169 protein-coding genes and 15 pseudogenes (1 of these 184 cut by a window edge) are annotated in these 230,686 nt (G+C 69.7%); 67 read left to right on the forward strand and 117 right to left on the reverse strand.

All coding sequences use genetic code 11. The features are described from left to right. A protein-coding gene (locus ACIRP2_RS20555) for a hypothetical protein (protein ID WP_404252205.1) crosses the window boundary here: on the forward strand, positions 1 to 147 show its 3' end. Its footprint begins 1,014 nt before the window's first position; 147 of the gene's 1,161 nt are visible here — the last part of the coding sequence; the start codon falls outside the window, past its left edge; it ends in the stop codon at positions 145 to 147. A 149-nt stretch (positions 148 to 296) separates the two neighbouring features. Here the strand turns inward: ACIRP2_RS20555 and ACIRP2_RS20560 are convergent, their stop codons facing one another. The 3 genes from ACIRP2_RS20560 to ACIRP2_RS20570 all read right to left on the reverse strand — a co-directional run bounded on the left by ACIRP2_RS20560 (position 297) and on the right by ACIRP2_RS20570 (position 2,206). Continuing rightward, positions 297 to 839: an MOSC domain-containing protein gene (locus ACIRP2_RS20560; protein ID WP_404252207.1), complete on the reverse strand. Its 543-nt coding sequence runs from the start codon at positions 837 to 839 to the stop codon at positions 297 to 299. 19 nt (positions 840 to 858) lie between these two features. Further along, entirely contained in the window at positions 859 to 1,041 is a 183-nt protein-coding gene (locus ACIRP2_RS20565; protein ID WP_351082883.1) for a hypothetical protein, read from the reverse strand. A gap of 85 nt (positions 1,042 to 1,126) precedes the next feature. Next, entirely contained in the window at positions 1,127 to 2,206 is a 1,080-nt protein-coding gene (locus tag ACIRP2_RS20570; protein WP_404252209.1) for a fatty acid desaturase family protein, read from the reverse strand. 294 nt (positions 2,207 to 2,500) lie between these two features. Between ACIRP2_RS20570 and ACIRP2_RS20575 the strand changes: the two genes are divergently transcribed. The 8 genes from ACIRP2_RS20575 to ACIRP2_RS20610 all read left to right on the forward strand — a co-directional run bounded on the left by ACIRP2_RS20575 (position 2,501) and on the right by ACIRP2_RS20610 (position 14,665). Then, complete coding sequence (locus tag ACIRP2_RS20575; protein ID WP_404252211.1) at positions 2,501 to 5,383, forward strand: DEAD/DEAH box helicase; 2,883 nt, start codon at positions 2,501 to 2,503, stop codon at positions 5,381 to 5,383. Further along, positions 5,380 to 6,816: an SWF or SNF family helicase gene (locus tag ACIRP2_RS20580; RefSeq protein WP_404252213.1), complete on the forward strand. Its 1,437-nt coding sequence runs from the start codon at positions 5,380 to 5,382 to the stop codon at positions 6,814 to 6,816. Before ACIRP2_RS20575 ends, ACIRP2_RS20580 begins: the two co-directional genes overlap by 4 nt. Positions 6,817 to 6,996: 180 nt before the next feature. Next, positions 6,997 to 8,346 carry an esterase-like activity of phytase family protein gene (locus tag ACIRP2_RS20585; protein ID WP_404252215.1) on the forward strand — a complete coding sequence of 450 codons (1,350 nt, stop codon included), beginning with the start codon at positions 6,997 to 6,999 and terminating at the stop codon, positions 8,344 to 8,346. 204 nt (positions 8,347 to 8,550) lie between these two features. Then, positions 8,551 to 10,038: an APC family permease gene (locus ACIRP2_RS20590; RefSeq protein WP_404252217.1), complete on the forward strand. Its 1,488-nt coding sequence runs from the start codon at positions 8,551 to 8,553 to the stop codon at positions 10,036 to 10,038. Then, on the forward strand, positions 10,035 to 11,051 hold the full coding sequence (locus ACIRP2_RS20595; protein ID WP_404252219.1) for an acetamidase/formamidase family protein: 1,017 nt from the start codon (positions 10,035 to 10,037) through the stop codon (positions 11,049 to 11,051). Before ACIRP2_RS20590 ends, ACIRP2_RS20595 begins: the two co-directional genes overlap by 4 nt. A gap of 46 nt (positions 11,052 to 11,097) precedes the next feature. Further along, on the forward strand, positions 11,098 to 11,691 hold the full coding sequence (locus ACIRP2_RS20600) for an N-acetylmuramoyl-L-alanine amidase (RefSeq protein ID WP_404252221.1): 594 nt from the start codon (positions 11,098 to 11,100) through the stop codon (positions 11,689 to 11,691). A 102-nt stretch (positions 11,692 to 11,793) separates the two neighbouring features. Next, positions 11,794 to 13,044: a GAF domain-containing protein gene (locus tag ACIRP2_RS20605; RefSeq protein WP_404252223.1), complete on the forward strand. Its 1,251-nt coding sequence runs from the start codon at positions 11,794 to 11,796 to the stop codon at positions 13,042 to 13,044. A 97-nt stretch (positions 13,045 to 13,141) separates the two neighbouring features. Further along, positions 13,142 to 14,665: an aldehyde dehydrogenase family protein gene (locus ACIRP2_RS20610; RefSeq protein ID WP_404252225.1), complete on the forward strand. Its 1,524-nt coding sequence runs from the start codon at positions 13,142 to 13,144 to the stop codon at positions 14,663 to 14,665. A gap of 50 nt (positions 14,666 to 14,715) precedes the next feature. Here ACIRP2_RS20610 and ACIRP2_RS20615 read toward each other — a convergent pair. Both ACIRP2_RS20615 and ACIRP2_RS20620 read right to left on the reverse strand, forming a co-directional pair. Next, a pseudogene (locus ACIRP2_RS20615) lies at positions 14,716 to 14,916 on the reverse strand (transporter); the annotation flags it as partial. Positions 14,917 to 15,174: 258 nt separating this feature from the next. Further along, on the reverse strand, positions 15,175 to 16,215 hold the full coding sequence (locus ACIRP2_RS20620) for a LacI family DNA-binding transcriptional regulator (protein WP_404252227.1): 1,041 nt from the start codon (positions 16,213 to 16,215) through the stop codon (positions 15,175 to 15,177). Positions 16,216 to 16,508: 293 nt separating this feature from the next. On the opposite strand from ACIRP2_RS20620, the gene ACIRP2_RS20625 reads away from it, so the two are divergent. Continuing rightward, positions 16,509 to 17,075 (forward strand): hypothetical protein, encoded by a 567-nt coding sequence (locus ACIRP2_RS20625; protein ID WP_404252229.1) that lies wholly within the window; start codon positions 16,509 to 16,511, stop codon positions 17,073 to 17,075. Between the two features lie 166 nt (positions 17,076 to 17,241). Continuing rightward, positions 17,242 to 18,047: pseudogene (locus tag ACIRP2_RS20630) on the forward strand (IS5 family transposase). Between the two features lie 23 nt (positions 18,048 to 18,070). Here ACIRP2_RS20630 and ACIRP2_RS20635 read toward each other — a convergent pair. From ACIRP2_RS20635 to ACIRP2_RS20645, 3 genes and pseudogenes are all read right to left on the reverse strand, one after another. After that, positions 18,071 to 19,195, reverse strand: a complete 1,125-nt coding sequence (locus ACIRP2_RS20635; RefSeq protein ID WP_404252231.1) for an HBL/NHE enterotoxin family protein — start codon at positions 19,193 to 19,195, stop codon at positions 18,071 to 18,073. A gap of 30 nt (positions 19,196 to 19,225) precedes the next feature. Continuing rightward, positions 19,226 to 20,251: a hypothetical protein gene (locus tag ACIRP2_RS20640; RefSeq protein WP_404252233.1), complete on the reverse strand. Its 1,026-nt coding sequence runs from the start codon at positions 20,249 to 20,251 to the stop codon at positions 19,226 to 19,228. A gap of 346 nt (positions 20,252 to 20,597) precedes the next feature. Then, a pseudogene (locus tag ACIRP2_RS20645) lies at positions 20,598 to 20,873 on the reverse strand (IS5/IS1182 family transposase); the annotation flags it as partial. Positions 20,874 to 21,086: 213 nt separating this feature from the next. Between ACIRP2_RS20645 and ACIRP2_RS20650 the strand changes: the two are divergent. Genes ACIRP2_RS20650 through ACIRP2_RS20660 form a run of 3 tightly spaced genes read left to right on the forward strand, consistent with a single transcriptional unit; the run spans position 21,087 to position 24,092 of the window. Next, complete coding sequence (locus tag ACIRP2_RS20650) at positions 21,087 to 22,163, forward strand: tyrosine-type recombinase/integrase (protein WP_404252235.1); 1,077 nt, start codon at positions 21,087 to 21,089, stop codon at positions 22,161 to 22,163. Further along, the gene (locus ACIRP2_RS20655; protein ID WP_404252237.1) at positions 22,163 to 22,495 is read left to right on the forward strand and encodes a helix-turn-helix domain-containing protein; all 333 of its coding nucleotides are present in this window, start codon (positions 22,163 to 22,165) and stop codon (positions 22,493 to 22,495) included. Before ACIRP2_RS20650 ends, ACIRP2_RS20655 begins: the two co-directional genes overlap by 1 nt. A 4-nt stretch (positions 22,496 to 22,499) precedes the next feature. Further along, the gene (locus ACIRP2_RS20660) at positions 22,500 to 24,092 is read left to right on the forward strand and encodes a hypothetical protein (protein WP_404252239.1); all 1,593 of its coding nucleotides are present in this window, start codon (positions 22,500 to 22,502) and stop codon (positions 24,090 to 24,092) included. 52 nt (positions 24,093 to 24,144) lie between these two features. Here ACIRP2_RS20660 and ACIRP2_RS20665 read toward each other — a convergent pair whose 3' ends face one another. The 7 genes and pseudogenes from ACIRP2_RS20665 to ACIRP2_RS20695 all read right to left on the reverse strand — a co-directional run bounded on the left by ACIRP2_RS20665 (position 24,145) and on the right by ACIRP2_RS20695 (position 30,138). After that, complete coding sequence (locus ACIRP2_RS20665; RefSeq protein ID WP_404252241.1) at positions 24,145 to 24,669, reverse strand: hypothetical protein; 525 nt, start codon at positions 24,667 to 24,669, stop codon at positions 24,145 to 24,147. Between the two features lie 350 nt (positions 24,670 to 25,019). Next, positions 25,020 to 25,313, reverse strand: a complete 294-nt coding sequence (locus tag ACIRP2_RS20670) for a DUF1330 domain-containing protein (RefSeq protein WP_404252243.1) — start codon at positions 25,311 to 25,313, stop codon at positions 25,020 to 25,022. Positions 25,314 to 25,346: 33 nt separating this feature from the next. Beyond that, positions 25,347 to 26,780, reverse strand: coding sequence for an MFS transporter (locus tag ACIRP2_RS20675; protein WP_404252245.1), 1,434 nt, complete (start codon positions 26,778 to 26,780; stop codon positions 25,347 to 25,349). After that, the gene (locus ACIRP2_RS20680) at positions 26,777 to 27,139 is read right to left on the reverse strand and encodes a MarR family winged helix-turn-helix transcriptional regulator (RefSeq protein ID WP_404252879.1); all 363 of its coding nucleotides are present in this window, start codon (positions 27,137 to 27,139) and stop codon (positions 26,777 to 26,779) included. The genes ACIRP2_RS20675 and ACIRP2_RS20680 overlap by 4 nt, the downstream gene beginning before the upstream one ends. A gap of 214 nt (positions 27,140 to 27,353) precedes the next feature. After that, positions 27,354 to 27,716, reverse strand: a pseudogene (locus tag ACIRP2_RS20685) (diguanylate phosphodiesterase); the annotation flags it as partial. A gap of 174 nt (positions 27,717 to 27,890) precedes the next feature. Further along, on the reverse strand, positions 27,891 to 29,264 hold the full coding sequence (locus ACIRP2_RS20690; protein ID WP_404252247.1) for an MFS transporter: 1,374 nt from the start codon (positions 29,262 to 29,264) through the stop codon (positions 27,891 to 27,893). A gap of 79 nt (positions 29,265 to 29,343) precedes the next feature. Further along, a complete protein-coding gene (locus tag ACIRP2_RS20695) occupies positions 29,344 to 30,138 on the reverse strand; it encodes a 3-hydroxybutyrate dehydrogenase (RefSeq protein ID WP_404252249.1) in 795 nt (264 codons plus the stop codon). A 430-nt stretch (positions 30,139 to 30,568) separates the two neighbouring features. Here ACIRP2_RS20695 and ACIRP2_RS20700 point away from each other — a divergent pair, with 430 nt between their 5' ends. Further along, positions 30,569 to 31,345 carry a CoA transferase subunit A gene (locus ACIRP2_RS20700; RefSeq protein WP_404252251.1) on the forward strand — a complete coding sequence of 259 codons (777 nt, stop codon included), beginning with the start codon at positions 30,569 to 30,571 and terminating at the stop codon, positions 31,343 to 31,345. A gap of 1 nt (position 31,346) precedes the next feature. Continuing rightward, positions 31,347 to 32,003 (forward strand): CoA transferase subunit B, encoded by a 657-nt coding sequence (locus ACIRP2_RS20705; protein ID WP_404252253.1) that lies wholly within the window; start codon positions 31,347 to 31,349, stop codon positions 32,001 to 32,003. Between the two features lie 464 nt (positions 32,004 to 32,467). Here ACIRP2_RS20705 and ACIRP2_RS20710 read toward each other — a convergent pair whose 3' ends face one another. The 9 genes from ACIRP2_RS20710 to ACIRP2_RS20750 form a co-directional block, all read right to left on the reverse strand. Continuing rightward, entirely contained in the window at positions 32,468 to 33,394 is a 927-nt protein-coding gene (locus ACIRP2_RS20710; protein WP_404252255.1) for a terpene synthase family protein, read from the reverse strand. A gap of 35 nt (positions 33,395 to 33,429) precedes the next feature. Continuing rightward, a complete protein-coding gene (locus tag ACIRP2_RS20715; protein ID WP_404252257.1) occupies positions 33,430 to 34,809 on the reverse strand; it encodes a cytochrome P450 in 1,380 nt (459 codons plus the stop codon). Continuing rightward, on the reverse strand, positions 34,806 to 36,404 hold the full coding sequence (locus tag ACIRP2_RS20720; protein ID WP_404252259.1) for a prenyltransferase/squalene oxidase repeat-containing protein: 1,599 nt from the start codon (positions 36,402 to 36,404) through the stop codon (positions 34,806 to 34,808). The genes ACIRP2_RS20715 and ACIRP2_RS20720 overlap by 4 nt, the downstream gene beginning before the upstream one ends. A 48-nt stretch (positions 36,405 to 36,452) precedes the next feature. Beyond that, a complete protein-coding gene (locus tag ACIRP2_RS20725; RefSeq protein ID WP_404252261.1) occupies positions 36,453 to 37,532 on the reverse strand; it encodes a polyprenyl synthetase family protein in 1,080 nt (359 codons plus the stop codon). A 164-nt stretch (positions 37,533 to 37,696) separates the two neighbouring features. Further along, positions 37,697 to 38,989: a cytochrome P450 gene (locus ACIRP2_RS20730; RefSeq protein WP_404252263.1), complete on the reverse strand. Its 1,293-nt coding sequence runs from the start codon at positions 38,987 to 38,989 to the stop codon at positions 37,697 to 37,699. Next, positions 38,986 to 39,606: a GTP-binding protein gene (locus tag ACIRP2_RS20735; RefSeq protein ID WP_404252265.1), complete on the reverse strand. Its 621-nt coding sequence runs from the start codon at positions 39,604 to 39,606 to the stop codon at positions 38,986 to 38,988. Before ACIRP2_RS20735 ends, ACIRP2_RS20730 begins: the two co-directional genes overlap by 4 nt. Beyond that, entirely contained in the window at positions 39,578 to 39,961 is a 384-nt protein-coding gene (locus ACIRP2_RS20740; RefSeq protein ID WP_376216338.1) for a DUF742 domain-containing protein, read from the reverse strand. Before ACIRP2_RS20740 ends, ACIRP2_RS20735 begins: the two co-directional genes overlap by 29 nt. After that, positions 39,958 to 40,395 (reverse strand): roadblock/LC7 domain-containing protein, encoded by a 438-nt coding sequence (locus ACIRP2_RS20745; protein WP_404252267.1) that lies wholly within the window; start codon positions 40,393 to 40,395, stop codon positions 39,958 to 39,960. Before ACIRP2_RS20745 ends, ACIRP2_RS20740 begins: the two co-directional genes overlap by 4 nt. Before the next feature lie 5 nt (positions 40,396 to 40,400). Then, on the reverse strand, positions 40,401 to 41,792 hold the full coding sequence (locus ACIRP2_RS20750; RefSeq protein ID WP_404252269.1) for an ATP-binding protein: 1,392 nt from the start codon (positions 41,790 to 41,792) through the stop codon (positions 40,401 to 40,403). A gap of 957 nt (positions 41,793 to 42,749) precedes the next feature. On the opposite strand from ACIRP2_RS20750, the gene ACIRP2_RS20755 reads away from it, so the two are divergent. Together ACIRP2_RS20755 and ACIRP2_RS20760 are read left to right on the forward strand one after the other, a co-directional pair. Further along, positions 42,750 to 43,526: a hypothetical protein gene (locus tag ACIRP2_RS20755; protein ID WP_404252271.1), complete on the forward strand. Its 777-nt coding sequence runs from the start codon at positions 42,750 to 42,752 to the stop codon at positions 43,524 to 43,526. Positions 43,527 to 43,670: 144 nt separating this feature from the next. Next, positions 43,671 to 43,910 (forward strand): hypothetical protein, encoded by a 240-nt coding sequence (locus ACIRP2_RS20760; protein WP_404252273.1) that lies wholly within the window; start codon positions 43,671 to 43,673, stop codon positions 43,908 to 43,910. Positions 43,911 to 44,230: 320 nt separating this feature from the next. Here the strand turns inward: ACIRP2_RS20760 and ACIRP2_RS20765 are convergent, their stop codons facing one another. The 6 genes from ACIRP2_RS20765 to ACIRP2_RS20790 form a co-directional block, all read right to left on the reverse strand. Then, positions 44,231 to 46,102, reverse strand: coding sequence for a hypothetical protein (locus ACIRP2_RS20765; protein ID WP_404252275.1), 1,872 nt, complete (start codon positions 46,100 to 46,102; stop codon positions 44,231 to 44,233). Further along, positions 46,099 to 49,866: a DUF5682 family protein gene (locus ACIRP2_RS20770; RefSeq protein ID WP_404252277.1), complete on the reverse strand. Its 3,768-nt coding sequence runs from the start codon at positions 49,864 to 49,866 to the stop codon at positions 46,099 to 46,101. The genes ACIRP2_RS20765 and ACIRP2_RS20770 overlap by 4 nt, the downstream gene beginning before the upstream one ends. Continuing rightward, on the reverse strand, positions 49,863 to 51,017 hold the full coding sequence (locus ACIRP2_RS20775) for an AAA family ATPase (protein ID WP_404252279.1): 1,155 nt from the start codon (positions 51,015 to 51,017) through the stop codon (positions 49,863 to 49,865). Before ACIRP2_RS20775 ends, ACIRP2_RS20770 begins: the two co-directional genes overlap by 4 nt. A 153-nt stretch (positions 51,018 to 51,170) precedes the next feature. Next, a complete protein-coding gene (locus ACIRP2_RS20780) occupies positions 51,171 to 56,084 on the reverse strand; it encodes a DNA-binding protein (protein ID WP_404252281.1) in 4,914 nt (1,637 codons plus the stop codon). Beyond that, the gene (locus tag ACIRP2_RS20785) at positions 56,081 to 56,947 is read right to left on the reverse strand and encodes a DUF4132 domain-containing protein (protein ID WP_404252283.1); all 867 of its coding nucleotides are present in this window, start codon (positions 56,945 to 56,947) and stop codon (positions 56,081 to 56,083) included. Before ACIRP2_RS20785 ends, ACIRP2_RS20780 begins: the two co-directional genes overlap by 4 nt. A gap of 701 nt (positions 56,948 to 57,648) precedes the next feature. After that, entirely contained in the window at positions 57,649 to 58,563 is a 915-nt protein-coding gene (locus ACIRP2_RS20790) for a serine protease (RefSeq protein ID WP_404252881.1), read from the reverse strand. Between the two features lie 179 nt (positions 58,564 to 58,742). Here ACIRP2_RS20790 and ACIRP2_RS20795 point away from each other — a divergent pair. Both ACIRP2_RS20795 and ACIRP2_RS20800 read left to right on the forward strand, forming a co-directional pair. Continuing rightward, positions 58,743 to 58,868, forward strand: a pseudogene (locus tag ACIRP2_RS20795) (twin-arginine translocase TatA/TatE family subunit); the annotation flags it as partial. A 439-nt stretch (positions 58,869 to 59,307) separates the two neighbouring features. Beyond that, positions 59,308 to 61,215, forward strand: coding sequence for a potassium transporter TrkA (locus tag ACIRP2_RS20800; RefSeq protein WP_404252285.1), 1,908 nt, complete (start codon positions 59,308 to 59,310; stop codon positions 61,213 to 61,215). Between the two features lie 455 nt (positions 61,216 to 61,670). On the opposite strand, the gene ACIRP2_RS20805 is transcribed toward ACIRP2_RS20800, so the two are convergent. The 3 genes from ACIRP2_RS20805 to ACIRP2_RS20815 are packed head-to-tail and all read right to left on the reverse strand — an operon-like array spanning position 61,671 to position 63,434. Next, entirely contained in the window at positions 61,671 to 62,573 is a 903-nt protein-coding gene (locus ACIRP2_RS20805) for a MauE/DoxX family redox-associated membrane protein (protein ID WP_404252287.1), read from the reverse strand. A 31-nt stretch (positions 62,574 to 62,604) separates the two neighbouring features. After that, positions 62,605 to 63,219 carry a cell wall protein gene (locus tag ACIRP2_RS20810; RefSeq protein WP_404252289.1) on the reverse strand — a complete coding sequence of 205 codons (615 nt, stop codon included), beginning with the start codon at positions 63,217 to 63,219 and terminating at the stop codon, positions 62,605 to 62,607. Between the two features lie 11 nt (positions 63,220 to 63,230). Further along, a complete protein-coding gene (locus ACIRP2_RS20815; RefSeq protein WP_326603381.1) occupies positions 63,231 to 63,434 on the reverse strand; it encodes an RlpA-like double-psi beta-barrel domain-containing protein in 204 nt (67 codons plus the stop codon). On the opposite strand from ACIRP2_RS20815, the gene ACIRP2_RS20820 reads away from it, so the two are divergent. Beyond that, complete coding sequence (locus ACIRP2_RS20820; protein WP_404252291.1) at positions 63,424 to 63,672, forward strand: hypothetical protein; 249 nt, start codon at positions 63,424 to 63,426, stop codon at positions 63,670 to 63,672. The two genes, ACIRP2_RS20815 and ACIRP2_RS20820, sit on opposite strands and share 11 nt — an antisense overlap. 213 nt (positions 63,673 to 63,885) lie before the next feature. On the opposite strand, the pseudogene ACIRP2_RS20825 reads toward ACIRP2_RS20820, so the two are convergent. The 5 genes and pseudogenes from ACIRP2_RS20825 to ACIRP2_RS20845 all read right to left on the reverse strand — a co-directional run. Continuing rightward, positions 63,886 to 64,554 (reverse strand): annotated as a pseudogene (locus tag ACIRP2_RS20825) (dienelactone hydrolase family protein); the annotation flags it as partial. Between the two features lie 259 nt (positions 64,555 to 64,813). Then, positions 64,814 to 66,241 carry an RtcB family protein gene (locus ACIRP2_RS20830; protein ID WP_404252293.1) on the reverse strand — a complete coding sequence of 476 codons (1,428 nt, stop codon included), beginning with the start codon at positions 66,239 to 66,241 and terminating at the stop codon, positions 64,814 to 64,816. Positions 66,242 to 66,246: 5 nt separating this feature from the next. After that, positions 66,247 to 67,230: a CapA family protein gene (locus ACIRP2_RS20835; protein ID WP_404252295.1), complete on the reverse strand. Its 984-nt coding sequence runs from the start codon at positions 67,228 to 67,230 to the stop codon at positions 66,247 to 66,249. A 26-nt stretch (positions 67,231 to 67,256) separates the two neighbouring features. Then, positions 67,257 to 67,718, reverse strand: coding sequence for an archease (locus ACIRP2_RS20840; RefSeq protein ID WP_404252297.1), 462 nt, complete (start codon positions 67,716 to 67,718; stop codon positions 67,257 to 67,259). A gap of 368 nt (positions 67,719 to 68,086) precedes the next feature. Then, positions 68,087 to 71,788, reverse strand: coding sequence for a S8 family serine peptidase (locus ACIRP2_RS20845; RefSeq protein WP_404252299.1), 3,702 nt, complete (start codon positions 71,786 to 71,788; stop codon positions 68,087 to 68,089). Positions 71,789 to 72,047: 259 nt separating this feature from the next. Between ACIRP2_RS20845 and ACIRP2_RS20850 the strand changes: the two genes are divergently transcribed. Beyond that, a complete protein-coding gene (locus ACIRP2_RS20850; RefSeq protein WP_404252883.1) occupies positions 72,048 to 73,064 on the forward strand; it encodes a helix-turn-helix domain-containing protein in 1,017 nt (338 codons plus the stop codon). Between the two features lie 421 nt (positions 73,065 to 73,485). Here the strand turns inward: ACIRP2_RS20850 and ACIRP2_RS20855 are convergent, their stop codons facing one another. From ACIRP2_RS20855 to ACIRP2_RS20865, 3 genes are all read right to left on the reverse strand, one after another. Further along, complete coding sequence (locus ACIRP2_RS20855; RefSeq protein WP_404252301.1) at positions 73,486 to 73,815, reverse strand: antibiotic biosynthesis monooxygenase family protein; 330 nt, start codon at positions 73,813 to 73,815, stop codon at positions 73,486 to 73,488. A 184-nt stretch (positions 73,816 to 73,999) separates the two neighbouring features. Continuing rightward, positions 74,000 to 75,280 carry an ATP-binding protein gene (locus ACIRP2_RS20860; protein ID WP_404252885.1) on the reverse strand — a complete coding sequence of 427 codons (1,281 nt, stop codon included), beginning with the start codon at positions 75,278 to 75,280 and terminating at the stop codon, positions 74,000 to 74,002. Positions 75,281 to 75,770: 490 nt separating this feature from the next. Further along, a complete protein-coding gene (locus ACIRP2_RS20865) occupies positions 75,771 to 76,304 on the reverse strand; it encodes a GNAT family N-acetyltransferase (protein ID WP_404252303.1) in 534 nt (177 codons plus the stop codon). Between the two features lie 368 nt (positions 76,305 to 76,672). Between ACIRP2_RS20865 and ACIRP2_RS20870 the strand changes: the two genes are divergently transcribed. The 3 genes from ACIRP2_RS20870 to ACIRP2_RS20880 all read left to right on the forward strand — a co-directional run bounded on the left by ACIRP2_RS20870 (position 76,673) and on the right by ACIRP2_RS20880 (position 79,118). After that, positions 76,673 to 77,104, forward strand: a complete 432-nt coding sequence (locus ACIRP2_RS20870; protein ID WP_404252305.1) for an SH3 domain-containing protein — start codon at positions 76,673 to 76,675, stop codon at positions 77,102 to 77,104. Positions 77,105 to 77,347: 243 nt separating this feature from the next. Beyond that, positions 77,348 to 78,193 carry a teichoic acid biosynthesis protein C gene (locus ACIRP2_RS20875; protein ID WP_404252307.1) on the forward strand — a complete coding sequence of 282 codons (846 nt, stop codon included), beginning with the start codon at positions 77,348 to 77,350 and terminating at the stop codon, positions 78,191 to 78,193. Between the two features lie 91 nt (positions 78,194 to 78,284). After that, entirely contained in the window at positions 78,285 to 79,118 is an 834-nt protein-coding gene (locus ACIRP2_RS20880; protein ID WP_404252309.1) for a DUF2690 domain-containing protein, read from the forward strand. A 325-nt stretch (positions 79,119 to 79,443) separates the two neighbouring features. Here the strand turns inward: ACIRP2_RS20880 and ACIRP2_RS20885 are convergent, their stop codons facing one another. Then, positions 79,444 to 80,781: an RICIN domain-containing protein gene (locus ACIRP2_RS20885; RefSeq protein ID WP_404252311.1), complete on the reverse strand. Its 1,338-nt coding sequence runs from the start codon at positions 80,779 to 80,781 to the stop codon at positions 79,444 to 79,446. A gap of 183 nt (positions 80,782 to 80,964) precedes the next feature. Between ACIRP2_RS20885 and ACIRP2_RS20890 the strand changes: the two genes are divergently transcribed. After that, complete coding sequence (locus ACIRP2_RS20890; protein ID WP_404252313.1) at positions 80,965 to 83,748, forward strand: AfsR/SARP family transcriptional regulator; 2,784 nt, start codon at positions 80,965 to 80,967, stop codon at positions 83,746 to 83,748. A 149-nt stretch (positions 83,749 to 83,897) separates the two neighbouring features. Next, a pseudogene (locus ACIRP2_RS20895) lies at positions 83,898 to 84,203 on the forward strand (hypothetical protein); the annotation flags it as partial. 534 nt (positions 84,204 to 84,737) lie between these two features. On the opposite strand, the gene ACIRP2_RS20900 reads toward ACIRP2_RS20895, so the two are convergent. After that, entirely contained in the window at positions 84,738 to 85,646 is a 909-nt protein-coding gene (locus tag ACIRP2_RS20900) for an MBL fold metallo-hydrolase (protein ID WP_404252315.1), read from the reverse strand. Between the two features lie 664 nt (positions 85,647 to 86,310). Between ACIRP2_RS20900 and ACIRP2_RS20905 the strand changes: the two genes are divergently transcribed. Beyond that, positions 86,311 to 87,429 (forward strand): sulfite oxidase, encoded by a 1,119-nt coding sequence (locus ACIRP2_RS20905; RefSeq protein WP_404252317.1) that lies wholly within the window; start codon positions 86,311 to 86,313, stop codon positions 87,427 to 87,429. A 257-nt stretch (positions 87,430 to 87,686) separates the two neighbouring features. After that, on the forward strand, positions 87,687 to 87,905 hold the full coding sequence (locus tag ACIRP2_RS20910) for a 2-oxo acid dehydrogenase subunit E2 (protein WP_404252319.1): 219 nt from the start codon (positions 87,687 to 87,689) through the stop codon (positions 87,903 to 87,905). A gap of 409 nt (positions 87,906 to 88,314) precedes the next feature. On the opposite strand, the gene ACIRP2_RS20915 is transcribed toward ACIRP2_RS20910, so the two are convergent. From ACIRP2_RS20915 to ACIRP2_RS20930, 4 genes are all read right to left on the reverse strand, one after another. After that, entirely contained in the window at positions 88,315 to 89,163 is an 849-nt protein-coding gene (locus tag ACIRP2_RS20915; protein ID WP_404252321.1) for a cytochrome c oxidase assembly protein, read from the reverse strand. A gap of 11 nt (positions 89,164 to 89,174) precedes the next feature. Beyond that, positions 89,175 to 89,732 (reverse strand): DUF2243 domain-containing protein, encoded by a 558-nt coding sequence (locus ACIRP2_RS20920; protein ID WP_404252323.1) that lies wholly within the window; start codon positions 89,730 to 89,732, stop codon positions 89,175 to 89,177. A 967-nt stretch (positions 89,733 to 90,699) separates the two neighbouring features. Further along, positions 90,700 to 91,386 (reverse strand): SDR family oxidoreductase, encoded by a 687-nt coding sequence (locus tag ACIRP2_RS20925; protein ID WP_404252325.1) that lies wholly within the window; start codon positions 91,384 to 91,386, stop codon positions 90,700 to 90,702. A 336-nt stretch (positions 91,387 to 91,722) separates the two neighbouring features. Then, positions 91,723 to 91,917, reverse strand: coding sequence for a hypothetical protein (locus ACIRP2_RS20930; protein WP_404252327.1), 195 nt, complete (start codon positions 91,915 to 91,917; stop codon positions 91,723 to 91,725). A gap of 390 nt (positions 91,918 to 92,307) precedes the next feature. Here ACIRP2_RS20930 and ACIRP2_RS20935 point away from each other — a divergent pair, with 390 nt between their 5' ends. Beyond that, positions 92,308 to 93,255, forward strand: coding sequence for an NAD(P)-dependent oxidoreductase (locus ACIRP2_RS20935; RefSeq protein ID WP_404252329.1), 948 nt, complete (start codon positions 92,308 to 92,310; stop codon positions 93,253 to 93,255). A 766-nt stretch (positions 93,256 to 94,021) separates the two neighbouring features. Here ACIRP2_RS20935 and ACIRP2_RS20940 read toward each other — a convergent pair. Continuing rightward, on the reverse strand, positions 94,022 to 94,816 hold the full coding sequence (locus ACIRP2_RS20940) for a TMEM175 family protein (protein WP_404252331.1): 795 nt from the start codon (positions 94,814 to 94,816) through the stop codon (positions 94,022 to 94,024). A gap of 1,232 nt (positions 94,817 to 96,048) precedes the next feature. On the opposite strand from ACIRP2_RS20940, the gene ACIRP2_RS20945 reads away from it, so the two are divergent. Both ACIRP2_RS20945 and ACIRP2_RS20950 read left to right on the forward strand, forming a co-directional pair. Then, on the forward strand, positions 96,049 to 97,590 hold the full coding sequence (locus tag ACIRP2_RS20945) for a M28 family metallopeptidase (RefSeq protein ID WP_404252333.1): 1,542 nt from the start codon (positions 96,049 to 96,051) through the stop codon (positions 97,588 to 97,590). A gap of 129 nt (positions 97,591 to 97,719) precedes the next feature. Next, positions 97,720 to 98,199 (forward strand): aldehyde dehydrogenase family protein, encoded by a 480-nt coding sequence (locus ACIRP2_RS20950; protein WP_404252887.1) that lies wholly within the window; start codon positions 97,720 to 97,722, stop codon positions 98,197 to 98,199. A 51-nt stretch (positions 98,200 to 98,250) separates the two neighbouring features. On the opposite strand, the pseudogene ACIRP2_RS20955 reads toward ACIRP2_RS20950, so the two are convergent. Then, a pseudogene (locus tag ACIRP2_RS20955) lies at positions 98,251 to 98,589 on the reverse strand (hypothetical protein); the annotation flags it as partial. Positions 98,590 to 98,725: 136 nt separating this feature from the next. Here ACIRP2_RS20955 and ACIRP2_RS20960 point away from each other — a divergent pair. The 8 genes from ACIRP2_RS20960 to ACIRP2_RS20995 all read left to right on the forward strand — a co-directional run bounded on the left by ACIRP2_RS20960 (position 98,726) and on the right by ACIRP2_RS20995 (position 108,498). Then, entirely contained in the window at positions 98,726 to 99,262 is a 537-nt protein-coding gene (locus ACIRP2_RS20960) for a DUF3558 family protein (protein ID WP_404252335.1), read from the forward strand. A gap of 335 nt (positions 99,263 to 99,597) precedes the next feature. After that, positions 99,598 to 101,007, forward strand: coding sequence for a hypothetical protein (locus tag ACIRP2_RS20965; RefSeq protein WP_404252337.1), 1,410 nt, complete (start codon positions 99,598 to 99,600; stop codon positions 101,005 to 101,007). Positions 101,008 to 101,039: 32 nt separating this feature from the next. Further along, entirely contained in the window at positions 101,040 to 101,585 is a 546-nt protein-coding gene (locus ACIRP2_RS20970) for a DUF3558 family protein (RefSeq protein ID WP_404252339.1), read from the forward strand. Positions 101,586 to 102,233: 648 nt separating this feature from the next. Further along, positions 102,234 to 104,372, forward strand: coding sequence for a BTAD domain-containing putative transcriptional regulator (locus tag ACIRP2_RS20975; RefSeq protein ID WP_404252341.1), 2,139 nt, complete (start codon positions 102,234 to 102,236; stop codon positions 104,370 to 104,372). Between the two features lie 609 nt (positions 104,373 to 104,981). Next, on the forward strand, positions 104,982 to 105,308 hold the full coding sequence (locus ACIRP2_RS20980; protein WP_404252343.1) for a hypothetical protein: 327 nt from the start codon (positions 104,982 to 104,984) through the stop codon (positions 105,306 to 105,308). 240 nt (positions 105,309 to 105,548) lie between these two features. Further along, the gene (locus ACIRP2_RS20985) at positions 105,549 to 106,193 is read left to right on the forward strand and encodes an HPP family protein (protein WP_404252345.1); all 645 of its coding nucleotides are present in this window, start codon (positions 105,549 to 105,551) and stop codon (positions 106,191 to 106,193) included. Positions 106,194 to 106,311: 118 nt separating this feature from the next. Then, positions 106,312 to 107,022 (forward strand): response regulator, encoded by a 711-nt coding sequence (locus ACIRP2_RS20990; protein ID WP_404252347.1) that lies wholly within the window; start codon positions 106,312 to 106,314, stop codon positions 107,020 to 107,022. 558 nt (positions 107,023 to 107,580) lie between these two features. Beyond that, positions 107,581 to 108,498, forward strand: coding sequence for a DUF1918 domain-containing protein (locus tag ACIRP2_RS20995; RefSeq protein WP_404252889.1), 918 nt, complete (start codon positions 107,581 to 107,583; stop codon positions 108,496 to 108,498). 13 nt (positions 108,499 to 108,511) lie between these two features. On the opposite strand, the gene ACIRP2_RS21000 is transcribed toward ACIRP2_RS20995, so the two are convergent. Next, on the reverse strand, positions 108,512 to 108,757 hold the full coding sequence (locus ACIRP2_RS21000; protein ID WP_404252349.1) for a hypothetical protein: 246 nt from the start codon (positions 108,755 to 108,757) through the stop codon (positions 108,512 to 108,514). Between the two features lie 23 nt (positions 108,758 to 108,780). Between ACIRP2_RS21000 and ppk2 the strand changes: the two genes are divergently transcribed. Next, positions 108,781 to 109,602, forward strand: a complete 822-nt coding sequence (gene ppk2, locus ACIRP2_RS21005; RefSeq protein WP_404252351.1) for a polyphosphate kinase 2 — start codon at positions 108,781 to 108,783, stop codon at positions 109,600 to 109,602. Here the strand turns inward: ppk2 and ACIRP2_RS21010 are convergent. Further along, positions 109,585 to 110,496 (reverse strand): universal stress protein, encoded by a 912-nt coding sequence (locus ACIRP2_RS21010; RefSeq protein ID WP_404252891.1) that lies wholly within the window; start codon positions 110,494 to 110,496, stop codon positions 109,585 to 109,587. The two genes, ppk2 and ACIRP2_RS21010, sit on opposite strands and share 18 nt — an antisense overlap. A 324-nt stretch (positions 110,497 to 110,820) precedes the next feature. Between ACIRP2_RS21010 and ACIRP2_RS21015 the strand changes: the two genes are divergently transcribed. The 3 genes from ACIRP2_RS21015 to ACIRP2_RS21025 all read left to right on the forward strand — a co-directional run bounded on the left by ACIRP2_RS21015 (position 110,821) and on the right by ACIRP2_RS21025 (position 113,477). Continuing rightward, positions 110,821 to 112,167: a nicotinate phosphoribosyltransferase gene (locus tag ACIRP2_RS21015; protein ID WP_404252353.1), complete on the forward strand. Its 1,347-nt coding sequence runs from the start codon at positions 110,821 to 110,823 to the stop codon at positions 112,165 to 112,167. Positions 112,168 to 112,344: 177 nt separating this feature from the next. Beyond that, positions 112,345 to 112,806: a cyclic nucleotide-binding domain-containing protein gene (locus tag ACIRP2_RS21020; protein ID WP_404252893.1), complete on the forward strand. Its 462-nt coding sequence runs from the start codon at positions 112,345 to 112,347 to the stop codon at positions 112,804 to 112,806. A gap of 47 nt (positions 112,807 to 112,853) precedes the next feature. Next, a complete protein-coding gene (locus tag ACIRP2_RS21025; protein WP_404252355.1) occupies positions 112,854 to 113,477 on the forward strand; it encodes a CBS domain-containing protein in 624 nt (207 codons plus the stop codon). Positions 113,478 to 113,836: 359 nt separating this feature from the next. On the opposite strand, the gene ACIRP2_RS21030 is transcribed toward ACIRP2_RS21025, so the two are convergent. The 6 genes from ACIRP2_RS21030 to ftsH form a co-directional block, all read right to left on the reverse strand. Continuing rightward, entirely contained in the window at positions 113,837 to 115,348 is a 1,512-nt protein-coding gene (locus tag ACIRP2_RS21030) for an ATP-binding protein (protein WP_404252357.1), read from the reverse strand. A 224-nt stretch (positions 115,349 to 115,572) separates the two neighbouring features. Next, positions 115,573 to 117,333, reverse strand: a complete 1,761-nt coding sequence (locus ACIRP2_RS21035) for a GAF domain-containing protein (RefSeq protein WP_404252359.1) — start codon at positions 117,331 to 117,333, stop codon at positions 115,573 to 115,575. Positions 117,334 to 117,729: 396 nt separating this feature from the next. Further along, on the reverse strand, positions 117,730 to 118,194 hold the full coding sequence (locus tag ACIRP2_RS21040) for a universal stress protein (protein WP_404252361.1): 465 nt from the start codon (positions 118,192 to 118,194) through the stop codon (positions 117,730 to 117,732). 362 nt (positions 118,195 to 118,556) lie between these two features. Further along, positions 118,557 to 119,711: a site-2 protease family protein gene (locus tag ACIRP2_RS21045; protein WP_404252363.1), complete on the reverse strand. Its 1,155-nt coding sequence runs from the start codon at positions 119,709 to 119,711 to the stop codon at positions 118,557 to 118,559. A 608-nt stretch (positions 119,712 to 120,319) separates the two neighbouring features. Continuing rightward, a complete protein-coding gene (locus ACIRP2_RS21050) occupies positions 120,320 to 120,853 on the reverse strand; it encodes an HPP family protein (protein ID WP_404252365.1) in 534 nt (177 codons plus the stop codon). Then, entirely contained in the window at positions 120,819 to 122,858 is a 2,040-nt protein-coding gene (gene ftsH, locus ACIRP2_RS21055; protein ID WP_404252367.1) for an ATP-dependent zinc metalloprotease FtsH, read from the reverse strand. The genes ACIRP2_RS21050 and ftsH overlap by 35 nt, the downstream gene beginning before the upstream one ends. 474 nt (positions 122,859 to 123,332) lie before the next feature. Between ftsH and ACIRP2_RS21060 the strand changes: the two genes are divergently transcribed. Continuing rightward, the gene (locus ACIRP2_RS21060) at positions 123,333 to 124,409 is read left to right on the forward strand and encodes a YbhN family protein (RefSeq protein ID WP_404252369.1); all 1,077 of its coding nucleotides are present in this window, start codon (positions 123,333 to 123,335) and stop codon (positions 124,407 to 124,409) included. Between the two features lie 350 nt (positions 124,410 to 124,759). On the opposite strand, the gene ACIRP2_RS21065 is transcribed toward ACIRP2_RS21060, so the two are convergent. Together ACIRP2_RS21065 and ACIRP2_RS21070 are read right to left on the reverse strand one after the other, a co-directional pair. After that, the gene (locus ACIRP2_RS21065) at positions 124,760 to 125,323 is read right to left on the reverse strand and encodes a signal peptidase I (protein WP_404252371.1); all 564 of its coding nucleotides are present in this window, start codon (positions 125,321 to 125,323) and stop codon (positions 124,760 to 124,762) included. Beyond that, on the reverse strand, positions 125,320 to 125,907 hold the full coding sequence (locus ACIRP2_RS21070; protein ID WP_404252373.1) for a hypothetical protein: 588 nt from the start codon (positions 125,905 to 125,907) through the stop codon (positions 125,320 to 125,322). The genes ACIRP2_RS21065 and ACIRP2_RS21070 overlap by 4 nt, the downstream gene beginning before the upstream one ends. A gap of 636 nt (positions 125,908 to 126,543) precedes the next feature. On the opposite strand from ACIRP2_RS21070, the gene ACIRP2_RS21075 reads away from it, so the two are divergent. After that, positions 126,544 to 126,963: a hypothetical protein gene (locus ACIRP2_RS21075; protein WP_404252375.1), complete on the forward strand. Its 420-nt coding sequence runs from the start codon at positions 126,544 to 126,546 to the stop codon at positions 126,961 to 126,963. A gap of 130 nt (positions 126,964 to 127,093) precedes the next feature. On the opposite strand, the gene ACIRP2_RS21080 is transcribed toward ACIRP2_RS21075, so the two are convergent. From ACIRP2_RS21080 to ACIRP2_RS21105, 6 genes are all read right to left on the reverse strand, one after another. Then, the gene (locus ACIRP2_RS21080) at positions 127,094 to 127,321 is read right to left on the reverse strand and encodes a ferritin family protein (RefSeq protein WP_404252377.1); all 228 of its coding nucleotides are present in this window, start codon (positions 127,319 to 127,321) and stop codon (positions 127,094 to 127,096) included. A gap of 94 nt (positions 127,322 to 127,415) precedes the next feature. Continuing rightward, positions 127,416 to 128,414 carry a LacI family DNA-binding transcriptional regulator gene (locus ACIRP2_RS21085; protein WP_404252379.1) on the reverse strand — a complete coding sequence of 333 codons (999 nt, stop codon included), beginning with the start codon at positions 128,412 to 128,414 and terminating at the stop codon, positions 127,416 to 127,418. 22 nt (positions 128,415 to 128,436) lie between these two features. Beyond that, positions 128,437 to 130,191, reverse strand: a complete 1,755-nt coding sequence (locus ACIRP2_RS21090) for a glycoside hydrolase family 36 protein (RefSeq protein WP_404252381.1) — start codon at positions 130,189 to 130,191, stop codon at positions 128,437 to 128,439. 2 nt (positions 130,192 to 130,193) lie between these two features. Beyond that, on the reverse strand, positions 130,194 to 131,069 hold the full coding sequence (locus tag ACIRP2_RS21095) for a carbohydrate ABC transporter permease (protein WP_404252383.1): 876 nt from the start codon (positions 131,067 to 131,069) through the stop codon (positions 130,194 to 130,196). Next, positions 131,066 to 131,998, reverse strand: coding sequence for a carbohydrate ABC transporter permease (locus tag ACIRP2_RS21100; RefSeq protein ID WP_404252385.1), 933 nt, complete (start codon positions 131,996 to 131,998; stop codon positions 131,066 to 131,068). The genes ACIRP2_RS21095 and ACIRP2_RS21100 overlap by 4 nt, the downstream gene beginning before the upstream one ends. Further along, a complete protein-coding gene (locus tag ACIRP2_RS21105) occupies positions 131,995 to 133,344 on the reverse strand; it encodes an extracellular solute-binding protein (protein WP_404252387.1) in 1,350 nt (449 codons plus the stop codon). The genes ACIRP2_RS21100 and ACIRP2_RS21105 overlap by 4 nt, the downstream gene beginning before the upstream one ends. A 236-nt stretch (positions 133,345 to 133,580) precedes the next feature. Here ACIRP2_RS21105 and ACIRP2_RS21110 point away from each other — a divergent pair, with 236 nt between their 5' ends. Then, positions 133,581 to 135,518 (forward strand): hypothetical protein, encoded by a 1,938-nt coding sequence (locus ACIRP2_RS21110; RefSeq protein WP_404252389.1) that lies wholly within the window; start codon positions 133,581 to 133,583, stop codon positions 135,516 to 135,518. Between the two features lie 418 nt (positions 135,519 to 135,936). Here ACIRP2_RS21110 and ACIRP2_RS21115 read toward each other — a convergent pair whose 3' ends face one another. After that, positions 135,937 to 136,665 (reverse strand): TetR/AcrR family transcriptional regulator, encoded by a 729-nt coding sequence (locus tag ACIRP2_RS21115; protein ID WP_404252391.1) that lies wholly within the window; start codon positions 136,663 to 136,665, stop codon positions 135,937 to 135,939. Positions 136,666 to 136,781: 116 nt separating this feature from the next. On the opposite strand from ACIRP2_RS21115, the gene ACIRP2_RS21120 reads away from it, so the two are divergent. Then, positions 136,782 to 138,005: a saccharopine dehydrogenase family protein gene (locus ACIRP2_RS21120; RefSeq protein ID WP_404252393.1), complete on the forward strand. Its 1,224-nt coding sequence runs from the start codon at positions 136,782 to 136,784 to the stop codon at positions 138,003 to 138,005. Positions 138,006 to 138,030: 25 nt separating this feature from the next. Beyond that, positions 138,031 to 138,231 (forward strand): annotated as a pseudogene (locus ACIRP2_RS21125) (pyridoxamine 5'-phosphate oxidase family protein); the annotation flags it as partial. Between the two features lie 331 nt (positions 138,232 to 138,562). Here ACIRP2_RS21125 and ACIRP2_RS21130 read toward each other — a convergent pair. The 7 genes from ACIRP2_RS21130 to ACIRP2_RS21160 all read right to left on the reverse strand — a co-directional run bounded on the left by ACIRP2_RS21130 (position 138,563) and on the right by ACIRP2_RS21160 (position 146,334). Continuing rightward, positions 138,563 to 139,879 carry a cytochrome P450 gene (locus tag ACIRP2_RS21130; RefSeq protein ID WP_404252395.1) on the reverse strand — a complete coding sequence of 439 codons (1,317 nt, stop codon included), beginning with the start codon at positions 139,877 to 139,879 and terminating at the stop codon, positions 138,563 to 138,565. Between the two features lie 82 nt (positions 139,880 to 139,961). Beyond that, positions 139,962 to 140,219: a cittilin family RiPP precursor gene (locus ACIRP2_RS21135; protein ID WP_404252397.1), complete on the reverse strand. Its 258-nt coding sequence runs from the start codon at positions 140,217 to 140,219 to the stop codon at positions 139,962 to 139,964. Beyond that, the gene (locus ACIRP2_RS21140) at positions 140,176 to 140,319 is read right to left on the reverse strand and encodes a hypothetical protein (RefSeq protein WP_404252935.1); all 144 of its coding nucleotides are present in this window, start codon (positions 140,317 to 140,319) and stop codon (positions 140,176 to 140,178) included. Before ACIRP2_RS21140 ends, ACIRP2_RS21135 begins: the two co-directional genes overlap by 44 nt. 178 nt (positions 140,320 to 140,497) lie before the next feature. Beyond that, positions 140,498 to 141,802 (reverse strand): MFS transporter, encoded by a 1,305-nt coding sequence (locus tag ACIRP2_RS21145; RefSeq protein ID WP_404252399.1) that lies wholly within the window; start codon positions 141,800 to 141,802, stop codon positions 140,498 to 140,500. Continuing rightward, the gene (locus tag ACIRP2_RS21150) at positions 141,799 to 143,013 is read right to left on the reverse strand and encodes a type III PLP-dependent enzyme (protein ID WP_404252401.1); all 1,215 of its coding nucleotides are present in this window, start codon (positions 143,011 to 143,013) and stop codon (positions 141,799 to 141,801) included. Before ACIRP2_RS21150 ends, ACIRP2_RS21145 begins: the two co-directional genes overlap by 4 nt. Further along, positions 143,010 to 144,722, reverse strand: coding sequence for an IucA/IucC family protein (locus tag ACIRP2_RS21155; protein WP_404252403.1), 1,713 nt, complete (start codon positions 144,720 to 144,722; stop codon positions 143,010 to 143,012). Before ACIRP2_RS21155 ends, ACIRP2_RS21150 begins: the two co-directional genes overlap by 4 nt. Positions 144,723 to 144,759: 37 nt before the next feature. Further along, positions 144,760 to 146,334 (reverse strand): IucA/IucC family protein, encoded by a 1,575-nt coding sequence (locus ACIRP2_RS21160; protein WP_404252405.1) that lies wholly within the window; start codon positions 146,332 to 146,334, stop codon positions 144,760 to 144,762. A gap of 409 nt (positions 146,335 to 146,743) precedes the next feature. On the opposite strand from ACIRP2_RS21160, the gene ACIRP2_RS21165 reads away from it, so the two are divergent. Together ACIRP2_RS21165 and ACIRP2_RS21170 are read left to right on the forward strand one after the other, a co-directional pair. Beyond that, positions 146,744 to 147,508, forward strand: a complete 765-nt coding sequence (locus tag ACIRP2_RS21165) for a response regulator transcription factor (RefSeq protein ID WP_404252407.1) — start codon at positions 146,744 to 146,746, stop codon at positions 147,506 to 147,508. Further along, positions 147,505 to 148,941: a sensor histidine kinase gene (locus ACIRP2_RS21170; protein WP_404252409.1), complete on the forward strand. Its 1,437-nt coding sequence runs from the start codon at positions 147,505 to 147,507 to the stop codon at positions 148,939 to 148,941. The genes ACIRP2_RS21165 and ACIRP2_RS21170 overlap by 4 nt, the downstream gene beginning before the upstream one ends. Positions 148,942 to 149,152: 211 nt before the next feature. Here ACIRP2_RS21170 and ACIRP2_RS21175 read toward each other — a convergent pair whose 3' ends face one another. The 3 genes from ACIRP2_RS21175 to ACIRP2_RS21185 form a co-directional block, all read right to left on the reverse strand. Next, the gene (locus ACIRP2_RS21175; RefSeq protein ID WP_404252411.1) at positions 149,153 to 149,830 is read right to left on the reverse strand and encodes an HdeD family acid-resistance protein; all 678 of its coding nucleotides are present in this window, start codon (positions 149,828 to 149,830) and stop codon (positions 149,153 to 149,155) included. Between the two features lie 582 nt (positions 149,831 to 150,412). Continuing rightward, on the reverse strand, positions 150,413 to 151,579 hold the full coding sequence (locus tag ACIRP2_RS21180) for an FAD-dependent monooxygenase (protein ID WP_404252413.1): 1,167 nt from the start codon (positions 151,577 to 151,579) through the stop codon (positions 150,413 to 150,415). Between the two features lie 703 nt (positions 151,580 to 152,282). Further along, positions 152,283 to 152,894 carry a fascin domain-containing protein gene (locus ACIRP2_RS21185; RefSeq protein ID WP_404252415.1) on the reverse strand — a complete coding sequence of 204 codons (612 nt, stop codon included), beginning with the start codon at positions 152,892 to 152,894 and terminating at the stop codon, positions 152,283 to 152,285. Between the two features lie 797 nt (positions 152,895 to 153,691). On the opposite strand from ACIRP2_RS21185, the gene ACIRP2_RS21190 reads away from it, so the two are divergent. The 5 genes and pseudogenes from ACIRP2_RS21190 (at position 153,692) to ACIRP2_RS21210 (ending at position 158,904) form a co-directional block, all read left to right on the forward strand. Then, positions 153,692 to 154,918: an acyl-CoA dehydrogenase family protein gene (locus ACIRP2_RS21190; protein WP_404252417.1), complete on the forward strand. Its 1,227-nt coding sequence runs from the start codon at positions 153,692 to 153,694 to the stop codon at positions 154,916 to 154,918. Positions 154,919 to 154,923: 5 nt separating this feature from the next. Continuing rightward, positions 154,924 to 156,156, forward strand: coding sequence for a CaiB/BaiF CoA transferase family protein (locus ACIRP2_RS21195; RefSeq protein WP_404252419.1), 1,233 nt, complete (start codon positions 154,924 to 154,926; stop codon positions 156,154 to 156,156). Beyond that, positions 156,153 to 156,936, forward strand: a pseudogene (locus tag ACIRP2_RS21200) (crotonase/enoyl-CoA hydratase family protein). Before ACIRP2_RS21195 ends, ACIRP2_RS21200 begins: the two are co-directional and overlap by 4 nt. A 67-nt stretch (positions 156,937 to 157,003) precedes the next feature. Continuing rightward, positions 157,004 to 157,990, forward strand: coding sequence for a 3-hydroxyacyl-CoA dehydrogenase NAD-binding domain-containing protein (locus tag ACIRP2_RS21205; RefSeq protein ID WP_404252421.1), 987 nt, complete (start codon positions 157,004 to 157,006; stop codon positions 157,988 to 157,990). Positions 157,991 to 158,013: 23 nt separating this feature from the next. Further along, a complete protein-coding gene (locus ACIRP2_RS21210) occupies positions 158,014 to 158,904 on the forward strand; it encodes a 3-hydroxyacyl-CoA dehydrogenase (protein ID WP_404252423.1) in 891 nt (296 codons plus the stop codon). 101 nt (positions 158,905 to 159,005) lie between these two features. On the opposite strand, the gene ACIRP2_RS21215 is transcribed toward ACIRP2_RS21210, so the two are convergent. From ACIRP2_RS21215 to ACIRP2_RS21235, 5 genes are all read right to left on the reverse strand, one after another. Beyond that, a complete protein-coding gene (locus ACIRP2_RS21215) occupies positions 159,006 to 159,512 on the reverse strand; it encodes a DUF302 domain-containing protein (protein WP_404252425.1) in 507 nt (168 codons plus the stop codon). Continuing rightward, positions 159,509 to 160,267 carry a hypothetical protein gene (locus ACIRP2_RS21220; RefSeq protein ID WP_404252427.1) on the reverse strand — a complete coding sequence of 253 codons (759 nt, stop codon included), beginning with the start codon at positions 160,265 to 160,267 and terminating at the stop codon, positions 159,509 to 159,511. Before ACIRP2_RS21220 ends, ACIRP2_RS21215 begins: the two co-directional genes overlap by 4 nt. 69 nt (positions 160,268 to 160,336) lie before the next feature. Next, a complete protein-coding gene (locus ACIRP2_RS21225; protein WP_404252429.1) occupies positions 160,337 to 161,341 on the reverse strand; it encodes a zinc-binding dehydrogenase in 1,005 nt (334 codons plus the stop codon). Positions 161,342 to 161,662: 321 nt separating this feature from the next. Continuing rightward, a complete protein-coding gene (locus ACIRP2_RS21230) occupies positions 161,663 to 162,592 on the reverse strand; it encodes an NAD(P)H-binding protein (RefSeq protein ID WP_404252431.1) in 930 nt (309 codons plus the stop codon). Positions 162,593 to 162,786: 194 nt separating this feature from the next. Then, a complete protein-coding gene (locus tag ACIRP2_RS21235; RefSeq protein ID WP_404252433.1) occupies positions 162,787 to 163,686 on the reverse strand; it encodes an MBL fold metallo-hydrolase in 900 nt (299 codons plus the stop codon). Between the two features lie 469 nt (positions 163,687 to 164,155). Between ACIRP2_RS21235 and ACIRP2_RS21240 the strand changes: the two genes are divergently transcribed. Further along, positions 164,156 to 164,782 (forward strand): isochorismatase family protein, encoded by a 627-nt coding sequence (locus ACIRP2_RS21240; protein WP_404252435.1) that lies wholly within the window; start codon positions 164,156 to 164,158, stop codon positions 164,780 to 164,782. A 549-nt stretch (positions 164,783 to 165,331) separates the two neighbouring features. On the opposite strand, the gene ACIRP2_RS21245 is transcribed toward ACIRP2_RS21240, so the two are convergent. Further along, complete coding sequence (locus ACIRP2_RS21245; RefSeq protein ID WP_404252437.1) at positions 165,332 to 166,789, reverse strand: dihydrolipoyl dehydrogenase family protein; 1,458 nt, start codon at positions 166,787 to 166,789, stop codon at positions 165,332 to 165,334. Between the two features lie 386 nt (positions 166,790 to 167,175). On the opposite strand from ACIRP2_RS21245, the pseudogene ACIRP2_RS21250 reads away from it, so the two are divergent. From ACIRP2_RS21250 to ACIRP2_RS21260, 3 genes and pseudogenes are all read left to right on the forward strand, one after another. Next, positions 167,176 to 168,142 (forward strand): annotated as a pseudogene (locus ACIRP2_RS21250) (SDR family NAD(P)-dependent oxidoreductase). 224 nt (positions 168,143 to 168,366) lie between these two features. Continuing rightward, the gene (locus ACIRP2_RS21255; protein WP_404252439.1) at positions 168,367 to 168,867 is read left to right on the forward strand and encodes a Dps family protein; all 501 of its coding nucleotides are present in this window, start codon (positions 168,367 to 168,369) and stop codon (positions 168,865 to 168,867) included. 282 nt (positions 168,868 to 169,149) lie between these two features. After that, positions 169,150 to 169,920, forward strand: a complete 771-nt coding sequence (locus ACIRP2_RS21260) for an SDR family NAD(P)-dependent oxidoreductase (RefSeq protein WP_404252441.1) — start codon at positions 169,150 to 169,152, stop codon at positions 169,918 to 169,920. A gap of 266 nt (positions 169,921 to 170,186) precedes the next feature. Here ACIRP2_RS21260 and ACIRP2_RS21265 read toward each other — a convergent pair whose 3' ends face one another. From ACIRP2_RS21265 to ACIRP2_RS21305, 9 genes and pseudogenes are all read right to left on the reverse strand, one after another. Then, entirely contained in the window at positions 170,187 to 171,683 is a 1,497-nt protein-coding gene (locus ACIRP2_RS21265; RefSeq protein WP_404252443.1) for a multicopper oxidase family protein, read from the reverse strand. Between the two features lie 536 nt (positions 171,684 to 172,219). Continuing rightward, positions 172,220 to 172,336: pseudogene (locus tag ACIRP2_RS21270) on the reverse strand (short-chain dehydrogenase); the annotation flags it as partial. A 190-nt stretch (positions 172,337 to 172,526) separates the two neighbouring features. Beyond that, a complete protein-coding gene (locus ACIRP2_RS21275; protein WP_404252445.1) occupies positions 172,527 to 173,447 on the reverse strand; it encodes an NADP-dependent oxidoreductase in 921 nt (306 codons plus the stop codon). A 345-nt stretch (positions 173,448 to 173,792) separates the two neighbouring features. After that, positions 173,793 to 174,155 (reverse strand): nitrile hydratase accessory protein, encoded by a 363-nt coding sequence (locus ACIRP2_RS21280; RefSeq protein ID WP_404252447.1) that lies wholly within the window; start codon positions 174,153 to 174,155, stop codon positions 173,793 to 173,795. Then, positions 174,152 to 174,709, reverse strand: coding sequence for a nitrile hydratase subunit alpha (gene nthA, locus ACIRP2_RS21285; RefSeq protein ID WP_404252895.1), 558 nt, complete (start codon positions 174,707 to 174,709; stop codon positions 174,152 to 174,154). Before nthA ends, ACIRP2_RS21280 begins: the two co-directional genes overlap by 4 nt. Further along, complete coding sequence (gene nthB, locus ACIRP2_RS21290; protein ID WP_404252449.1) at positions 174,664 to 175,434, reverse strand: nitrile hydratase subunit beta; 771 nt, start codon at positions 175,432 to 175,434, stop codon at positions 174,664 to 174,666. Before nthB ends, nthA begins: the two co-directional genes overlap by 46 nt. 479 nt (positions 175,435 to 175,913) lie before the next feature. Continuing rightward, positions 175,914 to 177,398: a class II fumarate hydratase gene (gene fumC / locus ACIRP2_RS21295; RefSeq protein ID WP_404252451.1), complete on the reverse strand. Its 1,485-nt coding sequence runs from the start codon at positions 177,396 to 177,398 to the stop codon at positions 175,914 to 175,916. Beyond that, on the reverse strand, positions 177,395 to 179,071 hold the full coding sequence (locus tag ACIRP2_RS21300) for an NAD-dependent malic enzyme (RefSeq protein ID WP_404252453.1): 1,677 nt from the start codon (positions 179,069 to 179,071) through the stop codon (positions 177,395 to 177,397). The genes fumC and ACIRP2_RS21300 overlap by 4 nt, the downstream gene beginning before the upstream one ends. An 804-nt stretch (positions 179,072 to 179,875) precedes the next feature. After that, on the reverse strand, positions 179,876 to 180,928 hold the full coding sequence (locus tag ACIRP2_RS21305) for an alpha/beta fold hydrolase (RefSeq protein ID WP_404252455.1): 1,053 nt from the start codon (positions 180,926 to 180,928) through the stop codon (positions 179,876 to 179,878). A gap of 397 nt (positions 180,929 to 181,325) precedes the next feature. On the opposite strand from ACIRP2_RS21305, the pseudogene ACIRP2_RS21310 reads away from it, so the two are divergent. After that, a pseudogene (locus tag ACIRP2_RS21310) lies at positions 181,326 to 182,121 on the forward strand (transposase family protein); the annotation flags it as partial. Positions 182,122 to 182,346: 225 nt separating this feature from the next. Beyond that, on the forward strand, positions 182,347 to 182,712 hold the full coding sequence (locus tag ACIRP2_RS21315; protein WP_404252457.1) for a hypothetical protein: 366 nt from the start codon (positions 182,347 to 182,349) through the stop codon (positions 182,710 to 182,712). 73 nt (positions 182,713 to 182,785) lie between these two features. Here ACIRP2_RS21315 and ACIRP2_RS21320 read toward each other — a convergent pair whose 3' ends face one another. Further along, a complete protein-coding gene (locus ACIRP2_RS21320; protein WP_404252459.1) occupies positions 182,786 to 183,112 on the reverse strand; it encodes a hypothetical protein in 327 nt (108 codons plus the stop codon). A 238-nt stretch (positions 183,113 to 183,350) separates the two neighbouring features. Continuing rightward, a pseudogene (locus tag ACIRP2_RS21325) lies at positions 183,351 to 183,485 on the reverse strand (IS5/IS1182 family transposase); the annotation flags it as partial. On the opposite strand from ACIRP2_RS21325, the gene ACIRP2_RS21330 reads away from it, so the two are divergent. Next, positions 183,424 to 183,639, forward strand: coding sequence for a transposase (locus tag ACIRP2_RS21330; RefSeq protein WP_404252461.1), 216 nt, complete (start codon positions 183,424 to 183,426; stop codon positions 183,637 to 183,639). The pseudogene ACIRP2_RS21325 and the gene ACIRP2_RS21330 sit on opposite strands and share 62 nt — an antisense overlap. A gap of 70 nt (positions 183,640 to 183,709) precedes the next feature. On the opposite strand, the gene ACIRP2_RS21335 is transcribed toward ACIRP2_RS21330, so the two are convergent. Both ACIRP2_RS21335 and ACIRP2_RS21340 read right to left on the reverse strand, forming a co-directional pair. Then, positions 183,710 to 184,270: a hypothetical protein gene (locus tag ACIRP2_RS21335; protein ID WP_404252463.1), complete on the reverse strand. Its 561-nt coding sequence runs from the start codon at positions 184,268 to 184,270 to the stop codon at positions 183,710 to 183,712. Positions 184,271 to 184,853: 583 nt separating this feature from the next. Beyond that, entirely contained in the window at positions 184,854 to 186,059 is a 1,206-nt protein-coding gene (locus ACIRP2_RS21340) for a Dyp-type peroxidase (protein WP_404252465.1), read from the reverse strand. A gap of 30 nt (positions 186,060 to 186,089) precedes the next feature. Between ACIRP2_RS21340 and ACIRP2_RS21345 the strand changes: the two genes are divergently transcribed. Further along, the gene (locus tag ACIRP2_RS21345; protein WP_404252467.1) at positions 186,090 to 187,454 is read left to right on the forward strand and encodes a right-handed parallel beta-helix repeat-containing protein; all 1,365 of its coding nucleotides are present in this window, start codon (positions 186,090 to 186,092) and stop codon (positions 187,452 to 187,454) included. 107 nt (positions 187,455 to 187,561) lie between these two features. On the opposite strand, the gene ACIRP2_RS21350 is transcribed toward ACIRP2_RS21345, so the two are convergent. Both ACIRP2_RS21350 and ACIRP2_RS21355 read right to left on the reverse strand, forming a co-directional pair. Continuing rightward, positions 187,562 to 188,392 carry a hypothetical protein gene (locus tag ACIRP2_RS21350; RefSeq protein WP_404252469.1) on the reverse strand — a complete coding sequence of 277 codons (831 nt, stop codon included), beginning with the start codon at positions 188,390 to 188,392 and terminating at the stop codon, positions 187,562 to 187,564. A gap of 117 nt (positions 188,393 to 188,509) precedes the next feature. Next, entirely contained in the window at positions 188,510 to 191,224 is a 2,715-nt protein-coding gene (locus tag ACIRP2_RS21355) for an SdrD B-like domain-containing protein (protein ID WP_404252471.1), read from the reverse strand. Positions 191,225 to 192,034: 810 nt separating this feature from the next. On the opposite strand from ACIRP2_RS21355, the gene ACIRP2_RS21360 reads away from it, so the two are divergent. Next, positions 192,035 to 193,282, forward strand: a complete 1,248-nt coding sequence (locus ACIRP2_RS21360; protein WP_404252897.1) for a hypothetical protein — start codon at positions 192,035 to 192,037, stop codon at positions 193,280 to 193,282. 307 nt (positions 193,283 to 193,589) lie between these two features. Here ACIRP2_RS21360 and ACIRP2_RS21365 read toward each other — a convergent pair whose 3' ends face one another. The 8 genes and pseudogenes from ACIRP2_RS21365 to ACIRP2_RS21400 form a co-directional block, all read right to left on the reverse strand. Next, entirely contained in the window at positions 193,590 to 196,499 is a 2,910-nt protein-coding gene (locus ACIRP2_RS21365) for a hypothetical protein (RefSeq protein WP_404252473.1), read from the reverse strand. Next, on the reverse strand, positions 196,496 to 197,620 hold the full coding sequence (locus tag ACIRP2_RS21370; RefSeq protein ID WP_404252475.1) for an AAA family ATPase: 1,125 nt from the start codon (positions 197,618 to 197,620) through the stop codon (positions 196,496 to 196,498). Before ACIRP2_RS21370 ends, ACIRP2_RS21365 begins: the two co-directional genes overlap by 4 nt. Before the next feature lie 100 nt (positions 197,621 to 197,720). Further along, the gene (locus ACIRP2_RS21375; protein ID WP_404252477.1) at positions 197,721 to 199,094 is read right to left on the reverse strand and encodes a VWA domain-containing protein; all 1,374 of its coding nucleotides are present in this window, start codon (positions 199,092 to 199,094) and stop codon (positions 197,721 to 197,723) included. Then, positions 199,091 to 200,515, reverse strand: coding sequence for a hypothetical protein (locus ACIRP2_RS21380; RefSeq protein ID WP_404252899.1), 1,425 nt, complete (start codon positions 200,513 to 200,515; stop codon positions 199,091 to 199,093). Before ACIRP2_RS21380 ends, ACIRP2_RS21375 begins: the two co-directional genes overlap by 4 nt. Then, positions 200,485 to 201,006: a hypothetical protein gene (locus ACIRP2_RS21385; protein ID WP_404252479.1), complete on the reverse strand. Its 522-nt coding sequence runs from the start codon at positions 201,004 to 201,006 to the stop codon at positions 200,485 to 200,487. Before ACIRP2_RS21385 ends, ACIRP2_RS21380 begins: the two co-directional genes overlap by 31 nt. Positions 201,007 to 201,753: 747 nt before the next feature. Next, positions 201,754 to 202,278, reverse strand: a pseudogene (locus ACIRP2_RS21390) (carboxylesterase family protein); the annotation flags it as partial. Between the two features lie 133 nt (positions 202,279 to 202,411). Beyond that, positions 202,412 to 207,022 carry a cation-translocating P-type ATPase gene (locus ACIRP2_RS21395; protein WP_404252481.1) on the reverse strand — a complete coding sequence of 1,537 codons (4,611 nt, stop codon included), beginning with the start codon at positions 207,020 to 207,022 and terminating at the stop codon, positions 202,412 to 202,414. Between the two features lie 103 nt (positions 207,023 to 207,125). Then, complete coding sequence (locus ACIRP2_RS21400) at positions 207,126 to 207,728, reverse strand: hypothetical protein (protein ID WP_404252483.1); 603 nt, start codon at positions 207,726 to 207,728, stop codon at positions 207,126 to 207,128. 458 nt (positions 207,729 to 208,186) lie between these two features. On the opposite strand from ACIRP2_RS21400, the gene ACIRP2_RS21405 reads away from it, so the two are divergent. Next, on the forward strand, positions 208,187 to 208,453 hold the full coding sequence (locus ACIRP2_RS21405) for a hypothetical protein (protein ID WP_404252485.1): 267 nt from the start codon (positions 208,187 to 208,189) through the stop codon (positions 208,451 to 208,453). 380 nt (positions 208,454 to 208,833) lie between these two features. Here ACIRP2_RS21405 and ACIRP2_RS21410 read toward each other — a convergent pair whose 3' ends face one another. Further along, complete coding sequence (locus ACIRP2_RS21410) at positions 208,834 to 209,796, reverse strand: helix-turn-helix domain-containing protein (RefSeq protein WP_404252487.1); 963 nt, start codon at positions 209,794 to 209,796, stop codon at positions 208,834 to 208,836. Positions 209,797 to 209,887: 91 nt separating this feature from the next. Here ACIRP2_RS21410 and ACIRP2_RS21415 point away from each other — a divergent pair, with 91 nt between their 5' ends. Continuing rightward, positions 209,888 to 214,114: a S8 family serine peptidase gene (locus ACIRP2_RS21415; protein ID WP_404252489.1), complete on the forward strand. Its 4,227-nt coding sequence runs from the start codon at positions 209,888 to 209,890 to the stop codon at positions 214,112 to 214,114. Between the two features lie 401 nt (positions 214,115 to 214,515). Here ACIRP2_RS21415 and ACIRP2_RS21420 read toward each other — a convergent pair whose 3' ends face one another. The 11 genes from ACIRP2_RS21420 to ACIRP2_RS21470 all read right to left on the reverse strand — a co-directional run bounded on the left by ACIRP2_RS21420 (position 214,516) and on the right by ACIRP2_RS21470 (position 230,473). Then, on the reverse strand, positions 214,516 to 215,100 hold the full coding sequence (locus ACIRP2_RS21420) for an RBBP9/YdeN family alpha/beta hydrolase (protein WP_404252491.1): 585 nt from the start codon (positions 215,098 to 215,100) through the stop codon (positions 214,516 to 214,518). Next, complete coding sequence (locus ACIRP2_RS21425) at positions 215,097 to 216,428, reverse strand: MFS transporter (RefSeq protein WP_404252493.1); 1,332 nt, start codon at positions 216,426 to 216,428, stop codon at positions 215,097 to 215,099. The genes ACIRP2_RS21420 and ACIRP2_RS21425 overlap by 4 nt, the downstream gene beginning before the upstream one ends. A gap of 30 nt (positions 216,429 to 216,458) precedes the next feature. Further along, a complete protein-coding gene (locus tag ACIRP2_RS21430) occupies positions 216,459 to 217,376 on the reverse strand; it encodes a TauD/TfdA dioxygenase family protein (protein WP_404252495.1) in 918 nt (305 codons plus the stop codon). Positions 217,377 to 217,415: 39 nt separating this feature from the next. Further along, positions 217,416 to 218,387 (reverse strand): quinone oxidoreductase family protein, encoded by a 972-nt coding sequence (locus ACIRP2_RS21435; protein ID WP_404252497.1) that lies wholly within the window; start codon positions 218,385 to 218,387, stop codon positions 217,416 to 217,418. 70 nt (positions 218,388 to 218,457) lie between these two features. Continuing rightward, positions 218,458 to 219,516 carry a 3-keto-5-aminohexanoate cleavage protein gene (locus ACIRP2_RS21440; protein WP_404252499.1) on the reverse strand — a complete coding sequence of 353 codons (1,059 nt, stop codon included), beginning with the start codon at positions 219,514 to 219,516 and terminating at the stop codon, positions 218,458 to 218,460. A 386-nt stretch (positions 219,517 to 219,902) separates the two neighbouring features. Beyond that, positions 219,903 to 220,925 carry an AraC family transcriptional regulator gene (locus ACIRP2_RS21445; protein ID WP_404252501.1) on the reverse strand — a complete coding sequence of 341 codons (1,023 nt, stop codon included), beginning with the start codon at positions 220,923 to 220,925 and terminating at the stop codon, positions 219,903 to 219,905. A 700-nt stretch (positions 220,926 to 221,625) separates the two neighbouring features. Further along, positions 221,626 to 222,351: a dienelactone hydrolase family protein gene (locus ACIRP2_RS21450; RefSeq protein ID WP_404252502.1), complete on the reverse strand. Its 726-nt coding sequence runs from the start codon at positions 222,349 to 222,351 to the stop codon at positions 221,626 to 221,628. A 348-nt stretch (positions 222,352 to 222,699) separates the two neighbouring features. Further along, positions 222,700 to 226,089 (reverse strand): S8 family peptidase, encoded by a 3,390-nt coding sequence (locus tag ACIRP2_RS21455; protein ID WP_404252504.1) that lies wholly within the window; start codon positions 226,087 to 226,089, stop codon positions 222,700 to 222,702. A gap of 351 nt (positions 226,090 to 226,440) precedes the next feature. Next, complete coding sequence (locus tag ACIRP2_RS21460; RefSeq protein WP_404252901.1) at positions 226,441 to 227,274, reverse strand: SDR family oxidoreductase; 834 nt, start codon at positions 227,272 to 227,274, stop codon at positions 226,441 to 226,443. 531 nt (positions 227,275 to 227,805) lie between these two features. Continuing rightward, positions 227,806 to 228,834 carry a helix-turn-helix domain-containing protein gene (locus tag ACIRP2_RS21465; RefSeq protein ID WP_404252506.1) on the reverse strand — a complete coding sequence of 343 codons (1,029 nt, stop codon included), beginning with the start codon at positions 228,832 to 228,834 and terminating at the stop codon, positions 227,806 to 227,808. Between the two features lie 283 nt (positions 228,835 to 229,117). After that, positions 229,118 to 230,473: a carboxylesterase/lipase family protein gene (locus ACIRP2_RS21470; RefSeq protein ID WP_404252508.1), complete on the reverse strand. Its 1,356-nt coding sequence runs from the start codon at positions 230,471 to 230,473 to the stop codon at positions 229,118 to 229,120. Positions 230,474 to 230,686 lie beyond the last annotated feature (213 nt).

A 230,686-nucleotide genomic window follows, 5' to 3' on the forward strand; every position in this document is an offset into this window, starting at 1 on the left:
CCCGGCTGGTCGCTGGTCGCCAGAACCGATGACATCGCGTTCGTCCTGCTGGACGAGGAGCCTGGCGAGGTGCTGCCGGTCGGTCGAGGCACGCAACTGCCCGGCCTGTTGAAGGCCCTGGACGAGATCGCGGTACGACCGACCTGAGTGCGAGGCCACCCCGCTCTGCAGGAGGCGGACCGCTGTCGGCAGCCGGCCGAGCGGGGTGGCCTCGCCCCACCCACGCTCCGGCCGGGGTCTCACATTCGGATCATGCCGGGCCGGGGGCGAAGCCGACATGATCCGAAGGAAAGGCCCTAAACACGTTCGAGTGCCCGATGCGGGCCCTCGGGCAGTTCGACCTCGATCGGGTCTCCCGGACGGACCACCCCGCCGACCGTGACGATGCCCATGATCCCGGCCTTGCGCACGACCCGGCCCGATTCGTCACGGCCGACGACCTGCTTGAGGAGCCCCTCCTGGAAGTTGTCGATCTGCAGACAGGGGTTTCGCAGTCCGGTGACCTCGACGACCGCCTCGTCGCCGAGGTGCAGCAGGGTGCCGACGGGGAGCGTGAGCAGATCGACGCCGTTGGTGGTGATGTTCTCCCCGAGGTCGCCAGGAGCCACCTCGAAACCGGCTGCCCGCAATTCGACGAACAGCTCCTCGTGGATGAGATGGACCTGGCGCAGATTCGGCTGGGTGGGATCCTGTGCGACCCGGGACCGGTGCTTGACCGTGACCCCCGCGTGCACGTCTCCCTCCACGCCGAGCCCTGCCAGCAACGTGACACTCTGCCTGTTCGGCTTGGTGAACGAATACGCCTCGTTCCTGCTCACCACCGTCACTGTGCCACTCATCGCGGCGCCCCCATCGTCGTCAGCGGCCTATTTCCTTGCGGGTGATCCTGCGGAGCCTGCGGCGCTGACCGGGATCCAGCATCAGATAGGCGACCGCCGGAACTCCGACCAGGACCAGCAGCGACAGCCAGAATCCGATGAACGGGATCAGGATGACTGCCGCGACGACTCCCCCGATCGCGATCTTCGCGCTGTTCGACATCGTCCACGCCTCCTTCGCGGCCCGAGGCCGCTCCTGCTGTGAGAACGCCTGTACGCGCCCATCGGTTCCAGTCGGACGGAAGTCCTCACCTCAGAGGTTCGCCGACCTCGTGCATGTGCTGGAGTGCCTGCCGGTAGGACTCGATCAGTCCGGTCTCCGCGTACGGCATGCCGAGTGCCTCGCAGTGCGCGCGCACCATGGGCTGCGCCAGACGCAGATGCGGGCGGGGCATGCTCGGGAAGAGGTGGTGTTCGATCTGGTAGTTGAGCCCGCCGAGGAACCAGTCGGTGAGGACGCCGCCGCGTACGTTGCGCGAGGTGAGGACCTGGCGCTGGAGGTGGCCCCAACGATCCCCGTCGGGATCGGGCATCTCCATACCCTTGTGGTTCGGGGCGAACGCCATGCCCAGATGGAGCCCGAACAGCGCGTGGTGCACCAGCGCGAAGACGACGGCCTTGCCCGGGGACATGACGGTGAGCAGCAGGGCCGCGTAGAGACCGAGGTGGGCGATGAGGAGCAGCGCCGAGAGGGCGCGCTCCCCGGCAGGCTGCCGCCGCAGGTACTGGAAGCCGGAGATCTTGAGCGCGATGCCTTCGAGGAGCAGCATCGGGAAGAAGAGCCGGGCCTGGTTGCGGGTCAGCCAGCGGGCGAATCCTTCGCGCTGGGCCGCCTGCTTCTGGGTCCAGACGAGGGCGCCGACGCCGACGTCCGGGTCCTTGTCGATGTGGTTGGGATTGGCGTGGTGGCGTACGTGCTTGTCGTTCCACCAGGCTTCGTTCATGCCGAGCAGCAGATTCGCGTGGATCAGGCCGATGACCCGGCTCGCCCTGCGATCGCCGGATATCTGGGCGTGTCCGGCGTCGTGACCGACGAACGCGGTGCGGGACCAGAAGATCGCCAGTGGCAGCGCGAGCAGCAGGGTCCACCAGGTGTTGCCGAGGAGGAACATGCCGGCGAGTACGGCGCCCAGGGCGACCAGATTGGTGACGATGCCCGCCGTGTACCAGCCGGCACGCCGTTCCAGGAGTCCCTGCCCCTTGACCGCCCGCAGGAGCGGCGCGAAGTCGCTCCCCTGGCTCGCGGCGGCTCCTGCACCGCGGGAACCGACAACGGTTCCCGCGCCGTCACGGGTGCCTTCCACAACGGTGGCTATGGCCTGTGGCATGAGGTCTCCGGTCTCTGGAAAGCTGCGCTGACCTGTAGAAACGTAGGGCGACCAGGGGCACGGCGACCATGGCGCCACCACCCGGGACGTGCGGGGGCAAGCCCCCTCCCTCCAAGGGGGTGCTGGCTCCACCTCCGGGCGTGACACGCCGTCGTACCCGACAGCCTCGCGGGGCGGCCGAAGCACTCGAGAGTGAGCTGGATCACGCAGATTGCTCTCACGGTCGTACGCGGCGATGGAGTACCCTCGGCGACTCGACCCCGACTAGTCAAATTTGAGGAATTCGGCATCGCTGTGCACAGGCTCCCTGCGGCAACGCTCTCCGAGATCTCCGCACTCTCCGGCTGCTCCGTGGTCTTCCTGCCCGCGGACCCCTCCCGTACCGGCCGGATCGGCTTCTGGCATCCGGACGGCAGTAGTCCACCCGATGCTCCCGGCTCCTCGGAGGAGCTGACCGTCGTCGGCATCGACGGGCAGGTTCGCGCCGTGCCGGCGCTGTTGCTCCCGGTCCGCGACGCGCTGCCCGTACTGACGCGCGCCCGGACTTCGACGCACGCCTCCCGCGCCGCCGCGTTCTGGGGTGCCGCCGCGCTCCTCGCTCTCCAACTCGCCGCGCGCGGCCTGTTGCTTCCCGGACTGACCGCCACCGATCGCGATGCCTGGCGGGCCGGGCCGCTGACCGCCGACGATCTGTCCCGGATCCGTACGCTGGCGGCCTCGATGCCGCCCCTGGCCCACGCGGTGCCGCTCGACAGGACCGCACGGCCCGTTCTGCTGCCCGAACCCGAGCAACTGCTGCGCGCGTTCCTCGACGCGGTCGCGGACGGGCTGCCCCGCACCCCCGCCGCGGCCTTCGCCACCGGCGGGTCGGCGTTCGCCGTCGACGCGCCACAGCATCTGCCCGACCAGCGGGCCTGGGCCGCCGACATCGCAGCCGGGCACGACGCCGGTGTCCGGCTCTCGCTGCGGGTGGAGGTGTCGGGGCTGACGGCACCGGAAGAGGACGCCCGGCCGTCCTTTCGCGCTGTTCTGCAGATCCACAGCGTCAGCGATCCGGCGCTGGTCGCCGACGCCTCCGAGGTATGGGCGGGGTCCGCGCCGGCCACTGTGGGCTTCGGTCCCCGCGCCCGGATGGATGCCCTGCTGGCGCTGCGCCGGGCCGCCCGCGCCTGGCCACCCCTGTCTCCGCTGCTGTCGGCCGCGGTGCCCGACTTCGTCGAACCGGCCGACGAGGAGATCGCCGACCTCCTCGGTCCGGCCGGGCGGGCGCTCGCCGCGACCGGGGTCCAGGTGCACTGGCCCCGGGAACTGGCCCGCAAGCTCACCGCACGGGCGGTGATCGGTCCGGCAGAGAACGGGGAGGGACCGGAGCACGGGACGTCCACGCGCGACGGATCCGATACGCCGCCGCTCCTGTCGGCCGATGCGCTGCTGACGTTCGACTGGTGGTTCGCCCTCGGTGACCAGAAGCTCAGCCGCGCCGAGCTGGACCGCCTGGCCGAGGCCAACAGGCCGGTGGTGCGGCTGCGCGACCAGTGGGTGCTGATCGACCCCGAGGAAGCTCGACGCGCCCGCGAGACCGAGGACCGCAAGGTCGGTCCGATCGACGCGCTCGGTGCCGTGCTGACCGGATCCACCGAGGTCGGTGGTCGCAGGGTCGATGTGCGCGCCACCGGCTGGCTGGAGCAGTTGCGCCGCCGGTTGGCCGATCCCGAGTCCGACGGACCGGGGAGCGCGGGACAGACGGTCGGTCAGCCGCCGGCGCTCGCGGCCACACTGCGCGACTATCAGCTGCGTGGTCTGAACTGGCTGCACACCATGACGTCGCTCGGCCTCGGCGGCTGTCTGGCCGACGACATGGGGCTGGGCAAGACCATCACGCTGATCGCCCTGCATCTGCACCGTCAGAGCATCGAATCCGCCGCCGGGCCGACGCTCGTGGTCTGTCCGACATCACTCATGGGGAACTGGCAGCGGGAGATCGAGAAGTTCGCGCCCGGCACGCCGGTGCGCCGCTTCCACGGCGGTTCGCGCAGCCTCACCGACCTGGCGGACGGCGAGTTCGTCCTCACCACGTACGGCACGATGCGGCTCGACTCGGCGAAACTCGCCGACATCCGGTGGGGCATGGTGGTCGCCGACGAGGCGCAGCACGTCAAGAACCCGTACTCGGCGACGGCCAAGCAGTTGCGCACGATCGGCGCGCGGGCACGGGTCGCGCTCACCGGCACCCCCGTGGAGAACAACCTCTCCGAGCTGTGGGCGATCCTCGACTGGACGACGCCCGGTCTGCTGGGTCGGCTCGGCACGTTCCGTACCCGATACGCGCGGACCGCGGAGGGCGGCGATCCGGCGGCGGCCGAGCGACTCGCCTCGCTGGTACGGCCCTTCCTGCTGCGGCGACGCAAGTCGGATCCGGGCATCGCCCCCGAGCTGCCGCCGAAGACCGAGACGGACCGCGCGGTGTCGCTGACGGCGGAACAGACCGGCCTGTACGAAGCGGTGGTACGAGAAACCTTGACCGCCATCTCCGACGCCGACGGCTTCGAGCGACGGGGCCTCGTCGTGAAACTGCTGACGGCCCTGAAGCAGATCTGCAACCATCCGGCGCAGTACCTCAAGGAGCAGGAGCCGCGCATCGAGAACCGTTCGGGAAAGGTGGAACTCCTGGACGAACTGCTCGACACGATTCTGGCGGAGGACGCGAGTGTGCTCGTGTTCACCCAGTACGTGCAGATGGCCCGGCTGCTCGAACGGCACCTCGCGGCGCGTGGGATCCGCACGCAGTTCCTGCACGGCGGTACGCCGGTCGCCCAGCGGGAAGCCATGGTGAACCGCTTCCAGTCGGGCGAGGCCCCGGTCTTCCTGTTGTCGCTGAAAGCCGCGGGCACCGGACTCAATCTCACCCGGGCAGGCCATGTCGTGCACTTCGACCGCTGGTGGAACCCGGCGGTGGAGGCACAGGCCACCGACCGCGCGTACCGGATCGGGCAGACCCAGCCGGTGCAGGTGCACCGGATCGTCGCCGAGGGCACCATCGAGGACCGGATCGCCGACATGCTGGCCCGGAAACAGGGGCTTGCGGACGCGGTGCTCGGGTCCGGCGAGGCGGCACTGACCGAACTGACGGATGCGGAACTGGCCGATCTGGTCAAGCTGCGAGGGGGCACACGATGAGCGACGGATACGACGGCGGAGGATACGAGCGCGTCGCGTACGACGACGCCGATGATGACGGTGATCGGTACGACGACGGCGGATTCGACGGTCGAGGGACCGGTTCCCCCGCCGCCGACGGGCGCCACGCCCCGGCGCCGGTGCAGGAGCGCACGTTCGCCGCGCTGCCGCCCGCGCGCGGCCGCGGCTTCGCGGAGTCCTGGTGGGGCCGGGCATGGCTGAAGGCCCTGGAGGACACCGCGCTGGACGGCGAACAGCTCAAGAAGGGACGAAGGTTCGCCCGCGAGGGCCGGGTCGGCGCGGTGACCGTGCGGCCCGGCCGGATCACCGCCGTCGTCCGGGACCGGGACGCGTCCATGCACCGCGGTGACGTGCTCCTGCAGGAGCTGAGCGGGGAGGACTGGGAACGGTTCCTGGACATGGCGGCCTCCCGGGCCGGACACATCGCGGCGCTCCTCGACCGGGAGATGCCGCCGCACCTGGTGGAGGACGCGGCGGCGGCGGGGGTGGATCTGCTGCCGGGGATCGGCGATCTGGACCCGGAGTGCAGCTGTGAGGCGTGGGACCACTGCCCGCACACCGCAGCCCTGTGCTACCAGGTCGCGCGGCTGCTGGACCAGGATCCGTTCGTCCTGCTCCTCATGCGCGGACGCGGTGAGCGGCGACTCCTGGACGAACTCCAGGTGCGCATCGCGGACCGCGCCGAGGGGCGGGCGCCGTCGGGTCCGGCCGCCTCCGACGGATCCGGCACGCCGGAAGCAAGGGCGCAGAACCGGGGAGTACGGGCGGACGAGGCCTTCGACGCGCGGGACATCCTGCCCCCGCTGCCCGCACCCCCACCGCCGCCGACGGAACCGGGCCCCGCTCCGTCGCTGGACACGGAGACCGGACCGGAGCCCGGCGTCGATCCGGCGGCCTTGGAGATGCTGGTCGCGGACAGCGCGGCGCGCGCCTGCCGGATGCTGGCGGACGCACTCTCCCCCGACCACGAGAACCAGCCGTTGCCGGTGGAACTGACGCCGCGACAGGACGCCGTACGGCTGATCGCGGACGTCGGGCCGGAACCGTGGATCGCCACCCGGCTGGCCGCCGGATCGGGGCTCTCGCGCCCCGATCTCGATGCGGCGGTGCGTGCGTGGCGGTACGGCGGGGCGGCCGCGCTCGCCGTGCTCGACGAGGAGTGGACCCCGGATCCGGAGACCCTTGCCAGGGCCCGGACCCGGCTGGCCGAGGCGTGGGAGGAGGGTGAGCGGCCACGATTTCGTCCGGCGGGAAACCGATGGACAGCCGTGGAGGAGGGTGTGCAGCTCCGGTTCGGGCGGGACGGGCGCTGGTGGCCCTACCGTGCGGAGAGCGGGCGCTGGGTTCCGGCAGGACCGGCGGACGACGATCCGGCGGCGGCGCTGGGAGCTTCGGGCGTGACGGACGGCTGAGGTCGTCGCTCGCGAGGACCGCTCGGCACTCGGTGCCGGGACGGGCGGTGGACGGGTGGGGACGCCCGTCCCCCGTCCGTCGCCCCGTTCCGCCCAGGCGTTCAGCTCGAAGTCACCGACCGTTGAGGGTGCGGGCGGAACCTGACGGCCGTCCGAGCTGTTCGTGCCTCAGGAGGCCCCATGTCCAAGCGTGTTGTCCGTCGTTCGCTCGCCGTCGGACTGCCGCTCGCCCTGCTCGCAACGGTCTGCACCGCCGAAACAGCAATGGGCGCGCCGGGCCGGCACGAGCGCCCGGCACCCACCGCTCGGGTCACCGGGAGCGCCGTACTGCCTGACGTTCCGCTCGCCGGATTCAGCAACGGGCTCCTCCCCGGGACGGTCGCCGACGACCGCGGCGTGATGCTCGGCGGTATCGGCAGTGACCTCTACCCGGCGGGCCGCAAGGGCGAGTTCTGGACGGTGACGGACCGCGGCCCCAACGGCCAGATCAAGATCGACGGAAAGAAGCGGCGCACCTTCCCTGTCCCGGGCTTCGACCCGGCGATCGTCAGGATCCGAGTCGAGGGCAAGCACATCCGGGTGCTGCGGTCCCTTGCGCTGACCACCCGCTCCGGCGCCGCCGTCACCGGTCTGCCGAACCAGCGGGGCCGTGACGAGGCTCCTTTCACGTACGACGCGAAGACGCCGCTGGCGTACGACCCGAGCGGTCTGGACACCGAAGGCATCGTCCGGGCCACCGACGGCACCTTCTGGCTCGTGGACGAGTACGGCCCCTCCCTCGTGCATGTCTCGACTCGCGGCCGGGTGCTGACACGCTACGTCCCTCGGGGGCTCGGGCTGACGGGCACCGATTATCCGGTGGTCGAGGCGCTGCCCGGCGTGCTCCTGAACCGCAGGATCAACCGCGGCTTCGAGGGGCTGGCCCTGCTGCCGGACGGTGACCTGGTGATGGCGGTGCAGAGCCCGCTCTCGCTGCCCGACCAGGACGCGGGCGAGTCGTCGCGCAATGTGCGGCTGCTGCGCTTCTCGACGAAGAAGCGCGCGGTCACGGCGGAGTACGCCTACCGGTTCGACCCGGTCGATGTCGTGGACCCCGGCGAGGACGACACCTCCGAGCTGAAGATCTCCTCGGTCGTCGCGGTCGGCCAGGGCGGACTCCTGGTCGAGGAGCGCACGGACAGGGTGGCGCGGCTGCACCGGGTGACACTTCCCCGCGGCTCCGGAATTCTTGGCTCCGCCTGGGACGACCCGTCGACGTCACCCTCGTACGAGGAGCTCTCCGACCCCTCCGCGTCCGGCGTACCGACGCTCCGCAAGACCCTGGTCGTCGACCTGGGCAGGGTCACGGGTGTGCCGGGGAAGATCGAGGGCGTGGCTGTGACGGGCCCGGACACGCTCGTCCTGATCAACGACAACGACTTCGGGATGACCGACGGCGCCGAGGCGTTCGACGCGAGCGGCCGACTGGTCGACAGCGGCATCGACACGTCGGTGACACTGCTGAAGCTGCCGCGCCCGCTGCACGGCTGACCGCGCTCCCACCCGGCGGCACAGGGGCACGTGCCCCTGTGCCGCCGTCGCCGTGCGTTCCGCCGACTTCCCCGTCCGCGTACCCGATTCCGGGCCCCTGCCGTCTTCCGCCGCCCGCGTGACGCCCGTACGGTAGGGCGCGCGAGAAGCTGAGCCGTACATCGGACAACGCCTTCCGGTCATCGGACAAAGGGAGTCACAGGGGTGTCGGGGGATTCGAGCAGTGGGCTGTTACGTGATGCCGTCGGGCTGCGTGAGGTCCTCTTCCAGAGCATCACGGCGATGGCGCCCGCCGCAGCCATCGCCGCTTCCATTCCCTCCGGGGCCGCGTTCGCGGGCGGGAGCCTGCCGCTCTCCGTGGTCGTGGCGCTGATCGCCTGTCTGTTCACCGCGTCGTGCGTCGCGGAGCTGGCCCGTCATCTGCCCGCCGCCGGTTCGGTCGCCACCTACTCCGCCCAAGGCTTGCACCCGGCCATCGGCTTCCTCGTCGGCTGGGGTTACGTCTTCGTGGAGGCCCTGGTCCCCGCACTGTTGCTGCTCCAGCTCGGGTTCACGACAGCGGGCACCCTGCACCAGGAGTGGTCGTCCTACCCGGCGGACCTGTGGTGGCCCTGGTCCGTGTCCGGCGCGGCGGTCATCGCGCTCGCCGGATACTTCGGCGTACGGGCCTCCGCCCGGTTCGGAACCGTGCTCGGGATCTTCGAGGTGCTCGTCTTCGTCGCCTTCGCGCTCCTGCTCATCGGACAGGCCGGATCGGACAACACGCTCTCCGTGTTCGGCACTTCGCACACCGCGGACGGCTTCGACGGGATCAGCGGGATCTTCGCGGGATCGGTCTACACCGTGCTGGCCTTCGCCGGATTCGAGGCCGCGGCACCGCTCGCCGAGGAGACGAAGAACCCGCGGCGCACCATGCGCCGCGCCGTGCTCGGTGCGGCACTCTCCATCGGCCTGGTGTACGTCCTCACCACCTATGCGATGTCCGTGTACTTCGGGCCCGACAGGTTCGCCGGATTCGGGGCTTCGGGAGCGGCGTCCTGGGAGGGCGTGGCACGCGCCTCGTTCGGGCTGTTCTGGGTGCTGCTCTTCCTCGCCGTGGTCAACTCGACCGTGGCCAACGCAAATGCCTGTGCCACCGTCTCGACCCGGACGGCGTTCGCCCTGGGCCGGATCGGGGTCTTCCCGCAGGCGTTCGCACAGCTGCACCCCCGCCGCCGCTCCCCCGTCACCGGCGTGGCCGTGCAGTTCGTGATCGCGGTGGGCGCGACGCTCGGACTGGGGTTCGCCTACGACCCGGTGACGGCATTCGTCCTGCTGGCCACCGTGATCGTCACGGTGATCATCGGCGTGTACATCATCGTGAACCTGTCCTGCGCCGGGTACTTCCTGCGACGGCGGCGGGACAGGTTCAATCCCGTACTCCATCTGCTCTTCCCCGTGCTGGGCACAGCGGCGTTCGTGCCCGCGCTGCTGACGGCCGCCGGAATCCCCGCCTTCGACTTCGTCTCCGAGCTGAGTGCGCCGGTCTCGTACGCCGGTCCCGTCGTCGGTGTCTGGATGCTGATCGGAATCGTTGTGCTGGTGATGCTGCTGCGCAGACATCCGGAGCGGGTGGCGCAGACCGGACGGATCCATCTTGACGACGCCCCGGAGCCGGCCGCGGAACCCGAGACAGGAGCGGTGAAGCGATGAACGACCCCAGAATCCTGACTGTCCGCCCCACGCAGGGCGAGTACGCCTGGACCTTCGGCGGAGCGGCCCCGGTCGCCCGCATCGAGCCGGGGACCTTCCTCGACGTGTACACCGAGGACTGCTTCGCGGGACGGGTGCGTTCCGAGAAGGATCTGGTCTCCGAAGTCTGCGAGTTCCCTTACCTCAACCCGCAGACGGGCCCCTTCCATGTGGTGGGTGCGGAGCCAGGTGACACCGTCGCGGTGCATTTCGTGTCCGTCGAACCGGCCAGGGACTGGGCCGCCTCGACGACCGTTCCGCTGTTCGGGGCGCTCACCTCCACGCACACCACCGCGTCGCTTCAGGATCCGCTGCCCGAGGTGGTGTGGATGTGGCAGCTCGACCGGGCACGCCGCACCTGTCTGTTCAGTGCCCGGGACAGTGACGTCCAGGTGGAGCTGCCGATGGATCCGATGCACGGCACGGTCGGGGTGGCACCGGCGAATCTGGAGGTACGGTCCGCCTTGGTGCCGGACGCACATGGCGGCAACATGGACACCCCGGAGATGAGGGCGGGCGTCACCTGCTACCTGGGCGTCAATGTCGAAGGAGCGCTGCTGAGCCTCGGTGACGGTCACGCACGTCAGGGTGAGGGCGAGACCTGCGGGGTCGCCGTGGAGTGTGCGATGAACACGGTGGTGCTCGTCGAACTGCTCAAGGACGTCACGACTCCTTGGCCGCGCATAGAGTCCGACACCCATCTGATGTCGACCGGTTCCGCCCGCCCCCTCGAAGACGCCTTCCGGATCTCGCAGTTGGACCTCGTGCAGTGGCTGGCGCGCGACTACGGCCTCTCCGAACTCGACGCCTACCAGCTGGTCAGCCAGGCCGGCGAGGCGCCGTTGGCCAATGTGTGCGACACCAACTACACCTGTGTGGCGAAGATCCGCAAGGAATGGCTGCCCGCGGGTGACCCCCATCGCGGACTCCACCGCCATCTGCGGGAGACGGCGACGCTGCTGTCCAGCCCGTGACCGCACCACCAGCCCCTCGTCCCTCCCCCCACGCACAGGAGTGTTCATGCATCGCAGAAGGATTCTTCAGGGCGCCGCGGTGACGGCGGCCGCCGCGCTGCTCCCGGCCTCCGCCCGCGCCGCGGCTTCCACGACCGCGGGCGACACGGACTATCCGCTCGCGCACTGGACCCCCGCGTCGACGTCCAACTACACGGCGTCGAGCCGCCCTTCGGCCTATCCCGTCCAGTATGTGATCATCCATGTCACCCAGGAAACCTTTTCGAGCACGATCGGGATCTTCCAGAATCCTGCGAAACAGGTGTCCGCGCACTATGTGGTGCGCTCGTCGGACGGCTATGTCGCCCAGTGCGTCCGGGAGCAGAACATCGCCTGGCACGCGGGCAACTGGGACTACAACACACGCAGCATCGGGATCGAGCACGAGGGCTGGGTGGACCAGCCCTCCTACTTCACCAATGCCATGTACGAGAAGTCGGCGCTGCTGACCGCCTCGGTCTGCGACCGCTACAACATCCCCAAGGACCGCGCTCACATTCTCGGCCATGTCCAGGTCCCGGGCACCGACCACACGGATCCCGGCCCGAACTGGGACTGGGTGCGTTACATCCGGCTCGTCAATCTGTACTCCGCCGGCTGACGCGTCGTCGCCGCCACGTCCGCTCACTCTTCGCACCCCGGTTGTCGCAGGCGTCGACCGGGGCCACGATGGGACGGAGACGCCCCTGGACGGGAGAGTGAGTTGACGGACCCCTGGGTGGCCCTGGAAGCCGATACGGACCCCGGTGAACGCCTCGGCCAACTGCGGCACGCGCACGAGGTGTTCACCACGGCCGGACGTCTGGAGCGGCCGGTACGACCGGTGGTCGGCGAGTCGTGGCAGCGCTCGGCACGGGCACGGGTCAGCCCGGACGGCGCCGCCCTGGTCGAACTGGGCGCGGACGATCTCGGGCCGTACCGGGACGGGCACCCCCTGGCCCCCGCGATGCCGGTGATCCGTGAGCTGATGAGCGCCTACGCGATGGACGGGGAACACCTCCTCGCGGTGTGCGACGCGCACGGCAGGCTGCTGTGGGTCGAAGGGCATGCGTCGACCCGTCAGGCCGCGGACCGGATGAACTTCGTGGAGGGCGCCTGCTGGGCCGAGTCCGTGGCCGGGACGAACGCGCCGGGTACAGCCATCGCCGTGGACCGGCCGGTGCAGGTCTTCGCCGCCGAGCACTTCCTGCGACCGGTCCAGCAGTGGACCTGCGCGGCGGCACCCCTCCACGACCCGTACACGGGGCGGGTGCTGGGCGCCGTGGACATCACCGGTGGGGACCGGCTGGCACATCCGCACAGCCTGGCGTTCGTGCAGGCGGTGGCACGCGCCGCCGAATCACAACTCGCACTGCGGACACGCCCGCCCGACGGCGCGACCGTCCGGCTCAGTGCGCTGGGGCGCGAGGAGGCACTGCTCGTCGCAGGAGGCCGCAGCTTCCGGCTCAGCAGACGGCACAGTGAGATCCTCGTGACGCTGGCCCGCCATCCGGAGGGTCTGGGCGGCGACGAACTCCTCGTCGAGCTGTACGAGGACCTGTCGGTGACTCCGGTGACCCTGCGGGCCGAGCTCTCCCGGCTGCGCCGGCTGCTCGGCCCCGAGCTGCTGCCCTCCCGCCCCTACCGTCTCGCCGCCCCGGTCGACGCCGATTTCGACACGGTGGCGCGCAGGCTGGCGTCCGGCGCGGTCGCGGCGGCGCTCAGCGCCTACACGGGCCCGTTGCTGCCGGGCTCGCAAGCGCCCTCGGTCGTCCGGCTGCGGAACCGGCTCGACGGGCAACTACGGGCGGCACTGATCGCGCGCGCCGACCCGGGCCTGCTGGCCGACTGGGCGTACAGTCCTTGGGGCGAGGACGACCTCCAGGCCTGGCGGGCGCTCGCGGCGGCCGTACCCGCAGGACAGCGTCCAGCGATCCTCGCCAGGGCACGAGCGCTGGATGCCGAGCAGCGATAGCCGCGTTTGTCCGCAACGGGGTTGCAACGTGGCGCCGTCTACCGTCACACCGAGGGCCGTCCAAGGGCGGACGGCACGGATCCGGGAGGCCACAGAGATGACCCGTTACGCTGCGCCGGGCACCGAGGGCGCCATCGTCACGTACGAGTCCCGCTACGACCACTGGATCGGCGGTGCCTACGTCCCGCCCGCCCGAGGCCAGTACTTCGAGAACCCCAGCCCCGTCAACGGCCGCCCCTTCACCGAGATCGCCCGTGGCAGTGCCGAGGACGTCGAACGGGCCCTGGACTCGGCCCACGCGGCGGCGCCCGCCTGGGGAGCCACCGCGGCAGGAGACCGTGCCTCGGTCCTGAACAGGATCGCCGACCGCATGGAGACGCACCTGGAGGAGCTGGCGGTCGCGGAGAGCTGGGACAACGGCAAGCCGGTGCGGGAGACCCTGGCCGCCGACATCCCCCTGGCCATCGACCACTTCCGCTACTTCGCCGGTGCGCTCCGCGCGCAGGAGGGGTCGCTCAGCGAACTCGACGACGACACGGTCGCCTATCACTTCCACGAACCGCTGGGCGTCGTCGCACAGATCATCCCGTGGAACTTCCCCATCCTGATGGCGACCTGGAAGCTGGCACCGGCTCTCGCCGCGGGCAACGCGGTGGTCCTCAAGCCGGCCGAACAGACCCCGGCCTCCATCCACGTATGGCTGAAGCTGGTGGCCGACCTCCTGCCGCCCGGTGTCGTCAATATCGTCAACGGCTTCGGAGCGGAGGCCGGCAAACCACTCGCCTCCAGTCCGCGCGTGGCGAAGATCGCCTTCACCGGTGAGACCACTACCGGGCGGCTGATCATGCAGTACGCCTCCGAGAACATCAAGCCGGTGACGCTCGAGCTGGGCGGCAAGTCGCCGAACATCTTCTTCGACGACGTATGGAACGCGGACGACGACTTCCGCGACAAGGCCCTTGAAGGCTTCACCATGTTCGCCCTCAACCAGGGCGAGGTCTGCACCTGCCCGTCACGCGCGCTGATCCAGCGCGGCCACTACGGCGAATTCCTGGAGGCGGGCATCGCACGCACCGAGAAGATCGCGCCGGGGCACCCGCTGGACACGGACACGATGATCGGCGCACAGGCCTCCAACGACCAGTTGCAGAAGATCCTCTCGTACCTGGACATCGGCCAGCAGGAGGGGGCGAAGGTCCTCACGGGCGGTCAGCGGATCGAGTACGACGGGGAGCTGGCGGGCGGCTACTACGTCCAGCCGACCATCTTCGAGGGCGACAACCGGATGCGGGTCTTCCAGGAGGAGATCTTCGGTCCGGTCGTGGCGGTCACATCCTTCTCGGACTTCGACGACGCGATCAGAACGGCGAACGACACGCTCTACGGTCTCGGCGCGGGCGTGTGGACCCGCGACATCAACACCGCATACCGGGCCGGCCGCGCCATCCAGGCAGGCAGGGTCTGGACGAACTGCTACCACGCTTACCCGGCCCACGCCGCCTTCGGCGGGTACAAGCAGTCGGGGATCGGCCGCGAGAACCACAAGATGATGCTGGAGCACTATCAGCAGACGAAGAACCTCCTGGTGAGCTACTCGCCGAAGAAGCTCGGCTTCTTCTAGACGCAGAAAAAGGGCGCCTGACCGGGCAAGATGACCGTCAGGCGCCCTCCGCGTCGCACGACCGAGCTGTAAGGCATGCCGCCGCTCACGGACGCCACGGCCTCAAGCCCGAGCAGGTCGCGGCCGAAGAGTCTGTGGCGGACCAGGTCGATCGAGCGCCGGTGCTCACGGACGGCATGTACGTCGTAGCGGGTGAAGTCGCCGGCGATGCAGATCAGGCGCGGTCCGCACCATAGGATCTGGGACGCGGCCGGCGAGACAGGCCGCCAACGCTGACGTGGCGCCAACATGAGGCTGTGATGGCCACACTCCCACGGTGAATTGATCTCGAAGAGTCGCATGGTGATCCTTGGGAGTGGCGTCCGAGACTCTTCCACCACCCAGCTACGACCAACTGTGCTCGCTCGTACGTGTGTTGCGGGATGGGATGGCGCCGAGAGCGCCGAGTTGCGGGGCGCGGACGTCTGCGCCGCGCACCAGGACAACACTCACCGTGCAATGACTGACGACTACAACAGGGGCGCACCCACGGGCCCGCCCGTGGATTCGCGCGCCATGAGGTGCGGCGTCAGGATCTCAGAGCGGATTTCCTCGCCGGCGATCCGGCGCAGCAGGAGGTTCACCGCCCGGCGTCCCTGCTCGGCCATGGGGGAGTGAACGCTCGTGAGCGGCACTGGCAGTTCCGCCACCAGGGGCGTGTCGTTGAAGCCGGCCAGTGCAACGTCCCGGCCGAGCCGCAGCCCGAGGTCACGGGCCGCGCCTGCGGCACCGATAGCCGCGAAGTCGTTCACGGCGAAGAGAGCGGTCGGACGGTCTTCGTGCACGGCGAGCAGATTGTGCGCGGCGCGCCTGCCCCCCGCGGTATCGAAAGCCGAGTGCACGACCCGCGAGGTGGGCAGCCGCAGTCCTGCCTCGCGGTAGCGCTCGACGAATCCCTCGGTCCGATCTGCTCCGGTGCTGGCAAAAGGCTCGCCCGCGATGACCCCCACGGACCTGTGCCCCAGGGCCAGAAGATGCTCGGCGACCAGCCGCCCGCCCAGTCTGTCGTCACACGTGACTGAGGTGTGACCGACGCTGGTGCGGCGGTTGACGAGAACAAAAGGTGTGGTGCGCAGGCCGGGCAGGTCGAGGGCTGCTCCGTCCAGGTGCGCATCGCCGATGACGAGGCCATCGACACGACGGGCCAGCACCATGGTGATCCGCTCCCGCTGGAGCGCCGGATCGTCATGCGTGTTGGTGACGAAGGCCGACAGGCCGTGCGCCGCTGCGGCTTCCTCGGCGCCCTCGTAGATCGTGGCCATCACGATCTCGGACAGACGCGGCACGAGTACGCCGATCAAGTTGCTCCGGCGGGTACGCAGACCGGTGGCCAACGGGTTCGGTTGGTAACCGAGTTCGTTCGCGAGGTTCCGGATTCGGCGGGCGGTGTCGCCGGATGCGGCACGCGTATGGCCGTCCTGCCGCCCGTTCAGCACGCGCGAGACGGTCGAGACATGCAGGCCGAGTTGCTCGGCAATGCCCTGGAGCGTCACTGGTCCTTCGCCTGCCACGACGGCAACTCCTTCCCTCGCCCGACAACATGACCGCGGCTGCGGAACTTCCACGGTCATGCCAATTGTGGCGTACCGCGCAGGCGGCGGCACCGCCTCATCCGCCTGGGGCGACTCAGGCTGTTGCGATGCGGCCGGTTCGGATCCTGGGCGTGGGCGTGGGCGCGACCGCGCGAGGCAACATGACCCAAACGTTTGGCCCAAACGTTTGGGTGTTGCATACTGGCGGCACACCGAGGCATCAACAACTATGCCGGGCACGGAAGTTGGCCTGGAAACTCCAAGGGGGCGCAGTGGAAGAGGTGGCGTTCTCCGATCACGTGGCCGAGGCGTTCAGGGAAGCGATCAAAGGCGCGGACCTGGGCGAGGTGCGCTACATGGTCGGAGCGCGGAGGCGTGGCGGTTCCTGGTTCGATCTGCTGACAGCCCTGTTCTTCGCGTTCCTCATCGGCGGCCTGACGACCTGGGGTGTGGTGGCCGGGTGGCCCGACTTTCCGTTCCCGGCCGTCATGGGCTTGTCGATCGGCTATCTCGTGACCCTCGCGGCGCTGGGTATCGCTTGGATGAAACGCCCCCGTATCCGGTATCCGGCGACGTGGGTGGTCGTGTGGGACGAAGGGGTGGGATGGCTCACGGAGGGCGGCACGCTCATGGTCGTGAGCTGGGACGAGGTCGCGGAGGCGCGGCACACCGTGACCTCGGTGCGAGACGGCTTCGGCAAGGAGTTCAACCGGACGCACAGACTGATGGTTGTGCCAGTGCCGAACCCTGTCCAGCGCCGCCGACTGTATCTGGAGCCTGAATTTCCGTTCGTGGAAGAGATAGCCACCTTTGTGGCGATGCGGGCACACGCTTCCTGAGGCGCCACGCACTCGAACAGAACCGGCACGAACTGCGGAGAGTCTCCCTGCTGCCCTGCCGTGATCACCACCGACGCCGAAGGTGACTAGGGCGTTTCCTTCGGATCACCTGATCGTTGGTTGATGTGTGTCGTTGACTGACGCCCAGTGGGCGAGGATCTAGCCGTTGCTGCCGGACCGGACCCCGAAGCGGGGTGGGCGGTGGCGGGATCACCGACAGGTGATCGACGCGATCGCGTTCAAGTACCGCACCGGCACTCCATGGATGGACCTGCCCAAGCACTTCGGGTCGTGGAAGGGCGCCCACAACCGGCTGCGGAAGTGGGCCGCCGACGGCACCTGGGAGAGAGTTTTCACCGCCCTGCTCGCCCAGGCCGACGCCGAAGGCGACCTCGGCTGGATTGTCTCGGCCGACTCCACCGTCATCCGTGCCCATCAGCACGCCGCCGGGGCCCGTCAAAGGGGGCCCCAACTGGCGAGCCGGACGACTATGCCCTCGGACGGTCCCGCGGCGGCTTGAGTACGAAGATCCACCTCGCCGCAGACAGCCGATGCCGTCCGCTCGCCTTCGTCCTCACCCCTGGCCAGGCCGGTGACGCGCCCGCGTTCTCCAAGGTCATGGCCCAGTTAGGGGTGCCACGGCCGATCGGCCGGCCCCGGACCACCCCGGATGTGGTTTTGGCCGACAAGGCCTACTCGTCCCGCGCAATCCGAGCCCATCTTCAGCAGCGCGGGATCCGGGCCGTGATCCCGCAACCTGCCAACCAGGCCGCGAACCGCAAGCGACTCGGTCGGCTCGGTGGCCGTCCACCAGCCTTCGACCGCGAGACCTACAAGCAGCGCAACACCGTGGAGCGGTGCATCAACAAGCTGAAACAGTGGCGCGGCCTGGCCAGCCGCTACGACAAGACCGCCACCACCTACCTTGCCGGACTCCACATCGCCGCCATCTTCATCTGGTCGGCCAGGTGACTCCAGCCGGGCTGGCTAACAAGTCATCCCACCAACTGGGGGGCCTTCTTCAGCTCGGCCCGGATGAGGTCTCCGGTGTGTGTGTTCGGCCGGGTCACCGTTTCCAATCCGACGAGAGCCTTCCGTGTATCGCTTAGCTGTTCGAGAGTTTGAGGCAGGGACCTCTCGATGGACTTCAAGAAGGCGGATCTGACGACAGGCAAATTCGCCTTTCCGGCCCTTTCGATATTGTCGGCGGCGGAGTTCAGTGCCCCCTTGAGGAAATTCCATCCGTTGGTGGTGTTCTGCGCCGCACTGGCCACTCCTCCCGCCTGGGAACCGAGGTCTGCCAGTCCGGTGCCACATGCCGTCAGCAGCTTCACCCCGCTTTCGATCTGCGCCTGGTCGGCGAGGATGCTCCTCTTCTCGTCGAAGAGATTCGCGAGCGCGATCCCGGTGCCGATACCTCCTGCGATGCCGCCGACGATCAGTACGCCGCCTCCGATGGCCACACCCAGGCCCAGTCCGCCGGTGAAAATTGAAGTGCAGCATCCGATGAGAATCATTCCTGCACCCGCCAGAATCGCACCCCCGCTGACTGCTGCGCCGATGGTGGCGGCGTGGATACTTGCGTTTACCTGGTCCAGCCTGCCCTGCAACTTTTCAAGCGCCCCGTCCTGCCCATTCACCAGTCGATGAAGCTCAGTGGCGCAGTCATCGAACCCCTGCTTGTCGCCAGAGAAGGCGCTAACCATCGCGTTCATGTCATTGCCGAATCCCTTCGTCGCGTCCATGAACTCGCCCGCCTGTTCGCGCAGGGCCCTCAGCAGCCCCGCCATGTCACCCGGATCATCTGCCTCTCTGATGAAGTCCGTAAATGTGCCGAGCGTGCGAAAGTAGTTCTCGACCTTACCCAGGACTGCAATGGACTTGGGCTGTACCACCGAGAGGTACGTCTGCGCATTTTCTGCAGCCTTGTCCAGTACGTTTTTAACCGTCCCCTCGTAGTCCCGGATTTCTTTGTTATCGATGCGACTGAAGTCCGGTTTCGGCTGCTGCATGATGCCTAGAGAATGCGCCTGCACGAGTGCGGTCAGGGTCCCTTGCCCAGCCGTCTCCCGTCCGAGCTTCTCCTGCTTTTCCAAGGCAGCAGCAAGTGCGTCACTCATAGTTTTCTCCCAGCCTTCCAGTGGTCGGTTTCAGTTTCCGGTGATCGCGATGCGCAACCTCTCCGTCTGATTCTGGAGGGTTTGCCACTTGATGACGCTCCAGCTGATCTCGTTGGCCAGCCAGGCGCCTCCGTCATCCTTCTTCGCCTGCTCTTCCAGCACCGCCGCGAACGATGCGATCAACTGGTTCCAGGCATCGGCGAGTTCCTGGGCCGGGCGCATCACGTCACGCACGCTGCGCCTATAGGCACCGCATTCCGAATCGACCCTCTTCGCCTTCGCCAGACCTGACTTCAGTGCGGCGATCTCCATGCAAAGCGCTTCGACCTTCTCGCAGTCCCTGCGGAGCTTCTGCAGGGCGGCACTGATTTCGCCGGACGTGATGTCCTCGATCCCCTCGTGCACATCCTCCGAGCCTTCCGGCGCGGATTCGCCGGAGGACGACTTATCATCCTTTTTCTTCTTGCCGTCGTCCTCCCCCTTCTTCTTCGCGGCTTCCTTGAAGACGTCGAGGATGGTGTCGAGGATCTTCCGCGCACCTTTGCCCACCTTGTGCGAGGCGGAGATGGCGGCCTCCAGGTCCTTCCGCACGACCTCCTGCATCGCCTCCAGTTCCTTGGTCTTGGCGGCGACCCTGCCGTCGTCACCGGAGATCTTCTTGATCTCGGCATGGGTCCGGTCGGCCAGGACTCCCAGCCGGTCCTCCGTCTCCTTGGCGAATTTTTCGTACCTGACTGCGAGATCACGGGCATGCTGCTGATGCTCTTCGAAAACCGGCGTCAGCTCGTCCAGAACCGAAGCAACGCCCTCCGGGGAATCCACAGTGCCCTCGTGCAAGCTCTGGAACAGGTCGGCCGCCGTTGCCATCTGGACAAGCTGATTGATCACCGAGGGAAGCTGGACACTCCGGTACGCCCGAGCATTGCCCCTGACCTCTTCCTGAGCCATGTTCATGGCGTGCTCGTCGCTCGGGTCCGCCGTGCCGACAGATACCTGCGCTTCCAGGACCAGGGCCCACACCTGCGCGACCTGAGCAGCAGTCACCAACTGCTCCATGGGCTCTTCGAGTCCGACCGGGTCAAGCGTGCTCCTGGTCGAGATGCTGGGGGCGACTTGCGATGACGTCATCGTGGCTCCGTTGGGTTTTCTGGGAGGGGAAGGGCAGTCCAGGACAGCCAGGTCGAGAACGCCTTCTCGACGCGGCGCTTGGGTGCGCCGCCCACCAACGTCTCCTGCACATGACTCTGGTCAAACAGGATCAGGGTCGGAACGCCGCGGTCGGTCCAGCAACAACGGCTCAACACGCGACCACTGCTGCGTCAGTCAACGACACAGCCAGACCAACGAGCAGAAGATCCAAAGGAAACGGCCTGGTCCCGCTACAGCGGGCCTCGAGTCCGTCGAGGTAGCGGCGGTTTCGGCGGGAGCTGTATGCCTTGTCGCCGTTGACGTGATCCGGCCGGGTCCGGGGCCGACCACCCAAAGGCCTGGGAACCCTGATCCGGTCCAGGACCTCGGTCACCTGCGGGACATCACCCCACTGGCCCGGCGTGAGCAGGAGGGACATGCGGCGGCAGCCGCCCTCCCCTGCGAGGTGGATCTCGCAGGTCAGGCCGCTCCGGGAGCGTCCGAGTCCCTCGTCGGGGCGGTGGTGCCGGGGCATCGTCCTCTTTTCGGGACCCGCGGCCGGGCCCGGCAGGACGTCGAGCCGCCGCCGACTGTGCGACATCCCGTGAGTTCCCCTGAGCCCCGCTGAGTCCCCGGGCCCGTGGCCAGGGGGGTCTTCCTCCTTCGTGTGCTCTGCCGGCTTGTGACGTAACTTCGTGATTCTTGAAGCGTTCTCATCTCGTCCGACCGATTCGCAGTCGGGTCGAAGGTGAGGAGGCTCGGGTTGGCGGCGCTGGCAGTCGTACGGGACCTGCGTGAGCGCTGGGCGCCCGCGTCGGCTGAGGAGCTGGAGCGGTTCGAGACCGATGTGCTGTCCGGGTTCGTCCTCGCACGGGCCTCAGCAGGGCTGGCGGACGGCACCATCCGCGGGGACGTCGGTCACCTGGATCAGATCAGGACCTGGTTCGGTCGGCCCTTGTGGGACATGGAGCCCGCTGACGCGGACGTGTACTTCGGGAAGGTGCTGCGGCACTCCCCCAGCGGCACCCGGCTGGGCCGGTCGCAGGCGTTGAGCACGTATTTCATGTTCCTCGAGCTGCGGCACAAGGTCGAACTCCACAGGATGACCGGCCGAGTGATCGAGTGCCCGATCGACGAGATGAACCGGCCGCGCGGAGCCAAGGATGCCCAGCTGCGGATCCCGCCGAGTGAGCCGGAGATCGGAACGCTGTTCACGGGCTGGGGCGGCGAGCTGGCGACCTGCCGGAAGTTCGCGCCCACCGCCCGGAACTACACCGCCTCGAAGCTGATGTCCCAGGTCGGCCTGCGGGTGAGCGAGGCATGTGGGCTCGACCTGGACGACATCAAGTGGGACCTGGGCCGCTTCGGTAAACTCCACGTCCGCCACGGCAAGGGGGCCCGTGGCTCGGGGCCGCGCGAGCGGATGGTTCCGCTGATCAACGGTGCCGACCGGACACTGCGGTGGTTCATCGAAGACGTGTGGGGCCAGTTCGATGACGATCACACTCGCCCTGGTGCTCCGCTGTTCCCCTCTGAGCGCAAGAACACCGACGGCTCCGCCCGTCGGGTCGGCGACGACGCCCTGCGCAACGGGCTCGACAACGCGGTCCAGGCTCATCTGGCGAGTTGGACGGACAGGTTGACACCGCACGTCCTGCGGCATTTCTGCGCGTCCCAACTCTACGGAAACGGGCTGGATTTGCTCGCAATCCAGGAGGTCTTAGGACATTCCTGGATCGCTACGACCATGCGGTATATCCACGTGCAGCAGACCCGGGTCGAGGACACCTGGGTCGCCGGGATGGAACGGGCCGCGAAGCGGCTGGAAGGACTGGCCTGATGAGGTGGAACCTGCGGCTGACCGCCGCGAACAAGGGTATCTGGAAGGCGTCCGAGCTCCAGCGGAGTCTGGCCGAGCACGGCCTGGTGATCTCGGCCGGCAAGATGTCCGGGCTGTGGTCCGGCCAGCCGGTCTCGCTCAAGCTGGAGGACCTGGACGTCATCTGCGTGGTCCTCGGCTGCGAGATCGGAGACCTGCTGATCCCCGAACCGGAGAAGGTCAGCCGCCCTGGCCAGACAGAGACGACGGAACGGGCCGCGGTCGGTGCGGGAACCGCCGCACCGAAGGTGATTCCCAAGCGCCGGGACGGCCGGTCGCTGCCGCCGGAGTGAGCCGATGGCACGGTTCCCGAAGGGCTACGTCAAGCCCACCGACTCCTGCGACAGCTGCCTGGCCTGGGGAAACTTCAGCGGCCGTCTCTGCCCCACCTGCTACATGTTCGGCCGCGGCCACGACGCGGCCGCATGCACCGGCTGCCGCCGCGTCCAGCCGCTGAAGTGGAACTACTGCCGCCTGTGCTGGTGCCAGGCCCGCCTCAGTGCGAAGGCCATCATCGGCCAGCCCACGGACGAGACGGACGTGCGGGACCGGCTCGCCGCCGTCCGGCATCACCAACTGTTCTTCGTCGGGATGCACTACCGCAGGAGACCGACCCCTGCGGCTCGGACGCGCGGAGGACGGCGGGGAGCCCCGCGCAAGCCGCCTCCCGCACCGGCCTGGCGCCCGGATCCCGGCTGGCAGCAGCTACCGCTGTTCACACAGGTCCCCCGTGACTACAGCCGGCTCGCTCTGGCCGACGCCGACCTGACCAGCCCGTGGCTGGCCTGGGCGAAGTACCTCGCCCACCGTCTCGCCGAGGCCCGCGGCTGGGGACGCAACATCCGCTTCGCCGTCAACCGCGGCCTGGCCCTCGTCCTCACCGGCCACGTCGAGGGCGACGTCATCCGGCACACGGAGATCTCCGCCCCGCTGCGGGCCCTGGACCTGCCGGTCGGCCACACCATCACAGTCCTGGCAGAGATGGGGATCTCCGAAGACGACAGCGAACCCTCCTTCGAACGCTGGCTCGCCGAGAGGTTGGAGGGTCTCGCACCCGGCATCCGCTCGGAGGCCGAGCGCTGGACCCGCGTCCTGCGCGACGGCGGCCCCCGCAACCTCCCGCGACGGGAAGGCACGGTCTGGCTCTACCGCAACCGAGTCCGTCCGGCCCTGCTGGAATGGTCGAACCCCTACGACCACCTGCGCGAAGCGACCCGCAACGACGTCCTCACCTACATCAAGACACTGCACGGCCACCAGCGCCACGACCAACTCGTCGCCCTGCGCTCGCTGTTCACATGGGCCAAGCGGAACGGGCTGATCTTCCGCAACCCCACCAGTCGGATCAAGGTCGGGCAATACGAGTACGCCGTGCTGCAACCGCTCGTCCCCGCCCAGGTCGACCGCTCCGTCGCGGCGGCCACCACCCCGGCGACGCGGCTCATCCTCGCCCTCGCAGCGGTCCACGCCGCCCGGGTCGCCCAGATCGCCACCCTCATGCTCGACGACCTCGACCTCGGAAACCGAAGGCTGACCATCGCCGGACGTGTCCGCCCGCTCGACGACCTCACCCTGAAACTGCTGCTGGACTGGCTGGAGCACCGGCGAAACCGGTGGCCGGACACCGCGAACCTCCACCTGCTGATCAACAACCAGACCGCCACCAAGACCATCCGTGCCAGCAATCATTGGATCAGCGCTTCGATGCGCGGTCAGGACGCGACGCTGGAACGGCTCCGTGTCGACCGGCAACTCGAAGAGGCCCTGACCCACGGGCTTGACCCGCTCCACCTCGCCGAGGTGTTCGGCCTCGACGAAAAGACCGCGATGCGCTGCGCGGACTCCGCACGGGCGCTGCTGCACCAGGCCGCTGAACAGCCACTTCAGTGAAGTCCGCTTGACCGGTCCACGCCTTTGCTCAGGATGAGCACGCGAGGCACAGTCAGCATCCGGGGCCGATCGGCGGAGACGACGTCAGAGCGAGGGCAGCGTTCCGCAGCTGGGCCGCCCACGTCTGCTGGTCAAGCCCCAAGGTGTACTCGATGCAGCAATCGCATTGCGGGATCAGCGCCACGAACGATTGCTCCACCGCGGTCTCGATCTCCGTCTCCCACCAGTCGTCCGTCGCCAGGTCAGCGGGAGATATCTCTCCATCGATAAGCCTCGCCGCCATCCGGCGCAGAGCGTGGCGCCGTGCCAGGCCCCGATCCGGCAACCCGATTCCGGACTCGGCAAGTGCTTGCTCGAACGCGTCGCGAATATCGCGGGCGTCTGTGTTGCGAGGCCAACCGGCGAGCTCGCACAATGTCGGGGTGTCCATTCCGGCTGCGAGCGCCTCAGCAGCGATCATCGGCAGATCCTCCGGGCGTATCTCATCCGCCTGATAACGGCACGCCACCTCACCCAGAGATGTGAGCCCACTCTGCATAGAGGTTTCCGGTTCTGGTGTCGTTCCTTCTGCTCTCATGACTCCTACAGTGTCAGCACCGTTTCCAGGGAAGGCACTCAAGGGCGGGCCCCTCGGCACCCACCCCGCGTGTTCGCCTGAACCCAGGGCCGAACCCACGAGAAAACGACCGTCCACCCTCGGGTTCCCGCGAAAGGTCCTTCAGTTTCCGTGAACTCGCGGGCCCCCAGGGGGTCGAGGAACATCGGAACGAAAACCGCCGCTAAGCCCTTCGCGGGCCTTGGAAGGCGCCGTAGTCGGCGCTGCGGTCGATGCGCGGGCGTTGTCCAGACTGCCGAAGACTCCCGCACACAGTCCTATGACCGCAGCCGGCACCACGGCGCTTCAGTGAAGATCCGACTGGACCTCGGTCAGTCGATGCCTTCGACGATGCGGAAGTCGCGTTCGACGCCGTCGGAGAGGGCGACCAGCGCCTCCTGGTAGGCCGCACTCTCGCGCGCCGCGACGGCCTGCTCGAAGCTGTCGAACTCGATCAGGATGGTGCGCTCGGCGATTCCGGCGTCGTGTGCGACGACCCGACCGTCACGGGCGAGTATCCGACCGCCCCCGGCCCGGACGGCCGGACCGGCCAGCTTGTTGTAGGCAGCCAGCTTCTCAGGGTCTGAAATGGTGCGGTAGACGCTGACCCAGTAGCCCTTGGGCATGGAACCTCCAGTGTGGGGATGAGTGCATCTGACTTACGGGTTGGTCTCGGACGAGCGCCGGCGGGTGAGAGCGAGGCTTGCCAGCGTCGTGATCGCCATGGCGCCGATGCCGACCAGCGCTGCGGTGGTGTAGGCGCTGTCGTCGGGGAAGAGGTGGCCGGGGCCGGGGCCCGCGGCGAGGATCAGGCCGCCGATGGCGCTGCCCAGGGAGTACCCGACGCTGCGGACGACGTAGTTGAAGCTCATGGCGCTCGACGTCTCGCTCTTGGGCGTGACGGCCAGGATGACGCCGGGCATCGCGGCCGAGAAGCCGCCGACGCCGAAGCCGAGCACGCCCATCGCCGCGAACAGTTCGGCCAGGTCCGACCGGGCCGCCGCGAACAGGGCGAACCCGCCGCCGACCACGACGGCGCTGCCGGCCAGGAGCAGGGGGTCGGCGATCCGCGTCCGGACCCGCGGCGTGAGCTTGCCGGCGACGAACCCCAGCACCGAGAACGGGATGAGGACCAGCCCGGCGACGAAGGTCGTCAGCCCGAAGCCGTAGCCGGCGCCGTGCGGCGTCTGCGCGTACCGGGTGATGAGCGTGAGCAGGAGGTACATGCCGATCCCGCCGACGAACATGGCGAGGTTCGCCCCGGCGACCGCCGGGTGCCGCACCGCCCGCACATCGACCAGGGGCGTCGTGCTGCGCAGCTCGATGACGGCCCAGACACAGAGCAGCACCACCGCGACGACGGCGAGGCCCGCCGCCACGGCGAAGTGCCGGCTCCACAGATTCCGTTCGCCGGCGAGGAACAGCACCAGGAGCAGCGCAGCGGCCAGGACGACCGCGCCTGCCACGTCCACGTGGGCGGAGCGGCCTTCGGGGGCTTCGGGCATGGAGCGCCACGCGGTCAGGAGGGCGGCGGCGGTGACGACCAGGCCGAGGCCGTAGGCGGCCCGTACCCCGCCGAGCTCGGCGAGCAGTGCGGCGAGCGGGTAGCCGACGCCGGCCCCGATGATCGAGACCACTGAGATCAGGGCGATCACGGCCGCGCTGCGCTCCTCGGGGAGGTGGTCCCGGGCCACGCCCATCATCAGCGCCGTCAGCCCGAGCCCGACTCCCTGGGCCGCCCTGCCGGCCAGCAGCCACGCGAACGGCAGCGGCAGCACGGTGAGCGCGCTGCCGGCGACGACGACCGCCAGCGTGGCGAGGATCGTGGCCCGCCGGTGCGGGCCGGCTCCGAGCCGGCCCAGGACCGGCGTGGCGACGGCGCCGCTGAGCAGCGCGACGGTCAGCGTCCACTGCGCGCTGCCGAGCGTGACGTGGAACGAGGTCGCCACGCTGGTGATGAGCGGCGTCCCGAGGCTGCCGACCGCCGCCACGACCAGAGCGATGAACATCAGGGCGGGGACCAGCAGCCGCGCCTCGGAACGCGCCACCGGGAACGCCTTCACCGCGACCCCGCCGACCGGCTGCCCGGTCACTGCTTCGGCACTTCGCGGTCCTGACTTTCGAGCTCTGCCAGATGCTTCAGCGCCGGAAGGGCCGCCACCAGCGCCTCGACCTCGTCGCCGGTGAGCTCGCCGATCAACCGCTCGAACGCGTGGACGCCCGCCTGGCGCCGCGTCCGGGCGTAGGAGGCGCCGGCCTCGGTCAGGCACACCAGCGTGACCCGCTTGTCGGACGCGTCGCCCCGCCGCTCGACCAGGCCGGACTCCTCCATCACCCGGACCAGGGCGGTCATCGCGGGCTGGGTGACGCCCTCGACCGCGGCCAGATCGGTGATGCGCCGCGGGCCGGTCCGGTCCAGGGTGGCCAGGGTGGCGGCGGACGTCAGGCTCATGTCGCGGGGCAGGCGTCTCGCGGCCCTGGTGGCCAGGCCGTAGAGGGCTGCGCCGATGGCGGCGGACGCGCCAGGAGCGGTGTCTTGACGACTCATGCTCGAAACATAGCATTTTTATATTCATAGTTTATGGAAATGGTCGACTGACGCGGGCGGCCTCGATCCGCACCTGCGACGGCGGCCGGCCATCACGCTCGATGCGCGGCCGGAACGGCTGCTGGAAAGCCGCAGAGACGGAGCCGTCGGTGACGCGCATGAACGTGTCGTGCGCTACGGGGTCGTTGAGGGTCAGATAGGCGACATCGGCGCCCAGCAGGGTTCGTGCCCGCCGGACAATGGTGCGCCGTACGGCGGCCAGGTCCCTCAGGCCGGCCAGGTCGCCTGCGGTGTCGAACAGCGCCACCAGTTCCGCTTCGCGGCGGCGGTACTGGTCGAGTACCTGCCGCACGGCGAGGGCGGCCTCGGTGGTCTCCCCGATCCGGGCCGCCTCCGCCTCGTCCACGCCGTCGGTGCGTCAACGGGCCGGTCGGAGGGCGAGCTCCTCGGCAGGAGCGCAGGCGGCCAGGAGGCAGACCAGGCGTCGCGCGGCCTCTTCGGTGGCCGTTGGTGGCCGGGGCGATGTCCGGGGGTGTGCGCTGCGGTCCGCGGTCGTGGAGCCTCGTCTCGGGCGGGTGTCGTGGGGGGCTGCGCAGCAGGCCCGGTCCGCCGCTTCCTCCAACGGCGGACCGGGCAGCTCATGTGTGCGGCAGGTTCAGGCCGGGTCGCCCGCCGTGACAGCGGGGGCGTGGGCCGCCGCCTCGTCTTCCTCGTCTCGCGAGCGGGCCAGGTCGCGGCCACGGGTCTCCCGGGTGACGGCCACGGTGATGGTGGTGATCACGGCCGCCGCGCAGAGGTAGAGGGAGATGGGGACGGACGATTCGTAGTCCTTGAGGAGCTCGACGGCGATGATCGGGGCGAGGGCACCGGCGAGGATCGAGGCGAGCTGCGAGCCCATCGAGGCGCCGGAGTAGCGGACCTTGGTGTCGAACATCTCGGAGATGAACGCGGCCTGCGGTCCGTACATCGCCCCGTGCAGCAGCAGGCCGACGGTCACAGCCAGGGTGATCACGGGGAACGAGGTGGAGTCGACGAGGCCGAAGAAGACGAACGCCCAGACGGCCATGCCCACGGATCCGAACAGGGTGACCGGTCGTCGGCCGATGCGGTCGGACAACGCGCCCCACGCGGGGATCGTGACGAAGTGGACGGCGGATCCGATCAGGACGGCGTTCAGTGCGGTGCTCTTGGGCAGGTCCAGGTGTGCGGTGACATACACGAGGATGAAGGAGGTGATGATGTAGTAGGAAATGTTCTCGCCGAACCGGGTGCCGATAGCGGACAGGACCTCGCGCCAGCTGCGCCGGAACACCTCGATGACCGGGGCTTTCTCCTTCGCGCCCTGTTCGGCGGCGGCCTCGGCCCTGGCCTGCGCTTCGAGGAACACCGGGGACTCGGACACCGAGACTCGGATCCACAGGCCGATCAGCACGAGGAGCCCGGACAGGAGGAACGGCACGCGCCAGCCCCAGGACTGGAAGGCCGCCTCCGACTGGAATGCGGCCAGCAGCGCCAGCACACCGGTGGCGAGCATGTTGCCGCCGGGAGCACCGGCTTGCGGCCAGGACGCCCAGAAGCCACGGTTCTTGTCGCCACCGTGCTCGGAGACGATGAGGACGGCCCCGCCCCACTCGCCGCCCAGGGCGAAACCCTGGACCAGGCGCAACACGGTCAGCAGGATCGGTGCCCAGACGCCGATGTTGTCGTAGGTGGGCAGCAGGCCCATGGCGAAGGTCGCGCCGCCCATCATCAGGAGGCTGACCACCAGCAGCTTCTTACGCCCGATCTTGTCGCCGAAGTGACCGAAGACGACGCCGCCCAGCGGCCGGGCGGCGAACCCGATGGCATAGGTGACGAAGGCGATGAGCGTGCCCACCAGTGGGTCGGCGCTGGGGAAGAACAGCGTGTTGAAGACGAGGGCGGCGGCGGAGCCGTAGAGGAAGAAGTCGTACCACTCGATGGTGGTGCCGATCAGGCTCGCGGCGACGATGCGGCTGATGCCGCCTCTCGGCATGGTGGTGTCAGACATGGTTTCACCGGTTTCACGAACGGACGGGACGGAGTGGTGCGGGGGCTGCACGAGATGCGTGGCCGGCCGGGGCCGTGGTTCAGCCCGCGGTCCAGCCGCCGTCGAGCGGGAGGGATGCGCCGGTGAGGTAGCCGGTGTGGGCGCCGCACAGCCACAGGACGGCGGCGGCGACCTCTTCCGACTCAAGGAGCCGCTTGACGGGCGAGCGGGCCAGCATGACGTTGGAGAGCACGTCTCCCTCGCTGATGCCGTGCGCGGCGGCCTGATCGCGCAGCTGGCCCTCGACAAGGGGGGTTCGGACGTACCCGGGGTTGACGCAGTTGCTCGTGACTCCGTGCGGGGCGCCCTCGATCGCGGCGACCTTGCTCAGCCCCTCCAGGGCGTGCTTGGCGGCGACATAGGCGGACTTGTAGGCGCTGGCCCGCAGTCCGTGGACGCTGGAGACGTTGACGATCCGGCCCCAGCCCTGCGCGTACATGTGCGGGAGCACGCGGCGCATCAGCAGGAACGGAGCGGTGACCATCACCTTCTGGATCAGCTCGAAGCGCTCCGTCGGAAATTCGGTGAGCGGTGCGACGTGCTGGAGGCCTGCGTTGTTCACCAGGATGTCGACCCGGGACGGGAGAAGGTCGACGGCTCCCCCGTCTGCAAGGTCGACCACATGTGCTGTGCCGCCGGTGATCTCGGCCACTGCCTTCGCAGCCGCGCCGTCCCGGTCGGCCACGTGGACGTCGGCCCCCGCCTGCGCCAGGGCGAGCACACAGGCCTGGCCGATGCCACTGCCGCCGCCGGTCACCAGCGCCGTACGCCCGCTCAGGTCGATCGCCGCCGCGGGCGACGGCAAGGGAACCGGGGTGGGAAACGTGTTCGTCATGGCCGGAGACGTTAGGGAGATCCCCCTGGCTTCTCCCATGTGAGCAGCCGCTATAAAACCTGGCTTTCAGGTGGCGCCCACCGCCGTGAGCCTGACCATCGACAGGCAGGCGGTCTGCCCGCGCGGCTCGCGGCCGGGCACGAGCAGACCGCGCCCGGCTACTACATCGTCGCGGACTCCGGCTGCTCGGCCTGAGCCCCACCCCCGCGGCCCCGGTGGACGAACAGCACCCACCGGGGCCGCGCCACGCCTGCGTCCCCGCCGGGGCCCCACCAACACCAGTGGTAGTCGCCACACAGGAGGGGGGTGATGTGTGGACGGCAGCCATAGTTGTCGCTCCGCCGCCTGCCTAGGCTCGCTGCCCATCGTTGGTCATGGCATCGGCGCCGACCAGCAGGTCGACCCGGTCGCCTGAGAGAAAGGGTTCCGTATGGGTCTGAACAAAACAGTCGCGAGCGCGGCAGAGGCGGTGGCCGACATCTCGGAAGGCGCCTCGCTCGCCGTAGGCGGCTTCGGACTGTGCGGAATACCAGGCACGTTGATCAACGCTCTGTGGCAGAGCGGGGTGAACGACCTCAAGATCGTCTCGAACAACTGCGGCGTCGACGACTGGGGCCTCGGCCTGCTCCTCGCCGCCGGGCAGATCTCCCGCATGACGAGCTCCTATGTGGGCGAGAACAAGGAGTTCGCCCGCCAGTACCTGAGCGGAGAGCTCGAGGTCGAACTCGTCCCCCAAGGAACGCTGGCAGAGCGGCTGCGGGCCGGCGGCGCCGGCATCCCCGCCTTCTACACTCCTGCGGGCACCGGAACCCAGGTCGGCGAGGGCGGACTGCCCTGGCGGTACGCGGCCGACGGGTCGGTAGCCGTCGCCTCCCCCGCCAAGGAGACACGGGAGTTCGACGGGCGCCCGCACCTTCTGGAGCGCAGCATCACGACTGACTTCGCGCTGGTCCGGGCGGCCATCGGCGACCGGCACGGCAACCTCGTCTTCCGCTCCTCGGCCCGCAACTTCAACCCGTTGGCCGCTGTGGCGGGCCGGATCACCATCGCCGAGGTGGACTACCTCGTCGAACCGGGCGAGCTCGATCCCGACGAGGTCCATTTGCCCGGCATCTTCGTCCAACGTGTGGTCCGGGTGACTCCCGGCGACCCCGCGGCGGAGCGGCGCATCGAGCGCCAGACCGTACGACAGGAAGGCGACGCCTGACATGGCCCTCACCCGCAAGCAGATGGCGGCCCGCGCCGCCCGCGAACTGACCGACGGCAGCTACGTCAACCTTGGTATCGGCCTCCCCACTCTCATCCCCAACTACCTGCCGCCCGGCGTCGAGGTCGTTCTTCAGTCCGAGAACGGCATCCTCGGGGTGGGCCCCTACCCGACGGAGGACGAACTCGACGCCGACCTCATCAACGCGGGCAAGGAGACCGTCACCACGCTGCCCGGAGCCTCTTTCTTCGACTCCGCCCTGTCGTTCGGCATGATCCGCGGCGGCCACATCGACGCCGCTGTCCTCGGGGCCATGCAGGTCTCCTCCTCCGGCGATCTCGCCAACTGGATGATCCCCGGCAAGATGGTCAAGGGCATGGGCGGTGCCATGGACCTCGTCCACGGCGCCGGCCAGGTGATCGTCCTGATGGAGCACACCGCCAAGGACGGCAGCCCCAAGCTCGTCGGCGAATGCAGCCTGCCGCTCACCGGCCGTGCCGTCGTCCAGCGCGTCATCACCGACCTCGCCGTCGTCGATGTCACCGGAGACGGATTCCTCCTCGTCGAACTCGCTCCCGGCGTCACCGTCGACGAGGTCCGGGCTGCCACGGCCGCAGAACTGACCGTGTCGGCAGCACTCGACGGCATTTCCATCTGAACGGCCTCTGCACGACGGCTTCCCGGCCGGTCGGCGGCGAATGGATTCAACGGCGAACTGACACATCACGCGGGCAGGGGCCGGTGGTACCTCACTCGGGGACCGTCGTACGGCTGCCTTCGAATCGTCATGTGACGGGAGCCCGACCGGAGTGCCTCAATTGGTCGTGAGGCACAAGGACGTGTTGCGAGTCAGCGGTCTCCGGGCTTCTTGCGCCGCCCCGGCTCAGAGACCGCCGACGCCGCCGAGTGGCTGGCGTCGGCGGTCTCAGCACTTCAGGCCGGTCCGATGCAAACAGCGTCCAGGAGGTGCGGGCACGAAGAAATCACTCGCGCGCGTCTCGGACGTCTGCAGTCCCCAGACGGAGTGGGCGCCGTCCCTCTGCGTCTGTGACGGAGCACAGGATCAACAGAACCGCCCGCGTGATCGATAGGACAAGGCTCCTCAGGCCATGGGTGGCGTGCCTAACCCTGGTAGCGGGCGTGCCCTATGTGCCACACGTAGGAGGCTGCGACTGCTTCCATGGCGTCGGCATGATCCGCGAGTGCTTTCTTGCTGTTGGCGGCGAGTTCGGTGATTCGAAGGCGCGCGGTGGAGGCTTGGTCCTCACACATGCGGGAGGCCAGGCGGAACGCCCCTTCGAGGTCGCACTCACGGTGTCGGATCAGCAGTGTCGGCAGGCTCAGAGGAGTCTGGCCGCCTCGATCTTTCTCCTTCGCATACGAGGCAAGGTCGTTGATCCACCCGGCAAGGTCGGCAACGGCCTTCTCCAACTCCCGCACCGATGCCGAGGTTCGCTGATCCTCGGTGAGTTCGTACCTGAGCACCACTTCCGCAGTCGCCATAACGGTCCGGACGAAGACCGTGTGTGGGCGCATCGCGCAATAGTCGCTCAGGGTGATCTGGTCGGGCCTGCCGAGGTGATGGGCTTCCCAGAGGATGCCGAAGAGGTTGTCCCGCAGGTGCGCGGTGAGCCGCAGGTACTGCGTGGGCGTGGCCCGCTCCCGGAACCGGTGCAGGAGGTTCCGCAGAGCGGCGATGCAGGCGTCGTCACCGGCCGCCGGCTCGTCGTGGCCGGCCAGCAGGTGGACACAGTGACTGATACGGCGGACCAGACGGGCCGTGTCACGGCTTCCTTCGGCCTCGCCGTGTACATCGTCGAACGCGGTGAGCCACAGAAAGAGATCGGCACAGAGGAACACACCGTCCCGGTCCGCCGTGGGCAGGACACGGGCCACTCCCTGGGCCGTGATGTTGCAGAGGGCCTTCGCCTCGCCGGGTGAACCGATCAAGGGGAAGGTCCGGAGCCAGTGAGCGGTCTGCTCCTCGATGTCGTCGGCATACGGGCTGGTCGCGAAGGGGCCGGGGAAAGAGCCTCGGAGATCGGGCATGGGCAGGGTACGCGTGTCCGCGCCGCGGGTGTGGCTCATACGGCTGTCCCCGCGACGGCCCGCTGCCTGGTTTCGGCGACCATACGGGGGTCCGACGGGTGCACGGTGAGCAGCCCGACCGGTTCCACGGTGGCGCCGGGAACGGGCCGCAGCCGCCATCGGGAGGCGATGAACGCCGTGATGACGACCGACTCCGTCCAGGCGAACGCGTCGCCGATGCACATGCGTTTTCCCGACCCGAAGGGGATGAAGGCACCCCTCGGCGGCTGGGGGCGCTCCGGCAGCCAGCGGTCGGGGTCGAAGCGCAGCGGGTCGGGGTACAGGGCCGGGTCCCGGTGCAGTGCGTAGGGACTCCACAGCACCTGCTCCCCCGCGGGCAGGCCGACCTGACCGAGGCGCACGGGTTTGGTGGCCTGTCGGGTCACCAGCCAGCCGGCGTGGTGCAGGCGCAGGGTCTCACTGACCAGTCGACGGGTGAAGGCGAGTTGAGGGACGTGCTCGGCGGTGATCGGGCCCTCTCCGACCACGGAGTCGACCTCCTCGTGAAGCCTGCGCTCCAGCTCGGGGTCGCGGCCCAGCTCGTGGAACAGCCAGGCCAGCATGACTCCCGTCGTCTCGGACCCCGCGGCCAGCAATCCGATGATCTCCGACAGGATCTCGTTGTCGGGCAGTGGCGCACCGGTTTCGTCCCGGGCCTCCAGGAGCAGCGTCACGAGGTCGTCGTGGGCGCCGGGGTTCGCCCGGCGCTCCGCGATGATGTCCGCCACCTCGCTGCGCAGCAGGATGCGGGCGGACTTGAGCCGCCGGTTTCTGCGGGTGGGAAGCCGTTCCAACGAGGACACGGGAACCATGGTGCGCCAGATGGCGGCCGTGAAGACCGTGTCGACGGCGTCGAGGATCGCGCGCGCCCGCTCCTGCTCCGCGCGGAAGGAGCACAGCACCGACATGGCCACGTCCTGGGCCATGAGCCCCATTTCGGTCTTCAGGTCGAGCAGTTCCCCCTCACGCCAGCCCGCGATGGACGGCTCCACCGTTTCGCGCATGGTGGTGACGTACCCGCTGATCTGCTCACGGTGGAAGGCGGGCTGGAGCAGACGGCGCCGATGCAGGTGGGGTCCGCCTTCCGCGACCGGCAGGGCCGACTGGCCGAAGAGCTTCAGCTTCTCGCCCAGCAACCCCTTGGAGAAGGAGCCCGACTTGCTGGTGAGCATCTCGTGGATCAGCTCGTGCGAGTTGACCACGGTCACCTTCTTGGGACCGACCGACATACGGACGATCGGCCCGTAGGTGCGCAGGCGCTCGACGAACTCCAGGCGGTCTCTGAGCAGAGGTACAACGTGTCCGATGACCGGCAGCCGCCCCGGAGCGGTCGGCGGAACGTCCACGTCGGCAGTCACATCTATGTCGGGAGTCACGCGTCCGTCCTTTCCACATCCGCCGTTGTACATGCGGCTGGGCGACGTGTCCGCAGCAACTCCCGCGCGGCGAGCACCTCCGCTTCGATCACTGCAGTGGGCGCATACAGGGTTTTGTCGTGCCAGAGCGCGGGGTGCTGGAGGCCGGAGTCCGAGGCGGCGCGCAGATACGTTTCAGCAAGGTCAAGTGCCCGGGTGTGCTGCGGCTGCGGTGTGAGGGTGGCGGCACTCAGCAGCACTTTGACGGCGTATGCGGTCTCTTCGACGGTGCTGCCCCACACGCCCCAGGAGCCGTCGGCGCGCTGAGTGTCAGTGGTCCACGCGGCGGCCTTCCGGACGGCCCTGACCGCGTGATGACCGCCATGCCGCGCGAGCGCGGTGACGGTGCGCGCGGTCGCGTAGTAGGGGGAGGCATGCCACTTGTCGGTCCAGTGCCCTGCGGGTTGCTGCTGGTCGGTCAGCCATTCGCACAGCTTCGCCGCTCGGGGTCCGTACGTGTGCTCTGCCCTCGGGCAGCGCCGCAGGTGGCTCACGAGGGCCTGGAGGGCGTGGGCGTTCGCGGTGATCGATCCGGTGTCCTCGCCGATGTAGCAGTCGTAGTGGCTGCCGTTGTGGAACAGATCCAGCGGTGCCGGGTCGTACGGCAGGCCGACGAGTGAGGCGACCAGCACCGCCATGGCGGTGTCGTCGGCATCGGTCATGAGGCCGGGCGCACCGCGCACGCCTTGAGGATCGTAGATCTCCTCGGCCCACCCGCGGACAGTGGGAAGAGCGGCAGCGGGTAGGTGGGCGCGAGCCAGCGCGGCGGCGACCCATAGCCGCTCGACCACGCAGAGGGGCGCGGCCTCGGGGAAGAGGCCGCCGTAGCGCTGCGCCACTGCGGTGAGGTCGTCGACGGCCTGAGCAGTAGTGGCAGGTGACTGCGTTGCCCGTGCCGCGGTGGCGGCCGGCGAGCTGCCCAACAGACCTTCGACGTCGGGGACGAGAGACGGCGGTATGTGGCTGTCCATGCCCTCGAACGTGTGGTGAAACTTGACGGGCAGGCTGCCCGCCGACTCGTATCGCCTGGCCACGGAAGCGGGTGTCGCCGCGTGGAAGCCGCCCGGAACCGGCAGCCGGGGGCCACCGAAACCGGGCATGTCCCCGCCGGTCACCAGGGAGTCAAGCTTCCCGTTGATCTTGGCGACCAGGCTGGGTACGAGTATTTCCGCTGCGGCCGTGTCCGGCCACGGGCCCGCCGATGGCAGTGATCGCAGTACGTCGAGGCCTCTGTTCACCGCTGCCGTGAGCCGGCCGGTGACCTCTACGGACGGGGTTCCCCTTCGCAGGACAGCCAGTGCGGCCTCCACCCCGCTGAGTGTCGGCAGAAGCCGGTAGGGCAGCGGCCCCTCCCCCCAACTGCCGTCGGGCGCCTGCTGTTCCAGCAGGTACGTGATCCGCCGTGACTCCTCGGGCAGCCACGGCGCCGCCGAGAGGACGCGGGCTGTCTCGTACAGGGAGGGACGGACGCTTCCCCATCTGTCCTGGTTGACCCTGGCCACCAGGTCGGTGGCTCGTTCGGCGTAGGATGTGCCAATGGGCGTGCTGATGCTCATGGGGCGACTTCCTCCTCGGGGTTCTGGCTGGCGGAGTGCGGCGATGCCTTATGTCTGCCTGGCCGTTGCGTCCAGGGCGAGTCTGCGCAGGGAGGCTGTGGCACTTCGGGGGAAGGGAGCGTTGTCCAGGGCGGCGAGGGCGGCGGCCCGTCGTGTGGTGATCATTTCCTCCACGGTCTGCCGGGCGCCGGTGGAGTTCAGGATCGCGCGGATCGCAGCTGCGTGTTCCTCGTCGAGGTCGCTTCGGCCGACGAGCTCGCGCAGTGTTTTCAGTTCGGCGGTGGAAGCTCGCTGGACCGCGAGCGCCATCAGAACGGTGCCCTTGCCCTCGCGCAGGTCGTCCAGCACTGGTTTGCCCGTTTTGACGGGATCGCCGAAGACCCCGAGCAGGTCGTCCCTCAGCTGAAACGCTTCTCCCAGCGGTATGCCGAAACCGGTGCAGGCATCGAGTACGGGCGGGGCCGCTCCGGCCACTGCCGCCCCTATGTGCAGGGGCCGCTCTATGGTGTATTTAGCCGTTTTGTATCGAATGACGTGCAGTGCGGTATCCACATCGCCGGTCAGGCGGCCGGTGGTCTGCAAGTCCAGGAGCTGGCCGTACATGACCTCGCTCCGCATCTCGGCCACCAGGGGCAGCACCTGGGCCAGCCGCCCCGGGCCGAGATCCGCGGTTCGGAGGAGTTCATCGGACCACACCAGGGCCAGATCGCCGAGAAGGACGGCCGCGCCCAGACCGTGCGCCTCGGCCCGGCTGCCCGGACCGCCGCTGTCGGTATACGCGGTGGCCAGCGCACGGTGGGCGGACGGCTGCCCGCGGCGGATGTCACTGTCGTCCATCACGTCGTCGTGTACCAGGGCGAACACCTGGAAGAGTTCGAGGCTGGCGGCAGCGCGAACGGCAGCAGTCATGTCACCTGTTGCTCCGGCAGCTTGCCATCCGTACAGGCACAGCAGGGACCGAAGTCGTTTTCCGCCGGTCAGGAGTCCGCGTAGGGCAGTGGTCAGGTAGAGCAGTTCGATTCCCGGCGCGGCACGTTCCTTGGTGTCCAGGAATCCGGTCAGAGCCGCGCCCACCTTCTGTCGTAGGGAAGAGAGGTCGGGCAGTGCAGTGGGAAGGGTTTGTGTCACCGGCGGTAGATCCTCTTTCGTTCGAGAACCGTCGTCGCGGTTCCGTTCTTGCAGAGGACGGGCCAACGGACCCGCGTCCCCTCCTCAGGGCTTTGGCGGTGGTGCCGACCGGTTCCCGGGCGACACCACCGCGACGTGACGATCGACGGCAGGTGATAAGGCTTCTACGCCTCAGTGCTGCCTGACGTCGGGGAGAATGGTGTGTCCCGCTCGGGGCGGGAAGGGCTCCGGCTCCAGGGAGTGGCGCCGTTGGCGTCGGGGGTCAGCGGGGTGAATCGTGCCGGCAGCGCAGTGAGCGTCCGGTGGACAGCCCCAGGGCGGTAGGCCAGCTTGTCGGCGGGAACGTCCAGTTCGATGTCCGGCAGGTAGGTCAGGAGCCTCTCGATGGCGGCGGTGGCGATCAGTGTGGCGACGTCACGGGCGGGACATGTATGGGGCCCTGCGGCGAAGGCCAGGTGGGCCTTGTTCCCCGAGCGGTAGCCGTCCGTCGGCATGCCCGAGTGAGGACAGGTGTTGGCGGCGGCGTACGACACCATGACGGGCGAACCTGCGGGGATGCGAGCGCCGTGGAAGGTCACGTCCTTCTTGGGGAAGTGGACGCTGTAGTTGGCCAGCGGCGCGTCGTGCCACAGCGCGTCGTCGATGGCGTGCTGGATGGGCAGGCTCCCGGTGGTCAGGGTGCCGAAATAACGGTCGTCGCTGAGCATGCGGACGAGCGTGTTGGCGATGAGATTGCACAGCGGCTCGTTCCCAGCCCCGAGGGTGATGAGGATCTGGTTGACGGCCTCTTCCTGGCTCAGCCCATTGGGGTGATCGATGAACCAGGAGGTCAAGTCGTGGCCGCGCTGCTCCGCCTTCGTCCTGTACAGAGTGTCGAGGTAGGCGCCGAACGACCGCCCGCCCGCCGCCTGTGTTTCCGGATCGCTGTCCATCATCGCCTCGAGCGCCCACACGAGCCGCGGGCCCTCCTCGTCCGGCATGCCGAACAGAGCATTGAAGACCATCAGCGGCAGCTGCTGCGCGTACTGGCGGACGAGGTCGACGCTCCCGGTATCAGCGAATTCCTGAAGCAGCGTGTCGGCGTACCGGAATGTCAGGACACGTACATCGTTCGGGTCCAGGAGACCGAAGCTGTCCGTGATCACACGTCGCAGGTGCGCGTGTGTCTCGCCGTCGGCGAAGAACAGACTCGGCCGCCACTCCACCAGGGGCCGGATCGGGCTGTCCTCCGGCACCTGCGGCAGCCAGCTCCGGGTGTCCTTGGTCCATGTATCGGTGTCCTGGAGGAGGTCGAGGGCGGCCCGGTAGTCGGTGATCAGGTTGACCACGAGACCGGGGGCCACCTCGGCTACGCCGACCGGTCCCTGCATGCGCAGCAGTTCATAGCTGCGCTGCGGGTTGGCGGCGTGTTCGGCCCCGTGCAGGGACACGGGTGCTTCGGCTGGTGTGAGCGTCACGAGGCTTTGACTCCGGCAACGGATATGGAATGGGCGGTCAGTTGAGCGAGGGCGTGCAGGCCACTGTTCCTCTCTCGTGCATCACAAGTGACCAGTGGTGTCTCTGGGGCGAGGTCGAGCTTCGAACGGATGAGCGCCAGGTCGTATTTGGGTGAGTCGGGGAAGACATTGACAGCGACGGCGTACGGCAAACCGCGCTCCTCAATGAGTTCCATCACTTCCCAGGAGTCCTTGAGCCGCCGGGTGTCGACCAGGACGAGGGCACCGAGCGCTCCGAACGCGATGCCTTCCCACAGAGGAAGGAAGCGGCGCTGCCCGGGAGTTCCGTACAGATACAGAACGATCTTGTCGCCCGGCAGGGTCAGGCGGCCGAAGTCGATGGCGACCGTGGTGGTGGTTTTGTCACGTAGGACATCGTGGCTGAGGTCGTCGGTGGCGACGGCGGCGTTCGTCATGACCTCGTCGGTGTGCAGTGTCGGAATCTGCGACAGCGACTTGACTACGGTCGTCTTGCCGATTCCGAGCGGCCCGGCAACGAGGATCTTGATCCTTCGGTGTTCTCCCTCAGGCAGGTAGACGGGAGACGAGCTAGGCGGCAAGGAGAGCGTGGAGTCCACTCAGAACCTCTTCCAGGACTTCTTTCGACGGTCGGCCATCGTTCGACGCGCGGAGAGCGTCCGGGATTGGAACGGTGGCCTTTAACTGCCCGTCAGTGACGAGTTGTTCGGCAAGTACCAGAGTCACGCTGACCGGGAGGCCGAGGTAGCCGGCCAGTTCGACGACGCTGAGAGATCCGTCGGTAACGAGCTCGACCACGCGCTGGTGCACCGCCGTGTGGAACCTGGCGAGGGGCAGACCGCTGGCGCGCAGGGCAGCCAGCGAATCAAGGGTGCCCGAGAGGCCGGTGCCGGGACTGGTTCCGGTGGCCAGGTAGGCCGGAAGCAGACGTCGCTGTTCCTGACCGCGACTCATGACGTGCCGTCACTGGCGCGGGCGGGAACGGACATTATCTGCTCCCCGAGTTTCATGGCCTGGCGGGCCATGGTGGCCGCGACCACCCCCATGGGCATGTCCTGATCGCCCGCCGCCGCGATCAGGGTGTTGGTTCCTTCGCCGACCGGCATGACCATGTAGATGCCCTGATCATTGTGTGAGGTGACGGTCTTGAGTGGAGTGCTCGGGGGTACTCCCAGAACGGCGTTGGTGGCGGCGCGGGAGGCGGAGTGCAACGCGGCAGTCATCGCGCCGATGCCGTCCGCCTCGTCCTTGGTGAGTTTCTCGGAGGTGGCCTGGACCATCCCGTCGAGAGTCATGGTCAGGGCGTGCCGGACACCAGGGATCTCAGTGATGGGCTTCAGGACCCAGGCGGACGAGCCGGTCATATCGTGGTTTTCAGGCGTGATCACAGCATTTACTCCGAATCGGTGACGGACCGGCCGTCGGTGAGGCCACTTTGGAAATCGCTCCAGAGGGCGCCGGTATCTTCCGGGTCCAAGGGGCGGGGCGCCACGGCGGCGTCGTCATTGGTGGCTGTCGCTGAGAATCGGCGGCGGCGCTGCGGCAGCTCCGCTGCGCCGCTGGGCGCGGACGGGGATGCCGGCGATTCGGCGGCCGCGGGCCGCTTGTGGGCCTGAGGTGCCGCGGCAGGTTGGGGCGCCAGGACCGACGGAGGCATGGCGTTCTCGTCCATCGACATCAGCAAGTTCTCGGGAACTGACACCACAGCGCGCACCCCGCCATAGGGAGAGGAATTGTCGATGGAGACGCGGAGGCCATAGTCGGCGACGAGGCGGCCGATGGCGGCGAAGCCCATGGACGGCGGGTCACCGAGCTCAAGGAGCATCACCTCTTGCCTTTCACCCGATATCAGGCCTCGGCCGCGAGCGAGCGCCTCCGACGTCATACCCTTGCCGGCGTCGTCGATCGTGATGCACACACTGCCGTTGCCGGTCTGGACCAAGGTGACGTCCACCATGAAGTCGTCACGGGAGTGCTCCAGCGCGTTGGCCATCAGCTCGGCGCAGACCACGGCGACAGGCTCGGCTGCGCGCCCGACCACTCCGATGCTGGAAAGACTGTGCCGAGAAACGATGTTGACGCGTTCGAAGCCGCGCAGCCGAGAGGAGGCGCCACTGACGACCTCACCCACATAGGTGTCCTTGCGGACGTGACCCGGCCAGCCTCCGCACACGATGGCGGACCTTTGCGTGAGGCGCAGGTTCTGCTCATTGAGGTGGTCGGATTCAAGCAGGCTCTGCGTCAGACGGGGCGGCGCGCTGAACTCGTGCTGAAGACCCACGATATTCGTCTGCAGCCGGTAGGAAAGAGCCTGAGACTCCTGAGTCGCGCCGCGCAGGGCAGCCCGAGCAGCGGCGTCGATGCGGCGCCGTTCCTTGAGGACGATGCCAGAGACAGCTTCGGGCAGCGCGTCGAGGAGCTGTCCGGCCTCGGACCCCACGAGATTCTTGTGCAGCAGTCCGGGGACCGGGTGATGAGAGCTGATCAGGTGCAGTGCGAGAGCGGGGAGCCGCTGGGAGACCATGTGACGTACTTCGTCGAGAAGCTCCGCCTCGCGAGTACTGACTTCCTGCGTGCGGGAGTCTGCGGTCTGCCTGTTCTGCACCTCGGTGCGGGCGCGGCCCTCGGCAGCCTGCGCACGGGAACTGGCGGCCTGCGCCTCCGCGGACAACTCTCTGCCCCGTCGTATGTGTTTGCGGCGCGAGCGTGCCAGGAGCAGCGCCCAGACTGCTAGGAGAAGGGACAAGACGCCGAGGGCAAGGGCGATTTTTGAGGACAAGGTCACGGAGAGTGGTCCTAGATTTCAGGGTCGAGCCTTCGAAGAACGGCGCAGCGGTTCGCTCCCCTCAAAGGGGGGTGAGCACGGTCTCCGGAGAACTGGCGGACAGAAGTGATGTGTGGCAATGCGTGAACAGTCCGTGGACCGTTCGTGCAGGGCGAAAAGGTGGCATTGCAGACAAACGGCTGCGTGACTGAAACGAGCCCGGTGAATCGCCCGAGCCGGCCAGGGCTCTGACGGCCTGTTCCCCCACGAGGGGCATCGGCCGTCCCGCCCACCTCGCACGCAACCCCCGGCCTCGGAAGCAGTCGCAGGGCGGAGCCCGGTGAATGTGAACGAACAGGTTCATCAGAGCTCCGATGAGGACGGCGAACGCAGGTTCCATCTGGGCCTTCCCGCCATCCCACGCAGTCGACTCGCGGCCTTGCCACTTCCTAACGCGCGGTCAGCTTACTGGAGTTGATCTGTGTACGCAGCGTTGATGGGCCCCGACACCACGAACCGGGTGATCTTTGTATGCCGAGTTCTCGCCGCTCACACAGCGTGGGCGATGGCGCTCTCCGGCAGCGTGCCCGGGTGCGGACTGTGGACGGCGCCGACGTCACCGAGTCGGCGTGACCCGCGCCTACGAGCTGGTGCGTGATAGCGGCTGAGGGTGTGGTGGTCCGTTGGACAGCTGTTGTTCAGGCTGTCGCGGTGCGGTCGGAGACGAGGCCGGCAGTGGCCTGGTAGGTGGCGGGCAGGACGTCTCCGGTGTCCTTCCTCGTCGAGCTGTACGAGTTCGCGGTCGTAGTGGACGGTGATGGAGCCAATAGCAGATGACCCCGAACTGCGGGCCGGGGAGACGTACGCCAGGAACTCGGCGTCCACCTCGCGGCCGACGGCCCGCGTTCGCCCAACCAACACAGCCTTGAGGCCGAGATGGCAAAGTGCTTCACTTGCCCGGTGATCAATGAGACACATATGTTCGATGATCTCGGCCCGGTGATCAGCAGGCATGGGGTGGCCAACCGGAAAAGATGGGAGAATGCCGGCTGGGCACTCGTGATCGGCGTCCCCACCGGCTGTGTGGGCCTGTGGGCCCTGTCCGGCACCGGCGACGGCGAGTCGGCCGGCGGCCGCAAGATGATCGGTGTGCTGATCGGCCTCGGGCTGTCCGGTTTGTTCATCGCGGTGACGCAGGCCGTGCGAGCGGTACGCGGCGGGGCGGCTGAGTACTTCGAGGTGCGAGAACACGGCCTGGTACACGGTTCCCGGCGCGGCAAGGCGGGCTGGCCCTGGGACCAGATAGCCACAGTCACCGTCAAGAGCAGCGAAACGGACAACGCGCTCACCGCGCGGCTCGGCACCGGATACCGCTGTGTCCTCGGCCTCGCCGACGGCAGGCGTGTCCGGTTTGACGGGCTTACCGATCAGCACGGGGAGTTGGGTCTCGTAGTGCTGAACCGCTGCCCGGACGCGACCCGGCTCTCCGGCGACGAGTGGCAACGCAAGACAGGCGGCTGGCTGCTGGCCGGAAGCGCGACATGCCTGGCCGCGATCGGTGCCATGGTCCTCTACATCACGGGCCACCCGGACACCGAGCGGGAGGTCACCGACGCCGGCGGAATGAGTGTGCACCAGGTCGTGCCAGGCATCAGCGACACCGGGATAGCCCTGCTGGTTGTCGGCATGGTGGTCTGCGCCATCGCGGCGGTCACCTTGGTCGCCCTGTTCGTACGCGGCCGGATGCGCCACTGAGAGTCGCGTACCCCGGGTCAATCAGCAGCCGGAAGCCGTCACGGTCAACGAGACAGCCGCTGCAGGCCTGTTGTCCGGTCGGCCAGGCTCCGCAGCCGCCGAGGACGGTGAGTCGCATGCGGCGACCTTACGGCCGGGCCGGATGTGCGTACCAACTCCCCATTCCTCCAATCCGATCTGCTGGATGGCGTCTTCCGGTACCCGGACTTACGCCCGTCCGGCCACCTGTCCGTCGTCCACTCCCACCTCGACTACGAGTACGGGGCGCAGAGCGACATCTTCGACGAGCCGCAGAACGACCTGGACGACGTCGCTGTCCAGAAGACCGCCATCTTCTGGTGCGCGCCGTCCTTTGAGCACTTCGCCCACCGGTTCCGGGCTTGAGAACCGCCCTTGGCGTGCCACCCCACGACGGCAACGCACCACCACTCGATGGGCCCTGATCGCTCAGTGGGGCTGCCGTGGCCCGCGTGCCGCACGGTGACGGCCCGGTCCGACGTGAACCGGGCCGTCACCGTGCGGGCTTCGGCGGTGTCCTGAGCGGCTTGGAGGTGTTGCTGGGACAGGCCGGCGTCCTCGGCGATCCGACCGCATTGTCGGCAGATCAGGTCGCACTCGGTTTCCTCGATGATGCCTCCCCCGTCGCCCGGGACTGCCCGAGTCCACCAGGCCGGCCCGGGCGGCCCGGTGGACTCGGCGGCAGGTCACGACCAGGACGCGGCCACCAGCGAACGTTCCGCGGCCGCCAGGTGCACGGCCGAGGCGAGCCAGGCCCTCGCGTAGGCATCGGCCGAGGGGTCGGCCAGGCGGCCGAAGGCGTCGCGGGGGCGGCGGCCCGCCTCCGTGGTCAAGGCCTGTGCGAGGTGGGCCGCTCCGCCGAGTCCCGCCCGGGTCAGGCGGGCGAAGAGCGAGGCCGCATCCGTCCCGCGGCCGGCCTCAGCCACGGCACGGCGGCCGCCCGCGACGCCCGTCTCCAGCAGGCGCCGGACACGCCACAGCGGTGCCTCCGCCAGCGGGTCGGGACCCGCGGCGACCGGCCCGCAGGCCGCGGGTCCCGCCGCCTCGCGGGGGAAGTGTTCGCCCTGGAGCCGGTCGTAGCCCAGGTCGGCACGGCCTTTCCACGCGTCCGGCAGCCGCAGCGTGGCGGACGCTCCCGGAACCGGCCCGACCGCCAGCGACCGGAGCGTCGCCGCCCGGTCCAGGTCGGGACGGCCGAGCACACGCAGGGCGAGCCCCGGGTGTTCGGCGATCCGGCGCAGGTTGGCGGCGTGCGGCAACTCCGGGTGGGGGTGTGCGGGACGGAGCCGCAGCAGCGGTCCCTCACCGGCGACGCGGACGACGACAGAGTCGCCGGCCGCACCGATCACCTCGACGTCGCAGCCCAGCAGACCCCGCGCCGTACTGCCGGGCCCGCCCGCCTCGGGCGCGCCGTCGGCGAGCACGGCGGCCATCGCCTCCTGCACCGGTCGGGTGAAGAGGGCGGCGACGGGTTCCTCGGACCAGTCCACCCCGCGCAGTGGCGTAGCGCTTACCCCCCGCCCTGCCCCGAGCCGCCCGTCCGCGGAGACGGTGGCGCCGACGATCCGCAGCCCCCCGCGCGCCAGCCCGGCGTGGTCGAGGACGGCACCGCCGAGCGCCACGGACGCGGACCCCGCGCCCTTCACGCGGGCGAGGCCACCGGGGCGCACGTCGGACACGGTGTAACCGGCGCCGTCCGAACCGACCAGGTGCGTGGTCACTCCGCCGTACCCCGTCGCGGACAGCACCGGCTCCCGGCACAGGCCGTACACCCGCAGGCTGCCGCCCTGTTCGTAGAGCCGGCGCGCGGAACCCGCCACCTCCGTGTCGGCCGACCCGGAGGCGAGCAGGGCGGTGCCGGCCAGCAGCTCACGGAAGGCTCCGGTGAGGTCGGCGAGACCCTGTCCCTCACTCCGCTCCCGCGCGGCCCTCAGGCTCCGTACGACTCGCAGCGCGGCCGCCTCGGCCCGCGGCAGCCCGGCCAGCCGCGCAGTGTGGGCGGCTCGGAGGAGCTCGGCCTGCACCACGGCGCCACTCGCCGTGACGCCGGCGGACAGGGCCTCGGCGGCGGCTTCCCACAGCGCCGTGGCGGCAACGACCTGCGCCGCGGTGAGGCCGGCCGGCGTGACCGCCGTGGCCGCAACGTCGGCGGCAAGGGCGGTGGATGCGGCCTCCTCGGGCCCCGCGCCCGTGTCGGAGGCTGCGCCCGAGCCTGCGGCCTCACCCGTACCCGAGTCGTGCCCCCCGCCCGCGTCGCCCTCCCCGTCGGCGATGGGTGCCGCGCCCAGGACCGCGGCCCGGTGCAGGCAGCGCGGGGCCAACAGGCAGGTGCACACGGCCTGTTCCGCGTTCGTGACCGCGCCGGACGGCCCCGGGCGCAGCATGACCGTGGTGTCCTCGCCGAAGTGGACCTCGACCGCCCCGTCGGCCGTGGCGGAGGTATGGTCGGCGCAACCCGAGATCGCCGCGTCGAGTTTCTTGCGCAGCCGTGCGCTGAGCTGCTCCACGGCGTCGGCGAGGACGTCAGGGGCGACGGGAGGCAGGAGTGCGTTGCTCAACGGTGTTCTCCACGGAGGCGGTCGCCCACCCAGCGGGCGAGTTCGAGCGGGCTGAGGGCGGCCACCGGCATACCGGCCGCGACGAGTTGGCGCGCCACGGACACCGAGTAGCGCGGCGTGCCGGTGTCGTCGAGCGCCGCACACCCCAGCAGGTGGGCGCCGGAGGACGCCAGGGCACGCACCTCACCCAGCAGCCCGCCGAGCGGTGCGCCCTCCTCGAAGTCGCTGACCACGACGACGAGCGTGCGGCTCGGCACGGTGATCAGCGAACGTGCGTGCGCGAGACCCGCCGCTATGTGTGTACCGCCGCCGACCCGGACCTCCAGCAGCAGTGACAGCGGATCCTCGACCCGGTCGGTCAGGTCGATCACCTGCGTGGAGAAGGCCAGAAAGTGCGTGGACAGGGTCGGAACCCCGCCGAGGACCGCAGCCGTCAGCGCCGACCAGATCACCGACGCCTCCATCGAGCCGGAGACATCGACGACGAGGACCAGGCGCCAGTCCGCCTCCTTGCTCGCCCGCGTACTGAACAGCGGGCGCTCCGGTACGACGACGAGCCGGCCGTCCTCCGTCCGGCGGGTGTGGGCGAGATTGGCCCGCAGGGTACGGGCGAGATCGAGGCGCCCGCCGGGCCGCCGGGTCGGGCGCGGGGTGGCCAGACCGGTGAGCGCCGGGCGCAGGCGGGTGGCCAGCTCCCGGGACAACTCGTCGACGAGCCGCTTCACCAGCGGACGCAGCCGGGCGAGTTGAGCCTCGGGCATGCCTCCGGCCAGGGACAGCACCGAACCGAGCAGCTCCACGGACGAACGTACCGACGCCGGATCGAGCTGCGCGAGCACATCGGTGCGCCCCGCGTCGGCGGCCTCCGCGAGGACCTCCTCACGTACGTCGGTGCCGAAGAGGGCCTCCAGCTCATGCGCCCACTCCCGCGCGGTGGGGAAGGACGGGTCCTGACCGCCGCCTTGGCCTGGTGCGCCGCCGTCGAGATCCTGGGCGCCTTCGCCGCGCCCGCGGCCGTAGAGCTCGTCCAGGGCGTGGGCGTAGCGGCGCGCGTCGCCGGTGAGCCGTTCCTTGTGGCGACCGAGCAGCAGCCGCCAGCGGTCGGCACGGCCGAGCCGTCGGTCCGCGTCGCCCGTGGCGGCGCCGTTCGCCGCGGGTGGGGGTGCGGGCCGGGGATTGTCGGCCGGATCCGGGCCCGGGTCCGTTCCCGCGTCGGCCTCCGCGCCCGGCAGTCCCATGGCCTTCAGCGCTGCCGATCCGGCCGCGTCGGCGGCCGCCCACAGGGCGAGCAGCTCGGGCGGGGCGTCGAGCGACAGGTCGAGCCGGTCGCCGAGCCGCTCCGTCACGGCGGTGAGCAGCCTGTCGCGCGCGGCCGGGGCCAGCGTGTCGAAGCCGCCGCGCAGGGCCGGGAGCCGGTCGAGGAAGTCCTGGTCGGCCAGCGCGTCAACCCGGTCCATGAGCGCGCCGAGCGCGTCCGGCGACGCCTGGAGCAGGGGCCCGGCGGCCGTGAGCAGCCCGGCAAGACGCTTCGCCAGCGCCCGGCGCGTGTCCGGAGCCGTGGCCCCGTCGATCCAGCCGGCCGCACGCTCGCCCAGCCCGGCCACGTCGTCCAGGTCGAGCAGCACGCGTACGGCCAGGGCCGCGCCTTGGATGAGCGGGGAGCCCGCGGCGACCAGCTCGGCGAGCGCCCGGTCCAGTCGCAGACCCAGATGGCGGGCGGCCGTCCGGTCCGCCAGCGCCACCAGCGCCCCGGCGTCGGCGCCGCTGTCGCTCCCGGCGAGACCGGGCAGGGACCGGACCGCGGCCTCGAGGAGTTCCTCCGTGAGCGCGGCGGCCGTCGTGCGGGCGCCCTGCGTCGTGCCGGGGTAGTGGCCACGCCGCAATCCTTCCAACAGGTCCAGGGCCTGGAGGAGCTCGGGCAGATCGGCGCTGTCGGGCAGCACGGCGGAGGCCTCGCGCAGGCGCGCGTCGACCAGTTCGGGCAGGCAGCAGCGCGCGGCGGCGGACAGCCCGGTGAGGATCTGGGCCGGGGTGGGGCCGCCCTCGGCGGCCTCATGGCGCGCGGTCGCGGCGAGCGTGCCGACGGCGGCCTGGGCCACGGTCACCCCACGCACGCCCGCGAGGTCGAGGCGCGCGGGCACGGACGGCGTCCACGTCATGCGCCACCTGGTGCCGAGCGCCGTGCCGTCGCCCGTGCTCGCCACGTCCAGGGGTTCGCCGTACGAGGCGCCGATCACCAACAGCCGCTGGAGCAGCACTTCTCGGCGGCCGTCCAGCGGCGAACGGAGCGGGTCGAGGCGCAGGTCGCGGCGGTCGGGGTCGTCCGGTCGGGGCAGCCGCAGTTCCGCGAGCTCGGCCTCGACCGAGGGGCCGAGACCGGACCGGGGCGCGTGCGGGCTGATCCGGCCGCGTGCGGTGCCGACGAACACGGCCTCCAGCGCGCGGGCCAGGGCCCGGCCCCGGCCGAGGGGTTCGCCCTGACCGAGGACGGTGGTGACGGCCTCCAGGAGTTCGCCGCGCCCGGGCGCGGGAAGTCCGCGCAGGGCGGCCAGGTCGCAGGCCAGGCGCAGCGTTTCGGCGGCCTCGCCGGTCCCCGCGGTATGACCGCCGCGGCGCATCTCGCGACACACGCCGGTCACCGCGTCGGCAGCCGCCTCCCGGATCCGTTCCGGATCGCCGGCCGCGGTGAGCACCGCCTGCTGCCACAACGGGTCGCGGATTCCGGCCGGGTAGCCGGACCGGGAGTCGAGCAGGTCGAAGGAGTACGCCACGAGGGAGGTCACCGCCGAACCCTCGGTCGCTGCGGCGCCGTCTTCCCCGGCCCTGCCTGCCCCCCAACCCCCTGCCGCTTCCGTGCCGGATCCCCACGTGCGGGGCCCCGCACCGCGCGGCCCGGCCTCGGCCGGGACGACCGCCCGCCCCGCAGCACCGGAGACGCCCGCCGTCCCGCCTTCGGCCTCCGCTCCGGCATCCGCCTCCGTGGACGTGAGCAGCGCGGGTGCGTGGAAGGCGCCGATCACGGCTGCCACCCGGCGCCCGTCCGCCGAGGCAGAGGCGATCACCTGCCGCATCCGTTCCTCCCGCGCCAGGTCGGCGGCAGGTACGACGGCGTCGGTGCGCAGGGCCCAGCCCACGCCCAGTGCGGCTCGGCGCACCGCGTCCGGGGCGCACCCCGGAGCCAGCACCTCCACCGCGCGGTCCCACAGGTCGTCGCCGTCCCGGCCGGTCCCGGCGGCGGCGAGCGCCACGGTGTACGCGCGCCGCAGCCGCGGCGTCCCGCCGACGGGAGCAGGGTCAGGACCGGCGTCGGGACCGGCATCGAGCGCACCTGCGGCACTCGCGGCACCCGAGGGCGCATCCGCCTCGTTCCCGTCCGGCTCGCGCACCGGCCCGAACGCCCCCGCCGACCAGCGCGGGTCACCGAGGGGAAGGTCGCAGCACACGACCTCCGCCCCGTGGCTTCTGGCCCAGCGGACCGCGGCAAGCTCCGGTGAGAAGTCCGCAAACGGGTAGAACGAGAGCCGTCCTCCCTCGCCCGCCCCGGCCAGGGCGACCGGGGCGACGGTTTCGGGGTCCGCCAGATGTTCCAGCCAGGGCTGGAAGTCGATCGGCAGCTCGACGCAGACCACCTCGGCCCGCGCCTCTTCCAGCAGGGCGGGTACCACCGCGGCCAGCGCCGGACTGTGGTGGCGCACTCCCAGCAGGTACGGCGCACGCGATGCGGCCAGTGCGTCCACGGCCGTTCGTGGATCGACAGTCGTCAACGCAGGCTCCCGCGCAGGTCCCAGAGCCGGCGCCACATCGCCGAGCCGTTCTCGGCGCGGCGGCGCACCGGACCGTCCCAGTAGCCCAGCAGCCGTGCGTGATCGGCGGGGTCGTCCTTGCGGACCACGCCGAGCAGATGCCCCGGCAGCAGGTCGAGCACGTCCCCGCCGGGCAGGTAGGCGGCCGCGAGCCCGAGCGACGCCGCCACCTGGACGGCCTCGGCGGTGGACATGACCGTGCCCGGCCGCTCCACGTCCCAGCCCTCGGTGGAACGGCCGGAGCGCAGATCTCGGAAGACGGTGACGAGGGCGTCGAGGACGGCGTCATCGACGGCGAAGGCCGCGCCCGCCCGCTGCACGGCGGCTACAGCCTGGCTGCGTATCAGGACCGCCTCGGCGTCGGCGTCGGCGATCGGGGCGACGGTCTCGAAGTTGAAACGGCGCTTCAGCGCGGCCGACATCTCGGAGACGCCCCGGTCACGCAGGTTGGCGGTGGCGATGACGGTGAAGCCGGGGGCGGCGCGGACGACCGCGTCCTCGGTGGCGGTCAGCTCGGGTACGCTGATCCGCCGGTCCGACAGGATGGAGACGAGTGCGTCCTGCACTTCGGGCAGGCAGCGGGTGATCTCCTCGACCCGCACCACCCTTCCGGCCCGCATGGCGGCGAGGACCGGGGAGTCCACCAGGGCCTGCGGGGTCGGGCCCTGAGCGAGCAGCAGCGCGTAGTTCCAGCCGTAGCGGAACGCGTCCTCGGTGGTGCCCGCCGTGCCCTGCACCGTCAGGGCGCTGGTCCCGCTGACAGCGGCCGCGAGCAGCTCCGACAGCATCGACTTGGCCGTACCGGGCTCGCCGGTGAGCAGCAGCCCGCGCTCTCCGGCGAGGGTGACCACACAGCGTTCGACCAGCGCGCGCTCGCCGACGAACTTCGGGGCGATCACCAGCTTCGACGGCAGACCGGCGCGGCGCCGGGGCAGGGCCAGCTCCACGCCGTCGCTGCCGCAGACGAACGTGACCACCGCGCGAGGGGTGAGCGCCCAGCCGGGCGGCCGCGGGCCGGGGTCCTGGGCGGCGAGGAAGGCGAGTTCGGCGGCGTGGCGCTCCTCGGCCGGCTGGCCCTGCCGGGCGGGTGCGGTCTGTTCGGTCACGGTCATGCGGGTTTCCTTCGTCATGGTTCGACAGGTGTGCGTACAGGTCGGGGGCCGGCGCGGCGCACCCGGGGGCCGGCGCGCCGCGCCGTGCTGACGACGGGTGGCCCGGTCAGCGGCGGCTCAGGTGCCGTTCGGCGGCGTCACAGTGACGGTGCCTCAGCGGCGGCGCCTCGTACGCCGCACCTTCAGCTCCTCGAAGCGCGGGAGGTCGCCGTCGAGGATCCGCTGCCAGGCCCGTGCGAACAGCTCCGCGGCCGGTTCGGTCGGTACCAGGGCACCCAGCACCGGCCGGCCGCCCGTGGCCACCCCGTACATCGGCAGCTTCCACTGCTCGACGGGCAGGACGGGCGCCGACTGCTCCGCCCAGGCGCCCGGCAAGAACAGCGAGCGTCCTGCCCGGGTCCGTACGGCCGACACCACCAGGTCGGTCTCGGCCAGTTCGGCCCGCGCCGCCTTGAGACGGGCCGGCTTCCATCCCGTCCATCGGGCGGTGTTGCGGTCCGTCGGGTCGGGCATGGCCAGCAGCATCAGGTACAGCGTCGCCGCGTCGGCGGTCAGACCGCGCGCCTCGACGACCTCGGCCACCCGCTCGGGCACCGAACGGGACGGATCCTGCGGCCACCACAGGCCCTCGTCGTCCGCCGCGCCGGCGGCGGGTGCGCCCGGGTCGGCCAACAGCCGTGCGAACGCCGGGTCGTATGCCCTCCGCAGGGCCGTCTCGACCCCGGTCGGCTGCTGATCGGCGCCGCGCAGTGCCGCCAGGTACGGGTCGGAGCCGGTGGAGTCCAGCAGGGCGGGCCGTACGGCCGGCTGGGGCTGGCCGTCCTGCGTGGCCATGAGCACCGCGCCGTACCGCTCGTGGTCCGGTGCCGTCTCCGTAGGGGCGCCGGCCACCTTCCGGAAGTCCGCGAGGCTTGTGTAGTGCCCGGCGGAGAGCAGCAGTTCGGGTGCCGCAAGCCGCTGCCGCACGGCGGTCAGCGCACTCGGCAGCGCCGCACGTACCGGATCGCCGACGGGCAGCCGGTGGGCCAGCCACGCCGTCAGGCTCATCGAGCCGACCAGCACCGCCGAGGTGAACGGCGCATCGGCGGGGGACGCCGTCGCCGGGTGATCGCCCTCGATGCGCCATGGCACGTCGACGCCGAGCTCCGGCGACGACGCCGGTTCCAGCAGCGCGGGGAGCGCCCGGTGCACGGGCCAGCCGCTGCTCACGGCGCGCGCGGCCTCCACCGCCAGCCAGTCGGGCACCTGCCGGCGCCGTCCCACCTTTTCGTTCCACACGGCGGCTGCCGACGCCACGTCCGGGCCCTCGCTCCACAGCCGTGCCGGGTCGTCGGGCAGGAACGCTGCGAGCAGCGCCCGGCGTGCCTCGACCGGGAGCGCGCGCAGTTCGTCGCGGGCGTGTCCCGCCTCGGCGACCTTCAGCCCGAGCGTCTTGCGCAGTTCGGCCGGCAGGAAGTTGTTCTCCCAGCTGTCCACGTCGGGCATGCCCGCGAGAACGATCCGGGCCAGCGCCCGGGACACACCGGTGAGGCGGCTGAACTCGTCGGCGGTCTCCGGCAGGAAGGGCACCGCCTCATGGGACCTCGCCTCCCCGAGGAAGCCGGTCAGCCAGTCGGCGCCGCGCACCCGGTCGCCCACCGGCGCTTCACCGCTCACGGTGTAGGGGCCGGGCACCTCGAAACGGCCGCTCGGGTCGTGGAGCAGCGCGCCGAACTCCCACCCGTCGTCGACGCCGGAGTTGTGCTCGGTGATGCCGAGCGCAGCACCACCGCCCAGGGGCAGCACACTGCGGTGCGCGACGTTGCGCCGCTGGCCGTCCGGCATGTCCAGGTGGGACGTCGCCAGGCGGACCAGGACCCGGCGCCAGTGACCGGCCGAGGCCGCCGTCGAGGCCAGCCCCAGCGCGTCCACCCGGCCGAGGACTTCGAGCAGGGCTGCACGGTGTGCCGGATCACTGCCGGGCGCCACGGCCCGGTAGGCGATCGCGGCCGGCTCGTCCAGGAGCGTGACGAACGGCAGTCCCGAGTAGGGCAGTGACGGCAGATCGAAGTGCAGCCTGCCCGGCAGCGCCGTGGCCGCGGCGTCCGTGCGCGCGGAGGCCAGAGACTCCAGGTAACGGCAAGTCACGTCGGTGTCCGCGCCGTAGCGGTAGTAGTCGGTATTCACGATGCCTTGCAGCGCCTGGGCAAGCACGTGGTCGCTCGGTCCCTGGCCCCGGACCTCCGTGGGCTCGGCGGCGGGGTCGAGCCGTGCGGCCACGGCGTCCAGCGCCTTCTGCTGCCTCACCGCGAAGCGCAGCACCTTCACCACGCCGGCGATCAGCTCGGGTGCCGAGACCTGGGGCAGCGCGGCGCTCACCAGCTCGGGCAGGTCCGCCACCCGCTCCGCGAGCACGGCCGCCTTCAGCAGGACGCCGGCCGACTCCGAGTCTGCGCCCCGCAGCGCCGCCGACCCCTGCGGATCACGCGGGCGCAGCATGTGCAGGTACGGCAGCGGCGGCAGGGCCTGAGCCGCGGTCCCGTACAGCTCGTTGCGGTGGTCGCACTGGGCCGACGTCGTGACCATGCCCTCCGGGTCGCTGAGCGACAGCTCGCGCCACTGCTGGGTCAGTGCCCGCGGCCGGTCGTCGCCGGGAAACGTCAGCGCGGCGACCGGCCTGTCGGCGCCCCTCGGAAGGGTGACGACCCGTCCAATGGTGTCCTCGCCGTGGTGGCCGCCGTCGGGCAGGCGCACGACACGCCAGCCGAGGAGCCCGTCCGCGGACGTCCCCTGGGCCGAACCCGCCACCGCCGGGGCAGGCCTCAGCCAGCACGAGCCGGCCGCCAACTCGGCCCCGGGGGCATGCCGTCGCAGCGCGTCGGCGAGGAAACCGGGCTGCGAGCGCCGGCCGTACGCGCCGCCCACGGGGTCGTACTCGAGCCAGCCGCCCTTGTCCTCCCCGTCCCTGTCCTGCCACACCCAGTACGACGTGCCGTCGGACAGCAGCGCGCGCTCTGCGGGCAGCTTCGTGTCGCCGTTGTGGAAGACCCCGCCGCCGGTGGTGCGGCCGCCGCCGGGCAGCTGCAGGCTGAGGTGATCCGAACGCATGGCCCAGGAGTCGGCGCCGGCGAGAGCGAACACCGTGTCGGGCGCGGTGTGCCAGTAGCCCTGCGGCTCTCCGCGACCGTACGTGCTCCAGAACACCAGCAGTGCACCGTCCACGTAGTGGAAGCCCGTCCGCCACACGTTCGTGGTGGGCACCCGCAGATCGTGCACGAGAACGGTGGAGTCGGCGTCGATGACGCGCACCTGCGTCGCGTTGGCCACGATCAGATACGGCCAGGCCTCCACGACCGTCAGACCCTCGGTGGTGTGGCGCCCCGGCGCCAGCTCCGTCAGCGCCTCCTCCCACGCCGGCCAGCGCAGTTCCTCCCACAGACCGCCCCGAAGCGTGCGCGCCACGGCCTCGCCGAGATCCGCACCGGCCGCGGCCGCGACCTCCTGCGGGGCGAGCACGAGAGCCTCGGAGGGCAGCCACGAAAGCCGCTCGATCGCCTTCGGCAGTCCGGGCAGCCCGGCCGCCACCGACGAGACGGCCACCTCGCGCATCCACTCGGTGAGCATCGGGCGGCCGCCGGGCGAGGCGGCCAGCCGCCGCATCACGTCCGCACCGGAGGACGCACTGTTGTAGCTGTTCGCCCCGCGCCCGAAGGAGGGCCGGAAGCGCGGGTCGGCTGCTAGTCCGACCAGGTCCCGCGGCTCCTCGCCACGCGCCCAGTCCGACAGGTTCAGGGCGCTGCCGCGCTGGTGGTGGGCGGACTTCTCCTCGGGGTCGGCGACCGCGATCTCCAGCGAGAGCAGGAGGTCCAGCAGGTTCACGTCCTCGACACCGATCCTCAGCAACCGCTCGCCCTCGGGCCGCGCCGCCAGATCGGCACGCAGCCGGCCGGCCGCCCGCTCGACCAGCTCCAGCAGGGCGGGCGGCGTCGGGCGCGGCCCCCAACCGCGATGCCGGGCACTGTGGAAGCGCTCCAGCCAGCCCGCCGCGCCGTCGGAGCACTGCTCCTCCTGCGGCAGGTCGGCGTCGGCAAGACCGGCGTCGGCCCCCGACTCCGCCAGGATCCCCAGCCACAGCTCGGTCATCTCCCCGCTGTCCCCGGGGGGAATCATCGACAGCAGCGTGCCCCGTACGGAGGGAACGCGCCGGGCCAGCGCAACCAGCGCGGCGCGGTGCGACTTCCACCAACCGGCGGCGGCTCGCAAGGTGGCCGGCAGCGGAAGGATCTCGGCGAGGTAGTCCTGCTCCGCCTCGTTGCCGGACATGGCCGCAGCGCGGGCGAGCCGCCTCAGCTCCACCGCGGCCTGGGCGGACGGCGCGAGGCCGCCGGCAGTCCGGCGCACACACAGCCGCCGGAACCGCTCGTACGCCTCGACGGGTGCGAGCCGGGTCGACAGGTCCTTGCCGTAACCGGTCAGGACCTTCACCGGCAGCGCGCCGGCCAGGGCGAACTCCAGGAACACGGCGTCGAGCCGGTCCTCGTCGACCGTCAGCCCGTGTTGCGCCTCGCTCGTGCGGGCACGGCCGAACAGCTGACCCGCGTACGTGCTGTTCTCGACGCCGAGGAAGACCCGCGCGGCCTGCTCGTAGAAGACGGGCAGGAAGTGCGGGACGGCCGAGGCGAGCCGCCCGGCCAGCTCGTGGCAGGCGTCCAGGGCGGCCTTGGGCTTGGTCCTGGCCTGCCGGGCCAGCCGGTCCAGCTCCGGCACGACCGCCAGTGCGTGGTGCCCGTCCTGGGGGTGGTGCACCAGCACCCACTCGGGAAAGCCGAGTTCCTGGCGCCGGCCGAGACCGACCACGGCCGGCTCGCCCTGCGGCTCGAGGCCGAGGAAGCCGGCTGCGAGGTCCTCGGCGGGGCCCAGTTCGGCCGCGGCCAGCCGCACGACGACCCGATCCTCGCCGAGCACCGTGTGGCGGTAGGCCCGCGCGGTCAGCTCGATCGCTGAAGGGCCCGCACCCCGCGCGTCGGCCGGGAGGACCGCGCCTGCCGCGAGCAGCTCCTTGTTGTCGTCTCCACCCGTCCTGGTCACGCGTCCCCACCCTTTTCGATCGTGCGGCCGGCGTACAGCGCAGCGGCCATGCGCATCCCCTCGGACCAGGCCACCGGCCCGACCTCGATCAGCCGCACCGCGCGGCCGTCCTCGTCGTGCCAGCTCAGCCCGCCGGTCTCCGACTCCCCGTCCCAGTACGGCTCGCCGATCCACACCGACGCCTCCGTGCTGCGGCCCCCATCACGCACCTTGCACGTGGCGTAGCCACCGGACACCCGGTAGCCGAGGCCCGTGGCGCGCGCCGCGAGACCGAACCGCGAGGCGAACTTCCCGCCCGCGTAGTCCCGTATCTCCGTCGCCGTCTCCGGGCGCCCGGCATCCGTCCCGTCCGGCTTGGCCCAGGTCGCCCGGTGGATCTGCTCCACCTTCTGGGTGATGCCGAGGTCGGCCGCGAAGTCCCGTACGTCGTCCAGGTCCGGCAGCAGCACGGGGTGGGGAAGCGTCACCGTGCGCGGCGAAAGCCGCACGGTCTCGCCGTCGAGGTCGACCACCTTGAGCTCCCCGTCGCCGGAGACGTCCCGCAGGAAGCCGACCTCGTCCGGATCGTCACCCACGACGGCCATGTCGCGCAGCGCCGACTGCCACGCCTCGTCCGGCCACACCCGCGCGATCAGCTCGGTCGGAACCGGAAGCGACGACACCATCCAGGCGTCCACCTGAGCCACGCACGAAGCCGCGTGCCGGTCCAGCCACTCGGCCAGCTGCCTCAGCCGGTCGACATCGGGACTGTCGCGCAATATTTTCGGCAGCGCCTTCAACTGCCGCCCCCCGGCGCGCCGTGCGACCACACGCCCGTCCTCAAGGGTGATCTCGTACCCCTCACCCGCTGTCAGCCACGCCATCAGCCGTGCCCCTCCGCCTGTCCATCAGATGCCGGCGCAGCCCGAACCATGGGCCACAAGGCCCCTGAACTGCGATACGAAGGGAGACTAACGAGGGCCACTGACAACGCAGGTCGGTCCGCACTGCCCTCACGACGACCTGGCAGGGATCTTCGTGCTGCCAGGGACGGTGGGCGTCGCGCCCGACGGCTGGAGGCGGTGCGTGGTGTCGGCGACGTAGGAGCGGTCCGGGCGCTTGTCCGGTCGTCCGGCATGGCGGCGATCAGGTCTTCGACGTATGCGCTCCCGCGGGCGGCATCCTCGTAGACCTCGCTGGGTGGAGCGTTCAGCTCGGGCCTCTCGACCGAGCACCGGATGCCGGACAAGGACCAGTACTGGGTGGACTCCCCCGGTTCGCGCGCTCCGATGCGTCCAAGGCCACCGTGGCCTGCACGGCTCCCAAGCCGTGACAGGCTACTGACGCCGGTGGGGCACACCACCAAGTCCTCGCTGCGCCCCACCCGCCCCACGTTGTGTCCGGAAGGAGACATCGGCAGGATCTGAGGTGCCGGGGGCCGCAGCACGGGTGGTCACGTCTCATGCAAGATCTGGCGGGACACTACTGAGCCGGAACAGCCGCCTTCCGGCGGTGTGCCGGCTGCGCACGACGCGGTGGCACGACCGGCCGTGGACGAGCGCTGCTTGCGCCCTCAGATGTCAACTCAGCGTGCCGCTGACGCTGTCGGCTTCGCGAGCGTACAGCCCGTGGCCGACAGGTTGAGCTTGTTGCCCGTCGTGAAGCAGGCGGGAATGCCGTAGGTCTCCTGGGCGTATCCGGTTCCCCGGCGGACGGTGACGGCTCCCTGCTCACTGACCTCGCAGGGATTGTCAAGGGTGCAGCTTTCGCCGTTCTCGTTGATGGTGTTGTTGATCGCCGTCACCTGCCCTGTTGTGGTGTCGATGACCGGGGAACCCGAGGTGCCCCCGATGACCTGGCATTCCGGGGTGTAGCGAACGGCGTCCTTCCAGGTCCACTGGCCCTCCTTCAGACGGTACGCAAATCCGTCGACGGAGCAGGAGTAGACCCGCTTCCAGTAACCGGAGACCACGTCGATCGCGTGCCCCTGCACCGGGTGGGCTTCCGACAGCGTCAGCGGCGCGATTCCCGTGGACTGCTGTATCTGGGCGTAGGTCTTGGTCAGTTGGTACAGCGTGACGTCGGTGTCGGTCATCGTCGCGTAGACGACTTTGTTCGCCTTGAGCGTTCCTGCGGTGCCGGCCGAGGCGTTGAGCAGCGTGAAGCTGCGGGTGGAGGGCTGGTTGGTGATGACCTGGCCCGCGCTCGGGAAGCCGGTTTCGAGGCAGTGACCGTTCGTCATGACCAGCCCCGGGTCCGTCGCCTGCGAGTTCGGCATGCGGATCAGGGAGCCTGAGCAGTTACTGAGCGCCACGGTGCCGGCGAAGGAGGAGGCCGTCACCGGGGCGGGCGCACTATCAGGGTGCACGGCGGCCGTCGCAGCAGTGGCGGTCGCCCCGCTCACGCGGTTGGGTGCTGCGGCTGCGGTGCCCGTTGCGCCAGTCAAGACGGCGGCACCGAGGGAAACGGCGGTGAGGGTGGCGAGGAGAGGCTTGCGCATGATGATGGTCGGTCCTCTCTGTTCGATCCGGGAGCCCGATGCCCCCCGGACGGTGAAGGGTGACCGCATTGTCGGCGTACAGCCAAGTCCTCCGCTACCCAACAGCTCCTTCCTGGCCCTTTTCGCTCCCTTGACGGCCACCGCACCGGGACTGCCCTCCTTCGCCATGGGCACACAACGGAGCGAAGAAGCTCCCCGATCCGGCGCGCCTCGCGGGCAAATCGGCCCGCACCCCCAAGAGCGAGGCCAGGGCGATGGAGTCCGGCCCGGCATCGCCGGCCGCGACCGAGGGCCACCCCCGGACCTGCCGCGATGTCGGTTCGAACAAACGACGATGCCGACGGCGATCCCTCCCAGAGCCGCGGCTGGAGGGGACTGCTGCAACCGTCGGGGCAGTGGGGCGGGCCGTGCCCCTGCTCCTCGCCTACGACCTCAGGGGGCTCCACGATTCCGCAGCAAGACCGATGAGCTGAGACTCCGGGCGTGGTGTCGGCGATTTCATCCCGGTGGCGTGCATGAGCCTCACGACGGAACCGGCAGCGGCGCGCTTGTCGGGGCAGACCGCTGCGCCTCGGGCGTCCCTCGCCGTCGGTCAGGCTGCATGGCCTGAACCGGCCCTTGTGCGCGGTCCCTTGAGTGGGATCCCTGCTCGGACTGCGAGAATGATCAACTGTGCTTCGTCATGGCCGTGACGACGGATTCCACGGCCTGTCCGGAGGCCGTGGAAGAAGGGGAGGGCAGGGGATGAGAGACAGGTTGCGGACCCGGTTCCGGTATTGGTTCGACGGCACCATGGACCGGGGAACGCCGGCCCTGATCAGCTGGTTGGCACTCTCCTCGGTCGCGCTCATCGCGCTGGCCTCGACCTTGGTCGTCCTGTTCACGGATACCGACGCGGAGGACAACGGCGGCTGGCTGGGAGTCGCGTGGATGAGCCTCCTGCGGACCCTCGACGCCGGAACCATGGGCGGGGACACCGGCGGCCCGGTGTTTCTCGGCCTGATGCTGGCGGTGACGCTCGGCGGCATCTTCATCGTCAGCGCGCTCATCGGTGTCCTGACCACTGGTCTGAACCAGAAGCTCCAGGAGCTGCGCAAGGGCCATTCGCAGCTCATCGAGCGCGGGCACACCATCGTTCTGGGCTGGTCGGACCAGGTCTTCACCGTGATCTCCGAGCTCGTCGAGGCGAATCAGAGCGAACGCCGCTCGTGCGTGGTGATCCTCGCGGACCGGGACAAGGTTTCCATGGAGGACGCGATCCGGGCCCGCATCCCCGACACCGGCAGCACCCGCGTCATCTGCCGCTCCGGAAACCCTCTCGTGCGGGCGGACCTGGAACTGGTCAACCCGGACACGGCGAAGTCGATCATGGTGCTGCCACCTGTGGGCGATGACCGTGACGTCGACGTCATCAAGGCCCTCCTCCTGCTGCACAGCCGCCAGTGGGCCGGGACCCGCCCACAAATCGTCGCCGCCGTCCACGACTCGGAGAACCTTGCGGCGGCCCGACTGGCCGCCGGCAGGAGCGCCCTGGTGATTGACGCCGAGGACATCGCGGTCCGCCTCATCGCGCAGGCGCACCGGCAGACGGGCCTTTCGACCGTCTTCAACGAACTGCTGAGTTTCGTCGGCAACGAGTTCTACTTCCACGAGGAGCCCGCCCTGGTGGGTTCGACGTACGGGCACGCCTTGAACGCCTTCGACCTCGGCGTCCCGGTCGGGCTGGGCGCCAACATGGAAGACGTGCTGGTCAATCCGCCGATGGACACTGTCATCGGCCGCGGAGACCAGATACTCGTCGTCGCCGAAGACGATCTGCTCATCCGGCTGTGTGAGGCCCGCCCGGCGATCGTCGAGTCGGCGATCACATCGGCCCCGGCCCAGTCACCGATGCTCGACCGTACGATCCTGATCGGCGAGAACTCCCGTACGGCGAAGCTGGTCACGCTGCTGGACAGCTTCGTTCAACCCGGTTCGACGCTGGACATCGCCGCGCCACGACGGCCGGAGGCCGCCCCGAGCGACACGCTCGTCAACCTCACGGTGGGGTTCAAGGTGTGCGAGCCGACGCGGAGGTCCTCGCTGGAGGCCCTGGACCTGGGCGACTACCAGCACATCGTCGTGCTCTCGGATGACACCATCGCCGCCGGGCCCGCAGACGACCGGACCCTGGTGACCCTGCTCCACCTGCGGGACATCGAGGAGTCGCTCGGTGACCCGTATTCGATCGTCACGGAGATGAACGACGACGGCAACCGCGAGGTCGCCCAGGTCACCAAGGCCGACGACTTCATCGTGAGCACCAAGGTGATCAGCTTGCTGCTCACCCAGCTCACCGAGAACCGTCACCTGCACAGCGTGTTCACCGATCTGTTCAACCCGGAAGGCTCGGAGATCTACATCAAGCCGGCGTCCGACTACGTGGTCCCCGGTGCCGAGGCCAATTTCGCCACGGTGATCGAGGCCGCGCGGCGACGGGGGGAGACCGCCATCGGCTATCGGCTCGCCGGGCACGGTGAGGAGCCCCCCAACTACGGCATCTTCCTCAACCCGTCCAAATCGGCCCCGCTCGTGTTGGGCTCGAAGGACGCGGTCGTCGTCTTCGCCGAAGGGGAGGCCGCTGCCGTGGGCGGCGACGGGCGCGGCCGGTAGCCGTGGTGGCCCAGTGGCGATGGTGGTTCCTGAGGGCGCCGCGGCGACAGCAGTCTGTGCGTCAGCGCGGGAGCGCGTCGACCTCCTCGGCCAGGTCACGGCCGCTGAGGTCCGAACGCCGCAGGGCGACCTCACCGCGCCGGTCGAGCAGGAGGTGCGTTTCGGCATGCGACACCCCGAACCGCGACCACGCCGCCTTCGCCGGTTCCTCGCACGCGGTCGAGGAACGCCACCCACCGCACACGGTGCGGAGGACGGGAGGGGCGGTCGCTTCCCGTCCTCCGCCGCCGGCACGGGTCCGGTCCAGGTGCCTGCCTGCTCGTGCCCGGACCCGCCGCCGACCGCGATCTCGCGGGCACTGTGGTGCTCGGCGATCGGGATCAGCAGGTCAGGGCACCCGTGCCGCCGTGAGGTGACCGGACGACCGAACCGGGCCGGGGCGGCCGTACGTGGCGTCAGCCCGCCATCGGCAGGGCCCTCCGCGACGGCACCGCGTGAAGCTCGTCCATGGCCACCGCCTCCCCGCTGTCCATGTCGACATAACTGACACGGACGATGGGGTCGTCACCGGCGTCCCGCCCGGCCGTGGCGTCGAGTGCGAACACCACGGCGACCGGGCGCGCGGTCTCCCGGTCCCCGTACACACCCGAGTACTGGAGAATGCGCCAGCCGTCCTCCTCCCAATGGTCCAGCAAGGCGGACCGGACCACCGGTGCGGCGGCCTGCCAGGCAAGGGAGTTCTCCAGGAGTTCGACGCTCGCCGCCACCGGCACCCGGTCCCTGCCGACGGTTCCCAGGAGCGGGTGGCCGAAGACACGCAGCCTCGTCCGGCGCAGCGGAAGCAGCCACCATCGGTCGAGGTCGGCCGAGAGAGCGACCAGAACCGCCGCCGCCCCGGCCAGGAAGACCAGGGCGCCGACAGGCCGCTCGGAGATCGCCGACCACCAGGAGCCCTGTGTCGCCGCCACCGTGACCCCGCCGATGACCACGACCGCCGCGCGAGCGAAGGCCCGCCAGGTGATGGGGGTGTCCTCACTTGCCGAACAGCCGCAGGAGGACTCCGGCGCCATGGTCCGGCCATAACCGAGGTAGGCGAGGAAGCCCGCCCCGAGGACCGCTGCGGCGGCCCCCGGCACCGGGTTCGCCGGGGTCATCAGCAGACCCGCGGCGATCAGGAGTTCACCCGCGCCGGTCGCGCGCAACACTCTCGTGGCCCGCTCACTGCTGCGCAGAATGCGGGCCAGTGCCGTCTTCGGCGCCTGCTGTGCGGTGCCTCGGCTGAACACCTTGACCGCTCCGGTCCACCCGAGCAGGCCCGCGAGGACCAGCGAGGCCAGGCCCGTTGTCAGTGACAGCATCTCTTCCTCTCCCTGTGTCCGTGGGCCCGCATCAGTGCCCGACGGAGATGCGGACGACATCCACGGAGTTGTCGGACGGCCGCCAGGCGCCGAGCACTTGGGCGCTCTGTCCGATGCGCAGCCGGGACAGGTCGGACGTCAGTGCGCGGCCGGCGTAGGAGGCGCTGGCGTCCGGGGCGACGTGACCGACCAGTTCGTGCCGGCCGTGGGAGAGGTGCAGCCGGTTCTTCGCGATGCCGCGGATCTGCGTGTCCAGATTCACGATGTTCACCCACACCGCGTCGGCGGCCACGGTGCCGTCGGGCATCGTGACGCCGCGCGCGTAGAGCCCGTCGCCGACCTCGATCACTTCGGCCGTGGTCGCGCGGACTTTCCACACGCTGGTGACGTTGGTCATCTGAACCCGGGAGTGGCCGCCGTTGGACCCGGCGACCTCCAGAATGCTGCCGGTGATGCCCGTGATCCGGCCCTCCACGAAGGTGGACCTTGCTATCGCGGGGTCGAGCGAGGGTTCCGCGGCGAAGGCGGCCTCGGCGTCGAGCCCGCCGAGCGCGGTCGCGCCGATGATGGTCGCCCCACCCAGCGCGGCGTTGGTGAGGAAGCGCCGCCTGCGCATCCCGTCGGCCCGGTCGTGTCGTACGGTCATGTCGGCGCTCCTCACTCGTAGATGTAGACCGGCAGCTTGCCCGAACTCAGGTTGCCGATCGCCGAGAAGGCTGCCGGGGTGAGGTCGAGGACACGGTTGGTGCGGCAGGTGCCGTTGCAGCAAGTCGCCTCGCCGCACCAGTCCTTGGTGCGCGGGCCGCAGTCGGTGATGGTGATGCACACCGTCGCGCCCGAGCACTGGTGCTTGACGTTCATCACCGCACCGCAGCCGCGTCTGGGTATGTTCTCGCCACAGAGGTCGGGCCGGGTGATGTTCCAGCATGCCTGTGAGGCGTTGGGCCACGCGCCGTGGTGCGCGCTGGACTGGCAGTTACCACAGGCGCCGCCGCCGGCGCTGGAGCACGGGCCCCAGGCGTTGCCGCAGCAGAACCAGCTGGTTTCACCGGCCCACAGGCTGGTTGATCCGCAAGCCATCGTGTTGCCTTTCTCGTGAATTGACGAGTACATGACAATCTCTGACTCGGCCGCCGCCACCACACGTCAAAGGGAGACGACCGCGTTCCGGCCGAGGATGGTTGTCCGAGCGAAGCAACTCAATGATGCGCGTAGACAAGCAGGTTGTATAGACGGCCGCGTTCCGTATGAGTCGAGCGCCTGGCTCCGCGTCGATCGATGGCGCCAAGTCCTCCCCGCGGCGCGCCGACGCTCAGCTCCCGGGTCCTGCGCAACGACCCAGGTGCTCGACGAACCACTCTCCGGCCAGGTCCGCCACCTCTCCCAGAGCACCAGGTTCCTCGAACAGGTGAGTGGCACCGGGGACCACAGAGAGTCGACTCTCGCAGCGCAGCATCGCCTGGGCCTGGCGGTTGAGGTCCAGCACCACCCCGTCCTCGCCTCCGACGATGAACAGCGTGGGCGCGGTCACCGCCGGCAGACGGGGTCCGGCCAGATCGGGCCTGCCGCCGCGGGAGACGACCGCCACGGCCGGGGAATCCGGCTCGGCCGCCGCCCACAACGCGGCGGCTGCGCCGGTACTGGCACCGAAGTAGCCCACCGGCAGGCCCCGGGCCTCGGGCCGGTCGAGCAGCCAGCGGGTGGCGTCGCCCAGGCGGCGGGCCAGCAGGGCGGCGTCGAAGACGTGGGCGCGGTCCACTTCTTCCTGCGCGGTGAGAAGGTCGAACAGCAGCGTGGCCAGGCCGACCTTGTTCAGCGAAGACGAGACGAAACGATTGCGCGGGCTGTGTCGGCTGCTGCCGCTGCCGTGAGCGAACACCACGATGCCCGTGGCCCCTTCGGGGACATACAACTGCCCGTGGAGCCGGACCGGTCCGGCCTGTACGACGACTTCCGGATCCGCGGCCACCATCGCCGCTCCTCCCACGGTTGCTGCGGCTGCGAGCCGCTGCTCGGTGCGCGATGTGCTCCGATCTCCGTGCTCCGTGCTCCGTGCTCCGTGCTCCGAGAAGATGCATCCCTTCGCCGGACTTCGTCCGAAAGGCACAGGACCTCGGCGTGTGCCGACCGGCCTTCCTGCCCGGCCCCTCATCCAGGTTCCACGCTACTCGCGTTCCGCCGAGGTGCACGGACGAAAACCGTCGGGGAAGCCGTGCCGGTCGCCCTCGCTTCGTACCGGCTCATCCCTTGACCACGCCCAGCGGTACGAGTCGGGCGACCAGCCGGGCGAGTCCGGCGCCCTCGGTGGCGGCGACGACCGCCCCGACGTCCTTGTACGCCTGGGGCGCCTCCTCGGCGAGACCGCGCCATGAGGAGGGCCGCACGGCGATGCCCCGGGCCTCCAGCTCGGCGCGAAGCTGCTCCCCCCGGACCATGCGCAATGCGTGGTGACGGCTCCAGACCCGGCCGGCGCCGTGGCAGGCGGAGCGGAAGGCATCGTTGCCGGGCAGACCGACCATCACGTACGAGGCGGTTCCCATCGTCCCGGGGACCAGTACCGGCTGGCCGGCCTCGACGAGGTCCTCGGGCAGGCTCGGATCGCCGGGCGGCAGCGCCCGTGTGGCGCCCTTGCGGTGGACGCACAGCCGACGTGCCGCACCGTCCACTTCGTGGGTCTCGAGTTTGGCGGTGTTGTGCGAGATGTCGTAGACCAACTCCAGGCCGACTCCCGCAGCGGTCGCGAAAGCGTGGCGGGTGGCTTCCGACAGCAGCTGGCGATTGGCCCGGCCGTAGTTGGCGGCCGCCGCCATCGCCCCGAGATAGGCGCGGCCCCGAGGCGAGTCGACCGGGGTACAGGCCAGCTGCCGGTCCGGGACCTGGATGTGGTGCCGGTGCAGTTCCTGGTCCATCACGCGGACGTGGTCGGTGCACACCTGATGGCCCAGGCCGCGCGACCCGCAGTGGATCATGACGCACACCTGGCCCACCCGCAGCCCGAAGGCCGCCGCGGTGGTCGGGGCGTATACCTGGTCCACCGCCTGGACCTCCAGGAAATGGTTGCCCGAGCCGAGGCTTCCCACCTGGTGGAGGCCGCGCTCGACGGCGCGCGCACTCACCTGCCCCGGGGCCGCACCCTCCAGGACCCCGTGGTCCTCGCAGCGCGTGAGGTCACGGGGCACACCGTGGCCGTGCTCGACCGCGTACCGAGCGCCGCCGACCAGCAGATCGTCCATCTCCCCGGCCCCCGACAGACTCCACAGGCCCCCGCGCCCCATACCGCGCGGGATGGTGTCGTCGAGGATGTCCATCAGTCGCCGCATCCGGTCGCGGCCGAGCCCCTCGCGGTCGATGCCGGCGGCCAGCAGCCGTACGCCGCAGGAGATGTCGAACCCCACGCCGCCGGGCGAGATGACCCCGCCGTGGGAGATGTCGGTGGCGGCCACCCCGCCGATCGGGAAGCCGTAGCCCCAGTGGACGTCGGGCATGGCGAACGAGGCGTGGACGATGCCGGGCAGCGTCGCCACGTTCGCCACCTGCTCCAGCGCCTTGTCCCCCGCCGCCTGCGGCAGCAGCGCCCGCGAGGCGAACACGACCCCGGGCACGCGCATCGGCTCCCGCTGCTCGATCCGGAAGCGGTACGGTCCGCTCTCCACCAGCGCGATGTCCACGTCCCTCACCTCCAGTCGACCGTCAGCCGTCCGGTCCGATCGGCGACGGCGGTGCCGAACTCGGCAGAGGCCGTCGTGAGCCGCTCCCGGATCCACTCCCGGTCCTCACCGCGCGCCAGGCGGGTGCGGCAGTAGTCCAGGGCCAGTGGCACCGCCTCCACGCGGGCAGGAACCAGGTGCACGGCATCCGGGCCGTCCAGGGTCACCAGGAAGAGGAGCCCGAGGTCGTTGCGCAGGACCGGGTCGACGGCGTAGTCGTCGACGAAGTCGCCCAGGTCGAAGAGGATCCGGTCGGCGATCCCGTGGAAGACATGGGCGGAGTGCCCGGCGATCAGCGTCGCTCCGGCCGCCAGCAGCTCCGGGGCCGCGGCCGAGACGCGGCGCGGCGGCCGGGAGGTCATGTTGGGGCCCCAGTGCGGGGTGACCAGCACGACATCCGCCGCCGCGGCGGCCCGGCCCACCGACTCCCTCAGCCAGCCGGGCACCCCCGCGTGGAGATCGGCCCAGGCCACACCGGGACTGCTCTCCCCTGCCGCATACTCCTCCGGGTCGTCCGTGACGCCCACCACCGCGAGCCGTACACCGCCCGCCTCCAGCACCGCGAACTCCCGGGCCGCGTGCTCGTTCGCCCCGGCGCCGACCGTGCGGACGCCCGCCCCGGCCAGCAGAGTGCGCGTGTCGGCCATGGCGTCGGCCCCGTAGTCCAGGGCGTGGTTGTTGGCGAGCGTCACACAGTCCACCCCCAGTTCGGCCAGCACCTTCGCGGCCACGGAGGGCGCCCGGAAGAAGAAGGCCTTTCGCGGATCGGGCCAGCGGTGCCCTCGGTCGGAGATGCAGCACTCCAGATTGAGCACGAAGAGATCCGCCTCGGCGAGCACCTTCCTGACCCCGGTGGAAATCAGCGTCCCCGGCACCGGCGAGCGGCGAAGTTCCCCGGCGACGTTGCGTCCGAGCATGGTGTCGCCTGCCAGGGCCACCGTGAGCGCCATGATCCCTTCCCTTCCCTTCCCCGCCCTCAGACGTCGAGGGTCACCCGGCAGGCCCAGCCGCCAGGGCCGCTGCGCAGCTGCAGGTCGTGCAGCGAAACGGCCTTCGGCACCGCACCGACCGGGACGACGGTGCGTGCGTCGGCCATCCGGAAGCGGACCGACAGGCTCCGGCCGTCCCCCGCCGGCCGGATCTCCCCCACGTCGACGTCGAGCGGGATCTCGCCGTCGGCATCCATCCGGTAGACGACCTCCTCCAGGACGGACACCAGCAGATCCTCGTCGGATGCCGACGTGATCGCGTATTCGTGGTCGCCGACGAACTCGGCCGCGGACATGTCGGCGAAACCCTCCACCACCGCGCGGACAGCCTCGCCGATGCAGCCCGCGGCCGTCGGCGACCATGCCTCCACCCGCATGTCCGCGGTGTGTGGCACGGCACAGTGGCCACTCGTGCCAGGAAGCTTCCCCGGGGGTTCCCGACCGTCCACAGTCGGCGCCTCTCCGTAGTCTCCGTACGCACAGCCTGAAGCCGAGTTCCCCGAGCCGCGGGCTGTGTCTCCTCCAGAGTCGTCCCGTAGACCGCTCCAGGGCAACCATCACGAGGCGTGGCCGCCCGCCGGCGCTCCCCCGACCGTCCCAGGAACGGGCCCACACCGTGCACCGCCGACTCCGGTAGGTGCGTCATTCCAGGTCAGCGCGCCCCTCCCGGAAACTTCGGCGCCATCGACGGAAGTTCGACAGCCGACAGTCCACTTCATACGCATGAAGGGCGCCGTTCTCCCTCCTCAGGAAAGAGGCCGGGAAGGACGCGGCGACGCACGCCGGGGCGCCCACGGTGCAGGCGCCCCGGCATCGGTCAGCGGCGGATCTGGTAGGCGCGGGTCACCGTCTGCTCGATGGTGTTGCCATCGGCATCGGTGGCCTGCACGCGCAGCGACACGAAGCCCGCGTCCGCGGGGTTGCCGATCGTGCCGTCGAGGCCGCCGTCGAGGCGGACCCGTCGCCAGTTGGCGCCGTCGTCGTACGAGGCCCACAGCTTCGCCCCGGCGAGCTTCAGACCGCTCAGTCCCTTGGGGTAGCGCACGCCCAGTCCGATGCGCGTGGTGGAGTGCGGCCGGGCGCTGTTGGCCTGGTCGACGTCGAGTCGGTAGTCGACCGACAGGACGGGGAGCAGGGTCAGCCCTTCCTTCCGCTCGGAGTGGAAGCGCCAGTCGGTGTGCACCTTGGTGGAGGTCGTCCAGCCGGGGGCGTCCCGTTCCACGTCGGTGACCACCCGGTATTCAGCGCGCTCTGCCGTCATCGGGAAGGCGACGGGCGCCGAACGGACGCTGCCGAGGAGCCGGCCGTCCCGGTAGACGGTGGACAGCGCCTTGTCGCTGCCGGCCTCGGCGGTGAAGGACTGGTCCGGCGCGGTGTCGAGCAGACCGCCCGACGCCACCACACCGACATCACCCTGCCGGGCGGCCGCGTCGGACCTTGCGTCCGGTAGCGCGGTGCGGACCACCGCCTTGTTCCAGTCGCGGTGCACGCGCTGTCCGGCCTTGAGCATCGAGGTGTCCGTCAGCTTCCAGGAGCCGTCCGACGTCCACACGGGAGCCGCCTTCACCGCTTCCCAGGTGGGCACGTCCGCGGAGACGTACTCGGTCCGGGAGCGCGGCAGGACCACCCGGTCGAAGCCGAAGTACGCCGTCGGCTGCATCGGCGAGCGCATCAGCCGGGCGTATCCGCCTTCGGTGGCCGGCGTCGAGGCGTGGAACGAGGAGTCCACGGTGGCCAGTTCCTCGTCGCGCACCCGGTAGCGCTGGTCGGCGGGGATGCCGCCCTTGCGGTACTTCAGCAGCTCGTAGGAGTAGGGGCTCACCGCCGTACCGGAGATCCTGATCACGGCGTTGTCCAGAGCTGCCAGTTCCTCGCCCTGGGTGCCGGAGAGGGTCATCGCCGGGATCCTGGTGGCCGTCGGACCCCAGTTGCCCGCGAGCCAGTTCTCGGGAATGTCGTTGTAGATGAGGATGGCGAGCGCTCCGGCGCTCGCGGCGTCGTCGACCTGCTCCCGCACCGTGCGCTCGGTGCTCCGCTTCACCAGAGCGAGCTTGCCCCGGACGTTCTCGCCGGCCTTCGCCACACGCAGGGCGCGGGTGCCGTCGATACGTGCGGAGCCTGTCCAGCCCTCGAGGTAGGCCGCGTCCAGGGGCCTGTTTCCGTGCCCGACGAGGCGGGCGTCGAGTGCGGGTGCGCCGAGCGACCAGCCGACGCGCGATTCGAAGCGCTCGTTCGCGGTCTGCGACGGGATGGAGTACACGGCCGTCTCGCCGTCCAGCCACGTCTCGCGGTCGTGGATGAGGTCGCCTTCCGCGGCCTGGAAGTTCAGACCGATGCGGGCGCGGTTGGTCTCCGTCGGCCGGGAGGTGGTCATGGTGACCGGGCCGGCCTCGGCGCCGTCCAGGGTGAAGGTCCGATCGGAGTCGATCATCGTGCCCGGCAGGGCGGCGTAGGTGTACTCCTCCAGTCGGCTCCAGTCGGAGTTGTAGTGGAAGATCTCCGAGATGAAGGCGTGCTCGCCGCGCGGTACCCGCACCACGACGGTCCCGTCCGCTGCGACCGGGTACGTCTCGGGCAGTCCGTAGCGGCCCAGCTGCCAGGCGGTGACCGCGGCGATGCCGCTCGTCGGCTTGCCGTCGCGGTCGAGCACCTTCAGCATGACGTCGAAGCGCTGTACGTCCCTCCCGAAGCCGACCGCCGTCACTGCCGCCGTCCGCCCGTCGGCGGAGACCGCGGTGACGTGCGCGCCATGGGATCCGGTCGTCACGCCGACGGTGTTGAGGGTGAGGTCGACCTCGGTGGTCCCGTGCGCCGGCACGGTCACCGAGTCGGCTCCCAGGCTGAGCACTCCGGCCGGCAGTTCCTCACCCGCGCTCTCCACCTTCAGGGCGAGGGTGACCGGCTGGTCGCCGTCGTTGATGTACTCGATCTTCTTCGCGACCGGGGCGGTGGCGTCCCAGTCCCGCAGTCCGAAGTCGGCCGTGCCGCTGGCCGATACGGACTGCCGGAGTGCGCGTGCCACGTCCACGCGGCCGGCTCCCTGGGCGTAGACGGAAGTGGCGGCGGTGGTCTTGGCCGTACTGATCAGCCGGCTCTTCAGACGGGCCGGCGTCCAGTCGGGGTGGCGCTGCGCGAGGATCGCGGCGGCTCCGGCCACGTGCGGCGTGGCCATGGAGGTGCCACTCGCGGTGGTGTACGAGCCGTCCACCGGTGTGCCCATCGTCGTGCCGGCGGCGCGGGCGGCGACGATCCGCGAGCCCGGTGCGGTGATCTCCGGCTTGAGCCCGCCGTCACCGCCTCGTGGGCCCCGGCTGGAGAAGTCGGTGACCGTGTCGGTGGAGTCCACGGCGCCGACGGTCAGGGCCGCGTCGGCGGCTCCGGGTGAGCCGACGGACGTCGCCGCGGGGCCGCTGTTGCCCGCCGCGATGGTGAACAGCACGCCGGCCCGCGCCGTCAGTTCGTTGACCGCCACCGACATGGGGTCGGTGCCGTCGGCGCCTTCTCCGCCGCCCAGGCTCATGGAGATGACCTTCGCCCCCGAGTGCGCGGCCCAGTCCATCCCTTCTATGATCGCGGATTCCGAGCCGCTGCCGCCGTCGTCGAGCACCTTGCCCACGATCAGTCCGGCGCCCGGTGCCACGCCCCGGTACTTCCCGCCGGAGGCGGCTCCGCTTCCGAGGATGGTGGAGGCGACGTGGGTGCCGTGGCCGTGGCCGTCGCGCACCGTCTCGCCGGGGACGAAGCTGCGGCTGTCCACGATGCGGTCGGCGAGGTCGGGGTGGGTGGCGTCGACACCGGTGTCGAGCACCGCGACGTTCACGCCGGTGCCGTCGAAACCGTCCTTCCACGCCTCCGGGGCGCCGATCTGCGGGACGCTCCTGTCGAGGAGCGCCTTGACACGCCCGTCCAGCCAGAGGCGCTGGATGCCGCCCGACAGGCGGGCCTTGGGGGTGCCTGCGCGGGCGCTGTCGTCGTCGATGGCCTCCCAGAACCCGGCGCCCTTGCGCTTGTCGGCGCTGACGGCGGCTCCGCGCACGCCGGGGAGTTTCCGTGTGAGGCGGGCTCCGCCGGGTGCGGTCTCCTTGGCGTCGGACGTGTAGCGCACGATCATCGGGGTCGACGCGTGGTGGGCGTCGTCGTACCCCTGGGCGATGAGCTGGGTGACGTTGAACAGCCGGTCGTCCACCTGGCCGTTGTGCACCAGCGGTTCGACGTCGCGCGGGATCACGTATACATCGGTGCCGACGGTGTACGTCCGCAACTCGGCCGCACTGCGGTGGTAGGGGGTGACGTTGACGGCGAGGGTCTTGCCCGCCCTCGTGGCCACCGTCACCTGATCTCCGGTGACAAGAGTGACCTTCGTGGTGCGGACTTCCGCTTGGGACGGGGTGGTTACCGCGTCCTCCCCGGTCTTCGGTGCGGGGGTGGCACCGTACACCAGGCCGCCGCCGGCCAGGGTGGTGGCCATGGTGGTCGCCAAGGTGAAGCTGAGCAGTGCGGCTCTTCGCCTGAAACGCATGCTGAACGCTCTCCTTCCGCCGGCGGGGAGGGTTCCGCGACCGGCGGGTCAAGCCTTGGCAGGAAGGGGCACCGACGCTACGGCCGCGTCTGGCGAAGAAGTGACATGTCCGCTCGCCGCCACTGTGCGCGTATCGCAGTCGGATGGTCGTCGTACGTGATAGCGCGGACATCGTCCCGGTGTGCGGGTGTGGTTAGATCACGCTGTTTCCGGTGGGTGGTGCGCGGGTTGGGGTGGGGGTGTCGTGAGAGGCGGACACATGCTGGAGGCCGCGGGGATCGGGGAGGGGGAGGAGCGGGTGTACCGCTTCCTCGTCGGGGAGCGTGAGGCTGATGCCCCAGTGATCGCGGAGCAGCTCGGGCTCGAAGTGACGCAGGCACACAGGCTGTTGGCCTCGCTCCACGACAAAGGGCTGGTGGGACGGGTGGCCGTTTCGCCGACGGGGGGCGCGGTGCGCTATGTGCCGGTGGCGCCCGATGCGGCGCTGCGTCCGTTGCTGCTGCGTGGGCACGAGGCGCTGGAGTCGGCGCGACGGGGGGTGGAGCAGCTCACCGAGGAGTATCGGGCCGCGGGTCGGCGGCACGACGCGGGTCAGCTTGTCGAGGTGATCACGGGGGTGAGTGTGATCCGACAGCGGCTGCGTCATATGGCGTACGGGGCGCGTGAGATGCGCTGGTTCTGCAAGGCCGGCCATGTCGCCATGCCTGCGGCGGAGAACGACGAGGAGTGGGAGCTGCTCGCTCGTGGGGTGCGGTACGAGGCCATCTACGAGCGCGCTCTGCTGGAGGAGCCCGGCATGGTCGACAACGTTGCCCGGAGTATCCGCGCGGGTGAGCAGGCGCGGGCTACCGGGACGCTGCCGGTGCGGATGGTGATCGCGGACGGTTCGATCGCCATCTGCCCTCTGATGCACGGCGGTTCGGGTGGATCGCTGGGTGAGCCGACGGCCGCGGTGGTGCACGGCAGCAGCCTGCTCGACGCGCTGATCGCGCTGTTCGAGAGCCAGTGGGCGGCGGCGTCGCCGCTGCACGTCACGGACTCGGGCGAGTTGGCCGACTTCAGCGGAAGTCCGCGGCCCGGTGCGAACGTCGCCGACGACGAACGGTATCTGTTGTCCCTGGTCGTCGCCGGGGTCGCGGACAAGGCGATCGCCTCGCAGCTACGGGTCAGCCAGCGCACGGTGCAGCGCCGGATCCAGGTGCTGATGCAGCGCGTCGGCGCCGCGACGCGGACGCAGTTGGTGTGGCAGGCGGCGCGGCGGGGGTGGCTGTCATGAGAGAGCGTGGCTGTCATGAGACACGAGCCGCTGTTCCCCTACCGCAGCGAACGTCGGTGAGTCCGTCGGGTCGGCCGTCGGTCGACTCGACGGACTCACCGGGCCGACTGCAGGGGCGGCCGCTCTCGTGGCGAGCGCGGCGTACTTCCCGCGTCACCGCGCTGCCCCGGCTGACCCGCGATCCCGTCGGCAGGTGGGAATCCGGGAATCGCTGTGAGGATCCCGATGGGGCTTGTCGTCGTTCGTGCTGGACCGGATCCCTACCTTGTCGGCCCATTCGGCAGGGCCTACTGCGGCCGACGATGCCTCACCGACGACAGGCCCGACACCGGTTCGGATCGCTCGGGCCCTCCTCCGCCGGCACCGCGATCCCGACCGTGATGCGAAGGCGCTGCCGAAGCTGTTCGCACGACGTCATGCTCTATGCGCTCGGCGGCGCCGCTTGCTGCACGACCTCGAAGGACCACAGTGTGGATTGGCTCGCCGCCGGCTTGGGGCGCTCGCCGCTCTCCGTGTCACCGCTCTGATGGGCCGTCTTCATGGGGCCCTCCATCCAGGCTTGGAAGGACTCTTCATCACGCCACCGCGTGTAGACGAGGTAGTTGTCGGTGCCTTCGACGGGGCGGAGGAGTTCGAACCACTCGAACCCGTCGGAGTTCTCCACGGCATGGGCACGGGAGGCGAAGCGCTTCTCCAGCGTCTTCCGCTGCTCGGTGGGGACAGTCAGTACGTTGATCTTGACTACGCTCATGGCCTCATCCTGCCGCACGGTGGTCGACGGGACGAGCAGCGGCTCGTGTCCGACATGTTTCCGCAGGGCGCCGCTCGGAGCGGGGCCGGCACCGGAGACTGACATCGCCGTCGCCCTCCGGGCCGACGGGCGCCGTTTCCCCAGTCGTCATGCCACGGCCGGCCCCGGCCTGGAGCATCCGACATCACATGCGCGCGTGGTGCTCGATGTCTTCTCTGAACTTGGTGAGAGCCTGGTCGGTGAGTGTGGGACGGGTGTCGGCGATGGCAGCAAGGTAGTCCTCGGTGCCGGCCGGTACGCCTCTGTGGTCGGTGACTTCGCGTTCGAATGCGGCATGGGAGCCCTTGCGGGCGGCGAACTCGATGTCGGCGGGCGTGAACATTTCACTGGCCGACACCAGTCGGTGCAGGTCGATGTCGTCGGCGGCTGGGCCGAGGTAGCGCTGCCAGATTGCCGCCCGGGCTTTCGGATCGGGGGGACCCACCGGAATGACGTAGTCGAACCGGCCGGGCCGCAGGAACGCCGGATCGAGGGAGCGGACGGAGTTGGTGGCGCAGACCAGCAGGCGGTCGTCCTGGTCGCGGAAACCGGGGATGAGCTTGAGCAGTTCGTTGGTGACTCCGTGGCCGGGATCGACGGCCAGACCGGACCGGACGCCGGCGATCTCCTCGACCTCGTCGATGAACAGCAGAACGGATTCCAGCACCGCCAGATCGGCGAACGTGTCCCGCAGTGAGGCGGCCAGGCCGCCGGCGGCACCCTCTGTGAGACGAGAGGGGAAGAGTTCCACGAACGGCCAGGCCAGCCGGGAAGCGACGGCCTTGGCAAAACTGGTTTTTCCCGTGCCTGGCGGGCCGAAAAGGATGACGGCTTTCGGTGGCGTCACCCCGTACCGGTCGGCCAGCACGGGCTCGGACAGCGGCAGCACGATGCGCCGCTCAATGGCTTCCTTCTCTCGTTCCATGCCCGCGAGGGCCCCCCAGAGCCCCTGCGGCAGCACCCTCCCGCCGAGCTCGGCGAGCAGGCCCGCATCACTCGCGCCGAGATGTTCGACCTTCTCGTAGAAGGTCAATCCGGCCCGAGTGCGGTAGCCGGATTTTTCCAGCGCCGTGGTTCCGGTGGTCCCCGGGGCGAGCAGTGCACCGATCCTGCGTACTCCCTGTATGCGCAGACGCCGCTCGATTTCCGCGATCAGGGCACTCCCGAGTCCGCGGTTTCGCCACATCCTTGCAAGTGCCACCAGTGTGATCCAGGCCCGTTCGCCCTGGGCCTGTGCCACTGCCATGCCCACCAGGTCCTCGCCGACCACCGCGACCACCGCGGTCCCGCCGGTCCGGGCTGACGCCATGGCCTCAGAGATGGGGAACACGGGAGGCATGTCGTCGGCCTGCCGGTCCTGATCCCATATCTGGATTGCACGGTCCAGATCGTCGTCATGGAAGTCCCGCACTCGCCACGTCGGCATCATCGCCACCTCGTCGGCAGGCCGCCACCGCCTTGCCGACGTCCTGGCATCAGGCCGTCCAGTGGCCGCTTCGCTCCTACCCATTCTCGGCGCCAACCAGATGCCCGTCGACCGGGCGGGCATTCACCTCTTGGCGGTAGCCGTCATCAAGGCTGCGGACAGCCGGCTTCGTTCGCTTCAAGCAGCAGTGTCTGTCCACCGGTCTGGCCGGCAGTTGACGGTCTCGGGCCCGTGGATGTTCACGAGAGTGCAACAGTCCATGGGGACGGGCCGCGGAACGAGCTGGACCTGCACCCGGCCGGAGCGAGCCAGGTGCCGCGCGGATCCGAGCTGCGCGCCACCACGCAGGCGGTCGGCGGGGCGACCAGAGTCTCGTTCGGCACGCCGAAGCGGAAGCGGACTGCGACGGCTCTTCCACTGTGTGTCCTGGTCGCGCCCTCGCGGGCGGTTGGTCGACGAAACACGTCGTAGATCATTTACGGAACAGCGCTCAGTCGGCGGTCCTGCCGGTCAGTTTCCTTTCCCAGAACACTTCATCGCGCCATGCACCGTCAGCGTAGAAGTGTTCATGGGCGATGCCCCATGAACTGAATCCGTGCTTGCGGAGGATCGCCTGAGACGCGAGGTTCTCCAGTTGGGTGTGTGCCTCCAGTCGATGCAGGTTCAGCTCATCTTCGGCGATCCGCAGCGCGAGGCCGACGGCACGGCTCGTGTGCCCGAGTCCCTGGTGGAGAGAAGAGACCCAGTAGCCGAGGAATCCCTTCTGGAACGGGCCGCGCAGGATGGAGCTGATGTCGACTTGCCCGATGACGGTCTCGTCGGAGACCACGACGCCGGGCCACGCGATCCCCTCGTCATGGGAGGCCAGAAGGGATTCGATGACCGAGGCCTGCCCGTCGGGCGTGTAGAACTCTGCGGGCCTCGCCGGCAGCCAGCGCGCATACGCCTGCTTGTCCTGGGAGAGCAGGCCGGCGAGTGCAGGGCCGTCGGCGGGCTCGATCAAGCGAATCGACGTGGAGTTCACGGGTGTTCTGCTGTCCTGTCAGCTGCGGTAGTCCGTCGCTTGCGCGGAAGTCTCGCGAAGGCCGCGCTCGACGATCGGCTCAAGGGTACGCCGCCGTCAGCCAGGTCGCTCAGGTCGGGTCCCCCAACGATCGTGCTCCGGCGTGACCGACCGCGACCCGTACTGACGCGCCCCTCAACCGCGGCCTGGCGGGAGGTTTCGCTGGTCTCCCGGGCGACGGCGGCTGGGACTCAACCGTCCCCTCGGGTGGGACGTCCCGCTTTCTCCCGGAAACGCGTGGGACGGAATCTTCGTCCGACGGCCAGGAAACGCTGAGCGGCACAGGATCTCACTCAGCCGATCCTGCAGACACCCTCATAGGAGAGTCCATGAACCGCACGATCCAGCGCAGCCTCGTGGCCACGATTGCGGCGATCGCGATGTTGCCCGCCGCAGTCGTTTCCGCCGACACCGCCGGCGCACAGCAGCGGCACACGGCGCCTCACCAGCAGATGCACCACCGACGCACGGCCCCGCCCCGGCTGTGGGCGCCCAGCCACTCCACGACCCGGCCCGTTACTTGCACCGGCCATGTGCAGGGCCGCGTGGTGACCCGCCACATGCCGCTCAGGATCCGCTCCGGCCCGGGCACGGGCTACCGGATCATCGGCTCGCTGCGTCCCGGCAGCACGGTCCACATCCCCTGCAAGAAGTACGGGCGCAACGTCCGCGGCAACCACCGCTGGTACAAGCTCTCCCACAACAAGGGCTACGTCTCCGCGCGCTACGTCCGCAACCTGAGCGCCGTCCCCTGGTGCTGAGCCGCTGTGCCCGCCCGTCCCGCCCACAGGGCGGGCGGGCCCGTTCCACAGAGCTCACGAGCAAGCAAGGAGACCCTCATGTCCCTTTCTCTTCCGTCCAGTCCGGGTCGCAGAGCCGTCCTCGGCCTTGGAGCTGCGGTCGCACTGGCCGCCGCACTCCCCGTCGGCAGGGCAGAAGCCCAGCCGAAGGCTCAGCCGCCCAGCCTGGCTCCGGCGGGCAAACCGTGGCTCCAGGGTGTAAGGATGCGCCATTCCACGGTGCTGCAGTCCTTCGCCTTCGACGAGCGGCACGGCCACATGTACGCGCTCCAGGTCATGGAAGGCGGCGTCCGGCTTCCGGGCGAGCCGCGCGCGTACACGCGTGCCGAGCGCGCGGCCCACGGCGACATGTGTCTGAACCGGTTCACCATGGGTGGCGCACTCACCGGCGACATGTACCTGCTGGGCTTCGGCCACGGCAGCGCCCTCGGCGTGGAGGACTCGGCCCGCCGTGCCGGCGCTCTGTGGACGGAGTGGGACGCACAGCCGGGCTCCGGCTACGGCCGTGGCATCTGCCGCTTCACCTTCACCGCGGGCCGGGTGCTGACCCGCGCCGACCACAAGGTTGCCACGCATCGCCCGCTCCCCGGCTCCACGAACAACCAGGTGACCCTCGACCCGGCGCACAACCGGCTGCTGCTGCGCTACAAGGTGGACGGCATACCGCGCTACGCGGTGTATGGGCTCGAACAGTTCGCGGCCGGGGACTTCCGGCCGGTCACCGGCTTCGCTCAGCCCGGCGCCGAACTGGGGCTCCCCTTCCAGGGCATGGCGCTGTACGGCCCGTACGCCTACCAGGTGCTCGGCCACGGATACGGCGCCGACAACCCCGCCGGCTCGGCCGGCGACGTCCGTCTGTTCCGTATCGACGTGCGTACCGGCCGTGTGGTGCAGCAGGTGCTGGACCACACGGCGAGGGGGCTCTACCCGCGCGAGCCGGAGGGCCTGGCTGTGCTGCGCCGGGGCGGGCCCTGGCTGTGTCTTGGCTTCACCCAGGGCCCGCCATCGGACCGCACCTTCTCTCTGTACTACAAGCCGATCGCCCGATGACTCCGGCCGTACGTGTGGCCGCCCCGACCCCAGGGCACACATCACGCGATCCGGAATGAACCGGATTCCTGATAGAAGGATTGGGAGCGGCATGAAGGAGCAAGCGACGGCCGGCCGACAGCAACTGCCCGACTCGCTCGGCCCCGACGGGCTGCTGCTGGTGGAGCGGCTGCGTGACCTCAAACAGCAGACCGGGCTGAGCCTGGCCGCGCTGGCCACACGCACCGCCCACAGCAAGTCCTCATGGCACCGTTATCTCAACGGCGTCAAGCTCCCGCCGCGTACCGCTGTCGAGGCGCTGGGCCGGATCGGGGGCACGGAGATGGCGCCGCTGATCGCCCTGTGGGAGAACGCCTGCCGTGCCGAGACCAGACCGCTGAACGCGACGCCGCAGCCCCCTGCGCCCCAGCCCCCTGCGCCGCGGCAGCCGGTCGCGGCAGCCGCCCGGGCGCGACGGCTGCCGACGACCGTCGTGATGGCCGTCTCCGCCACGCTGGTCGCCGTGGCCTGCGCCGTGGGTGCCCCGGTCCTGTCGAGCGGCAGCCCGAAGCAGCAAGCGGCGTCCTGCCGCATGGAAAGCTGCCGGGGGCAGTATCCGGGCTCCTCCCGCTGCAACCGGGACGCCCGCACCGAGAGCACCGTCACTGAGGACGCCTACGCCGTACGGCTCCGGTTCAGCCCGTCCTGCGCCACCGTCTGGTCCGAGGTGGAGACGGACGCGCACGATGGCGCCCTGGAGGTCTCGATCCGATCCGGAGCGGACGAGCTGCTCGCCTCGCACCGGGACAGTGTGACGCACGGCAAGAGCAGCCCGATGCTGCCCGCGACCAGCCCGACGGGGGCCGAGGCGTGCGTCGAGGTGGCGGACCGACTGGCCTGCACCGGGGCCGTACAGCTCTCCGCGAATCTGCCGGAGGCCCGCTGAGGCTCCCCTCCACCCATGCGCCTCGTGCGGGTGGGCTCTTGAAGCTGCTGTGTTGCTGATACTGGCGTACCCGGGTGTGACGAACGCGTTCGCGACGCCGAGATCGCTGCTGACGAGCGACCGGAAGAACGACGTCGAGACCCTGGCTCTCCGCCGTCGGATCGCGGTGCCGGAGCAGCAACCGGGCGGGGAGCGCGTGCGATTCCACCTGACGCCCGGACTCTTCCGGCGTCGCTGCTGCAGCCATCTGCCTGCGTCGCGAACGGTCGACCGAGCAGGCTGAACCCGACCAACGGAACCGTGACCGTTGGCCGGGCTCACCGGGTCAGACCATGCGCCAGTCCCAGACCTGGGACGGCGTTCCGTTGCAGTCGTGGAGCTGAAGGTCGCGCCCCGGGCTGAAGTCACCGGACGGCACGTCGAGGCATTTGCCGGACATGGGGTTGCGCAGGGCGCGGTTGTCGTGCCACCAGAGCTGCGAACCGGTGCCGTTGCAGTCGTAGAGCTGAACCCGGGTGCCGTTGGCCGTGGACCCACCCGCCACGTCCAGGCACTTGCCGAAGGCGCGCATCTCGAACGCGTTCTGCTTGAGGATCGGGACGCGGCTCCACGCCTGCGAGTTGGACCAGTTGCACGAGTAGATCTGTACGGGAGTGCCGTTGTCGCTGCGGCCACCCTCCACGTCGAGGCAGAGGTCGCGGTCGCCCACGCTCCAGCCCAGACCCTTGTCGGTGTCGTTCACGAACCGCCACGCGTCCTGGTTGTCGTAGCCGATCCAGTCGGTGGAGATCATGTTGGGCATGCGCCCGACCGTGGCGGACTCGCAGGCCGTCTTGACCGTCTGGTAGAAGTCGTCGTAGGTACGGGAGCTGAACTGGTTGTTGATGAACAGCTTCTGGAATGCCCGCTGTCCGCTCGCGCCGTACCTCCCGCCGACGTTCAGCGGGTCGGAGATCCCGTCTCCGCTGCGGTCGGTGCACTGACGGATGCCGTTCTCGTAGTGGTTCTGGATCGTCCAGTCCCTCATGGGGAAGATACCGATGTCCTGCCGGTCGGCCTTGCCGGACAGAACCAGCAGCCGCTGGTTGGTGTCGACCATGTCCTGGACCCGGGGCCAGCCGGTCGAGTCGACTCTCCAGGCGCGCGGGTCGAACATCATGGAGTGGGCGCCGGGGACGGAGTCGAAGGCCTCGGCCAGCAGGTCCTTGGAGGCGGAGTCCTCCAGGGTGAGGACGAAGACCTCCTGCCGGTTGTTGTCGAGGAAGTCCACGATGGTTCTCAGGTGGTCGGCCAGCGGGCGGCCCCACTGGCGGAACACCTCGCCGTGCCCGGTGCGCGCGAAGGGCGGGCGGTCGTCGCCCGTGCCGTAGTTGTAGTCGTAGACGTCGAGTTCGGTGGCACGCACGCCCTGGTTCCACAGCTGGTCGCGCAGCGAGTACGTCTGGTTGGTGAACGGCGCGCTCATACCGTCGGGTCCGTTGGCGTAGCCGTTGTGGCTGGCCAGCAAGGTGATCTCGTCGAGATGGCGCTCGCCCCATCCGCCGCCGGGCAGTTCGGCGTGCGCGGGCGCGGTGAGGGCGGCGGAGAGCAGGCCGCCCAAAGCGAGTACGGGCAGGAAGCGGCCGAGGACGGCCCTGCTCCATCTGCCGATGGTGTGGTTCATGGATCCGCTCCGTTTCGTTGTGTGTCGTGCGGGCTGTCCAAGGTTCGGCGCGGGTTGCCAGGAAGAACTCAACGTTCGATGAACGTCGCGGGGGAACCCGGCAGAAGGGCGGCGGGAAGGCGGCGTGTTCCAGGGCGGGCTGGGGAAGGGACACGGCTACCATCCTGGTCAAGGGGTAGGTTCATGCGGGGGTTTGGGAAGACACTGGAACCGTCGAAGAATCTGACGGTGCATCTGCTGGGACCGGTCGGCGCAAGGCGTGGTGGTGAGCGGATAGCGCTCGGACCACCGCAGCAGCAGGCGGTCTTCGCGATGCTGGTACTGCGGCGTGGGCAGGTCGTCACGGTCGGGCAGTTGGTGGACGGGGTGTGGGGATCGGCCGCCGCGCCGCGCTGCGCGTCCTCGGCCGTACGCACATATGTCTCCCAGTTGCGCGCGGCCCTGGAACCGGACCGGCCCGCACGGTCCAAGAGCCGGTTGATCGTCGCCTCGGAGGGCGGCTACCGGTTCCTGGAGTCGTCGGTGGACGTGGACGCCGAGGTGTTCGCGCACGAGACCGCGGAGCGGCGCGATTGCACCGAAGCCGTGTACGAGCGGTTGTCACGCGCGGTCGGACGCTGGCGGGGCATCGCTCTGGCCGGGGTGCCAGGCCCCTGGGCGGAGCACCACCGCGAGCAGTTGGCCGAGTCCCTGGTGGCGGCGCGCGAAGACCTGTACGCCGTGGCCGTCGAGCTGGGACGGCACGAGGAGGCCGTGGCCGAACTGCCCGCGATGGTGAAGGAGTTCTGCTTGAGGGAGCGGTCGCACGGGCTGCTCATGCTGGCGCTGCAACGCGCCGGACGCCAGGCCGATGCCGCCCGTGTCTACGACGAGGCGTGCGAAGTGCTGGAGCGGGAACTGGGGACGCGGCCGTCAACGGAATTGACGGAGCTGCACCACGTACTGCGCGCGGGGCACACGGTACATTCCCCCGCATGGCCCGTGGGCACCGGCGTCCGTCCCGCGGCCCCTCCCCTCCGCCCGGACCGGTCAGCGGGCGCCTTCGGGCGCCCGCGGCAGTCGTCCATGGGCGCGGACCGGCGGTCCGGCGCATCCGCGTTCGCCGGCACCCTGCGGGGCGGCGCGGCAGTGACCGCCGCGCCGCTGCCCTCCGGCATCGGGTACTTCACCGGGCGTGGTCGGCTCGTCGAGGAGATAAGGGCACACCTGCTCCGGGCCCGCCCCGGGCACAGTCGGGCCGTCGTCATCGCGACCGTGGTCGGCATCGCCGGCGTCGGCAAGACCGCGCTCGCCGTCCACGTGGCACACGGCCTGCGCGAAGCCTTCCCCGACGGCCGGCTGTACATCGGCCTGCGGGCAGGCTCCCAACCGGCGGATCCGGCCGGTGTGCTCGCCGATCTCCTCTCGGCTCTCGGCACCCCGCCCGACCGGCTGCCGCTTGACAGGGAAGAGCGGGCAGCGCTGCTGCGCACCCTGCTCGCCGACCGTCGTGTGCTGCTCGTCCTGGACGATGCCCGTGACGCCGCCCAGGTCCGCCCGCTCCTGCCCGGCACCGCTGGTTCCGCGGTCCTTGTCACCACCCGGGCTCCTCATCTCGCCCTGCCCGGCGCCCGCTCCTTCGCCGTGGACGTCTTCGGCAAGGCCGAGGCGGTGACCTTGCTGGGCAGGCTCGCGGGCGCCGCACGAGTGGCCGCGGAGCCCGAAGCCGCCCGGGATCTGGTCGACTCCTGCGGCCGCCTGCCGCTCGCCGTACGCATTGTCGGTGCCCGCCTCGCCGCCCTCCCCTGCCAGAGCCTGCGCGCCTTCGGCGCGCGGCTGACCGACACCCGTGTATTGCTGGATGAATTGAGCCACGGCGACCACATGGTGGAGTCCGCCTTCCGGCTCGGCTACGACGCGCTGACCCCCGACCTGGCCCGGGCCTTTCGTTTCCTGTCCCTCCTCGACGCCCCCGACCTGCCGCTGCCGGTCGCCGCCGCTCTGCTCGGCACGGAGGAGCACACGGCCGAGGACCTCACCGAGGCCCTGGTCGACGCCGGGATGCTGGAGTCCCCCGCCCCGGGCCGCTATCGCCTGCATGACCTGCTGCGGCTCTACGGCCGAGGTCACGCCGAATCCACGGAGCGTGCCGAGGACCGGACAAGGGCGCTGCGCCGGGTCCTGGCCCTCCTCTACGGCGGCGCGGTCCACGTGGCGCACACGGCTCTGCCGGATGACGCCCCCTCCCCCGCCTGGCTCCACCCGGCGGACCATACGGGCCTCGCCTTCGAGGACACCGATCAGGCCCGGGCCTGGTTCCGCGCGGAGCACGCCGTGCTGACCGCCGCCGTGGAGCAGTCGCTGGCATCGGTCCCCGACGCCCTGCGGATGGCCGTGGACCTGTTGATGCTGATCGCGGTCTGCAGCCTCTTCCCGAGCCGCGGCCACTACGACGAGGCCTGTCGGCTCGCCGGATCGGCTGCCCACCGGGCAGCGGAAGCCGGCCAACCCGAGTACCGGGCCAGGGCGCTGCACACCCGGGCCTGGCTTTCATGTCTGGTGGGCAACTACGTGGCGGCGGAGGCGGACCTGCGCGCCGCACTCCGCTGGGCGGAGGTCGCCAACAGCCACCGACGCCTTCACATGTCGGGGGTGCTGCTGGCACTCGTACTGCGAGCCACCGGCCGCGTACAGGAGTCGGAAGCCGCGATGGCCACGGCCGAGCGGTACGCGGGCGACACGGACAACCCGGCCAGCCCTGCCGGCCTCGCTCGGTTCGTGGCCCGGCTGCACGTTGCCGTAGGCGCGGATCAGCCGCCCTCCGGACTACCCCTGATGACACCGCTGATGCGCCAAGTGGACGCCCGCGGCACATCGCTGGTCAGGGCCGAGGGAGTGATCCGGCTGGGGGCCACGCTGAGCCGAACGGCCAAGTCGGGTGGCTGGTCACAGGCGGACTCGAAGGACGGCGCGGAGACAAGCGGATAGGGGCTTGACCCGAATCCTGGACACGGGCCATGCGGCCGGGGCCAGGGCGGTAGTGCATTCGGCAAGCCGCAGAGGGATGTTGCCGCAGTCGTCGCCTTCGCGTGGGCACCGACCAGGAGGCCTGAGACCGGCAGCGCCTCGAGTGCAACCTCCTCAACCGGGCCGCGGAACGCGATCTCATCCCCATGGCACGGGCGATGGGGCTGGGCGTGACCACTTGCTCACCTCCGGCGGGCGGCCTGCTCACCGGCAGGTACAACCACACCGACCTGCCGCAGCGACCGCCGGATCCGGGGAAAGCACCTGTAAGAACTTCGACGCCGGGCTGGGTATGGTCACCGAACGCAACCGGAGCCGTTGTTGCCGCCTCAAGTGATGCCCGTTCCTCCGTCGCCCTAACGCTGGGGCACGGCCCCGCGGACGTCTCCCGTCGCCTTGTCGGTGATCACGAGTAGGCCGCCTCCACGCCACCCGGGACGCCCCAGCATCACGTCGATGCAGTTTGCGTCTTCCAAGCATTGCAAAACGGCCATTTCGCCCGTTGCGTAGTTCCTTTCCCGAGCCATACGCCAAGCTGTTTGTCATGCGTCGTCACATGTCACCATGAGCCGCTCCGAATCCCATAGAGTCGGCGATCCTGCGTCGGCCGACAGTGAGGCGGCTTCGCTGCCGTCGCGATTCGGCGAGCCCGCGGACACGGGCGCACCTCTCAACTTCGTGGCCTGGATTTCATGAGCATGCCGTCGTGGACGGCGGTGCGAGCCATCCCGGACTCCTGACAGTGTGTCAAAACCATGTGCAGGCAATGGGAGACGGTGACCTGCGAGATGCCGGCGTCAGGCCGGTTGGCTCTTCCTCCGCCTCGCCGTTGCATCCGTCACCGTCCGCAGCCTGATCTGCGAGACCCGCACCCACTACCCGCTGCAGCACACGCCCCGTCACACAACGCCCCAAGTGATCCATTCCTCGGCCGCTCTCAGGCCTTCGGTCTAATCGATGAAGACGCTCCAGGCGACCGCGTTGAGGTTGTCACGCAGGAAGATGTCGGTTCCGGCCAGGCGCTCGTCCCAGGAAGGCATCAGCTCCGCCGCGCGCGTGACGACCGCGTCCATCCAGACCTTCAGTTCGGCCTGTCGGTTGTTGTGCGGGACCTTGGCAGCGGCCGCGCTCTCCTTCAGGTCGACCGTCCGCAACGCCTCGGCGGCGGCAGTGCGCAGGTCGCGGATGAACTCGCGGTTCGTCGCCACGTCCTCGGGGGTGCCGGGCAGGGCCATGTGGCCCGTCACGATGGTGTCGAAGTCGTACTCGAGCAACTCATCCATGGCCTCGTAGTACGCCGGCACGTGCGCGGAGAAGTACAGCCGGAAGAACGGTGCACTCTTCGGTGTGAAGCTGTCGATCGCTCCCATGAGCCTCTGCTGCGGGAGGTGGATGAACAGGTTGCCGGCCACGTGCCAGTCCCCCGTGTAGTCGAGGGCGAACCGGACGCCGTCGATGTCCATCTCCTTGTGCCGGCCACTGAAGGTCTCCGTGGGCAGCGGCCGCCGATCGTCCTTGGCCTCCTTGATGAGGTCGCCGGTGATCTCGTGCGTAATGATCTTCAGCCCGTCCCGGTTCAGCAGGTGAGCGGCCCCGATGTGGTCGGCGTGCGCGTGGCTGTAGATGAGGTGGGTGAGGGGCTTGGGAGTGACCGACTCCATGGCCTCCAGCAGTTTGTCCCCGAGAAACGGCGAGGCGTCCACGAGGACGACGCCGTTCTTGGTCACCAGGAACATCGTGTTGATCATCCCTTGCGTGACGAGGTAGGCATCGCCGCCCAGGTCGGTGACGGCATACCCGGTGGACTCCGGGATGTCCGGCCCGAGGGCGAAGTCGGGCACAGGCTTGAACTCGGTCACGGTGATCTCCTCCTTGCGGTTCCGTCCGGCGGGCGCGCGTGGCGATGCGGCTGTGAACGGAGGACGTTCGGGGCCTGTTCGACCCCAGGAGGTCGAGGCCGGGGACGGCGAGCTCGTCGATGGCGGCGATGGGCGTTCCGGCTTGTCGCCACCCTTCGAGGCCGAGTCGGCCCAGCGGGCGGCGATCCTTGAGCCCGTTTCCCGTCGGCCGGCTGGACGGTGCGGGCGCAGGGGGCGCAGGCCCCTGCGGAGTCCCGCCGTACAACGCCGATGAGGCCGACGGGCCCGTATCCAGAATGGCAGGCGCTGCGTGGCCGCGCAGGAGTTGTGGGAGGCATCGGGAGGTCCGCGACCCGGCCAAGGACTGTCCCGTAATCCCTGGTGGATCGGCGCGCGGCGTTCGCTCGCGCAGGTGGAACGGGGGTCGGACTCGGCGCCCTCGTCGGTGTCCGCCCATGGCTCTCCTGAGCGGCAGGCTCCGGCGACGCCACCGAGGCGGCGTCGGCCTCGGTGGCGACCCGAAGCACATTGGCCGCTCCCCTTCCCGTGCGCGCGGGATGACGTGCCGCCCTTCATCGGGCCAGGCGACGAATCTCTGCCGTTTCAGCACCTGCCGGCCCCCGCGCCATCCGTACGCCACCGGCCCACCCGGATGGTGAACGGGTTGGCGTCCGCACCCAAGGTGATGGACATTGATCTCATGGATATATGGGGCAAATGCAACGAAATGCTTGTGTATCAGGACGAGCCCTACAACGCCGAAACGCCTCCTGGTGCTCTCGCAGCCCAGATCACCTCCCTGGACACGTTCTACAGCCGCAACCACGCGCCGATCCCCCGCATCGACTCCGCGAGCTGGCGGCTGCGGGTGGAAGGTCTGGTCGATCGTCCCCTGGAGTTGTCGATGGACGATCTGCACCGCTTCACCGAGCGGACCGTGGTGGCGACGCTGCAGTGCGCCGGCAACCGCCGCGCCGATCTCATCGAGGTCCGAGAGATTCCCGGTCAGGTCCCCTGGGGCCCAGGAGCCATCTCCACTGCGAGATGGAGCGGGGTGAGCCTGGCAGAAGTACTGGCCAAGGCCGGAACGCAGCCGGAAGCGGCCCACATCACCTTCACCGGCGCCGACGTGTCACAGCAGGCCGCCCCACCCCAGCCCTTCGGCGGCTCCATACCAGTGGCCAAGGCAACCTCCAGTGAGGTGCTCCTGGCCTGGGCCATGAACGATCAGGCACTACCCGCCGCGCACGGCGCTCCCCTGCGCGTGATCGTTCCGGGCTGGATCGGCGCCCGCAGTGTCAAATGGCTGCAACGCATCAGCGCACAGGCCGAACCGACCGACAACTACTTTCAAGCCGAATACAGTGTCCTGCCCCCCGAAGCCGACCCCGAGGCCGTTGGACCGGGCGACGGCATCACCCTCGGCCCGGTCGCCATCCACTGCGCCATCCTGCGGCCCGCCAGGAACGACCACCTGCCCCCTGGACCGACCGAGGTCAGCGGGTTCGCCTTCGCCGGGGACGACCGTACCGTGGCACGCGTCGATGTCTCCGCCGACCATGGCAGCACCTGGACCCCCACGGATCTCGACCCCCCGGAGAATCCCTGGACCTGGCAGCACTGGCGTGCCATGGTCACCCTGCCCCCCGGTGAGGCCGAGCTCATCGCGCGCGCCTGGGACTCCACCGCGGCCGTGCAGGCCGAATCCCCGGAGACCGTCTGGAATCCCAGGGGATACGCCAACAACGCCGCGGCGCACCTGCACATCACATGCCGTCCTTGACCGAACGCTTCGGCAGAGCTGCAGGGCCCTGTCGCCGCGGCGCCGCAGGTCAAGGCGAGCCCACCCGATCACCGCGGAACCCGACAACGGGCGACTGAGGCAACCGAGGGGACTTCCCATCCCTGACACCAGCATCGCCTTCCGCAGCAACGCGTGGCAGGCGTTCTTTCGAGGACGGGGTTGGGGCGGGCGCCAAGCCCGCGACCCATTCGAGACGAACTGGGATCCGCCCCGGTGAATCGGGGCGGTCACGCCCCGTGGCGACGGTCATCCGCCGTGACCGGCCCGGGGTGGTGCGCTGGGCGGAACGATGTCCAGGCGCGAGGGACGCGGCGCGGACGCAGGCGATCGAGCCGCGCCGGGTCGCGCAGCCGGCCCTGTCCTGCGACCACCGGCTCATCGACGGTCAGCAGGGCTCCGAGCTGACGGCCGACATCGTCGCCGTCGTCCACGATCCGGGCCTGGCGATGCCCTGACCCGGCGGCGGCGCGGGTTCCGGTGAGCGGGTGGGCGGTCGGGGCAGTGGCGGGACAGCGCACGCCCGACGCGGTGAGCCGCAAGGCCATCACGTGCCCGAACGCCGGAACCTCGGCGATCATCTCGCCGATGGCAGCCGAGCGACAAATCGTGGGAACACTTGCACAGACCGGGCCTTGAACCCGGAGCAGTGGCTGTTGACATGTCACTGAAAGACCTCTGGGACAGAGCACCGCACACCTTGACCTTGGTCACACCGGAAGCGGCGAACAACTTCATCGCCGGCTGCCGAGATCTTTCACACCAGGTGAACGCCACGTATCACACATGGCGACACTCACCGGTTGAACCGTCTCCGCCCTGATCAAAGGGCTTCACGCACGACCTGGGGCAACGCACACCATCGCTTCAACCGCTCAAGATCGCCCTACTGTCCCTTCCGGCCGCATCCCGGCCGACCCCCGTCCATGGACGACATGGTCGGCGCCCAGGCCGCCAAGTGGCGACGAGGGCTGCGGCAAGGAGGAGTTCGGCGATATCGCCGCCGTAGTACATGATCTCCGCCCCGCCTTGAACCTGGTCGATGGGTGCGTGAACGTTGATGAGGAAGCCGCCGTAGATCAGCTGGGAGATCGAGGCATGCGCCGCGACGGCGATCCCGAGGACGACGAGCCGCGCGGGGACGCCGGGCCGGGTCGGGGCGGGGTCGGGGCCGGCGATGACCCAGGCGAACAGGCAGCCGGACAAGAGGAAGTGGGCGTGCATCAGCCAGTGCAGCACGGGCTGGTCCATGGTCGCGTTGTACCACGGGGTGAAGTACAGGAGCGCAAGCATGCCGGTGCTCAGGGCCAGGGCGGTGACCGGGTGGGCGAGCACTCTGGCCGGGCGGCTGTGCAGAACGCCCACCAGCGCGCGGGCGCGGGCGGCGGGCAGCGTGCGCAGCAGCAGGGTGACCGGCGTGCCGAGCACCAGGGCCAGGGGGGCGTACATGCCGATGAGCATGTGTTGGGCCATGTGCCCGCGGAAGTCGCCGTGGGCGAAGGGGGCCAGCGGTGGCAGCAGTGCTCCGGCCAGCAGGGTGCATCCGGTCAGGAAACTCGCCGTCCGCCGGCGTCCCCAGCCTTGGACGGGGTTGCGGTGCCGGGCCCGGTCCGCGAGGACGAGGTAGGCGGCAGCGAGCAGGATGACCGCGGCCGGCGGCAGCAGGGTCTCCCACAGACCGCTACCTGCGCCGTGGTCGTGCATGTGACGATGCATGTCGATGTCCATCAGGCGTGCCGGGCGGGCCGCTCGGAGACATCGAGGTCGAAGGGCCGGCCGCTGCGCTGGAGAAGGTAGCCGCCAATGACCAGGAGAAGGCCCAGGAGCAGGAAGCCCATGTCCCACCAGATCTGGTGGGGACCGCCGTGGACGTGGTGGATGCCGAGGATCTGATGGTCCAGGAGACCCTCGACGATGTTGAACAGGCCCCAACCGACCAGGATCCACCCCCACAGCACCCGGGAGGTCCATACCCGGCGACGCTGGTGAGTGACCCGGGAGTACAGGATGCCCAGGCCCAGGATGACGGCGACCCAGCAGACGGCGTGAAAGATGCCGTCCCACAAGGTGTTCATCTCCAGACCGGAGACCGTGTTCGCGGGGTAGTACTTCACGCCGATGCGGTCGTGGTCGGTGCTGGTGAGCATGTGGTGCCACTGGAGGAGCTGATGGAACAGGATGCCATCGACGAATCCGCCGAGCCCCACTCCCAGCACGATTCCTGGCAACTGGATGCTCTTGGGCAGCGTGCCCTCTCGTGTCTGACCAGTGGTGGTGGTGGCCATCGCCTGTCCCGTCTGATCTGTCCATCGGATACGTGAGCCTGAGCCAATACGCCTTCCCGCTCTGATCCACCCATCACGATCGGGCGTCCTTTCGGCCGAATGGCACCGCCATTCGAGGAATTGCGCGCTCGGGTCGTGCTTGTGGGCGGGGCCGATGACGCCGAGCATCCGATCCCGGCGCGGCCCGTGAGCTTGTGCGCTTCAGCGGGGCGCTGACCTGGTCCTGAAATGCGTCGGCCAGACCCCGGCAGCCCTCCCTCGGCGCCGCGGAAATGCCCGCCGACCAGGTTCGACGCGACGTTCCGCCGGCCGCCGTACACCCGTGTGGCCGAGCGGCTTTTTGGGAAGGGCCGGTGCAAGGTGGTTAGCTGCTGCTGCCGTCCGGTCTGCGCATCTGCCAACGGCTGACCGTGACCGGACGACAATTCCGCCCCCTTCGGGGAAGGGGGCGGAATCGAGTGTCCGGCGGCGCATTTCCTCGCTGTACGGCAGAGCCTTGGCTCCCCGGTCCGGATCGTTCGCATGGGCAGTGGGAGTAATCGTCGAGGCTTGTGGAATGGGGCAGTGGGGTGCGTGGTGCGGCCGTTCGAGCTCCGACATCGCTCGAGATCGGAAAAGCCACAGCTCCTGATCAACCGCCGATGACCTGTGCTATCGAGCCTCTTTCTTGCTCGCACAGCCGGGCCCCGGTTTCGGAGTTTCGGAGGCGACGGCCGGCACACGACGGACCAGTGGTGCCGGGGGTCGAGCGGGTTTCGTGTCGCCTGCTCCTCATCAGCGCAGGGCACGGGCCCCGGCTTCGGAGTCCCAGTCGCACATCCAGGGCATCCCGAAGACCGGGCTTCTGCCCGCGGCCTTGAGTTCGACGTCGAACCGGGAGCCCTGCTGGGACCGGGCCGCACGATCACACCGCAGTGTGTCGCCCGGAAAGCTCGAGTCCACGGCGCGGCCGCATCCTGGTAATTCATCACCCGTCAAGTGGTTGCGACAGGGAGCGCTTGACCTGCCTGGTCCGTTCGTCGGTGAGGACCTCGACCCGGTCGTTCGCCAGGGCGTCCATGGTCTGCTCCGCGACCTGCGCGGCGCTGATCTTCGGCGCGTCGGTGAAGGAACTGAGTTCCGTTTCCACGAAGCCGGCGTGGACGCCGAGCACGATCGTCCCCTGTTCGCGCAGGCCTTCCCGCAGGGCACCTGTCAACGACCACTGGGCCGCTTTGGAGGCCGCATACCCGGGGTAGTCCAGGCGGGATGTCCAGGAGGCGGTGGACAGCATGTTGACGAGCGCGCCGCCGCCATTGCGCGCCAGGATGGGGGCGAAGGCCCGGGAGACGGCCCAGGTGCCGAAGTAGTTGATCTCCATCGCCTCGCGCGCGCCATCGAACGAACCGGTCAGGAGCTTGGTGCTGAAACCTCCGACGCCCGCGTTGTTGATCACGATGGTGACGTCACCGGCGGCAGCGGCTGCCGCGGCGACCTGCTCGGGCTTGGTGACGTCCAGCCGCAAGGGCGTGAGGTCCTCGTCGCTCACGTTCGCCGGGTCACGGACGGCGGCGTAGATCTTGGCCGCTCCCCGTTCGAGCAAGGCACGGGCGAACGCGCGGCCGATGCCACGATTGGCCCCGGTCACCAGGGCAATGGATCCTTCGATCTCCATCGCGCTTCCTTCCTGCTGGCGCTTGCCATGCCGAGCAGCCGCGGGGAAGAGTGGACACGTTCACGATCGCACCGGCTCGGTCGTACGGCGTAGGCCGACGTGCAGGACGTACGCCCGGAGGGAACCGCAGCGCTGGCCCGGATCTCGCGGCCGGGCTCCGGTGCGGACAGGCCGTCCTGCATTCCCGCAACCCATGCCCTCCACTGCAAGCCTGCACCGGATGCCACGGCTTTGCATGCGGACGAGAAGACGGCTGATGGCTTCGTCGAATCACATCTTCGCCGGGCCGATCGAGTCTCACCGGGACGCAGGCGCACGGTGCGCGGTTCGCGAGGGCTACCACTTGCGGCAGCAACGAACCCGGCTGCGGCGTCGTCGCGCCGCCCGGTACGGGTTGCCGACCGGGGCGCCCTCCCGGTCCATGGGGTCGCGCACGCGTCGGCGAAACGCCCGCTGTTCTTCGATCAGCAGCTCGTTCAGCAGGTAGTAGTCGGTGTGCTCGGAACCACCTGTGACGGGCGGTCCCACCACCGGTGCTGCGTCTTGGGTCCTGGTGGTCGCGCCGACGGGAGCCGGTGTTGTGCCGACGGTGCTCTACCGCGCGGCTTGTCACTGAAGTCCTTCGCCGTCTCGTCCAATCCAGTCGATGCGATCTGGGCGAGGCACGCTGTCACCCGCCTGGAGTGACTGCAGCTGCGCCTGAATCCGAGCGTGTGTGTGGAGACGCAGACTCACATGTGCTCGCCTACGCGGGCGTGGTCCAGTAGGTCTCCGGCCTGATCAACTCCGGCAGGGCTGGATGGTCATCCGATCTGATGCGGAGGCCGTCGGATTCGGCCCTTGTCGGTCGTGTGCCGCGATCCGGTCTGCGAGCTGCAGGACCGTTCGGGTCGAGCCGTCTTCCAGGATCGAGGTACAGAAATGACGTATGCCGCCCAGGACCGCCCGCGCATCGGCTGGATCGGTACCGGCCGCATGGGCTTCCAGCTCGCCGCCCGGCTGCTGGACGCCGGGCACGACGTAGCCGTCTACAACAGGACCCGTAACAAGGCCGAACCACTGACGGAACGGGGAGCCTCGATCGTCGACCGGCCGGCCGGCCTGGCCGACCGGGACGTCGTCTTCACCATGGTCTCCGCCTCGCCCGACCTGGAGGCGGTCACCACGGCCCCGGGCGGCGTGCTGACCTCGCCGGATGCCGCACCGAGGGTGCTGATCGACAATTCCACGGTGTCCGCGCAGATGTCCGCGCGTATCCGTACCGCAGCTGCCGAGCGGGAGACCGACTTCCTGGCCGCCCCGGTGAGCGGGAACCCACAGGTGATCAGCGCTGGCAAGTTGACCATCGCGGTCTCCGGCTCGCGCGCGGTGTTCGACCAGGTCGAGCCGTTGCTGGCACTACTGGGGCGCGGGGTGACGTACGTCGGAGAGGACGAGGTCGCCCGTCTCGTCAAGATCGCGCACAACGTCTTCCTCGGTGTCCTCACCCAGTCACTCGCCGAGATCACCGTCCTCGCGGAGAAGGGGGGTGTCAGCCGTGCCGACTTCCTGGAATTCCTCAACGGATCCGTGTTGGGGTCGGTCTACACCCGCTACAAGTCGCCGGCGTTGGTCAACCTGGACTTCAAGCCGACGTTCACCATGCCGCTGCTGCGCAAGGACTTCGATCTGGGGCTGCGCGCAGCCCGAGAGCTGGAGGTCCCGATGCCGCTCGCCGCCGCCACCGCTCAGCTTGTCGCGGGTGCGATCGGGGCAGGGCATGTGGAGGAGGACTTCGCCACCTTGATCCTTGAACAGGCCAGGAACTCCGGCATCGCACTGCAAGCCGAGAACGTCCCCGTGGACGACGGCCTGTCACCGCGCTCCTGACCGTCCGTAGCCCGGCCGGGCCGGACGAGACGGCGGACCGGCTCCGGTGAGAACGGGCAAGCACCTCGGAAGGCCCCCTCCACAGGGCTCGGGCCGAGACACCCTCGGCTACGCTCCGGTCGCCGTCCGTTCCTTGTGCGTGGGCAGTCCCACGCACAAGGAACGGGTAGGCGCCGAGGCCTTCGCCGGTCGTCAACTCATGGGCAGTAAGCCACTCTTCGGCATCTCGCCCCATCGCTCGGTGCACACGCGATGCCGGACCGACACGACAAGGCGTTGGTCTACGTATCCGTCCTCGAAGGCACCATGCGCAGCAATCTCAACGGCGAGCCCGTGCGCACGAACCATCAGGGCGAGAACTGGGCCGAGCAGCCGGGCGCCCATCACATCCTCATGGAGAGCACCAGCCGGGCGGAACGGCCCAAGCTCCTCGTCGTCCTTTTCTCCGACACGGGAGCCGCCCTCAAGGTCGACTGCCACCGATGCGCACCGGCGGTGAAGAGTCACCGAGGACCTGCTGCGTCCTCAGCGCAGGGCACGGGCACCGGCTTCGACGTCACAGTCGTCCATCCAGGGCATCCGGAGATCGGGCCTGTACGCAGCTCCCCGACCGCTCGGCGATACGGGGCTTCTTTCCGGGACAACTGCTCCCATCACCGACCCCGACGCATCGGTACTGCACTGCGTCGGGCGGGCATCACCGGTCACACCCCCGCCTCAGCCGACGGTGTGACCTCCGCGGCAGTTGGTGTCACCAACAAGCGGATCAGGAGCCGTCCCGCCTACCGCTCAGGCCTTCGCTGGTGACGAAGTAGAAGATCGGGAGGAGAACGAACACCGCAATCGCCAGCAATGGCGCGATGAACACTCCAAGAAGCCCGGCGACGGTGTAGGCGACCGCTCCGGCCCACGAGCGAAGCCGTCCGTGTCGTACGTACGTGTCCTCCACGTCGGGGTCCATCAGCTCGGGGCGCCGGGCGAGCTGTTGGTAGAAGGCCACCCAGCTCAGGCACATCGCGGCGGCAAGGCCGGCGTACAGAGCAACGGCCACCCGCGCGTCAGAGTCCGTGAGGTCGGTCTGCAGTGCGTCCGCGACCACCGCCGTGGGGAAGGACAGTGCCGCGGTGGTGAGCAGAAGAAGCAGGTTGGCGGCATGCAGTCCGCGGTCCATGGCCCTGATGCGGACGAAGGCCTGATGGTGGTTGAGCCAGATCACCGCCACATAGCCGAATGACGCCAGGTAGCCGAGGTAGGCAGGCCACTGAGCCAGCAGAGCCCGGCCAAGACCGCCCGGCTCGTGCGGCGGACCAGCGAGGTTGAGGACCAGAAGCGTGACGGCGATGGCGAACACACCGTCACTGAAGGCCTCGGCCCGTGTGGTCTCGGATCGAGAGAACCTGCGAGAGTGGGTACGGGACAAGGTGGCTCCTGAAATTTCCGGCAGGATGCCCGCGATGCCGACGGGCCTGACGATGCGTGTACGGACGGTGCCCGCCGGACCACCGCACACGGTGATCCGCTCCTCGTCGATCGCCGGCTTCGCGATCTCGCCGGACTGCACCTCGTCGACGGCCTTGCGCCCCTCCGCCGGGGCAGGCCGAAAAGGTGGGGCGGGTTGGCGGCCGCTTCCGCGAACGCGGCTGCCCCGGGTTCCCGGGTTCCAGCACCGGCTCGACCGACGCAAAGGCATCAGACATGCGCGTCTCCTGGAGTTCGTCGGGTACGGGGAGTCCCGGATCGTCGTGCCGGGCACTTCGGCGCCGCCACTCCGCACGGTAGATCCCCTGGGTGTGCACCAGTTGTCCGCAAGCGCATGTCCGATGTCCTCATGGCGCACGGAGTGCTCCGTCCTGCCCGGCAGTCGCCGGCGCGGTGACCCGCCCCTGATTCACGGCGTGCGTCCCGTGTGCTACAGGCGATGCGCCAGTGCGCTGACAGGGCACACAGCGGTGTTCGCCACGCGCGAGGGCCGTCCCGCAATCGTCGGCGGATCAGTGCGGATCAACGCGCGGTGTCGTCGGATGCGGTGCATCGCAACGCGAAGGGTCGTCCGTATACCGGATGTATACGGAGATTCCGACAACGCAGCGAGATGCCGTAACCGTCGTCGCGCGCCCGCCGACGATTGCGGGGCAACCCTTGGCGTCGGCTCAACGGTCGTGCTTCGCTCAGGAATTCGGCAGCGAAATCTCTCGCCATCACCACTCTCCCTGAGGGCTTCCGCGCGATCGCCGCCCGCTATGAGCATCGCACCTGCATCGGCCTCGGCACCGTCACCCTCGCAGCCCTCGTGATCCGGCCCCCGACCTGACCCGAGAGCTGCGCCCAGTAGCCCTCCCGGCAAGCCTCACCTCGTCGCGCCCCCAGCACGCACGCTCGCCGCACTGACCACAGGCCCTGCTGGCTCCTTCCTCCCAGCTCTCACCTTCGTTCGAGCAAGGGAGACCCCGTCCAAGGACTTCCGGTCGCCTTGCGGTCGCACGCACGTGACGACGCTCCTACCGGGTGGAGCGCGGCCGGTCGCTGCACTGGTCAGCGCCGATGACTTCCAGCCAACTCAGTTTGGGTCAGAGCCGATCGGTGTGCTGGGTACCGCGCACGGACAGCGGCGGCGTCGAAGATTCCCGTCAACCCATTACCAAGCGTTTACCGAGCAGATACCTTTCTTCTTGCCGGTGGCAGGGGGCGGAACGATCCGGCCGCCCCTGCCTGCCCCCGGAGCATCACCGCACGTCGTTCGGCCCGTTTTCGGCCATAAGGCCTATTGCTCATGGACCGTCGGAAGGAAGCGTCTTGAACGCTCGGAACCGCCGCACCACGGTAGCCGCCGTATCCGTCGCAGGGCTCATAGCGCCGCTGCTGCTGATCGGATCGGGCACCGCCTCCGCCCACAGCGACCCTGCCAAGGAGGCTGCCAAGCTCGCAAAGAAGCTTGTGAAGAAGAGCAACGCCGAGGACGCCTACGAGCATCTGCAGCAGTTCCAGCGGATCGCTGACAAGAACGGGAACACCCGGGTGGCCGGGTCGGAGGGGCACCGGAAGTCGGCCGAGTATGTCGAAGGCCTGCTGAGGAAGGCCGGGTACTCGGTGACCCGGAACGAGTTCGACTACCCGTTCACCGAGACGCTGGCGCAGAGCCTGCGGGTGGTGTCGCCGCAGCAGCAGGACGTCCCGTTGATCGCCATGACGTACTCCGCCAGCAGCCCGGTCGGCGGCATCACCGCCCCGGTCGCGGTGGTGCCGGTCGACGCCACCACCGGCTGCGAGCCGGAGGACTACACCCCCGGGACGTTCACCGGCAAGATCGCGCTGATCAAGCGCGGCGGCTGTCCCTTTGCGCAGAAGCAGGAGATCGCTGCCGGTGCGGGCGCGGTCGGCGCGATCATCTACAACAACACCGAGGGCGCGCTCAACGGCACCCTGGGAGACCCGTCCGTCGCCAGGATCCCGGCCGGCGGCGTCACGCAGGCGGACGGCGAGGCGCTCGCGACCAAGGCCGCCGCCGGCGCGGTGACCGTCAACCTGGAGATCCGCACCTTCGCGGAGACCCGGCACACCTACAACGTGATCGCCGAGACCAAGGGCGGCGACGCCGACAACGTGGCGATGTTCGGCGCGCACCTGGACTCGGTGGCGGCCGGCCCGGGCATCAATGACAACGGCTCCGGCTCCGCCGGCATCCTCGACGTGGCCCTGAACCTTGCCCACGAGAACGTCAAGAACAAGGTGCGCTTCGCCTGGTGGTCGGCTGAGGAGTTCGGCCTGCTGGGCTCGGAGGCGTACGTCAACAGCCTCTCGGCGGCGGACCTTGCGAAGGTCAAGCTGTACCTGAACTTCGACATGATCGCCTCGCCGAACTACGCCCAGTTCGTCTACGACGGCGACGACTCCGACCAGGTCGGTGCCGGCCCCGGCCCGGAGGGCTCGGCGCAGCTGGAACGGCAGATCACCGACTACCTGGACAGCCGGAACATCCCACACGAGGGCACCGACTTCACCGGCCGGTCGGACTACGGGCCGTTCATCGAGGTGGGCATCCCCTCGGGCGGCACCTTCACAGGCGCCGAGGGCATCAAGACGGCCGAGCAGGCATCCATGTACGGCGGCAAGGCCGGTGTCGCGTACGACGCCTGCTACCACGCCGCTTGCGACACCCTGAAGAACATCAACATGAAGGCGTTCGACGTCAACGTCGACGTGATCGCCAACGCGGTGGGCCAGTACGCCTGGGACACCAGCCTTCTGAGCAAGCCGGTGGCACCGCAGAACACCGAGGGTTCGGCGGGCAGCGGCGGTGGTCTGCACGAGGGCCACGACCACGAGGTCACCGAGTAACTCCCGGTACACACCCGGGGAGGGCTGGACGGTCCGGCCCTCCCCCTCGATGCTTCGGCGAAAGGCCGACCACGCCGTCGGCAAAGGCGCGACGGTCCTCTTGGGCGGCGAACGCCCGGACGGCCCCGGCTGGTTCCACCCGCTCACGTACTGACCGGCATCACGCCGAAGATGCGCATGTACCACAAGGAGGTCTTCGGCCCCGTGGCATGGGCGGGGAACGTCCCTTCTCTGAAGGAGTCCCTGCGAGAGGCCGACGGGCATCCCTACGGCCTCGGGTCGAACCCGTGGAGCGAGGACGAGGCCGAACGCGAACTGTTCGTCCGCGACGTGCAGTCGGGCCCTTCACTGACGGCCATACGATCAGCTACCCCGACATCCCCTTCGGCGGCGTCAAACGCAGCGGCCAGGCGAACTGTCCGGCCTCGGCATGCGGGCGTTCATGAAGCCAAGACCGTCTGGATCGCCAGGACGCCTGCCCCCCGGTGCCAGGCCGCAGCCGGCCGCACCGGCATGCGCGCCGGCCATCGCGGCCGGCAGCCCGCCACGCACATGGAGGCACCGACACCGGTCCGTCGCCGGTCGAACGGCGCCGGACGGGCCGACTGACCGAGTCGTCCGGGCGAGCCCCGGCCCATCCCGGCAAGAGGCCCGCACCCACTCGCGGCCGTTGTTCGTGAAAGGGACGACCAGTTCCTCGTTCTTCGTGTCCACACTGATCACCGGGGCCCCGCCGTTCCGGTGGACCCGAACTCGTTCGTCGAGGTAGTGGAACCGTGCGTCCCGGTCGGGGGGGCTGCTTACCCTCAAGGATCTCGGCGTGGCTCCGCAGGCTGAAGCCTCCTTGCGCAGGAGGTCGCCCACCCTATCGAGAGCTGCCACCGATACGCTCCGGCCGCGTCGGCCGGCCCGACCGATTCCAGTGCGCCCGTCACCTTGTTTCCCGCGGGTGCGCGGGCTGCGCCGGCCGAGTCGGCGGCGAGCGGCGCCTCCGTTCACCTGAAGAATTCCCTAACCGGGCACGAACACCTGCGTCCATGCTGATCAGGCCGGTGGACCGGCCCGGACAGTACGGGCCGGAGCTGCCGCCCTCGCACGGCGCGGGGTCGGCGGCGGTGACAAGGAGGTCTGGCTGATGATGTTCCGAAGACGGTTGCTGCATGCTCCGGTGCTGACCGTGACGCTGCTCGTGACGCTCGCCGCAGTCGGGTGCGGCAGCTCCGGCGATGGGGCTCCCTCGGCTGCCGAACGCCCGCAGTCGGACGCCACGGACCGCACAGGCGACAGCGGCGGAGCCCCGACGAAAACGGACCCCTGCGGGCTCATCTCCGTCCAGGAGGTCCAGCAGTTGGGAGGCGTGTCCGTCACGGCGAAGACGAGCGAGCTCAACACCACGGGCTGCGCGTACTCGCACGAAGGGGTACTGATCTCCTCGACCGTACAGGGCGACGAAGCCAAGGCCTTCGCCGACGACATGCTCGCGGGAGCCCGCAAGAAGCCGCTCTCCGGCGTGGGCGAGGAGGCCTACTCCTACGACGCCTCCGATCACGGGACCTTCGCCGTGCTCTTCCGGAAGTCGGGCACCTGGGTGGCGATGACCGTGGCGGCGGACAGGGCGGACAACGCCGGGCGGCTGAACGAACTCGCCCGGACAGTGTCCGCGCGCATCTGACACCAGCAGCCGGGGCGCGTCGGGCCGCACTCCACGAACACGGCGCGCGGTCGGCAGGAGGCGACGCAGCCAGCGGTGTCCCGAAGGATTCCCGAACAGGGCGCGAACAAGCCTGTTGAAGACAGTCCACGGGGGTACGGCGCCGCGTGCGTCGGCCATGGCGAACGGATCACGACATGAGAGGTATCCGGCTGCTGTCGGCCGTGTCACGGGGAGTTGCGGCCCTCCGCCCGGGGAGGCGGGCCGCGCCGATTGCGATTGCGTTCCTCCTGACCACCACGGCGGCATGCGGTGGCGCGTCCGGGCGTGAGCACGAGGGCTCCGGTCCGGCCGACATGTCCGAGGCCGCGCTCACCTACGGGACCCGCCCGGTCCGTGATCCATCGATCACCTACCAGCCCGACGTCGTGATCGTCGAGGACGGGCCGCGAGCGATCCGGTCGGCATCCAGTGACGGTCTGACCTGGACCATCGACGGAAAAGCCCGCGGCGCCCAGGACGTGCGGCTCGGAAAGGTCCTGTACGCCACCAGCCGTGCGGTGGGGCGGGTGCAGAAGGTGCGCCGGGTGCACGGGGACGTCGTGGCTGCCCTGAGCCCGGTGGAGTTCACCGAGGTCTTCCGCGACGCCCACCTCACCCTCGACCAGGACATCGACGACGGCGCGCTCCACTACCTGGAGATCCCGGACCTGCCCGGGGCGGTGACCGTGTCTGCGGATGCCCCGACGGACGCTGCGACAGAGGCCGAGAAGGGCGCTGCCGAGGACGCCGCGCGGGATGTTCCGACGACGGCACGGACGATCGGACAGACCTCGGTGCGCGCCGCGCATGCGGGGCGTGTCGGCACCGTGGTCGCGCGGGGACCGGCCCGGGTCGCCGCGGCGGCCGGGGGCACGCTTCCACCGGCCAGGTCGAGCAGCGTCACGGCGGATCTCGGGGAATGGAAGGCCCAGCCGTACCGCAGCCCGGGGGCGTTCGGCCTGAAGTTCCATCACAAGGCCGCGGCGGGTCTCAAGGTCTTTGTCGACTTCTCGCTGAAGACGGAGAAGCTGCACATCCGTTCCGATGTACCGATCTCCGGCGGTCGGGTCGCCGACGGGGCCACGTTCGCCGTCGAGGGGATCAAGAGCGTCGCGATCAGCATCGCCGCCGGTGCGGCCAACGGTGTCATCGACAACTCGAAGATCCGGGCCGAGGTACCGGTCCGGATGACTCTGCCGATCGCGGGGACCCCGTTCGCCTTCGACATCAGCTGGAAGTTCAGCGTCGCCACCGCACTCGGCGGCAACAACACCACGGTGACCGCCGACGGTGAGTGGGGGCTCGACGGTGCCATCGGCGTGGTCAACGGCTCGATCGTCACCCCGAAGCTCTCGGTGATCAAAAGCATCATGGACTCGGTCACCGGAATCTCCGTCGGAGTCAGCGGTATCGCCACCGCCGTCGAGTTCAAGGTCCAGGTCGGAGTCGGTGTGCCCGCCGCCTTCGCCGGTCCCTACACCAAGCTCGTCATGGACTTCGGGGTGACCAACGGCTCGGCCCTCGGCGCCCCGCTGACCCGCTGTGTCGGGGCGACGCTGGACGGCAAGGTCGGCGGGGGCGTGGGGGTCTCCGTCTCCGCCGTGGCCATGGCCGCCCTCAAGAAGCTCCTGCCCACGATGAAGTTCCAACTGGTGCAGGAGAGCCTGACACCTTTCGTCCACAGACAGCAGACGCTGCCGGACGTACCGCTGTGCAAGTCCTGACACCGACACGAAGACAGAGGGTGAGGATCCCGATGAAGCGCAACCGCAGCCGCCCGCCGTCGCCACTGGTGCCCCTGGCTGTGCTCGCCTCGCTCGCGCTGTCCGGGTGCGGCGGCCACGGGCAGCCCTCGGCAGCCGGCCCCTCGCCGACCGAGCCGGCCACCGCAACCCGGACTCCGGAGGCGAGCACCGGGGCGCCGTCGCCGAAGGAGGCAGCCGTCGACCCCTGCGCCCTTGTGACCAAGCAGCAGGCGGAGAAGCTGGCCGGAACAACGCTCGACCCCGCGACACCGGTACGGGAGACCTGCACCTACACGGGTCCCGTCACCGGCCCGACGGCCCAGGTGGAGATCTTCGTCGGGGACGGTGCGAAGAAGTACCTCGACATCGAACGCGACCTCGGACACACGCTCAGGCCGCTGACCGGAATCGGCGACGAGGCGTACGCCGAGGACGAGGCGGTCTTCCTTCGCAGGTCCGACCGGTGGGTGTCGATCCGTCTGGTGCGGCTCAACGACCCGGCGGAGAACCGCAGACCGCTGGAAGAGCTGGCCCGACAGGTGGCCACCCGGATCTGACCCGTGTCCCCCGTGCGCACCCGTCGCATCCGCAAGAGTCCCCGCGTTCCTGCCCGTCGCTGTCGTTCTCGTCGTGCTGCTGTTCGTCCTCGCCTTCGTCGGGCCCTACGACGGTCTCGCCCGTGGACGCGGTGCGGTGGTCAACGCCTGGGCCTCAGATCGAGGTCCGGCTCAAGCGACGCCACGATCCGGTCCCCCGACCGCGTGGAAAACGACAGCGGGTAGGCCGCACGCGAGCGGCAGACACAGGAAGAGCTGTCGGTCACCGAGAACCGCATCGCGTGCTCCCGGGCCTTGCGCGGCGGCGCTCGGCCTCGCCCCACGCGCGGTGGCCCTCCCGGTCGGCGGCACCGCCGGCCACAGGCGCGCCCGGTCCGACTGCGGTGGCATGCGGCACGCGGCACGCGGCACGCGGTCACTGTGCGCTGTTCCAAACGGTGGTTCTGAGCGCGCGAACGCGAGAACACCGGCATCGGGAGGGACGCTACGACGACACCGGCGAGTACCGGATCGACGCTCCGCAGAACCTCGGCGGGGTCCGGCCCTCCGAGCCCTGCCGGAACCCACGCCGGAAACCCCGCCGGGGGTGAGTCCCGAACTTCCCGAAACCACCCGGCCCGTCCGTCTTCGTCAGACTATCCTGACGCGGTGACCACCGGCGCGGGAGGGGCTGCGGGCGCTGACCGGGTGCGCGACCCCGATACTGTCGCGCGACTGGCGGAGTCGGCCCTGCGACAGGGGCAGTACAACGAGGCGCTGCGACGTGTCGCGACGCTCCCGGCAGACGTGCCACTGTCTGCCGAACTGGCCTGGAGGCTCGGCCGCTTGCTCCATCAGCGGGGCGAGTTCGAGGGCGCCGAGTCGCTGTACGAACGCGCGGCCGTCGATGCCGGGAACGCCGGGGACGCCGACGCGGACCAGGCCCAGTTGCTGGCCGGCCGGTCGGCAGCACGCTGGGCGCGTGGTGACCGGACGCGGGCACGGAGCCTCGCCGACGAGGCGGTACGGGCTGCCGAGCAGAGCCGCGACGACGCTGCGCTGGCAGCGGCCTACCTCGCCCAGGCGCTGGCCGCCTTCAGTGAGGGCGACCGCGCCGCCAACGAACACGCCTACGCCAGGGCCTTCGCGGCGGCCGAACGGGCCGGGGACATAGGCCTGCAGCTGCGGATCCGCTCCAACGTCGGCTCCCGCCTGGTCGAGGAGGGGCGTTCGCGCGAGGCGGTCGACGCCCTCACCGAGGCGATCCGCCTCGGTGAGGGCGCCCCCCAGCAGACACTGCTCGCACTGGCCCTGCACAACCGCGCCGAGGCCTGGCTGGAGCTCAGCGATTTCAACGCCGCCCGCGCCGACGCCGATCGTGCGCTGGCCCTGTGGCAGCGGGAGGGCTCACCGCTGGCCGCGTTCGGACTGCTGATGATCGCCCGGGTGCACCTGACCCGGGGCTCCGCCTGGCAGGCGACGGCGACCTTCCGCGAGGCCGTGGCGATGGCCGAGCCGGACGGCAACGCCCAGGTCGTGGCGCAGGCATGGGCGGGGCTGGCGCGCACCTGCTACGCCGACGATCCGGACGAGGCGGCGCGGTACGCGGAGTTGTCCCTCACGCTTCCGAGCGCAGCCGGGCCGGTCACCGGCGAGTTGGCCGCAGGCTGGGTCGCACTGTGCAGCGGAGACACCGCCTCGGCCGCCCAGTACGCCGCAGACGTCCGCTCGGAGGCCGGTCGCCGCCGCGACCCGGCCGGGCTGGCCGAGGCGATGGAACTCGCCGCGCTCGCCGCATTCCGGGGTGAGTCGGCCGCGATGCCGGGGCGTCCTACCGCACGTCGTGCCGTCGGGCTGGTGGAGGCGGCCGCGATCTGGGCCGACACGGGCAACGAGGTAGCACTGGCCACCAACGCACTGCTGCGGGCGCGCCACGCGGGCGACCGGCTGTCCGAGGACGTCGCCCGGCAGCGTCTGCACCGGCTGGGGGTATGCGACGACGTCTGGCACATCGCCGGGCCGCTGGCGGCGATCGGTCCGCCGCCGGTCCCGGAGGTTGCCGTGCAGACCCTGGGCCACTTGGCGGTGCTGCTCTCCGGAATCCCCGTTCCCCCGGCCGGATGGCAGTCGCGGAAGGCCCGTGAGCTCGTCAAGGTGCTGGCGGGTCAGCTGGGAAGACCGGTCACCCGGACCGCGCTCGCCACCCTGTTGTGGCCGCAGACACCTTCAGAGGTGGCCAACCGCCGTCTGTCGGTGCTGATTTCGACGGTGCGTGCGGTCCTCGACCCGGCGCGGCGGCATCCGGCCAACCGCTTTCTGGTCACCGATCCCTCCAGCGTGCGGCTCGACTCGGAGCACGTCGTCCTCGACACGGTCCGGTTCCACGACGCGGCGCGTGCGGCCATCGCGGCGAACGCCGCGGTCGAGGGCAGCCGGGACACTGCGGCGGGCCTCGAAGTGGTGGCGCGCCTGGAACTGGTCGTCGGCATGTACACCGGCGACTTCGGCGACGACGGCGAGCTCACCGGGGAGTGGAGCGAGCGCCCGCGCGCGGCCTTCGCCGAGCTGCACCGCGACGTCGTCCGTACCCTCGCCCGGCGCTGCCTGCGGCTGGACCGCTGCGACGCGGCAGCCGGCTGGTACCTGCGCCTGATCGGCGAGGACGGCTACGACGAGTCGGCCCACCTCGGACTGATCGCCGCACTCTCCGCGGCGGGTCGGCACGGCGAAGCGCGCCGCCGCTACCGGGACTACGCCAAGCGCATGCACGAGATCGATGTCCGCCCCGTCCCCTTCCCCACGGCGTGACGGCCCGGGCGTGAAGCCCGCGGCTCGCCTCCCGCGGCAGGCCCCGTCAGAGTCACCGCGCCACGGGCGCACGACCGGCGCGCGGACGAGGACACGGCGAGCGCACTGCCGCGTGATCGGATGCGCGGCTGGGCTCACGGATCGCCCAGGACGGTGACGAAGCGACCGAAGGCCTCGCCCCCAGCGCGACTGCCAGGGCTTCCGGCTCTGTGTTGCCGATGCGTCCGTGTACAGGTGGGCCTGCGCGCAAGGTGCAGTGGCCGGGTGGGACATCGCCGTTGCACCTGTCGAGTCCTCAGGCTTCGGATGGCGAGCCTTGCCGGCCGAGAACGAGCCCGGCTGCATGGTGGGTTCGGTTCTCGCCGGCGTTTTCGTCTCACGGGGCCAGGGAGAAGTAGTCCTCCTCCTGGGAGAAATGCAGTCGTAGGACGGTGTGCAGCCCAACTGGATCCGCGTGGTCGACGGCTGCTCGCCGTGGGCGTGCCGCGGTTCCGAAGTGGAGCCGTCGCAGGATGACTTCGGACTGACCTCCCGGCTTCCCGGCTTCCGGCGACACATGACGCCGGAGGAACTCATACACGGTTCAGTGACCCGAACATCCGGACAACAGTGTTCAACCCCGGCAGCGCCTTCCATCTCCTCCTCGATGCCGGCGAGGTGAAGGGTCAGTGGCCTCCAGGGCTGTCCCGCGCCACATGCTCCGCCGAGAAGACGCTGGGCCGCACTCCCCGCATCACACCCGACGACATGTCCATAACCGTTCAGGAAGAAACCGTCACCCTGAGTGGTGAATTGGAGGAACGCTCAACCATTGCCGTCATCGAACTCCTGCCTCTCCCCCTCGACGGCATCGTCGGCGTCGGCCGATCCCTCGAATACGCCATGGACGATCTCGCACCGGCCCCCGAACCGACGAGCTGCACCGGCACCTCCTGAGCACGCACACCAAGGGACGGAAGGAGTCAACCGCTTCTCGCGGTTCCTGATCGTGCGGTGCACGGCCGTCAGCCGCTTCTCCACATCCTCGCAATGGCTCCTTCCGCCACATTCACGAAAGCACCGTTCGTGCCGGGGCAACAGGGCCGAACAGTCCCCGGCGGGCCCCAGGTGGTCCTACCGTCGGCCGACCACGATGCCGACGCTCGGACATGGGGGCTCATCGTTTCCGGAGGAACCATGAAGCATCTGCGCACCGTCGACGTGTCGACACATGCCGTCACCCCGGTCAACCGTGGAACGCCGCTCAAGGCCGTGGTGAAGACCATGCGTCCATGGCGGATCAGCGCTCTTCCTGTCGTGTCGGACGAGGGACGGGTCGTCGGCGTGGTCTCCGAAGCAGACCCTCTGCTCAAGGCACAAGGCCGGAATGAGTCCTGTGCCGTCTCCGCCGGTCAGCTGACGACTGCACCCGCCGCCACAGTGCCACGGAGTGCGGGCGTCGCGAGTGCTGCTCGGCTGATGGCCGGCCACCACCTCAAGCGGCTGCCGGTCGTTGACGACGAGGGAATCCTGGTGGACGCGGCCAGCCGGGGTGATCCGGTGAAAATCCGCCTTCGCCCCGCCGAGGACATCGCCCAGAAGCTGCGCGAGCTGATCACGACCCGGCTCATTCCGGCGGGCTCGGCCGCCGTGTCGGTTCACGTGCCCGACGGCGGGACGGGCCGTGGAATTCGATGCCGCTGCCGTCCGCTCGCTGTGCGAGGCCGATGCGGTGCTGGGCCGGGCAATTTGCACATACATCGCCGAGACAGTGGCCCAACGGCTGTACGGAACACGGACAAGGCTGCTGCAGCTTTACGGCCCCCAGGCCGGCGCTCCTGATGCCTGACAGCACGGAGCGTCGGACCGTCCGGCCCTGGTGCGTCGCACCTGCGTGGCACCAGGATGGACCAGGGGTACGACTTCGCAGGGCGTCGACGGTGAGAGTGAGGAGGACACCATGAGTGGCGAGAGGGGGTTCTCGGCACAGAAGCCGATCCGCGTGTTCCTGCTCGACGATCATGAAGTGGTCAGGCGGGGTGTGCAGGATCTGCTCGACGCGGAACCCGATATCGAGGTCGTCGGCGACGCCGGCACTGCCGATCACGCACTCGTCCGCGGCCCGGCGCTCCGGCCCGATGTCGCGATTCTCGATGTGCGGTTGCCGGACGGCGACGGGATCACTGTCTGCCGGGAGCTGCGCTCGCAGATGCCGGAACTGGCTTGTCTGATGCTCACCTCGTTCGACGACGACGAAGCACTGCTCGACGCGATCATGGCAGGCGCGGCAGGCTATGTGCTCAAGGAGATCAAGGGGTCGGATCTTGTCTCCGCCGTCCGCACACTGGCTTCCGGGCACTCGACCCTCGACCCGGCGACTACGGCCCGGCTGATGACCAGCCTGCGCGAGGAGGAATTCGGCACCGAGCCCGCGGAGGACGACGCGCTGTCGGAGCTGTCGCCCCGGGAAAAGGATGTCCTCGCTCTGATCGGTGAAGGGCTGACCAACGGCCAGATCGGTAGGCGTCTCTATCTGTCGGAGAAGACGGTCAAGAACCACATCTCCCGCCTGCTGGCCAAGCTGGGTGTCGAGCGCCGCATCCAGGCGGCAGTGATCGCCGCGCACGCCGCGGAGCACTCCCCACCGGGTGCCGGGCACCACCGGAGGTAACCGTACGGCACCCGATGCACCGAGAAGTCCGCAGCGGCACACGCCGGCTCAGCCGGAGCAGCAACGCCTGCCGGTCCATGAACCATCCTGCGCGCTTGTGGAGTTGGCAGGCTCGACAATCGGCGAGGCGGTCGTCCTGCGGTTCACCGTTCGGCCCCGGCTCGTGTCTTCCCGTTCGTCCTCGGCGTGGTCCGTGGTTGGCGCCCGTCTGCAACGGGACGTCGAGTGCAGCTCCCAGACCCTGTCGTCGCTGACGGATACACCGGTGCGGGCGCCGTCAAGCGCGATGCTTCTTCCGTCGCCTTGACGAGGGACGACCACGTGACCTCCGTCCATAGGCCATCGCTGAGTTCGAGCGCCAGAACAATGACGTGTGCTTGAGCCTGAGGCAAGCGACGGTGTGCACGCCCACCCGCGCCCACACACCGCGTACGGTTCCGCGGCAGTGGGCCCGGTACCAGCCCTCGGCCACGCAGGATCCCGTTCCTCATCCCGTGCGGCGACACGCCACACGTGGCACGTTGGGTACAACGACAGGATGAGGAATCGGCGGCGATCATGCGAGCTCACCTCGGCGATCAACTTGTTGTCGAAAGTCCGGCCACCGGCGCCAGCAGGCGCGACGGCGAGATTGTCGGACTGCACCATGAGGACGGCACCCCTCCCTACGACGTGCACTGGTCGGACACCGACCAGGTGACACTCGTGTTCCCCGGGCCTGACGCCCATGTACGCCACCTTGAGCACGGGCCGGGCAGATCCCGCGAGCCGTCCCGGCCGGGCATGGCTGGGGTTCATGCCGAGTCCGCCGGGGTCCGGCCCGATGGAGCGCCCAACCCCGGCGACGTGGGCCGGCGCGTGGCCATGGAACGCGAGCGACAGGGGCTCAGCCGCGCGGAGACAGCCCGGCGCGCCAGAATGGCGCCGGACTACCTGACATACCTGGAACAACAGCCGGCCGACCCGAGCCTGGCGAGTCTCATCAGGCTGGCCGACGCTCTGGGCACCACCGTCGCGGCTCTGCGCGGAGGCGGCATGGATCTGCCGCCCGGCCGAGGTCAGGCGCTCCTGCACCCGCGGTTGCAGGATCTCGGTCCCGACGAATGCCGCGCCCGGCTCTCCACGCACGGCATAGGTCGCGTCGCGGTGTCGACACCCGATGGCCCGGCAGTTCTTCCGGTGAACTACGAGGTCGTCGATGACATCATTGCCTTCCGGACCGCGCCTGACTCGGTGCCCGCGATGGCCGGGGGAACGGATGTCGCATTCGAGGTCGACCACCTGGACGAGGCCATGAGCCAGGGCTGGAGCGTGCTTGCCGTAGGCCCTGCGCGGATCGTCACGGAGCCGGACGCACTTCGGCGGCTCGCCGACAGCGCCCACACCGAGCCTTGGGCAGGAGGCGAACGCATGACGTGGGTGGCGATCCGGCCCACGCGTCTCACAGGGCGGCGTATCAGTCCGGCTGATCAGTGACCGACGCGGACGGTCACGGAATGCCAGGCGGGCATTCCGTGAGCACGATCCGGCCCTGACCACCCAGGTCCACCAGTGGCATGCTGCCGCCCGTGCGATCCGCCGCATCGGCCTCACACTCACTCGCCGCGACCGGGTCTCGGCGTCGGCGGGACAGTGGCTCGGCCTCACGGCCGCGTACGCCGACTGTCTCGTCGAGCACGTCGTTCCTGATCCGCGCGGCGAAGCCGTTTCGGCGCTGTCGCTTGACTTCGGGCATGGTCTTCTCCGTAACGTCATCCCATGTCGGACGGAAAAGGTTCGGGTGGGAGCGGAAAGTTGCCGCGCTCGCTGTACGAGCGCGAGCTGTACCGGCTCCAGACCGAGCTCGTGAAGCTCCAGGAGTGGGTGCGGGCCGAGGGCGCGCGGCTCGTCGTGGTGTTCGAGGGGCGTGACGCGGCAGGCAAGGGCAGCACGATCAAGCGCGTCACCGAGTTCCTCAATCCGCGGGTGGCACGTATCGTCGCGCTGCCGCGGCCCACTGAGCGCGAGCGCGGTCAGTGGTATTTCCAGCGCTACGTCGAGCAGTTGCCGACCGCGGGTGAAGTGGTCCTGCTCGACCGGAGCTGGTACAACCGCGCGGGCGTCGAGCGCGTCATGGGCTTTTGCACCATGGAGGAGCATCAGCGGTTCCTTCACCAGTGCCCGATCTTCGAACGGATGCTGGTGGAGGACGGCATCCTGTTGCGCAAATACTGGTTCTCGGTGAGTGACGCGGTGCAGGAGCAGCGATTCCGGCGCCGGCTGCAGGATCCCACCCGCCGATGGAAACTCTCGCCGATGGACCTGGAATCGATCACCCGCTGGGAGGCCTATTCCCGGGCGAAGGACGAGATGTTCGTCCACACGGACATCTCGGAAGCTCCCTGGTACGTGGTCGAGAGCGACGACAAACGTCGGGCACGGCTGAACATGATCGCCCATCTCCTGTCGACCGTGCCGTACGAGGAGGTCGCTCCGCCGGTGATCGAACTGCCTCGGCGGCCTCCGGCCACCGGATACGAACGACCCCCGAGGAACCTTCAGACGTACGTGCCCGACCACGTGTCACAACTCAGGAAGTGAGGTGGGGGTCTCACCCGGCACGGCCCCGAGAGGTACGACGGCCACCGGACAGTCGGCGTGGTGGAGCAGGGTGTGGCCGACTCGACCGAGCTGGAGTCCGAGGTGGCCACGGCGGCGATGCGCTCCGACAACGATCAGGTCCGCAGCAGCCGAGCGCTGGACCAGAACTTTTGCAGCCGTCCCCTCGACCGCCGCCGAGTGCAGCCGAACTGCCGGGTGATCGCGTACGGACTCAGCCACCGCTTCGTCTATCACGGTTGCCGCGCGTTCCTTCCAGTAGAGGTGCGGCTCATCGGCAGTACGCGGATGATCGGCCGGATCGTGCGAGGGACAGCGCCAGGCATGTACGGCATCCAGGTCGCACCCCCTGGCCTCAGCCTCGGAGAAGGCGAACCGGACCGCCGCCCCACCCCTCGCAGGGGCCCCGATTCCCACGAGGATCCGCCCATGCGCGCCTGCGATGCCGACCCTGTCACCGCGCACGACGATCACGGGACAGAGTGCCCGCGCGGCCACGGCCGGGCTGACCGAGCCGAGCAGAAGTCCGGTGAGCCCGCCACGACCTCGCTCCCCGGTGATCAGCGCCTCGGCATGGCACCCCTCGCGCAAGAGAGCGGTCACCGCGTCCTCGGGCGTCACCTCGGCCGAGACGTCGACGTCCGGGTGACGGCGACGGGCCTGCTCGACAGCAGTTCCGACGATGCTGTCGGCCGGCGCCCGCTCCGGGGGTCGGCCCAGCCTGAGCGCCGGCGCGGCGCCCTCGTACCGCTCCCACCCGGACGCGTACACCAGCCGCAGCGGCACCCCACGAAGTGCTGCCTCGTCGACGGCCCAGTCGACCGCCCGCAGGCTGCCCTCCGAACCGTCCACACCCGAGACCAGCGGCAGCTTCATCATCCCCACCGCATTCCACTCGACCGGACAAGAAGTATCTGCCTTCACAGTCGCACTGGAGCACGCCGTTCGTGAGGACCGGTTCGGCCCGGATACGGGACGTTCGGCCCCCTTCGTGGACTGGTTGGTCCTCGGACACGGCGTGCCATCGGGTAGCGGCAGAAAAGACTCGGCGGCGCTGGATGCCTCTCCGGCGTCCGGCTGGCCCACGAGACGCAGGAGGCCGATAGTGGAGGGAGGAATGCACGGTGGTACGGCGCGAGTGCACGGGGGCGGGGCGGCGGTCCCGGAAGGGGTGACGCGGCGGGGAGGAAGGTGCCGTCGATGTCGAACGCCACGAGCACCGACCTCTATGAGGTCACGATGGCTCAGTCCTATCTGCGCGAGGGCATGACACGGTCGGCGACGTTCAGTCTGTTCGTGCGCAATCTGCCACCGGACCGAGGCTTCCTCGTCTGTGCCGGGCTGGATTCCGTTCTCGATTTCCTCTCCGCCTACCATGTGGACGCAGATGACGTGGATGTCTTCGCCTCTGTGCTGGGACGACAGCCAAAGGATCTGGCACCGCTGCTCGGCCTGGAATTCAGAGGCGAGGTCCGGGCAGTACCCGAAGGGCACATCGTGCTGGCCGGAGAACCTCTGCTGGAAATCACCGCTCCCCTCCCGCAGGCCCAGCTCGTTGAGACCTACGTACTCAACCAGCTCAACCACCAGACCTCCGTCGCCTCCAAGTGCGCCCGGTGTGTCCTGGCCGCCGACGGTCACCCGGTGGTGGACTTCTCCCTGCGCCGCACTCATGGCATCGAAGCCGGACACCGGGCCGCCCGGCTGGGTGCCATGGTCGGCTTCGCCGGGACCAGCGATGTGGCGGCCGCCTACGCGGAGGGCCTGACCGCTGTCGGCACGATGGCCCATTCGTACATCGAAGCGTTCGGTGCCGAGGAGGCCGCGTTCCGGGCATTCGCCCGGTCCCATCCGGGCCCGGTGACATTTCTCGTGGACACCTACGACACCGCGGCAGGCATGGCCACGGCAGCGCGTGTCCTGCGCGATCTGGGCCTGGGCCCCGGGTGCGCCATACGGCTGGACAGCGGCAACCTCGGAGCCCTGGCCGTACAGGCGCGGACGATCCTCGACACCGCCGGCCTCCGAGAGACACGGATTGTGGCGAGCGGTGGTCTCGACGAGTTCGCGGTGGACAGTCTGGTCCGGTCCGAAGCGCCCATCGACACATACGCGGTCGGCACCCGGATCGGCGTCTGTGCAGACACCCCCTACCTGGATTCCGCATACAAACTGGTCGAATACGACAGTCGGCCCGTGATGAAACTGTCCTCGGCCAAGGTGACGGCGCCGGGGCGCAAGCAAGTGTTCCGAAGACCGGGATACGCGGATCTCATAGCCCTCGTCGACGAGCAGCCACCGCCGGACGGCGTCCCACTTCTGAAGTCGGTCATGCGGAAGGGGCGACGCGTCTCAGAACGCGCAGACCTGGACACGGCCCGGCGAAGGTTCGTGGCCGACCTCGCCGCACTGCCGCCCGGGGCCCGCACCATAAGAGCGCCGGTCGCGCCGAGAGCGGAACCCTCACGACGCCTCAGCTCACTCACCACAGATGTCCGCCGCCATGTCGAAAGGAATCTCTTGGGGGGCACTCACGAAGCAGCCTGATCCGAACTCGCGATCGTGCGCGACGAACGACTCGGCAGACAGGGCACCAAACGTCCAGAGCTCGCGGAGTTCGCCCGCCCAGGGCCGAACGGGACCACGGCAGGGGCCGGTGGGCCCATGTCCATGAACCGACTGCCCAGCGATGCTGAATCCGTACGCTGCCTTAGGAGGTCATCGATGAGTGCTTCTCCGACTCGTATCACCACAGCCCTGCCTGCCCAGTACCGTGCCCGCCTGATGGGGATCGGGCAGGAGGTCAATTTCGAGCAGGGAACCCGCCTCTTCCAAGAAGGAGACCACGCAGACCGCTTCTGGATCCTGCGCTCGGGCACCGTCACGCTGGACATCCACGTACCGGGCAGTTCCCCGGCAGCGATCGAAAGCCTCGGATCCGGAGAACTGGTCGGCTGGGCCTGGCTGTTCGAACCTTACGTCTGGCACCTCGGAGCAGAGGCGATGACGCCTGTGCGTACGCATGAGTTCGACGCGGCGACGGTACGGATGATGATGGACGCGGATCCCGCCTTCGGTTCGGCCATCGGCCATTGGGTCGGGCAGGTTCTCGCCCACCGGTTGCAGGCCACTCGGATCCGTCTGCTCGATCTCTACGCCCCTCATGGCAGCGGCGGGTTTGTGTGAGCACGCCGCCCTGCCACCATCCAAGAGCCACGTCCGAGGAGCGCCTCATGGCTGCATCCCGGTACACAGTCAGCGACGTCATGACCCACACGGCCGTGGCCATCGGCCGCGAGGCCTCGTACAAGGAGATCGTCGAGCTGATGCATCAGTGGAAAGTCAGCGCCGTACCGGTCCTCGAAGGCGAGGGCCGCGTCGTCGGGGTCGTCTCCGAGGCGGACCTGCTACCGAAGGAGGAATTCCGGCAGGACGACCCGAAGCTGCCCGGCCAGTTGGAGGAGGCGTCCAAAGCCGACGCCGTGCTGGCCGAGGAACTGATGTCGAGTCCGGCCGTCACCGTCCACCCCGACGCCACGCTCGCCGAGGCCGCCCGCATCATGGCGCGCAAGCGAGTGAAACGACTGCCCGTGGTGAACGATCTCGGCATGCTGGAGGGAGTCGTGAGCCGCAGCGACCTGTTGAAGGTGTTCCTTCGCCCGGACGAAGAGATCGACGAGGAGATCCGATCCGCTGTCGTCGCCGAACTCTCTCCCCCGGACCGGGTGGAATTCTCCGTGCTGGATGGCGTCGTCACACTACGGGGACCTCTCCGGAACCGTTCCCTGGTGCCACTCCTGGCTCGGGCCGTCCGCGCGGTCGAAGGCGTCGTGGACGTGCGCATGGAGCTTGACTGAAGTTCCCTCCAGGCACTGCGTCCCACGGCATCCGGTCCGGCTCTGCCGCGCGAGCGGTCGCGCCCCAGCAGGGATGGCGAGCGGCCGAAGTTCCTCCGGCGGAGTGCACTCGACCTCTACGCCGCACCGGGCCGACCCCGAAGGCGGCATTTCACGGCCTGACACGCGGCCGTCCTTCGCCCGCAAGCCGCCTGTCCCGCCGGAGCACCGAAACCCTCCCGCCCCGGACCAGGACGGCCACCAGGCCGCACAAACACCCGGCCTACCCCACGCCACGACGTGCACACCGTCGGCAGACCAAGCACGAGACAGAAGAAGTCAACGACTCCACGACCACGCCGCACAGGTTAAAGATCAAGTTAGAGCTCCCGGTAGAGATGTTCAAGATCTACGAGCAGGACGTCGCCACGCGCGTGCGCCGCGTGCAGTTCGGGACTGAATCCCGCAGCGCCGTAGAGGGCCGGGCGAACCTGGCTGACATCCTCACGTGACGTGAGCCCCTCCACGATGCGCCACAAGCGTTGCAGATGGTGGAGGTCCATGCCTGTGTGCCATCGTGCGAGCCCGACTGACAGAAGGCGGCCGGTCATGTCGCCGTCCTGTCTGCGGATCACGACCTCGGCATCGAGCCTGGCAGTCGCCGACGGGTCGCCGAGGGAGCCATGGGAAGCAGTGACATTCTCGGCACCGAAGGCAGACGACCCGGCGGAGCAGGCCGCCCAGTCCCTGCAGACCTGGGCGAACCGGGGGCCGGCGACGAGAGTGTCGAAATCGGCTCGTGCGCCCTGCCACACCGTCTCGGCGTCGCTCTGCTCAAGAGCGGCTCTGCGCGGGCGTGCCACGGCGTGCTCGAACGCGAGGAGCGGGTCTGCGATGCGATGACGCGTGATCCCCGGCTGCAGTCCATCCGCCTGAGATTGGAGCAGACCATGGTCGCGGAGCAGTCCGAGAGCGCGTGATGCGTCGGTGAGCTGCTGTCCCAGGAAAGTGGCAATTTCGCCGTGGGTCGTGCATCCACTGGCCAAGGCAGCGAGTACGGAGTGAGAAACCCCGTGGCTCCAGGGCCCGGTCTCCTCGTCGAGAAGGTGGCGTGCCTCGTGGAACAGCGGCGTGCATGGATTCAGGATGGTGCGGCAGACCCAGGCATCGAAGTCGTCGCGATCGACGGGAACATCGTCGTTCACGTAGTCGTGCCGGTAGGCAGGCGTCCCGCCGACGACCGTGTAGACGAGGAAGGCGAGTTCCGGGTCGTCGATGCCCCACAGTTGCGCGGCCTTGCGGAAGTCCAGGGGCTGGATGTCGAGCTTCAGAGCGGCGAGGGCGTGCAAGGGCGATGAAGGTGCGAACAGCCGGGTCATGACCGGTGCGGTCTCACCGCTGAGCAGCAATCGCACACGGTTCTCCAGCGGTGGTCTGTCGAGGTGCCGAAGTGCACCGTGGATGACCGACGGCAGAGCCGGGCTCGCCGCGACGAGATCGGGGAACGAGTCGATGATCACAGGAAGTGGCCCTGAATCCCCCAGCGCCAGCAACGCATCCATACCCTCCCGCCAGTTGCGCCAGTGACTGGGCTGTGCGACCTGCCGGTATCGTGCGTACTCCTCGCCCAGCCTGCGCAAAGACTCGGCTTCGGTGGCTTCCTGTCCGCAGAAGTAGAACCCGCCCGTGGCGCGAGCCACCGATTCCAGCAGGAGGGTCTTGCCCTGGCGTGGCCGCCCCATGACGACGCCCAGGCCCGTTCCCGGATGCGGATTGCGTGAGAAGGACATCAAGGCTGCCCATTCGCCCTCCTTGTCGAAAAGGCGATCGGGCTTGGCTGAGCGATCATGGTTCTCGGCCGAACTCTGTAGGCGTCCGTGTACGGCATTCACGCCACGCACCTCCGGAAGCAGCTGAGTACTACTCCATTCTCGGCCTCGTGGCAATCAAGCGCGCACTGTGATCGCCTGGGCGGCGAGATACGGGTCGTCCATAGGGGCGGGCCCGATGTGGGTGACGCCGAGCCGGGTGCCGAGCGCCACATCCGGGCAGCGGCCATCGCTGCGCGCCCACGGCCGCCCCACCCGGTGCCCGGCATCGTCACGGGCGACCGGTCTCAGGACAGCCGCAGTGGCACACGCCAGCTCAGCCGGGTGCCGCCCTGCCTCGACGCCCCCACACTCATCTCACCGCCGAGTTTCCCGGCGCGCCGTGCGAGGTTGTCGAGCCCGCTTCGGGCGCCGCTGTCCTCGGGCATGCCCACGCCGTTGTCGGACACGACAACGCTCAGTACCCCCTCACCCACCACCAGCGAAATATCCACCGCCGTCGCCCCTGCATGGCGGGCGACGTTGCTCAGCGCCTCACCGAGGACCGCGATCACGTGCTCGGCAATCTCGGCCGGCACATCCGTATCGATCAGCCCTCCCATCCGCAGGGACGGTTGGAATCCCAGAGTTCGTGCGGCCTGCTCGACCGTGGTCACCGTCCGGGCACGCAGCCCCTGGCCGGCACGGCCCGAGTCACGGGCGCGGAGTCCGAAGATGGTGGACCGGATGATCTTGATGGTCTCGTCCAGATCGTCCACCGCGCGCAGCAACCGCTCACTCGCCTGGGGCTGTTCCACGAGCCGCACCACGCTCTGCAGCGTCATGCCGGTGGCGAACAGCCGTTGAATTGCCAGGTCGTGCAGATCCCTGGCGATGCGGTCCCGTTCTTCCAGCAAGGCGATCTGCTCGGCGGACTCGCGCCGTTCGGTGAGCTCCATCGCCAAGGCCGCCTGACCGGCGAACGCCAGCAGGGGTTGGGTCTCCGCCTCGGTGAACGCGGGACGCTCCCGTACCCGGGCCAGCAGCAGCACCCCACGGGTCCGCTCCCCCGTCACCATCGGAACCGCGACGGCCGGGCCGAGACCGAGCCACCTCGGGGGGCCTTCGGTGATCCTGGGATCGTGGGCGACATCCAGGCTGGTGATCGGCTTTCCGGCGTCGAGAGCCGCCCCGACGAACGATCCCTCACGTGGCAGGATCAGACCGCGATGCATCTCGGCGTCCACACCCGCTGCCAGCACCACGCGGAGGGCCTTCCCCTCGGCGTCGGTGGGAAGTGCCAGGACACCGAGATCCGCGGCGAGGATACGCGAGGAGTGATCGACGATCCTGCTCAGGATACGCGTTTGGTCCTCTCCGCCCAGGAGGCCCGCGATGATCTCGCTGTTGGCTTCCTGCCAGCGTTGGCGGTCGCGCGTCTGGGCATACAGACGCGCGTTCTCGATGGCGAATCCCGCTGCCACCGCGAGTGTCGAGAGCAAGGTCTCGTCCTCGGTGTCGAATGGGCGGCCGCCCCGTTTCTCGGTGAGATACAGATTGCCGAACACCTTGTCGCGGACCCGTATGGGAACCCCCAGGAACGAGTGCATCGGAGGATGGTTCGGCGGAAACCCGTAGGACGACGGATGCTCGGAGATTTCCGTGAGCCGCAGCGGCTCGGGGTGGCGGATCAGCTCGCCGAGGATGCCGTGCCCTTCGGGCAGGAGGCCGATGGCCTCGCGCTGCTCCCCCGTGATGCCCACCGGAAGGAACTGGGTGAGTTGGGTTCCGTCGCCGACGACCCCAAGAGCTCCGTACTCGGCATCGACCAGAATGACCGCAGCCTCGACGATACGGTGCAGCACCTGGGGCAGGTCGAGCCCTCTGCCCACCGACATGACGGCGTCCAACAGGACAGCCGCCTCGGCAGGACCGCGCTTCACGGTGTCGAGACGGCCCTGGAGGTCCTCCGGCAACGTGCTCAGCCGACGGCGTTCCACGCCGCAGCGATCAGTTCCGTTGTCGCCCACGGTGCCTCCGTCTCGCCCCGCTCCCGGGGCCGGCCACATATCCAACGTTAGGGGCGCGCACCGAGAAGCACCCGGTGGAACCCGCATCGGAGATACAGCTCCAGCCCGGCGACGTCTCCCACGCCACTACCGAGCAGGAGAACCATTCCGCCTTCCAGCGACGGACACGGCCCCAGGACAGATCCCACAACTCACAACTGGACCGAACGATCACAAGGTGGTGTACATGGACGAACGAGCAGAGGTGCGGAGGAAGCCCCTGCGCGACACTCCGACGGGGCCGCCACGTCTCATCGCTCCGCACGGGGTGCGAGGCGCGATCGCCATCGAACGAGGGTGCCAGGAACTCGGCCTTCCACGATCAGCGAAGCAGGCGCTCGGCCATGGGTGCGGCCGGCATCGAGGGTGCGGCGACGGTGGGGCAGACCGCGTTGTTCAGGTTCCGTGGCCCGATCCGCGGACCACGACGACGGGGCACGGGGCGTGCTGCACGCAGTGCTGGCCGACCGAGCCCAGAAGTGCCTCGTTGAATCTGCCGTGCCCCCGGTTGCCCACAACCAGCAGGCGTGCTCCCGCAGCGGCATCGAGCAGTACGGCAGCCGGGTGCCCGTGGGCCGAGATGGGGCGGAGGTCGACCGGCCGTCCCGGGCCCGGGCCGAGGGCCTCGTCGATCGCCTGGTCCAGGATCCTGCGTGCCCGCTTCTGGTAGTCGGCCGGATCCTTGTCCGTGGGCGGGGCCAAGCCGTACCAGCCCGTCGGGAAATCCCAGGCGATCGTCGCGTCGACCACGCCACCGATCAGTTTCGCCTGGCCGACCGCCCACCGCAGGGCTGCCTTCGACGATTCGGAGCCGTCGACGCCCACCACGATCCGCGGGGCTGGTGTTGCTTCATCGCTCATCACGCACCTGCCTGGTCGCGCTTGGTGTCCCGTACTCACGATCCCTGCTGCAACCTCGGACCGCCATCTCAACAGGGCATCGATGATGTGTGCGACGACTGTGTCCCGCAGCCCTCGCACCGGCGCAGCAGTGCCCGGCCACTCGGACAGGCACAAGGCCATGCGTGGGTCACGAACGGACTGCGGGGCTGCGTCGGCTGCTGCCTCTGTCGTACGCGGAACACGACCATGCCGGTCATGGCCTCCGGCATCGTGAACCGCCCGCGCAGCACCAGCACACACGTCGCCTTCCCGGTCTCCGGGATCAGCGTGACCCGACAAGGTCCGCCAGGTGCTCGCCGGACGGTCAGTCGGCCACCCCGTCATGGGCTACCGACACCGTGCGGCCCTCTCGGGGCGGGGTTCATCAGCCAGGTCAGCGTACGGCTGACGTCCGACAGCGACAGGATGCCGACGAGTCTGCCCTCGTCCATCACCAGGACCCGGTGCTCGGCCCCCGGCTCCATGCGGGGCAGCAGATCCGCCAGTGAGTCCTCCGGGCCCGCAATGGCGGTCTGTGACAGCGGTACCATCACCTCGCCCACCGTCACCGTCCCGCTCTTCTCGGTCGTCACCCGCCTGGCGCCGTCCAGCGTCACGAGCCCGACCGGTGCCCCGTCCACACCGCTGACCGGAAACGCCGAATGCCGGTACCGGTACCGTGGATCGGCCAGCAGGTCCGCGATCGTCAGCACCGCCGGCACCGTGAGCGGATCCCTTGTCATGGCATCACGCACCGGGACACCGGCAAGCACACCGCGCAGGTGCGCCTGCCTCCCCTCAGCGGTGGCGGCGGCAATGAGGAACCAGCCGATCAAGGCCATCCAGAGCCCACTGAAACCGCCGCCTCTCATGAACACCACAAGCCCCAGCGCAACGAGCAGCCAGCCAAGGACGCGTCCCGCCATGGTGGCCCCGGCGGTCGCTCGCAACCGGTCTCCCGTACGCCACCACAGGAAGGCACGCAACAGCCGCCCGCCGTCGAGCGGAGCGGCGGGAAGGGCGTTGAAGACGGCGAGCAACAGGTTGATGCCCGCAAGCCAGGCCACCACCTCGATCAGCAGCCCGGGCGCGGACAACAGGGCGAGCAGCCAGGTGCCCAGCACGAAGAGCCCGCCTGTCAGAAGGCTGACCAGTGGGCCAACACCCGCGATCCGCAGTTCCGCCCCCGGGCTCGACGCCTCCGACTTCAGCCGGGCGACCCCGCCCAGCAGCCACAGCACGATGTCGTCCACGGCCACCCCGTTGCGCCGCGCCACCACGGCGTGCGCCAATTCGTGGGCGAGCAGAGAAGCGAGGAAGACCACGGCAGCCCCGAGGCCGGCCAGCCAGTACACCACCGGGGCATGGCCCGGATACGCATGCGGGAGACGACCCTGCGCGAGTCCGAACGCGATGATGCCGAAGATGAGCACCACGCTCCAGTGGACCCCGATCCGGACCCCCGCGATCCGCCCTAGCGTAAAGGTCGCCCGCACAGCGTCTCTCCCGTACTCGAACCCGGACCGGCACGCAGCCGTGATGACCGCTCCAGAGCGACGCCGAGGGCGTAGACCCCGACGTCCCGGGGTTTTCGTGTGATTCGTGCGAGTCCGTGGACAAGCGCTCCACATGAAGGCCGAAACGACACCCTTCAATCGTGCGGCCGAATTCTCGCTCCGTCGATCCTCGCCCAGGAATGCCACGATCCGGGCGGCGGCACGGTGCCGAACAGGTGACGCCACACCCACCGCATCCGCCTGCCTGGCCCTGAACGCCGGTGCTCACCCTCACAACGAAATCATCGCGGACCGGAGCGCGGTGCGGCCCCAGCAGGCCGGGCGCCGACGGCAACAGCCACCTCACACAGGAGACGAACCGTCCCGCATCAGGCTGGAGTTCATGCCCACCCAAGCCGAACGGAACGATCACGTTCGAAAGGCGGATGGCATCCGACACCTGAGACCGCAGGCGGGCGAACAAGGAGGCGCGGGACCTCGCCTGCGCGCTCGGTGCCCTCACGGACCTGGCGCCGAAGCCAGGTGACACCAGGACAGCCGTACCAGGTGTCACCTCGATAGTCACGCCTCAGCTCGGTCGTGCGCGCTCAAGGAACCGCCGCTCCACGGTAGCCCCGCCGAGGCGGGAGCCCGGGCAACACCGTGGACGGAGCCCGCGGCCGCGTATCGGCGGGGTCCTTCTGCGCCGGACGACCGGCGAGGGCCGTGACGATGTCGGCAGCGGTCAGCATCCCGGCGAGACGCCCGTCTTCCTCCAGCACCGGCAGAGCGTCGGCTTCGGTACAGCTCATGAGGTCGGCTGCGTGGCGTACGGTCTGCTCGACACGTACAAGGGCCGACCTGCGGGCGGGCAGGAGGTCGCCCACGCGCAGGCCGGACAGCGAAGCGGCCGGTGCCGCACAGACGACCGCCACGTCGGCCCTGTCCAGCAGGCCGGCACAGCGACCGTCCGGGTGCACGACCGGAAGGTGACGGGAGCCGGAACGCTCCAGCAGCTCCCAGGCCACGAGCACGGTTTCGTCGACATCGATCGTGACCACAGAGGTGCGCATCACGTCAGCGACCGTCCGCGCCAAGACCTCCTGCTCACCGTGGCCCGCCCCCGGCTGCTGCTTCTCCATGGTCGCCTCCTTCTTCTTTGCCGGCGCCGCCGCGGCGTCGCGGGGAAGACGTCGGCTCTCCATTCGCCGCGGTGCGGTGGTCGTCCGACCGCTGTTGCGGTTGCTGTTGCTGTCGGAGTACGTCGAGGACCACGGCTCCGTCGACGGTCTCGCGGGTGGTGAGCAGTCCGGCAAGGGTGTCGAGCGCCTCCCGGTGGTCACGCAGCAGAACCACCGCACGTTCCTCGGCCTCCCGCAGCAAGCGCGCGGTCTCCTCGTCGACGATGCGTTGGGTCTGCTCGGAATAGGGCCGGTGCAGCGTCTCTTCGGTGCTCTCGCCGCCGAGGTAGCGGGAGGCTCCGGAACCGTATCCGATGGGGCCGAGGGCTGGAGACAGGCCGAATTCGCGGACCATGCGGGCGGCGAGCTGGGTGGCGCCGGCCAGGTCGTCGGCGGCACCCGTCGATCCCTCACCGAAGACGACCAGCTCGGCCGCGCGGCCGCCGAGCCGGACGGTCAGCAGGTCGGTCAGATAGCCCTCGCTGTACAGGTGCCGTTCGGCCTCCGGAAGCTGCTCAGTGGCACCCAGCGAAGGCCCGGCGGGCAGGATGGTGACCTTGGCGACCGGGTCGGCGTGCTCGCACAGGGCCGCCATGAGTGCGTGTCCGGATTCATGGACGGCCACGGAGTGCCGTTCCTCGGGCAGCAGGGCGTTGGTGGACTCCCGGCGCCCCAGCAACAGCCGATCGCGGGCGTCGCCGAGGCCTTGGGCGTCGATGACGGCACCCCCTGCCCGGACCGCATTGATGGCGGCCTCGTTGACCAGATTGGCGAGGTCAGCACCGGAGAAGCCGGGCGTGGCCCGGGCGACGGTGTCCCAGTCGACGTCCGGCGCCAGGGTCTTGCCGCGGGCGTGGACGGCCAGGATGGCCGCCCGTTCGTCCTGGTTGGGCAGCGGTACGGTCACGTGCCGGTCGAAGCGGCCGGGACGCAGCAGCGCCGGGTCGAGGGCCTCGGGTCGGTTGGTCGCGGCCAGGACGACGATGCCACTGGCCTGGTCGAAGCCGTCCATCTCGGCGAGGAGCTGGTTGAGGGTCTGCTCGCGTTCGTCGTTGCCGCCCAGCCGGGCAGCGCCGCCGCGACGGCTGCCGACGGCGTCGATCTCGTCGATGAAGATGATCGACGGCGCCCGTCTGCGCGCCTCGGTGAACAGGTCGCGCACCCGGGAGGCCCCGACACCGACGAACATCTCCACGAACGCCGAGCCGGTCACCGACAGGAACGGGACCTCCGCCTCACCGGCCACCGCGCGGGCGATGAGGGTCTTGCCGGTGCCCGGCGGACCCACCATGATCACACCACGTGGTCCCTTGGCTCCCGCGACCGCGTAGCGCTCGGGGCTGCGAAGGAAGTCGACGATCTCGCTGATCTCCTGCTTGACGCCCCCGTAGCCCGCGACGTCCTCGAAGCGGGTGGTCGGCCGCTCGGTCTCGATGATCTTGGCGCGAGCCCGCCCGATGGCACTGAGCCCCCCGCCCGGTGTCCTTGCCGCCTGGCGGCCGGCCCACACGAACAGAGAGACGATGAACAGGAGCGGCAGGAACAGCACCAGCAGTGTCCCGAGGGGGCTGCCGCTGCTGCTCCGGGACGCGGTGATCTCCACGTTCTTGGACTCCAACTGCTGCTCCAGGCGACTGTTGTCCAAAGCAGTGGGTATCCGCGTGGTGAATTTCTTGCCGTCCTTGAGCGTTCCCTCGATGGCGCCCTTGTCGTCGATGTCGACCGTCTTGACCTGACCGACGCTCACCTTGCCGACGAACTCGCTGTACGACAGCGACGCGCCCCCCTGGGGGGAGGTGGTTCGCATCAGCACCACGAGCAGCAAGACCAACGCAGCGACGGGCAGCAGCCAGCGAGACCAGGAAGGCCCTGGCGAAGGCACCGGCGGCTTGGGGGCCTCGCGCGGGGGTCCCGGCTTGGCCGAGCGCGACAGATGCCGGCCTGACGGACGAACTGATGTGATCACCGGACGGCTCCCTTGGCAAAGGACGAACCTCGGCGAGACCGTTCCCGCAATGCGAAGAGACATCACAGGTGGGCGTCCCACCTCCAGGATCAACGCCTTCTCCAGCGGGAGCGAACGCACCGTGTCGGGGCCTGGTCACCGCGCGGTCCCGACCGGAGAACCCGGCCGACCGCGACCAGGAGTCCTCACGCACCCCAGCAGACCCTCGGTGCCCAGGTGGAGACCTCCGGGCAGCTGCCACCGGGCTCGGCCCGGCACGCGCGGGACAGGTACAACTCGGCCGAGGTCCGGTGAGCCCGGGACGGGCAGGCAGGCCGTTGCGTGTTCCTACCGCACGGTCGTCGGGTGAGTGGTCCGTCCCTGCGCCTCCTGCCGACGGTTGCGCTCACGACGGGACCGCTGGCGGCCCCGGTAGAAGGACAGATCGCTTACGGCTCGTCTCGTCGGGCGGTGTGGCGCCGTACGGTGGCCGACATGGGCGGCGCGGACGAGAAGGTCGAGCATGGCGAGGGCTTCGTTGCCGCACCCTGCAGGGCGCCACGTCGGCTGTGGTGGCTCGGCTCCGTCGCCCTGGTGGTGATCGCGGCGGTCGTCGCGGTGTACCGGCGGCACGACCTGGTTGCGGCCTCGCACCTGATCACCGCAGTCCGGCTGCCCCGGCTCTTCCTGGTCGCCGGGTTCGAGGCAGCGTCTCTCGGCGCCCTGATCGCACTGCAGCAGCGCCTGCTGCGGATGGGCGGGGCGCGCTTGCGCCCCCAGGCCGTCGGAACCATCGTGCTGGCGGCCAACGCCGTCGCCGGTGCACTGCCGGGCGGGGCGGCGTTCGCGGCCGCGTGGATGTTCACGCAGTTGCGGCGCAAAGGCGTGGGGCAGGTACTCGCGGGGGCGGTGCTTGCCGTCTCGGGAGTGCTGTCGGTGGCCGCTCTCCTTGCGCTGCTGGTGATCGGTGCTCTGGCGAGCGGCCCCACAGAGCTCGGTGTGCTGTGGCCCGTGGCGCTCGGGCTCGTGGCGGTTCTCGGTGTGATGGTGGGAGCTGTCGCTGGGCTCTCCCGTTTCGGGCCGGTACGACGCCGATTCCGGCGGCTGTGGAGGCGGCTCGGGGTACGTTCCCAGCAGCTGCGGAACATCGAGGACGGACTGGTTGCCCTCGGTCGGCACGTCCATGCCGTTCAACCGGGACTGCGCCCCTGGTGGCAGCCCTTCACCCTCGCGCTGCTCAACTGGGCGTGCGACGCGGCCTGCCTCCTCGCCTGCGCATGGGCGCTGGGCATCGGCATTCCCTGGCGCGGGATCCTCGTGGCATACACGCTCACCCAGATCACGGGCAGCCTGCGGCTGACACCGGGCGGTCTCGGTGTGGTGGAAGCCGGCCTGACAGCGCTGCTCGTGCTGTACGGGCTGCGCACCGACCAGGCAATCGCGCTCACGCTGCTCTACCGGGCGGCGAGCTACTGGGTGCTGCAACCCATCGGCTGGGCGTGCTGGCTCGGTCTGACCTTCGGCTCGCGACGCACGAACCACCGCGCCGGAACGGGCCGGCACACCGGATGAGCGCTCCCCGGGTCGTCTCCACGGGGCGCCGTGAGGACCCTTCCGCCCTGATCACCGGGGCACCCGACCGGCCCTCCCGTCGCATGGCGCCGGTGGTTCACAGAGGCACGGCCCCGGTGGGCCATCGGCACCGATAGGGCTGGAGGGCCGTACGGTGCTGGTCGCCCCGGCCGCCGGTGACGACGACCGGGTCGTCGGGGTCGTTGTCGGGACCGCCCAAGCCGAGATCGGCGGCTCCTGCCCTCCTCCCGGAACATTCCTCGGAGGCTGGTGCGTGCCACGGCCGGGTCTGCCGCAAGGCTCATCACATGCCCCGGTGCTGTCACGCGTCGGTCAGGACGCCACCGTGGCTACTTGTGTGGGCTGCGGCTGCGCAGTGGCAGAGCGGCGAACGCGAGCAGAATGGCAAGTCCGAGCAGCACGATCGCCTCGGGCACGGTTCGCCTGGCACGCCAGAGCTGGGCCGGCAGCCCGATCCAGGGCACGCGCAGTCGCGCCACGCCTTGGAGCGCCGTGGGTCGGATCGGGGTGGAGTCCGGTGCGGGGTTGGCGTCACCTTTGGTGATCAGGTCGTTGTTGGGAAGTACCCGGTGGACCCGATGGGTGAGCAGATGACCGGGTCGGGTGGGGTCCTGGGCCAGCACGATCTGGCCCACCGCCGGTGTACGGTCGCGCGGCGGCTGGTAGAGAACGACGTCACCCGGCACGAGGGCGGGACGCATGGAGCCGGACTGCACCACGCCCGCTGTCCAACCCAGCGCCAGCACGGGCACGTGCGCCCACACCAGCAGCCCGATCATCGAGCCGAGAACGGTACGTGCGATGACCGAGGCGACCACGCGGATCGGGTGCGGGGCACCCTCGGCCGTGGGCCGGCGCGGCGCGGCGGCGGCCGGCTCACTGGGGAAGGTCACTCGCGTTCCCGAGCTTCCCAGGTGAAGGACGCCTCGTTGGTGGCCACGCTTTGCGAGCTGTTGGGCGCGCTCCGGCTGAACTTCCACGCGAAGCGGAAGCTCAGCGAGTTGGGTGGCCTGCCGGGCAGGGTCCAGGGACCCAAGCCGGTGCGGAAGTCGGTGTACAGGGCGATGAACTGGTCCAGGGTGCCGTCGAACGCAGTCCTGTTCGGAGTGAAGCCGTTGCAGTTGCCGAAGGTGCCGCCGGTGCCCACCTCGATCTTGAGGTCGATGAAGGATTGGAAGTTGCTGGGCCAGTTCGGCGAGTTGCTGTACAGCTTGAGCGCAGTGGGAAAGCTGGCGTTCGACTCGATCCTGATGCAGTTGGAACCTGTGTCGCCAGGTCGCATGTTGTCGATGCGGAACATGGGCACCTTGCTGTCGTTGGCCAGTCCCGCCGAGCCGGAGACCCATGTGTTCCCGCTGTTGCTGCTGGTGTCACTCCAGTCGGCGTTGGTGGCACCCCAGACCAGAGCACCGCTGAGCAGCAGCCCGAGCGGGACGGGCAGCACCTGTGCCAGCACGTTCAGCCAAGGACGCGCCATCGCCCACTCCGTTCAATTCCGTCGCTCCTGCAACATATCGCCTCACCCGTCTCACCTGCGGTGGTGCCGCTCCGTGTCGCCATTCGGCTCTGATGGCGGCTTGATTCCCTGAGGAGGATCGGGAACCGGAAACGGAGCGTCCGTCACCACTCCAGGTCGGCGGCGATCCGTGGCGCCGCCGCTCCCGGCCCGCACAGGCGGAGACGTTCGCCGGCGGCACGGACGTCAAGCCGCCGATCGAGACCAGGACCTTGCCTCGCCCGGAGGCGGGTGTGTTTCTGGATGTCCTGGGGCCTGGTGCTGCACACGATCTCCCCGGTTGCGCTCCATCGCTGTCTCCTTCTTCCGAGGCCGGCTGGCACGAGCCGGCCTCTCTGAAGTGCGTGACCCGCCGCGCATCCGCTCCGAGCGCGGGTCGCACCGTCATGACATCGCGGCTGATGACCACCAGCGACCGCTGTCGGCCGAACGAGTTAATGCGCCGCTTGCCCAGGAGACCCCGTGGACGTTGGGCTGATCAGCGGCCTTCCCGGCCATCCCCTCTTCGTTCACGGCGCAGCAGTGCTGGTCCCGCTGGCGGCGTTGGCGCTCGTGGTCTGTCCGCTGTGGACTTGAGCGGCGCGCAGGCTCGGCCGGGTGCTGCCGGTCATGGGGCTGGTCACTCCTGTCCTGGTGGTGCTGACCGCCGAATCCGGCGAGTGGCTGGAGGACCGGGTGCGGCAGAGCGCGCTTGTGGGAGAGCACGCCGAGAGGGGGCCCGGTCCCACTCCATGGGCGATCGCCCTGTTCGTGCTGACGGTCGCCGTCTGGCTGCTCGGCCGCGCCGACCTCCGCTGGGAACGAGACCGCGGCGGGGAGGCCGGCGGCCCCACCGACGGCGGGGCGTCCGCCGTGGCCCGGTCGGCTTCTTCTGTTTTGGTGCGCGTCGTGGCACTGGCGATCGCCCTGGCCGTGGCCGTCGGCGCGACCGTCCAGGTGTACCGGATCAGTGATTCGGGTGCGAAGGCGGCCCGGCAGGGCCGTTTCTCAACGAGCGGGTCCGGTGCCGGGTGGTGACGCGGCAGCAGCCGCGCCAGAGACAGTCCGGTCGGCCTGGGTCAGAGGTCGGCCGACCGGACTGCCTCGCGTGGTACGTGCGGCCGGTCCCCGGGTGCGGTCAGGGTGGTCGGTGCAGCGGGTTGAGTGCCTATCGGAAGGCGGCTGCGTGCCTGGCCTCGGCAGCTGCAGCATTGTGGAAGCAGCGGGCGGCGGTGGTGTCATCGACGGCGGTGGCCCGCTTGGCGAACCCCGGATACACGGTGGTCGCCTCGTTGTGTTCACCGATGATGGCCGTGCGCGGGTCCTCCCTCGCCGTCCGGACCAGGCCGGCCGGCACCGCCTCGCCGGCGAAGTTGCGCCCGGCTCCTCGGACCAATGATCAGGGGCTGGGTTCCGAGCAGGGCCCGCAGCTCAGATGGCCGACCGTGGCCCTCCCCCAGTAGGGGGCGACACGGCCGGCCGTGCCCTGCTCACTCCTCGGGAGCAGGAGCCGTTGAGGCTCGGATCACCAGTTCCGGGTCGAAGAGGAGCTCTCCGGTCGGTACGTCCCGGTTGCTGACGAGCGCCAAAACGCTCCGCCCGACCTCCAGCGCCAGCCGGTCCGCGGGCTGGCGCACCGTCGTCAGGGGCGGGTCGACGAACTCGGTGATCATCGCACCGTCGTAGCCGATGACCGACACGTCATCAGGCACGGCGTACCCCTGCCGGCGGATGCCGCGGATCGCGCCGAGCGCCATGTAGTCACTTGCCGCGACGATGGCGGTGGCGCCGAGTCCGAGCAGGGACGCGGCAGCCCCCTGACCGCCCTCCACGGTGTACGACTGACGAATCACCCACCTCTCGGCGTCCTCGACACCGCGTCTTGTCATCGCCTCGACGAAGCCCCGCACACGCCGGTCGGCGGGATGATTGCCCATCGGTCCGGAGGCCATCCCGATACGACGGTGGCCAAGACGGTGCAGGTGATCGACAGCCAGCTCCGCGGCGAGCATGTCGTCCGTGGAGAAGACGGGCGCGGGCACCCCGTCGGCGAACGTGCCGTTGACGCCGATGTAGGGGATACGGCGGGCGCGGAGCATCTCGTACGACTCGGTGTCGGCGCCCTCCAGCGTGTTCGACGCCGAGAGGAAGACCACGGCCGCGATGCCCTTGTCGACGACGGACGTGATGAAGTCACGCTCCTGCACACCACCGGGGAAGGCCGGGCAGAGCACGGTCTTGAGTCCGTGCGGGGCGAGTGCGGACTCGATGCGTTCGGCGACGTCGGCGAAGAACGGGTTGGATACGTGTTCGGTGACAATGGCGACCAACTGCCCCTGCACCGGACGTTCGTACCCGAGCTCGGCCATGGCACTTTCGACAGCGTCCCGCGTCGTCTTTGCCACACCTTGCCGCCGGTTGATGACCCGGCTCACCGTCGCCTCGCTCACTCCCGCGCGAGCCGCGACCTCGACGATGCCGACCTTCATTGGCTCCCTTTCGAATGGGCTTTCATGCGTCGCTCCTGACCAGGGCCAGTCCCATGCGCGGAACAGAAACGCTGTGCAGACCGGCCTGTGGAGTGATCCAGGTCCGCTCGATCATACGGCCGTCAGGGGCATGGATCCGGACTTCCGCATGTGCTGCGGCCTCTTGTACGTCCAGGATAATTCGGTCCGAATCCGAGCCGTTGACCAGCACGGTCTCGCGGAATTCCGCCAGCCGGACCGGCACCGCGCGCTCGCTGTGCACGCTCACCACGCCGACCCCGTCCGCCTCGGCACGCACCAGGGTGTACAGGTCGTCGGGGCGGCCGGGACGGACCGTTCCGTCGAGAAGTTGCGGACGCAGTCGCCGCCACTGAGTCAGCCAGAAGCGCAGTGCCTCAAGGTGGTCCGGGGGGAGCGTGTCGAGCCGGACGGAGATCTGCGGCACCGAGTGCAGCGCCCCGATGATTTGCCGTACCGCGGCTTGCACGGGCGCCGTCCGGTCCCACAGGAGCATGTCCGAGTGCACGGCTCCGCCGACGGCGAGCAGCGCGGTGTCGATCGTGCGTACTCGGTTCGCCGTGGCGTCCGCGGGGCAGTCGAAGGATCGCAGCATGTTGCCGAACGCCGCCATGCCGGGGCCGACATAGGGCTGCCGGAATTCGAGGAGCAGGTCTGTCCGCACCGCTTCCAGCGCGGACCGCAGGTCGGCGAGAAGCAGGGTCAGTGCCTCCCCGATGTCGCCGCCGCCGTCGCCCGCGTAGACCATGGCCTGGTCGATGAAGTCGACCTTGAGGCCGTCGAGGCCGTGGTCGCGGACGAGGGACACGCACATGTCGACGACGTGGGCCCGCACTTCGGGCCGGCGTGGATCGAGGACGTAGGCCCCGGGCACCGTGGCTGCGGTCGGCGCGAAGGGAGCCCACCGCTGGTGGCACTCGGCCCTCGGCCCCAGGAGCAGCGGGGCGATCCAGGCCATGTAGCGCAGACCGGCCCGGCGCACGCGGTCGACATGGCCTGTGAAGTCCGGGAACTTGACCGGGTCGGGATTCCAGTCGCCGCAGCCCGCGTAGCCGCGTCCGCTTCCCAGGCTCTGCCAGCCGTCGTCGAGGATGAGAACTCCACAGCCCACTTGTGCGGCCAGTTCGGCCTGCTGCTCGACGGCGGCGGCGTTCACCTGCTGGTTGAAGGCGTACCAGGTGGAGTAGACGGGGACGCGCGCAGATTCGGGGACGGGCATGGTCGGCACGTCACCCGCGTACCAGTCGCGCAGCGCGGCCAGGGCCGCGGCGACCGACGGACTGTTCGGGACGAACAGGATGCGGTGCGGTTCCGGCGCTGCGGGCAGCTCGAGGTGCACGACATAGGCGTCGTTCTCCTCGGACACCCCGAAGCGGAGCTGGACTTCCGGCACCGGGTCGGCCGTCGCGAAGGTGAGCATGGTCGCGCCGGAGTGGTCGTACAGGCATCCGGAGGCGAGACCGTCGATGAGGCTGACCCTGGATCGCCCTGCCCAGTCGGCAACGATGGTGCGGGTCCATCCGGCCTTGGGATGCCAGTAACCGGCCGCGTCGCCCAGCGGGAGGGACAGCCGGATCTCGACCGGCGCACCGTCCGCTTCGACGCTCAACATCCTCAGCCCGTCCGGAAGTTCGGACAGCGTCCACGTCGGTTCGCGCCCTGGGGCGAGGACGGCGATCTCGACTGTGTCGAGCAGGGGCTCGTACGTCGCCGGCGCGAGCTCGGCGGTGGTGACGGCCTCGTAGGACAGGGTGGTCATGTTCACTCCTTGACGGCTCCGGCGAGCAGGCCGGAGACGAAGTGGCGTTGGAGGGCGAGGAACACGAGCGCCATGGGGATCGCGGCGACGGCGGTTCCTGTGAGGATCGCTCCGTAGTCGGTGTCGTCGACGCCCTGCAGCGAGGCGAGCGCCACGGGGATGGTGAACGACGCGTTGTCACGCAGCACGATCAGGGGCCAGATGAAGTCGTTCCACTGGTAAAGGAAGAGAAAGATGCCCAGCGCGGCGAGTGCCGGTTTCATGGGCGGCAGCACGACCTTGACGAAGAGCCGGAACTCGCCGCAGCCGTCCATGCGTCCCGAGTCCAGGAGTTCGTCCGGCAGGGCGCCCATGGACTGGCGCATCAGGAAGATCCCGAAGGGCAGGGCCAGATTGGGCAGGATGACGGCCTGGTAGGTGTTGAGCCACTGCAGCTCGGCCATCATCTTGAACAAGGGGACGAGCGTGACCTGTGTGGGGATCACCAGGCCGAGCATCAGCAGGCCGAAGAGCGCGTTGCTGCCCTTGAAGCGGTACTTGGCGAAGGCGTATCCGGCAAGTGTGCACACGGCGCCCGCGCACAAGGTGTAGAGGACCGCGATGAGCAGGGAGTTGACCACGACCCGGCCGAAGGACGCGGTCTCCTGGAGGGCGGTCAGGTTCTCCGTCAGGTGCCCGCCGGGCAGCAGAGGCGGCGGCGAGTCGAAGATCTCCTGGGAACTGTGCGTACTGGCGATGACGAGCCAGTAGAAGGGGACGAGGACGGCCGCGAGGACGATGGCGAGCCCCGAGGTCAGGAGAATGCTGTTGCCGACGCTGCGGGGGCGACGGGTGTTCCGGGCTCTCGCCCTCTCGGTTCCGATCGCGGAGGTCGTCACTTCTTGTCTCCCAGAACTCGGAACTGGATCAGCCCGAGGATGCCGATCAGCACGGCCAGGGCGTAGGCGATGGCCGAGGCATACCCGAAGTCGAAGTACACGAAGGCGTTCTGGTACAGGTACACGCCGATGGTGAGCGTGGCGTTGTCCGGGCCACCGTGGGTGAGGATGTACGGCTCGTCGAAGATCTGCAGGGTGCCGATGGTGGACAGCACCGTGGTGAGCAGAATCGCCGGCCGCAGCCCGGGCAGGGTCACATGGCGGAAGACTCCCCACGCTCCGGCCCCGTCGACCGAGGCGGCGTCGTACAGCTCTTTGGGGATCGTTTGCAGCCGCGCGAGCAGGATCATCGCGTTGTAACCGGTGTAGTGCCAGGTGAGGGCGAGGCCGAGGGAAATCTTCGCCCAGAGCGGGTCGGTGAGCCAGGGGACCTCTCCGATGCCGACGAGTGACAGCAGCCAGTTGACCAGGCCGTACTGCTCGTTCAGGAGCACCGAGAAGATGACGCCGTAGGCGACGAGGCCGGTGATCATCGGCATGAAGAACCCGAGGCGGAAAATTGAACGACCCTTAAGTACAGCCGAGTTGAAGGCGACGGCGAGCCCGATGGCAAGGGCGAGCATCACGGGCACTTGGACCAGCAGAATGACTGCCGTGTTCTTGAGCGCGGTCCAGAAGAGGGGATCGTTGCACAGTCGGGCGTAGTTCTCGCCGCCGACGAAGGTGTCAACCCCGTCGACAGTCTTGTAGAGGCTGAGCAGGAACGACCAGCCGATGGGGTAGAGCTTGAACGCCGCGAACAGCGCGATCGCGGGCAGCACGAAGGCGTACGGCGCCAGACGCCGTGCGGCCAGGCGTGGCGGGCGGCTGCGCTGCGACTGCCCGGGTACGGTCCGCCCGGTGCGGGGCTGGGAGGTCATTGTGGTCATCGGACGACCTTGCGCCCCGTCTGATTGGCAAGCTGGTCAGCGGCCTCACGCAGCGCCGCCGCCGGGTCGGCACCCTTGAGCAGGACCTTGGTCTGGGCGTCGGTGACCGCCTTGAGCGCGCGGGCGTAGTCGCCGGTGTAGTTGAACGCCGGGGCGGGAGCCCTGAGGGCGTCGAGGAAGATCTCGCCCTTCTTCTGGCCGCTGAAGAACTTCGACGGCTCGTGGAACACCGGGTCGTCGTACGCCTTGAGCAGTGCGGGCGCTATGCCCTTGCCCTTATAGATCTTCACCTGCGACTCAGGACGGGTGAGGGCGAACTCCACGAACTTCCATGCCGCGGCCTGCTGCTTGCTGGCTCCGGAAACGGCCAAGTGGGTGGAGTTCACCGTGGCGGCCTGCGTACCACCGCGGCGGACGGCGGGAGGCAGCCGGACTCCCCACTTACCCGCCTGGTCGGGCACGGTCTCCTCGATGACGCCGCCGAACCAGGTCGGCCACGGGACGACGGCGGCGGTGCCCTTCTTGATGGAGCTGATCAGGGAGTTCCAGCCGCCGGAGATGTCGTTCACCAGGCCGGCGTCATTCATCTTCTTGATGATCGTCATGGCCTTCACCGCCTCGGGCGAGCTGAGCATGATGTCGCCGTCGAGGTTGAAGTGCATGGTGCCCTGGAGCTGCAGGAGCATCTGGAAGAGGTTGGCCGAGTCGGCCTGCGAGGCGGGCTTGTCGATGCCGAGCAGGTACTTACCGGTCTTCTTCTTGATGGTCTTGCCGGCCTCGACGGCGTCGTCCCAGGTGGCGATGGCGTCGACATCGACGCCGGCCTGCTCGAACACATCGGCGCGGTAGTAGAAGCCGGCCGAATTGGCCTCCCAGGGCAGAGCGTTGATCCGCTTCCCGTCCGGACAGACGGTCCCCCACAGTCCCTTGGCGAAGGCGTCCTTGTAGCTTTCGGCCCCGAAGGGGCCGAGGTCGGCGATCTGGCCGGGAAACTTCTCCACGTATCCGGGCAGGTAGTCGACACCGATGTGGAGCACGTCCGCCAGGCCCGCGCCGCCGGCAGCCATCGCGGTGGTGATCTTGTCCCAGATCGCCGGGTTGCCGATGTCCTGGACCCTCACCTCGATGTCCGGGTACTTCTTGTTGAACGCGGGCACCAGCGCACGCAACTCGGCGGCCGGGCCCGCCCAGCTCCACACCTTGATACTGCCCTTCTCGGCGTCACCGGCGGAACCGGTGCCGCCACCGGACCCCATGCTCCCGGTGCCCGAGCAGGCTGTGAGCCCGCCAAGACCGGCACCCGCAGCGAGGACGCCACCCGACTTCAGGACTCTGCGGCGACTCATGTCCATAGCACAACCACCTTTGTTCCCAGCCAACATCAGGCCGGCGAGCGCCAGGCCGACGGAACGGGACGGTAGCAATCGGCCAACATCACTTGCAAGACTTCATTGAAAATTTACTGCCGCAGACAACAGAGATCTGATGCAGATGCATTGAAAGCCATCGAAGGCTGCTGTTAGCGTCTGGCCACCCCCACCCCTCCTCTAGCGACTGGAGCCTCATGAGCCCCGCTCGACCCGTGCGCTTGTCCCTCCTGGCCGCGCTGGTACTGCTCGCGCCGCTCACCCCACTCGTCATGGGCGGCGAAGCAGCCGCCGCCGCTCCTCCTCTGCTGACGCTGACCAACCCCGGCTTCGAAGAGGACCGCACTGGCTGGAACTTCACTTCTGGCACCGGCGTCGCCACCAACGCCCCGCACGGGGGCACCAAACTCGTCTACCTCGACGGAGGAAGTGACAAAAAGGTCTCGCAGGCTGTCACGGCCGGGGCCGTCGGCACCTACGACTTCTCGGCCTGGATCGCGACCGGCGGCGACGGCGGCAGGTTCGTCGCACGCGTCAACGGCACGACAGCCGGGACCGTGGAACTACCCAGCCGTTCCACCTACGCCCGTTACACGATCAGCCGCGTGACGTTGAAGAGCGGCGACGAACTGGAGCTCGCCTTCGAGTCAGGCAAGAGCTGGGTCAACGCCGACGACATCATGGTCTCCCCGTCCGCCCCTGCCGACCCGGTGGTGACGTCCTCCGATCCCAAAGTCGTCGCTCTGTTCGACTGGGCCAAGCGCAAGGCCAACAGCTGGGTTCAACTGCCCGGCACCACTGGCCCGCTCAACGTCGACGAACGCAACCGCTCAGGCACCGGAACCGGCACCTACGGCCCCTCGTACTGGGCCGGATACGCCCACCGCAGCGCCTACTACGCCCGCGACATGGCTCACCAGCTGGCCGGCGCATCGGTGCTCGGGCTGAACGACGAGAACAAGACGATGCTGCGCGCGTTCGCCCGCTCCGCGACCGCCGAGCACAAGTACTACCCCGTATGGGCCCTCAACTTCGACAACAGGACCTACCTGTCCATCGACTACCACGACCCCGACAGCTTCGTCCGGGAGGTCCCCGCGACATTCGAGCTGGTGGAGAAGGCCAACGCGGCCTACCGGTGGAGCGGCGACCATACGTATGTCGAGGACACCGCTTTCTGGAACTTCTACAGGCACGCCACCAAGGAGTTCATCGAACTCCATGACGACAAGAAGCCGAACGGTGTCGCGGAAGGCACCGGCAAGGGCATCTTCGCGGGCGCCGCCAGCTACAACGAGGTCGGCGAGGAACACCTCGCCGAGTCCGGGGACTCCATCGGCTCCCAGTACCAGGCGTTCCGGGCCATGTCCGCCCTCGCCGCCGACAAGGGCGACGGCGCACTGGCCAAACAGTTCAAGCAAAAGGCCGACAGCCTCAAGGCCTACTTCAACTCCACATGGAGCGGCACCGGCTCCGGTGACGCCATGATCCGCGGCTACACAACGTCCGGCGACGCGCTCACCGGCTGGGGCAAGGAGAACAGCTGGTTCATGCCGATGAAGCAGATCATGGAACCGGGGGCACGCACGGACGCCTACCTGGATTACGTGGACCAACAGGCGAGCGGAAGCGGCAAGCCCGCCAACATGGAGGCCATCTCCTACCTTCCGGACACCTTCTTCGCGTACGACCGCAACGACACGGCTTGGAAGTGGATGCAGTACGTCTACGACCGGCGCAACGTCCAGCACCCGGTATCCAAGCAGGGCCCCAACGGCGACTATCCGGAGGTCTCCTACACTCTGGTCAGCCAGACGGTACAGGGCCTGATGGGGGTCGATCCCGACGCGCCCCACCATACGCTCACCACACAGTCGCGGCTGCCTGCGGGGATGGACTGGCTGAAGATCGACCAGCTGAAGGTCGGCGACCGCACCTTCGCGCTGCGCCACGACGGTACGACGAAGTCCACGCTGACCAACAACGGGTCTCCCTCGTACACCTGGGAGGCTCGATTCCCCGGCAGTCACTCCTCGATCAAGGTCAACGGGGTGCCCCGGGCGGTGAAGACCAAGATGGTCAACGGGACGACGTACACCTACGCCCGAATCTCCGTCCCACCGGGCCGGACGGTGACCGCCGAGGTCAGCTGAGGCTCCGGCCCCGTCCTCGATCGCAGGCCGGCCCGCCCCGGCACGGGTGCTCCCCCACCCACGTCCCGGTCGGCGGGCCGGCACGCCTTCTTCTGGCGAACTGCGCCCCTACCATCCGTGGGCTCACGATTCGAATACACCTTTCCTGCCTGGCGTGCCCATTGCCCGGCCCGGGGGACACCGATGCGAGGCGGTGCGCTCATCCCGGGGGTGGGAACGGTGACGTTCGCGCCGATGGCGCCTGGAGACGGCGGCGGCGCAGCCGAGCGTCGGCGCGTGACGACGACGGCCGAACCGATCGGCACGGAGGTCATGACAACGGTGCGCGGCAGGTGGTCGACGTCCTCGCTCGGCCCTGCGCAGCGAGGGCGGGCACCGGCCGAGAACGGCACACCAACCCGGTGGAGAGGCCGCGCGCTCACGCTGCGCGGCCGTTGCCACCGTTGCGCACGCTGACAAGCCGCGTCTCCGCCCTGTCCAGAAGCGTGTCCAGCACGACCGGATAGGCGCTGAGGTTCATCCGGTCCGCCAGCAGGTGTGCTGTGGCGGCGATGTGTGGATGGGTCTCGGCGGGAAGCCGGGCGTAGGTGGAGGTCCACATTTCCTCGTCCGCCTCCCTGGCCTCGTCCTTGATGGCCAGTGCACCGGCGTCCAGGGCGGCGAAGGCCAGCGCCAGGTCGATGAAGGCGTGGTAAATGCCGACGGCGTCCACGTCGCCGAAGCCCTCGCCGCGCAGGATGCCGAGAATCGTCTCGTCCACCTCGATCTCCCGGGGGCGCCCGGTGACCCGGCTGGCGGTCAGCAGGGCGGCCTGGGGGTGGGCGAGATAGGAGGCGTGGATCGCCAGGCCGAGAGCGCGCAGGTCGGCACGCCACTTCCCGGTGGCTGTCCAGCGGTCCAGGGCGCGCCCCATCAGCTCCTCGCCGATGGCCCGGGTCAGATCGTCCAGACCGGCGAAGTATCGGTAAAGAGTGCTCGGGTCGGCGCCGAGTGCACTGCCCAGGCGGCGGGCGGTCAATCCGGCGCTCCCGTGCTCCCGCAGCATACGCAGCGCCGTCTGCACGATCAGCTTCTCCGACAGCACGGTGCCCTGCCGGGTCGGCCGCCGCCTGCGTCGTTCCGCCTCCGGAACCACCTTCTTGGGCATCGCGCCCTCCCCTGGATTGTTTATGCCAACGCCGTAGACCTTAATTGCCGGGATCGTGTTGCATCGAGGCGTCCTCGGGCGCTCGCCGGGACCGTCTCAACGAAATGGTGTGTGACATGCGTGTACTTCTCGTGGGTGCGGGCGGCGTCGGTACCGCCGTCACCCGTATCGCCGCCCGTCGTGACTTCCTGACCCACATGGTCGTCGCCGACTACGACCTGGCCCGTGCCGAGGCGGCCGTCGCCACGCACAAGGACCACGAGGGCCGGTTCAGCGCGCGCCGCCTGGACGCCTCCGACGAGGTCGCGGTGGGCCGCGTCCTGCGCGAGGAACGGTGCGACGTGTTGCTGAACGCGACCGACCCGCGGTTCGTGATGCCGCTGTTCAACGCGGCACTCGCCGCGGGCGCGCACTATCTGGACATGGCGATGTCGCTGTCCGCGCCGCACGCGACCGCCCCGCACGAACAGTGCGGGGTCAAGCTCGGCGACGAGCAGTTCGCCCAGGTCGCGGCCTGGGAGCGGGCCGGCCGCCTCGCACTGGTCGGCATGGGGGTGGAGCCGGGCCTGTCGGACGTCTTTGCCCGGTACGCGGCCGACGAACTCTTCGACGACATCGAGGAGATCGGGGTCCGCGACGGCTCCAACCTCAGCGTCGAGGGCTACGACTTCGCGCCGTCCTTCAGTATCTGGACCACCATCGAGGAGTGTCTCAACCCGCCTGTGGTCTACGAGAGGGACCGCGGATGGTTCACGACTGCGCCGTTCAGTGACCCGGAAGTCTTCGACTTCCCCGACGGCATCGGCCCGGTCGAGTGCGTGAACGTCGAGCACGAGGAGGTGCTTCTGATACCCCGCTGGGTGGACGCGCGCCGGGTGACGTTCAAGTACGGTCTCGGTGACGACTTCATCGCCAAGCTGAAGACTCTGCACGACCTGGGGCTCGACGCCACGACGAAGGTCACCGTCCCCGGCGCGGACGGCCCGGTCGAGGTGTCCCCGCGCGACGTGGTCGCCGCGTGTCTGCCCGACCCCGCCACGTTGGGAGACCGGATGAAGGGCAAGACCTGCGCGGGCACCTGGGTCAAGGGAACGAAGGATGGTGTCGCACGCGAGGTGTACTTGTACCACGTCGTCGACAACGAGTGGTCGATGCGCGAGTACGGCTCCCAGGCCGTGGTCTGGCAGACGGCCGTCAACCCGGTCATCGCTCTCGAACTGATCGCGGACGGTACGTGGGAAGGCAGCGGAGTACTCGGGCCGGAGGCCCTGCCGCCCCGGCCGTTCCTCGACCTGCTCACCGCGTACGGCTCTCCGTGGGCACTGCGCGAGGAGCACTGACACGCTCGTCGGGGCCCGGCACGGGCAGCGGCAGGTATGGGTGTCGACGGCTCACCCTGATCACGGGCCGCACCTGGTACCGCTGTGGTTCTTGTGGGATGGGCGAGCGGTGTGGATGTGCACCAGCGCCACTTCCGTGACTGCACGAAACATCCGCGAAGAACCGCGCGTGCGCCTGTCGCAACCGGACACCGTCGACGTGCCACTCCCGGATCGTGATCTACAGCTGGAGTATTGACCCTGTCCCGGTCAGGAAGACGTGTCCGGACCGGTCAGGAGACCGGCGACGTCGAGGCCGGTCGTCTTCGACACCGGCTACGACGCTCCGCGCGGGATCCGACGGCTGCGCCGAAACGGTGATGCAGCGCGCCTGTTCTGCAGCTCGCGGTGACGACGGTGCCCTCGCGGGTGAACGGGCTGTCCGACAGCGTGTATCCGCGATTTCCCAGGCAGGGCGCCGAGGGGCGCCGGTTCGGCTTCGCCTTGCCACCGGACGCGCTCGCTCGGCCCGTCAGGAGTGAGCGGAGCGCCCGCTTGGCCTTGTGGATCCCCGTCGATCACCACGCCTCCACCTTGAAGCGTGCGTTCAGCGGTTGCAGGGCGAGGGCCGGACGAGGACGGACGGACTCCGGGGTCTCGAGGCGGAGGCGGAAGCGTGACCAGACACTGGCCAGCAGACTGACGGCCTCGACCCCTGCGAGGGAGGCACCGAAGCACGTGCGCGGGCCGAGCCCGAAGGGGAAGTAGGAACCGCGTGGAACTTCCGTCGGCTCCTTCCCCAGCCAGCGTTCCGGGCGGAATTCTCCGGCCTGCTTCCAGTACCGCGGGTCGCGGTGGTTCACCCACTGACTCACCGTCACCGTGGTGCCGGCCGGAATAACGTAGTCCGAGAACGTCACATCGACACGGGCGTCCCGGCTGGTCATCCACACCGGCGAGTACAAACGGAGGCTTTCCCGCAGAACTGCGTCGGTGTACGGCAGTTCGCCGAGCAGCGCCATCCCGGTGGCGTTTTTGGCGAGCGCCTTCTCCGATTCGTGGTACACGCGTTCCGCCGCTTCCGGATTTCGGGCGAGCAGGACACTGGCCCACACCACCGCGTCGTTCGTGGTCTCGTATCCGGCCATGAGCAGGGTTGCCAGTTCGTCGTTCACCTCGGCCGGCGTGGGCGCCGGCGTGCCGTGGAGCAGCGCGTGCAGCACGGGCGCGGCTTTCGGGTCGGCTGCGCGACCCGAGGCGGCGACTCGGGCGAGAGTCCTTTCGACCCCTCGGAGATTGCGGCGGATCTGCAGCTTGCGACGGGTGGGAAGCCACTCGGGGAGCACCACCGGTGACGCGGAGAGCTCCATGATCGGAACTACCATCCCGGCGACTTCGGCAATCTCCGAGTCGGTGTACTCCTCGCCGAACATCAGAGCCGTGACCAGGCGCAGGGTCACCACTGACACGTCCTGCTGCAGGTCGCGCACCTGGCCGGGACGCCACTGCTCCAGCATCCGCTCGCCCTGCCCGCGCATGGCGGCGGCGGCCGTCGCGGACAGTTCCCGGCCGAAGGCCGGCTGGATGCGCCGACGCTTGGCCTTCCAGTCCTCCCCGTCAGAGCTCATGGTGGACAGCGGCAGGCTCTGCCTTCGTCCCGCACGCCGGGTCTCGGGGCCTTGCTTGACGAAGTCGGCGTTGCGGTCGACGAGCATGCGCTCGACGTGCTCAGGGCCCGCGAGCAGGACGTTCCGCGGACTGATGCGGACGATGTCCCCGTACTCCCTCGCGCATGCGGTGAGAAACCGGAGTGGATCGGTGCTGAATTCTTGAAGATTTCCGAGTACGCGGTCGCCTGCCGGTCCCGGTATGTCTCCCAGCTCTTTCTCTGCCACCCCGCCCCGCCTTTCACCTTTCCGGGATCACCGGGGTGTGCGAGCAGCGCTCGTACACCCCGGCAGCTGCTTTCCGCGCCGATCAGTAGTACGAGTACGGGGCGGTCAGTCGGTCCTTGCGGGTGAGTCGCATGAACAGAGCTCCGGTGAGCACGAGCTTACGCATAGAGATACACCTCCCGATGAATACATTCAGATCGCGGTAGAGCATCAACGGCCGAAACGGTATTGGCGTTGACTGACACACGTCAAGAGGCACGTTTCCGATATGGGGACGAGCAGGCTTGGGTCGTGTCCTATGCGGTGAGGCGGACACCCTCCACGTCGCCCTCATGGCCATCGACGAGGACGACCGGCCGCGGTCCCGACCCGACGTCGACCTGACCGTCGGGGGTGACGACGATCGAGGCGGTGCCGTGGTGGCCCCGTCGAGTGGACACCGTGCCGCCAGGAACGCCGTTCGGCCCGCCCCCATGACCGTGACGTGGTGATGCCCAGGAGTCGCGCGCTGAACTGGGTCGGGCTGCCGCGAATCCGGCCGCTTCCGAGTCGACGGCACGGGAAGGTGGGGACGCGTGGGGGTTCGACGGACAGCCGACGTCGATTCCCACACATGCGTCACAGGTCGGTCGGCCGGTTCCCTGCCGGCTGGGCCGGCCCGAGGGGTGAGCCGGTTGCGAGGGCCGTTCCTGTGACCCGGACGCGCCGTCGGGCTCGTCCTGCGATCAAGGCGGGGAGTGCGAGCGCGGAGGACGCCGAGATGAGGCCGCCCAGAACCAGGGTGGAGCGGGCGCCGAAAGCATCCGACACCAGGCCGACCAGCGGCGCGCCAACGGGGGTGCCGCCGAGGAGGACCAGGAAGTAGACGGACATGACGCGGCCGCGCAGATCCGGCTCGGCGTGGAGCTGGGTCAGCGCGTTGGCGGTGGTGGTCACGATCACCGCGGCGAATCCGGTGGGGATCAGCAGGGTGATGAATGTGCCGTAGTCCGGCATCAGGCCCTGCGCGCCTTCCAGTGCCCCGAAGACGATCGTGGTGGAGACCAGACGGCGTACGGTGGGGCGTTTGCCACGGCTCGCCCCGTGGATCGCACCGATGAGGCCGCCCAGGGCGTAGGCGGCGGAGAGGTAGCCGAAGGCGGCGGCGCCCGTGTGGAAGGCCGTGATGGCCACGAGCGAGATGGTGACCTGGAAGTTGAGGCCGAAGGTGCCGACGAAGGCGATGAGGCTGATCGGCAGGAGCAGTTCGGGGGTGGAGGCGATGTGGCAGAAGGCGTCGCGCAGTCGGGTGCGGCCGGATCGAGGTCGGCCGTGGCAGCCTGCGTCGTTCGTACGGATGGTGATCAGGCCGTAGAGGACGGCCAGGTACGAGGCCGCGTTCACCAGGAATACGGGACCGGTGCCGAAGGCGGTGACGGTCAGGCCGGCGAGGGCGGGGCCAAGGGCACGGGCCACGTTGAACTGGGCGGAGTTCAGGCTGACCGCGGTGGCCACGCGCTCGCGGGAGACCAGTTCAAAGATGTAGGCGTTGCGCGCGGGGCTGTCCACGGCGGTGGCCGCGCCGAGGGCGAAGGCCAGCCCGTAGACGGACAGCAGATTCACTGCCCCGGTGACGGTCAGCAGCCCGAGCAGGAGTGACTGCACTCCCATGGCGGTCTGGGTGAGCAGCAGCAGCCGCCGCTTGGGGTACCGGTCGGCCAGGACGCCTCCGGCCAGACCGAACAGGGTCTGTGGCAGGAACTGCAGGGCGGTCACGATGCCGACCGCGCTGCCGCTGTTGCCGGTGAGGTGGAGGACGAGCAGGTCCTGGGCGGCGCGCTGCATCCAGGTGCCGATGTTGGAGCTCAGCTGCCCCAGCAGGTAGCGACGGAAGTTCCGGACCGTGAGCACGGCCGTCACCGGCGAACGGGAGCCTGTGCTCATGACAGCCGGTGGGTGTACGTGTCCCCGGTGACAGATGCCTCGACGTCGTCGAGGTGATGGAAGGTCGGGCGGGGGTGCATGAGGAAGGCGTGGTGCGAGATGTTCCAGGCGTAGGCGCCGGCCATGGCGAAAGCGATCCGGTCGCCGACGCGCAGCCGTTCGACCATGACCCGGCGGGCCAGGACGTCCTTGGGCGTGCACAGCTGTCCGACCAGCGTCACGGGCTCGTCGCGGGCCTCCGGTCGGTCCCAGGGTCGCGGCCAGGCGTCGTCGGGGATCACCTCGAAGGGCTGGTCGTGCAGTTTCGCGGCCGGCGTGCGCAGATGGTGAGTGCCTCCACGCAGCACAGCGAACGCCGACCCGCGGCTGAACTTGATGTCCAGGACCTGGGTGACGTACCAGCCGCAGTAGGCGGTGACCGAACGGCCGGGTTCGAGCCGCAGCGTGAGGTGCGGGTGGCGCGCCAGGATGCGGCGCAGTCCCGCGCCGAAGGCGGACCAGTCGAACACCTTGTGCGGGTGGGCGTAGTCGACATCCATTCCCCCTCCGACGTTGACCTCGGCCAGGTCGATCCCGCGCTCGTGAGCCCAGTCCTCGGCCCAGGTCAGGATCTTGTCGACAAGGGCCGATTGGGCCTCGGCCCGGAGTCCGCTGGCCAGGTGGAGGTGGACGCCCAGCAGTCGGATGCCCGGGTGAGAGGCGATCAGCTCCAGACAGCGGTCCAGCCGCTCGGGGTCCATACCGAACGGGCTGGGATGGCCGCCCATGGCGAGGGCGACCTGGCCGAGATCCATCGGCAGGTTCACGCGCAGCAGGACGTCGGTCAGCCGGTCGCCCAGAAGAGCGGAGACCAGAAGCAGTTCGTGCTCGCTCTCGATGTGCAGGCGTTCCACTCCGGCATCCAGTGCCTGAACCAGCTCGGCCTGGGTCTTGCCGGGGCCTCCGAAAGCAATCGGCGCGGAGGAGATCAGCCCTCGCACGTGGCTCAGTTCACCGCCGGAGGCCACCTCGAACCCGTCGACGTGCCCGGCCAGCACCTGCAGGATTCGGGGATCGGAGTTGGCCTTGGCCGCGTACAACAGCTCGACTCGTTCCGGAAGCGCGGCCCGGATGGTGTGAACGTGCTCGCGCAGAGCCGACAGGTCGTAGACGTAGGCGGGCAGGTCGTCATCGGTCAGCCTGCCGACGCGGTCGAGCAGGGCGGGCCTCACCGGGTCACCTCGCGGGGGAAGTCCGCGCCGAGGGGGCTGGGCAGGGGGACGTAGGTGGCGTGCCGGTCGGCTTTCCGGGACCAGCGCAGGAGGAGGTTGGCCTTGGCGGGCAGCGGTACTCCGGACACCAGGGCCCGCAGGCGTGGCGGTTCGGCGGCGGTGCGGGCGTAGGCATCGAGGTGGTCGCGGACCAGTCCCCACAGAGCGGGCTCCAGCGTCGGGTCGAGGTCGGCCAGGGCGCCGAGCACTTCGGCGGTGTGGTTGACGAGGAGGCAGTACGCAACCCGGTTCCAGCCGCGTTCGGGGTCGTAGGTGAGAGGGCCGCGGACGTCGTCCGGGAGGTCTCCGAGGGCGTGCTGGTGATGCCCTGGCAGGACTTTGGTGCCCTCCAGGTCGCGGAAGAGCATCTGTGCAGGGGTGCCGTCGGCGTTCACGCCGACGACGACATTCTGCAGGTGGGGTTCCAGCACGACGCCGTGTTCGAAATAGGCTGCCAGCACTGGTGGCAACAGCAGCCGCAGGTACGCGTCCCACCAGGCCGTCACGTCTCCGTCGCCGCGGGCGAGCAGATGGGAGACGTGCGCTGCGCTGGTCGGGTACTCATCCGCCACCGCGGCGGCGAGCAGGGGTGTCACCCCGGGACGAAGATGGCGACGCAGGCCGGAACGGACGATGACACCGAAGCCCTCCAGGAGGGCGGTGTCACCAGAGGTGTCGAGGGTGCGGTAGCCCGGCTCGGCCAGGAGTGCGCATCCCGGGAAGCGGCCGGCGAGCTCGGCGAAGACGGGCTGGAGCAGACGGTTGAGGGCGACGGCACCGGAGAGCTCATAACCGGCATGCCTGCGCACGCAGTTGGTGAGGCGGACGTTCAGGCTGAACTTCAGGAACGTGTCGGTGTCCGGGTGGTACAGCGTGCGCACCGATGCGGTCGGCACCAGCTCCGGTCCGCCCACTCCGGCGTCGACGACATCGCCCGCAGCGATCGCCTCGCGCAACCGGGCGTTGCCCTGCAGCAGCCGGTACTGCCAGGGGTGCACCGGCAGAATGGCGAATCCCGGGTCGGGCGTCGGGCACAGCACGTTCATCTCGTGCAGTTCGCCCTCCTCACGCACGAGGGGACGGCGCACCACCAGGTGGCGCAGGCGGAAGCGCGCGCCGGTCTCCGGGCCGTACGCCAGCCAGTCCGCGGGCTCGCCGGTGCGGGCCTTGGGCGTGGGGTGGAAGCGATGGCCGAACACCAGGGACTGCTCCGACGCCACGTACGGATCCGCATGCGGCGTGCTCCCCGCCCGCGCCTCCAGCGTGGTGCGGATCGTGTCTCGGCTGTCGGCAACCTGGCTGAGGAACTCTTCGTTGGCGATACCCGTGCGCAGTTCCAGTTCGTCGTGGATGTATCCGGCCAGCTCCTTCCAGCCGACCGTCACCCAGGCGTCGTTCTCGAGCCGCCGCACCGAGCCCTGGAAGCGGTGGGCACCGATCAGCGAGGCCCGGCGCATCCGGCAGCGCAGCAAGAGACCCCGGCGGGGCAGGCGCAGCAGGAGGTGGTCGTCATCGACCGTCACCTGATGCTCGGGGGCGGACACCTCGCGGATCAGACAGTTGAGCAGCGTGTGGGCGGTGACGGCGTCGGCTGTCCGCATCGCCTCGGCGGCCGACGCGGTGACGGCTGTGGCGGCGGGGCAGGCATGGGGGGCAGTGCCGGTGGTCATACGGTCACTCCAGTGGGACGACGATTCGTGTCGGATTTCAATGGCACATGGCCAGCGGGTTGGGCACGGGCGTCCATTGCGCCTTGCCCGGGTTCTCGGACAGGCGCATGGCGATGGTCGCCTTCAGCGGCATCGTGTCGCCGAAGAACGCTGCCGCGTCCCGTAGGTTCGGCAGGTCGGCGTACACCCGGCGGCCGACCTCGGCGACCACGCCCCACAACGCTCGGGGATCGGCCTCCCGTGTCCGGCCCAGGACATCGACCAGCTCGCTGAAGACGCCGCTGATCAGGCCGCCGAACAGTTTTGTGTGGAGCGCGCCCACGTCGTCGCCTGCGCGGGTGCCGAGCAGCGGTGGAAGCGTGAAGCCGCACCGGGCGAGGCGGCGTGGGCTGACGCGAACGCCGTCCAGGTCCCGGTACAGCACCCGCACCGGCCACCCGTCCCGCAGCACGACCAGGGTGTTCTGGCCGTGCGCTTCCAGCGCCACCCCCATGGACAGCAGCGTCAGTGCGGGAGGCAGCACGAGCCCGGCGAACTCCGCCAGCCAGCGCACCGGGTCACCCGACACCACAGTGGCTCCGGTCGCGTGGACGGCGGTGAGGGGAACCGCGATCTCTCCGGCGTCGAGGTGGTGCTCGGGCGACTCCCGGATCATCGCCGCGAGGCTTGCGGAGGGCTGTCCGTCCACGCACACGGCGCCGCTGCCGAGTTCCCGCAGGATACGCAGGCTGCCGCCGTATCCGGCCTTGTCGATGACGGCCGAGACGAGATCGGACAGCGGAGGCCCGTCGGCTGCCTCGGCGGGAGAGATGGTGCGCCGGTAGTTGGTGACCTGCACGTCGAGGGCGGTCTTGATGTGACAGCCGGGCAGGACGTCCAGCGGGGCGAGGGTACGCAGCGACAGCAGCGGCCGGGCCGGGATCGTCTCCTCCACGACGGCCAGATCAGGGTGGTGCCCGAGCACGTGGACCCGCTGCCAGGGGTGCAGCGGGAGGAGGACCGTGTCCCCGTCGCACAGTTGCCGCGGCCAGGCGCCGGCCCGCTGCCAGCGGTCGGCCGGGACACGGAGCAGTGCCAGCTGAATGACGGGGTGGTGCTCGGGGGCGTAGGCGAGTACGTCGGCGATCGACATGCCGGTACGCGTCCGGCAGCAGGGATGTTGCGGATGACCGTCGATCACCGCCTGCTCGGCGTCTGTCGAGTCCGCGGGTGGGACTCTTTCGCCGACGTTGGCGGCCCTGGCCAGGGCCAGGTTGACCACACTGTTCTCCAGCTCGGCGGCCAGACGGCCGGCGGCCCGGGTACGCAGGCCGAGCTGGGCCAGCAGCTGCGTCGGCCCGCTGATCGGCCCTTCCGGTCCGGACACGGTGAAGTCCTCGGACACCTCGGCGAACGGCCGCGCACTGGCCTCGGCCGCCGCGAGCGAGCAGCCCCGTCGCAGCTCGACCACCTGGGTGTCGGACTCCCTGCGACGCCCGGTCACTCCGTACAGGGGTTCTCGTACGAAGGCGCCCCACAGCCGGCCCAGTACGGTGGCGCGTGCTCCCGGGAGCGTGCTCGTGAAGGGCTCCACCAGGTCGGGGCGCGTGAGGCGTAGTTCATCAAGAGGCATGGGGCATCCCAGGTGCTCGTCGAGGCGCTTGGCACGCGGTGCTCCGATGGCACCGGCCGTGCGACCGAAGCTACGGGAAGACGATCAAGCGGATGGCCAGAGCAGATACAGCGAGGGTCTCCGGATTCGTCCGACGAAGCATTTCCCTTCGTCAGCTCCAGCCGATTCCACCGAGAGGCCTTTCCTTTCATGCACTCGGGGCCTTTCATCGGTTTTCAGCCGTCACCTGGAGGGATCGAACGGCGACATTCGCGGCCTTAACTCTCGGTTTACTCCGCGCTGTCCATGTCCTGCATTTCGTCATGGCGTCGCGCTTCGGTGGTTACGCCGACCGTGGAGAATCACCGGCTCGGGGGAGATTCCGGCGTTTGCGCCACATTCTCCGGCCGAGGTCTGTGAGCCTTTCGGCATGCGTGTCTTGCTGATCGAGGACGACGACCGGGTGGCCGCACCGTTGATGGAGGGGCTGCGCCGTTTCGGATTCACCGTCGAACACGCCAGAACCGGGGCGGACGGCCTCACCGCACCGGAGGCGTCGATGGTGTTGCTGGACCTGGGGCTGCCCGACATGGACGGCATCGACGTCTGCCGGGCTCTCCGGTCCCGGTCGTCCGTGCCGATCATCATGATCACGGCCAGGGACGACGAGGTGGACCGGGTGCTCGGTCTCGAGCTGGGCGCGGACGACTACGTCTCCAAGCCGTTCGGCGTGCGGGAGCTCGTCGCCCGGATCCGTGCCGTCACCCGCCGCGCCCGCCCCGCGGTGCCGGACACCCGCCGTGCGGAGCCGCAGCCCCCGGTCGACCTGGCACAACGACCTGAGACGTCCCACATCCAGCGGGTCGGGCCGCTGACCATCGACCGCCGCACTCGGCAGGTGCATCTGCACCAGTCCCCCATCGCCCTCGCGCCCAAGGAGTTCGACCTGCTCGTCTGCCTCGCCGAAGACCCCGGAGCCGTCTGCTCCCGCCGGCAGATCCTCGACACGGCATGGGAGCCGAACTACTTCGGCCCCACCAAGACCCTGGACGTCCACATCGCCGCGCTGCGCCGCAAGCTCGGTGACTCGTCGTGGATCGAGAACATCCGGGGCATCGGCTTCCGCCTGGTCCCCCCGCCGCGCGCCGCCTCCTCGCCCGCCGCGGAGTCGGCGCGCGGCGGAGGATCGCGGTGACGCGTCGCCTGCTGCTCAGCCATCTGAGCCTCATGCTGCTCGTCCTGCTCGTGCTCGAGGTGCCGTTCGGCATCTTCTACGCCCGCAGCGAGCTGTCCCGCTTCTCCTATGCGGCGCAGCAGGGGGCGATGACGCTCGCCGAGGTCTGCGAGGACAAGATGGAGCACGGGCTGACGGCAGACCTGCCCGAACTGGCCCGCGCGTACGGGCGGCGCACCGGCAGTCGCGTGCTCGTCGCCGGCCACAGGGGCATCGTCCGCACCGACACCGCTGTCCGAGCCCTCGTCGGCAGGGACCTGTCCGCCGAGCCGGACATCTCCAGTGCACTGCGCGATCAGCCCGCCGTCGGCACCCGCAGCGACCCGTCCACAGGCGCCGAGGTCCTCTTCGTCACCGTGCCGGGTGGCTCCGATGCCGCCGTCGGGTGTGTGGTGCGGACTGTCTATGCGTTGGGCCCGCTCAAGGCGAAGGTCCACGCCACCTGGCTGGTCCTCGCCGCCGTGGGGCTCGGGGTCCTGGCCGCCGTCTCCCTGATCGGCTTCGCTCTCGCCCGCTCGATCGCCCGTCCCGTCCAGGCTCTGGAGCGCGCCACCGCGCAACTCGCCGAAGGCCGGATCACCGATCCGCCGGCCACCGATCACGGGCCGCCGGAACTACGCCGGCTCGCCGCGTCGTTCACGAGGACCGCAACCCGGCTTCAGCACCTGCTCCAGGCGCAGCAGGCGTTCGCCTCCGAGGCGTCGCACCAGCTGAAGACTCCCCTGACCTCACTGCGCCTGCGCTTGGAGAATTTCGAGCCGCACCTCGCCCCCTGTGCTCAGGACAGCCTCGACAAAGCACTCGGGGAGTTGGAGCGGCTCAGTCGTATGGTGCAGGGGTTGCTCGCCCTCGCCCGCCTGGAGAACTCCGCGATCAGGCCGGAGGCGGTCGATCTCAACGCGGTCGTCACCGATCGCGCGGACATCTGGACGGCCTTCGCCGATGAACAGCGGGTCGACATCATCGTGGCCGGAACCGAAGCCGTATGGGTGTGGGCGGTGCCGGGAGCACTGGAGCAGATCATCGACAATCTGCTCTCCAACGCGCTGCGCGTGTCCCCGCCGCACACCACGATCACGCTGGCCACCGCCTCCGCGAAGGAGGGCAGCCGCACACCACCCGTGGCCGAGTTGCATGTGCTCGACCAAGGCCCCGGGATGTCCGAGGCCGAACGGCACAGAGCTTTCGACCGTTTCTGGCGGGCCGCTGACGCGGACCACGACGGCACGGGGCTCGGCCTGCCGATGGTCCGGCAACTCACCCACGCCAGCGGCGGTGAGACCAGCCTTGAGGCAGCCCCCGGCGGCGGGCTCGACGCCGTCGTCCGACTTCGGTGTGCCGCAAGCCGTACTCACCGAGAACACCCGGATCGGCGCAACCGAGGGCCGGGATGAAACCCCGGACCGGGTCGATGGGCAGGACGAGGCGGCAGGTCGAGTGCCGGGTCGTGGACCGGTGACTCGACCGGTTCCACCCGTCCGGGCGTGGACCGATGGGTGTTCGGCGACCGCGACAGCGGCGCCTTCCTCATCGAATTCGGCCGCCCTCTCGGGCTCCATGTGCGGCACGAAGTCGACGCACTGCACGGGGTTCATCTGCACGGGGTCATACCGTGCGCGGGATCCGCTGTGCACGGCCGTGGAGCCGGAGCGCCGTTACCAACTCGACGATGCCGACCACGACCAGCCACCAGCCGGCGACCAGGGTGAGCACGCCGATCGAGGTGAACGGCGAGACGATCAGCACGATCCCCGCGATGAAGGTGACGACGCCGAGGGCGGCCTGCCAGCCGCGCGCGGGCATGGTGGGGTCGTGAATGGCGGCCAGAGTATGGGTGATCCCGCGGATCAGCCAGCCGATGCCGATCCACAACGCCAGCAGCAGGATCGACTCCAGCTTGCCCCGGAAGCAGAACAGGCCCAGCAGGATCGACAGGGCGCCGCTGATGAAGGCCAGGACACGCAGCGAGGTCGCCCTGTGCGTGCCGAAGGCGGCCGCCAGTTGGAGCGCGCCGCTGAGAATGAGGTAGATGCCGAAGAGGATCCCGGCGACGAGCAGGGACGGGCCCGGCCAGACCAGGATCACGATCCCAAGGACCAGGGAGGCGATGCCGGTGATCAGGACGACCTGCCAGGCGGTGCGGGAGAGGTGGTGCAGGAAACCCTCGAAGGGTGGCTCCATGTAGCCCGGGTGCGGTTTCGGCGCGTGCACTTCACCCGCGGTACGGGCGTGGCGGTCGTCGTATTCCGGTCCCCGGGGGGAGCCGCTCTGTGCGTCGGTCATGTTCCATGCTTGTACCGGGCACGGGCGCTCCGCGACCTCTGCCGGTCCACCCGGCTGACGGCGGAGGCACGGACCGCGCCGCACGGGGCCCGGTGAACCGTGGCGCGGCGGGTACTGGACTCGGTGGTGCCGCATACCGGATACACCCCGATGGACCGGGCCGCCTTGCGCGCGGCGACCTCGCGTGCTGACCGCGACCGGCTGCACCACTCACCCGGCAGCGCCTTCGGCCGAGGTGGTACGGAGGTACGGCAACGGGGTCGACGTGATCAATGCCCGGCGCACCTGGGAGTTCGTGGACCCGAACTACGCGGCCACGATCGACGATCGACGCCGCGCACACGGCGGCGGGCGACGGCCCCGGGCCGCTACGCGGCCTGATCGCGGGTGTGCGGCAGGGAAGCGCGGAGGAGCCGAGTCAGGGGTTGCACGCCTCGACGCGGTGCCTGGACGGAGGCTTTCCGTGGGCCCCTCCGGCGGGCGATCATGCGCGCAGCGATCGAGTCGGCCGCACACACCGGCCCGGAATCCCAGCGTCTGAACGTCTCCCTCGCTCGTGCCCGTACCGACACGCCGAACGGCTCAGGCGGAATCGAAGTAGCGTCGCCCGTCCACCGTCCCGAGTGATGACTGGTCGGCCAGGCCGATCCCGGCACGTGACAGGGAAACCAGGCGGAGGAGCCGCTCCTGTTCCCAGTCCGCAAGCCGCCCGCCGGGCAGATCCTGGCCAGGTGCCCATCCGCGCAGAGCTGCCGCGAGCCCGGCCGCGTCGGCGAATGCCTTGGAGGTTCCGGAGGCGGTGTGGGGGCGGACCGTTCCGGCAGCGTCACCGATCAAAGCCGCGTGGTCGGCGACCATCCGGTGGGGCGGAAGGTCGAAGACGGGCTGCATGAAGACGTCGGAGCGCCGTACGAGCTCCGCGAACTGCGGTGGAAGCGATGCTTCCGCCGTCACGGCGAGTTCCGCCGCAGTATCCAGCACCATCTCTCCGGGCGGCAGGAATGTCGTGTACGGCTTCCCCGACCGGCTCGCGAGCAGCCTCGGCAGATCGCGCTCGGGCACGTTCACGTACCACACCCAGTTCACCCGCCTCGAGCCCTCCGTCAACTCGCCTTCGGGCCCCGGAACGAGGTAGCACAGCATCTGCATGCCGTCCGAGCCGAAAAAGGTGAACCGCCCCGTCAGGAGTTCCAGCAGATCCCCGGGCAGGGCAGCTTCCGGCTCCAGGCCCCGCCAGGCCACGTAGCCGGCGTATGAGGGGCGCACGTTGCCACCGAGCAGTCGGCGCGTCGCCGAGCCGATGCCGTCGGCACCCACCAGGAAGTGGCCCTGCGTCGTGTACCCGTCGGCGAACTCGGCCGTGACCTCCGAGCCCTCCACCCGGACCCGTCTCAAGGCACTGTCCAGGCGGTAGCAGACCCCGGCAAGGGGTTCCCGCAGCGCCCGGTAGAGGGTGTCCCACGCGGTCATCAGCTGGGGGGCCTCGTACCGGGTGGCCCTGCCGTGGAGGTGGAGTTGTTGGCGCTCCCACAGCTCGACGCTCACCGCCCGTGCCGACATGCGCAGACGAACGAGCAGTGCCTCCACCTCGGGCTGCATGACGACCCCGGCGCCGCGGGCCTCCATCCTGCCCGCGGAACGCTCGTACACAGCGGCCTCGGCCCCCACAGCCCGCATCTCGTGGGCCGCCGCGAGACCCCCGACAGACCCTCCGACGATCAAAACCTTGACCGCCTTGCTCGGCTGCATCGGACGCCTTCCTGCCGTCGGCCTCGGTGGCGCGGTCCCTTCCATGCTCGCCCTGTCGAACGAGACCCGCACCCGCACCGGCTCGTACCGAACTCCACCGGCCGGGCCCCGCGTTTCTCAGGTCGTCGGCGGATCGAGCGGGCATCGAGGTGAGGGAGAGACGGATGACTGTCCGGCGAGCGGGTGCCTGCCCATCGAGCACCGGGGGCCGGGGCGGATCTCCGCCCCGGCCCCCACAACGCCTCGGAACGGGATCAGACGGCCGGCAGAGGCACAGCGCCGTACAGGGTCCAGTGGTCGGACTTGACCGCAGTGGCGGAGTGTTCTCGTCCGGGACGGCCAGAGCGATGCCGTAGGCCCCTCGGTCAGCGTTCGATCCACCGCCCATGGCGCACTGCTTCTGGATGAGCGGACTGTCGCCGACGCGGTTGTGGATGGGCGCGAACCTCACGTCCCAGCCTCTGCCCGTCCGGGCCTCCAGCATCTCCTCCACACGCTTGGCGTGCTTCTCGCAGAACTCCTGGAAGAAGATGACGTCCGGATATCCGCCGATGACCGAGCTGACCAGGCGTTCGCGAATCGCGTCGTCGAGTTCCTGGAACCCGGCCTCTCCTTGGTGGGGAGACTGGTTCCAGCCGCAGTTCCTGTTGGCGTTGGCGCAGACGTTCCAGGTCATCACGTTCAGGCTCGACGCGGGAGCCGATCACGCGTACGGCGCCTCGGTCGGAGCGTCGACCGGCTCCAGCACGAATCGTGTTTCCTCGCCCGGGGTCGGTGTCATGGCACGCAGTGTGCCGTCCCCCGACACGGCCACCCACCTGCCGGCGTATCCCGACTCGTCGACGGACTCGAAGGACACGCCCACCGAGCCGGCAGGGGAGTTCAGAAACGCGGGCGGGGTCGAGTAGTGCGCCGTGAACTGCTGCCAGCTGCCCAGCCGGTAGCCCCGGGCACGAAGCATGCCGTTGCGGTCACCCGCGTCCTCGTACTCTGCGGTCGCGAAGAAGCCGGTGACCAGCGAGCGCAGACTCATCGTCGTGCCGGCGTGGTTGGTGTGGATCGTGAACTTCTCCCAGGAACCGACCTTCTCGCTCCTGGCCTTCATCCGCCATTCGTACTGATCCGGGTCGTTCAACTCCACGGAAACGTACCTGCCCGTGAGTACCGACCGCAGCGCCCACTTCTGCCCCGCCGACTTCGCGACATCCGCGGCATCCGCTGAGATGTCCGTGGCCGAGGCCACAGGTGCCGATGCGAGCGATATCCCCGCGATCAAGGCAAGCAACGCGGTCAGCAGACTCGACGTACGGCGCATACCCCCTCCTTCTCATGCATGACCAAATGAAAAGCAGATCATAGGTTTCGCCACGCGGTGACTTCTCCGTCGGGCCGAACCCGCAGTGGTCAGTGCCTTCGTCGGCACGCATGGCGGCGCGCCCGGTCCCGGAGTGTTCATGGTTCTCGTGACCCGGCCGATGAAGGGCGCCCGCACCACTGGCCGTGATCAGCGGCACATGCGCACCGCCGGTCACTCCGTGCACGCCGGTGCGCAAATCACCGCGCCTGCCTCGTGGGCAGGTTGGAGGAATGGACGGCCTCCACGGTGCAGGTGATACAGGTGATCACACGCTCGACAAGGTGAGTGCGCCTCAGTGCCCCACCACACCTGCGGCGGGGACCGGTTCCGGTGACGGGCCCGGGGGGGTCGGCACGGAACGCGAACTCTCTTGCACGGCGACCGGTGTGTCGCTGCCTGCCGGGGTGATGGCGAGGAAGCGTCGGCCGGCCCCGGGCTTCCCCCGAACCGGGCGCCGTCAGCACCTCGCGGAGCAGCCCGATCGACTGACTCACCTGAGCGCCCGCGGCGTTGGCAGTGAACATGGTGAGCGCCTGCTTGCGGCCGAAGGGCGCACGCACAGCGGCGACGCGTCGGGGGCCACGGGCCACTGGGGTGGTCCGCGGTGGCAACGGCACCCCGGAGCGGCGCGGGTCCGGTGGACCGGCCCTGGTTCCGCGTTAAATCGTGCCGGACAACCGAGACGCCGGGCTCGGAGGGGACTGACGGGCGCGGATCTCCGAGCCATGCCCCCACGGTGCTTGAGGGAGACTGCAATGAGCAGCGCAACGACCTTGCCGACGGCGTCCGGTCCCTACCTGGACGAAGGGCTGCTGCCCGCCGACTTCTACGCGCACGAGGAACTGCTGTCGGACACGGAGCGGGAGAAGATCGAGTCCGTCCGCGCGTTCCTCCGCACACAGGCCGCCCCGATCGTCGACGACTACTGGGCCCGGGCGGAGTTCCCCTTCCAGCTGGTCGAGGGTTTCGGAAGGCTCGGTCTTGTGGGCTGGGCCGACCCCGACTCCCCGGAGTCCAGGCCGAGCAACCTCTTCGCGGGCTTCGTCGCGCTGGAGTTCGGGCACGCCGACGCGTCCTTGGCGACGTTCTTCGGTGTGCACACGGGGCTGGCCATCGGCTCCATCCTCACCTGCGGCTCCGACGAACAGAAACGGCGATGGCTTCCGGCGATGAGCCGCTTCGAGAAGATCGGCGCCTTCGCGTTGACCGAGCCGCACGGCGGCTCCGACGTGGCCGGCGGCCTGCGGACGACCGCGCGCCGCGACGGGGACGGATGGATCCTCGACGGAACCAAGCGGTGGATCGGCAACGCGACGTTCGCCGACCTGGTCGTCGTCTGGGCCCGCGATGTCGAGACCCGTCAGGTGCTCGGCTTCGTCGTGGAGAAGGACACCCCCGGGTTCACCGCGACGAAGATCGAGAACAAGATGGCGCTGCGGATCGTACAGAACGCCGACATCGTGCTCGACGGCTGCCGTGTTCCGGAGGCCGATCGGCTGCAGAACGCGAACTCGTTCAAGGACACCGCCAAGATCCTGCGCCAGACACGCAGCGGGGTGGCGTGGCAGGCGGTGGGACTGATGTTCGGCGCCTACGAGATCGCACTGCAGTACGCCAAGGAGCGCGAGCAGTTCGGCCGCCCGATCGGCGGCTTCCAGCTCGTGCAGGACCTGCTGGTGAAGATGCTCGGCAATGCCACGGCATCGTGCGCGATGGTGACGCGCCTGGCCATGTTGCAGGACGCCGGGGTCTACCGGGACGAGCAGTCCGCCCTGGCAAAGGCCTACTGCACCGTGCGCATGCGCGAGAACGTGGGATGGGCGCGGGAACTGCTGGCCGGCAACGGCATCGTCCTCGACTACAAGATCGGCCGCTTCGTCGCCGACGCCGAGGCCCTCTACTCCTACGAGGGGACACGAGAGATCCAGACACTCATCGTCGGACGCGCGGTGACCGGCGGCCTGAGCGCCTTCGTGAGGTGATGACGATGACCGACGAATCCGTCTTCACCGGTCTGAAGGTCCTCGACGTGTCGAGCTTCATCGCGGGACCGGCCGCGGCCACCGTGCTCTCCGACTTCGGAGCGGATGTGATCAAGATCGAGCCGCCGGGACAGGGCGATCCCCAGCGACGGCTGGGCTCCCTGCCGCCCAGTCCCCGGGCCAGGGCCAACTACAGCTGGCATCTCGCCAACCGCAACAAGCGCGGCATGGTGATCGACCTGAAGTCCCCGGGGGGCACCAGGATCCTCAAGCGCCTCGTCGAGTGGGCGGACGTGGTGATCACCAACTTCCCGCACGGCACGCGCGAGAAGCTGCACCTCGGCTACGAGGAGGTCGCGGGCTGGAATCCACGAGTCGTGTACGCCGACATCACCGGCTTCGGGGATGCCGGCCCGGATGCCGGGCAGCCGGGCTTCGACGTGACCGCCTACTGGTCGCGCAGCGGGCTGCTGGCCTCGACCCGCGATGCCGGAGCGCCACCGACGGTGCCGGTCTGGGGCAGCGGCGACTACATGTCGGCGATCGGGATCTACGCGGCGATCGTGACCGCCCTGTACCGCCGCGAGCGGACGGGTCAGGGGACCAGTGTCGGAACGTCGCTGCTTGCCGAGGGCGTATGGGCCACGGGAACGCTCGTGGCCGGCGCGCTCGCAGGCGGTACGCCGTTCCGCCTCCACGACCGGAAAGCGCCTTCGAACCCGCTGGTCAACCCCTACCGGACCGCGGACGACGAGTGGTTCATGCTGGTCGCCTCACCGCCGCACTGGCCGGGACTGACGCGGGCCATCGGTCACCCGGAGCTGCTCGATGACCCCCGTTTCGCAGACATCGAAGGCTTCGTCAAGAACTCCGCCGCGCTGACCGAGCTGCTCGACGCCGAGTTCCACTCGCGGCCCTTCGCTCATTGGAAGGAGACCCTGGACCGGGAACGCATCACTTACAGCCTCCTCCAGACGCCGGAGGTGACCGCACAGGATCCGCAGCTGCGCGCGAACGACATCGTCGTGCCGCTGGAAGGAGTCAGCGGGCTGGAGTACACCGTGAACAGCCCGGTCAACCTGCGCGGCGTCGCGAAGGTCCCGGCCAAACGGGGACCGGACCTGGGCGAGCACAACGACGAGATCCTCGCCGAGCTGGGATTCGGCCCCGCCGAGATCGCCGAGCTGCGTACCCAGGGAGCGATCCCCGGCACGGCGGAAGCGGAGGAGTCGCGATGAGCACGGCGCCCGAAGCGGCCGGCATGGTGCTCCACGAGCGCCGCGCCGGGGTACTGACCATCACCATCAACCGCCCGGCACAGAACGAACGCCGTCGACCAGGAGGTCGCGGTACAGCTCGCGGCGGCCGTGGATCTGCTCGACGCCGACCCGGAACTGTCGGGCGGCGTACTCACGGGCGCGGGAGGGGTGTTCAGCGCGGGCATGGACCTCAAGGCCTTCGCCGAGGGCGAGTTGCCCCTGCTGCCGGGCCGGGGACTGGGCGGGCTCACCCGCGCGATGGTGCGCAAACCGTTGATCGCCGCGGTCGAGGGCAGGGCACTCGGCGGCGGATTCGAGCTGGTGCTCGCCTGCGACCTGATCGTCGCCGCGGAGGACGCCCGGTTCGGCTTCCCGGAGGTCACGCGTGGTCTCGTGGCGGCGGAGGGCGGACTGGTCAGGCTGCCGCGCCGCCTGCCGTACCACGTCGCCGTGCGGGTCCTGCTCACGGGTGAGCCGCCGACCGCCGCCGACGGCAAGGAGTACGGGCTCGTCAACGAGCTGACCCCGCCCGGCGCCGCGCCGGTCGGAGCCCGCGAGCCGGCGGGGCGCGTCGCGCGCAACGCACCGCTTGCGCCGACGGCCGTCAAGGAGGCCCTGCGAGAAACGCAGGGCCTGAACGAGAGCGACGCGTTCGGACGCCAGGACGAACTCACGAACGGTCTGGCCGCCAGCGAGGACGCGCGGGAAGGCGCACGAGCATTCGCCGAGAAACGCGTCCCGGTCCGTCACGGCCGCTGATACCCACCACGTCGGCCGCCTCCCTCCCCCACCACCCATGTCCGACTCCCCGGAGCAGTGACCAGTCATGAATGCACACAGACCCGTCCATCGCGTGGCGATCGTCGGCACCGGCACCATCGGTGCGAGTTGGGCGACGCACTATCTCACCCGAGGCTTCGATGTCACGGCCACCGACCCTGCCCCCACCGCGGAGGCGGCCCTCCGGTCGTTCGTGGAGGCAGCATGGGACGCGGCCGCCTCGATCGGTCTCGCGCCCGATGCCTCGCCCGATCGGCTGAGCTTCACCACGGACCTGCGTCAGGCCGTCGCCGACGCCGATTTCGTACAGGAGAACGCGCCGGAGCGCCCGGAGCTCAAGGTCCGGCTGTTCGCCGACATCGACGACGCCACGCCCCCGGACGCGATCATCGCGTCGAGTTCGTCGGGCATCACGATGAGCGTCATCCAAACGGAGTGTCGACGTCCCGAGCGGACCGTCATCGGTCATCCGTTCAATCCGCCGCACATCGTCCCACTGGTCGAGGTCGTCGGCGGGACGAGGACCGCCCCGGAGACGATCAGGGCCGCCATGTCGTTCTACGCGGCTGTCGGCAAGAAGCCGATTCACCTCAAGAAGGAGCTCCCCGGGCACGTCGCCAACCGTATCCAGGCCGCGCTGTACCGCGAGGTCGTCCACCTGGTCCAGGAGGGGGTGCTCGATGTGGCGGACTCCGACGACGCGGTGTCCTGGGGGCCGGGGCTCAGATGGGGCGTGATGGGCCCTCATCTCTTGTGGCATCTCGGCGGAGGAGAGGGAGGCATCCGACACTTCATGGAGACCCTCATGCCTCGGATGGTGGCCTCCTGGCAGGAACTGGGCACCCCCGAGTTCACGCCCGAGCTCGCGGAGAAGATCGTCGACGGCGTCCTGGAGGAGGCACATGGCCACTCGGTCGACGAACTGGCCGCTCGGCGCGACGCGATGCTCTCGGTCCTGCTGGCCGTGCGCGCCGAGCACGAGCCGTCCGGCCCGAGCGACGGGGCCGGTCGCCCCGTGAGGGAGCAACCGTGACGCGGCGCCGGGAAAGACTGTTCGTGCTCGAGGCCAGCAGCGGCGGTCGCCTGTTCTCCGTGAACCCCGACGGCTCCGACAAGAAGGTCGTCGTCACCGGGTGCAGAGTCCCCGACGGGGTCGCCGTCGACGCTGCGGCCGGACACATCTACTGGACGAACATGGGGACCCCGCCGGAGAACGACGGCTCGATCGAACGCGTGGACCTGGACGGAGGCAACCGGGCGACGATCGTCCCCGTCGGCATCACGTACACGCCGAAGCAACTCCACTTCGAGGCTGTCGGCCGGAAGCTGTACTGGGGTGACCGCGAGGGCATGCGCGTGATGCGCTGCGACCTCGACGGCTCGAATGTCGAGACACTCGTGCAGACCGGACAGGGAGGGGAGGACCGCCGCGACGAGCGCAGGTGGTGCGTGGGAGTCGCCGTCGACCCCGTCGGCGGACACCTCTACTGGACGCAGAAGGGCCCGAGCGACGCAGGACACGGGAAGATCCTGCGGGCGGGAATCGATCTGCCCGCAGGGGCGAGAGCGGCCGAACGACGCGACGTCGAGACGCTGTTCGAGGGGCTGCCGGAGCCGATCGATCTGGAGCTCGACCTCACGGAGCGCATGCTGTACTGGACGGATCGCGGGGACCCGCCGCGCGGCAACAGCGTGAACCGCTCACCTCTCGACCCACCGGACGGCCGGCGCACGCCCGAGATTCTGCTGACCCATCTGATGGAAGGCATCGGCCTCGCCCTCGATCCGGACGGCGGCCTCATGTACGTGACCGACCTGGCCGGGAACGTCTACGCGGCTGATCTCGACGGATCGAACCGGAGGGAGATCCTCGTCCTGCAGGGCAACCTCACCGGCATCGCCCGTGCCGTGCTGCCGCCGACCGGAACCGGGCGTCGAGATGACTGAGTCCGATGTCTTCGGCGGTCGTGGCGGGTGCGGCGAACCGGCGCGCTGGTGCGATCCCGTCGTCCCGGCCGTACCGTACGATCGTCCGCCGCCAAGTGGAGTCACAGTTGGGGAGGTGCGTCGCCGCCGAGGAGGGTGATCAACTGGGCCAGCAGGGCGTCGAGTTCACGGCCGACATCGGCGATCCGCGGGTTGCCGTAGCCGGCGAACAGGAGGCTGGGCTGTTCAACGGCGAGTTTCGTGTCGCCGTCGGGGTCCGCGTAGAGCAGGGTCCGAAGCGGCGCGTGCAGCATGACCGAAGGGTCGTGGCGGAACATGCGTTCGGCGATGGTGTGGTTGCCCATCAGGTACTGCGTGGCCTTCCAGAGGGATGGTGATCCCGCCATGACGGCGGTGATGTCGCTGCGGAAGTAGCGCATGAACCCGTGCGGGGCATTGATCTCGGCGAGCTCGAGCGTTGCCTGCCAAGAGGCCATCTGGAAGAAGCGGCCGAGATCGACCTCGGGGACGAGGGTTTCGTAGCGTTGGCGGGCCGCGTCGTAGGGGCACGGGAGCGCCACGACGAGTCGCCGGGCGGGGTGGTCGATGACGGCGGTGTCCTTGGTCATGGCTGTGCCTGTTCGTCGCCGGAGTGAACAAGTTCCACATCGTGGATGTCGAGCGTGATGGAGGGGAGGTTGAGGTTGACGCTGTTGTCGGGATTGCGACGGAAGACTCGTCGGCGCGTGGCCACGAGCAGGCCGTCGAAGCTCTTGTGGCGGCTCGTGTAGTGGCCGACGAGTGTGCTGCCGTTCACTTCGGCGATGTAGTCCATGCGGCGTTGCATTCCGAGGGCGTCGAAGTAGAACACTTGGTCGGGGTTGTGCGTGACGATCTCGGGTGGGAATCGCACGTGCAGGCGTCGCCAGGTCTGCCCGGCCTCGCGCCACGGTTCGATCTCCCGGACCCGCACGTCCGGATGGGTGAAGAGGAACGGGGTGGTGAAGTAGTTCCAGCACGCGTAGCCCGGGAAGTAACCGAGATGTGGAGCGTCCCAGGCGCTGTTGCGGAGCATTCCCTTGAAGCCGGCGCGTGCGGGGGCGAGGGTCTCGACCGGTTCGCCGTCGAGGGTCTGCATGGTGACGCTGTCGGCGGCGGCGTCGAAGACCATCCGCCGGTCGGGGCGGGTGAACGGGGTGAACACGATGTGCTCTCTGATCGTGTCGAGCGTCAGGATCTGGTCGAACGTCATGTCCGGCGGCCAGCCCTTCGTCGCCCAGATCGGGCCGCCGATGGAGATGTCGACGTTGAGGCCATGCAGGGCGTGCCAGAACTCTTGGCCGCCGGCGGCGGCGATTGCCAGATCGAGGAGTTCGTCACTCATGGGGCAAGTGCTTTCCGTCGCCATGAGAAGGGTGGTCACCGAATCGACCACCAGGTCTTTCGGCGACCATCAGGGGCGGACGAGGACGAGGCCGACCTTTCCGGGCCGTACCGCGTGCTCCACGGCGTCGGCCAACTCGCCGAGGCCGTACGTGGCGGCCACCTCGAACTGATCCTTGAGCTCCAGCGCGATCTGCTTCGCGGTGGCGACGTCGGACGCCCGCCTCTCCGCGGAGGCCTCGGCCGGCCACCGGCCGATGTTCTTGCCCCGCAGCGTCAACGATTTGTCGAGCAGTGTCGACGCGTGCACCGAGATCGCCTCTTCGGCAATCTGCCCGTACTCCACCAGTTTCCCGCCCGGCGCCAACAGGTCCAGAAGGCTCTCTGCCGACTTCCCGCCGATCGGGTCCAGGGCAACACTGACCGGGCGACCGCCGGCCGCCTTGCGGACCTCGTCGGCCCAGTCCGGATGCTCTGTCGACACGACCGGCACGTCGGGGAACCGCTTGTGCAGCTCGGCAGCCCCGCGGTCGCTGCGGACGACGTTGACCAGCGCCAGGTTGTGAAACCGACACACGCCGGTCACCAGCCGCCCGACCGACGAGCCCGCGGCGGTCTGCACCACAAGACCGTCATATCCGAAGGCCAGGTGTTCCTGTGCCTCGCGGCGCAGCATCACCGTGGTGAGCGGGTTCGCGAGCATCTGCGCGGCGACCTCGTCCGACAACTCGTCCGGTACTGCGACGACCGTCCCGGCATCCGCCACGATCCACTGGGACCACGCCCCCGGCTGGGGGAAGACCGTTACACGGCCACCGACCTCGACCCCCGGGGCCGAGCGTGTTCCGCTGCCGATCGCCTCCACCACTCCGGTGGCCTCCAGGCCTGCCGGAACCGGCTGTGCAGCCGTCCCGGGGTAGGCCTCGACGGCTTGGAGATCACCGGGGTGCACCGAGAAGGCCGTGGTGCGGATGAGGACCTGGCCTTGCTCGGGCGCTGCCGGCTCCGGCTCCTCGACCACGGTCAGGACGTCGGCAGGCAGCCCTCCACGGGTGTGGACGACACGACGGTTCATGATTCTTCTCCAGCGCGCTGGTACGTGTGGGTCTCGGCCCGGGCATCGACCGACGCCTCGCGGCCCCCGTCGCACTCCCCCGAGTGCACTGCGGAACAAGGTTTTCGTAGTGCACGCGGCCCGCGTCGTACGGACGGTCCTCGCCGTCGGTTCGTGGTGGTTGCCAGGTCGAACAGTGCGTCACTCACGGGCCCGGGTCCTTTCGGGGGCGGTGTCGGCGTGAGAGCTCGATCCGACGGCCGGCTCCTTGCACGGCGGCCGATCGGCGCCTTCGACGGTCAGCCCGCAACACGCTCGACGACGAACGACGAGAAGGTGGCTTCAGGGGTTGAACAGGCCGGGGTTGTCGCGGACGTAGTCGGCCACTCCCGAAGGAGGCCGTCCGATGACCTGCTCGACCCCGTCCGCCTTGCGGTCGTACCGGTTCTCCGCGTGAAGGCGAGCCATCGTGGAGATGTGTTGGAAGACGTGGTCGGGCAGCCCCAACGGCCTGAGATCGTTGTCGATCCATTCCTGCAGGGGGACGTCGGTGTAATCGACCTGTCGGCCCAGGACTGCGGAGACCTCCGCCGCCATGGTGGCGATGTCCTCCGAGCGCGGGCCGGTCAGCTCATAGATCCGGCCGACGTGCGGGGCAGGATCGGCCAGGATCTCCTCCACGACCGCGGCGACGTCCCCGGCCGCCACGGGGGAGGTTCTCGCCCGGCCGAAGGGCAGTCTGATGCTTCCGTTCTTCGCGATCGAGGAAAAGCCCACACGGAACAGCGGGTTCTCCATGAACACGGTGGGCCTGACCTGGACGACGGGCAGGCCCGACCAGCCGAGGACCTGCTCCACCAGCCACTGCTGACGGTGCTGCACGGACTCGGAGGTGCTGGTGAGGTGCACCTCGGAGACAGTCAGCTGCGACATGTTCACGAACACTTCCAGGGACCCGTACGCACGAGCGACGGCCGCCACCGTCACGGCGGCCTCCAGGTACTGCGCCGACACGCCCATGCCGAAGTACATGCGTCCACAACCGGCCAGGGCGTCCTCGACGTCGCCCGCGCGCGTCAGGTCTCCGACGACGGTCTCGGCGCCCGTCGCGCGCAGCGCCTCCGCCCGCTCGTCGTCGCGGCGCACCATGGCCCGGACGGGCAGGCCGCGACGCCGAAGGCCTTCGACCACGGAGCGCCCGACGGCGCCGACACGGCCCGCCGCGCCTGTCACCAGAATCGGAAGCACGCTGGTTTCCGGGGTGCGGTCCATAGGGGCAGCTTGTGGTGCGTTCGAGCAGGGCGCAACTGGGGCCCGCCGAACGGTAGGCGCTGCGACAACGGTCGGCCCCTGTGGCGGAATCGGCATACTCAGCCGGCCGACCAAGCGCTCAGAGCCTCAGATGACGGTCCCGCCCTGCGACGTGCGCTGCAGCGCCTGTCGTCGCGGCCGTCTGCGGCCTGCACTCACTTCCATGCCGCCCACTCCCGCACCGCGAACCGGTTGCCGACACGACGCACTTGTGCTGCGCCGGGGCCGGGGAAGTGCGCGGGGAACAGCAGGGCGCCCCGGTCCGCGGCCTCCCCCAGCACACGGCGCCGACTTTCCCGCGCGCGAGGTTCGTCCTCGTCGAAGCACGGGCAGTCGTCCGGCTCCGCGATCTGCAGTGGGCTGTGCAGAAGGTCCCCGGCGAACACCGCCCGCTCCGTGCCCGACCGCAGCCATACGACGGAGGAGCCGGGCGTATGGCCGGGAGCCGGCTCGATACGGATCTGGGCATCGATGTCGTGGTGGTCGCCCTCCCACAGCACGGTCTGACCGGCCTGGTGCACGGGGGCGACGCTGTCCTCGAAGACGTTGGCCATCCGTGGGCCGGAGCGGGTCCGGTGTCCGTTGGCCGGATTCCAGTAGTCGAAGTCGGCGCGCGAGATGACGTACCGGGCGTGCGGGAAGGTCGGCCGCCACTCTCCGTCGTCCGCCAGGCGGGTGTTCCAGCCGACGTGGTCGCCGTGGACATGGGTGCAGATCACCGTGTCGACGTCCTGCGGGCGGACGCCTGCAGCGGCCAGCTCACCGAGGTAGTGGGTCTTCAGCCGGTGGAACGACGGCATGGCGGGGCGCTCCCGGGCGTTGCCGATACCGGTGTCGATCAGGATGGTCCGGCCCTCGCTGCGGACCAGCCAGGTCTGGATCATCATGTGGATCTCGTCGGCGGCCGGGTCCAGGAAGGTGGGGGCGAGCCAGTTCTCGTGTGCCTGCCAGTGCTCGACGGGCACGTCGGGGAAGACGTAGTCGCGGGCGCGGCCCCTGGCCGGCAGCTCCACCACACGGGTGATCTCCGCGTTTCCCAGCACGATGGTGTCCATTCCCCCAGCCTGCGGGCCGAACGACGCAGCCGCTATCGGTCGCACGACCACACCTCGGAGGGAGCGGGTTGCGGAGCGATGCGGCCGGGGGCTGAGTACCGCACCGGTACGAGTCGGACGGTGACCCCGGCGGGGCGGCGGAACGGGAGCTCACGCGAACTGCGCGACCTGCGGTGAACACGACGAAAGCACCCCGGCGACCAACCCCGTCCGGCACATACTGGAACGAACGGCCTCACCGAGGTGCTGCATCGCGGGCATCACTCCAGCACGGCACTCCAGCCGTCGGCCACCGTGCTGCATGTCCGGCGAGCCGGCGATTTCGGTCTCCCGCCGGATGGGCTCGGACATCGTCACCTCACCGCGGGCGATGTCGCTTCCGGCGCCTGTGCTCGGGGCCGAGGCACAGCTTCAAAGTCACTAGACTTGACCGACAAAGCTGTGGCTCAACCCTCTGAAGGAGCGGAACATGAGCGAGCACAGCCGTTTTCTGGAGCCGATCACCCGCGAGAACGTCGCCGTGGTGCTTGTGGACCACCAGGTGGGCCTGTTGTCCGGCGTCCGGGACATCCCGCTCGGCGAGCTGAAGCACAACGTGGTGGCGCTGGCGCGCGGGGCGACCGTGTTGGGCATTCCACTGGTCGTCACCACCACCGCGGCCGGCAGCATGTGGGGGCCGACCGCCGCCGAGCTGGTCCAGGCACTGCCTGCCCGGCAGCAGATCATCGACCGCAGCACGGTCAATGCCTGGCACGACGACCGGGTCCGCGAAGCCATCGAGGCCACCGGTCGGCAGAAGCTGGTCTTCGCCGGGGTGTCGCTCGAAGTGTGCGCGGCACTGCCCGCGATCTCCGCAACGGCCGCCGGCTACGACGCCTACGTCGCCGTGGACGCCTCCGGCACCTTCAGCCAGGCCAAGCGCGAGGCCGGACTGCTGCGCATGCAGCAGGCGGGCGTCATCGTCAGCGACTACGCCACCCTCATGGTCGAGGCCCTGGCCGACAACGCCGCCCCCGACGCCGGCGCCCTCTACGCCGCCCTCGACATGCCGTTCGCCGTCCTGGTCGGCCAGATCTCCGCGGCCTGCCTTGCCTGAGGGCTGTCCCGTGATCCCTGGTGGATCAGCGTGCGGCGTCGGATGCGGTGCATCGCGAGCCGGAGGGACGCCCGCGCACTGGATGCATGTGGACGTTCCGACGACACGGCGAGGTGCCGTGGCCGTCGTCGCGCGCCCGCCAGGGAACACCGGACAACCTTTGGTGCTGCGGCCGGAAAGGTCCGCCGGGAAGCTCGCGGCGTCCGATGCGGTGTGTCGCGAGGCACGGAATCGCCTTCGTGCCGGACGCACTCGGGTGATGCGCCGACGCCGCGTGATCCCGTGCCGGGCGTCGCGAGCCGGTGAACCTTTCCAGGAGCGGCACCGACGGCCCCGCCGACCGACCGTTCGCCCACCGCGACGCCCCCGGGCGCCCGTCCGAACCGCAACGCGCCGGCGACCTGAGACGGCGCATGCGTAGTCGCACGTCTCCAGGGTGCCGCTGCCGCTCGGCGTGAGCAGCCACGCCGCCCCTCTCTCTTTCGACCTGCCGGAGCGGCAACCGTGTTCCTCGGCGACCGCGCTCCGAGGCGGACCCCACACGTCCGCTCAGGTGCGGTCGCCGTGACAGGCAGCAAGAAGGAAGAGCCAGATCTCACTGACGGTCGGGAAGCAGGCGATCGCGTGCCTGAGCCGCTTGAGCGGGACCTCGCCGACGACCGCGACGGTCGCCGAGTGCAGGAGTTCGCTGGTCCCCGGTCCGACGAAAGTCACCCCGAGCAGCACTTCCCTGTCGAGGTCGACCACCATCCGCGCGTGGCCCTGATAGTCGTCGGCGTAGAGATCGGCGCCCTGGGCGGCGTCGAAGTCGAGGTCGACGACCTTGATGCGATGGCCGGCCCGGGCCGCCTGTTCGGCGGTCAGACCCACGGCGGCCGCCTCGGGGTCGGTGAAGAAGACCTGGGGCACGGCGCACTGATCGGCGGTGGTGGCGTGGTCTCCCCACGCGCCGTCGTCCAAGGGCAGGCCGGCGGCGCGGGCGCCGATGGCGTCACCGGCCGTCCGCGCCTGGTACTTGCCCTGATGGGTGAGCAGAGCGCGGTGGTTGACGTCGCCGACGGCGTACAGCCAGGCGCCGTCGACCCCGCGGACCAGGCACGTGGTGTCCACCTCCAGCCACGCGCCGGGGGTGAGACCGACCGAGTCCAGGCCGATGTCGTCGGTGCCGGGGGTCCGGCCGGTGGCGACCATCACCTCGTCGGTCAGGAGTTCGCTGCCGTCGTCGAGGGTGAGGGTGACGGGGCCGGTCGGGTCCGGGCGGCGCAGAGCGGTGACCTGGGTGCCGGTCCGCACATCCACGCCCGCCTCGGTGAGGCTGCGTGCGACGAACTCGCCCGCGAAGGGTTCCATGCGAGGGATCAGACCGCGTCGGGCAAGCAGGACGACTTGGGAGCCCAGGCCCTGCCACAGGGTTGCCATCTCGACACCGACCCCGCCGCCTCCGACGATGGCGAGCCGGGCGGGCACGGTACTGGAATCGGTGCCCTGCCGGTTCGTCCAGGGCCGGGCCTCCCGGAGGCCCGGAATGTCGGGCAGCAACGGTCGGCTGCCGGTGGCGACGGCCACCGCGTGCCGGGCGGTGAGGGTGAGGCGTGCGCCGTCGTCCCTGGTGACCGTGGCGCGTCGGGGGCCGTCGATGCGGCCGTGGCCGCGGAAGAGATCGGCACCGATGGACTTCACCCACTCGGCCTGTCCGCTGTCGTCCCAGTCGCTGACGTAGTGATCACGGCGGGCGAAGACTCGGTCGATGTCGATCCTGCCGGTGACGGCCTGCCGGGCACCGTCCACCCGGCGGGCATCGGCGACCGCGATGACCGGCCGCAGCAAGGCCTTGCTGGGGACGCAAGCCCAGTAGGAGCATTCGCCGCCGACCAGCTCACGCTCCACGACAGCCACCGTCAGGCCGGCTGCGCGGGCGCGGTCGGCGACGTTCTGGCCGACCGGGCCCGCGCCCAGCACGACCACGTCGTAAGCACTGTCTTCCTGTTTCTCGCGTGCTTCGCTCATTGCTCCCTCGCGTCCGATCGGGGCTGACAAAACCACACACCCGGCTCATATAACCGCGCGTCGCGCGCACGACGTCATACCTTGGCCGTGGGAGTCACCGACAGCGGCTGTCCGTGCCTCCTTGCGGCCGCAGGCACACCGCCCGCCGCCAGTGCCGCTCCCGGAATGGTTCACCGGCTCGCGACTCCCGGCACGGGGCCTCTCGGCGTCGGCGCATCGCCCGAGTGCGTCCGACACAAAGGCGATACCGTGCCTCGCGACACACCGCACCGGACGCCGCGAGCTTCCCGGCAACCCATTCCGGCCGCAGAACCGGACGGCGCCTCCCACGAAGACCACGACCCTTCGGGACGCCGCTGGACTCATGGCGGCACCGACGATCGCCGATGACGAGAACGGAATCCCATGCCGGCAGGCGCACTTCCCCCCGTTGTGCCGGCTCGCGGACGGACCGGCGTGGCGGCGGACGCGACGCCGCAGATCTGCGCGAGGCGCAGTCGGTGCGGCAGCCGGCGCGGCGGGCCATGGGCCTGGGCGGCGGGCGGGTCGACATCCTGGTGAACAACGCGGGCATCTACCCGTTCGGACCCACAGAGAACTCAGCAGAGAGCGAGGTCGACACCGTCTACGCGCTGAATGTGAAGGCACCGTTCCGCCTGGTGGCGGAACTCGCGCCGCCGATGGCCGAGGGCGGCGGCGATCGTCAACGTGAGCACGGTCGTCGCCGCGTACGGGGCAGCGGGAATGGCCCTGTACGGGTCGAGCAAGGCCGCCGTGGAGCTCCTGACCAAGGCGTGGGCCGCGGAGTACGGCCCACGCGGGGTACGGGTCGACGCCGTACGCTCCGGTCCGGCGCGCACGGAGGGAACGGCCGGTATGGGCGAGGAGGGCCTCGCCGCCCTGGCCGCCCGAGCGCCCGCAGGCCGACCGGCCGAGCCTGAGGCGATCGCCTACCTGGCCAGCGACGCGGCGAGCTTCGTCCACGGCGCCGTGCTGCCCGTGGACGGCGGCCGCACAGCCGTCCGACCCGAACGGCCTGCCGGCGCCTCCGGCCGCCTGCCACCGGCTGCGGCGTCCGGCAGACCGGTCCCCTGGGAGATCACCGTCCACCGTGGTCCACCAGGAGGGCCGGGCCGTCCCGGCGCGCGATCCATCGCGTCGACGTCGTCCTGCAACGAGGTGAGCGGCACGATGCCCACAGGCCGACCGCCCGGAGCCGCGCGATCGCCTTCGACCAGGAGGAGTCGTCCGTATGGGCACCGTGGACGAGGGCCACGCGGCTCAGCGGAGAACGGCTACGCGGGGCTGCCGTACTCCCCGCCTGCACAGCCCCCCTGTCGATCCCGGTCATGAGTCGTGAACTCCGGCGCGAACGAGCGGGCGAGGGCGGGACTCTTCTCCTTCTGCTCCCCACGGTGGACATCCTTCCGGGTCTCACACCCCTGATCCCGCATGGCCGCCCGAGCGGATCAGGCCCAGTGGCGGCAGAGAGGGACCTACGTAGGCTCGATCGTGTAGCAGAACGGGCTTCCTGATCCCAGGGGCTGCCGTGCGGTGCTTTCACAAGGAGACACGCCATGTCCGCTTCCCCTGCGGGATCCCGACGTCCGGAGAACGCCGGCGCCGGATTCACGGCCTCCCCGCAACTGGCCCGCGCGTTGCAACAGATCGTGGTGGACCTCGTCGAACTCCACCTCCAGGGGAAACAGGCCCACTGGAACGTGATCGGCCACAACTTCCGGGACCTGCACCTTCAACTCGATCAAATCGTCGACGAAGCACGGGAGTCGGCCGACGTCGTCGCCGAACGCATGCGCGCCCTCAGCGCGATTCCGGACGGCCGCTCCGACACGGTGGCCGCGAACACCACTCTCCCCGCATTCCCGGAAGGAGAGCTCAGCGTCAGCACCGTCGTCGATCTCATCACCGCACGCCTGCACGCCACCGTCGACACGGTACGCACCCACCACGACCAGGTCGACAACGAGGACCCCGCCACGGCCGACCTGCTCCACACCATCATCGACTCCCTCGAGAAGCACGCCTGGATGGTCAGCGCCGAGAACCGATCCCTCTGATGACACCGTTCCACGCCCCTGGAAGCAGGTCGGGGAAGTACGGGGCATCAGCAGCATCCGGTCCCGCTCGGCAGGTCCTTGCCGACGTGGACCAGTGCCATGGCCTCCTGCGAGTCGGGGCACACGGATGAACTCACCGACTCGGACGCCGCGTGCACGCGGAGATCGGCATCGCAACGATCCAGGGCGGGTCCGGTTCCTCTGGTGTGTGGCCGAACAGGTCACGGTCTTCCCACGTCCTGACGTCTCTCACGCCTGCGGGCCCTACAGAAGGACCACGTCATGCCTGCTCCTGTCGTCCTCATCACCGGGGCGCTCACCGGGATCGGCCGCGCAACCGCCGTCGCCTACGCCCACGACGGCGCGGACGTGGTGGTCAGCGGGCGCCATCAGGACGAAGGCGACGCGCTCGCCGAGGAGCTCAAGAGCGGCGGTGGCCGGGCCCTGTTCGTGAAGACCGACGTACGCCGAGACGCCGAGGTCCGCAACCTGGTCGACCGCGCGGTGGAACACTTCGGGCGGCTCGACGTCGCCTTCAACAACGCCGGTACCGAAGGCAGGCTCACCCCGATCACCGAGGTGACGGACGAGCTCTACGAGGGCACCTTCGACACCAACGTCAAGGGCACCCTCCTCAGCTTGAAGCACGAGTTCCGAGCGATGAGGGCGCAGGACGGTGGCGGCAGCATCGTCAACGTCAGCTCCACGTACGGCCTGATGGGCTTCCCCGACTACACCCTCTATGCGGGCAGCAAGCATGCCGTCGTCGGCATCACCAAGGCCGCGGCCCTGGAGGGCGCCAAGTACGGCATCCGCGTCAACGCGGTGGCACCCGGCTACACACGGACAGCGATGTACGAGCGCGCCACCGGAAGCGACGCCGTACGCGATGCCGTCAACTCCGTACTTCCGATGGGCCGTCCGGGCACCCCCGAGGAGATCGCGGCGGCCGTGCAGTACCTGGGGTCGGACAAAGCCGGCTACATCACCGGCCAGACACTCGCACTCGACGGCGGCCTGATGTCCGGCTGGCCCCTGTTCCGCGCCTCCTGACTTCCGCACAGCCGACGTCCAAGGTCGGCATGCAGTGCTGTTCGCATCTCTCTGGTCGTCATGCGAGAACTTGGCGCACACGGTGCCAGGATTCTGCGCGAAGCCACCGAGTGGACCACCGCCGTCGACACGGCCTGAGTGATTCGCCCGAACATGAGGTCGGTCCGCCAGCCCTCACCCGGCTCCACGTCGGCGCCGACGCGGAACCACCGCGTGATGTCGCGGGCCACGGCGGCCGAGGCTCATGCGGTGTAGGCCACCAGCGGTCACTTGCCGGGCGTCTTCTGATGGCCTGTGTCGGGCGGGACGATGTCGAGGACGGCCATCATGCCCATGTCCTCGTGGTTGAGGATGTGACAGTGCAGAACAGTCCTGCCGGTGAATTTCGTGAAGTGGACGCGGATGACGACAAAGCCGCGCCGGGGCACGTTCACCGTGTCGTACACGCTGTGGGAGGAGTCCTCAGCCTTCCCGTTGGTGCTCATCAGCTGGAAGTGGTCGGTGTGCAGGTGGAAGCTGTGGTCCTCGTCGGAGTCGTTGCGGACGGTCCACTCCTCGACGGTGCCGAGGGTGGAGGTGAAGTCGGTCCGTTTCGCGTCGAACGTCCGGCCGTTGATGTAGAAGACCGTGCCCGCCGTGTTCTCCGTGTAGACCATCGTCTTGCGGGCCGCGATCTTCGCGTCACTCAAGTCCTCCTGCGGGGCGAAGCGGCTCGGGATCGTCGCCCGGGGCATGGGCGTGCCGTGGGTGACGACGGTCGCGAGGTCGGCCTGGGGGAACTGGTTGCCTGCCGGGCCCGTGTTGTACGGCAGTGTCTCCAGTCGGGTGGTCCCAGGAGTGCCGCCCTGGACCAGGACATCGAAGCGTGCGGCGGCCGGAATGAGCAGCGTGTCCTCGGCGTGGATCCTGCGCACCGGAACGCCGTCCTGGGCGATCACATGGAAGCGGGTGCCCGGCAGATGCAGCTTGTAGTAGATGTTGGCGCCGATGTTGGCCAGCCTCCACAGCTGGGTCTCGCCCGGCCGGATGTGGATCACGGGGCTGTGCTGACCGTTGACGGTGCGGTTGGTGGGCGCACCGATGCTCAGCGGACTGGTTTTGATCGCGTCGCCCTCGACCTGGAAGTCCTTGAGCGCGATGGTGTGCTCAGTGATGTGGCGCAACGACGGCGGCAGATGCCGTTCCAGGCCCTCGACCACGATGATGCCCGACTCGCCACCGGCGACCTGGGCGGCAGAGAGCATGTCGGCGTGCGAGTGATACCAGTAGGTGCCGGTGGGGTGATCGCGCGGGAGCTGGTAGGCGTAGTGGTACGACTGCCCGTACTTGATGGAGATGAAGATGTCGTCGGCGGGCGCGCGTGGCGAGACCATGAGTCCGTGCGTGTGCAGATTGGTGTACTTGTCGGTCTTGTTCGTCATGGTCAGGTCGATGCGGTCGCCCGGCCGCACACGCAACGTGGGGGGCATGTATGCACCGTTGTAGGTGGTCGCGTACAGCCGGCGGTCGCCGACCGGGACCTTGTGCCGCTCCACGACAATGGTCGCCTTGAGCACGCCGCCATGGCTGACGAGTTCCGTCGGGTCCTGGAGCAGAGGGCCGGCGCCCCCCGAGACGGGGCGGCCGCTCTCCGCGGCGGGCGTGTACGCGGCGCGGTAGAACTTCTCCAGCACGTGCCCCACGCCGCCGGGCAGTCCGGCCACGATGAGCGCCAGGCCAATTGCCGTCATGGTCAGCGGGAAGCGGATGATGGGCCGGGTCACGTCTCTCCCCAGGGAGGCCTAGCGGCCACGCGGGCGACCCGCCCGGCCGGGAACGAGTGTCCAGAATTCATACGGTCCGTGACCGGATCGTATGCATGACAGAGGCTCCGGCGCCCTCGGCCGCACCCGAACGGGGGCGCTGTCCACTCGAATGAGCCCGCGGAGATCGCCGGTCCTGGACGAGGGTTTCCAACCTTCTGCGGAGGCCGCGTGCTGGAGGGCGAGGTGGGCCTCGAGATGTCGGTTCTGGCGAATCTCCTTCGTCCCCCCGCGATGGGCGGGAAGCCGCCGGTGCCGCAGTACCCCGGACTCCGCGAGCCCTGCGCAAAGGCGGAGCGCCTCTTCCTGCACGTACCTCTGGACTTCCCCCGCTCCCGATATGCACGCACGCGTACGCGTGTGAGGAGGACCCGCCGAGCCGAGGAGGACGTGGCATGCGAAGCGGAGCACGGACGGGTCTCACCCCTTGTGTCGCGGGGTGACGTCCCGACATGGCCGAAGAGCGGCCGGTGAGGGGTTACCCGGTGTGATGGCTGGGACCAGGCGATCTCGCCGTGCCGGTCGACGAAGCGTCCGGAGCCGGCGCCGGGCCTCTCGGTGGCGAGGCCGACGATCGCATCCGTGCCCTCGGTGACGGTCTGCGGGCCGCTGTGGTAGCCCTTCAACGGTCGGGGACTTGGTGCCCAGGTCGCTTCCGGCCTCCGCAGCGTCCTTGAGGACGGCCGGTCGGCCCCGTGGCGTGGGCGGGGTGGCCCGGGGTCGAGCAGGCCGTGGCCGCGGTCGGCATGGCGACGGCCGGCAAGCCACCGGCGATCCGCATTCCGATCACGATCGGTCTCCTGTTCAGTCTTGCGTGACGCGGATGACCGTCTTGCCCGGGATGCGCCTGCCGGGGGCGAACGCGGCGGGTGCCTCGGCGAGCGGCCGCACAGCACCGACGACCGGCTTGAGCCGGCCGTCCCTCAGCCGCGCGGCGAGATCGGTGAGCCGGACGCGGTCGGGTTCGACGACGAAGAACACTGCCCGACCGTCCTTGGGCCGGACCTTGGGCGGCGTGGCGATGGTGACGAGCGTGCCACCCGCCCGGACCAGGGCGGCCGAGCGGTCGAGGATGTCGCCGCCGATCACATCGAACACGACGTCGGCCTCGCCGGCGTCCTCCAACTTCTCCGTCTGCAGGTCCAGGAAAGTGTCGACGCCCAGGGCGAACGCCCTGTCCCGGTCGGCGGACCGACCGGTGCCGATGACGCGGGCACCGGCCTCGCGGGCGAGCTGTACCGCGATCGAGCCGACGCCGCCCGCCGCACCGTGGATCAGGACCGTCTGGCCGGTGGTGAGGCGGCCGTGGTCGAACAGGCCCTGCCAGGCGGTGAGCCCGGAGATCGGCAGTGCGGCGGCCAGGGTGTGGTCGATGTCCGCCGGCAACGGCGCGAGGTTGCGGGCCTCCACCGCGACATATTCGGCGAGCGAGCCGTTGCGGGTCCAGTCAGCCATGCCGAACACCCGCTGGCCGACGCTCAAGCCGGTGGTGCCGTACCCCAGCTCCACAACGACACCGGACAGCTCGTGCCCGGGCACGCTCGGCGTCCGGTCGCGGCCGGCGCGATCGGTCCACGTACCCGGCCAATCCAGCTCGCCGGGAGTGAAGCCTGCGGCGTGCACCCGCACGATGACGTCGTTCTCGGCGGCGTGGGGGTGGGGCATGTCCGTCAGGGACATCCCGGCAGGACCGGCGTCACGGTCTCGAACAACGATGGCTTGCATACGAGTCCTTATCGGGGAGGGGGACGAATCGAGCGCGCTGCCCACACACAAGGATCACAGCGGCTCGTCATCGGGGAGATGCAGCAGTTGTATGTATGCCGTCCCGCACGATCGATCTCACCTGCGCGCGTGCATTCTTTCGTCGTCCGTTCTGCGTTGCGTCCGGCACGATGGCGATCCTCCGTCCCGTGGGGCACCGAGCGGGCGCCACGAGCCTGCTCGCAAAGCCCTCCGGCCACAGCGCCGGCTCGCCGCCGACCTCGGCACGATCGACGGGCTGCGCGGGCACGGCGAGAACGTGCGGTGGCGGGTCACGTTGCGCTGTCGGGACGAGGACGCCGCGGATCAGAGTGCGTGCCGTTGGTCGCCATCGTGACGGTGGTCATGACCCTCGGGACGTTGCGCCAGGGCCTTCGTGCGTGCGGTGACCTCGTCCGCCGACACGGCACGAAGGTCGACGAGCACGTCCTCCAGGGCGCCCAGCCAGAGCAGATAGTAGTTGTACGGCTCCTCCCCCGCCGACGCGCTCTCCCAGGCGGCGATCCGGTCGATCAACGCGCCTTGGAATTGCGGCCAGGTGAACGCGCCGGCCTCGTACAAGCTGACGGCCATACCGAAGGCACGGCTCTCCCACGGCTCGGCGAACACCAACCCACCGTTGGAGCGGGGCGGTGCGGCCGGACCCTCGATGTCCGACGGCGCGTTCACGGGGCCCCGGCCTTCGCCACGCCCACCATCGCGTCCCTCGTCACCAGCGGCACGAGTTCTTCCTCGGACAGGTGATCGGTGCCGGCCGGACGTTCGGGCAGCACCAGCCAGCGCACCTCGCTGGTGGAGTCGCGGACGGTGATCCGCACGTCGTCGGAGAGCTCGAGTCCCATCTCGGCGAGCACCGTACGTGGCTCCCGGACGATCCGCGCACGGTAGGCGGGGTCCTTGTACCAGCTCGGCGGCAGGCCGAGCACCGGCCACGGGTAGCACGAGCACAGCGTGCAGACCACCACGTTGTGGGTGCTCGCGGTGTTCTCCACGACAACGATGTGCTCGCCCTGCTGCCCCGAGAAGCCCAGCTCCTTGATGGCGGCGGTACCGTCTGCCAGCAGCCGCCGCCGGTACTCGGGGTCGGTCCACGCCTTGGCGACGACCTTGGCTCCGTTGAGCGGTCCCACGCCGGTCTCGTAGGTGGTGATGATCCCGTTCATCGCCTTCGGATCGATCAGCCGGCGCTCGGTGAGCAGTTGCTCGAGCGCCTCGGTGCGCAGGGCTGCGGGAAGCCTCTCGCCCGGTGCTGTGGTGGTGGTCGTGCGGGTGTCTCCAGGTAGCTCTCGTACAGCTCTGCGGTGAGCGCGAAGGGTTCGGCGTCGGCGCCCCACAGCTCGCACGAGTCGAACCGTACCGAGTAGACGTGCTGCGGATTCTCGCCCAGGAAGTGCGCGTTGGTGTCCGGCAGCACCGCGGCGGGCTGGATGAGCTCGACAGTGCCGGCATGGCCCCGCACGTAGCCCGGCAGCCGGGTGTGTCCGGGCGGCGACATGTCCTTGGCACGCACACGCTCACCGACGGCGAAGACCGGGGAGTCGTCCACGCTGCGCAGCGCACCCTCGGCGGTCGGCGTGCGGTGGGGCCGGGCGGGCACCGGGATCGGCGGTTCCTCCACATGTTCACCGCGCAGGTTGCGGGCGCGGGCATCGACCGCGCCCGGCGCCAGGAAGGCGCTGTCGGTGAGCATCAGCTCCCCGGCGTTGAGCCAGCGCCCGTAGTAGCCGTCGTCCAGGTAGGCGGCTCGGTCCAGGCGCTCTTGCGCGTGCCGGAAGGCGTCCGTGTTGATGCCGCCGCACGCAAGGCGGCTGGAGAGGATCGCGAGCGCGAATGCCCTGCCCTGCCAGGGCTCCTCGAAAACAGGTTCATCGCGTCCCGGCGGATGAACGGGGCCCCATCCCGGGGTTCCCCCCATATCGGCAATGCCATCCATCACACGATCCCTCATATACCTGCAACAGTGGACATATTCGCTCGAATTTTAGGCGGCTGGCGTTCTCGGCGTCGCGGCATCAGCGGCATGTGAACCCACTCTCCGCTCTCTTTTCACCCCACCGCCGAGGGAACGCCGACTCCATGGACAGGCGCATACGAATCACCGCACCGACCCCGCCTCGATCGACAAGGCCGAAGGCCGGGACCGGCTCGACGAACCACGTGTACCGGGACAGCCGACCGCCGGCACAGGTACGACCCCGCAACCGCCCCCCGTCACCACCGCGCGCGGCCGAGCGGACATCTGGCGGGCTTCATCGATCGGTCTGGTCGATGCCTACCGACAGCTCGGATACGCCGTCGTCGCCACCTCGCGCTCGATCGCCCCGTCCGAAGACGCCGATGCCGTGACCGTTCAGGGCGACATCGCCGACCGACCCCGCAACCGCCGATCGCTGCTCGCCCAGGGCGGCGGCCGCATGGGGGTGTGTGCTACGTCCGGCCGACCATGGCGGCCGGTCTGACGATGCGGTCGAAGTCCTCGGCGCTTATGTAGCCGGACGCCAGCGCGGCCTCGCGCAGGGTGGTGTCCTCGTCGTCGGCCTTGTGGGCGATCGCGGAGGCCTTGTCATAGCCGATCACCGGTGAGAGGGCGGTGACCAGCATCAGGGACCGGTCGACGTAGTCGTCGATCCGGTCCCGGTTCAACTGGGCGCCCTCGATGCAGTACTCGCGCATCTTGGCGCAGGCGTCGGCGAGGATGGTCGCCGCGTGCAGGAAGTTGTTGATGACGACCGGGCGCATGGCATTGAGCTCGAAGTTTCCCTGCGTACCGGCGAAGGCGATGGCTTCGTCCTCGGACAGCACCTGGATGCAGACCATGACCATCGCCTCGCACTGGGTCGGGTTGACCTTGCCCGGCATGATCGACGAGCCGGGCTCGTTCGCCGGCAGGACGAGTTCGTCCAGGCCGCATCGGGGCCCCGACGCCAGCCAGCGGATGTCGTTGGCGATCTTCATCAGCGGCACGGCCAGGGCCCGCAGCCCGGCGGAGGCGCCGGTCATGGCGTCGAGGCTCCCCTGTGCGGCGAATTTGTTCTGTGCGGTGGTGAACGGGTAGCCGGTCGCGGTGGCGATCTCGGCTGCCACCCGCTCGCCGAATCCGGGTGGGGCGTTGAGACCCGTGCCCACCGCGGTACCGCCCATCGCAAGCTCGTACAGGTCCTCGGCGGCCCCGGTGACCCGGTCGACGGCTTGATGCAACTGGCGGGCGTAGCCGGACCATTCCTGTCCCACAGTGAGCGGGACGGCATCCTCCAGGTGCGTGCGGCCGATCTTCACCACGTCCTGCCATTGCTGCGCCTTGGCCTCGATGGCGTGCTGCAGCGCCCGGACGCTCGGCAGCAGGTGCTCGTGGATCTCCTTGACCGAGGCGATGTGCATGGCGGTGGGGAAGGTGTCGTTGGACGACTGCCCCATGTTGACGTGGTCGTTGGGATGGATCGGGGACTTGCTGCCCAGCTCGCCGCCGACCAGCTGGATGGCACGGTTGCCGATCACCTCGTTGGTGTTCATGTTGGACTGCGTGCCGGACCCCGTCTGCCACACGTACAGCGGGAAGTGATCGTCCAGCTTGCCGGCGATGACCTCGTCGGCCACCCGCTGGATCAGGTCGGCCTTCCAGGCCGGCAGCCGTCCGGCGCGCCCGTTGATGAGGGCGGCGGCCTTCTTGACGTGGCCGTAGGCGTGGTAGACCGCCTTGGGCATCCGGTCGTCCCCGATCGAGAAGTGGATCAGGGACCGTTGGGTCTGTGCGCCCCAGTAGCGGTCGGCGGGCACGTCGATGGCGCCCATGGAGTCGGTCTCCCGCCGGGTGCCGGTCGCGTGCAGGCCGATGGGGACGTCTCGGATCGTCGGAGCCACGTCCTGACCGTCCGGCCCGGTGGGCCGGCCGGCGGCGGTGTGTCGCATGTTCATGCCGTGGCTCCGTCGCTGTAGACCGGCTGCCACATGGCCTCCCGGACGGCCTCGCCGATGTCGACCGGCTTGGAGGTGGCCACGCCGTCGTCGAGCGCCGCCTTGACCACCGCGGTCGCGGTGATGGCGGAGGACTCCCGAAGGTCGTCCACGGGCGGCAGGAGGGAGGCGCCGGACCCCGATGGGTCGACCTGGTCCGCGACCGCCTGTGCGGCCGCGACCAGCATGCCCGGGGTCACCTGGGACGCCCCGGAGACGATCGTGCCCAGGCCCAGTCCCGGGTACAGCAGCGCGTTGTTGGCCTGCCCGATCTCGTAGGTCACGCCGTCGTACACCACGGGCGCGACCGGGATGCCCGTTGCGACGAGCGCCTTTCCCCTCGACCAGGTGATGACGTCGACGGGCATGGCCTCGATCCGGGAGGTGGGGTTGGAGATCGGAAGGATGATCGGCCGCTCGGTGCCCTCCGACATGGCCTCGACGACCTCGCGAGTGAACGCACCATGCACGGTGGAAGTACCCAGCAGGATCGTCGGCTTGGCGCGGCGTACTGCTTCCAGCAGCGGGATCGCCCCGCCGTCGTCCCTCGCCCAGTCCGCGACCTCGGCCGGATCGCGGGCGTAGGGGTGCTGGAAGTCGCGCAGGTCGGTCATGTCCTGGGTGAGCAGTCCCTGTTTGTCGACGAGCCATACCTGGGCGGTGGCCCGCTCCGGATCCGCGCCGTCGCGGATCATCGCGCCGTGCAACTGGTCGGCGATGCCCACCCCAGCGGTCCCGGCACCGAAGACGATCAGCTTCTGGTCTTGCATCCGCAGGCCGCTGACCTTGACGGCGGACAGCGCGGCGGCCAGCGTGATGGCTCCCGTGCCCTGCATGTCGTCATTGAAGATCCGGTAGCGGCCGCCGTACTGCTCCAGGATCCGGCGTGCGTTGCTGGGACCGAAGTCCTCGAAGTGCAGGAGCGCACCGGGGAACGTGGACGATGCCGTCTCCAGGTACTTCTCGATGAACTCGTCGTACTCCGCGCCGCGGACGCGGGGATGCCGGTTGCCCAGGTACAGCGGGTCCTCGAGCAGTGAGTCACGGTCCGTGCCCACGTCCAGCGACACGGGAACCACGCGATGCGGGTCGATGCCGGCGGCTGCCGTGTACACCGCGAGCTTGCCGACCGAGATCTGGATCCCTCCCACGCCCCAGTCGCCGATGCCCAGAATCTCCTCCGCGTCGGTACACACGATCAGGTCGACGTCCTCGGGGCCGAGTTGAAGCGTGGCGAACGCCTTTTCCATGTCGTCGGGCCGGTCGATGGACAGGAAGACGCCGCGCGGGCGCCGGTACTCGTGGGAGTACTTCTCAATCGCCTCGCCCACGGTGGGGTCGTAGACGATCGGCAGCATCTCGGCGAGGTGCTCGGCGAGTACCTTGAAGTACAGGGTTTCATTGCGGTCGTGCAACTGTTCCAGATAGATGTTCTTGGCCAGGTCGCTGCCCTGAGCCCGTATCTGCTGGTAGGCCCGCCTGCACTGCTCCTCGAGCGTCAGCACCGCTGACGGCAGGCGTCCCGCCAGGCCGAGGGCCTCCCGTTCCTCCTGCGTGAAGGCCACCCCACGATTGCGCAGAGGATCCACGAGGGCGCTGGGGGTTGCCGGGGGCCTCGCGTGGCTCTGGGTCATGAGAATCTCCCTGTGTGCGAGTGCCGTACGGGCTCCGGCCGGGGTGAAGCCGCGGGCCCGCTCGATGACCCGGCACAGGCAGGTCGAAGGATGCCGGGGACATCGCCATGCCTTGCCCGCCACGCGGTCGGCACCCACGGACATCGCCGCAACGGTCGACGAGCGTGCGACGTCGAGCGAAACCTGCTGAATGTCGAAGCGGCTCACAGGACCCGACGGCATACGGAATTGAGGTCGGCGTTGCCATGTGCGCGGTCGCTCGCAAGAACACCGCCCCGCGGGCCCGCCGCGCCCATCGCGCCAGGCGACTCATCGGTGGCACCGTTTGACTTCATGCTAACTACTGGCCGACGGGCTGCGCGACTTCACGCGGCGACGCGGCGGATGACCGATACGGCGATGCCGTCCAGGTCGTCCACCGCGACCGCGGCATCATGGAGGCGGTCCGCGGTCTTCTCGGCATTCAATCCGTCGTGAAGAGCCGCACCGGTCCGGTGTGTGCCGGGGAGCGGCCGCCCACGCGCTTGGCCCTCAGCACGCGGCCCACCCGTGGCAGATCTCCCTCGACGTGCCGGCGCCCGCCGGGGATTACGGGACAGCCCTTGACAGGGAAGCGGTGGTCCGGCGAATCGGCCTCAGGCTGATCAGCGGCCGCCCGTTCGGTGACTTCAACCGGAGCGGAACCCCGGCCCCCGGGGCCGTAACAGGTCGGCTGACCGTTTTCGCAGACGGACGGAAGCGACCGCGACCCCTCGAAAACGTGCCTGCCCGACTTGAGCACACACGTTGAGTTCGGCAACGCGATCAGAATCCATCGACTTCCATGACAGCCTCAGCGAAGGCCTGCGGGGCCTCCTGCGGAAGATTGTGTCCGGCGTCAACGGTCCGGTGCGCGTATTTCCCTGTGAATTTCTTGCGATAAGTCGATCCGTTACCTGGAGGCGTAAATGGATCATGCTTGCCGTCCATGGTGATCGTCGGCACCTCGATGACCGGGGCCGCAGCGAGGCGCTTTTCCATGGCGTCATACCGAGGCTCACCCTTTGCGAGACCAAGTCGCCAGCGGTAATTGTCGATCACGATGCCGACGTAATCCGGGTTCCGGAAAGCCGTTGCCGTGCGATCGAAGGTTGATTCGTCGAAATTCCATGTCGGGGAATTGAATCGCCACACCAGTCGAGCCAAATCTTTTCGGTACTTTTCGAGGCCCAGCACACCCCTTTCTGTGGCGAAGTAATACTGATACCACCATGCCCACTCGCTCTTCGGCGGCGACGGCATCCTGTTGGCTTCGACATTTACGATCAGATAGCCGGTCACGGATACCAGCGCCTTGCAGCGCCCTGGCCAGAGGGCCGCTATGATGTCGCCCGTCCGGGAGCCCCAGTCATAACCGGCGAGAATGGCTCGATCGATCCCGAGGGCGTCCATCAGGGCGATGATGTCGGCTGCGAACGCCGACTGTTGGGCGTTCCTGGGTGTTTTGCTCGAGAGGAATCGCGTTGTTCCATGGCCTCTCAGATAAGGGACGACCACCCTGTAGCCCTTTGCTGCGAGCAGAGGTGCGACCTCGACGTAACTGTGAATGTCGTAAGGCCAACCGTGCAGGAGTATGACCGCCTGCCCGCTCACAGGTCCGGCCTCTACGTACCCCACGCTCAGGTCTCCGGCATGGATCTGCTTCACCGGACCAAAGGACGTACGCGTCACAGAATCGGCTGCGGAACGAGCCTCGGCGCCTCTCGATTCGGAATGCGCTTGCGCACCGCCAGCCATACCGAACTGGGTCGCCGCCGCAGCCGCGGCCGAGGTGCCAAGGAAGTGGCGACGACTATGTATGGGTCCGGACTTTTCCACCGGCGAATCTCCTTGCTGAGGCGGTGCCGGCACGTCATGGACGACCTGGCACCGAATGGGCCGGAATTCACATTCACCCGATAGGCACGCCGGGGGCTCTCTGGCGGTGCCCTCCGGCGCTGGCTCATCTCCTCAGCCATCCAACACCCGCTCGCAGTGACGGCGCATCACGCATTGCTCTGCCGGAGTGATGCGAGCACCCGTCACGATTCTCACTGTCTTGGCGTGCACAGATCGCCAAAATTGCACTCTCTGCGTGTTTCACGTTCCGTCGGTGGCACAACGAAGACCAAGGATATGAATTCTTCGGACAAGGAGCCCTTTCCGACTTGACTGATGGATGGCCAGTTGCCGTGAGGGCGGTGTCCGAGAGGAGGTGAAGCTCCTGGTAGATGGGTTGTCGACCACCCAGCAACCTGTCCGGCCGGAGCTTCGCGTACTTGTCCACCCATCGGGGATCGATCTGCCCAGCTCGACACTGCGGTACCTGTCCCGCCTGCTGGACGCGCGGCGCCGGGAGCTCGGGACACGCTGGCGCCGACTGACGGCGGACCGGCAGGCCCTGCTGGTGCTGGCCCATCTGCGGTGCGGGCACACCTACGCCCAGCTCGCATCCGGCTTCGGTGTCGGGCTCGCCACCGTCTACCGCTACATCGCCGAGGCCGTGGAGGTCCTGGCCGCCATCGCCCCTGACCTGGCGGCTGCCACCCACGCTGCGGCACACAAGGCATTCGTGATCCTGGACGGGACGCTGCTGCCCATCGACCGGATCGCCGCCGACCGGCCGTACCTCCGGGAAACACAAGAAGCACGGGATGAACGTGCAGGTCATCGCCGATCCGTTCGGCCGCCTGCTGTGGGCCTCGCCCGCCCTGCCCGGCGCGGTCCATGACATCAGGGCCGCCCGCACCCACGGCATCATCGCCGCTCCGACCGAGGCCGGCGTGCGCTGCTGGGCGGACAAGGGCCACCAGGGCGCCGGCGGCACCGCCCGCGTCCCCTACCGCGGTCGCTGGGAAAAGCTGTCCGAGGGGCAGCGCGCTGCCAATGTCTCGCATTCCAAGATCCGCGCGCTCGGCGAGCAAGCCATAGCCACCTTGAAATCGCGGCGGCTGCTGCGCGAGCTTCGCTGCAGCACCACCCGTATCACAGACCTGGTCAAAGCCGTCCTGACCCTCCACCTCACAACGTCATACAGAGATCGGAAAGCCTCAAAGACCGGTTCCAGGGGATCGAGCGGCGCTTCACTAAGTTCTGCAGGCGGATGTGGTCCGGGGCGAGGTACGTGGCTCCGTGGGGCAGGTCGTGGTGGGCCTACCGGGTCTCCGCGTTCGGGTGCCACGCGAGTATCCTGCTGCGGGAGTTGCAGGTGACAGCGTTGAGCGGACGAACTTCCAGCCGGGGGCAATGTGGTGCGCATGCTTAAGGCAGTACTCCCAGTCCTTGCTCTGGTGGCGGTGGCGGCGGGGTGTTCCTCATCCAAGGGTAAGGATGAGCAGCGGCTGACCGAGCAGCGGCAGAACTACTGTATGCAGCTTGGGACGTGGCAGAAGGCGCGGAACGCGGCGGGCACGGACACGCCGGAGTCGTCAGGGTACGACGAGGTCGAGGCCATCGCTCAGGACGCCTTTCTCGCGATGCGACCGCTTCGGGATGAGATCGTCGGCGGAGGCCGGACCTTGGGGGAGGCGACGGTGGCAGCGATGAACAACGCTGACTCCGAGGCGGAGGGGCTTGTTGTGAAGTACTGCGGAGATGTCGGCTTCGAGACGCTGACCCGCTAGGACTGTTATCTCCCTCGCCCCATCCGCCCCGGTCGCGGTCAGCATGGCATCTGCAACCGACAGTTCAGGCCCGTCATAACCATGCGCCGATCGCGGCGACCAGGACGGTGGCTTCGAAGCGGACCGAGAGTTTGTCGAACCGAGTGGCAACCGCCCGGTTGCGCTTGAGCCGGTTGATTCCGCACTCGACCGCGCTGCGGGTAGTGGTGACAGGGTCCCTGCGCTGCGTCTGGTTCACGCTCGACGGACGGACGCGGCTCCAGGCTGAGGCTCGCTCGGCTTCGAGTTTGTCGGCTTCTCCGGCTTCGCGGGCGGCGGCAAGACGGGAGTTGCCGTCGATGACGGTCGGCGGCGCGGGCGGCCTCCGGCCTTCGACCGCGAGGACTACAAGGCCCGACACGCCGTGGAGGTGGTGGCCGGCGACGAGGAGACGGCCTTGGCCGTGGCGGCGGAGCTGGGGGATGGTGTTTCCCGCAGCGGTGCACGCCGTGGCCGTCACCTCGGATGGCCGACTGGTGGTGGGGTTCGGCTGTGAGGTGGCAGTCCTGGCCCCCTCCTGACCAGCCCTCACACACGACATATCCCTGGGCGCCTGCCACGCGGAGGCCGAAGCCCCGGGGCGTGCCGGCATCGGCTGTTCAAAGGCGGTGGTGGGGTCGGGTGTGCCAGCGGTGCGTGGTCCACACCCGGCGGATAAGGCTGCGGACGGCGATGATCGCATCGGCAAGGTCGAAGAGCGCGTCAATGACCTTTGCACGACGCTCGTGGCAGCGATTGGGCCGCCGCAGGTGGGTGATCGAGCGGACCATGTCGTGGCTGTCCGGCTACCGCAGACTCAGCCCTCGATACGAGCGTTACCCCCACAACTACCTGGCCTTTCTCGGACTCGCCGCCGCCACGGGACAGCCCTTAATCCCGTATCCATGAGCAGATGGAACAGCTCGGCGCGATCACAGCGCTACATGTCCGAAAAAGAATCACTACGCTCCGCGAGCAACTATGCGCTGTGGAACCAGTAATCGAGGCCGAGGCCGTGGATCTCGCGCAGCCAGTCAATGAACTTTGTGCCGAACCCGTGCTCATCGAGCAGAAGGCGTGGGTGCTGGTCGAGGTAGCCGATCAGCTCGCCGAGTTCCTCATGCGCAAGGTATCCGTAGCTGGTCCACGATGTGTCCAGCTTCGTGCCGAAGATGGGCCGTTCCAGCAGCGCCCATCCGATCAGCATGTGCGCACGATCGGCGTCCTCGTACCCCTCCGCATGGAGGAGGCCCTGCCGCTCCCACGCCCAGTCCATGAAGTAGGAATTCCATATGCTGGAGCCGACGTGATGGTGATCCTGTTCGAAGAACGCGAGCTCGACGACCGCCTCGATCACGGCGTCGTCCTCGACGTCCAGGCTTCCCGGCGGTACCTCACCCATGACGATGTCGTGCAGCCACTCCTCGCCCTCTTCCTCGAGGGAGCCGGCGATGCGCTGCCCCACCTCCGCATCGGCGCATCCGATGTGGGCCCACATCTTCCGAAGAGAGAACCCGGAGATTTCCGGCCGTAGCGCCATGGTGGATTCCTTTCGCAAACCAAGAGATGATACCGGCCTGCCCGAGGAGGAAGCGGCGGTTCCCCACCCGCAACGCTTCCCTCCTCCGCGAAGTCCCGGCGACCGAGCCCGTCGACCACCATGCACCACACCAGCATGACCATGCGTCGGTGAACGTACCCAGCCGGCGCGGAGCCGTACATCGGTAGAACTACGCAAACCAGTGGGGCAGTCCCTCCGCAGCCGGGGACCGGCAGGCCGGCTTGTCGACCGGCCCGCTGCGCAGTCCGGCGCGCCGGTCGGTGAGGACGGCCAGGTGCTGCAACCACGCCTCCAGCACGCGTTCCAGCCGCCATGTCTGCTTCGACGGCGGAGCATACGTCCTGTCCGACGACCTCACAGTCGTCGACGCCGTCAAGGACCGTCTGGGAGCCGGACTCAAGCGCCGTCAGTCGCATCGGATGCCTGGCAGGCGCCCTTTCCCGGCCGTCCTGACAGGACCTTCGAAATCCGGACCGGCTCCCCACTTCTCCCGGGCACGTCCCCACTCCGACCAGCTGGTGCGGTGCATTGTCGGGCCACGGGAGCGAGGCGGACTTCATGGTCAGAGCTGTTCGCCGAGAGTCCCTGCGGATGGGGCGCCTGGCAGGACGTAGGCCACTGCCGAGGCCTGGTGCTGGAGGAAGGGAGTGAGGGCGTCGCGAGCGGCCAGACGGTTCTGGACGCGGGTGAACTGGGCCGGGTCGCGCATGAAGGCGCAGAAGAGAAGCCCGCGGTCGTTCGGGCCGTCGTCGTAGCTGTAGCTGCGGCGGAGCATACGGGCGCCGGCGTCGAAGCGGGGGCTGGCGAGACGGACGTGTGCCGTGGCGGGGATGACGTAGGAACCATCGGGGTTCTTGGCGTAGATGTCCGGCTCGTCATGCTCGGCCGTGCCGCTGAGGGCGACGCCGTCGCGGGCGCGACGGCCGATCACCTGGTCGCGGCGGCCCTCGGGGAGGGCCGCGAAGCCGGTGACGTCCATGCGGATCCTGCGGTAGACCAGAACGGTGCCGTCCCCGTGGGCTCCGGGTGGGCCCCAGACCCACTGCTCGGCCCCCGCGTGATCGGGGTTGGCGGTGCCGTCCTTGGAGCCGAACAAGTTCCGCGGGGTGGTGCCCGGAGCCGTGTGGGGCAGGAAGCCGGACTGGGTCCAGCGCAGTACGGCGCCGGCGGCGTGTGCGGACGTGCCGACGAGTTCGGCGACGACGGTGAGCGTCCAGCGGTCGGCTGCGCACAGTTGGACCAGAAGATCGCCGTTGCTGCGGCGCGGGTCGAGGCGGTCGCCGGGGAACGACGGCAACTGCCCCAGTGAGGCGGGGACGTTGAGGGCCAGCCGAGCGGCGAGAGCGGGGCCGATGCCGACCAGGGACGTGAGCCGGGTCGCGCCTCCGCCCTGAAGCCGCGGGTCATGCGGGGCGTCGGAGGCCGCGGTGGCGAGCGTGCTGGTCAGCGAGCCGAGGACGCGGCGAAGAACCTTCCGGTCGGTGGCGGTGGAGGTATGCGGGAGATCGAAGGAGAGCAGGTGCGTCGCCGGTTGCTGGGGCGCCGTGACACCTGCCTGTCGGGCGCCGTGGAAGGGAATCGCGGCCTCGGTCGGCGGGGAGCCGGCGGCGGCAGGGTCGGCTGCCGGGTCGTCCCTCGCCAGTTCGTCGGCCGCCGCGCCGACCCCGGCGGCGAGCACCGCTCCCGCTGCGAGCAGTGCCCGGCGCCGCCCGAAACCGGTTGCCGCGGGTCGTGATGGATCCTGCGCATTTCCCTGTTCGGTGGGCATAGGCCTATTGGAGACGATAAAACATCTGCCATGCAAACCCTCTCTGCAGAGCGCCTGTTGAACTGCTCGCCGGTCCCGGCGATGTTCCGGGCGGCGCTGCGTCTGTCGGTGCTGATCGCTTCGGTCGCGTTGGCGGCCACCGGGTGCTCCACAACGGGGTCGACGTCCTCCGACGCGCGGCATCCGGCAGGGAACGTGCTGCGCGTTCCGCAGGACTTCCCCTCGGTGCAGCAGGCGGTGGACGTCGCTCGTGAGGGCGAGACGGTGCTGATCGGGCCGGGGGTGTACCGGGAGAGCGTGCGCGTCACCAAGCCCCGCGTGGTGCTGCGCGGAACGGACCGCAACAAGGTGGTCTTCGACGGCGGTGTGCGTCTGGCCAACGGCATCACCGTGACCGGCGCCGGCTCGGTGGTCGAGAACCTCACCGTGCACGGCTACCTCGCCAACGGCGTGCTGTTCACCGGCGTCACCGACGAGCGGTTGCAGCAGCGCGGCGCCGGCGGCTCCGCCTACGACCCACTGGACACCACCCGTTTCCCTGCCGTCCGGGGCTTCCGCGCGACCCGCGTCACGGCATACAACAACGGCCTGTACGGCATCTACGCCTTTGACGCGCGCGACGGTGTGATCGAGGACTCCTACGCCTCCGGACACGCCGACTCCGGCATCTACGTCGGCCAGTGCAAGCCCTGCGGCACCCTCGTCCGCGGCAACACCGTGGAGCGCAACGCGGTCGGCATCGAACTGACCAACGCCTCGGACAACCTGTCGGTGGTGGGCAACCTCGTCGCCCGCAACCGGGTCGGCGTCACGGTCAACTCCAACGACCTGGAGGCCCTCGCCCCGCAGCACGGCGCAGTGATCGCGGGCAACGTGGTCGCCGACAACAACGCCTCCGACACGCCCGAGCAGGCGGACGGGGGCTTCGGCATCGGCATCGGCATCGGCGGCGGCACCGCGAACCGCGTCCAGCGCAACCTGGTCCGGGGCAACCGGGCGGCCGGAGTGGTCGTCACCGACCCGCCGGGGCATCCGGCGAGCGGCAATCGTGTCGAAGGCAACCGTGCCACCGGCAACGGCATCGACCTCGTGCTGGCCTCGGCCGACCACGACAACTGTTTCGCGGGCAACCGGCCCACCACCCAGAGCCCGGACGGCCTGGAGGGTCGCGCGGGCTGCGGCACCCGAAGTCGGGGCGCGCTGCCCGCCGGCCGGACGGCGCCGGTGCAGGCGCCGCCCGGCGTCCCGTTCAGCCAGGTGCCGGCCCCACCCGCCCAACCGTCCATGCCGGACCCGACGTCCCCCGGCCGCCCGGCGACCGGCCTGCCGGGGGCCGTCGACGCGGCCGCGTACCCACTCCCGAAGGACGTCGACGCCGTACCGCACTCGCGCTGAGCACGGTGCCGCAGTGGGCTCGTCCCCGGTCGTCATGGCGCTGTGAAGGTTGAGTTGAGGAGGGTCGTCGGCGCCCACGGAGGCCGGGGCGCAGCGGCACGGAGATATCAACCGGTGGCCCACGGCGCCTCAGGGAGCTTCGCGCGGCCGTCGCGGCCGGAGAACTCCAGGGTGGTCGGGGTCCCCAGGCCCGGCATCCGCATCGTCACCCGTCGCAGGCCGCCGTCACCGTCGACCCAGTACGTCAGCGGCGACCGTCCGCCGTCGGACCCCGCACCGGGCGTGGCGCCCTGGGCTCGCGGCCCGGCGAACCGGTCGTAGGTGCGGCCGTCGATCCGTTCGCGCTCCAGAAGGCGAGCCCCGGACTGTGCCAACAACAGCGGGTTGTCGGGGCGGTCCGCGCCCAGCCCGATGAGCAACTGGAGCCCGGCGTCCAGAGGATCGGTCGTGTAGGAGCGCGAGGACCAGCCCGAGCGCGGGATGTGCTCGGCCTGCTGCCAGGCCGGGCTGTTGTCTCCCTTGGGCGCGGGGGCCAGGCCGATGCCGCCGGTGTCCCAGACGATCAGCCCGTGGTCGAGCTGCCCGGTGGCGGGCCCGGAAGCTCCGGATGACCCGGAGGCCCCGGTGACCTGGTAACTCCCCACGGCCCGGCGGGCTCGGTAGTCCACGACCCCCTTGACCCGCACCACCACTCCGCCGCCCTCGGTGGCGGTGAGGGTCAACGCCACCGGACTGGCCTGGTACAGATTCAGCCGCGACAGCGCCAGCCTGGACGCCTCCTCCATCGTCACCGGCCGCTCGGTGGCGGTGTCGTCGGAGAACGTCCGGTAGGCGGCCAGGCCGCCCACTGCGGCACCGCACGCCGTGATCACGATCAGTGTTCTCAACCAGAGGGCCCGACGCGGCGTACGGCCGTCGGTCTTCCTCTTCCGGGCCATGCGGTCGCCTTCTCTCATCGGTCGGTCACACAGGAGGGCGGGTTCGCGAACCGCTGGTCCGCGAACCCGCCCGAGCCGGCCCGGACGGTCACCGGTGCCGGTCGCCCCACTTCGGGGCTAGCGGAGCTGTGCCCTTCGCCTGCGCATCAGTACGACCAGCGCCGCACCGAGGAGCGTGAGCGCCGCGCAGCCGGCCAGGGCCAGCGAAACCACCTGGCCCATGCCGGTGGACGCCAGGCCCGAGTTGGATGCGTGGCCGGGTGCACCCGGTGCACCCGGTGCGCCTGGTTCCCCCGGCGAACCCGGTTTGCCCGGTGAGGGCTTCGTGGGTGTCGGTGTCGGTGTCGGCTCGGTGGTGGGAAGCCGTCGGTTGACCGCTGTCACCGAGACGCCGTCTTCGAGGTTGTCGGAGGTCAGCACCAGCGGCCCGAACACCGCCTCGTCGGGTACGGCGTATCCTTCTGGCGGGCTGACCTCCTGCCAGTAGTACGTCCCCGGCTCGCCGGCGCCCTGGCAGATGCCGTCGGTCCCGGTCATGCAGGGCTTGTCGACCGGCGTGTCCGGCTCCGTCCCGGTGGCCTGCAGGCCATCGGAACCATTCGTCTCCTTCCATAGCTGGAACTTCGCACGCGCCAGCGGTTTGCCGTCCTGGTCGTGCTTGATCAGGCGCAGCGCACCCTCCTGTTGCCGGAAGCCGAAGTCGTAGGTGTGGTCGTTCTCTCCCGGCCCGCCGGTGGTCAGCGCCCGCTCCGGGAACTTCGCGTCGCGCGGGACGACGCCCTTGGAATCGATGAAGTGGTTGTCGCCGACATCCGCCTCCGTGGGCACCCACTGGTAGAGCGGGCCTCCCTGGGCGTAGTCGGCCGGTTTGTCGAGGCGGATGGTGTACTTGGTCCTCGGCTTCAGGCCGCCGGTGACATTGGAGTCGTCGAAGTAGTACTCGCCGCGCGCCGTCGTCTCGGTCGTGCCCACGAGCTTGCCGGACTCGTCGTACAGGTTGACGGTCGCGCCCACGACCGGGCGCTGGCCCGGGTTCTGGATGCCCTTGCGCTCGGGGTCGTACCAGACCCGGTTACCGATCTGGAGCGGCGCCTGGTCGCACAGCACCTCCAGGTCGCCCATCGAGGCGCCCTTGCCGAACGGGGCCACGGCGCCAGGTGGGTTGAGGCGCAGGCCGAACTTCGGGTCCTGCGTGCCATCGCGCTGGAGGAACGACGTGCCGTACCCGAGGGCGGTGTGGTTGGGGTCGAAAGCGGAGGTCGCGATGGTGTTCTCGGCCTTGGAGAGCGCCATGCCGGCGAACGCCGTGTTGCGGTGACCACCCCAGCTGGTGTCGAAGAACCGGGTGCCCCGAGGGGACAGCCCGCAGCCGTTGTTGGTGTCCATCACATACATGCCGTCCGTCGGGCAGGCCTTGTTCAGGTCACCGCCCGACATGACGACGGCGGCGGTGTTCGGCGCGGGACCGGCCGGCGCGCGGTCGCCGAAGCGGTCGCGGAAGGCCAGCAGCATCGAGCCGTCGGTCTCGAAGGCGATCTCGCCCAACTCCGGTTCGGGTTTGGCGATGGTGGAGTTGCCGCACGGCCGTCCGTCCTGCGAGGCCGGGTAGGTGCTCGTCCACGGGAACCAGCCCGCGCCGTCGCACGGACCGGCGCCGACCGTGGAGCCGCGCGGGTAGTCCAGCGGCTGGTTCAGCACGGCCTTCCGGAAGGTGCCGGTGCCCAGGTCGAAGGGCAGAACCACCGCGCGGAGGTCGGAGACCTTCTCGGTGGACTCGCCCGAGCAGACCCCGCCGAGGTAGCCGGTGTCGTCCTGCATCCCCAGGCCGAAGGGGCGCCAGTCCCCGGCCGCCGGGCAGCCCGGGTCCGGGATCGCGTAGACGGCCTTCGGCGCCGCCGCGGTCGCCACCGTGGCGTCGTAGCGGTAGAGCTTGCGGTTGTTGAGGTTGACGACGAACAGGTCCTTGCCGTCATCGGTGATCTTGATGCCGCCCAGACTCTCCTTGCCGGGCACGGCAAGGAACGCGTCATCGGTACCCGGGCCGTGCGCCGTCGTCCCCGCGTCCGGGACGACGGTGAACAGGGAGGTCTTCTTCCGCGCGGGGTCGGTCACATAGATCCCCCCGGCGTCACCCGGACCGTAGTCCGTGGTGCGCTTGGCCAGTGCCGAGGAGAACACCCGCTTGTCGGCCTTGTTCCACGCGATGCCGAACAGCGTGCCGGTCTCGGCGTTGGTGGCGATGTTCGTGACGTCGACGTCGACGCCGTCCTGGCCGCGCGCGTCGTACGGGAAGGAGACCAGCGTGCGCTGGGTCCCGCCCTCGCGCGTGGTGGGCTGACAGGTCGTCATCAGCGGTGCGTTCTTCTGGCAGTAGTCACCCGGACTCCACAGCCCGGTCGTGTACGCCACGTTCTTCTCGCCGGAGAGGTCGACGAACTCCTCATTGCTGCTGGACTGGTTGGGCGCGCCGTCCAGCCCCTGACGCGAGGCGAAGGCCGGAAACAGCACACCCGGCTTCGGATTCACCACTTGAACCCGGTACTTGCCGCTGGTGGTCGTGCCCGACGTCGGAGTCAGTGTCACGGTGCCGTCGGCCGCCGTGACCCCCTCGATGCCCGTCCCGGCGTCGTCGGTGAGGGTCACCTTGACGCCCGCGATGCCCGGTTCCAGCGCGGGTGTCCACACGCCGGTGTTGTCCACGGCCCGGATCACCCGGACCGTCACCGATCCGTCCCCCGGCTGCGAGTGCGCCGCGGGCGCCACGGCTAACGAGCCGCTACCGATTCCCAAGGCGAGCGCGGCCAGGCAGCCAACGGTGCGGCGACCGGGCATGCCCGGCCTCCGCCGACGCTGCTCGGGCGCGGCTCCCTTCGCTTGTTCATTCGTAGATGTCATCTCCTGCTCTCAGCGTTCAGAAGGGCCTGACGCCCTGCTCGTGGGGGAGTACATAGAGATGCGGAGAACCGCCTTGCCAGCGATCTTAGAAGGGCTTTGGGCAAGATCGTGGCGGAATGGCGAACTCGTCCGGCGACGAGATTTCGTGCAACGGCCTCCGGGCGCACCGCGGGCGGCGCGTCGATGTGACGAGCGAGGCTCGCACGCCCGTCTCACCGGTCGCTGCGGGCGCGGACGCACTCAGAATCCCTGCCGGACTCGACGACGACACGGTCATCCTGATCGTTCGCCGGATCCGCACCGACGGTCGCAGTTCCGGCGAGCGCGCCCAGGGAGTCGTCGCACCCGGTCTCCGGCCGCGTCGGCCCTCATGGGACGAAGTCGCCACAACACGGCGTCGGCCCGAGGACGAGGCCTCCCCCGCCGCGCCGGCCGGTGCGACGGAATGACGTCGTCGAGGAGGTGTTCGGCTCACGAGATCACCACCGCCGCACAGCTGTCGATCAGCACGGCTTGCGCCTGTCCCCCGCCTTGCTGGGGCTCACCGCGGCGCGAGGTGAATCGCGGCGGATCCGGACCATTGCCGGACCACCTCGCCGGCGAGGACGCCCGGTTCGACGCCGCCGCCGGTCAGCGCCCCACGCCCCGACATGTCGTCCTTCGGGTCGGGGCGCAGCTCCGGCCATCTGACCGGAGTCGGCCGCTGGTTACATGCACAAGCTGGGCAGCCGCTACGGTGCAGTTGTGATGATCAACAGGGACACGGCATCCGGGACGGCGGTGGTGATCGCGGCGGCTCCGGTCGGCAAGGGCCGTCTCATCGACGCAACCAGCGTCCTGTCCACGCTCGCGGCCGTCCCGCCCAGCATTCTGACCGGCACGACGGCAGCCACCATCGTTGAACTCACCGACCCGGCCGACCCACAGACCGTCCTCACCCGCATCCGCGCCGCGGCCGCCGCGCCCGGCCCGCTGTCCCTCTACATGACCGGACAACTCCACCTCGACAACAAGCAGCGCCTGATCCACCTCGCACTCGCCCGGACCACGCCGACAACCGTGCGCTACACCGCTTTGCCCTGGCACTGGCTGGCCGGCGAACTCAAACTGCGTCGGCCGGGCACCACCACCGTCGTCACCGACCTCGTCGCCGCGTCGGACGCCTGGCAGCAGCTCCGTGCGGAGGGCCTCTCTCTCGGCCATGGAATCCGCCTATACGGCCGGATCGCCCCGCCTCCGCCCCGCCGCCACATCGCAGAACCGGTCTATCTGAAGGCCCTCGCCGCCACTTGGCGCAGCGGAATGAACCCGCCACTCGCCCAGCTCCACGAACGGGCCGTCGCCCAGGCCGGCCCCGCCGACGCACTGTTCCTTGCCGTCGACCGCACAACCGTCCCCACCCCTGCGGCATCGGCCGTGCCGGTGCCGGAGCGGCCGCACCGGGATCCTGCACCCGTTCCGACGATGCCCGCTCCGGTGTCGGGGAACAGCGGGGCGCCCGAGGAGGACCCGCTGCCCGCGATCCTTGCCGCCGCCCACGCCGGGCGGCACAGCGAGGCCGCGTCGCTCGCAGCCATGTGGGAGGGGTGGGCCCTGCGCACCTACGGCGCAGGTTCCGAGCAGACCACCCACTGGATCGAGGTCCGGGCCGACCTCGCCCGTCTGGCCGACGATCCGGCGCGTAGCTGCGCGTTGTGGATGGCCGCCGCCAACGCCCGCCTCGCCCGGCAACAGCCTCCGGACGACCCCGCCGTGACAGCTGCCGCAGACCGCGCCCACCACCAGTGGCAGGAGCTTCGCGACCTGCAGCAGGCACGCGAACTCGGCCCGCCCCTGGTCTCCTTGCGCCGCCGCGTGCCCGGCCGACGCCCCGCAGCGGTCGAAGCCGCCCAGCGTCGGCTGGAACTGCTGCACGCCATGCCCCCGGCGGAGGCACGAGATGCGGCGGCATCCAGTGAGGTGTGCCGCCGCGAGACGGGGCTGCAGGACGGGTAGGGCTGCCCGGTTTCGGCCGTCACCGGGCAGGCTCCTCCCGACCACGCGATGCCGTCCACGGTGTGTCGGGAGGCGATGCCGGGAGGGCGCCCATCCCCGCTCGCAGTGTCTGCGAATCCGCCTGGCGCCGGCCGGAGTCGAGGGCGGCTCTTTCGACCGGAGGCCGAGAGCTCGGGGTACGTGGTCGCGAGCGGAGGTCGCAGCTTGTTCGGGGGACGAGCGCGAGCGGCGCGTCGCGGCCGCGTGCCGTTTCCCCCGAGCTCAGGCATGGCCCCGGGTCGCGATGCACCAGCGACCGAGGCCGGTGTCACGGACCTGTGAGCAGCGCTGCCAGTGCTTGTGCCGTGGCGGGGTGGCGGGCCATCAGTGTCGCAGTGCCGGGAGTCCGAGCGGCCGGGGCCCACGGGGCGTCGCACCCCAGCAGCTCCGCCAGCACGTCACAGGTCGCCGGGTGAGCAGGGAGCAACGACACTCCCCGGGGTTGCGTGTCGGCCGGCGCCCAGCCGTCCGTGCAGCCCAGCAGCTCCGCCAGCGCGTCACAGGTCGCCGGGTGGGCAGAGAGCAACGACACACCATCGGTGGCGCGGACGGCCGGGGCCTCTGCCGGTCGCTGCCGCCACGGCGGCACCCACGCGTCCAGCGCCGCGAGCCGCGCCGGGAAGATCCGCCCGGCCTCGCGGACGAGCAGTGGGGCGAGCTCCGCGGCGTCCGACCGGAGCGTGGTGATCAGGACCGGCAGCCATGGCAGCAGCACGGCGTCCGGAAGCCGGCCGAACGCGTTCGACACCGCCTCCACCACCATGTCCGCCAGACCCGGCACCGGCTCCAATGCGTGCACGAAACCGCTGAGGTAGTGCGGGTAGGAGGGCACCACCAGCGGGTTGGCGAGCAGTTCGTCGCAGCGACTCCGCAACTGCTCCCTGGAGAGGGTGCCGAGCTGTACCTGCGCCGCCCACAGCAGGGCCGTCTTCGCCGGGTCCTGCGGATGCGACTGGGCGACGGCCAGTTCCAGCTGGGTGCGGTCGCAGCCCAGCGAGAGCGCGAGGCTCTCCATGCTGAACAGGAAGCCCAGCATCGCCGCCACCTGGCGGGCGGTGGCGTCCTCGTCGGTGAACGCCATCGGCAGCAGGGTGCAGTAGTGGGCGTACCCGGCCTTGACGAAGGACTCGATCCACAGGGGCAGGACGGGTTCGTGGGTACGGTAGTACGCCAGCAGTCCGCGCACCCGGCGCAGCACCTCGGGTGCCCCGTCGACGGTGCGCTCGGCCGCAAGGACCTCAAGTGCGCGTGTGCCCAGTTCGTCGGGGAGGCGTCGGCCGGCCAGGTGGAGCGTCGCGTCCTCGATCGCAGCCAACACGTCCGCCGTCGTCGCCTGCGGCCCGTACGCGGCGCGCCGCAGCCTCTGCTCCAGCACCTGCTCAAGACTCACGCCCTCGTAGCCGAGTTCGATGAGCGCCCGCTGGTGGGTGCCGAGCGACAGGTCCCACGACTCCTGGATCGACCGCTCCCCCAGTCGCCTCTCCCCCATGATGGGCCGTGCGGCGCCGGCCGGCATCAGTCTGCGCAGCATCCAGAGCACGTCCGAGCAGGCCCGGAGTTCCGGGTGGGACGCCATGTCCAGCAGGGCCCGGCGCACCCCGCGCTGCTGGAGGTTCAGCTCCAGTGGTGCCAGCCGGTCGTGCACGTCGCGGGCGAGGGGCGGCAGCGCGTCGTAGCCGACCTGGCCGATGCGGTCGCCGCCCATCATGATCTCGACGAGGCGGTGCACGTCCCGCCGTCCGGGGACGGTGTCCTTCTCGATGCAGGTGATCGCCGCGTCCTGGAAGTCGTACGGCGTCGGCTTGGCCCGGTCCCTCATACCGGCGAGCAGGATCGACGTCTCGAACACGGCGATGGCGTCGGCGGTCGAGGCGAGGTAGCCGTTGCGGCGCGCGGCACGGGTGATGTCCACGGACCAGCCGAGCAGTTCGGCCTCGTCCAGGGTGTCGAGGACCGGTGGCCGGCTCAGGAAGCCGGAGAGCTGGTCCTCCGCTGCGGCAGGTGCGACGGCGGCGCGCGCGGCGGCCTTCGTGGGGCGTTCCTTCTTCGTACCGGCCTGCCCCTGCAGGCGGTACGGCTTCACCCGGGTGCGCTTGAGGTTCTTCGCCCACTGCGTCGCGGCGATCGACACCGAGCCGGAGGCGAGGCCGAACTGCGCCTCGATCGCCGCGTGGCTGGACGGGATCAGGCCGTACTGCCATCGCGTGTCGGTGCGCGGGGAGATCGTGAAGCTGTCGGCGCCGTGCACCCCGAACTCCTCGACCCGGCTGGCCGCGTGAAAGGCGCCGCAGACGTACAGGCAGTCCGCCGGGTCGGTGCCGGTCGTGGTCAGGTGCTCGCGCATCCGGGTCCACATGTACCGCTCGCGGTCCTCGTCCACGCGCACACGCTCACCGTCTCCGGGGGCGAGCCGCCGGAACAGGCTGCCGATGAGGAACATGACCTGGCGGTAGGTGTCGTGGTCGCTGTCGCCGAGCGGTATTTCGACGTACTGGTGCCACCATTCCGACCAGTGCCGCACCTTCCCGTGGCGCAGCAGATGTTCCTCCAGTTCGGCGAAGCGCGGCCGCAGGTCGCCGATCTCGACGCCGACGGCCTCGCCGTGCAGCGCGGCTTCCACGGGCCCGGTGCCGGGGCCCGCCGTGTCGTCGCCGGTCGACTCCCCCGCCTGCTCGTGCCGGGCGTCCCACTGGAAGACGTGGTCGCAGGAGCGGTCCACGAGGACGAGTTCGACGCCCGGCGTGTCCAGTGCGTAGGCGATGGCCTGGTACTCGGCGGATGCCTCCGTGATCGGTGCGACGACCGACAGAGGGGCCCACTCGGCGGGGAAGCCGTCGATCTCGCTCGCGAACGCCTGCACCGCCACCGGCAGCCGGCAGTTGCGCAGCTCGGTGAGGAGCGGCGCCATGTCCTCGCACAGTTCCAGGTAGACGACTTTCGGCTGCTTCTCGCGCAGTCTGCGGGCCATGGCGAGCGCCGAGGCGGGTGAGTGGTGGCAGACGGGGAAGATCTCCAGTGGTTCACCCACCGCGCGGTCGACGTCGTCGACCATGCCCAGCAGGATGCCCTCCAGGGCTTCGGGACCGTCGGCGAACCGGTCTGCGGCCTCGTGCAGTTGACCGCGCAGGGAGGCGAAGGAGGTCGCGGCCGCCGCGCGGCTCTCGGGGACCTTGCTCATGACAGCTTCGCGATCGCTTCGCGGCCGCCCTCCAGGAACTCGGGCCAGGAGCCGCCCTCCTCCTTGCCGCGCGGCTCGACGACGCCGTGCAGGTACTTGTTGAGAATGGCCAGGTCCTCGGGCTCGCGCCGGGCGAGGGAACCGACCAGCGAGGCGGCGAGGTTGCGCGCGGTCAGGGTGCTCTCGCCGAAGAAGTTGCTGTGCAGGACGGCGTCCTCCAGCACACCGATCTGTTCGGCGGTGGACAGCGCGGACTCCAGCTTCTCGTCGTCGCTGCCGGCCGCGGCGGCCGAGGCGCGCAGGTCGGCGAAGCTCTGCAGGAGGACGTCGAGGAGGGTGGGCGGCACCTCCAGCTCGATCTGGTGGCGGCGCAGCAGTTCCTCGGTGCGGAAGCGGACGATCTCGGCCTCGCTCTTCTTGTTCGTCACCACCGGGATGCGGACGAAGTTGAAGCGGCGCTTGAGTGCGGAGGAGAGGTCGTTGACTCCCCGGTCACGGCTGTTGGCGGTGGCGATGACCGAGAATCCGGGCTTGGCGAAGACTATGTTGTCGCCATCGCCGTCGCTCTGCAGCTCGGGGACGGAGATGTACTTCTCGGAGAGGATCGAGATCAGCGCGTCCTGCACGTCGCTGGTGGAGCGGGTCAGCTCCTCGAAACGACCGATGACGCCTGCCTCCATCGCGGTCATGATCGGCGAGGGGATCATGGACTCGCGCGACTGCCCCTTGGCGATGACCATGGACACGTTCCAGGAGTACTTGATGTGGTCCTCGGTGGTGCCGGCCGTGCCCTGGACCACCAGGGTGGAGTTGCGGCAGATCGCGGCCGAGAGGAGCTCGGCCAGCCAGCTCTTGCCCGTACCGGGGTCGCCGATCAGCAGCAGGCCCCGGTCGGAAGCGAGGGTGACGATGGACCGCTCGACGAAGCTCCGGTCGCCGAACCACTTCTGCGACACCTCGCGGTCGAGGCCGTCGGCGCGCTCGGAACCGAGGATGAACAGGCGGACCATCTTCGGGGACAGACGCCAGGAGAACGGCTTGGGGTCGTCGTCGATCGACTCCAGCCAGTCGAGTTCCTCGGCGTACTTGATCTCGGCGGGTGCGCGCAGCAGGTCGGACACGGAAAGGGCCTTTCTGGGCAGGTCATCGGTGGCGGATACGGGGGCCGGCGGGCGGCTGCCCCTTCGTCGGGGACGGCGGGCGGCCGAGCCGTGGGTCGTCTCAGGTGAGGAACGTCTTGAGTTCGTGCACGAGCTTGTTGATGTGGCCGGAGACCACCGGGGTGCCGAGCGCCTTGAACCGTTCGCGGAACCAGGGGTTGACCTCCTGTCGTCCGGAGCTGGTCACTGAGCCGACGGGGATGAATCTCACCCCGGACCGGTGCACCGCCTCGATGCCCTCGAACAGCGGCTGGGAACGGTCGAACTCGTAGAAGTCCGAGATCCACACCATGACGGTGTTCTTCGGTTCGGCGATCTTCGGCCGGGCCATGGCCATGGCCACCGGTCCGTCGTTGCCGCCGCCGAGATTGGTGCGCAGCAGCACGTCGAACGGATCGTGCACCCAGGGGGTGAGATCGATCGCGCGGGTGTCGTACGCGATGAGGTGCACGTCCACCTTCGGCAGCCCGGCGAAGATCGAGGCCAGGATGGTGCAGTTGACCATGGAGTCGACCATGGAGCCCGACTGGTCGACGACGACGATCAGCCGCTGCGGCGTGGTCCGCCGGACGGTGTGCCGGTAGTAGAGGCGGTCGACGTAGAGCCGCTCCTCCTGCGGGCTCCAGTTGGTGAGGTTCTTCCAGATGGTGCGGTCGAGGTCGAGGTTCCGGAAGACTCGCTTGGGCGGGACCGAACGGTCCAGTTCACCGACCGTGGCCTTCTCCACCTGCGTGCGCAGCACCTCGGCGACCTGGTCCACGTACCGCCGGATGAGGGACTTGGCGTTGGCCAGTGCCACACCGGAGAGGTTTCCCTTGTCGCGCAGCAATTGCTCGATCAGGGACATGCTCGGGGTGAGCCGGGCGGCCAGTGCCGGGTCGGCCAGAACCTCGCGCAGGTGCATGCGGTGCACCAGGTCGGCCTCGATGGCGCCGAGTTCGGGTCCCAGGTCTTTGCCGCCGATGCCCGTCCCGGCCGATCGTTCGCCGGGTGGGCAGCCCAGCTCGCGTTCGAGTCGGCTCGCGTCGGACTGCCAGCGTGCCAGCTGACCGGCGCTGACCGTGCCGGATCCGGTGGCGAAGACGTTGAGCAGCAGCTTCGACGCGAGCGCGGCCCGCCGCACCTCGGCGGCACGGTCGCGCACACCGTCCGCTTCGGGCTCCGGGGTCATCAAGCCTTCGAACTCGTCGGCCAGCTCCGGGTGGCGCTGGACGACGGAGTCGACGGCCGTGCCCGGGTCCAGCAGTGCGGACGGCAGGCCGATGTCCTCCACGACGGCGAGGCTCGCCGCTTCCAGCGCGCTCTGCTCCTCGTGGTCGAAGAGCCGGGCCAGGAGCCGCCAGTACAGGACCTGGCGGCGGTTGTCGTCGGGGGCCGGCCCGGCGGGCGGCGGGGCAGCGGAACCGGGGCCGCTCCCAGGGATGTGACCGGTCATTTCCGCAGCAGCCTTCCGGCGCGTTCACGCAGGACGGCGACGGAGTCGGTGGCCGCCTTCTCGGCCCGTGCTCCGGCCTTGTCGGTGGTGCCGCCGGCCCACGCGCCCGCGTGGACGGCGACGGTCTTCTTCCGCACGGTCGTCTCGACGGCCACCGGCTGGAGGACGAACTCCCCGGCGTCCCAGCGCAGCAGTCCCACGCATGCGCCGGACGCGGCGACGGCCTCCGGTGTGAGCGGGCCCGCGGCCGGTGCCCGGTCGGTGTCGACGGCCAGCCAGTGGCCGGCGAGGCCGAACGCCAACGGCCCGCCGTCCTCCTGCTCGGCCGCGTACCCCTCCAGCAGGACGGGTACGGCGATCCGGGCCGGATGGCGGTCCAGCGGGGCGGTGACGGGCTCGATCGCGGTGGAGAGGATCACCCGGGCCGTCGCGAACGGGTCGGCGGCCTCGCCCGCGCGGGCCCGCTCGTCGTCCCAGACGAGGTCTCCCTCGGGGGTGAGGGGCATGGCGTCGAGCTCCATGGAACGGCCCTCGCCCACGGCGGCGAGAAGCGACATGCGCGGGCGGAGCAGCTGCCACAACCCGGCACCGACGACGGTGTCGGGCTTGGGCGCGGACACCGAGGCCCGCACCAGGCGCGGTGCCGTGCCGTCGGCGGGCTCGAACACCGCGTGGACCTGGGCCAGCACGGCGGTCGCGTGTTCCTGCATGTCGACGCCGAGCGGCAGCAGGCGGCCGGTCGCGGGGGACGTGGCGGGTGTGCGGGCGGCGCCCGCCAGGGTCAGGAGCAGCGCACGCGACCACAGGTCGGCCCAGCGGCGCTCCGGAACGCGCTCCAGGGCGGCCCCCGGGCAGGACGCGGCGAGTTCGGCGGCGAAGCCGTCGAACAGTGTCGCCTGCCGCCGCAGCAACGGGTCGGACAGCATCGCGGAGACCACGGGCGCGGCAGCGGCGATCAGTTCGTGGTCGATACCGTGCCAGCCCGCGCGAGCGAGGTCGCACAGCCAGGCGCGGGCGGCGGCGAGCACGTTCGCGGCGTGCTCCTCCCCGTCGGCGGCGGGAGCCGTCTCCTCGGCGCGCGGCCGCCCGGTGACGTCTCCGACGCGGGCCGTCAGCGCGTCGTGGACGGAGCCCATGAGGGCGGTGCGGGCGGCGGCGAGCACGACGAAGTGGTCCTCGGCGGCGGCACCGGCCGCGGCCTTCTCGGCCGCCTCGACGACCCGCGAGGCCAGCGGAGTTCCCGAGACGGCGTCCGCGATCGCGGTCAGGCCCGCGACCTGCGTGGGCTGCGGGCGGAGGAGCCCGTCGACGAGTACACCGTCGAAGGCGTTCACGGCCGCGAGTGCCTCGTCGAGCCCGTCGACGGGGTCGAAGAGCAGATCCGTACGCATCAGGCCACCGCCCTCGTCGGCGGGAACCAGTGCATCTCGGGCAACGGTGCGGTGACGGGCTCCAGTTCGAGGTAGGCCAGGTGCCGCAGGAACCGGCTGAAGACCGGGGCGGCGGCCGAAGTGTCGCCCTGCGCGGGGCGCGTGGCGGTCATCATCGAGACGAGCCCGGGGCCGTCGAGCTCCCCGTCGGACGTCTCCGCCTTCAGATACCGGGCGACCCGCCCGGCGCCGTACTGGAGGACGGCCTCGCCGACGAGCGCGCGGATGTGGTTGCAGAAGGTGCCGCGCGCGCCGCCGCAGGGACGGTTGTTGTTGGTGCTGCACGCGAACGCGTATGTTCCGGCCGCGATCGAGGACACGTACACACGTCCTATGTCGGACCCGCTGGACACCACGCCCTGCAGCCGCCCGTCAGCCAGCTCCACGAACGGCACCTTGGCAAGCTTCCGCGGGCGCGCGGGCGCTACCACCCGCACCGTGCTCGCCCTCTCCCAGACCGTCAACACATCTCTCCCATGCATGCCAAAAAAGGGGGGTGTTCGCGCCGTCGCGGCGGAACATGAACGAACCTATCTCCGCCCACTGACAACGGCTTCGGGCGCAGCACGGCGATGCCCGGCGACACCCCACGTACGGGCAGCTCGGAGTCCCTGCCGAGGCGACCGCTCCGGCGGCCGACCGGCCCGTGCCGGGCGGTCTCGCGCGCGGTGCCCGCCCGTCCGGCAGATGGGGCGTGATCTGCCGTACAGGGGGCGGCAGATCCTCCTGCCGAAGCGGGAGCGCTCAGCCGGATCCGAGCCCCGCCCACCATTCACCGGGCCGGTGCAAGATCAGCGAAGCTTCGCGCGGCCGTCCCCCTTCTGGGGGCCGTTGCCGGCGACGACCGGGCAGCACGTCGGCGTCGAGTGGTGCTCGGGGCGGGACCGGCTCGTGCTCATGGACTTCGATCCGGCCGTGGTGGGGGTCGTTTCCCGACAAAGCCGCCGCAGTTCCAACCGCCGATGCGGATCCAGGTCCACCGTCGACGCTGTTCGCCGCTCCACACCGGCCGAGCAGGAGAGTGCCGACCGACTCTCCTCACGGCACTCTGTCGCCTTACACCGGCTCCGGCGCCGATCCTGTGACGAGGCGGGGCTGAGAGACATGGCATCGAGATCGTTGTGACGGAGCATGTGGCTGTGCTGATCCCCTCGGCGCCTGTGAACCAGACTTCCGGTTCAGGGCCGGAGGGGAGAGAAGTCCGCGTCGCGCCACAGGGCACGGGCCGCACCACCGAAGGCGGCGATGTTCTCGCCCACCCACTGCAACGCGGCGATCTGATCGAGCAGGCCCCAATTCTCCGGGCAGGGCGGCTCGGCGCCGGGCGGAACGTGACCGAAGCCTTCAAAGCCAAGCCGGTAGTTGAAGGTCACCATCACCAGCCCGGCACCGGCCAGGGCGGTGCCGTCGAAGTCGGGCTGCGCCGAAGAGCCGAAGGTGTAGGCACCACCGTGGATCCAGACGAGAACCGGCGACGGCCCGTTGTCGGATGCCGGAGTCCAGACGTTGAGCGTGAGGATGTCCTCGTCGCCCGGCGACCAGAACGGCGCTCCGGGAAGCCGCGCGGAATGCGGGGCCACCGGGCCGAAGTCCTGGCACTCACGCACACCCTGCCACGGCTGGACCGGACGCGGCTCTCTGAAGCGGTTGGCCCCGAAGGGCGGGGCAGCACAGGGAACACCGAGGAACGACACGATGTCGCGGGCCGTTCGACGGCCTCTGACCAAGCCGTCCTTCGTTGTGCGGACATCCACGGGCTTCCCCCACCACACGGGCCATGGTCGGCTGCTCGCGGCGACATCCATTCGAGCATTCCGTCGAACACGGCTCCCAGCCTGCCGGGGAGGCGGAGACGCCGGCCGGGCGACTGCGGTACGTGGACAGCCCTCAGTGGACGAACCGCACCACGGGACGCACCCGCGAGGCGAGGTCGGACAGCAGCCGGTCGGCGTGCGGCAGCACGCGGGGCCCGCAGGCGGCCGCGCCGACGGCGACGGCCACACCGGTCCACGCCAGCGGTCCCAGAGGCGTACACCCGAAGAAGTGGCTGACGCCCGGCGTCTGGACGAGAGCAACGAGTACGACGGCCGTGCCGAGGACGGTGACCAGCACCAGCGGGCTGTGGCGGCGTCCGACGACGGTCTGGGTGAGCTGGGCGCCGACCACACCGCACAGGGCCATCGTGCTGGTACGCCGGACCGAGCCCGGGGTGAGAGCGCCGAGCAGCCATGCGGCGGTCGCCCCGACTCCGGTGATCAGGCCGCGATGAAGGATCTGGCGGGTCAGCGGAGGACCGAGGACGGCGAGGCCCACGGGGGCGTCGAGCACTGCGGTGGATTCTCCGGCGGGTTCCGGATCGTGAGGGGTGACCGCGACCGCCATCGCGGGGAACATGTCGGTGAGCAGATTGACCAGCAGCAGCTGACGCGTCGACAGCGGCGACGTACCGGACAGCAGAGTGCCGAGCACGGAGAAGCCGACCTCGCCGGCGTTCCCGCCGAGCAGGATGCTGATCGCGTCGGCCACGCTGCGCCACAGGGCACGGCCCTCGCCGATGGCATCGATGAGAACCGAAAGCTCGTCGTTGGTGATCACGAGGTCGGCGGCGTTGCGCGCGGCGGCCGACCCCCGCGCCGCGATGCCGACCCCGACGTCGGCGGCGCGGATGGCGGCGGCATCGTTGGCGCCGTCCCCGACCATGCCCACGACGCGTCCCGCTTCCCGGAGAGCCTCGACCACCTGCAGCTTCTGCTCCGGCGCGACGCGAGCCACGACGCCGCAGTCCCGGAGCAGACGCGCTCGCCCCGCTCGGTCGAGCGTGGCCAGTTCGTCGCCGGTGACGACCGTCACGTCGGACGGCCAGCCCAGGGCCACCGCCACGGAACGCGCCGTCTCCGGGTGGTCGCCGGTGAGCATGACGGGTCGTACGCCGACGTCGCCGAGGCCGGCCACGAGCGGGGCCGAACTGGCACGAGGACGGTCGGCGAGCGCCACGAACCCGACGAGTTCCAGCGGTTCGAGCGGCTTGTCCAGTGCCTCGGCCGCTTCCTCCGCCGCGAGGCGGCGCCGTGCGACGGCCAGCAGCCGCAGGCCCCGAGCGGCCAGGGCGCGCGCCCTGTCGACGGTTGCCGGATCCGCGTCGGGACAGCACGACAGCATGACCTCGGGAGCCCCCTTGACGACCAGGGTGTCCCCGCCGTCCGCGTCCCTTCCGACGGCGGCCGCGTAGCCCCGGCTCGCCTCGAAGGGCTGGGCCCGCACCACGGTCCACCCGGTCTCGCGCGGGGCAGCCGCCAGGACGGCCTCGTCGGTGGCGTGGGCGTGGACGCCCGGCTGCTCGGCGACGCGCGGGCAGGCCCGGGCGGCGATACGAAGGATCTGTTCCGCTTCGGGGCCGGACGCCGGGTGCTCGGCGCCGGTGGCGGTGACCAGACGGACGACCCGCAACCGGTTCTCGGTGAGGGTCCCGGTCTTGTCGAAGCACATGGTGTCCACGCGTCCCAGGGCCTCCAGGCTGCGCGGCGTGCGGACCAGTACGCCCAGCCCGCTGAGCCGCCGTGCCGCGGCCATCTGCGCCACCGTCGCCACCAGGGGCATGCCTTCGGGGACGGCGGCCACAGCGACCGCCAGCCCGCCCTGGAGCGCGGTGCGCACCGGGCGGCCGCGCAGCAGGGACAGACCCGCCACCGCGGCGCCGCCGGCGAGGGTGAGGGGCAGCGCCCGGCGGGTCAGCTCGTGCAGCCGCGCCTGGACCCCCGCCGAGGCGGGGACCCGGGCGGCGAGGGACGCCGCGCGGCCGGCCTCGGTCTGGTCGCCGGTGCCCACCACCACGGCGCGGGCGCGCCCGGCCACCACCGTGGTGCCTTCGAACACCATGGAGCTGCGGTCCGCGACGGATGCCTCCGCCACGGGGGCCACCTGTTTGTGCGCGGGCAGCGACTCGCCGGTCAACGAGGACTCGTCGACCTCGAAGCCGCTGACCTCCAGCAGGCGTGCGTCGGCCGGCACGACGTCGTTGGTGCGCAGCTCGATCACCTCGCCGGGTGCCAGCCGTCCGGCCTCGACGACGGACGGCTCGTCCGCCGACACGTCGGACAGGCGCCGGGCCGTGCGCCGTTGCCCGGTGGCGAGTTCGGCCAGCGCCCTCTCCGCGCGCAGCCGCTGCACTCCGCCGACCAGGGCGTTCCCCGAGACGGCTCCGACGACGAGGAACGCGTCCACCACGGACCCCAGCAGCGCGGACGCGGTGGCACCGATCAGCAGGACGGGGGTGAACGGGTCGTCGAGTTCGGCCCAGGTGGCGCCCGCCAGGCGGGCGCCGACCCGGACCGGCGCGAGGACCGGGTGAGTGGCTGCGGCGTTCAGTGCGTGGCCGGCGCGCCCCCGCACCACCGCCCACGCGGTGGGCGCGGCCCGCGGTGCCCTCGCCAGCCGGGCCATGACCTCCTCCGGGTGCAGAGCGTGCCACGGCACCCGCGGCCCGGGGTGCGGGGGCGCGCCGGAGGAGGCGCCCAGCGCGCCGCACCAGCCGGACACCAGAGCCGCGGCGGTGGCGATGCTGACCGGACTGATCCGCAGTTCGAGCGGGAACGGGACCGGCTGGGTCCGCGCCCCCCGGGTGAGCACCAGGAGTTCGGAGAGCGTGGCACCGGCCTCGGCGAGGAACTTGGCCCGACGCCCGGCCGCCCGGGCCGCGGGCACGGCGGACAGCAACCGCCACGCACCCTCCAGACCGCGCAGGGGCAGCACGTCCGCGCCCCAGACGACGGCGCCGCGCTCGTCGGCGACGGCCACCGCGATGTCGCTGCCGAGCAGCCCTTCGAGCACGTCGCGGGCCACGTCGGTCGGCGCCCCGTCCGCCGCCCTCCGGTCGGCCGGCACGCGCGCCAAGGTCAGGACCGTCCGCCCGTCGTTCCGCAGGCCGGCCACGACCTCGGTCAACGGAACCCCGGAGGGGACGAGTTGGTCGGCCAGGGCCCCGAACTCTCCGAGCGAGTGGTCGTCCGGTACGACGACGTGCAGGCCGGCTCGGCGCGCCGCGTCCAGCACGGCCTCGGCCATCGGGTCGAGCTCCCGGCCGACCAGGACCGTACCGACATCGGTACCGCGCACCGACGCGATCATCAGGCCCGTGTCGGGCGGTCCGGCGTCCGAGGTCGCCCCGTCGGGTACCGGCCGCAGACCGATTCCCGGCTTCCCGGTCCGGGACGCCACCGCCCCGTCCCCGGGCGTGCTCAGCGCCGCGGTGGCCTCACGCCACAGCCGGCGGTGATCCCACCCGGCCCTGCTGGGATGGACCTCCAGCACGGTGCGCCGGGTGCTGCGCAGCGCTCCGGGATGCAGGACGACGGTGTCCACGAGTTCCAGCCGGCGCAGCCGCTCAGGGCTGCGGACCAGCACGTCCTCGCGTGCCAGGACACTGCCGAGCGCAGCGGTGAAGGCAGCCGGGCCGTAGCGCGCGGCCTTGGGCGAACCCGCGAGGACCGTCTCCGCCGCGCCGTCGAGGCTGCGGGTGAACAGGAGTGCGGTGACCGCCCCGCCCAGCATTCCGTTGATCGCGGCGTCGGCGTAGTCCTCGCCGGGACACGAACGCAGCGGCGGACGCACGGTGTCGTCTCCGCCCACCGTGGGCCTGCCCGGGACGCACAGCGTGTCGTGCACCGCGTCGAACGCCGCGAGTTGGGCAACGGACTCCGTCAACTGGGCGATCCGCAGAACCGCGTCGAGCAGCAGCGGGCTCGGGGACTGCCCGATCCCGCAGGCGGCCGCGTGGGCCGCGGCAAGCACCAGGTCGGCCGTGTCCGGACCCAGTGCGCGGCTCAGCACCGCCCGTACCCGGGAGTCCTCCCGCATCACGACGGCCGCGGCCACGACGATCTCCGGCACGGTCCCCAAAAAGGCCGCCCTCGCCACGAGGGCCGTGGCGACGCCCGCCGCATCGCAGACCACGGCGATGGCATTGGCACGCACGCCCCCGGCTGCGCCCGGGTGCGTGTGCTCCAGCGCCTGGTCGTCGACGCGCACCAGCCCGTGCCGGGCGGCGATTTCGGACACCCGGTCCACCAACTGCTCACCGACCGCGCCCTCGGTGGTCTTCACGACCAGCCGTTCCAGGCCGCTGTCCCAGTAGGCGACCAGCACATCGGGATGTTCGGCCAGCTCGACGGCCACCTTCTCGCAAACGGTTCCGACCTCCTCCAGGGCCGGCTCCCTCGCCTCCGGATGCCGCCGCAGCGCGAGGTGCATACGGGACCCGGCACGCCAGTGACCGGTCCGAGGGGTCATGGCGTTGCGGGCGACCCTGCCGACCCGCAATGCGGTCGCCGATACCGCCGCCGCGCCGCTCACGACGCCACGCGCACCGCTGCTCACGAGTTCGGCGGCCATCCGCGCCGTGCCGGTGGCCGGCGGGGCGACCCGGCGTGCGGCCCCGACGGGGGCCGCCAGGGCGTTCTGAAGGACCACGGCGGGCAGCCCGGTCACTGAGCGGAGCAGCATGTCTCACCTTCGCGGGCGTGCCGCACGCAACGGACGGTCGTCGGAGCGGTCGAGCGGGCGGTGGTCGCGGTGTTGGGTCGTCGCAGCGGGCGGAGGAACGGCGTCAGGGCTTCTTCCGCCCACCCGCCCTGGTGCGTGAGGTTTCGGCCGCGGCGCTCTTGGCGGTCCGCCCGGACGTGCGGGCCTTGGCCGTGCTCGTGGCGCTCGCGGACTTGGGAGCGCGGGTCTTCGTTGTCCCTGAACTCGCTTTGCCAGGACGGGACTTGGCCTTGTCGGGACGGGACTTCGCCTTGCCGGCAGGGGACTTCGCCTTGCGGGTGGCAGTCGACGCCTTCACCGACTTGGCGGTGTGCTTCTTCGGCGCCCCCTCGGTACGGGCCGCGCCGGCCGTCCGGACCTCCGCGGCGTCCTTGGGGCGCTGCTGCGTAAGCCACACGGCGGCGGCGCCCGCTGCGGCGACCGGCCACTCGACCACACCGACCACGCCGAGCAGTCCGGCACCGGCGTACGCCGCGACCCGCCGCGCGTGGGGCGAGACGATCCCGACGGAGTCCAGCACACCGTCGACGAACTCCTTCGCCCGGTCGGCACCGGGAACCTTCTCCACCGCCGTCGTCACCATCTGCACGGGGTGCGACAGCGTCTCCTGAACGGGATGCCGCGCCTTCGTGTCTCCTGAGCCGTCCGCATGGGCACTGCCAGTCATGGTCGATCTCCCTCCGTAGGACAGGCGAGGCATGCAGCGAGGCCGTGACATAGCTCACCTTTTCGACAACCTTGACCAGGTCGGATCATTTCGGCAACTCTGGAGAGGTCCGCATGCGCTGGATGGCGGAGTCGGCGGTGCGTCCGCCGCCCCGCCCGTTTCTCTCCGCCGGACGAGTCCGGGGAGACGCCCGACCGGTGTTTCGGCTTCCGGACATGTGCGCGTGTCCCGGCCGTGAGGAGGTGACGACATGAGCGCCCGGTCCAGTCCCGACCCGTACTCCAGAAAGCCGACCCTCACCACCATCACCCCCCACACCTGCCCTCCGGCCTGACCGCAGTCCCCCGCTCACGCCGGACGGCCCGCGCCGCGTTCCTCCGCCGGGCCGTCCCGCTGTACGCGAATGGCGACGGCGTCCGGCCGCAGGTGCCGAGCCCCACTCCCGCAAAGGCCGACTCATGCGCATCGAACTCACCTGGCCGCGCCCGGGTGCCGACGACCGGACCCTGACCCTCGTACTCCCCGGCCCGCCCACCCGACTGTGCGCGCCTCCCACCGCTCTGCTCCGGGCCGTCGTGCGTGCGGAGCCCGTGGTCCTGGCCGCGGCCGTCGCCGTCGGCGCAGGTCCGCTCACCCGGGCCGCACTGCCGTACGCCCTGCGGTTCGCCCGGCAGGCGCTCGACACCGGCGAGACCGACCACCGCCCCGGGCCCGGCACCCCGTGAACCCCTTGCCGGCTCGACCGCCCATGGCCCCCGATGTTCCGGGGGATCGCCACAGAGGTGGAGCGGCGACGCCGGGCCGGGGGACGTCCGCCGCGCGCACGCGTACCGCCCGGGAGGGCGTGGTGAGCGGCGTGGCGGCGTCACACGAGCCGAGCCACGACCGCTGGACGTGATCGAAGCCGTCGCGGGCACACGTCGACCCCGGACGCAGGACCTCTCATGACCGGCCCTCTCGTTCCCTCTCGGCACTGCGGTCGAAGAAGCCGTCCCCGGACGGGGGCGGCCCGGCGGCCGCCTTCCTGCGTGAATTGTGCAGGCATGGAGCGCCCGCCGAGACCACATCCACCCACCGCCGCCCCACCCGCTGTCGGTGTGCACCCTCACAACCAGCCGCGGCGGGCCGCGATCACTCCGGCCTGGAAGCGGTTGGCCGCGCCGAGAAGGTCGTGCAGGCGGCTGATGCGGCGGCGCATGGTGCGGACGGACCAGCCGAGCTGACGGGCTATCGCCTCGTCCTTGAGGCCGCTGACCAGGAGGGTGAGCACGAGCCGGTCCTCCTCGCCGAGGGGGTCCTCGGCGGGGGCGTTCAGGGGCAGGGCCTGCTTCCAGCACATTTCCCAGTAGCCGGTGAGGGCATCGAGCAGGGTGGACGGGCGGATGACCGCGGCGCGGACGTCGTCGAGGTCGAGGGAGAGCGGCATCACGGCGAGCCTGCGGTCGGCGATGGCGAGTTTGATGCCCAGGCCGGGCAGGACGCGGGCCTGTTCGCCCTGCCGGACCAGCTCGCGGATGTCGTCGAGGACGCCCGGCCATTCCAGGGCCTCGGGGGCGTAGACCGCGCGGTACCGTACGCCGCGGCAGAGCGCCGTCGCCTCCACCGGGTTGGAGGTCGTCAGGGCGTACGGCGGCCGGTCCAGGGTCATCACGTCCTCGTGGGCCTCCTGCTGAAGACGGACGAACCAGCGGCCGAGCGCCTCGCTGCCGGTGGTGATCTCCACCTCGTCCTCACAGGTCGCGCCGGTGCGCGCGGCGGCGAACAGCCGGGACAGCTCGTCGGCCGCCGAACGGACCCGCTGCAGCTCATCGCTTCTGGCCCGCACCAACGCCTCGACGGCGGCGCCCGGCTCGATCGCGGCGTACCGGCGGCGGGAGCCGGCGAGCCGACCGACCAGCCCGTGGTCGCGGAGCCGGTCCAGCGCCCTGGCGACGCGCACGGCGGAACAGTCGAGATCTGCGGTGAGTTCGGCAGGCGCCGCCGTCCGCCGGGTCAGAACGGCGCGGTAGACGCTCTCGTCGAACGGATCGATGCCTGCCGCCGTGAGTTGCGGTGTCTCGGGAGTCATGGACGGATGGTGGCCCAGTTGTGCCAGCGACAGCAATGGGCCACGGAGATCAGTTGTGCGGCAAGTGCCTTCACCACTAGGACCTTTACGCATGGCAATGAAGTCACGAAGATCGCGTCACGCCGCCCTCGCCGCCGTTGTTCTCGCCGGCACGTTGGCGGCGACACCGGGTGCCGCCAACGCGTCCGCACCCGACCCGTCGCAACGAGTGCTCGTCGAACTGACCGGCAACCCGGCGGTCACCGCCGCGCCCGGTGGATCGCTGCTGTCCGCCGAGGCCGCCCGCGGCGTCGGCGCCGCCCGCCGCGCGCTCGACGCGCGGCAGGAGACGTTCCTCGGCTCCGCGAGGAGCGCCGGACTGCACCCTTCGGCAACCCGTAAGCTGAGTCTGCTCATCGATGCCGTGGCCATGACGGTGCCCGCGTCCGAGGTCGGGCGGCTGTCCTCGCTGCCGGGGGTCACCGCCGTCCGCCCCGACACCCGGGTGCTGACGAAGACGGACGCGAGCGTGCCGCTGATCGGCGCACCCGGCGTCTGGCAGCGCAAGGACCCGGCCGGAAACCGCGTCACCGGCAAGGGGACCACCGTCGCGATCCTGGACAGCGGTGTGGACTACACCCACCCCGACCTGGGCGGCGGACTCGGCAAGGGACGCAAGGTCGTCGGCGGGCACGACTTCGTCAACGGTGACGAGGACCCGATGGACGACAACGGCCACGGCACCCACGTCGCCGGCATCGTCGCGGGCAAGGCGGCTGAGAAGGGCGGCGTCACCGGCGTGGCTCCCGGCGCAAATCTGCTGGCCTACAAGGTGATGGACGCCGACGGCTCCGGCTACACGTCGGACATCATCGCCGGAATCGAGGCCGCCTCCGATCCGGCCAACCCGCACCGCGCCGATGTCATCAACATGAGCCTCGGCGGCCCCGGCGACGGCACCGACCCGCTGGGCCGCGCCGCGACCGCGGCCGTGCGAGCCGGTGTCGTCGTGGTGGCAGCGGCCGGCAACGACGGGCCGGGCGCGGGTACGGTCAGCAGCCCCGGCACGGCCGACGGTGTGCTCTCGGTCGGCGCGTCGACGAGCGATCTGCGGCTGCCCACTGCCTATCTGGTCGGCCGGAAACCGGAGTTGATCCAGAGCTACCGCGGCATCCTGTCCGCGAACCCGCCGAAGGGCCCGGTCACGGCGCCGCTCGTCGATGTCGGCGAGGGCACTCCCGAGGACTGGAAGCGGGTCGGCGACGTACGCGGAAAGATCGTACGGGCGCAGATGCTCGTCGCCTCCGACACCCAGTACCTGACGGCGAGCGCCGTGGAGTGGGCGAAGGAGGCGGAGAAGCGCGGCGCCATCGCCGTGCTGGGCGGGCTGCCTTCCAACGACGGCCCGGTGTTCGCCGCTGCGCCGGGCGGGATCCGGCCACCGGAAGTGACCCCCGAGCCGGGAGTGACCGAGGTGCCGTCGTCGCCCGCGCGGATCGACGCCTCCGGCGACTCGCTGCGCATGGACCACCTGGTGGTCATGGGCATCGACTCGACCCAGTACACGGAGTTGAGTGCCCGACTCGCGGCCGGGAAGGTCTCGGTGACGCTGCGCGGCACCGACACCACCGACCGGATCGCCTCGTTCTCCTCGCGTGGTCCCGCACAGGACTTCGGATTGAAGCCCGATCTGGTCGCACCGGGCGTGGAGATACGCTCCACCGTGCCCAAGGCACTGTACGGGCCCGGCCAGTACCGCATGTCGGGCACCTCGATGGCGACCCCGCACGTCGCCGGCGCGGCGGCTCTGCTGCGCCAGCTGCACCCCGGCCGGACGCCCGCCGAGATCAAGGCCGAGCTGATCGGCACCGCGAAGCCGCTGAGCGGCACGGGGCCCACCACGCGGGGCGCGGGCCGGCTCGATGTGGCGGCTGCCGCCTCGGCCACGGTCAGCGCCTCACCGGCCTCGGTGTCGTTCGGACTCGCCGATCTGTCCGGGCGTCAGGTCGGCGGCACCGCGAAGGTGACGCTGCACAACCCCGGCACGCGGCCGGTCACCACCTCGCTGCGGACCGACGGTCCGGCCGAGGTCTGGCCGAGGCGGGTCACCGTACCGGCCGGGAGGACCGCGACCGTCACGGTCTCGCTGCGCGTCGCCCGGCCCGCCGCCGACACCGAGATCGGCGGCCGTCTCACGGCGACCCCCGACCGGGGAACGGCGATCAACGTGCCCTACCTGCTCGCCGTCCGGCATCTGGCCGTCCAGGCCGCACCCGACCCGAGCGACGGTCGCTCGACCGTGCACATCGCTCCGCCGACCCGGCTGGCCGCACCGCCGGTCGTCACCGTCACCCCGCCTCGCGGCAAGGCCGTCGACGTCACTTCCACGCTCGATCCCGCCAGCGGCTACTACCGGGCCGAGGTGACCGGCAGCGTGGCCGGCGCCTACCGGGTCTCCGTGCACGGCACCGCCGGCACCGGGCAGCGGCTCACCGGCGCCGGCGCCTTCGAGGTCACCCCCGTCGACAGCCGCGGGGACCGCTGGGAGCCGGTCGGCCCCAACAGCGAGGCCGGTTCGGTCGCCCTCTCGCCGACTCGGCCGAAGCAGGCCGTCCTCACCCAGTACCAGAAGGCGGCTCCCTGGCTGACCACCGACAACGGTGCCTCCTGGCGCCAGTTGGGCCGACTGCCCGTCGCGGACGGCACGGGTCCGCTCGTGGTGGACACGAAGAATCCGGACCGCTGGTGGTACGCCGTGAACAGCGTTCACGACGGCAGCCGCCGGGGCGCCGTCCTGCGCACCGATGACAACGGGCGGACCTGGCGCACGCTCGACGTCCCGGACACCCGCATCGCGGCGCTCGCCGCCGACGAACGGACCCGCACCCTGGTCGCGATCACCTCGGGCGCCCTGCTGGTCAGCACGGACGCGGGTGACCACTGGACGACGTATCCGACCGGTGTGAACGGAGCCGTCACTGCCGCCGCAATCACCGGTGACACCCTCTACATGACGACGTACAGCGGTGTCTGGGCCCGCTCCGGCATCGGCTCGGGCAACCCCGGCGAGGCACGCCCGCTCTTCGAGCCGTCCGGCGGGATCGTCGGCGGGCCGGCCGCCGACGCCTCGGTCGTGGCGGTGTATGTCCCGGGTCGGGGAGTTGTCGGTTCCCGTGACGGCGGGGGGACCTGGACCACTTTGCTGTCCATGCCGGAGGGCGGCCTGCGCCTGACCATCTCGGGTGACGACCTGCACCTGAGCACGCTGTCCGGCAGCGGCCGTCTCAGCCGCGATCACGGTCGGACATGGAGCACGGTCCCGGCGCCGTCGCGCGCAGCGGTACCGATGGACTACGACCGTTGGGCCGACGGTTCCGTCACCGTCTCCATGGAGCAGGACGGTCTGTATCGGGGTGCCGCGGACGGCACCGGATACCGGCGGATCGGCGTCCAGGGACTGACCGTCAACGATCTCGCGGTCAGTGACGGCCATCTGCTCGCCGCCACCGACAGCGCGGTCTACCGCACCGCCCTCCCCGTCGCGAGCCCGGAGTGGGGCCGGTCGGGCGGCGAGGGCATGAGGGGCGTCACCGTCCCGCAACTTGCCGTGTCGGCCAAGGATCCGAAGGTGATCTGGAAGGTGCGGCGCACCGCGTTCGGCTCGTTCACCGTCGAGCGCAGCCGCGACGGCGGCGCCACCTGGGAGCAGAGGGGCAGCTCGGCGGAGGTGCCGACGGCGCTCCTGGTCCACCCCGCAGACCCGAACCGGGTCATGGTCAGCTTCCAGAGCCTTCTGGGCCAGGGGCTGTTCGCCACCAATGACGGCGGCGCGACGTGGAAGAACCTCTACCACGAGCGCTCCTTCGGCACCATCGCGGGAGACCCCGCACATCCGTTGCGTCTGTGGCTCGGCAACACCGCCGGCCTCTACCGGTCCGACGACGGCGGGGTGACCGTCACCAAGGTCGCCGACGGCCCGGTGACCGCGATCGACCTCGACGGACGGCGCCTGGTCATCGGCGGCGAGAGCGTCCGCGTCAGCACCGACGGCGGCCGGACCTTCCGCACGGCGGACACCGGCGCCCTGGCGATCCATGTCTCCGACCTGCTCCGGGTCGAGGACACGCTCTACGCGGCCACCACCAGGTCCGGGGCCAGCGGCCTCCTGCAGGGCGGCCGCGGCGTACTTCGCAGTACCGACCACGGCCTGAGCTGGCACAACATCTCCACCGGCCTGCAGAACACCGACACCACCAAGCTGGCCGCGAGCCCTGATGCCCGCACGCTCTACGTCGGCACCGTCGACGGCGGCGTGCACCGTCTCGACCTGCGCCACTGATCACCATGGATCGGGTGCCCGGACGGAACCTCCGTCCGGGCGCCCGATCCGTGCGTCGACGCGGTCGGTGGGTCAGCGCAACGACCACGACGGCCGGGCCTTCGGCGCGGGTGCGTCGGGCCCTTCGGCCTCGGAGGTGACGCCGGGCACCGCGCGCGTCATCGCCGCTGTGACCAGATCCTCGGCGAGCTGCGGGACAACCCCTGCGGCAGGTCGGTTTCGGTGCTCATCAACGCCTCCGGGGCGGGGGCGTACGAGTGGGGACCGACGCGCAGAGGTCGGCCAGGTGAAGCGCCTACGAGAGACAGTGACGTGTCTGCGACGAGGCGGGCTCGGCGGCACACGGTTCCCTCCTGCCCGGCGCCGGGCAGGAGGAAGCCGTGAGGCAAGGCCGCCGCCGGTCAGGCGGACGTATCGGACGAGACCCGGCCCAGCTCCCGGAGGAACTCCTCAGCCCGGGGCCATGCGCCGTAGCCGGAGGCAGGGTTGAGGTGTCCGACCGGGCCCAGGTCCACAAGGCGGCTCCCCCACGCCCGGGCGAGATCGGCGACGTGATCGACATCGGCCAGGGGGTCGTTCGTGCTCGCCGCGACGATGCTGGGGAAGGGCAGGGGTGTCCGCGGCGTCGGCGTCCACCCGTTTTCGCGCAGCACCTCCGGGGTGGGAAAGCCGTCCGGCAGCGGGGTGACGAAGTCGGGTGGCGTGGCCAGCAGCGCCCCCTCGACCGGACGCCGGTGCCGTTGCGCCCATTGCACGGTGGTCATCACCCCTGCGCTGTGGGCGACCAGGAGGACGGGGCCGGCGATGTCCGACAGCACCTCGTCCAGTGCGGCAACCTGGGCATCGCGGCTCAGCCTGTCCTTCTCCAGCGGGGGTACGGTTCGGGCGTCGGCGATCTTGTCGGCGAGGACCGTCTGCCAGTGGTCCGGCACGTGATCGCGCAGTCCGGGGACGATGACGACCGTCGGCTGTGCACCAGGACTCATGACTGCAACTCCGGGATCCTGAGCGCCGAATCGGGGAGCAGCCCCAGGCGGCGCAGGTCATTTTCGTAGGAGCACCTGCCGATGGTGAAGGCCACACCGCCCGCGAGCGCGACGAGCGGGATCACCCGCAGCGCGCCGAGCAGGCCCAGGTGGTCCGCGAGCATGCCTGTCACCGCGGGCCCGGGAGCCAGACCGAGCAGGCTGTTGGCCAGAGTGAGGGTGGCGAAAGCCGTCGCCGCAATGGCGGCGGGGGTCAGATCGGCCACCATGGCGGCCGCCGGACCGGCGGTGCCGCCGGCCACCAGGGTCCCGGCCGCGACCAGCACGAGCTGCGGCAGGCCGACGGGCAGGTGGAATCCCGCCATCAACAGCACGAACGATCCGAGGGAGCAGACGATCGCAACGATCCACTTCCGGGCCGCGGCCTTCCGGCTGAGGCGGTCCGCGACGATCCCGCAGAGGATCATGCCGATGCCACTGATCAGTGCGAAGACCCCGGCGGCCAGGCCGGCCTTGGCAGGAGCCATGTCGTAGTACCGGTTGAGGAAACTGGGTATCCACGCGAGCAGGGCCATCGCGATGAACATCTGCAGCCCGCTGCCGATGTAGGCGCAGATCACGGAGACCGAGGAGAACAGCCGCGGCAGCTGGGTACGGATGGGGGCGCGTGCGCCGGACACGGCACTGTTGCGCATGGACGCCGGGCCCAGCCTCTCCTCGGTGACCACGAGGCAGTAGATCGCGGCCAGGACCAGTCCGAGGATTCCCATCGCTCCGAACGCCCAGCGCCAGCCGTGTTCCTGGGCGATCACACCGCCGACCGACACACCCAGCACGGATCCGAACGACCCCCCCGCCATGAAGGCTCCGGAGAGTGTGGCCCGCAGACCGACGGGGAACACGCTGAGAACCACCGCGATGCCGACGCTCCCGTAGGCCGCCTCTCCGACGCCCACCATGAACCGGCCCAGGAACATCTGGCCGTAGCTCGCGGAGACGGCGCATCCCAGAGTCGCCAGGCTCCATGCCGTCGCAGCGATGACCAAGATCCTGACCCGGCCCCAGCGATCCGCCACAAGCGAGAGGGGGAAGGTGAGCACTCCGACCATCAGGGCCACGATGCCGCTGAGAGAGCCCAACTCGGCATCGGAGAGCAGCCACTCCGCCTTCAGCAGGGGAAAGACCGCGTTGAGGACCTGTCGCGACATGTAGTCGGACAGCAGAAGCCCGAAACCGAGGGCGAACACCAGCCAGGCATAGCTACGGGATACAGCCGGTGCGGCGGGAGACGTCCCCGGCACCGTCGTGCCGACAGTGTGCAGTCCCATGGGCATCACCTTTTCGTCTCTCGTCGGGACTCAGAAAGGTTTGTCGCCGACGATCCCCGCGCGCTCCATCTTGCGTACGGAGGGCCAGTAGTCCTGGACGGCGTAGTGCTGGGTGGAGCGGTTGTCCCAGATGGCGACGCTGTTCTTCTGCCAGCGCCAGCGCACCTGGTACTCGGGGACGGCCGCCTGGCTGATCAGGTAGTTCAGGAGACCGGCCGCTCCGGGCGCGTAGTCCTGGCCGAAGCGCACGTTCTCCGGTGTGTGGTAATTGACGAAGTGCGTGGTGAAGGCGTTGACGAAGAGAATCTGCTCGCCGGTCTCCGGATGGGCACGCACCACCGGGTGCTCCGGGTCCGGGAAGCGGGCCTTCAACTCGTGGCGCTGGTCCGTCGGCATCACGGCACCGAAGGTTGCCTCGATGCTGTGCCGTGCGCGCAGGCCCGCGATCTGCTTCTTGATGTGCTCAGGAAGCCTGCGACAGGCCTCGGCCATGTTGACCCAGATCGTGTCACCGCCCACCTCCGGTGTTTCCACGCAGCGCAGCACGGCGCCCATGGGCGGGCACGCGCGCCAAGTCGCGTCGCAGTGGAGCGCGTTCTCGTAGTGCTCGGGTTTGCTGTCCAGATCCTTGTAGATACGGACCAGCCCCGGGTGGTCGGGGTCGCTGCCGGCCACCGGATGGTCCTCCAGTGGGCCGAAGCGCCCGGCGAAGGCGATGTGTTCGGCGCGCGTGATGTCCTGGTCACGCAGGAACAGGACCTTGTACTGCAGCAGCAGCGCCTTGATGTCGGCGAACAGATCGCCGTCGCGCGCGGCGTCGCCGAGGTTCACACCGGACAGTTCGGCGCCGATGGTGCAGGTCAGCGGCTCGACCTTGATCGAGGTACGGAGGACACCCGGACACACCGGAGCGGGCGTGTCTTCCTTCGGGCGGACGGTCTCGGGCATGTGCACACTCCTGGGGGTCACGTGCGGGGCACGGCGGGGTCAGAGGACGAAGACGGAGGATCCCGTGGTCCGTCCCGCTTCCAGTTCACGATGGGCCTGTACCGCGTCCTGAAGGGCGTAGCGCTGGTTGGTCTCGATTCTGATGCGACCGGCCGCGACGTGCCCGAACAGCTCCCCGGCCAGCGCGTCCCGCTCCGTCGGCTCGGCGATGTAGTCGGCCAGCGCGGGGCGGGTCACGAACAGCGAGCCATGGACGGCCAGTTGCATCGCGTCGAGTGGTGGGACCCCGGAGGACGTGCCGAAACACACCAACAGGCCGCGGCGTCGCAGCGAGGCCATGGATCCGGCGACGGTGTCCTTGCCGATACTGTCGAAGACGACCGGGACACCCTTGCCGTCGGTCAGTTCACGCACCCGCTCGGCCACGTTCTCGCGCCGGTAATAGATGATGTGCTCGCATCCGTGGGCGCGGGCGACTTCGGCCTTCTCCTCGCTGGAGACCGTGCCGATCACCGTGATGCCGAGCAGCTTCGCCCACTGGGAGAAGATCAGACCGACGCCGCCGGCCGCTGCGTGGAGCAGCACGGTATCGCCGGAATCGAGCGGATGGATCCGCCGCAGCAGGTACGCCGAGGTGAGTCCGCGCATGGTCATCGCTGCGGCGGTCTCGCAGCCGATCTCGTCCGGCAGCTTGATCAGTGGATCCGCGGGCATGATCCGCTCCGTGCTGTAGGCACCCAGCGGACTGCCGGTGTAGGTCACACGATCGCCCTCGGCGACATGCGACACACCCTCGCCCACGGCCTCGATCACGCCCGAGGCCTCCACGCCGAGCCCCGCGGGCAGCGGAGCCGGGTACAGGCCCGTGCGGAAATAGGTGTCGGCGAAGTTGAGTCCCACGGCGACGTGCCGGATCCGTACCTCGCCCGGACCCGGGTCGCCGACGACGACCTGTTCCCATCGCATGACGTCGGGGCCACCGGTTTCGTGGAATCGAATGGCGTGTACCAAGGCGTGCTCCGTTGCTCGCGTGCGGGGCGGCGGCGGGGCAGGGAGCCGGGCCGCCGCCGGTGGGGTCGAGTCAGCTCTCGAGGTCGCGCAGCATGGAACCGCGCCGGCCGGGGCGGCGGTTGGGCACCATGCCGAGTCGGGCCAGGGTCTCGTCGGCGTCCGAGTACCAATCGCCGATCCTGTAGATCTTCTTCGCCTCCTGCCCGGTGGCTATCTCACGCCCGAGCGCATGGGCGATCTCGACCATCTGCTCGACCTGCTCCACCGAGGACATCCGCTCGCCCTTGTTCCGCCACAGGTTGTCCTCGTTGCCCACCCGCACGTGCGTCCCGAGAGCGATGCCGATCGCGTTCATGGGCGCGACCGCCCGCATGGATGCCTCGATGGTGAGCACCGCGCCGTCCGGGACACGGCGGATGAACTCGATCAGGTCGGCCGGATGCCGGCCGGCGAACCCGCCGCCGATGGCAACGTAGTTGAGGACCAGTGGCCCGCGGTGGATGCCCTTGCGGATCAGCCGCTCCACGGTCTCCAGCTGCGCCGTGTTGGCCAGTTGGAAGTGCGGCTGGATACCGTTGGCACGGAGCCGTTCGAGATGTTCGAGGTAGAAGTCCGGTCCCGCCTCGACCACCATGTCCCGATAGGCCTTGTAGTAAGCCGACTTGGCGATCGAAGTGCCCTCGATGTCCTCGTCGTCGAAGAGCTCGACGATGTTCATCTGGTTGGTATTGATCGCGATCGTCACCTGGTCGGGCCTGGGTGTGATCTCGGCCAGCATGTGGCGGGTGTCGTAGCTGAGCCACTTGGCGTCACCGCCCTCGTCCTCGGGGGCGAAGGAGATCGAGCCGCCGATCTGCAGGACCATGTCCGGCACGGCCTCGCGCAAGCGGGCCATCAGCTCGTTGAACATGGAGATGCGCTTGGATCCGTGGCCGTCGAGCTCGCGCACGTGGATGTGCAGCACCGTGGCACCGGCGTTGTAGCAGTCGACGGCCGCCTGCACGTGCTCGTCCATGGTGAGCGGCAGGTCGTCGGCGTCACCGGGCAACCACTCCGGCCCGTAGGGCGCGGCCTGGATGACCAGCCTCTCCTGGTTCTCCGGGTACAGGGAGTCGTCGAAGAAGTGCATGGTCCATCTCCTTTGTCGGACGGGTCTTCACTCGCCGCACGCATCACTGCCTTCGATGCGAGGCCCGGAGGGCTTGCGAGGAGCGGACGCGGGGATGCGGACGGGGTTCCCGGGCTCGCCGGGGACTCGGATACGATCAGCGGGCCCGGGTGGGAACATTCGCCTGCGGGCAGGATCTCTGCCCGTCCTCGTGGTGTCGGCCATGTCCCTTGCGGTGAGGCAACGTTAAGGGCGGGTCAGAGCGCGCGCTTGACCGAAGGTGACAGAAGACTTACCGCTTGGGGACATGTCCTGTCCCCGCGGGCGCCGTCCCCGGACTCAGGCAGGGTCATGACGGGATACGGCGTGAACTGCCGTTCCGCTCCCTGGTGCGGAATCCCTGGTGGTCACTTCTCGACGGAAGGCTGCTGCCAGGTCCCGCGGGCCCGCCACTCCCTCGGACTGCAGCCGAACCTCTCCCGAAACCAACGCGAGAAGGCGCTCGGTGCCGAAAATCCCAGAAGTCCGGAGATCTCCGTGAACGAGCGGCGCGGGTTCGCCACGAGCTGCTCAGCGAGCTGGGTGCGTGTGGAGTTGAGAACGGCGGAGAACGTCTCACCCGAGGCAGCGAGGTGCCGGTGGATCGTCCTCCGGTCGACGCCGAGACTGTCTGCGACCTGCTCGATCGAACAGCGCCCGGTAGGCAGCAGGACTTCGATCAGCTCACGCACGCGGTCCAGCACGGTGGTGTCCTTCGAGACCGCGATGGACTCGAAATACTGCCGGGCGTAGGTTCGCAGCAGCGGGTCCGACATGGGGTTGGGAGCCTTGAGATCGTTGGCGTAGAAGACGATCCCGTTGAACTCCCGGTCGAATTCCACCAGGGAACCGAAGAGGCGCCGATGGGTACTGGGGTCCGTCGGGGCGTCGTGCGTGAAGCACACGGACAACGGCTGCCACCGGGCACCGAGAAAGCTGCGGAGGACCCCGTGGAAGGCGCCCACCGCCAGCTCCGTGGCCTGGCGGGCGGCCCCGGCCTCACCGAGCTCGAGGCTCACCTTGAGGGTGGCCAGGCCGTTCGTCGCGGAGAGCCGGCTGCGGAGCATCTCGTTGTACATGTGCTCATGGCGGACCAGAAGTTCGAGGGCGCTGCGGACATCGGGCTCGTCGCGCAGCACCAGACTGATGGGGCCGAGATTGGAGAAACTGCGTCGCTCGGCAAGGAGCAGGCCGAAGTCCCCGCGCCGCGAGGCCGCCGCCGAGAGTTCGAGCAGTTGGGTGACCGCCGTTCCGGGGATCCATCTGTCCTGGACCGCGAGGCCGACAGGGTCCAGGCCCACACGCTTCATCAGGGCCCGTGGATCGATGCCCAGCGACTGGCTGACCTCGACGTAGCTGTTCAGCGCGGCATTGCGGACAAGGGGCTTCATGGGTGCGCTCCAGGGCCGGCGTTGTCCCCAAGTGATAAGTGAGATGTCTCGTCACGTCAAGGGATGGGCCGCGTCGTGGCCTGGCGTTGCACCACTGCGTTGGGGTTCTCCGCCTGGGGACGGCGTCCCGGCCGATCGGAGATCCAACGGTGAGCACCATTGCAGCAAAACCTCGTCGACACACCGGCAGGGTCACCGCAGCTCCGGCTCCAGGTCGACCTCGAGGTCGGCTGCCCGCTGTTCCTCGTCCCGGTGCTGGAGGGCTATGGGCTGTCGGAGACTTCGCCTGTCGCGTCGTTCAACCCCCCGAACAGGCCACGCAGGGCCGGCTCGATCGGCCTTCGACCGCGGATGCCATTCGGGACGCACTCCCCAAGGGAGTAACCGGCAAGATCGTCAAGCGGGAGATCGTCGTCGCGCAGCAGGCGTCCACGGACTGAACCGATCTGGTGCGACGGCGGCAACCGCAGGAAGGCTCTGCGTGCGCAGCGGTGGGGCTTCTGGTCGACGGTCTGCGGAAGCCGGGCTGTACGGGTCGGGCGGGGCATCGGGCGGCGTCGGCTCGCGCCGCCGAGTGGGAACGCCCTCGCAGAGCTCCCCCGTCGCGGTCTTCTCCGAGCTGCGGTGACGTCGCACGAACGGGCGCCGGTGGCGGTCGACCGGCCTGGTTCACGGCCCGGAATCGCGGTTGCCGACCAGATCACTCCGTCACGGGCAGGCACTCGGCGAGCAGGGCGACGATGTCATGCCAGGCGCGCAGCGCGTGCCGTGGGTGGTAGCCGACGCCGGGAGGCGCGGTGTGGTCGACCGGTGGGTGGTGGAAGGCGTGAAGGGCTCCTCCGTAGACCACGAGGCGCCAGTCGACGCCCGCGGCCTGCATCTCCGCGGTGAACGCCTCCCGTTGCGCGGGCGGCATGATCGGGTCTTCCGACCCGACCCCGGCCCATACCGGGCAGCGGATGCGTGCCGCCTCGCCCGGTCGGCCCGTGGTCAGTGCGTTGACTGTCCCGATCGCGCGCAGGTCTACGCCATCGCGACCGAGTTCCAGTGCGACTGCGCCCCCGGTGCCGTAGCCGACGGCGGCGGTCCGATCGGGGTCGGCCCGTGATTCGGCACGCAACACGTTGAGCGCGGCGTGACCGATTCCTCGCATGCGGTCGGGATCGGCGAGCAGCGGCATGCAACGGGCCAACATTTCCTCCGGGTCTTCCACATAGCGTCCGCCGTGGAGGTCGAAGGCCAGCGCCACGTACCCCAGCTCGGCCAGAGCCTCGGCCCGCCGGCGCTCGACATCGCTGAGCCCCATCCCCTCGGGTCCGATCAGGACTGCCGGCCGCCGCTCGACACCGGCCGGGAGCGCGAGGTGCCCGATCATCGTCAGGCCGTCGGCCGGGTACTCGACCGTGCGTGTTGTGACCGTCGTCATGAGACCGGACTGTAGTGATCGTCGAGCCCGGCCGGGCCGGTGTTCACCGCCGGCGGAACAGCGCGGGTGTGCCTCGGGAACACAGGGACGGCTCACAAGGTCCGTCACGAACCCCGTTCCCGAGGCGGCGTTGTCGGATCACCCGCCCTGGCCGCGGTGCCGGCCGCCGGCAGCTCCCCGAGCGGCGCGGTCGGCTGCTCATCCCCATCCGTACACGACCCGACGAGCGACCTGAGGCCTCGTCACCTCGAGCACGGTTGCAGTACGCCCTGGTGATCACGGGTGGGGACACAGATGGGCGGCCGAGCGGTCCCCTGTCGAGGGAGACCGCCCGGCCGGACCGTGTGGCTACCGGACGTCGTAGGCGCGGGTGATGGTCTGGCTGACCGCGTTGCCGTTGGCGTCGGTGAAGGTGGCCTTCATCGTGACCTGCTTGCCGGCGGCGCCGGTGTGGTCGAGGACGGCCGTCCACTTGCCGTCCTGCTGCTCGGTCGGCGCCTGGGTCCAGGTGGTGCCGCCGTCGTAGGAGTAGGACAGCGAGGCCGCTGTGATCGCGCCCGGGGTGTACCCGGCGTGGCCCTCGACCGACAGGCCGACCCGGACACCGCTCTGCGCGGGCAGGGTGTTCATACCGTCCACCGGCAGGTCGTACGCCGGGAAGAGGAGCGGCACGCCGCGCGAGTAGACGTCCGGCTCCCGGTGGGAGCGGAAGCTCCAGGTGGTGGTGACGGCGGTGGAGCGCAGCCAGTTGCGGTCCGAGGTCGGGATCTTCTCCAGGTTCTGGGTGAGCTCGTACGCGGAGTCCTCGTCCGGCACCCTGAACACGTCGTACGGCCAGGCGCTGGTGGCGATCTGCTCACCGTTGCGCTTCAGCCTCAGGTTGCCGAGGTCGCCGAACGATCCGCCGGAGGACCAGTGGTCGCCGGAATTGTCGAGCCAGAGCGCGGGCTGGATGCCGATCAGGTCGCCCTGTCGCTCGGCGGCCAGCATCAGGTTGCCGTCGGCGTCGCGCGGCGCGGCCGGCCGCAGGGGGCCGCCGTACCACTCCTCGGTGCGCCGCTCTCCGGCCCGGTAGGTGCGCTCCTGGTCGCTCATGAACGCGGCGAAGGGGAAGCTGGTCATCGCGCCGTGGTACCAGGCGTCGCCGCCGGCCGTGTAGTAGGCGGTGCGGGTGCCGGGCACGTGGACCGCGCCGTACGGGCTCACGGGGATGTAGGTGCCGCTGCTCCCCGCGGGGCGGATGAACAGGGCGTCGAGGTAGTCGGCCTCCTTGCCCATGGCGTTCCACGTTTCGGAGACCTGGGCCAGCTTGGAGTCATTCGGGGCGTAGACCTGGTCGGACTGCAGCGGACCCTCGGTCGGGAACGACAGGTTGTAGACGTAGGACGAGCCGTTCTCGGAACCGCTCGCGCGCCAGGTGGGCCGGAATTCGAAGGTGCCGTTCTTGGCACGTCCGTCGACGTCCGCGTAGAACTTCTGGACGGTGCCGGCGGCCGCGAGCGATCCGGATACCTGCCAGGTGTCGTCCCACGTGCGGGAGTAGCTGAACGTGGTGTTGTCCACGGTCGAGGGGCGTTCGGTGTGCAGGCTCAGCCGGTGGGCCTTGCGGGCGTCGAGGACAACGGTGGTGTCACGCGTGATCCGAAGCTGTGGGTGTGCCAGGTAGCTGACCGACTCGGGCGCGTTGTCCGCGTCGTAGCTCCCCACGAAGCTGCTGAGGGAATAGTTTCCCGGGCGCACCCGGTACGTCTGCTCGGTCGCGCCCTGGTTGGTGCGGCGCTCGCCCTTGTCGATGTCGAGGCTGACGAGGTCCAGCGAGGAGGGGCCGGTCGCGGGCTTGCCGTTGCGGTCGATGACCTTGACCCGGAGGGTGACCGTCTCCGGCTGGACGTAGAGCGTGACGGGCACGGAGAGATGCACATCACCGCCGGTGGCCAGGATCCGGCCAGTGACCGCGCCGTACTGGGCGTCCTTCAGAAGGGCGGTGGGATCGATCCGCAGCGGCACCTGAGCGGTGGCCCCCGCGGGGACCCTCACCTTGCCCTCCTCCAGCTTGACGATGCCGGAGTGGACATCGCTGCCGTCGTTGCCGTGCACCCCGCTGACCTTCAGGTCCAGGGTGAGGTCGCTGCCGCTGGTGTTGGTGAAGGGCACCTGCACGGTGGTGCGGTCCGAGGTGTCCTGCGGCCAGTCGAAACTGCCGCCCTGGACGGCGGACGCGGAGAGCACCTTCTGGTTCACCGCGCCGAACACGTCGAGCACCCCGCCGCCGGTCTGGTCGGCGCCTGCGACCTTGCCGCCGGTGCGGGCGGAGGAGACCAGGGCGGCCTTGATCTGCTGTGCGGTCCAGTCCGGGTGGGCCTGGCGGACGACGGCCGCGGCGCCCGCGACATGCGGCGTCGCCATGGAGGTGCCCGACATCGAACGGTAGGCGTAGACGCCGCGGCCGCCCGCGCTCGCCGCCGAGATGTCGACGCCGGGGGCGGCGATCTCGGGCTTGAGGGTGTGGGTGACGGCCACCGGACCGCGGCTGGAGAACGACGCCGTGGTGTCATCACGGTCGACCGCACCGACGGTCAGCACCCCGGGCACGCAGCCGGGCGAGGAGACGGTCTCGGTGCCCGAACCGGAGTTGCCGGCGGCGACGACGAACAGGGTGTGGGTGTTCTGCGAGAGTTCCTTCGTGGCCTGGGCCATCGGGTCGGCGCAGTCGCCGATCCTGGGGTTGCCCAGGCTCATGGAGACCACGTCGGCCCGCTGGTCGACGGCCCACTGCATACCCGCGATGATCCAGGAGTCCAGGCCGTAGCCTTGGTCGTTGAGAACCTTGCCGATGAGCAGGGAGGAACCGGGGGCGACGCCCTTCTTGCGGCCGTCACTGGCCGCTCCGGATCCGCCGACCGTGGAGGCGGTGTGAGTGCCGTGACCCACCCGGTCGTTGGTGTCCTTGGAATCCGTGAAGTTCTTGGACGCGGCAACCTGGTTCACCAGGTCCGGGTGCTCGGCGTCCACACCCGTGTCCAGCACGGCCACCTTGGTGCCCTTGCCGTCGTAGCCTGCCGCCCAGGCCTCCGGCGCGTGCACCTGCTTGGTGGACTGGTCCAGCGTGGCCTTGACCTTGCCGTCCAGCCACAGCTTCTTCAGCGTGGAGCCGGAACGTGAGCGGGCGTTGGTGATGTCCTGCCAGAAGGCGGCGGCGGTGTCCTTGCCGGCCCTGAGCGCGACACCGTCCACAGCGGGAAGGCTCAGGCCCCGCTCGGCCCCACGTGGGGCCGCCGGCGCGCTCTCGGCAACGTTCACACTGTTCCGGTACGTGGCGATGAGCGGCAACGTTTCGGTGTGTGTGTCGTCGTATCCCTGGCGGATGAGCCCGGTGACGTTGAACAGTTGCTCGTCGACCTTGCCCTCGGCGATCGCCCGGGAGGCGCCCTCCGGGTATACGTAGAGGTCCTTGCCTATCTGAAAGGTCTGCACCATCGGCTGCGAGCCGTCCTCGCGAGGCAGCACGGCCGCCGCGCTGTGGCCCGACGGGTCCGTGGTCACCAACACCTTGTCGCCGGTGATGAGTGTGACCGCGACCTGCTTGCCGCCCGTTGCCGTGGTCCGGCCGCCGATGACCGGTCCCTTCCCCGAGGCACCGTCGGGCGGCGTGTCCGCCGCCCCGGAAGGCGCGACCGCAGTGACGGTCAGGACGGCGGCGGTCGCCGCGCCCAAAGCCATACGCGCTATGGGATGCATGAATCTCCCTACTTGACGCCGTAAACATGCCATGCTGCGGCTGCATCCTGGCAGACAAACGGATCACTTAGGGTTGCCGAGCGTGACGGGTTTCCCACGTGGCGGTATTCCGTCACACCGTCACGTCGATCGGTTCGTCGGCTCGGTGCACCTTCGGGCCCGGCAGGTGGGGGTGCGCTTCGCCGGGTCGGCGCTCGCGCGGACGACCTCACCTGAAGGAGCGCGCGCACATCCCCACTTCTTGACCAGCAGCAGGCCCCGGCCGGGTTGTTCGCGCCGCTGATCGACGGTTTCGGCCGGATCCGCCGCCCCGCCGTCGGGGCACGATGAACGTACTCAGGATCGGGCGGCTCAGCGGAAGGCGGCGGCATGCTCCGCGGCCCATTGCCGAAACGTCCTGGCCGGTGCACCGCTGATCCGGGACGCAGTGTCACGCACCGTGAGCAGCTCTTCGTTGACGTCGCCTCCGGTCAGGTCGAGCACCGCGTCTGCGGCCTCGTCGCCCAGGAGGACGGCCATCCCAAGATGGGCTTCCTCTCGGCTGATCTCGGTGAACGGCACTTCTCGCCCCAGTACCGCCGCGATGGTCCCGACCTGCTCCCGGGGTGTGATCCGCTCCGGACCGGTCAGCGCATATGTCCGCTCATGGTGTCCGGCCTCGGTCAGCGCCACCCGAGCCACCGATGCGATGTCCGCGGGGTGGATCGTGGGGAGGCCGATGTCCGCATAGGGTACGCGGACCGTATCGTGCTCGCGGATCGTTCCCGCCCACCACAGCGCATTCGAGGCGAACTGCGTCGGCCGCAGGATCGTCCATGTCATGCCGCTGTCCTTGAGCAACTGCTCGACGGTCAGGTTCTCGACAGCGGGGCCCAGGTGCGGATGGGTCTGGGCGGTGATGGACGAGACCATCACCACGTGTTCCACGCCTGCCCACCGGGCCGCGTCGATGATCTCGGCGTCCGGACCCATGCGTGACACGAGGAACAGCGATCGGACCCCCTCCAACGCGGGCTTCAGCGAGGCTGTCTCAGCGAAGTCACCCGCAACGGCTTCGACCCCTTCCGGGAACGCGGCCCGCGCACTGTTACGGGTGAGCCCCCTCAACGGTCCGGCGCCGCATGCCTGGAGCTCTTGCAAGAGGGCACTTCCTACATTTCCGGTGGCTCCGGTCACGAGGATCACGAGGTCTTCTCCTGTCATCAAGGGATCAACGTGCCGTGACGTTAGGACCTCGACCAAGCTTCAGGTCAAGAAGGCCGTGGGCCGGGGACGTTCATCCGCGTGCTTCGCCGAGCACGCAGCCGACAACGGACACCTGTGTGCGCGAGGCTGTGCCGTCACCTCGCCTCGACGTCCATGAGCCTCGAGATCACCGACCACCCCAGGAACAGACCGACACGCGCTGTCCCCGGGGATGGACGAAGCCGTCGGGTTCGCCGTCCGCATCCCCGAATACCTCGCCACGTGACCGGCGGTGTCGCCGTCATGGCCACCGTCACCGTGGTGCCGTTCCTCGTACCGAGCCGCCGGGAGTCCATCAGGACTCGGTCAGGTGCTTCTCGGTGTGGGTGCGCGTGCCGCCGCTCCGGCAGAGACCTCCGGCCCGGTCCACGGCCCGGCCATGAGACAGGAACCGCCCGGAGTTGGCGGCCGCCCTCGCGCGGGGAGACCGCCGACAGGCGGAAGCACTCGGCTCTCAGGCCGACGAGGAGGTCAAAGCCAACCCGCACGTGCAGCATGCCATCCGAGTTGCAGGCGCGACTCCGCCCCCGCAAGGTCCATCAGGCGGCGGATCCGTCGCTCCACGGTGCGTATCGAGAGGCCGAGTTGGGATGCGGTGCGCCGGTCGGAGATCCCTGCCAGCAGCAGGGCCAGTACCTCCAGTTCCTCCTCCGTCGGCTGCGGATCGGCTGCCGGCTCCACGCGCACGCCGGTGCCGGTGGTGTACATCGGCCGGGCCTGGGCCCATTCCTTCTCGAAGAGATGGACCAGGGCCGTCAGCAGGCCGCTGCGGTGCACCACGATTGCGCTGGGCTCACCGCCGGATTCCGCCATGTCCAGTGGCACCATGGCGCGCTCCCGGTCCGACACGACCATCTTCAGGGGCAGCGAATCGACCATGCGAAGCTCGATGCCTGCCATGACGGCCGCCCGCACGTCCCGCACAGCCTCGTGTCCGTCGAGATAGTTCTTGGCAGCCACGACCCGGAAGTCGACCCCGCGGTCCAGCGCGGAACTCTCCGACGTGTCGGTATCCTCGCGCGGCACCGCGATGGGCGCCCCGACGAGGAAGACGAGCAACTCCCGCTGGGCGCCGCACTGCAGTTGGTGGAAACGGTGTGCGACCTGCTCCACGCCGACGACCACCTCGACGACACCGCCCGCGGTGTGTGCGGCGGTACTGCGGTACTGCTCCGTCACCATCGAGAAAGCGGTCTCGGCCTGGTGCAGCGCGTCGCGCTGCGCGACGAGGAGCGGGGCCAGGGCCACTGAGGGCGGCGTGAGCCGGTAGTGGGCAGGCTGGAGACCGACCTCGCAATCGGCCGACTCGGGTGCTCCGCTCCCGGCCTCGGCGGCGACGGACACCAGACCGCGCGCCGCCAGGTCGAGCAGGATGCGCACGCTCTCGGCCTTCTCAAGTCCGGTTTGCCGGGCGAGGTCCTGGGCGGATGCTGTCGGGCGGGCCAACAGCGCCGTGTAGACAACCTCTTCGGCCGGGCCCAATCCCAGCGCCTGCAGCATCCGGCTCCTCCTCGGGCGGCCACCGTGTCCGGCCCTGGCGCACCTCCCGTGCACCGAGCGGATTCTTCCCAACCGCACCCTATCCCTCTGTCAGGTTGTCGCCCTTGGCCGTTGGCCCGGCCACTCCGGTCAGGATGCCGATCACCCGGGTTCCGGCCCGCCCGAAGTCGCCATGCGCGAGACCCCAATGGCGCTGCTCGCCCACGGATCCCGCCCGGCACCGTCGGCGGACTCCTATTGATCACCGGACAAGGCGGGCCTGCTCCCCCGTCGAGCGTGCTGGTCAGGTCTCCGCACCCAGCCAGGTCTCCCGTACGGAGCGGAGCGGGTCGCGCTCCGTACGGGACTCCGTGTTCCAGATGCGTGTCTCGCGCCGCTCGGTGGAGTAGGAGGGCCAGGCCGCGCCGGGGTCGAGGTCGCGGACGAAAGCGACCCAGGCCGTGTGCACGGCGTCGGCGAGCTGCTGCGGGGGCGTCTCCCCCAACGCCTTGTCGACCCCTTCGGCGCCCAGGAGGTCGAAGGCGAAGGGCAGGTCGACGCAGTGGTGGGCCAGGCCCTCGAACGCGGGTGCGGTCGCCGTCCAATCGAACTGGTAGAGCCACGTGGGGAGGTCGCGGATCGCCCGGGACTCGGCGAGGGCAACGACGGGCACGCGGAAGATCTGGTCGGTGAGGACCTGACCAGCCCCGCTCTCAGCGGCTGCGTTGAACTCGTGCGCGGTGCAGCCGATCATCAACGGGATGTCTCGCCCCGCCGCACCGGCGACGAGTGCGTCCGGCACGGGTTCGGGGATCAGCGTTCCGTCGGCGAAGGGGGCGAGGACCAACATCGGGAAGGCGTCGCGATCGGGACCGGGGGCGTTCAGCGCGTCCTGGAGGGCGAGGATCTCCTCGTCCGTCAGGCTCTGGAGGGCCGCGGCCGTGGCGGGCACCCCGGTGCGTGCGGTGAAGAACTCGGAGACGGTTGCCGCGAACTCGGGACCCTGCGGTCGCATGACCGCGCCCGAAGCCGAGATCGCTGCCCGGAACAGGCCCGCAGCGGCCGGCGTGGCCAGGAGTGTTTGGACCGCGCCGCCGCCTGCCGACTGGCCGGCGACGGTCACCTTGTCCGGGTCCCCGCCGAAGGCGGCGATGTTCTCTCGCACCCACCGCAGGGCAGCGATCCAGTCGAGCACTCCCCGGTTGTCCGGCGAGTCCTCCAGGTGCAGGAAGCCCTCGATGCCGAGCCGGTAGCCCAAGGACACCAGGATCACCCCGTCGCGGTTGAAGGCGGTGCCGTCGTACCAGGGGCTGGCCGAGCAGCCCGCGACGAAGCCGCCGCCGTGGATCCACACCAGGACGGGAAGGCCGGCCTGCCCGGCAGCGCGGACCGGTGTGAACACATTCAGGTTCAGGATGGATTCGCCGGGAACACAGGGCTCGGGAATGGTGGTTGTCTCGCCGAACGGACGGCGCTGCGCGGTGGGTCCGTACACGCGGGCGTCGAGGACCTCGGCCCACGGCTCCGGGGGGACGGGCGCGGCGAAGCGCAACGGTCCGATCGGCGGCCGGGCGTAGGGGATGCCGAGGAAGCGGAAGCCCGTCCCGGTCCGTTCGCCACGCACCGGTCCGTGGCTGGTTCGGATGATGTCTTCCGTCATGCGAGTCCTCTCTGAATGGTGCCGGTCGGTGACGGGGGCCTCGCGCCCGACGCGGTGGCGGGTACGCGCCGGGACCTTCGCTTCCTCGGCCGTGCGGTCGGCGACGACGGATGCGACGGCGATACCCCCATCGGGCTCCCTACGGTGACTGCGAAGAACGCGCGGAAGCGGGAGCCGGTGTCGCCCCGGAGCAGAGGAGAAGACCCATGAAGC

It is taken from the genome of Streptomyces sp. NPDC101194, assembly GCF_044767885.1.
Classification (GTDB): Bacteria; Actinomycetota; Actinomycetes; order Streptomycetales; family Streptomycetaceae; genus Streptomyces.

What these genes read in the sequence shown, in the direction of transcription:
- ACIRP2_RS20560 (WP_404252207.1), bottom strand. Translation starts at nt 839, where the DNA reads ATGAGTGGCACAGTGACGGTGGTGAGCAGGAACGAGGCGTATTCGTTC.
- ACIRP2_RS20565 (WP_351082883.1), bottom strand. Translation starts at nt 1,041, where the DNA reads ATGTCGAACAGCGCGAAGATCGCGATCGGGGGAGTCGTCGCGGCAGTC.
- ACIRP2_RS20570 (WP_404252209.1), bottom strand. Translation starts at nt 2,206, where the DNA reads ATGCCACAGGCCATAGCCACCGTTGTGGAAGGCACCCGTGACGGCGCG.
- ACIRP2_RS20580 (WP_404252213.1), top strand. Translation starts at nt 5,380, where the DNA reads ATGAGCGACGGATACGACGGCGGAGGATACGAGCGCGTCGCGTACGAC.
- ACIRP2_RS20585 (WP_404252215.1), top strand. Translation starts at nt 6,997, where the DNA reads ATGTCCAAGCGTGTTGTCCGTCGTTCGCTCGCCGTCGGACTGCCGCTC.
- ACIRP2_RS20595 (WP_404252219.1), top strand. Translation starts at nt 10,035, where the DNA reads ATGAACGACCCCAGAATCCTGACTGTCCGCCCCACGCAGGGCGAGTAC.
- ACIRP2_RS20600 (WP_404252221.1), top strand. Translation starts at nt 11,098, where the DNA reads ATGCATCGCAGAAGGATTCTTCAGGGCGCCGCGGTGACGGCGGCCGCC.
- ACIRP2_RS20610 (WP_404252225.1), top strand. Translation starts at nt 13,142, where the DNA reads ATGACCCGTTACGCTGCGCCGGGCACCGAGGGCGCCATCGTCACGTAC.
- ACIRP2_RS20635 (WP_404252231.1), bottom strand. Translation starts at nt 19,195, where the DNA reads ATGAGTGACGCACTTGCTGCTGCCTTGGAAAAGCAGGAGAAGCTCGGA.
- ACIRP2_RS20640 (WP_404252233.1), bottom strand. Translation starts at nt 20,251, where the DNA reads ATGGAGCAGTTGGTGACTGCTGCTCAGGTCGCGCAGGTGTGGGCCCTG.
- ACIRP2_RS20655 (WP_404252237.1), top strand. Translation starts at nt 22,163, where the DNA reads ATGAGGTGGAACCTGCGGCTGACCGCCGCGAACAAGGGTATCTGGAAG.
- ACIRP2_RS20660 (WP_404252239.1), top strand. Translation starts at nt 22,500, where the DNA reads ATGGCACGGTTCCCGAAGGGCTACGTCAAGCCCACCGACTCCTGCGAC.
- ACIRP2_RS20665 (WP_404252241.1), bottom strand. Translation starts at nt 24,669, where the DNA reads ATGAGAGCAGAAGGAACGACACCAGAACCGGAAACCTCTATGCAGAGT.
- ACIRP2_RS20670 (WP_404252243.1), bottom strand. Translation starts at nt 25,313, where the DNA reads ATGCCCAAGGGCTACTGGGTCAGCGTCTACCGCACCATTTCAGACCCT.
- ACIRP2_RS20680 (WP_404252879.1), bottom strand. Translation starts at nt 27,139, where the DNA reads ATGAGCCTGACGTCCGCCGCCACCCTGGCCACCCTGGACCGGACCGGC.
- ACIRP2_RS20690 (WP_404252247.1), bottom strand. Translation starts at nt 29,264, where the DNA reads ATGTCTGACACCACCATGCCGAGAGGCGGCATCAGCCGCATCGTCGCC.
- ACIRP2_RS20695 (WP_404252249.1), bottom strand. Translation starts at nt 30,138, where the DNA reads ATGACGAACACGTTTCCCACCCCGGTTCCCTTGCCGTCGCCCGCGGCG.
- ACIRP2_RS20700 (WP_404252251.1), top strand. Translation starts at nt 30,569, where the DNA reads ATGGGTCTGAACAAAACAGTCGCGAGCGCGGCAGAGGCGGTGGCCGAC.
- ACIRP2_RS20705 (WP_404252253.1), top strand. Translation starts at nt 31,347, where the DNA reads ATGGCCCTCACCCGCAAGCAGATGGCGGCCCGCGCCGCCCGCGAACTG.
- ACIRP2_RS20710 (WP_404252255.1), bottom strand. Translation starts at nt 33,394, where the DNA reads ATGCCCGATCTCCGAGGCTCTTTCCCCGGCCCCTTCGCGACCAGCCCG.
- ACIRP2_RS20720 (WP_404252259.1), bottom strand. Translation starts at nt 36,404, where the DNA reads ATGAGCATCAGCACGCCCATTGGCACATCCTACGCCGAACGAGCCACC.
- ACIRP2_RS20740 (WP_376216338.1), bottom strand. Translation starts at nt 39,961, where the DNA reads ATGAGTCGCGGTCAGGAACAGCGACGTCTGCTTCCGGCCTACCTGGCC.
- ACIRP2_RS20755 (WP_404252271.1), top strand. Translation starts at nt 42,750, where the DNA reads ATGTTCGATGATCTCGGCCCGGTGATCAGCAGGCATGGGGTGGCCAAC.
- ACIRP2_RS20775 (WP_404252279.1), bottom strand. Translation starts at nt 51,017, where the DNA reads ATGACCGTGACCGAACAGACCGCACCCGCCCGGCAGGGCCAGCCGGCC.
- ACIRP2_RS20785 (WP_404252283.1), bottom strand. Translation starts at nt 56,947, where the DNA reads ATGGCGTGGCTGACAGCGGGTGAGGGGTACGAGATCACCCTTGAGGAC.
- ACIRP2_RS20790 (WP_404252881.1), bottom strand. Translation starts at nt 58,563, where the DNA reads ATGCGCAAGCCTCTCCTCGCCACCCTCACCGCCGTTTCCCTCGGTGCC.
- ACIRP2_RS20800 (WP_404252285.1), top strand. Translation starts at nt 59,308, where the DNA reads ATGAGAGACAGGTTGCGGACCCGGTTCCGGTATTGGTTCGACGGCACC.
- ACIRP2_RS20805 (WP_404252287.1), bottom strand. Translation starts at nt 62,573, where the DNA reads ATGCTGTCACTGACAACGGGCCTGGCCTCGCTGGTCCTCGCGGGCCTG.
- ACIRP2_RS20810 (WP_404252289.1), bottom strand. Translation starts at nt 63,219, where the DNA reads ATGACCGTACGACACGACCGGGCCGACGGGATGCGCAGGCGGCGCTTC.
- ACIRP2_RS20815 (WP_326603381.1), bottom strand. Translation starts at nt 63,434, where the DNA reads ATGAACGTCAAGCACCAGTGCTCGGGCGCGACGGTGTGCATCACCATC.
- ACIRP2_RS20835 (WP_404252295.1), bottom strand. Translation starts at nt 67,230, where the DNA reads ATGGCGCTCACGGTGGCCCTGGCAGGCGACACCATGCTCGGACGCAAC.
- ACIRP2_RS20845 (WP_404252299.1), bottom strand. Translation starts at nt 71,788, where the DNA reads ATGCGTTTCAGGCGAAGAGCCGCACTGCTCAGCTTCACCTTGGCGACC.
- ACIRP2_RS20850 (WP_404252883.1), top strand. Translation starts at nt 72,048, where the DNA reads ATGCTGGAGGCCGCGGGGATCGGGGAGGGGGAGGAGCGGGTGTACCGC.
- ACIRP2_RS20855 (WP_404252301.1), bottom strand. Translation starts at nt 73,815, where the DNA reads ATGAGCGTAGTCAAGATCAACGTACTGACTGTCCCCACCGAGCAGCGG.
- ACIRP2_RS20860 (WP_404252885.1), bottom strand. Translation starts at nt 75,280, where the DNA reads ATGCCGACGTGGCGAGTGCGGGACTTCCATGACGACGATCTGGACCGT.
- ACIRP2_RS20870 (WP_404252305.1), top strand. Translation starts at nt 76,673, where the DNA reads ATGAACCGCACGATCCAGCGCAGCCTCGTGGCCACGATTGCGGCGATC.
- ACIRP2_RS20875 (WP_404252307.1), top strand. Translation starts at nt 77,348, where the DNA reads ATGCGCCATTCCACGGTGCTGCAGTCCTTCGCCTTCGACGAGCGGCAC.
- ACIRP2_RS20880 (WP_404252309.1), top strand. Translation starts at nt 78,285, where the DNA reads ATGAAGGAGCAAGCGACGGCCGGCCGACAGCAACTGCCCGACTCGCTC.
- ACIRP2_RS20885 (WP_404252311.1), bottom strand. Translation starts at nt 80,781, where the DNA reads ATGAACCACACCATCGGCAGATGGAGCAGGGCCGTCCTCGGCCGCTTC.
- ACIRP2_RS20890 (WP_404252313.1), top strand. Translation starts at nt 80,965, where the DNA reads ATGCGGGGGTTTGGGAAGACACTGGAACCGTCGAAGAATCTGACGGTG.
- ACIRP2_RS20915 (WP_404252321.1), bottom strand. Translation starts at nt 89,163, where the DNA reads ATGCATCGTCACATGCACGACCACGGCGCAGGTAGCGGTCTGTGGGAG.
- ACIRP2_RS20920 (WP_404252323.1), bottom strand. Translation starts at nt 89,732, where the DNA reads ATGGCCACCACCACCACTGGTCAGACACGAGAGGGCACGCTGCCCAAG.
- ACIRP2_RS20925 (WP_404252325.1), bottom strand. Translation starts at nt 91,386, where the DNA reads ATGGAGATCGAAGGATCCATTGCCCTGGTGACCGGGGCCAATCGTGGC.
- ACIRP2_RS20935 (WP_404252329.1), top strand. Translation starts at nt 92,308, where the DNA reads ATGACGTATGCCGCCCAGGACCGCCCGCGCATCGGCTGGATCGGTACC.
- ACIRP2_RS20960 (WP_404252335.1), top strand. Translation starts at nt 98,726, where the DNA reads ATGATGTTCCGAAGACGGTTGCTGCATGCTCCGGTGCTGACCGTGACG.
- ACIRP2_RS20965 (WP_404252337.1), top strand. Translation starts at nt 99,598, where the DNA reads ATGTCCGAGGCCGCGCTCACCTACGGGACCCGCCCGGTCCGTGATCCA.
- ACIRP2_RS20970 (WP_404252339.1), top strand. Translation starts at nt 101,040, where the DNA reads ATGAAGCGCAACCGCAGCCGCCCGCCGTCGCCACTGGTGCCCCTGGCT.
- ACIRP2_RS20985 (WP_404252345.1), top strand. Translation starts at nt 105,549, where the DNA reads ATGAAGCATCTGCGCACCGTCGACGTGTCGACACATGCCGTCACCCCG.
- ACIRP2_RS20990 (WP_404252347.1), top strand. Translation starts at nt 106,312, where the DNA reads ATGAGTGGCGAGAGGGGGTTCTCGGCACAGAAGCCGATCCGCGTGTTC.
- ACIRP2_RS20995 (WP_404252889.1), top strand. Translation starts at nt 107,581, where the DNA reads ATGCGAGCTCACCTCGGCGATCAACTTGTTGTCGAAAGTCCGGCCACC.
- ACIRP2_RS21000 (WP_404252349.1), bottom strand. Translation starts at nt 108,757, where the DNA reads ATGCCCGAAGTCAAGCGACAGCGCCGAAACGGCTTCGCCGCGCGGATC.
- ppk2 (WP_404252351.1), top strand. Translation starts at nt 108,781, where the DNA reads ATGTCGGACGGAAAAGGTTCGGGTGGGAGCGGAAAGTTGCCGCGCTCG.
- ACIRP2_RS21010 (WP_404252891.1), bottom strand. Translation starts at nt 110,496, where the DNA reads ATGAAGCTGCCGCTGGTCTCGGGTGTGGACGGTTCGGAGGGCAGCCTG.
- ACIRP2_RS21015 (WP_404252353.1), top strand. Translation starts at nt 110,821, where the DNA reads ATGTCGAACGCCACGAGCACCGACCTCTATGAGGTCACGATGGCTCAG.
- ACIRP2_RS21020 (WP_404252893.1), top strand. Translation starts at nt 112,345, where the DNA reads ATGAGTGCTTCTCCGACTCGTATCACCACAGCCCTGCCTGCCCAGTAC.
- ACIRP2_RS21025 (WP_404252355.1), top strand. Translation starts at nt 112,854, where the DNA reads ATGGCTGCATCCCGGTACACAGTCAGCGACGTCATGACCCACACGGCC.
- ACIRP2_RS21035 (WP_404252359.1), bottom strand. Translation starts at nt 117,333, where the DNA reads ATGTGGCCGGCCCCGGGAGCGGGGCGAGACGGAGGCACCGTGGGCGAC.
- ACIRP2_RS21040 (WP_404252361.1), bottom strand. Translation starts at nt 118,194, where the DNA reads ATGAGCGATGAAGCAACACCAGCCCCGCGGATCGTGGTGGGCGTCGAC.
- ACIRP2_RS21050 (WP_404252365.1), bottom strand. Translation starts at nt 120,853, where the DNA reads ATGGAGAAGCAGCAGCCGGGGGCGGGCCACGGTGAGCAGGAGGTCTTG.
- ACIRP2_RS21060 (WP_404252369.1), top strand. Translation starts at nt 123,333, where the DNA reads ATGGGCGGCGCGGACGAGAAGGTCGAGCATGGCGAGGGCTTCGTTGCC.
- ACIRP2_RS21070 (WP_404252373.1), bottom strand. Translation starts at nt 125,907, where the DNA reads ATGGCGCGTCCTTGGCTGAACGTGCTGGCACAGGTGCTGCCCGTCCCG.
- ACIRP2_RS21085 (WP_404252379.1), bottom strand. Translation starts at nt 128,414, where the DNA reads ATGAAGGTCGGCATCGTCGAGGTCGCGGCTCGCGCGGGAGTGAGCGAG.
- ACIRP2_RS21090 (WP_404252381.1), bottom strand. Translation starts at nt 130,191, where the DNA reads ATGACCACCCTGTCCTACGAGGCCGTCACCACCGCCGAGCTCGCGCCG.
- ACIRP2_RS21100 (WP_404252385.1), bottom strand. Translation starts at nt 131,998, where the DNA reads ATGACCACAATGACCTCCCAGCCCCGCACCGGGCGGACCGTACCCGGG.
- ACIRP2_RS21105 (WP_404252387.1), bottom strand. Translation starts at nt 133,344, where the DNA reads ATGAGTCGCCGCAGAGTCCTGAAGTCGGGTGGCGTCCTCGCTGCGGGT.
- ACIRP2_RS21115 (WP_404252391.1), bottom strand. Translation starts at nt 136,665, where the DNA reads ATGCCCAAGAAGGTGGTTCCGGAGGCGGAACGACGCAGGCGGCGGCCG.
- ACIRP2_RS21120 (WP_404252393.1), top strand. Translation starts at nt 136,782, where the DNA reads ATGCGTGTACTTCTCGTGGGTGCGGGCGGCGTCGGTACCGCCGTCACC.
- ACIRP2_RS21135 (WP_404252397.1), bottom strand. Translation starts at nt 140,219, where the DNA reads ATGGCCATGAGGGCGACGTGGAGGGTGTCCGCCTCACCGCATAGGACA.
- ACIRP2_RS21145 (WP_404252399.1), bottom strand. Translation starts at nt 141,802, where the DNA reads ATGAGCACAGGCTCCCGTTCGCCGGTGACGGCCGTGCTCACGGTCCGG.
- ACIRP2_RS21155 (WP_404252403.1), bottom strand. Translation starts at nt 144,722, where the DNA reads ATGACCACCGGCACTGCCCCCCATGCCTGCCCCGCCGCCACAGCCGTC.
- ACIRP2_RS21160 (WP_404252405.1), bottom strand. Translation starts at nt 146,334, where the DNA reads ATGCCTCTTGATGAACTACGCCTCACGCGCCCCGACCTGGTGGAGCCC.
- ACIRP2_RS21165 (WP_404252407.1), top strand. Translation starts at nt 146,744, where the DNA reads ATGCGTGTCTTGCTGATCGAGGACGACGACCGGGTGGCCGCACCGTTG.
- ACIRP2_RS21175 (WP_404252411.1), bottom strand. Translation starts at nt 149,830, where the DNA reads ATGACCGACGCACAGAGCGGCTCCCCCCGGGGACCGGAATACGACGAC.
- ACIRP2_RS21180 (WP_404252413.1), bottom strand. Translation starts at nt 151,579, where the DNA reads ATGCAGCCGAGCAAGGCGGTCAAGGTTTTGATCGTCGGAGGGTCTGTC.
- ACIRP2_RS21185 (WP_404252415.1), bottom strand. Translation starts at nt 152,894, where the DNA reads ATGCGCCGTACGTCGAGTCTGCTGACCGCGTTGCTTGCCTTGATCGCG.
- ACIRP2_RS21190 (WP_404252417.1), top strand. Translation starts at nt 153,692, where the DNA reads ATGAGCAGCGCAACGACCTTGCCGACGGCGTCCGGTCCCTACCTGGAC.
- ACIRP2_RS21195 (WP_404252419.1), top strand. Translation starts at nt 154,924, where the DNA reads ATGACCGACGAATCCGTCTTCACCGGTCTGAAGGTCCTCGACGTGTCG.
- ACIRP2_RS21205 (WP_404252421.1), top strand. Translation starts at nt 157,004, where the DNA reads ATGAATGCACACAGACCCGTCCATCGCGTGGCGATCGTCGGCACCGGC.
- ACIRP2_RS21215 (WP_404252425.1), bottom strand. Translation starts at nt 159,512, where the DNA reads ATGACCAAGGACACCGCCGTCATCGACCACCCCGCCCGGCGACTCGTC.
- ACIRP2_RS21220 (WP_404252427.1), bottom strand. Translation starts at nt 160,267, where the DNA reads ATGAGTGACGAACTCCTCGATCTGGCAATCGCCGCCGCCGGCGGCCAA.
- ACIRP2_RS21225 (WP_404252429.1), bottom strand. Translation starts at nt 161,341, where the DNA reads ATGAACCGTCGTGTCGTCCACACCCGTGGAGGGCTGCCTGCCGACGTC.
- ACIRP2_RS21230 (WP_404252431.1), bottom strand. Translation starts at nt 162,592, where the DNA reads ATGGACCGCACCCCGGAAACCAGCGTGCTTCCGATTCTGGTGACAGGC.
- ACIRP2_RS21235 (WP_404252433.1), bottom strand. Translation starts at nt 163,686, where the DNA reads ATGGACACCATCGTGCTGGGAAACGCGGAGATCACCCGTGTGGTGGAG.
- ACIRP2_RS21240 (WP_404252435.1), top strand. Translation starts at nt 164,156, where the DNA reads ATGAGCGAGCACAGCCGTTTTCTGGAGCCGATCACCCGCGAGAACGTC.
- ACIRP2_RS21245 (WP_404252437.1), bottom strand. Translation starts at nt 166,789, where the DNA reads ATGAGCGAAGCACGCGAGAAACAGGAAGACAGTGCTTACGACGTGGTC.
- ACIRP2_RS21255 (WP_404252439.1), top strand. Translation starts at nt 168,367, where the DNA reads ATGTCCGCTTCCCCTGCGGGATCCCGACGTCCGGAGAACGCCGGCGCC.
- ACIRP2_RS21260 (WP_404252441.1), top strand. Translation starts at nt 169,150, where the DNA reads ATGCCTGCTCCTGTCGTCCTCATCACCGGGGCGCTCACCGGGATCGGC.
- ACIRP2_RS21275 (WP_404252445.1), bottom strand. Translation starts at nt 173,447, where the DNA reads ATGCAAGCCATCGTTGTTCGAGACCGTGACGCCGGTCCTGCCGGGATG.
- nthB (WP_404252449.1), bottom strand. Translation starts at nt 175,434, where the DNA reads ATGAGGGATCGTGTGATGGATGGCATTGCCGATATGGGGGGAACCCCG.
- fumC (WP_404252451.1), bottom strand. Translation starts at nt 177,398, where the DNA reads ATGAACATGCGACACACCGCCGCCGGCCGGCCCACCGGGCCGGACGGT.
- ACIRP2_RS21300 (WP_404252453.1), bottom strand. Translation starts at nt 179,071, where the DNA reads ATGACCCAGAGCCACGCGAGGCCCCCGGCAACCCCCAGCGCCCTCGTG.
- ACIRP2_RS21315 (WP_404252457.1), top strand. Translation starts at nt 182,347, where the DNA reads ATGCTTAAGGCAGTACTCCCAGTCCTTGCTCTGGTGGCGGTGGCGGCG.
- ACIRP2_RS21330 (WP_404252461.1), top strand. Translation starts at nt 183,424, where the DNA reads ATGATCGCATCGGCAAGGTCGAAGAGCGCGTCAATGACCTTTGCACGA.
- ACIRP2_RS21335 (WP_404252463.1), bottom strand. Translation starts at nt 184,270, where the DNA reads ATGGCGCTACGGCCGGAAATCTCCGGGTTCTCTCTTCGGAAGATGTGG.
- ACIRP2_RS21340 (WP_404252465.1), bottom strand. Translation starts at nt 186,059, where the DNA reads ATGCCCACCGAACAGGGAAATGCGCAGGATCCATCACGACCCGCGGCA.
- ACIRP2_RS21345 (WP_404252467.1), top strand. Translation starts at nt 186,090, where the DNA reads ATGCAAACCCTCTCTGCAGAGCGCCTGTTGAACTGCTCGCCGGTCCCG.
- ACIRP2_RS21350 (WP_404252469.1), bottom strand. Translation starts at nt 188,392, where the DNA reads ATGGCCCGGAAGAGGAAGACCGACGGCCGTACGCCGCGTCGGGCCCTC.
- ACIRP2_RS21355 (WP_404252471.1), bottom strand. Translation starts at nt 191,224, where the DNA reads ATGCCCGGTCGCCGCACCGTTGGCTGCCTGGCCGCGCTCGCCTTGGGA.
- ACIRP2_RS21360 (WP_404252897.1), top strand. Translation starts at nt 192,035, where the DNA reads ATGATCAACAGGGACACGGCATCCGGGACGGCGGTGGTGATCGCGGCG.
- ACIRP2_RS21365 (WP_404252473.1), bottom strand. Translation starts at nt 196,499, where the DNA reads ATGAGCAAGGTCCCCGAGAGCCGCGCGGCGGCCGCGACCTCCTTCGCC.
- ACIRP2_RS21375 (WP_404252477.1), bottom strand. Translation starts at nt 199,094, where the DNA reads ATGACCGGTCACATCCCTGGGAGCGGCCCCGGTTCCGCTGCCCCGCCG.
- ACIRP2_RS21385 (WP_404252479.1), bottom strand. Translation starts at nt 201,006, where the DNA reads ATGCATGGGAGAGATGTGTTGACGGTCTGGGAGAGGGCGAGCACGGTG.
- ACIRP2_RS21395 (WP_404252481.1), bottom strand. Translation starts at nt 207,022, where the DNA reads ATGCTGCTCCGCTCAGTGACCGGGCTGCCCGCCGTGGTCCTTCAGAAC.
- ACIRP2_RS21400 (WP_404252483.1), bottom strand. Translation starts at nt 207,728, where the DNA reads ATGACTGGCAGTGCCCATGCGGACGGCTCAGGAGACACGAAGGCGCGG.
- ACIRP2_RS21405 (WP_404252485.1), top strand. Translation starts at nt 208,187, where the DNA reads ATGCGCATCGAACTCACCTGGCCGCGCCCGGGTGCCGACGACCGGACC.
- ACIRP2_RS21410 (WP_404252487.1), bottom strand. Translation starts at nt 209,796, where the DNA reads ATGACTCCCGAGACACCGCAACTCACGGCGGCAGGCATCGATCCGTTC.
- ACIRP2_RS21415 (WP_404252489.1), top strand. Translation starts at nt 209,888, where the DNA reads ATGGCAATGAAGTCACGAAGATCGCGTCACGCCGCCCTCGCCGCCGTT.
- ACIRP2_RS21420 (WP_404252491.1), bottom strand. Translation starts at nt 215,100, where the DNA reads ATGAGTCCTGGTGCACAGCCGACGGTCGTCATCGTCCCCGGACTGCGC.
- ACIRP2_RS21425 (WP_404252493.1), bottom strand. Translation starts at nt 216,428, where the DNA reads ATGGGACTGCACACTGTCGGCACGACGGTGCCGGGGACGTCTCCCGCC.
- ACIRP2_RS21430 (WP_404252495.1), bottom strand. Translation starts at nt 217,376, where the DNA reads ATGCCCGAGACCGTCCGCCCGAAGGAAGACACGCCCGCTCCGGTGTGT.
- ACIRP2_RS21440 (WP_404252499.1), bottom strand. Translation starts at nt 219,516, where the DNA reads ATGCACTTCTTCGACGACTCCCTGTACCCGGAGAACCAGGAGAGGCTG.
- ACIRP2_RS21445 (WP_404252501.1), bottom strand. Translation starts at nt 220,925, where the DNA reads ATGAAGCCCCTTGTCCGCAATGCCGCGCTGAACAGCTACGTCGAGGTC.
- ACIRP2_RS21450 (WP_404252502.1), bottom strand. Translation starts at nt 222,351, where the DNA reads ATGACGACGGTCACAACACGCACGGTCGAGTACCCGGCCGACGGCCTG.
- ACIRP2_RS21455 (WP_404252504.1), bottom strand. Translation starts at nt 226,089, where the DNA reads ATGCATCCCATAGCGCGTATGGCTTTGGGCGCGGCGACCGCCGCCGTC.
- ACIRP2_RS21465 (WP_404252506.1), bottom strand. Translation starts at nt 228,834, where the DNA reads ATGCTGCAGGCGCTGGGATTGGGCCCGGCCGAAGAGGTTGTCTACACG.
- ACIRP2_RS21470 (WP_404252508.1), bottom strand. Translation starts at nt 230,473, where the DNA reads ATGACGGAAGACATCATCCGAACCAGCCACGGACCGGTGCGTGGCGAA.